Genomic DNA, 170,207 nt, shown 5'->3' with positions numbered 1-170,207 from the left:
GCAACGGTAGGCCTAGCTGGTCGGCATGCCTTTGCCTTTTCTGAAATTTTTCGTTTCCGTAGATGAAAAGAATGGGTGCCGCACTAGCAACAATCAGATTGCCCTAAACAGCCTCAGCTGCCAGGAGCCGGCCTCGCGCATGCAGTCGCGCATCAGGTGCACGGCGCATCGCTGCCAGGCCGCCCCCTGGAAGACCTCGCCTATGGCCCTGACCGGGCCCCCGTGGGCATCGGATGCGACGAGCTCGGTGCCGGTCGCGCCGCGGTCGCGCGGTGCCTGCAGGAAACCGATCCACGATTCGTAGGACTCCGTGCCCGCCACGGACACCCCCAGCACCCGCCTCCAGCCGGACTCGTCGCAGCCTATCGCCGTGGCCGCCGCGGTCGAAGCCACGCGGCCCCCGCGGCGGCACTCGACGTAGGTCGCGCCGAGCCAGATGCAGGGTATCGCGCGCGCATCGGGCGGCCCCTCCGCGAGGTCGGCTATCTCGGCGTCGAGGGTCGCGGCGATCGCGCCCACTCGGTCCCTGCCGAGGCTCTCGATGCCCATCTTCTCGGCTATCCTCTGCACCTTCCTGGTGCCGGTGCCGGTGGCGTACATCTCGGCCACCGCCGCGACGAGTGCGCGGTCGACGCGCCGGTGGCGCTCGAGGACGTCCTCGGGGAAGAAGCTGCCCGTCCTGAGCTCGGGGATTCTCAGGTTGAGCGTGCCCACGCACGTCTCGGGCGTGCGGTTGCGGTAGCCGTTCCTGCTGTTGGCCCCATCGCCGCAGAGATGGTCGGCCTCCTCGTCCATGATGGCGTTGGCCACCTGCTCGGCGAGCGGCCTGAGCAGCGACTGGATGTCGACCATTCCGTCGGTCGACCTCGGGATGGCGGCCTTCTCCGGCACTGCGCCCGCTTATGTCTCCATAGCGGTCCCTGTCCTTCCCCAGAACCTGTATTATGTAGAATTCCAGATTCTAGGACAGGGGCCGCTTGCGTTTGGCGGTCAGCCGTCGGCGCGCTTACACCAACATTTCCGACACGATTGTCGTCGCGCAGCGACTCCCCGTCGGCTGATACGGTGTTCGCAGACACGGCCCGTGCCCCCTTCGTCGGTGATTTGTTGTTTAGTCGCTGGAAATCATATGACGAAGCGCGGGCCGTGTTCCGCTATGAGGTTGTCAATTTGCGAAAGAAATTATGCGTCACCGATAAGCAACCGGATACCCATTCTGCTCGAGTGGTTGCAACGGGAGTACGAATTAAGCGACAGATGAAAGGGTATCGATGGCGTCGATACCCTTTCATCTTTGTATAATCAGTTATCCCGGCTATATATTAGTAATCAATTTTATATATATAGTAACCGGGATAACTTTTAATAAGATTGAATGAAACGCCATAACTATTGCTGTTAAAGCCCTCAAGGTTATCGTTCGAAAGAATATACCTTACTTCAAGAGTTTTAAGGTCCTTTATGGGCACGGTTGCAGATACGACATCATTAGAAGACAAAATGATTTCAGAGCTATTTGTATCGGTTATTGTAAATCTTAGATGAGCAAACCTGTTGTATGCGTCTGAATATTTACCGGTGGGATCGAGTACTTTCCACATATCAAAGTTCGGATAATAGTGTAATGAGCTAATAGTTGGTGCTCCTGCGAGTGTAGGAATGTTTTCAGCCCATCCTGTCTGCGAAATCCATTTACCTGGGTCTGTGTCCTGAATGGTTTTAATGTCTTTAATTAAAGTATTGTCTTCAACAACATTAATTCCTATTTGAAGTGGATTTGCAGCAATTCCGCCAAACATGCCAATCGCGAGACATGAAATTACAATCCATACAGTATTTTTCGTAATCAAGAAATAGATGTAACCAAATATAAAGACAGCAGAAACAATGATCTTGAACAGAGAGAAGTAGTCAGGTTCAACATATTTAGAAATCAGCATCATGATTAACGTGTATATGGCTGCAATGCAAAGACCCTTTTTATAGCCAAATTCAAGATAATTAACTGATTTGAATAGGATAAGAACGTCACCAAATGCAATTACAACCGCAAGCCTTTCGGGTGTCGTAAAGCTCATTAGGGTAATTTTTGCAACGATTGCTGGAAGTCCGAAAAGGAAATAAACCAAATAAAACAATTCAATAAAATACAGAGCTAATAGTTGCCTGTCTTTTACTTTTTTTATGAAAATCGCATAGGTCGCGACAAGATATCCAAGCGGAAATAAATCAAAAAAGGAAGAGTAAACATCTACTCTTTGATCAGAATATCCATTATTGAAAAATGGAGTAAAAAGCTGTGTTACAGAGCGGAACAAGAGAGATGGGTGGCCGCCGCCATAGCTTTTGCGTGCACCGGGATAAACGGTTCCCGTGATTAGCGATATCGCTGGGCTAGAAGTTTTATAAATATTTATAAAAATGAAAACAAGTAACAATAACCAAGGCATTGTTAGCAGTAGTTTCCTTGGGCTCAAATTATTTAGAACCTCAGTGTTATTTAAAATAAAACCTAATCCCATCGCTAAGAACAATAAGGAATACGGAACGATCCATGCTGGATACAGAGTCAAAATAAGTCCACCGAGACATTGGAAAAATGCGAAGGAAAAGATTGAAGAAATCCAGAGTGAATTAGTCTTAAGAAAGTGAACAGCTGTAACAAACAAAGCTTCGGAATAAACAATTATTTCAACAGATCCCCACCAACACACGGCTGAACCAAGAGATACTAAGATGCCCAGTGCTACTGATTTGCCCCTCTGTTCATCTAGAAAGATGAGGCCGACTTCAACGGTCATAAGAAAGAGGGCTATAATGCGCCCATTCCAATAAAAGGCGAGGCCTTTTTCCAGGCCAAATAATAGATATCCCCAATACAGAGGTCTGTACAGTAGCGAAGCGTCTAAAACAGGTACTCCAGTGACAAGCATATCAGTCGAAGTTCCGCGGAATACCGATCCTATATACGGCATATAACCGTTGGTGTCATTAAACTGTGCGAACGTTTCTGCAAGAGAGGTGGCAAATTCGTCAGTCCTAAACCAGCGAGGGGTGCCTGCTATGACGTTAGACAAATCGCCATAAGGCAAAGTTACGCCCCACATGGAAATAGAAGAGCCACTAACACCCAAAAAAGTAAGAACAGATAATGCCAGAAATGCAAATAGATATCGATGCGCAAACATAAAGTTAAAAAAGGAATGTTTGTGCCGAATAATTAGAAAGAAGCAAATGGTTAACAGTAACGTGCTGGACAACAAAATGATCGCATTGTCGAACAAGACAACCGATGTGTTATAGATTAAGGACTCTCCGTTCAAAAACTGCAGGTATAAGGCGCGGTACAAAACGCAAAAAACTATTATTAGGGCACTTAGCACAATTGATTGGATGGTCATTCCCAATTTAGGGGATTGCATGATGTTGTGCTGGCGTATCTCGATAATCTCATCGGTGCCTATATTCTCGCTCTCCAAGACAGCCCTTTCCTACATTGGGGTTTATAAAGTTCGCAAAGAATCCCTGACAAAGTGGACCATAGCGTTGCTTAGTTAAATTATATTCATCAGCTATATATCAACAATAGTCCATAATCACTCAGGGGAGTGGCATTTATGTATTTACGTTTTGAGATGAGCGCTTATTCGTCTTACCTATCTGAACTTTTAAAGAGTACAGATAGGTTTCAGCGCTCGATTGTCGTAGCGTAGCTAGATTGAAAAATCCATCTCTTCGGGATTGGTTGTGCTCCTTGGTTTTAAATTGCGTGTGCCCTTAAGCCCATTGGTATTATATATACATTATTGAACGATTATTTAGGAGCGATTGCTTTGCCGCGATTTTCTATCTGCGTCTCCTCTTTTAACGACGCTGACTTTTTGACGCCATGTATAACGAGTGTCATTTCCCAGTCCTTTTCGGACTTTGAATTGATAGTTGTTGATGACGGTAGCACTGATGAAACGTCTTCCATTCTCGATAAATATGTTGAGAAGGACTGCCGTATCAAAACTATCATCAAGAAGCAAAACGAGGGGGTTCATTTAGGGCGAAAGGATGCGATTAACCTATCTACTGGCGATTTTGTTATTTTCTTGGATGCTGACGATGAGTTAAAAGAGGATGCTCTTCGCTCACTGGACTCGTATATTTGCGAATTCCCAGAGTGCGACTATTTGCATTTTGGAATGGATGTAATTAACAAGGGTGATTTTGACGAGACTACTGTTTTAAACTTTAATAAGCAAGCCAATTTCGATCCTGTCTGTAACTCTTCTGACGATTTGCTTTCCAGCTCTTTTATTACTTTTGAATCGGATTGGCGTGTTATTCAGAGATGCTTTAGCTCCAGGTTGGCTAAGCGTGCCTTCGCCTCTATGACTTCTGAAAAAATGGGTAGAGGCCAAGACGCGTATGAATGTCTCGTTCTTTCTTCGATGGCGGAGAATCCAAAGTTTTGCAATTCGCTTAAGTGTTATAGGTACTATCTAGGGCGTGGAATTACAAATTCAAGTTCTCTTAGCACCGAATCGTGGTTAAAAGAGGCCACGGCATATCGTGATTGCTGGGAATTAGCGTGCGAATTTGCTATGAATAAAGCTCCTATTGTTGGCAGAGCGGCCGCTTCTCTTAAGCTTAAGTTGTTGGAATCCCTGTATAACGACTGGTTTGTTCGGGTTGGCTTCGAAGAGAAACTGATTGCTGCTCGTCGAGCAGCGTCGTTCTGTGGCGGTATTGAGACGGCTACTCAGTTATTCAGAATCATTCGAGATGAGGCATATCGCCTGTGGGATTCTGGCTCTTCTACAATTACCTTGGAGGAGCTTGCTGAATGGTATCGTGAGGCCATGGGTTTCGTGGCTGAATCTGGCTTTACGTCTCGGGATTTAATCGAATACGCATCTGCGGCAAAAAATCATCTATGTAACTTGACCGATAGGGCTAAATTGACCAGTCTTAAGAAAGAAGATGTGCGCATTTTTGTCTCTACTCATAAGAGGGTGGACACGTTTAGTGGAAGGGTTTTTCAGCCAGTTGAAGTTGGCTGCGCCTTGCGTTCATCGCATTTCGGCTGGGCGTTTCACGATGATGATGGCGTTAATATTTCTTCCCTAAATGCAATGTACTGCGAGCTTACGACTCAGTATTGGGCTTGGAAAAATACTGACAGCGATTATGTTGGCTTCTGCCACTATCGCAGATACTTTGACTTCTCTCCTTCGCGACATGAGGAGAACCAATTTGGTGAGGTCCTGGATCGGTATATCGATTCCTCGTCCCAAATGGAATATTGCCTTGATGATGATAGCGTCCGTGATTATGTTAAGCAATATGATGTGATTACGACCGAGCGTAAGGATATTCGTCCTTACTGCGGGTCTTCTGCAACCATTCGCAAGCAATACGATCTTGCCGACAAATTGTTTGTCGAGGATCTCGACAAAGTCGTTTCCATTCTCGTTAAACAGCATCCTGAGTATCTTCAGGATGCTCAGGCTTTCCTCAAAGGGCACACCGCGCGCTTCTGCAACATGTTCATCATGAAGCGGGCCATTTTTAACGCATATTGCGAGTGGTTATTCCCGATTCTCGAAGAGTTTGTTAATACGACAGACATGTCGAAATACAGCAAGGAAGGCCTGCGCACGCCAGGTCACCTTGCTGAAAGGCTCTTGAATATTTATTTGCTTCATCATGAGCGTGTTGGTGAGGGTTGGAAAACTGCCGAGCTGCAGTGTGTTCACTTTACTGAGCCAGATTATCATGGCGAACTCGGTCTTCCGCGTCTTTCTGGCGATCCCCGCCCTATAATCCCTGTTGTTTTTGCCTCGGACAATAATTATGTCCCCATGCTTACGACCACAATTTATTCAATGCTTGCAAATGCTTCTACGGACTATCGCTACGATATCGTCGTACTGCATCGTGATATCAATGGGGAAAACCAAGCCCGTATGAAGAGTTTCTTTAGGGCTTTCCCTCATGCCGACCTGAGGTTCTGCAGCGTCTCTGCCATTATTGATCAATATGAGCTGACAACGAATAACCCGCATATTAGTGTCGAGACTTATTACCGCTTCCTTATTCAGAAGCTATTGCCTTATTACAATAAGGTGCTCTATCTTGATTCTGACCTTATTGTTAAGGGTGACATTTCGGAGCTGTACGAAACCGAACTCGGTACTAACCTGCTTGGCGCAACAAGGGATATTGATTTCCTGGGCAACCTGAACATGAAAAACGGTGATCGACTAAAGTATGCCAAGGAAGTACTTGGAATGAATGATCCCTATGACTACTTCCAGGCGGGCGTTCTACTTCTTAATACGTATGAGATGCGAAATCTCTACACTATTGAAGAGTGGCTTGAATTCGCTTCTGATGATCGTTTTATTTATAACGATCAGGATGTTCTTAACGCGCATTGTGAAGGACGTGTGACCTGGCTAGATTATGACTGGAATGTCATGATTGATTGCGGCAACCGTATTGCAAATGTTTTCAGCTTTGCACCTCATGAGGTATTTGACGCATTTAATGATTCGCGTGGTCATGAGCGGATTGTTCATTATGCTGGGTTTGAAAAACCGTGGAAGTTTGCTTATTGTGATCGAAGCCAGTTGTATTGGAAATATGCTCGCGAGACACCGTTCTACGAGAAGCTTCTTGCATTGCTTATGGGATCTGGCGCCTCGGTCGACACGCCACTGTTGATGCATGAAAAGGCAATCTCTGAAACTAGTCCACTTCGTAAAATCGTCGATCCACTGTGTCCTGTTGGTTCTGCGCGCCGTGAAGTTCTGAAATCCATTGGCAGGGCTGTTCAGGGAAAGAAATAGTCGAGCCTGTTTCGAGGCATGGGGCGTTCGCTCCATGCCTTTCTTTAGACAAAGTATGGGTTAATACCCCTCTTTTACGGGCCCGTTCATTCTGCGAGCTACGGGAGGATATACTTCTCTCTCGACAGGATGTTGTTATTAAGGAGTCGTTTGTGACGAATAACATTGATAGCCGTGTTGAACCGATGAGTATTCAATCACACGCGGCGAATGATATTCAAAAGGATTTTTACATCCTAAAACAGCTAGTTACCAAGGACTTTAAGCTGAAATATCGCCGTAGCGTTCTCGGTGTCGCTTGGTCTGTTCTAAATCCCTTATTAATGATGATTGTAATGGCGGTCGTCTTTTCGACTATTTTTGCCCAAGGCCGCAATGGCTCCATTACGCCAGAGATGTATCCTCTTTACTTAATTGTCGGTAATGTTACTTTTGCCGTTATGTCCGATTCTACATCACAGGCGATGACGTCAATACTAGCGGCAGCGTCATTGTTAAAGAAGGTCAAAGTCCATCGCTGGGTATTTCCCGTTCAAAAGGCTTTGTTTGCCTTGGTAAATTTTGCTTTTTCGCTTGTTGCTGTTGCCTTAGTCATGTTGTGGTTCCGTGTAGTGCCCACATGGCATCTTGTTTGGCTTCCGGTGTGTCTGATTCTTTTAATGCTGTTTTGCATGGGTATTGGTCTGGCTCTTTCTGCCCTTGCAGTTTTCTTTAGAGATGTGATCCATCTTTGGAGCGTTGTGATTACCGCCTGGACGTACTTTACTCCTATTTTTTGGACTACAGATTTTATTGCCGGAATGCCACATATCCTCAGGGTTCTAATGTATGCGAACCCCATGTATAACTATTTGACTTTCATGCGTGATATCTTTCTGTTTCAGTGCAATCCTTCCACACAGGTATTGGTTTTTTGCGTCCTATGGGCAGTCCTTTCACTGGTTATAGGGTATGCAGTATTTCATAAGAGCGAGCATAAGTTCATTCTTTATATCTAGGGGAATAGTATGTCTGGAGTTATTCAAGCGGGTGCTATGCCCTCGGTTGACTATGAGAAGAAGCCTCTTTCGGTTGAAGTCAAAGATGTCTCCATGGTCTTTAATATGGCTTCTGAGTCGCTGGGTAGCTTTAAAGAGTATTTTATAAAGCTTGCGAAACACGAACTCTTTTTTGAGGAGTTTAGGGCACTTAAACACATCTCATTCGAAGTTCATCAGGGCGAGGTCGTTGGTCTGGTCGGAACGAACGGATCTGGCAAATCCACTATGCTTAAGATCATTGCTGGCGTTCTTGAGCCGAGCGAGGGCGAGGTCAGGGTTCATGGCAACATCGCTCCGCTTATCGAGCTCGGTGCCGGTTTTGACCCGGAGCTGACGGCTCGCGAGAATATCTACCTTAACGGCTCGCTTCTCGGATATACCAAGGAATTTATCGATGCAAACTTTGACGGGATCATCGATTTTGCTGAGCTTAATGATTTTGTCGATATGCCGCTAAAGAATTTTTCTTCGGGTATGGTGGCGCGTATTGCCTTTGCAATTGCTACGATTACCGAGCCTGATATTTTGATTGTTGATGAAACGCTATCGGTTGGTGATGTGTTCTTCCAGGAAAAGTGCGAAAGGCGAATTCAACATTTTATTGAATCCGGTGATGTTACTGTCCTGTTCGTTTCGCACTCAATGGATCAGGTTGAGCGTATTTGCCAGCGCGCTGTGTGGATCGAGAAAGGCGATCTTCGCATGGACGGTCCCGTTGATGCGGTTTGCAAAGCATACCGCGATCAATTCAATTAGGGTATAATCACTCCTTATCCGCTCCATTAGCTCAGTTGGATAGAGCAGGGGACTTCTAATCCCAAGGTCGACGGTTCGAATCCGCCATGGAGCACCTTGAATAATTAAAGGGGCCGCACTGAATGGCGCGACCCCTTATTTAGTCTCTGTTCCATAAATCTCTTGTGTACACTTTTTGCTGCACGCTATCAAGGATAGGGTCGTAGCGATTGGCAATAATGACATCGCTTAGACTTCTGAATAGCTCTATGTCATTAACAACGGTGCAGCCAAGTAGGTTTGTTTCACTACTGGTGGGCTCATAAATTATGACTTTGATGCTCTTTGCCTTGAGCAGTTCAATGACATCGAGAGTCGAGCTTTGCCTAAAGTTGTCAGACCCGCTTTTCATTGTAAGGCGGAATGCTCCAACGATCTTTGGTTGCATTGCTAGCACTTGATCGGCAATGAATTGTTTACGTGTATTGTTGGAATCGACGATAGCGCGAATTAGATTTTGAGGAACATCTTGAAAATTTGCAAGGAGTTGCTTGGAATCCTTTGGCAGGCAGTAGCCGCCATAGCCGAAGCTGGGGTTGTTGTAATGGGTTCCAATGCGCGGATCAAGGCAAACGCCCTTAATGATTTCGCACGCATTTAGGCCCTTGCTTTTGGCATAGGTGTCGAGCTCGTTGAAGTATGAAACCCTGAGCGCTAGATACGTGTTGGCGAATAGCTTGATAGCTTCTGCCTCGGTTGATCCAGTTATTAGAATTTCTGTCCCGGCGTCCTCGGAGCCCTCGTCCAAAAGGTTGACGAAGGTCTGGGCCGCTTCGCGGTCGGCCTCCTCGTTGATTCCGGCAACGATTCGGCTGGGATGTAAATTGTCTTCAAGTGCGTGGCCTTCGCGCAAAAACTCGGGGGAGAAGATGATCTGGAGCTCGGAATATTTGGCACTGATTTCCTTGGTGTAGCCAACAGGGATGGTGGACTTAATTACTACGGCGGCGTGCGGGTTGATTTTTTTGACCAGATCCAGGACGCTCTCGATGCTCGAGGTGTCGAAGTAGTGCGTGGCATCGTCATAGTTGGTTGGCGTAGCTATGACGATGTAATCAGCTATTTCATATGCTTTCTTTACATCGGTGGTAGCACGTAGCGAAGTCGGGCGATCTGCCAGATATGCCTCGATGAATGCATCCTTGATGGGGGAGATGCCGTTGTTGATGTCCGCTACCCTGTTTTCATTAATGTCGATAGCAATGACATCGTTATGTTTGGAAAGCAGGCATGCGAGTGAAAGGCCTACGTAGCCTAGACCTGCGACGGTAATATTCATGGGTGCCTCCCGGCAAAATTAACGCTCTTAGACTGGTAAAGGCTGCCATACATAAGGCATCGCGGCGTCGAGGTTGAAGCTACTTGTACCGGATGTCGATGGCGACCCCTTCGGTCTTAAAGAGGCTGATTCTCATTATATTTAATATAGCGGATATTCATTCGGCTGGTCGTGCCATTAATTATCCGCGCTCTCCTCATACACTCTCAGCTCCCACTGCTTACGTTCCACTTTCGCCACGGAATCCAAGATGAAGCCTGTGGCGAGTGACAATCCGCATAGGAACATAAATGCGGCTGCGAGAATCGCGGTAGGGAAGCGAGGCACCAAACCGGTGGCAAAGTATTCTGTGATGAGGGGGACTCCTAGGATAAGACCGATCGCCGCAAAGATGAGCGCAACAAGTGAGAAGAACTTAAGCGGGCGGTAGTCCTTAAAGAGGGTGCCAATCATGGCAATCACTCGGATGCCATCGCTTACGGTATTGAGCTTGGACTCCGAACCGGCTGGACGGTCACGATACTCGATGGGAACATCTTTAATGCGCCAACGATGGTCGACAGCGTGGATGGATAGCTCCGTCTCAATCTGAAACCCTTCAGAAAGAACGGGGAACGTCTTGACGAAAGGTTTGCTCATGGCGCGATAGCCGGTCATGACATCATCGAAGCTGTATCCGTAGATCCACTTAATCATGCTGCGTACCAGGTTGTTGCCGAAACCGTGGAAGGCGCGCTTGTTCTCTTCGGCGTATGTGCCGTTGGAGAGTCGATCGCCTACGGTCATATCTGCTTCGTCGGCGAGGATGGGGTCGCACAGTGCGCGCGCTGACTCAGCCGGATAGGTGTCGTCTCCATCGACCATGAGATAACAATCAGCCTCGATATCACGGAACATTTGACGGCAAACGTTGCCCTTGCCCTGACGGGGCTCGAACTTAACGGTCGCCCCATGCTCGTGTGCAATTTGGGCGGTGCCGTCGCTAGAGTTGTTGTCATATACATAGACAGTTGCTTCGGGCAGCTCGCGGTGATAATCGTCTACTACCTTTGCAATGGTTACCGCTTCGTTGTAGCAGGGGATGATAACGGCGATTTTCTTTGAGTTCACGTTGATCTCCAGAGTTTGGTTGTTGCCGTTAGAAGTATAGTCGTTGCATTTTTGTATTGGTTTTCAAGGGCTGAAAACCAGAGGGGACACATGTGTCTGCCGTGGTATTGTTTAAACATGGGCTGTAAGACATGGGGATGACTTGCAGCCCGTTTTCTCACATGGAAATAGCGCGTTTTGATCGCTCCATAAATAAGCTAGCCCGGCACAGCAATGATGAACTGTGCCGGGCTTCCTGCTTGTGTGTTTACGACCGCCTTGTTTACGCCTCCGTGGGCTCCACGCCAAGCTCGTTGCGCACGAGCTCGAAGGCGGCGGCGATGGCCTTGTCCATGTCGTAGTACTTGTAGCCGCCCAGGCGACCGGCGAAGATCACGTCGCCCTCCTGCGCCGCCAGCTCCTCGTACTGCTTGTAGAGGGCCTCGTTCTTGGCGTCGTTGATGGGGTAGTAGGGCTCGTCGCCGGGCTTCCAGTCGGCAGGGTACTCGCGCGTGATGACGGTCTTGTCCTGCGTGCCGAACTCGAAGTGCTTGTGCTCGATGATGCGGGTGTAGGGGATCTCGCGCTCGGTGTAGTTGACCACGGCCACGCCCTGGTGGTCCTGCTCGTCGAGCGTCTCGGTCTCAAAGCGCAGGCTGCGGTACTCGAGCGTGCCCAGCTTAAAGTCGTAGAACGCGTCGATGGGGCCGCAGTAGATCGTCTTGGCGGCGATATCGGGCTCGGCGGCGATCAGCTCTTTGTACTCCACGCCGCAGCGGACCTCGATTCCCTCGAGCATGTTGGCGACCATCTTGGTATAGCCGCCCATGGGGATGCCCTGGTAGCGGTCGTTGAAGTAGTTGTTGTCGTAGGTAAAGCGGCAGGGGAGGCGTTTGATGATGCTCGCGGGCAGGTCGCGGCAATCACGGCCCCACTGCTTCTCGGTGTAACCCTTCACGAGCGTCTCGAAGATGTCGCGGCCTACGAGCGATAGCGCCTGCTCCTCGAGGTTCTGCGGCTCGCCGATGTTCTCGGCGGCCACCTGCTCGGCGATCTTGGCCTTGGCATCGGCCGGCGTGACGACGCCCGGCCACATCTTGGCGAAGGTGTTCATGTTGAAGGGCATGTTGTATATGTTGCCGTGGAAGTTGGCGACCGGCGAGTTGACGTAATTGTTGAACTCGGCGAAGCGGTTGACGTAGTCCCAGACGTCCTTCATGGAGGTGTGGAAGATATGCGCGCCGTAGCGGTGGACCTGGATGCCCTCGACGTCCTCGGTGTAGATGTTGCCGGCGATGTGGTCGCGGCGGTCGATGACCAGGACCGACTTGCCGGCACGCTTGGCGGCATTGGCAAAGACCGCGCCCGAAAGGCCGGCACCGACGACGAGGTAATCGTACTGGGACATGGATATGCTCCTTTGTATGTCAATTGAACAGTTGCTCTAGTTTTGGGACAAACAAACCTGATTAATTTGTCCCATGGATTAGTGTAGCAGATGCTCTTTCAGCAGCTCCAACGCATGGGCGTAGCCTGGTTTCCAAATGACGTTAGGACTCGCTATTCTGCCCTTAGGCACTCGGGTAAGACGCTCCCGACTGCATTCATCGCCTGCGGCTTCAGGTATTGCTCATTGAGCTTCGCCTTTTTGTAGGCATAGCGAGTGTCTGCCGAGTATTTGACCAGCACATCGGTGAAGAACCGCTCCCAGCTTAGGTAGTCGCGGCTTTCGATATAGCTCGAAGGATCCTTGAGGATTATTGGAATGTCGTTGTTGGGGATGAGACCGGATTGCAGAAGCGTCCACTCAAATGATTCCGGGAGGAACAGGCGAACGTTCTTGTAAACGCGCTGTCCGAGCACCTTTTCGATGTAGGGACCAAACGCTGCGCCGTCTCCAATGGCAAGAACGTTTTGCTCGGGGCATTCGTGAATCGTTCGTTTTAGGTTTGCTACGCCGGTAGCGGTGTAGCAGGGGATTCCCAGTCGGTTGCAAAGGGCGCTGTAGAATTGATAACCAGACTTGCTATCCTCGACAATTACGGCATCGGGATTGTCGAAACCTACGTTAAGGTCCTGATACAGCATGTTTCCCGCGTGAGTATAAAGCGGTTTGGTCACCGAGTAAAAACGCTTGTCGCTCTTGCGGCCATTGATCGTTTTGCTTGTGGTGTTGACCAGTTTTAGGATCTCGTCGACGCTGTAGGGGAGCTCGTTGGCGTCGCGACGAGATATCAGAACAAAATAGTTGGACGAGCCGTTGACGGCTTTGGCGAAGTCCTTTGAGTAGATAAACTCGTTACCCTCATCTAGAAAGACGATTGAATCTTCGATGATCGACAGCTCGCGCTCCCAGCGTCTGCCAGAAAGCGTTTCGCAAGGTACGTCGCAGCTGAGTGCAACGCCGCTTTCCGGTCCTCGGTCGTTGTAGTCGCGAATCATCGAGATGAGCGTCGTTTTGCCCGTGCCGCTGTTGCCGCGTATGAAGGAAATATTTCGTTTAAACGTGAGCGTGTATTTGACCTTTGCACGCTCTACGACAACGGTGTGCGTTCCCCTCATTACTCATCAACATCCAAAAAGTCATTCGTGGCACCGACAAACTCCTGCATGTTCCTGACGATGCGGCCATCGTTTTCAATGCGGATTTCAAAGTTCTTCCAGGGGAATTTCATGATGTGGTAAAGGGTCACCAGCACATCCTGTTCTTTGCCGATCTTGAGTAGCCAGCGGGCACAGTTGTCTCCGCAGGTGGATGCGTTAAACACCATATTTGGGAGATTGCGCACCAGCAGCAGCGTCTTAACGCCGCCGGACAGTTCGAGTGGAGTGATTGAGCCCAGCTGCTTGCTTACGATGTTGTGGGGACCGATGAGCTCTGATCCGTCCACGCGTTTAATAATCTGTGCGGCCATGGGGTCTTCGAACCATGAGTCCAAGTATGAGTTCCTAAAATAGGTTTCGGTATCGTAGATGGAACCGGGGTAATCCCCCAGGTGAATGCTCAGCATGTGGGTCTCCAGACGTAGTGTGACTGCAACGATTATATGCCAGTAATAAAATGCCGGCAGCAGCGAGGTCGCTACTGCCGGCGCTGGCTTTATTAGCGCGTAGTCGTGTTGATGGATTTGCTCGCGACGCTACTCTTCGAGATGCTCCCTCAGCAGCTCCAGCGCGTGAGCATAGCCCTGCAGACCCTCGCCGGTGATGGTGGCGAAGCAAGCCAGGCGCGCATAGCTCACCTGGCGGAAGTCTTCGCGGGTCTCGACGGCGCTAATGTGGACCTCAACGGCGGGGATGGCGACGGCTTTGAGGGCGTCGAGAATCGCCACGCTCGTGTGCGTGTAAGCAGCCGGGTTGATGACGATGCCGTCGACCTTGCCGTAGGCCTCTTGGATCTTGTCGACGATGCTGCCCTCGTGGTTGGACTGGAAGACCTCGACCTCGTCAAAGCCCTGCGCGGCGCCTGCCTCCTGGCAGATCTGGACCAGGCGGTCGTAGTTGTCGCTGCCGTAGATGCCCGGCTCGCGAATGCCGAGCATGTTGAGGTTGGGGCCGTTAATGACGAGTGCTTTCATGGTTGCTTCCTTTGTGGTCTGGTTGGTGGCGGGGCTTGCTGTCTGCGACGTTTGCCCAGATAAAACCTGCCAAAATAAACCTGTCCCTTTTTGGCAGGTTTTAGAGGGTGTCGAGGAGGGCGCGTGCGGTGTTGGTGGCGCAGTCGCGTGAGTCGATGATGTAGTCGGCCCAGGCGCGGTAACGCGGCATGCGCTGCTCGGCCAGCTTGTCGATGCCGTCGCGCGCAGTGATGGGGCGGCCCTTGTGGGCCAGTTCGTCGAGCTTGCGGTTGAGCATCACAATCTGGCTGTTCTGATGCAGCAGCGGGTAGTTCTCGTCGCGCGTGACCACGCCGCCGCCGGTGGAGAGCACCAGGCCGCTGCGCTTGGAGATGTCGGCCAGCGCCGCCGTCTCCTGCTCGCGGAAGGCTGCCTCGCCGCGCTCGACGATAAAGTCGGCGCAGGACATGCCCAAACGCTCCTCGAGGGCGCGATCGAGGTCGATGTGCTCGCGGCCCGTGAGCTGGGCGATCTGCTCGCCTACGCGGGTCTTGCCCGAACCCGGCATGCCGATGAGCGCGATGTTCTGCTCGCGGCGAGACAAGCGCTCCGTTACGTCCAGGATGCGCTCGCGCGGTGTAATCTGACCGGTGTAGCGCTCAACAGCCTGTGCCGCTTGGGCCACGAGCATGAGCAGGCCGCCGATGCAGGGGATGCCGCGGCGCTCGGCCTCGAGCATGAGTCCCGTGCGGGCGGGATTGTAGACAATGTCGATGACGCCTTCGAGTGCGTCAAGTCCTTCGAGCGTGCAAGGCGCGTCGGGGCAGTGGGGAAACATGCCAGCAGGCGTGCAGTTGACGAGCAGCGTCGCGTCGGACTGCTGTGCGATGTTGTCGTAGTTGACTTCACTCGTGCGGCCGACAGGTACAACGACGGCGCCCAGGTCACCGAGCACCATGCTGGCCGTGGTGCCGGCACCACCGGTGGCGCCGAGCACGAGGGCCTTCTTTCCGGCAACCTCAACGCCCAGCTCCTCGACCAGGCATTGGAAGCCAAAGTAGTCGGTGTTGTCGCCGCGCAGGCGGCCGTCGGGTAGGCGCGTGATGGTGTTGACGTTACCCATGCGCTTGGCCAGGGGACTCAGCTCGTCCAGGTATTCCATGACGGCGCGCTTGTAAGGGATGGTCACGTTGGTACCTTCCCATTCGTCGCCCGTCATAAAGGCCTCAAGCTCCTCGGGCTCGCGTTCAAAACGCACGTACTCCAGGCCCGCGAGCTCTTTGTAGATGGTCGGGGTGTAGCTGTGGCCCAGCACGCGGCCCAGAACGCCGTAGGGGCGGGTTGCGGCGGTATCGGTCATCTAAAGCACCTCCGTGTAGCTGCCAAAGTAGGTAAAGCTCTCGCACACGTCATCGATGGAATCGAGCAGGTCGTCGAGGGCCTTGCTGCCAAAGGGGCAGTCCAGGTCAAAGTAGAACATAAACTCAAAGTCGTGCCCGGGGATGGGGCGGCTCTCAAGCTTGATGAGGTTGATGTTGAGCGCGTAGAAGCGCTCGAGCACGCGGTAGAGGGCACCCGGTTCGTTGGCCGTGGTGATCATGAGCGAAGTGCGGTTGGCGCCGGGATAGACGCGCGGCTCACGGCTGATGACGACAAAGCGCGTGTAGTTGTTGTCCGAGTCCTGGATGTTGGGCTCCAGCACCTCCAGACCGTAGAGCGCGGCACAGCTGCGCGAGGCGATGGCGGCGACATCGGTGCGCTCGGAGTTGGCGACCATCTCGGCCGACATGGCGGTGTTGGGGTACTTGGTGGCATGCAGGCCGTGGGCCTCGATAAAGCCGGCGCACTGGGCGATGGCCTGGCCATGGCTGTAGACCTCGCGCACGTCGGCGAGCTTGGTGCCGGGTTTGACGAGCAGGTTGTGATCGATCTTGAGGCGCAGCGAACGCACGATATGGAAGTCGAACTGTGCGAGAAGATCGTAGACGGCGTTGACCGAGCCGGCGGTTGAGTTTTCGATGGGCAGCACGCCAAACTCGCAGAAGCCGTCGCGTACGGCGCGCATAACGCCCTCAAAGGTCTCAAAGAACGCGATATCGGGTACGTCGAAGAGCTTGCATGCGGCGATTTGGCTGTAGGCGCCTTCCACGCCCTGGCAGGCAACGCTGGCCGTCTGGGGAAAGGGCGTATCGAAGGCTGCTGCCGTGGCATGGGCCTTTTGCGACACGGTGATGCCCTTGAGCTCGTTGATGTAGCGCTGCTGCTCGGCCTTGCTCATGCTCATGAGAAGGCGGAACAGGGTGATGGTTTGAGCTTCGTAGCGCTCGGGTGCTCGGCTGGCGAGGTTGTTGAGTTTGGAGCGCTCGCGGGCGGGGTCAAAGACGGCCTTGCCCATCTCGATTTTTGACTTGGCGACCTCGGTGGCAATATCCATGCGCTCGACAAAGCTGTTGAGCAAGGCGGTGTCGATGCCATCGATGGCCTGGCGAATATCGGCAAGGTCCATGGAGACCCCTTTCGTGAATCGTTGCCTGGGGTAGCTAATTTGGGACGGGGCTTTTTTAGCTACCCTTTGACTGGTGGCGAATCGATGGGTGCCGGGGCAAATACTCACTGGCATATGGGGGTAGCTAAAAAAGCCCCGTCCCAAATTAACTACCCTCGGGGTGGGTGGGCTAAAGCTGGGCGGCGTCCTCGAGGAGGGCGTCCCAGATGGCGAGCGCCGCGGCTGCTTCGGCTACGGGGACGGCGCGCGGGACGATGCAGGGGTCGTGGCGGCCGTGGACCGAGAGCTCCGCATTTTCCATGGCGTCCATGTCCACGGTCTGCTGCTCGCGACCGATGGAGGGCGTCGGCTTTACGGCCATCCGCCACATGACGGGTGCGCCGGTGGAGATGCCGCCCAGGATGCCGCCGGCGTTGTTGGACTCGACCGCAATCTCGCCGGTCTCGGCATCAACGCGATACGGATCGTTGTTCTCGCTGCCGCGCATGGCGGCCACGGCAAAGCCCATGCCAAACTCCACGCCCTTTACGGCGGGAATGCCAAAGGCGATGTGCGCGATACGGTTCTCGATGCCGTCGAACATGGGGTCGCCGATGCCCGCGGGAAGGCCGTAGATGCCGCACTCCACGATGCCACCGATGCTATCAAGCTCGTCGCGTGCGGCGAGAATCTCCTCGCGCATGCGACCGGCAGCAGCAGCGTCAATGCAGGGCAGGTCGTTCGTAAGGATCGCCTTGCGGTCGGCCTCGCGATAGACCATGTCGTCCATGGGCAGGTCGGAGATGCCGCCGATCTGCGCGACGTGCGCCATCACCTTGATGCCGCGGGCCTCGAGCGCCTGCAGCGCAATGCCGCCGGCGATGCACAAGGGGGCCGTTAAGCGGCCGGAGAAATGCCCGCCGCCGGCGACGTCGTGCATGTTGTGGTACTTCACGCGCGCCGGAAAATCTGCGTGCCCGGGACGTGGCTTACGGCGCAGCTCGGAGTAGTCCTTGGAGCGCGTGTTGGTGTTCTCAATGATCGCGGCTATAGGCGCGCCGGTGGTGTGCCCATCGACCACACCGGCAATGATGTGCGCGGCGTCGGCCTCGCGGCGCTTGGTCGCGGTCTCGTCGCGACCGGGGGCGCGACGATCCAAAAACGCCTGTAGCTGCTCCTGGTCAACGGCAATACCAGCCGGGATGCCGTCGAGCGAGCAGCCGATGGCGGGGGAGTGCGACTGGCCGAAGATGCTTAAGTGCAAAACGTTGCCAAAGGTCGAGGACATGCTATTCCTCCTCGAGCGTGACCTTGCCGCCCAGCAGGCGGTAGTGGTCAAAGAAATCGGGATAGGACTTATTGACGGCCTCGGCGCCGTGGATCACAACTTCGCCGGTAGCACGGCTCGCGGCGATAGCGGCCATCATGGCGATACGATGGTCGTTGTGCGAATCGACCTCGCCGCCGGTAAAAGCATCGACACCCTTGATGATGAGGTCGTCGCCGGCAATGCGCACCTGTGCGCCCAGCGCGGTGAGCTCGCGGGTGGTAGTGGCAAGACGGTCGGATTCCTTGATACGCAGGCGGGCACAATCGCGGATGAACGTGCGGCCTTGTGCCAGCGATGCCACGGCCGAGATAACGGGCACCAGGTCGGGAATGTCGTGGGCGCTCATCTCAAAGCCGGCGAGCTTGTCGGACTGCACGGTGGCGGCGTTGGTGGAGCGCACGATGCGGGCACCAAAGCGCGAAAGCGCGGCGAGCACGTTGCGGTCGCCCTGCGCGGAGCTCAGTGATACGCCTTCCACAGTGATGGGGTCGGAGCCGATGGCGCCGGCACACAGCCAAAAGGCGGCGTTGGACCAGTCGCCCTCGACAGCCACGCTGCCGGGCGTGCGGTACGAGCCGCTGCTCACGCGGAAGTTTGTGACCTCGGGCTTGCCATTCTTGGCGGGGATGCGCTCGACGTTGACCTCGACGCCAAACGCCTTCATGGCCTGGATGGTCAGGTTGATATAGGGGCGGCTCTCGATAAGGCCGGTCACCTGCACGCAGGAGGGCTGGGCCAGCAGCGGGGCCGCCAGCAGCAAGCCGGAAATGTACTGCGAGCTCACGTTGCCCGGCAGGATAAATGTGCCCGGGCGCATGCGGCCGCTCGTCTTGAGCGGAAAGCCGCCCAGGCCCTGCAGGTCGCAGCCGGCGGCAATGATTTCGTCGGAGAGCGGGGAGAGGGGACGTGCGCCCAGGCGGCCCTGGCCCACAAACGTGGCCTCTGCCCCCAGCGCGCAGGCCACGGGCAGCATAAAGCGGAGGGTGGAGCCGCTCTCGCCGCAGTCGAGCGTGCCGCCGGCAAGTGCCTTGAGCAGGCCGAACTCAACACTCTTCATAGTGGGATGGACTTGGAAGCCATCCTCGACGGTCTCGATGCGGGCGCCGAGCGCCGTGAGGCAGCGCACCGTGGCCTCGATATCGGCGCAGGTGGTGTTGCAGGTCACATGCGTCTCTCCGTTGGCAAGGGCGGCGCAGATGATCAGGCGGTGCGCCATCGACTTGGATGCGATAGCGGGGACGGTGCCCTTGAGTGGGGACGGAGTGATGCGGGCTAGCATGCGGAGACGTCTCCCTTCTGGCCGAGGCCCTCGGCAATTAAATCATGGAAGGTGGAAAGCGGCGTGCGGTCGATGCTGCAGCGGCCAATGTCGTGCGGAATTACCAGGTCGATGGTGTCACCGGCTCGTTTTTTGTCGTGCAGCGCCTCGGCAAAGACGGCGTCGGCGGAAAGCTCGCAGTGGGTCTTAAGGCCGTGGCGGGCGCAGAGCTCCTCAATACGTGCGGGCAGCGCGGCATCGCAAATGCCATGAAGCGCTGCGGCGCGCGTGATGATGCCCATGCCGATCGACACGCAGTTGCCATGTCCCAGCTCAAAGTGCTCGCAGGCCTCGACAGCGTGTCCGGCGCTGTGTCCAAAGTTGAGGAGCTTGCGCTGGTTGGTCTCGCGCTCATCTGCGACAACCACGGCGCGCTTGATGTCGATATTGCGGGCGATGATGAGCGCCACGCGGGCCACGTCCCGGTTGAGGAGCTCCAGCGTGAGCGGGGTTTTCTCAAGCTCGGCGAAGAGCTCCGGGTCGGCGATCACGGCGTGTTTGACGACCTCTCCGCAGCCGTCGGCGAACTGCTCGGGCGTGAGGGTGGCGAGACACCCCACGTCGGCAATAACAACACTCGGCTGCCAAAAGGCGCCGGCCAGGTTTTTGCCGGCAGCTAGGTCGATGGCCGTCTTGCCGCCCACCGACGAATCAACCATGGCGAGCAGGCTCGTGGGGATCTGCACAAATTTACAGCCGCGCATGTAGGTGGCGGCCACAAAGCCAGCCACGTCGCCTACAACGCCGCCGCCGAGTGCCACGATCACGTCGGAGCGGGAAAGCTCGTGCTCGGCCACAAACTCCAAGATGGCAATGTAGGTCTCGGCGCGCTTGTGGGCCTCGCCGGCCTCGAAGGTGCAGACACTCACCGTATAGCCCGCAGCCTCTAGGCTCTGCTTAACGGGCATCTGGTAGAGCGGACCCACGTTGGTGTCTGTCACAATGACGGCGCGCGATCCGCCGGCGGTGGCGCGAACGAGCGGGCCCGCCTGCTCCAGCAAAAATGTGCCGACGTGCACCTGGTAGGGGCGTGCGGTGTCGATATCGATGGTAATCGCCATAAGCTTTGGTCCTTTCGACCTGGCGTGATAGGTGGTCTAGTGGGCGGCCTCGTCGTCGAGCGCGCGCTTAATGCGGTCGCCCTCGGCAAGGAGATTCTCAAGATAACGCTGGTCGCGGTCCTTGAGCGCACGGCTGTAGGCGCCAAGCGACTCGATCAGATGATCGATCTCGAAGGCGAGCGCATCGGCGTCGTCGATCATGAGCTCGGACCACATCTGGGGGTTGAGGTGCGCCACGCGGGTAAGGTCGCGGTAGCTACCGGCCGAAAAACCGTGGTGAACCTGGGCAGTCGGGCTTTTGACGTAGGCGTTTGAGACGACGTGCGCGAGCTGGCTCGTAAAGGCGATCACGCGGTCGTGCTCGGCGGCGGTGGTCACGCTGAACTTGCCAAACCCTAAGGGGCGCACCATCTCGCGCACCTGGCCTAAAAGCTCCAGCTTGAGCGCATCGTCCACCGCGGGCGGCACGAGCACGAGTGGCGCGCCCTGGAACAGGTCGGCACGGGAGTGAGCGTAGCCCGAGTACTGGGTGCCCGCCATGGGGTGCGCGCCCACAAAGTAAAACCCGTACTCGCGGGCGAGTTCGAAGGCACGCTCGCACACGATGCCCTTCACGCCCACGGTGTCAATCACCACGGGCCCCATGATGGCCTCGGTATCGGTGGCGTCGGCGAGTGCTTGGGCGTGCGTCTCGAGCCACTCGATGCAGGCCTCGGGGTAACAGGCCAGCACGATGATGTCGCACTCGCCGAGCGTCTCGTCGTTGAGCTCGCCGGCGACGGTGCCCATGCTGGCGGCCGTCATGACGTCATCGTCGGGGTCCCAGGCCAGCACGCGGACGCCCGCCTGCGCATAGCCGCGGGCAAAGCTGCCGCCGATCAGACCCAGGCCCACAATGCCGGCGCATTTGGGGCCGCCCTGGTTAACGCGCGCGTTTCTCACCGTACCCATGGGCTACTCCATGGTCTCTTGGCAGACGACCTCGCGGATGGCGCGGATGCGGCGCATGGTGTCGTCGAACTGGTCGGGGGTGAGGGCCTGGGCGCCGTCGGACCACGCGCGGCTGGGCTCGTCGTGGACCTCGATCTCCAGACCGTTGGCGCCGCAGGCGGTCGCGGCGAGCGCCATGGGTTCAACGTAGCGGGTGTAGCCGGTCGCATGGCTGGGGTCGGCCACGACGGGCAGGTGCGACAGGTGGTGCAGCACCGGCACGGCGTTGAGGTCGAAGGTGTTACGGGTGCGGGTCTCGAAGGTGCGAATGCCGCGCTCGCACAGGATGACGTTGTCGTTGCCCTCGCTCATGATGTACTCGGCAGCCATGAGCAGCTCGTCGATCGTGCCGGACATGCCGCGCTTGAGCAGAATCGGGGTCTGGGTCTTGCCGACCTCCTTGAGCAGGGGGAAGTTCTGGGCGTTGCGGGCGCCGATCTGCATGACGTCAATCTTCTTATCCAAGAAGACCTGCACGTCGCGCGGGTCCATGATCTCGGTGACGATCGGCATGTCGAGCTCGGCCGAGGCCTCGCATAGCAGGTCCAGGCCGGCGGGGCCCATGCCCTGGTAGGCGTAAGGGGAGGTGCGGGGCTTGTAGGCACCGCCTCGCAGCATGGTGGCGCCGGCGGCCTTTACGCGACGGGCGATGCGAATGAGGTTTTCGCCCTCGACGGAGCAGGGTCCGGCGATGACCTGGAACTGGTCGCCGCCGATCTTGATGCCGTGGCCGCAGTCGATGACGGAGTCCTCGGGGTGGAACTTGCGGTTGGCACGCTTGAACGGCTCGGAGACGCGCTGCACACGCTCGACGACGTCCATGGACTCGAGCAGGAACGGGTCGATCTTGGTCGTATCGCCCACCAGGCCGATGATGGTCTCGTTCTCGCCGCGCGATACGTCGGTTTTGAGACCCTTCTTCTCAATCCAGCTGACGATGTGGCCGATGGCCTCATCGCTTGCGCTCTGCTTTAAAATTGCAATCATGGTGTGCCTCTCACCTCGATGGATAACCCTTGCAAAAACGGCCCGCAGTGCGAGCCGTATCATATGGTGCATGAGAGTTTATACTAATTATTTCACTTTTGCGTCCTAAAGTGAGCCGTTGCGCTTCGTCTCCCACGTAATTGCAAAGCTTTTTCTGTTATGTTGTTAGCTCATGGCGCACTTGGGTATAATGCCAACCGTTGGCCCTATTAGCTCAGGGGATTAGAGCGTCTGCCTCCGGAGCAGAAGGCCGTTGGTTCGAATCCAACATGGGGCACCATCGAACGTAAGACCGTCCGAACCTCGCATGGTCCGGGCGGTTTTTCTTATACCGACGCGACGTGATAGGACGTGGTATGGCAACGACGGATATCGAGCGCGGACTTTCGACCGCCGAGGTCGAGGAGCGCATTGCCGCCGGCAAGATCAACCGCAACATGGAGCTCAAGACCAAATCGGTTCGTGAGCTTATCATCGAAAATCTCTGCACGCTGTTCAATCTGATCAACGTGGTTTTAGCGATTTTGGTCATTATGACCGGATCGTTTAAGAACCTGACGTTCCTGTTCGTGGTGTTCCTCAATACCGCCATTGGCGTTATCCAGTCCATGCGCTCCAAGAAGATGGTCGATAAGCTCACACTGCTGACCTCTAAGAAGGCCATCGCGGTGCGCGATGGTGCCGAGGTGGAGCTCGACTTGGACCAGATCGTGCTCGACGACATCATTCGTCTGGGGCGCGGGGACCAGATACCTGCCGACGCCGTGGTGGTATCGGGCGAGGCGCTCGTTAACGAAAGTCTGCTGACGGGTGAGAGCGACCTTATTAAGAAGCAACCTGGTTCCGAGCTCATGAGCGGCAGCTTTATCGACTCGGGCCTGTTGCGTGCCCGTGTGGTCCATGTTGGTGCGGATAACTATGTGGCCAAGATCAACAACGAGGCCAAGTACGTCAAAAAGGTCAATTCCGAGATCATGAACGCGCTCAACGCCATCGTGCGTTTTGCAAGCGTCATCATGATTCCGCTTGGTCTGGCTCTGTTCGCCTCGAGTGTGAGTGGGTTGTGGGACGCCGCCGGTACCCCGGGCGATAGCGCGCTTTCGTGGTGCTTTTCCGAGCTGCTGGCCGGTCGCGTGCCTTCGTCGGCGCTGCTGTCCACGGTGGGCGCTCTTTTGGGCATGATTCCGCAGGGCCTGGTGCTGCTGACCTCATCGGTGCTTGCCATCGCGACGGTGCGCCTGGCGCGCCGCAAGGTACTCGCGCAGCAGCTCTACTGCATCGAGACGCTCGCGCGCGTCGACGTGCTGTGTCTGGACAAGACGGGCACCATCACGTCGGGTCGCATGGAGGTCGAGGGCACTTATCCGTTGCCCGTTGAGGGTGTGGGCTTGGCCCCGGACGACGCACCTGTCCCCGTCGATACTACCGTGCTCGATTTTGCGCTTGCCAATGTCGCGCGCGCGACCTCGGCTGATGCCAATGAGACCTGCCAGGCGCTGCTCAACTACTACGCCGACCGCCCGGTCGAGGTGTCCGAGCCGCTGTCGGTCATTCCGTTTTCGTCCTCCAAAAAGTGGAGCGGCGCCTCGTTTGCGCAGGGCTCCTATGTGATGGGCGCGGCGCAATTTGTGCTTTCGGAGCGTATCTTTGCGCAGGTCGAAAATCGTGTGGCCGAGCTTGCCGATACCTGCCGCGTGCTCGTGGTGGCCCGTGTGGACGGCTTTACGCCCGATGGCGATATGGTGGGCGAGGCCGAGCCCGTGGGCTTTGTGACCATTCGCGATGAGATTCGCACTTCGGCCGCCGAGACCATCGGCTACTTTAACGAGCAGGGTGTGACCCTTAACGTGATCAGTGGCGACGACCCGCGCACGGTGTCGTCGATCGCACGCGTGGTGGGCGTGCCGGGGGCGGACGCTTATGTGGACGCCACGACGCTCGATACGCCGTCCAAGATTGATGCGGCGGTGGACCGCTATCACGTCTTTGGCCGCGTGACCCCGCAGCAGAAGCGCGAGCTCGTGCAGGCGCTCAAGCGTCGTGGCCATACCGTTGCCATGACGGGCGACGGCGTCAACGATGTGCTGGCACTCAAAGAGGCGGACTGCTCCGTGGCCATGGCCGCCGGTTCCGACGCCGCACGCAACGTGGCCGAGATCGTGCTGGTCGATAACGACTTTGCCTCGATGCCCGCCGTGGTGGCCGAGGGCCGTCGCTCCATCAACAACCTGCAGCGTTCGGCCTCGCTGTTCCTGACCAAGACGCTGTTCTCGATGGGCCTGGCGGCGCTGTGCATCGCGCTGCCGCCGTATCCCTTTGAGCCTATCCAGATGACGCTCATTAACTTCTTCTGCATCGGCGCGCCGGGCTTTGTGCTGGGCCTTGAGCCCAACAATGCCCGCGTGAAGGGGTCGTTCTTGACCAACGTGCTCAAGCGTGCGCTGCCGGCGTCGGTTGCAGTCATTTTGGCCGCGGCGCTCGACATCTTTGTGGCGCGCGTGTTTGGCTTTAGCCAGCTCACGCTGTCGACGATGTGCCTTCTCACGTCGTGCGCGGCAAGCGTGAGCCTGATCTGGCGTATCTCGCAGCCGCTCACACCCTTGCGCGTGATGCTCTTTGTATTTGTCGTCGTCGGCATCTTGGTGGGCGTTATCGGATTCCCCGAGCTGCTGTCTATCGCCAACTTGTCGATGGGCGAGGCAATTATCCTTCTGGTGATTGTGGTCTTTACTTGCGGCGTGTTCTTTAAACTCGCCACGATGATGGATTCGCTTAAGCCGCGTCGCCGCCATGCCGCCACTGGCTTTGGCCGCGGCGTGCGCGTTCGCTTGGGCCGCGGTGGCGGCAAGGTGAGCTCGACGGGCTCGACGGCCGAGCGTTTTGCCAAGCGCGTCGCCGCCGACATGGCGCAGCGCCGCGAGGAGCGTACGACACGTGAGGCCGAAGCCCGCGCGCTCGAGGGCGTGGAAAAGACCCAGCCCAAGAAAAAGAAGGGCGCGGGCGTCAAGCGCTCGCGTGTGACCAAGTCCGCCCAGGGCATTAAGGTCTCGATGCCGAGCAAAAAGAAGAAGTAACCGCACCTCACAGGGTAGCTAATTTGGGACGGGGCTTTTTTAGCTACCCGGCTGATGGCGCGATCTATTTGGCCGATTGGCGGCCAGGGCAGCTAAAAAAGCCCCGTCCCAAATTAGCTACCCTGCGATGTTGAATTGGTGCCCTGTGCCTTTAGGGGCGTAGCGATGTTATGCTCTAACCTCGATGGTTCGAATGATTCCGAAAAGAGGATGCCGTGATTTGCCCGCATTGTCTCAAGACCATAGAGGACGGCTCCTCGTTCTGCCCCTATTGCAATACCTATGTTGGCCCGGGCGATGGCCCCGAGCACACCGAGTTTGTGTTCTGCGAAGGCTGCGGTGCCCGTCTGTCGCCGCATGACCGTACCTGTTCCAAGTGCGGGCGCCCTGCCCCGGGCATTCTCTCCGAGGATGCGGCCGCATCCGACCTGGCTGCTGGGCGCACGGCTGGTTTTCCCCGCCTGACGCAGGAGCAGATCGATACCGAGGTGCCCCATGCGCCGGCCTCTGCCGCCGCGGTACTTTCCGATGCCGCCGATCCCAATGAGACCTGCGTGCTGCCGGCTTTCGACAGGGATTTTGGCATTCCCAAGGTCGATATCCCGCTGCCGGTGTCCCTTCGTGACGACGCTCAGTCCAAAAATCAAAAACCCAAGCGCAAGGTGCATCCGGACGAGGATGCCTACCACAAGCACAAGCGCCGTATTCCCAAGCCGCTCATCGTCATCGCGTTGCTCGCTGCCGTGTGCGGCAGTGCCTATTGGTTTGTGACGTCGGACCCCATGGGCGTTATGCCGGGCTTTTACGACCAGTTTGGCCAGGCCGCCAAGACGACGTTCCCCTCGCGCCAGAAGGGCGAGGCTACCGAGGAAGAGACTAAGTCCGACGATACCGCCGAGGTGGTCCAGGAGGAGACCGTCCTTTCCGACGACCAGCTCTATACCAAGCTCGACGGTCTGTATCGGACGATCGTGTCGTATGGCGACGATGATCAGATCGGCGAGGTTGTCGACTCGTTTAACAGCGGGTACCTGCGCACGCCGCTCTCCACGCGTCAGGAGCTGTCGCAGAGCGCTTATGCCCTGCGCGACCAGATCAAAAAGACCCAAGACGAGCTCAACAACCTTAAGGTGCAAGATGATACCGTCTACGCGGAGGATATCGAGCACCTCAAGCAGCTTGCCGAGTGGATGTACGAGCGCGTCGACATGATCTGCCAGAGCTGGGATATCTCGCTGTCCATTCCCGATGGCGAGTCGCTGAGCGCCCGCCAGAGTGAAATCTTGGCGCCCATCGCACAGGGCGGCAACAGCGCCCTTAACCAGTACGATGCCAATGTGAGCGCCTGGAAGCCGCAGCCGCGTTCGTAATTTGTTGCCCTCCGACGGCATAACCTGCGTGCGCAATTGATGGAAGCCCGTGCTTATTGCTACAATTCGTACAAATATGCTTTAAACGCACGAGGAAGGAACCGCATGTTTGGTTTTAAGAAAGAGCTTTATACGCCCGAGTACCAGCTCGCTGGTGACGAGTGTGCGATCATCGAGACGTCGAAGGGTACGATCAAGGTCAAATTTGACGGCGAGGGCGCTCCCATCCATGTGGCGAACTTCTGCGAGCTTTCCACCATGGGCTTTTATGACGGCCTTAAGTTTCACCGCTATGTGCCCGGCTTTGTAATCCAGGGCGGCGACCCCAATACCCGCGATATGTCCGGCGCTGACGTCGCCGCTGGCCTTGAGGGCCCCGACGGTATGCCCGGCACCGGTGGCCCCGGCTACTGCATCAAGGGAGAGTTTGCCACCAACCCGCGCAACAGCCATGTGGACGGTGCGCTTGCCATGGCGCGTTCTATGGATCCCGATTCCGCGGGCTCCCAGTTCTACTTCTGCCTGGGAGCCCAGCACAATCTGGATTCCGGTTACACCGTCTTTGGCACCACGGTCGAGGGCCTCGACGTGATTTCGCAGCTGCGTGCCGGCGACGAGATCGTCCATGTCGAGATCGTTCACGAGTAAAAGGGGACTTCCTTGAATAGCCAGCTGATTCAACAGGGTCGAGCCGCTTATCGTGCGGGCGACTTTTCTGCAGCCGCTCAGATGCTCGGTGCGGCAAAGACCCCCAGCGAGATCATGGGCGAGGCCGACCATCTGCGTGGCAACGCTCTGATGCACCTGGGTATGTACGCCGAGGCTGCCGAGGCGTACGCGGCCGCCCTCAACGACGGCACCTATGGAAAGCGCGGCGCGCTGCTCACCAACCGCGGCAAGGCGCTCGCTGCCGTGGGTGACTATGTGACCGCAGCCCAGGCGTTCTCCGCCGCAACGCAGGATGCTTCCTACGCCACGCCGTTTAAGGCCTATCTGGGTCTTGGCAACGCGCTGTTCCAGTCGGGCGATTTCGCCAATGCAGGCACTGCCTTCCGCCAGGCCGCCATCGATGGCGCCAATCCAGCCCCCGCGGCCGCCCTTGGCGAACTCGGCCGCTGCTTCATCAAACTTGGCCGACCGGCGGACGCCGTGGAGACCTATCGCACCGCTATCGACTTTGCCGGTCCGCGCGATGACACGCGTGCGCTTAACGCGGGTATGGGCGAGGCGCTTTCCGCCGCGGGTCGTCCTTCCGAGGCGCTCGATGCCTTTAATGCCGCCACCGCCGACGGCATCTATCAGCTCACACCCGAGCAGGCCGATGAGCTTGCCCGCGTGCACGATTCACTTGCCGCGCTTTCGGCCCAGACCGCCATGGCCACGGCCCCGGCGCCCGCCATGGATACGACTGCTGTCGATTCGCTCGATCCCACGGGTGCCACTGGCCAGTTTATGCCCGATCCCTCCGACACGGGCTTCTTTACGCTGTCCGAGTCCGAGATGGTCCAGCAGGATCGTCGGGACCGCAAGCAGGCCAAGGTCCGTCGTCGCCATCGCCATACGGGCCTCAAGGTCTTCCTGGTTTTGCTTCTGCTGATTGTTCTTGCCGCGGGCGGTTTGGGCTTTGCCTACACGCGCGGCATGGGTATCCCCTCGCAGGAGTCCGTCATCAACGATCTGTTCCAGGCTGCCGGCGACGGTGATACCGCCAAGGCCGAGTCCTGCCTGGCCTCCAGCCTGTCCGAGGACGCCAAGGCGATGATTATCTCCTCGATCCCGCAGGGTGCCACCGTCTCCATCGAGGGCATGGATCAGTCCATGACCGAGACCACCGCGAAGGTGAAGGCTTCCCTGTCCAAGGGCGGCGAGCAGGAATATACCGTCAAATTCGTGCGCTCCGACAACCATATCGGCTGGGCGGTATCTTCGCTCGACATCGATTTCTCGGCCGCTGACAACCAGTAGTGACCTTATGAGATTTGGCGCTGCCCGGTGCTTCACCGCAAGTGAGGTGCCGGGCTTGCGCTAGTATGATGGGCTAGTAGTTTTCCAGCAATCATCCAACACATCAGGAGTTGCGTTGTTTTCTTTGATGGACATGTTCTTCGGTAGCTATGCGGGCGATCTAGCCATCGACCTCGGCACCGCCAATACGCTTGTCTCTGTGCGCGGCAAGGGCATCGTCATTCGCGAGCCTTCCGTCGTCGCCATCGACAAAAACGACGAGCGCATTCTTGCAGTCGGTATCGAGGCCAAGCGTATGCTTGGCCGTACGCCCGGCAACATTGTGGCCGTGCGTCCTCTTAAGGATGGCGTCATCGCCGACTTCGATGTCACCGAGGCCATGCTTCGCTACTTCATTGATAAGGCTTCCGAGAAGCGCTATCCGTGGACCCCTCGTCCGCGCGTTGTCGTATGCGTTCCCTCTGGTGTCACGTCGGTCGAGAAGCGCGCCGTGTTCGAGGCTACGATTCAGGCAGGTGCCCGCCAGGCCTATCTGATCGAGGAGCCCATGGCCGCGGCTATCGGCGCTGACTTGCCTGTCGAGGAGCCGACCGGCTCCATGGTCATTGACATCGGCGGCGGCACCACCGAGGTCGCCGTTATCGCCATGGGCGGTATCGTCGTGTCGCAGTCCATCCGCATTGCCGGCGACGAGTTCGATCAGGCTATCCTCACGCATGTTCGCGATGCCTACAATTTGGCCATCGGCGAGCGCACGGCCGAGGACATTAAGATTAAGGTCGGCTCTGCCGTGCCGCTCAAGGACGAGCTCGACGTCGAGGTCAATGGCCGCGACGTGATCACGGGCCTGCCCAAGACCGTGCGCATCGAGAGCGAGGAGATTCGTCGTGCGCTCAATAAGCCGCTCGACGAGATGGCCAAGGCCGTCAAGGACGCACTCGACGCCACGCCGCCCGATCTTGCCTCGGATCTTATGTACTACGGCATTCTGTTGACCGGCGGCGGTGCGCTGCTGCGCGGCCTCGACGTCCGCTTGCGCGACGAGACAGGCGTTTCGGTCAACGTGAGCCCCACGGCGCTCGACAACGTCGTAAACGGTTGCGCCCGCGTGCTCGAGGCCAACGCGTTTGACGGCGGTTTCGTCCAGACCAATGCTTAATTTCCAAAAGGTGGATTCCATTTGGCACGATCTTCGGGTTTCTCTTCAAATCTGAATACCAAACGACAATCAACGGGTATGCGCCCGTTGATTGTTTTCAGCCTGATTTCTGTGTTGCTGCTCACGTTTTACATTCGAGAGGGCGAGGCCGGGCCGATACATGCCGTGCGTTCGGGCGTCACGACAATCACCTCTCCGGTGCGTTTCGTTGGCTCGGCGGTGGCGGCGCCATTCAATGCCATCGGCAACGTGTTCTCCAACCTCACCGCCTCGCAGGAGTCGCTCGACGACCTTAAGAAGCAAAACGAGGTCCTCACTTCCAAGGTCGCGGAGCTTTCCGAGGCCCAAAAGACCGCTGAGCGCCTTGAGGGTCTTGTGGGCCTGCAGTCGACCTATAACCTCAAGTCCACTGCGGCTCGTATTGTCGGAGCCTCGGGTGACGCCTGGACGTCGACCGTCACCATCGATAAGGGTTCTGCCGACGGCCTTACCATCAACATGCCCGTGACGAGCTCGGCCGGCGTCATCGGCCAGATTATCGAGGTTTCGGCCAAGACATCGACCGTGCGCCTGATTGGCGACGAGAACTCTGGTGTGTCCGCCATGGTGCAGGACACGCGCGCACAAGGCATGCTACAGGGCCAGCCCGATGGCACGCTGCGTCTTGAGTACGTGAGCGTCGACTCCGATGTTAAGGTGGGCGATATCATCGTGACCTCGGGCATCGGTGGCGTGTTCCCCAAGGGACTGCCGCTTGGCACCGTGTCTTCGGTCGAGAAGTCGGCTAACGACGTGTACTACACCATTGTGGTACGTGCGCAGACCACGGCCGAGAACAATGAGGAAGTGCTCGTCATCACCTCGCTCACCGACGAGCAGTCGGCTTCGGACGAGGACGTGAGCTCGGCCAATAGTACCCCGCAGGGCACGTCGCGCGATGCCGCGACTCAGTCTAAGGACGAGAAATCGGATGATGATTCCGACACGTCCGAAGCTTCCGATTCTGGATCGAGCGAATAGGGAGGCATGTCCATGGATCTACACGAGCAGGGGACTGGCTCCCGCGCCTTTGCAATCGCCGCTATCGTCTGCGTGCTGCTGCAGGCGGGACTGGCTCCGCAAATCTCCATCGCGGGCGGCCGCGTCAACTTTATGATTATCTTGGTGTGTCTGAGCGTGTTTTCGGGCGACCCTACGCGTGCCGTCGTATGCGGCTTTTGCAGCGGTCTGTTTTACGACCTTTCCGCCGCCGTGCCGGTGGGCGTTATGTCGCTGCTGCTGACCGTGGGCAGTTTTGCTTTGGTGCACAGCGCGGCTGGTCAGACGGGCGGCTCGCCGAGCGCTCGCGGCATTACCGTGGGCGCCTTTGCGCTTGCCATCAACGTGGTCTACAGCATCATCTTGCTGTTTATGGGTCTGGAGACGAGCTTTGTGGTGGCCATCTTTGGGCACGCTCTGCCGTCATCGATCCTGACGGGCTTGATTGCCATTCCGTTTTTGATGTTCGGCGCCGCTCCGCAGTCTGGCTATGGGTTCTCCGCGCGCGGTGGGCGTCAGACGGGCATGCGCTTTAAGCCCAAGACCCGTAAGCTCAAATAGGGGAGGCCTCAAGATGTCTTCCCAGTTGACGGTTGTTGTCGCCGGTATCGCGCTGGTCGTGGCCATTGTGGTCGCGCTGGTCATCATGCGCCGCGGCGACTCCCGCTTTACCTACGACACACAGCACGGAACGGCCCCGCGCGCCACCGAGGGCGAGGGCAATACGGCCGCCACGGCCTTCAAGGGCCGTTTTTCCATCCTCACCACGGGCGTGGGTGCCATGTTTGCCGCGCTTGCCGTTAAGCTGTGGGGCATGCAGATGGTCTCGTCGGACTACTACGACAAGCAGGCCAAGAGCAATCAGACCCGTACCGTTACCACGCCTGCCGTGCGTGGCCGCATCTTGGACCGCAACGGCGTCGCACTGGTGCAAAACCGCCCCTCGCTCGCCGTCGTCGCCTATCGCGATCTTGCCGACGACAAGGTGCTGGTGCGTCATCTTGCCAACGTGCTCGGCATGCCGTATGTCGCGGTGCTGCGCAACATCCAGGACAATTCCGAGGGCGCGCAGAGCCTGCATACGATCGCGACTGACGTGCGCCGCTCTACCGTCGCCTACATTCAGGAGCACGCCGGCGAGTTTCCCGGCGTGAAGATCGCCGAGCGCACCGAGCGCCAGTACCCGTATGGCGAGACCGCCTGCCACATTTTGGGCTATACCGGCACCATTACCTCCGAGCAGCTCGAGGCGCAGAACAAGAAGTCGTCGGACGGCAACGAAAGCGCGGCTGGCCAGATCTCGTATCAATCGGGCGATATTGTGGGTCAGGCGGGCGTAGAGATTTACTACGAAAATCTGCTGCAGGGCATTCGCGGTGAGCAGACCGTGAAAGTTGACGCCTCGGGTAACGTTACCGGTCAAGCCGGCGCCGTTCCCGCCAAGGCCGGTTCTGACATTAAGCTTACGCTCGATCTTAAGATTCAACAGGCCTGCGAGACGGCTCTGGCGAACGCCATTGAGCTTGCCAAGACTACGGGCCATAGCAATGCCGGCAACGGTGCCGTGGTGTGCCTCGACCCCAACAACGGCGAGATCCTGGGCATGGCAAGCGAACCCAAGTTTGATCCTTCTGTCTTTATCGGCGGCGTTTCCAATGACGTGTGGACCGAGCTTAACGATGACGAGGGCTCGCATCCGCTGCTCAACCGCGCCATTAGCGGCCAGTACATGTCCGCCTCGACCATCAAACCCCTCTCGGCGTTGGCTGGCCTCGAATTTGGCACGTACACTTCGAGTCAAACGACCAACTGCACGGGATATTGGACCGGCTTGGGCAAATCTTGGGGAAAGTACTGCTGGCTGCACTCCGGCCACGGCACGATGACGCTGCAGTCCGGTATCGCCAACTCCTGCGACCCCGTGTTCTACGATATGGGCAAGGCCTTTTTCTACAACGATCAGCATCCCGAAGGCCTGCAAGAGGTCTTTCGCCGTTGGGGCCTGGGCAAGACCTGCGGCATCGACCTGCCGAGTGAGGGCGCGGGCCGCATTCCCGATGCCGAGTGGAAAGAGTCGTACTTTACCGACGCCTCGGCCGAGGACCGCAAGTGGAATGCCGGCGATATGACCAACATCGCCATCGGCCAGGGCGACATTCTGGTGACACCGCTGCAGATGGCCTGCGCCTACATGGGTATTGCCAACGGCGGCAAACAGTATGTGCCGCATGTGTTCTTGTCTGCTGTCTCGCGTGATGGCGACGGCGATGCCTACAAGTACAACGGCAAGGGCAAAAAGAAGCGCCTTGAGGCCCAAATTAACAACGATGCCGATCTTGCGCTGGTCCGCAACGGCATGCACGATGTGATTTACTCGGCGTCGACTTCGACCGCCGCGCACTTTAACTCCCTGACCCCTACGGTCTACGGCAAGTCCGGCACGGGCGAGAAGAGCGGCGAGGACGATTACGCGTGGTTTTGCGCCTACGCGCCGGCCGATGACCCCAAGTATGTGATCGCCACTGTCTTGGAACAGGGCGGTGGCGGCTCCGATACCGCGCTGCACGTTGTGCGCGATGTCCTCGGTGCGATTTATGACGAGCCCGACACGTCGACGGCCACGGGCGATTCCTCGGTTCGATAGGAGGTTGCGATGGACTTTTCGCCGGCGGACCTGTTCCGCTCAACCAAAACCGGCTCTCGCAGCAGCCTGGACCGCGTCAACAAGCAGATTTCCGCATCGCGCGGAACGTTTCGCCAAAAGGTGCACGTCGGCGTGCTGTTGGCGACTGTGGCGCTCGTCACCTATGGCGCCATTATTATCTGGTCCGCCTCGCAGTTTAAAGCCGATGCCTCGTTCTCGCGTCACCTGCTGGGTATCGGTATTGGCGCGGTGCTGGCGGTGCTCGTCTGGCGCACCGACCTGCGCGGCATTTCCAACTTTTCGACGGCCCTGCTCGTCATCGATCTCATCGTGATCTTCTCGCCTAAGATTCCGGGCCTGTCCTACACGGGCGGCTTGGGAATGACGGGTTGGATCAAGATTCCCGGTATCGGTTTAACATTCCAGCCCGTTGAGCTTGCCAAGCTCATCACCATCTTCTTTATGGCCACGCTGGGCTCGCAGTACAACGGGCGCATCGATACCGCTCGCGACTACATTAAGCTCTGCGGCATGCTGTCCGTTCCGTTTTTGGCCGTCGTCGCCATGGGCGATTTGGGCTCGGGTCTGGTCGTGCTGGTGTCGGGCGCCATCGTCATCTGCATGAGCGGTGCGCGCCGCGAATGGGTGCTGTCGACTTTGGCTCTGCTCGTGGGTTTGGTGGCGCTCGTCCTGGCGCTCGATTCGGTCTTCGATTCGCTGCTCGGCCACGATGTGCTCATTAAGCAGTACCAGATGAATCGTCTGACGGTCTTCATCGACCCCGACAACGCCGATTCGGACGATGCGTACAACCTGCAGCAGTCGTTGATCGCGGTCGGCTCGGGCGGTTTCTTTGGTAAGGGCCTGGGGCATGCGACACAGTCGGCCGGCGGCTTTCTGCCCGAGTTCCATACCGACTTCGTCTTCGCCTTTTTGTCAGAGACGTTCGGCTTCTGCGGTTCCTTTTTGTTGCTGTGCCTGTACGTGCTGCTCATCTTCTCGACGATTCGCGTCGCCTTTAAGTGCGAGTCTCTGTTTCTACGCTTGTCATGCGTGGGTATTGTCGGCATGTGGGCATTTCAGACGTTCGAGAACATCGGCATGTGCATTGGCATGATGCCGATTACCGGTATTCCGCTGCCGTTCATTAGCTTTGGTTCGTCGTCGATGATGATCCAGTTGTTGACGGTGGGTATCGTACAATCCATATGGCGGCATCGTTCGGGCGCCGCGTAACCGCTGGAGGGGTTTGCCATGAAGATTCCCGTGGAAAAGCTGACTCGCGCTTTTAAAATGGGCGCGACCACCAAGAGGGATTCCGATACGCCGGTGCGCGTTTCGGTCTACCTGGATTCGACCGCCTCGCGTTTTTTGGTCGAGACGGTGCGCGATGCCTTTGTGCCGCAGACGACCTCGGGTATTGTGCGCGTTGAGCGTCTGGGGGAGGAGCGTATCGTCCCCAAGACCGATACCGACGTGGTGCTGGTGCTTTCGTGCGGATCTGAGCGCCTTGAGAGTGCTGTACAGGAGCTCGTCATTGCCGGCGCGCCCGTGTGCGTGCTGGCCGAGTCCGCTGTCGAGGTGCCTTTTATCCAGGAGTCCACGCCCATGCTTGGCGTGGTAGCGGCCACCGATAAGACGTATCTGCTCGAGACACTCGCCCGCTGGATCCTGGACCGTACGGAAAAGGAGACGGCCTTTGCGGCGAACTTTGCCTTTATGCGCATCGCCGCCGCCAACCGCATCATCACCTCGTGCGCGCTTACCAATATGGCGACGGGCGCGCTGGTGTTTTTGCCGGGGGCCGATTATCCCGTTATGGCGCTGGCGCAGGTTGGCATGCTCTTTGAGCTTGCGGCTATCTTTGGGCGCGGCATTAAGCCCGAGCGCGGCTATGAGGTCGCGGGTGTGCTTGCCGGCGGTCTGGTGATTCGCGCCGTCACCCGTGCGCTGGTGAAGCAGACGCCGCATATCGGCTTTGCCGTCAAGGCGCTCTCCGCCGCCCTCGGCACCTATGGCATGGGTCGTGCGCTCGTGTCTCTCTACGAGCGCGATATCGACTACAGCCGTGCCAACGAGGTGGTTGCCGCCACGTTCTCGCGCGTCCGCGACCTGGTGACCACGGTTGCCGGCGCTACCCGTCCCATGAATCCTTTTGAGGATGCATCCGATCTCGCTGCTTAGGGGTTTCTTTTGCGCGTTCCATACCAAGACTGTTTTCATTTGATTGAGCCGCTGCTCGCGAAGGTCGAAAAGCCGAGTCGCTATATCGACCACGAGTGGGGTACGCTCTCCAAGGCCGATGCCGACTATCGTTGCTGCATGATTTACCCGGACGTGTACGAGGTCGGCCTGCCCAACCAGGGTATCGCCATCCTGTACAACATCCTTAACCAGGCCGAGGGCATCTCCTGTGAGCGCGGTTATGTGCCGTGGCCCGATATGGGCGATGCCATGCGCGAGGCCGGTATCCCGCTGCTGTCGCTCGAGGGCGCAGCGCCCGTGGCCTCGTTTGATATCGTCGGTATGCATGTGCCGCACGAGATGGCCGTGACAAACTTTCTCGAGGCGCTCGACCTCGCCGGCATTCCGCTGCTGGCTGCTGACCGCACCGAGGACGATCCCATCGTCGTCGCCGGCGGACCTTCGGTTTATAACCCCGAGCCGTATGCGGCCTTCTTCGATGCCATCCTGATTGGCGAGGGTGAGGAGTCGCTGCTCGAGATCTGCCAGTTGCATCGCCGCTTGCGTGACGAGGGCGTCCCGCGCGCCCAGATTGTCGAGCGGCTCGCGACCGTCTCCGGTACCTACGTGCCGTCGCTGTACGAGGTACGCTATGACGAACCCTGCTCACCGCATGGCTACACCGTGCCGCGTGAGGGTAAGGACGTCCCGCCGGTGGTCTACAAGCGCGTCGTCGAGGACTTTGGCGCTACCAATCCATTGTCGCAGTCGTGCGTGCCCTATGCGCAGCTCGTTCACGATCGCCTGTCTATCGAGATCCTGCGCGGCTGCGCTCGCGGTTGCCGTTTTTGCCAGGCCGGCATGACGTATCGCCCGGTGCGCGAGCGCTCGGCCGACCAGATCGTGTCCTCGGTGATCCAGGGCCTGGAAAAGACCGGCTATGACGAGGTGTCGCTTACCTCGCTTTCGACCACCGATCACTCCTGCATCCGCGATGTGCTCGGTCGCCTTAACCGCCGCCTGGAAGATACGGGCATTCGCGTGTCCATTCCCTCGCAGCGCCTGGATTCGTTTGGCGTGGATATGGCCGAGTCGGTCGCCGGCGAAAAGAAGGGCGGCCTGACGTTTGCCCCCGAGGCCGGTAGCCAGCGCATGCGCGACATCATCAACAAGAACGTGACCGAGGAGGACGTGGACCGCGCGGCCAAGGCGGCCTTCGAGGCCGGCTGGAACCGCATGAAGCTCTACTTTATGATGGGTCTTCCCGGCGAGCGCGATGAGGATATCGTGGCCATCGCCAACCTGGCCGACCACGTGCTGGAACTCGGCCGCTCCGTGGTGCCCAAGGCGCGCCGCGGCTCCATCTCGGTGTCCATCTCGGTGTCGGTGTTTATCCCCAAGGCCGCCACGCCTTTCCAGTGGTGCCCGCAGCTCGATTACGACGATGTCAAACGCCGCCAGAAGCTCCTCATTACGAGTGTTCGCAACCGTGCGGTCCGCGTGCACTACCACGATGCCGAGACCTCGCTTATCGAGGCGGCGCTGTCTCGTGCAGGCCGCGACATGACGCCTGTCATCATCGATGCCTGGCGTGCCGGTTCGCGTTTTGACGCCTGGGTGGAGCATTTCTCGCTCGATAACTGGAAGGAGGCCGCGGCCAAAAACGGCATCGACCTCAACGAGCTCGTGCACCTGCCCTACGAGCTGGACTGGCACCTGCCCTGGGAGCACGTGAGCCCCGGCTGCTCGCGTGGCTTCCTCGAGCGCGAATACCGTCGCTCGCTGGAGGGTGTCACGACGCCCGACTGCACCCGCACGTCGTGCACCGGCTGCGGAATCTGCCCCACGCTCCACGCCAAGAACGTATTGGTGGGTGATCGCGCATGAGTGAGCGCTTGACCGACAACCCCACGCTCTTTAGGCTTCGCGTTCGCTACGGCAAGCGCGATCGTCTCAAGTACCTGGGCCACCTGGAACTAATCCATACCATTGAACGCATCGTGCGTCGCGCGGGCCTGCCTTATGCTGTCACGCAGGGCTTCTCTCCGCACATGCGCGTGGGTTTTTCCTCGGCGCTGCCCGTGGGCACGTCGTCGACCTGCGAGTGGTATGACCTGTTTATGACCGAGTTCGTCGCACTCGACGAGGCCTTTGGGCGCCTGGCCGCGGCATCTCCGGCCGATTTGGCGCCCATCGAGGCCGCCTACATCGACGTGCGCACGCCGGCGCTGACGGCGCAGCTCACGCGCCTGTCGTATCGTATCGACCTGCATCTGGACCCTGAGTCACCCGTGAGCGCCGATGAGGTGCGCGCCGCAATCGACACGTTGCGCGCGGCCCACGGCATCGATTATGCGCGCGGCAAAAAGAGCAAGCGCCTGGACTTGGACCATACGCTCGTGGGCTACGAGCTTAAGGCGGGGGAGCGCCCGGACCATCTGGTGCTCATACTCGACACCCATGCCGACAACGAGGGCTCCATGCGTCCGGAAATTTTGCTTTTTGCTGCTGATGTTTTGTTGCAGGGCTTGACCCCGGGCGTCGATGCACCTATTGTTTCCACCGGTATGCAAGACCTCGTGACCATCTGCTCCTACGATGTCGAGCGTCAGAATCAAGCATGCGAAGACGACGAGGGCCGACTCGTCAGCCCCATACCTGTGCGAACTTGTGGATTTGCTCCACATACTCGTTGACGGGGGTATTATCGCCTGCTACTATATTCGGCTGTTGCACTAACTGATGCATGAAGGGCAAGTAAACATGTACGCAATCGTTAACACGGGCGGCAAGCAGTACAAGGTCGCCACCGACGATGTCATCACCGTCGAGAAGATCGAGGGCAATGAGGGCGACAAGGTCACCCTGCCGGTCATCTTCCTCAACGATGGTAAGAAGATCGTCACCGATCCCGACAAGCTGGCCAAGGCCAAGGTTACCGCTCAGATCGTTGAGCAGTTCAAGGGCGAGAAGCAGCTGGTCTTCAAGTTCCACAAGCGTAAGCGCTATCGTCGTCTGAAGGGTCACCGTCAGCAGCTCACCAAGCTGAAGATCGTGAAGGTTCAGGCTACCTCCCGCGCCAAGAAGGCTGTCAAGGCAGAGGCTGAGGCTGTTGCCGAGGCTCCCGTCGCCGAGTAGATTACACTCGTAACGAAAGAGTAGGTATACACAATGGCACACAAAAAAGGACTCGGTTCCTCCCGTAATGGCCGTGACTCCCGCGGTCAGCGCCTTGGCACGAAGCGCTTCGCCGGCCAGACGGTAACCACGGGCACGATTCTCGTCCGTCAGCATGGCACGCACATCCACCCGGGTGCGAACGTTGGCCGTGGCAAGGACGACACGCTGTTCGCGCTGGTCGACGGTACCGTTGAGTTCCACAAGGGTATCAAACACAGGGTCAGCGTACGCCCGCTCGCGAACGCGTAATTCACCCTTCATAGAGCACATATGTGGGAGGCACTTGAGTTTTAGGATTCAAGGGTCTCCCTCTTTTTTGTAGGAGGCGATTCTGTTGTCACAGTTCACCGATATCAGCCGCATTAACGTTTGCGGCGGCGACGGCGGAGCCGGATGCATGTCGTTTAGGCGCGAGGCATTTGTTCCCAAGGGCGGCCCCGATGGCGGCGACGGCGGCCGTGGCGGCAATGTCGTCATCCAGGCCGATGCTCAGCTGTCTTCGCTGATCGATTACCGCTTTAAGCATCACTTCCGTGCCGAGCGCGGCACGCACGGCCAGGGCGCCCGTCGCAATGGCAAGAGCGGCGAGGACCTGATTTTGAAAGTTCCCATGGGCACCGTAGTCCGCGAGCTCGATCCCGAGACGCAGACCCCGATGTTCGAGATTGCCGACCTGGTGCACGATGGCGAGCGTGTTGTCGTGGCGCCCGGTGGGGCCGGCGGTCTGGGCAACACCCACTTTGTGACGTCGGTGCGCCGCGCGCCCGCGTTTGCCCAGCTGGGTGAGCCTGCCGAGGAGCACTGGATCGAGCTCGAGATGAAGCTTATGGCCGATGCCGCGCTCGTGGGCTTTCCCTCGGTGGGCAAGTCCTCGCTCATCGCGCGCATGAGTGCCGCCCGTCCCAAGATTGCCGACTACCCGTTTACCACGCTTGTGCCCAACTTGGGCATGGTGCGTGCCGGTGAGTACTCCTATGTCGTCGCCGACGTACCGGGCCTCATCGAGGGTGCGAGTGAAGGCAAGGGCCTGGGTCACCAGTTCCTGCGCCATATTGAGCGCACTGCTTTGATCATGCACGTTGTCGATATGACGGGCGGTTTTGAGGATCGCGACCCGGTCGAGGACTATCGCATCATTAACCGTGAGCTCGAGCAGTATGGTGCCGAGCTCTCGGAGCGCCCACAGATCGTTGTCGCCAACAAGTGCGATGCGCCGGGCACGGCCGACAAGATTGCCGACCTTAAGCGCGCGGCGCTCGACGACGGCCATATGTTTTTTGCCGTTTCCGCCGTGACGGGTGCCGGCCTCAACACGCTGATGCTTGCCGTGGGCGAGCAGGTGGCTAAGCTCCGCGCGGAGCTTGCGGTTTCCGATGAGCCGGTCGATCTGCGCGACGAGGAGTGGGAGCGTCGCCGCCTGCAGCGCGAGAAGCGCTTCCGCATTGTTAAGGAAGAGCCGGGTGCTTTCCGCGTGGTTGGTCGCGCGATCGAGCGCATGGTTATCCAAACCGACTGGGAAAACGAGGAAGCCGTCATCTACCTGCAGCATAAGTTTGCGCGCATGGGCGTTGACGACGCGCTCGAGAAGGCCGGCTGCCGTGCGGGCGACGAGGTTCGCATTTGCCAGCGCGCCTTTGACTTTGAGGGCGCCGAGGATTTCTCGGAATACGAGGACGAGCTCGAGGATGCTGGCGTTGAGGTTATTGACGTAGCGGCCGAGGATGCGGACGTGGCTCATGTCACCGAGGGCTCCGAAGGCGCTACCGATGTCGACGTTATTGAGACCCCGGAGGGCGAGTAAGCCATGTCGCTGCGCGGTGGAATCGGATTGCCTGAGCTGCCCATCAAGGATGGGCACGAGTTTCGGCTTGGCATTATGGGCGGCACCTTTGACCCGATTCATTACGGGCACTTGGTGACTGCCGAGCAGGCTCGCGAGTCGCTCGACTTGGACGCTGTGCTTTTTATGCCGGCCGGCTCTCCTGCCTTTAAGCTCGACAAACCGGTGACGCCTGCTGAGGACCGTTATGCCATGACAGTCCTCGCGACTGCCGCGAACCCGGCCTTTTTGGCAAGCCGCTTCGAGATCGATCGTGCCGGTGTCACCTATACAGCCGAGACGCTGCGTGCCCTTCGCGAGTTTTACCCTCCACAGGTGAAGCTTTACTTTATTACGGGTGCCGATGCGATTATCGATATTGTGACCTGGCACAATGCTCATGAGATTGCCGAACTGGCAACCTTTATCGCTGCGACACGTCCCGGCTTTGACATCGATACGGCCCGGGCGAGGATTAAGGAATCGGGGCTGCCATTCGATGTGCGCTATATTCAGATTCCGGCGCTGGCAATTAGCTCGACCAACATTCGCAAGCGGGTTGCCCGCGGCATGAGCGTGCGCTATCTTACGAGCGAGTCCGTGCTCGGCTATATCCGTAAACGCGGCCTGTATGCCGATCTTGGGCAAGACGATTTTGATTGACGGGGGGAAACGTTGTCGGTAGAAGATCAGTTTGAGGGCGACGAGCGCGCGCTCTTGACGCGTATCCACGAGTTGCTCGATGTGCGCATGAAGGATAAGCGTAAGCGCTACGTGCATTCGCTCGGGGTTGCCGAGACGGCGCTGCACCTAGCCGAGGTATACGGTGTCGACCGTTTTGATGCCGCCGCCGCCGGCCTGATCCATGACTGGGACAAAGTGCTCTCCGACGACGAGCTGGTCACGCGCGCTCTGCATTACGGCATTAAGATTGCCGGCTCTCCGTCTGCCGCGACGCCGCTTTTGCATGGCCCGGTTGCCGCCTATGAGCTTCTGCAGCTTTTTCCCGAGCTGTCGCCGGCGGTCTTTCAGGCTGTCGACCGTCACACCGTGGGCGCTTGCGACATGACGCCACTCGATATGGTGGTCTTTGTGGCCGATGCCATCGAACCCAACCGCCACGGCGATTATGCCCATGCGCTGCGCAAGATGGTGGGGAAGTCCTCGCTCGACGAGTTGTTCTTCTCCTGTTTTGCGCAGGGTCTGGTCTATGTGATCCAGTCCGGGCGCTATCTTTATCCCACGGCTATTACGATTTACAACCATTACGCCCAGCTGCGCTAGCTCGGGTGCGTCTAGAAAGAGGTATTCCATGGCCGATGAGACCATGACCGACGAGCAGATTCTTGAAGGTGCGGAGCACAAGAGTTTCGTGGCCACGTCCGACCGCACTGCCGCGACGCTCTCCGCCAGCGGTGTCGCCGCCGAGGATGTCGCCCGCGCTGCCGCGCAGGCCGCCTACGACAAGAAAGGCGAGGACGTTCAGGTGCTCGATCTGACTGAGCTTTCCGATGTTTGCGACTACTTTGTCCTTGCTACCGGCACCAACAACCGCCAGGTTGATTCCATCGTCGACGAGATTGAGGAGAAAGTCGCCGAGGCTTGCGGCGAGCACCCGTTTTCCATTGAGGGCCGCGAGCAGAAGACCTGGATGCTCATGGACTACGGTTCGGTTGTCGTCCACGTCTTCACTCCCGAGGCGCGTGAGTTCTACCGCCTCGAAAAGCTCTGGGGCGACGCTCCCCAGCTCTCCCTGGACCTCCTCTAGTAGCTCATTTGGGACGGGGCTTTTTTAGCTACCCTCAAGTATTTCGCCGGGCAGTCGCGTTTTTCCGCGGCCGCCCGGCTTTCTTTTTGCCCAAAAGTAGCTAATTTGGGACGGGGCTTTTTTAGCTACTACCTACCGTTCGCCGAACATCGCGATTTATAGCTCCCAGTACGTTTTTTTCTACTCTGGCTCGGGTAACGTAATTGTCATCTGTAGAGGAGGGGATGCGTATGACTCGGACTGCGCGAGAAATCTCTGTATATGGTTTTTACCATGTCGTCCAAAAGGGATGTGCCGACCAACTCATATTTGAGGATGACGAAGATCGGCTCTATCTGATTCGGCTGATTGCTTCGAAATGCCAGAAGTTTAAAGTGGATGTCATCGCGTGGTGCCTTATGGATAACCATATTCATCTTCTGCTTGACGACGAGCATGTTCATCTGAGCGATTGCATGCATTCGATTACGACGGCGTATGCCATGTATTTCAACTCAAAGACAGGCAGGAAGGGGCCTGTTTTCCAGGATCGATTTAAGAGTGTGCCGATCCTCGATGATGATCAGCTGCTCAACTGCGTGAGATACATTCACGACAATCCCGCGAAGGCGAGGATTGGGACCGCTTCGCTGTATCGATGGAGCAGCTTTCGCGAGTATATGGGATATCCGGGTATCTGTAAAACGGATTGCGTTCTCGGGTTGCTCGGTGACTCTCAGAGATTTTTTGCCTTCAGCACCTCGGGTGAGCCCAATCGCTATTGCTTCCGTGACGGCGCTCATGTGAGCGACACAGATGCGCTGGAGTTTGCGCAGGCTCTTCTTAAGCCGTACGAGCCTCATCACCTTAAGGCTTTGCCAAAGGGGGCGCGCGATGCCTGCATTCGTACTTTGAAGAGCGAGGGCTTTTCGATTAAACAGATCGTCCGTCTTACGGGCATTGGACACTGCACCATACAAAAGGTCAAAGTCAAAAAATAGCTCATTTTGGACGAGGTCTGTGTTGCGACCGCGTCAGGTATGAGTTGGGTAGCTAATTTGGGACGGGGCTATTTTAGCTAACCCTACAAATCGGTTGAGTTTTATTCCGGCCCCGGGTGATTCGCTGCCAGCTGAAGGGTAGCTAAAAAAGCCCCGTCCCAAATTAGCTGCCCCGTACTACCCTGACAATCTAAAGTAGCTAAAAAAGCCCCGTCCCAAATTGACTACTTAGTGGGAGGAGAAGCGGGATTGGCGGCCGAAGGATAGGGCGGTGTCGCCGAACTTGTCTCGGACTGCGTCGATGGCGACGGAGAGGTCACGGCGGTCGCTGGATTGGGCTCCGCGGTCGTCGACTTCGCAAAACAGGTCGGTCTGTATGCCGCCTTGATGATTGAAGTCACTCATGCCTATGCCGGCAAGGCGTACATGCATTCCTTCCTGCCAGATGTTGTCGAGCAACTCGATCGCTACCGCCACAAAGATGTTCTCGTCGTCGGTGGGATGGGGGAGTCGTCGCTGTGCCGAGCGACCGCTGCCGTACGAGTACTTAAGTTTGAGCGTCACCGTGGCGCCGGTAAGTCCCTGGCGGCGCAGGCGACGTCCGACGGATTCGCCCAATAATGCAATCGCCGCTTCGATGTCCCCGCGCTCGGTCAAATCTTTCGCAAAGGTGCGCTCATTGCTTACCGACTTGACCTCACGCTCTTCATCGAGGCTCGTGACTTCGGAAACCTCGAGCCCCAACGCACGCTGGCGCATGCGCTCGCCGTTAACGCCAAAAATCGCAGACAGCGTGGATTCCGGTGCGCGCGACAGCTCGCCCAGCGTGTAAATCCGCATGCGGCGCAGCCGCTCCTCGGCCGAGCGCCCGATACCGCTCATGGCAGAAACAGGTAACGGCGCCAGAAAACGCTGCTCAGTTCCCGGGCGTACGACCGTAAGCCCAAACGGCTTGTCTCGCTCGCTTGCAATCTTGGCCACCGTTTTGTTGCAACCGACGCCGATGGAGCAGGTCACCCCCAGTGCCGCCACGCGATCGCTGATGCGTCGTACGACGAGCAGTGGGTCCTCGGGCGCAAAGCGGCCCGGCGTGATGTCGATAAAGGCCTCGTCAATGGACACGCGCTCAACGCGTGGTGTCTCGTCGGCAAGAATATTCATGACCTGTGCGCTGACCTCGTGGTAGCGATCGAAATGCCCGTGTGTCCAAATGGCCTGCGGACATAGGCGGCGTGCCTCGGCCGAGGGCATGGCGGAGTGCACGCCAAAGCGACGTGCCTCGTATGAGCAGGTGGAGACGACGCCGCGAGATTCGGCGTCTCCGCCCACGATAAGCGGCTTGCCGCGCCACTCGGGATGATCGAGCATCTCCACACTCGCAAAAAACGCATCGAGATCCATCAGACCCACCGCCGGACCCGTCCAGGGCGGCGGCGTGACGCCCGCAGTATCCTCATAACCGTATGTATGTTCGCATCTTTTCATGGCATGAGTATACCGCGCAGCTCATGTGGGGTGCGTGGATGTGCTTGCAAATCGCGAATTCTTGTCTAAGATATGGATTTGCCTTCGACTACACCGAAGAAGTTGGTCTCACGGACTTCACCTGCCCGCGTCGATGGCGTATTATGTTCAACTGTTTGTTTGTAGTTGCAGCCTAAAGCTGCTTGGTTGGAGGAGTTTCCTTTGGCAGTCAAGATTCGCCTTGCTCGTCACGGCGCTAAGAAGCGTCCGTACTACCGTGTCGTCGTCGCCGATTCCCGCGCCCCGCGTGACGGTCGTATCATCGAGGAGGTTGGCCGCTACAATCCGATGACCGCCCCCAAGACCATCAACCTCGATCTCGAGAAGATTGCTGACTGGCAGTCCAAGGGCGCTCAGCTCACCGACGCTGTCGCCGCCCTGGTCAAGGCCGCCAACGAGGGCGAGAAGACCGAGACCGTCGTCAAGAAGTCCAAGAAGCAGCTCGCCAAAGAGGCCGAGGCCGCTAAGGCTGCCGCTGAGGCCGCTGAGGCCGCTGAGGGCGCCGAGGAGTAAATCGTGCCTGAGGTTGACGCTGCACAGCTCGAGGGTGAGGCAATGCTCTCAGATCGCATCGCCGATCTCGTCGAATATCTCGTTGTTCAGATCGTCGACGACCCGGATTCCGTGAGCCTGGAAGTTATCGATGGCGACGATGCCTCAACTATTGAGGTTTCGGTTGCCGAGGATGACGTAGCTAAGGTCATTGGCCGTCGCGGCCGTACCATCAAGGCCATTCGCACGCTCGCCCGTGCACTGGCCGCTCGCCTCGACACTTCCGTCGAGGTAGAGGTTCTGGGCTAGGACCTTGAGGTCCCAGTACAAAAACATCGCCCGTGTGGTTAAGCCGCACGGAAGGAAGGGGGAGGTCCTCGCGCAGCCGCTGCGGGGGCTTCCTTCTGTATTGGAGCCGGGTATGCGTGTCGCTCTGACGCCACCGGCGCTCAAGCGTGACCGCTTTTGCACGGTTACATCCGTTACCGATACGGGCGATGGCGATCTGGTTTCGTTTGAGGGCATTGACGACTTGACGGCCGCCGAGGGCATCACGGGTTGTTTCGTTCTGGCGAACCGTGATGACTTTGAGCTCGATTCACTCGATGCCGCCTATACCGACCTTATGGGTCGCGAGGTGGTTGACGAGCGCTTTGGGTCGCTCGGAACGATCGTTGAGATTATGTCGACGCCCGCCAACGACGTTTGGGTTGTCGAGGGTGATCGGTATGGCGAGGTGCTGATTCCCGTGATCGAGCAAGTTGTGCTCGATCTTCCCGATCGGGGGGCAATATCCGTCCACGTTATGGACGGCTTGATCGATATGGACAAGTAGGGAGGACAACATGCTGATCGAGACCCTTTCGGTCTTTCCCGAGATGTTTGAACCCGTCATGTCCACATCGATTTTGGGCCGTGCCCGCAAGGCCGGCCTTTTTGATTTTAAGGCGTATAACCTGCGCGACTGGACGCACGATCGCCATCGTACCGTCGATGACGAGCCGTACGGCGGCGGTCAGGGCATGCTCATGAAGGTCGAGCCTATTGCCGAGGCAATCGAGGCCATCAGCCCTGAGGGCCCCAAGCCCACCGTGGTGTTCTTTACGCCCTGCGGTGAGCCTTTTACGCAGCATGTAGCCGAGCGCTTGCTCCAAAGCGAGCGCCTGCTGTTTGTGTGCAGCCGTTACGAGGGTGTCGATGAGCGCGCGTATGCCTATGCCGACGAGCGCCTGTCGATCGGCGACTATGTGCTCACGGGCGGCGAGCTGCCTGCTATGGTTGTTGCTGACGCCGTCGTGCGTCTGATTCCCGGCGCGCTTGGTGACGAGATGAGCAACGTTGACGAATCATTCTCGACCGCCGAGGACGGTGGGCTGCTCGAGTACGCGCAGTACACCCGTCCTGCCGAGTTTAACGGCGAGGGCGTGCCTTCCGTGCTTGTAAGTGGTGACCACGCCAAGGTTGACGCCTGGCGCCGCAAGAACGCCATCGAGCGCACCTGTCGCTGGCGTCCCGATTTAATTGAGACGGCGCGCCTTACGCCCCAGGAGCGTGCGTACGCGCAGGAGATTTTGGACGCTTCGTATTCGCAGAGCGAGGAGTGAGAATGGTTCCGTCGCAGCATTCCATGCTAAAGGGCGCGTTTGAGTGGGTCGTGGTCGTCGCGATCGCGCTCGTGGCCACCTTCTTGATTCGCACCTTTGTGGTCGAGCCCTTTGTGGTTCCCACCGGTTCCATGGAGTCCACGATTGAGATTGGCGACCAGATCCTAGCGCAAAAGGTGACGCTTGAGCTCGGCCAGCCTGTCAAACAGGGCGATATTGTGGTGTTCCACAACCCCGATGGCACCTCTGAGCACGATGTGCTCGTCAAGCGGGTCATCGCTACGGCCGGCCAGACGGTCAACCTGCAGGACGGCAAGGTGATCGTTGACGGCCAAGCGCTCGACGAGGACTATACGACGGGCATGAGCTGGCCACTGTCGGTCCAGGCGCCTGGTGCTCAGGTGAGCTATCCCTACACCGTCCCAGACGACTGCGTGTGGGTGATGGGCGACAACCGCGAGAACTCAGCCGACTCACGCTACTTTGGCCCGGTCGACCGTTCGGACCTGATCGCCGTGGCGCTCGTGCGTTACTGGCCGCTCAACCGTCTGGGCGCTATCGACTAAAAACCGCTATAGTACAGTACCTAACCGTGTAATCGTTTCGACGAGGGGATATTAGAGGCATGAACGCTTCATCGCTTTCCTTCCAAGACATCATCCTGCGCCTCCAGCAGTACTGGGGCGAGCAGGGCTGCGTCATTATGCAGCCCTATGACTCCGAGGTCGGTGCCGGTACCTTCCATACCGCGACCACGCTGCGCTCGCTCGGTCCTGCCGAGTGGCGCACCTGCTATGCGCAGCCCTGCCGCCGTCCCGCCGACGGCCGCTACGGCGAGAACCCCAACCGCATGCAGCACTACTATCAGTTCCAGGTGCTCATCAAGCCCTCGCCGGTCAACGCCCAGGAGCTTTACCTGGGGTCTCTTGCCGCCATTGGCCTGGACCCCAACGACCATGACGTCCGCTTTGTTGAGGACGACTGGGAGAGCCCGACGCTCGGCGCCTGGGGCCTTGGCTGGGAGGTTTGGCTCAACGGCATGGAGGTCACGCAGTTTACGTACTTCCAGCAGGTGGGCGGCATCGAGGTCGACCCCGTGCCCGTCGAGATCACCTACGGCCTGGAGCGCATCGCCATGTACGCCCAGGGTGCCAACTCCGTCTATGACCTGGTGTGGAGCTATTTGCCCGACGGCACGCCCATGACCTACGGTGACGTGTTCCTGGAGAACGAGCGCGAGTTTAGCGCCTACAATTTTGAGGTCGCTAACGTCGAGATGATGCGTCAGAAGTTTGACGACTACGAGGCCGAGTGCCACTCCTGTCTGGAGCGCAAGCTGCCGCTGCCCGCATACGACTGCGTCATGAAGTGCAGCCATGCCTTCAACCTGCTCGATGCCCGCGGCGCCCTGTCCGCAGTCGAGCGTGCCAACTACATCCTGCGCGTCCGCGCCGTCGCCAAGGCGTGCTGCGAGGCCTATATGGCCGAGGTCGCCGGAGTTAACGAGAATGCCGACCAGGAAGGCGAGGTGGCGTAAGCCATGGCAGACGCTAAGGATTTCCTGTTTGAGATCGGTACGGAGGAAATGCCCTCCGCACCGCTGAACAATGCCGTCAAGCAGCTTGGCGATATGATCGCCAAGGGCCTCGACGAGGCCGGCCTGGCCCATGGCGAGGTCCGCGTGATCTCGAGCCCGCGTCGTCTGGCTGCGCTCGTGACCAACGTCGCCACCGCGACCGATGAGGTCCACGAGGTCAAGCGCGGCCCTGCGGCAAACATTGCCTTCGATGCCTACGGCAACGCCACCAAGGCCGCCCAGGGCTTCGCCCGCAAGTGCGGTGTGGCTGCCGAGGACCTGATCCGTCGCGAGGACACCGACGGTCGCGAGTACGTATTCGCCGAGAAGAACATTCCCTCCGTGCCGGCTACCCCTATTCTGACGGCCCTGTGCGAGAAGACGATCGCAGGCCTGCAGTGGCCCAACTACCGCAGCCAGCGCTGGGGCCACGAGCACGCCACGTTTGTGCGTCCAGTCCGTTGGATCTGCTGCCTTCTGGGCGAGGACGTTGTGCCCGTGACGTTTGCCGATGTGACGAGCGGCAACACCACGCGCGGACATCGCGTGCTGGGCGCCGGTGACCATGTTGTCGCCAGTCCCGCCGTCTACGAGCAGGTGCTCGAGGACGCCGGCGTGCTCTCTGCCGAGCGTCGTCGTGAGGCCATCCTTGCCGGTATTGCCGAGGTCGAGGCCGCTCGCCCTGGCTGCCATGTCGATACGCCCAAGAAGGTCTTCGAGGAGGTCATTAACCTCTGCGAGTGGCCGACGGTGCTCGTCGGTACCTTCGACGAGGAGTTCCTCAAGGTCCCGCACGAGATCATCTGCGAGTCCATGCTCACCAACCAGCGCTACTTCCCGATCTATGACGGCGAGGGCAAGCTCACACGTGAGTTCGTGGTCGTCTCCAACAGCAAGCCCGAGAATGCCGAGCGTGTGATCGACGGCAACGAGCGCGTCGTGCGCGCCCGTCTGGACGATGCCAAGTTCTTCTACGAGGAGGACCTGAAGATCTCCCTCGACGAGTTCCGTGAGCGTCTGGCCAAGGTTGCCTTCCAGGAGAAGCTCGGCAGCGTGCTCGCCAAGTCCGAGCGCATTGAGCAGCTCGCGCTCGCTATTGCCCGCGAGGCCCATCTGGGCGCCCACCTCGCTGCCGATGCCGCTCGCGCCGCGCACCTGTGCAAGGCCGACCTGGTTTCCAACGCCGTCGTCGAGTTTACGAGCCAGCAGGGCGTGATGGGTGGCTATTACGCAACTGCGATGGGGGAGAACGACGAGGTCGCCCACGCCATTCGCGATCACTATCGTCCCCGCTTTGCCGGCGATGAGCTGCCCGAGGGCATCGCTGGCTGCATCGTGGCCTGTGCCGACAAGCTCGATACCATTGCCGGTATCTTTGCCATCGGTGAGCCCCCGACCGGCTCTTCCGACCCGTACGCGCTGCGTCGCGCCGCTATTGGCATTATCAACATCCTGCGCGATCGTCTGCCGATCGACCCCACGACGCTCATCGACTTTGCCCTTGAGCTCTATAGCGAGCAGGGCATCGAGTTCGACGCCGCCGAGGTCGCCCAGCAGGTCCGTGACTTCTTCCACGGCCGTCTGGTGAGCATGGCCCGCGACGAGAAGATTCCGGCGGATACCGTCGCCGCCGTCTCCGCGGTGCACATCATCGCTCCGTCCGTCTTCTTCGCCCGCTGCGCCGCGCTCGACGAGGCTCGTAAGAACGATGCCGAGACCTTCGACAACCTGGCTACTGCCTATGCCCGCGCCGCGCACATCTCCAAGCCCGAGCTGGGTATGGAGTACGATCGCAGCCTGATGGGTGAGGCCGAGCTCGCGCTTGCCGATGCCTCCGAGGCTGCTCAGACCGCTGTCGATGGCGCCCTTGCTGCCGAGGATTACCCGGCCGCATTTGCCGCCCTTGCCGCCCTGCGTGCCCCCATCGACCGCTTCTTCGACGAGGTTATGGTCATGGACAAGGACGAGCAGCTCCGCGATAATCGCCTTAAGCTGCTCAACCGCTTCGAGGCCGTTTTCTCTGGCATCGCCAACATCGGTGAGCTTGCCCGCAAAAAGTAAACTAGCCTGCGCATAAGCGCAAAAGGAGCCCCGCATGGATTGCCCGGTCACCGCTCGTCCCACCGTTATCGTTATCTCCGACTCGCTCGGTGATACCGCTTGTGAGGTGGTGCTTGCGGCGTCCGGGCAATTTGATGAAGGGGCTTTTCGTCTCTTGCGCTTGCCCAAAGTGAACTCGGTGGAGCAGGTCAAGTCGTTTGTGGGCCCGCGCGTCGATGCGGACCATCGTGATATCGCCGTGTTCCACACTATCGTCGATCCGGCGCTTCGCGCCCGCGTGCTCGATTACCTGGGTATGCTGCATATTCGCTCTGTCGACCTGATCGGTCCGACCCTTGCCGTATTGTCGTCGCTCGTCGGTGTGCCGCCCAAGGGCGTTGCGGGCGTTATTCACAAAACGGATGACCGCTATTTCCACCGCATTGAGGCTATGGAGTATTTCGTTGAGCACGATGACGGGCGCGGTTGCGACGATCTGTCGGGTGCCGATATCGTGCTGCTGGGCGTGTCGCGTACGTCCAAAACGCCGCTGTCGATGTATTTGGCCTATCAGGGTTACAAGGTCGCAAACGTTCCGCTGGCGCACGGCATGGAGCCGCCGAAGTCGATTTACGAGGTCGACCCGATGCGCCTGTTCGGCCTGATTTCGACCGTTGACGTAATTTCTGAGATTCGCGACAGCCGCTTGGGCGATGACTACGCCCGCGCCGTCGCCGGCTCCTATGCCGAGCCCGAGAGTGTGCGCAGCGAGCTTGAGGAAGCCCGTGCCCTCATGAAGCGCCTAGGCTGCTTTGTGGTGCGTACCGACGGTAAGGCGATTGAGGAGAGTGCATCCGAGATCATCGGTCATTTGGAGGAAATCCAAGAAGCTCGAGCCCGTCGTGCCGCTCGCCGAGCCCAACAAAAGTAGCTAATTTGGGACGGGGCTTTTTTAGCTACCCCGGCTGAGGCCGCGAGCTTTTTGGCCGATTGCCGACGGGGTGGCTAAAAAAGCCCCGTCCCAAATTAGCTACTTATGGTAAAGCGATTTAGCAAAGTTCTTTCAGTTGACCTGCAAGTCTCCTACACTGGTATCTTCATAAGGTAACCACCTTTATCTACCGTTTACCGTCAGTTTTACCACGTTTACCAAACCTCGCACCCTCTACGCAAGCACTTCCAATACCCACCGTATAGTACCCTCACGGCTCGCATCCGGCGGGTCGATTCGTTACCACGGTCGTGCGCGACAGCGCATGGAAGGGGAGTATCGTGAGCGATTGCAAGAGGGTTTACCGTTTTGGAACCGACGCCCAGGGCACCTGTGTCACTGAGGGCGACAAGTCCATGAACTTCGTGCTTGGCGGCAAGGGTGCAAATCTTGCCGAGATGAGCCGCATCGGCCTGCCGGTTCCCGGTGGCTTTACCATTACCTGCCAAACCTGTGTCGAGTACTCCGGTGCCGGCAACGTGTGGCCCGAAGGTGCACTCGATGAGATCGTTGCCGCCGAGGCCGATCTCGAGGCCCGCTGCGGCAAGATGCTTGGTGACGCATCCGACCCGCTGCTCGTGTCGGTTCGCTCGGGTGCTCCATTCTCCATGCCCGGCATGATGGACACGGTCCTCAACTTGGGCCTTAACGACGACTCCGTTCTGGGCCTCATTGCCCAGACGCAAAACCCGCGTTTTGCCTGGGATAGCTACCGCCGCTTTATCCAGATGTTCTCCAACGTCGTTATGGGTGTCGATGCCGACTTGTTTGAGAACGCCCTAACGCAGGCTCGCTTGGTCGCCGGCGTTCGCGTCGATTCCGAGCTTTCGGCCGAGGACCTGCAGGAGCTCGTCGAGACCTTCAAGGGCATCTTCTCCGAGAACGTCGAGGCTGCCCTGTATCCCGAGCTCGAGGTTGTCGACGGCAAGCCCGTCTTCCCGCACGATCCGGAGCTCCAGCTGCGCCTTGCCATCCAGGCCGTCTTTGGTAGCTGGATGAACGAGCGCGCCTGTATCTACCGCAAACAGCATGGCATTTCCGACGAGCTCGGCACTGCCGTCAACGTCCAGGCCATGGCTTTTGGCAACAAAGGCGAGACCTCTGCGACCGGCGTCGCCTTTACGCGCAATCCGGCCGATGGCACCAAAGAGTTCTACGGTGACTTTTTGGTTAACGCCCAGGGTGAGGACGTCGTCGCCGGCATCCGCAATACTGAGCCCATCGCCGACCTCAAGACCACCCCGGGCCTCGAGTCCGCTGGTGAGGAGCTCGAGCGCGTTTTCCTGACGCTCGAGGATCACTACCGCGATATGTGCGATATCGAATTCACCATCGAGCAGGGTAAACTTTGGATGCTTCAGACCCGCGTGGGCAAGCGCACCGCAACCGCCGCGCTGCGCATCGCCATCGAGATGGTCGAGGAGGGCCTCATCACCCGCGAGGAGGCCGTGAGTCGCATCGATCCCGCGCAGCTCGACCAGCTTTTGCATCCGCAGTTCGACTCCTCCAAGAAGTACGAGGCCCTGGCCTGCGGCCTTAACGCCAGCCCCGGCGCCGCCGTAGGCGAGGTCGTGTTCTCGAGCGACGATGCCGTCGCGCGCGCCAACGAGGGCCATAAGGTCATTCTGGTCCGCTGGGAGACCAACCCCGACGACTTGAAAGGCATGGTCGCTGCCGAGGGCATCCTTACCAGCCACGGCGGCAAGACGAGCCACGCAGCCGTTATCGCCCGCGGTATGGGTACGCCCTGCGTCTGCGGCGTTGAGCGCTTCCATATTGACGCCGCCGAGAAGGTCGTGCGCATCGAGGGCAGCGACCGCGTGCTTCACGAGGGCGACATCATCTCCATCGACGGCACCCAGGGCATTGTCGTCGACGGCGCCGTCGATCTGGTCTCCGCTGAGCTCACCGGCGACCTGGACACCATTCTGCCCTGGGCAGACGAGATTCGCCTGGACGAGACCGACGGTCACGCCAACCACGTGCGCGTCAACGCCGACAACCCCGAGGATGCCGCGCTCGCACTCGAGTTTGGCGCCGAGGCCATCGGCCTGTGCCGCACCGAGCACATGTTCCTGGGCGACCGCAAGAACATCATCCAGAGCTTTATCCTGTCCGACGACGAGGCCGTGAAGCAGCAGGCCCTGGCCGACCTGCTCAAGGTTCAGACCGAGGACTTTCTGGCGATGTTTAAGACCATGTCCGGTCGCGATGTGGTCGTTCGCCTGCTCGATCCGCCGCTGCATGAGTTCCTGGATAATCCTCGCGAGCTCGAGGTCGCCATCACCAAGAAGGAAGCCGCCGGCGCCAGCGAGGAAGAGCTTGCCACGCTGCGTGCCCGCCTGCGTCGAATCGACGGCATGGTTGAGTCCAACCCGATGCTCGGCTTGCGCGGTGTGCGCCTGTCCGTTGTCTTTGGCGATCTGCCGCTCATGCAGGTTCGTGCCGTCGCCACGGCTGCCGCCCGCCTTATCAAGGAGGGCGTCGACCCGCGCCCCGAGATCATGGTCCCGCTCGTTTCCATCACAGCCGAGCACGTCCAGACCCGCGAGGTCATCGAGCGCGTGATCGCCGAGGTATCCGCCGAGGAGGGCGTCGAGCTCAATATTCCCGTGGGCACGATGCTCGAGCTGCCGCGCGCCTGCATGGTCGCCGACGAGATCTCCCACCATGCCGACTTCTTCTGCTTTGGCACCAACGACCTCACCCAGACAACCTTCGGCTTCTCGCGCGACGACGCCGAGGCCAAGTTCATCCCGCTGTACATGCACAAGAAGATCCTGAAGGATAACCCCTTCGAGACCATCGACGCGGCGGTGCTCGAGCTGGTGCGTATGGCCGTCGAGAAGGGTCGCGCCGCCAACCCCGATATGCACTTTGGCGTGTGCGGCGAGCACGGCGGCGACCCCAAGTCCATCAAGGGCCTGTTCAACGTGGCCGATGTGGACTACGTTTCCTGCTCGCCCTATCGCGTACCCCTCGCACGACTGGCTGCCGCTCAGGCCAAGCTCGAGGCCAAGCGTTCCGCTTAACTGAGTCGCGTTCCATTTGCGCCTCTTACGCCCCCCTTCGCGCCGCCGCGCTCCCTGTGGACGCGGCGGCGTTTTATATTGATTCTATTGGTTCAATACATTGGCAACTGACGGGAGGACTGCGATGAAAAACCTCACCAGGTATTTGCAACGAGCGCGTCGGGGAGCACAGATGACCCTGTGCTGGGTGGTCGTTGCGGTCACGGCGCTTTGCGGGATGCCGACGGCCGGTTTTGCCCTTCAGGATGAATCGCGCGACGAGCTTTATGGCGACGTGGTCAACCCGCTCACCATTACGGTCAACGATCGCGACTGCACGTTTGTTGATATCGATGACGGCAAACTCGAGGGCCGTACCTCGATGTACGACAACGTCTCGTTCTACACGGCCGCCGTCAAAAAGGTGCTGCCCAACTGGGCATCGCTTGCCTATAACATCCTTGGCTATGGTGGAGGCGACGACTCCGGGGACTTTTTGTACTGGGACCACGCCGGCAAGGGCTTTGAGAAGGACTTCGGTAAGGGTCACTACATCTATCTGTATGATGCGCTTTCGGGCGGCAACGGTGAGCATTCCGACGGCGCCGACAAATCGAAACAGAGTGGTCTGACATCGGCAAAAAGCCTCAAAGCTGTCTACGATCGCTTGACCGACGATATCGCCGGCTGTATCGGTCACAAGCTGAAGGGCTCCGATTTCCGTGAAAACGTGCCGCTCGACGGACTGTCGAAAGACACGACTGAGCAGGACGTCATCTATGCCACCATTGCTTGTGTCGACAAGCTCGGCGGCACCTATCAGTATGATTTCAATGGCTTTGGCATCGCGTTCTATAACTTTAGAGTTCAGCAGCTCAACAGCATGAACAAGCTTAACTGCGCGCCCGAGGACGCGCCGGGCTATTCCTTTGTCGATTCTAAGACTGAGCAGGAGCTCGTTACCTCGGCACTTAACGTCGGCTATGAGGACGCCTCGCAGAGCATCACACTCGCCCGCGGTACCGAGGAGACGGTCGGCACGAGCACTTCTGAATCCGCATCGTATTCCAAAGGCGGCTCGTGGGGCGCATCGGTGAGCCTCAAGGAGTCGCTGGGCGTGCCCGGAACAGCGAGCGAGGAGATCGAGACCTCGTTTTCGGCCGAAGCCACGATGTCCCAGTTGTGGGAGGCGAGCAAGACCGAGGAACAGTCGATCACCACAACGGACAATCAGTCAGTCACCGTCGATATGACGATCCCTGCGCACACGCAGGTCAATAGCAAGCAGACGAGTTCTACCACGACGCTGTCCGAGGACTATGACCAGCCGGTGGGCGTGACGTTCGACGTGATTATCTTTAACATGAACGGCGAGTGCTACGACGACAACGCCGCCGTGCAGGAGTTCCATACCGCCGGTTATGACCAGCGCTCGTTCTACACCACCTTTGGCGATCAGTCGACCGACGCCGTGCAGAACCTGTTCCTGCGCTCAATCGCCCATCGTGGCGACGACGGCTACGATACCACCGCCGGAAACGTTACGAGCTGGTCGCATCGCACCAACAACCACATGGTGCGCGCCATCGATTGGAATTCTGTCCTGGCCGATCGCGAGGTGCCTTCGCGCAACGGCGGCGCCCCGCGCACGTGCAATGTGCTCAACGACATGGCCGCCACCTACCCCATGTCCATTACGGGTTCCAATCTGTCGTTCGAGTCGGTGACGGTCGATACGCAGTTGGGTACGCCGCAGCCCATTAAGCCCATTTCCAAGATTCTCGTATCGCTGCAGACCGATAAGACCCGAAGGCTTACGGTGGGAGACGAAGACCCCATCTCTTCCTATCGTGTGCGTGCAAGGGACGAGGACGATGTTGACTATTACGGCTTTGTGAAGTCGTCGGGCGACTGGCGCGTGGTCGATAAAAACGGCAAGAAATGCAAGTCCGACGTCATCGAGATCCAGACCGACCCTGTCACCCACGAGCAAGTCGTGGTGGGTAAAAAGGCCGGCACCGCCTACGTAAAGTACTTTATCCCCGAGGACACCTATGTGGACGTGAACGGGCATGTTTCGACCAATGACGAGATCGACGCCGCCGCCTACAAATATAAGGTAAGCGACGTGGCGCCCGAGTCGTTTAACGGCAGCATCAAGCTCGAGGGCTCGGCACAGACCGTCGTCGGAGTCGAGGAGAATCTCAACGGCATCGACGGCCTAACGGCTACGGTCTATGACACGACGGGCAAGGAAGTCGATAGGGTCTGCAGCTGGGAGGCCCAGGAGCTCGAGAGCAAGGGCATTTCGGTCGCGACGGACGGCACGATGACCATCTCGCAACCGGGCACCTTCCATGTTCGCGCCTTTATTGACGGCGTGTATTCCGATTGGGCCGAGGTCATCGCCGCACCCGCACCGGTCGACCCGATGACGACCGTGGTCGAGACACCGGTGAGCGTTACGTCCGTTTCTTCGGGGGATCCTTCGGCAACGACGGATAGCGCGGCTCCTGCCCAGGGAGAGCAGGCGGCTTCCGATGCGAACGCGGCCGATTCTGCTCCGGCGAGCGACGATGCCACTGCAGTGACTGACGACACCGCGCCCGCTGCCGCAAAAGATGCCTCGCCGATTCCTACGGGCCTCGTTACCGTTTTGACCGATATCTGCCGCTACGGTATCGATCACGGCCTCATCGGCACATCAAACAAGGAAGAGATGACCAAGCAGGACTTCGACATCTTAGGCATCCTGTACCTGATGGCAGACAGCCAGGACCTGGTGCCCCAAGACGCCGAGGACGCGATGAACGAATGGGCTCATGACAACTATAATGACGAAGAGCTTGCCACCTGGAAGCAGCATGCGCTTTCGGTGCTGCTCGAATACGGTTATATCGCGCCCGGAACGACCGTGACGACGCCGACGACTGATGCTGCGGACGGCGCATAAGTGCAGAAAGAGTGCGTGTTTTTGTCTTTTTGCGCACGGGCAAAATAGTTCTTGCAGCCAAGGTCGTGGCGTGTATACTCGAATACGTTTGTTCAACTACGTGCCGGCCAAGGTGGTACGGCACCTCTAGAAGAGTAAGGAATTGCACATGGATTACATCCGCGCAATCGAGCGTCAGCAGATCCGCGAGGACATCCCGCAGGTCCGCGTTGCCGACAACGTCAAGGTTCACTACCGCATTAAGGAAGGCGACCGCGAGCGCATCCAGGTTTTCCAGGGTGACGTCATCCGCATGGCCGGCGCCGGTGCCCGTGAGACCTTCACCGTCCGCAAGATTTCCTTCGGTGTCGGTGTTGAGCGTACCTTCCCGCTTCACAGCCCCAAGATCGCCAAGCTCGAGGTCGTCCGTCATGGTCGCGTCCGTCGCGCCAAGCTGTACTACCTCCGCGACAAGGTGGGCAAGGCTGCTCGCATCCCCGAGAAGCGCTAAGAAGATCGCAGCGTCTGTCCACTCGTTTGGACACAAGGGCCACCTTCGGGTGGCCCTTCTTTTTATCTGATTTCCATGCAAGGAGGGCCTGGTATGGCCAATATGACGAGCTCGGTTTCGGCATCGCAGGTTGCCGGCGAGCTGGCGAGTGCCACGTTCGAGGAGATTCCCGCCCTCGTGGAGCACTATCGCGAGGATCCGCGCCAGCAGGTGATCAAGGCTTGCGACCGCGCACTTAAGCGCCATGCCAAGGAACTTTCCGAGCGCGAGCGCGTCAACGGCATGTACGAGCTGATGCATGAGCTCGGCGGCGATGGCGTGGTCGTTGGTGTTGACGAGGTGGGGCGCGGCTCTGTCGCCGGCCCGTTGACGGTCTGCGCTGTCTGCCTTCCCATGGAGCCGCGCGTTTGGGGCATTAACGATTCCAAAAAGCTCACGCCTGCCCGTCGTGAGCTGCTCTCGGTGCAGATTGCCGAGGTGGCTACGGCCATTGGTTTTTGCCATATCGCTCCTGCGGACATCGATGAGATGGGCATGGCCCGCGCCATCCGCGCTGCCGTCGCGGGCGCCGTGGCCGATACGGGGCTCGAGCCCGATTGCGTGCTTATGGACGGCAACCCCTTGGGCGCCGTTCCCAATGAGCGCGATGTGGTCAAGGGTGATGCCAAAATCGCCTGCATCGCCGCTGCTTCCATTATGGCCAAGGTCACGCGTGACGAGATGATGGTCGAGTACGATGCCGAGTATCCCGAATATCATCTTGCTGAGTCAAAGGGCTATGCGAGCCCCGAGCACATTGAGGCTATTCGTAAACATGGCCTTTCTCCGTTGCATCGTGTGAGCTTCTGCGGAAATTTTTTGCAGACGGAGCGTCTTTTTTAAGGCAAATATGGAGACAGGGACTTCTGGAATTTTATAAACCAGCTGGTGGGGACCGCATGCAACGCAATTGTTGCATGCGGTCCCTTTTTTGTTTGTTTTTGGTTGGACTTTGGTTTTCTTTTGGTACTTACCCGCAAGAAAGGCGGCCTCATGATCGGGTCAATACCGTGCGCGGGAAAGGAGACCCCATGTGCGCCGCAAGTGCAAAGAGCAAGACGCAACAGCTCAAAGAGCTTTGGGAGAGCGGGGAGATTGATTGCGCGTCGATTACGCCTGGGTTCATTAAGGGCCTCAGTCCTCGAGAACTGGGCATGCTGGGCGAGCTTATTGCAATCGATTACTTTCGTGAGCGCGGTTATGCCCTCTTGGAACAGGGCTACCGGTGTCCCGAGGGCGAGGCCGATCTGGTACTGCTTGATGAACTTGATGATGTCGTGGTGATGGCTGAGATCAAGACAAGGCGCGTCGCCCTAGATTGCAACACGCGGGTCTTTCCCGAGGAGGCGGTGGACGCCCAAAAGCAGCGTCGCTACCGCCGTATCGCGAGTTGTTACCTTATGGATCACTATCCCCTTAAGGCGATTCGCTTCGACGCGGTGGGCGTTACTATCCGCGGCGGTCATATTGCGGAGATTGAGCATCAATACAACGCATTCGATTGGCAGGTATCGTGATGGCGTTTGACACCTTTGCCGTCCACGCTGCATGCATTCGTGGCGTCGAGGCGATTCCCGTCACAGTCGAGGTCTCGCTTGCCGGCGGTATTCCGGGTATCCAAATGCTTGGCATTCCAAGTATGGAGGTGATGGAGTCGCGTGGCCGCATACGCTGCGCAATGCGCTCGGCAGGATTTGAGATTCCACGGGCGGGCATTACCGTCAACTTGGCTCCGGGCGACATCCGTAAAACGGGCAGTGGTTTTGACCTGCCGATTGCCATCGCGGTACTGGCGGCCGATGGGCAGATTCCCCGCGACCATCTAGACCATTGCCTTATTGCCGGTGAGCTCGGGCTGGATGGTAGCGTGCTGCCCGTAAAAGGCGAGGTTGCGTTTCAGTTGTTGGCGCGTGATATGGGCCTGTCCTTTATCGCAGGAAGGTCGGATCAACATGTACCGCTTGCCGGTGTGGACTGTGGCTTTATCGACCATCTGTCTCAGCTCGCCCGCGGTATGGGCGAGGCGGCTCGGCATTATCTGGATTCCGAGGGTGTCGAGGCGTCGTTTGAGCCAGAACTTGATTATGCCGATGTGCTGGGGCAGGAGGTTGCCAAGCGCGGCATTGCGCTTGCGGCGGCGGGGGAGCTCGGCCTGCTTATGATTGGCTCGCCGGGTTCGGGCAAGACCATGCTCGCACGCCGCATGACGGGTATCTTGCCCGAGCTTTCTCTCGAGGATCAGCAAGAGGCGCTGTGCATCCATTCGGTCTTGGGCGAGAACATCGATGGTTTGCTGGCGGGACACCGGCCGTTCCGTAGCCCCCACCACAGCATTTCGACTGCGGGCCTTATTGGCGGCGGACGGCCGGTGCACCCGGGCGAGATTAGCCTAGCGCACGGCGGCGTGCTCTTTTTAGACGAGCTTGCCGAGTTTCCCAACAGCGTGCTGCAGACACTCCGTCAGCCCATAGAGCGCGGCTACGTCAAGATCGTACGCGTCGATGGGGCTTTCACGTTTCCCTCGAGGTTCCAGCTGCTTGCCGCGAGCAATCCCTGTCCCTGCGGCTTTTTGGGCGACCGCGAGGTACCGTGCCGCTGCTCGGCTTCGATGGTTGAGCGCTATCGGTCTAAGCTACGTGGTCCCTTGGCCGATCGTATTGACCTTATGATTGACGTGACCCGACCCGACCCGCAGGTAATTATCGAGGGTGCCGAGGGTATGTCGTCAGCTGAACTACGTGACTATGTTGTGCGGGGTCGGGCATTTCGCGCCTGGCGCGAGTCCCGTATGGACGATGCAGATGCCGAGGCCGAGGACGATGAGTCACGTTCCATCGACGGCGTCGTTTCGACCTTTGCGCTCGATGGGGCGGCGGAAAAGTGCGTGCTCGGCCTGTCGAGGCGCACGCATCTTACCGGGCGCGGCATCGTGCGCTTGGTGCGTATCGCGCGCACGATTGCCGATGTTGCCGAAAGTGAGCGGGTAACCCAAGACCACGTGCTCGAGGCGGCGATGTACCAGGGGAGGAGGGACCAGTAATGCCCGAGGAGACTTTTGAGCTGCATCCCGGTGATGCGTTGTATCCAGCTACCGTTTTGGAGCTCTCTGATGTACCCCAGACGCTTTATGTGCGTGGCGACCCCGCCGCACTGTCGACGCCCTCGCTCTCCATCATCGGCGCTCGCAAGGCCTCGCCGTACGGCCTTGCCGTGGCAGAGCTGGCCGCGAAAGTTGCGGTCGAGGCGGGCGTGACGGTGGTCTCGGGCGGTGCGGTCGGCTGCGACCAGGCCTCGGGTTGGGCCGCGGTCAACGCTGGTGGCAGGCACGTCGTGGTGTTGGGTACGGGCGCCGACGTGGTTTACCCGCGCTCGAGTGCAGGGCTCATCGCGCGCACGATCGATACGGGCGGCGCGGTCGTGTCCATCTCGCCTTGGGGTATGGGGCCGCGCAAGTTTGCCTTTCCGCGGCGTAACCGGGTGATTGCCGCGCTTTCGCAGGCGCTCTTCGTGTCGGAGGCCGGCATGCCCTCGGGCACGTTCTCGACAGCGGAGGCCGCCATGGACCTGGGGCGCGAACTGCTCGCGGTACCGGGCTCCATTTTGTCACCAGAGTCGCGTGGGACCAACTACCTCATCGCCAACGGTGCCTGCTGCATTGTTGACGAGGAGTCTATTGAGATGGCCATCTCGCGAATTTACGGCACCCTGCGCTATTCGCGTCCCGATGCGCCCGGTATCGCCGATCTGGACCCCACGCAGCAGGCCGTGATGCACGCGCTCATTGCCTCGCCGCTCAAGGTCGATGACATTGCCGCGCTTGTCTCCCTCGATGCCGTCGGCGTGCTCAAACTCCTGGGCTCACTCGAGCTCGAGGGACTCATCGAGCGCATGATGGATGGAAGGTATGCGCCCTCAAAGTTTGCGCTTCACGCTCAGACGCCCTTCGGTCACAATGGAAAGCGTGTCAATTAGAAAGGTGTTTGCAGATGCTGTTTGATCAAGTGACGGTTATCGGTGGCGGTCTGGCGGGATCGGAATGCGCGATTCAGCTGGCAGATCGCGGGTTTGCCGTAAGGCTGTGCGAGATGCGGCCGCTGGTGACCTCTCCTGCCCACCATACCGATCACTTGGCGGAGCTCGTCTGCTCCAATTCGTTTAAGTCGACCCGACCCGATTCCGCCGCCGGCCTGTTGAAGGCCGAACTCGAGCGTATGGGTTCGGTGCTGCTCGACTGCGCTCATCGCGCTGCCGTTCCCGCTGGTGGCGCCTTGGCGGTCGACCGTGTTAAATTCTCCGAGCTCGTCGAGGCCGAGGTTGCCGCCCGTCCCAATATCGAGGTCGTTCACGGCGAGGTCACCCAGATTCCCGAGGGCCATGTGGTTATCGCCGCGGGTCCCTTGTGCTCGCCGGCGTTGAGCGGGGAGGTCATGAAGCTTGTCGGTGGTGATTCCCTGGCGTTCTTTGACGCCGCGGCCCCGATTGTCGATGCCTCGACGCTCGATATGGATGTGCTGTTCTCGCAGTCGCGCTACGAGGAACAGGGGAGTGGCGACTATCTCAATGCCCCGCTCAACAAGGAGGAGTACGAGGCCTTTATCGAGGCGCTTACCACGGCCGATCGCGTGGTGCTCAAGGACTTTGAGGGCGGGGACCTCTTTCAGGCCTGTCAGCCAGCCGAGGAGGTTGCGCGCACGGGCAAGGATGCCATCCGCTTTGGCGCTATGAAGCCCGTCGGGCTCACCGACCCGCGCACCGGTCGCCGTCCCTGGGCGGCGATTCAACTGCGCGCCGAGAACAAGGAGAAGACCGCCTATAACCTGGTTGGTTTCCAGACCAACCTGACCTTCGGCGAGCAGAAGCGCGTTTTTCATATGGTTCCCGGTCTGGAGAATGCCGAGTTTTTCCGCTATGGCGTCATGCATCGCAATACCTTTGTCGATGCTCCCCATGTGCTCGATGGGACCTTCGCCGTGCCCGGCACGGGCGTGCGCCTTGCCGGACAGATTACCGGTACGGAGGGTTACATGGAAGCGGTCGCGACGGGTCTCCTCGCTGCGCTCAATACCTATGCCGAGGCTATCGAGGTTGCTCCTGTCGAGCTGCCGCGCGTGGGCGCTCTCGGCGCGCTCGTGGGCTATGCGACCGATCCTGCTACGGTCGGATATCAGCCCATGCATGTTAATTTTGGCCTGGTGCCTCCCCTCGAGGACGGTAAACGCCGCAGCAAACGTGAGCGCTATCAGGCCTATGCGGATCGCGCCCTTAAGGCCCTGGATTCCTATCTGGAATCTCGCTCCGACCTGTTTGGGGGCGATCGGTCATAGCCTTTGACCTATACGGTGCCGTCGACTCGTTCATATCCTATATTGCACGCGTCGAGGGGCTTTCTTCTAACACTGTTATCGCCTACGGCTCTCGTCTGGAGCGTTTTGCCGCTTGGTGCGAGCGTGGGGATATCGATGCACGTACGGCGGACGTACGTACCGTTCGTATGTATCTGGCAGAGCTGTCGCGCGAGCAGGTGGCGCCCAGGACGATTGCGGCGCACCTGTCTGCCATTCGTTCGTTCTATCGATGGATGGCTGCCGAGGGTCTTATCGATGGAGACGCTGTCTCTGCGATTGCCTCGCCCAAGCTTCCACGCGATTTGCCCGGGGTGCTGACCACCCAGCAGGTTAAGGCACTGCTTGCAGCGCCAGACGTTTCAACGCCTGCGGGACTGCGCGATGCGGCGATGCTCGAATTGCTCTATGCATCTGGGGCTCGCATCTCTGAGCTTGCGGCACTCAATGTTGAGTCCATTGCTTGGTCCGAGCGAACGCTGCGGCTTTGGGGTAAGGGGAGCAAGGAGCGTATCGTGCCCCTGTATCGGCGTGCTCTCGATGCGACCCGCCGCTATATTGAGGAAGGAAGACCGGAGCTTCTTGCTCAGGCAAAGCGTGGCGACGGTACGAACGGTGTGCATCCGCTGTTTATCTCGGCACGCGGCAACCGTATGAGCGCCGCCATGCTTAGGCGACGGTTTCATATGTTGGCGACGCTTGCGGGTATCCCTTCCGATATCGCCCCGCATGCGATGCGCCATACTTTTGCGACCGATTTGCTCGAGGGCGGAGCGGACTTGCGCTCTGTCCAGGAGTTGCTGGGGCATGCAAGCTTGTCCACCACGCAGATTTATACGCATCTCACGCCCGATCGGCTCAAACGCGCCGTTACCCAAGCCCTTCCGCGCGGCGAGTAAGGCAGGAGAGGGGTTCTATCCAATCGATCGCGCGTCCGTGTGTGTGGTTTTGATTTCGGGTTGGCAGAAAGATGTAATCCTGCTATCATTCATCGGGTTGCTTCACGGCAACAGGTTTTTATCACGCACGCGCGGCTACTTCATACCGTGGTGCCCGGGCTTTGGTAGCACATGTCCGGGTTGGTTTTGGAGGATGACCCCGCGCGGAGGCAAACCACAGGAGGTTTAACATGGCTACCAAGATTAATATCCGCACCCTGCTCGAGGCCGGCTGCCACTTCGGTCACCAGACCCGTCGCTGGAACCCCAAGATGAAGCCGTTCATCTTCGGTGAGCGCAACGGCATCTACATCCTCGACCTCAAGCAGACCATTCTTGACGCCGACCAGGCTTACACCTTCGTCAAGAACGTTGCCAAGGGTGGCAACGTGCTGTTCGTCGGCACCAAGAAGCAGGCTCAGGAGGCCGTCAAGAACGCCGCTGAGCGCGCCAACATGCCTTACATCAACCAGCGTTGGCTCGGCGGCATGCTGACCAACTTCGTCACCATCCGCTCCCGCATCAACCGCATGGAGGAGCTCGAGGCCATGGTCGAGGACGGCCGCATGGCTGTTCTTCCCAAGAAGGAGCAGGCTGTTCTGGGTAAGGAGCTCGCTAAGCTCCAGACCAACCTCGGTGGCGCCCGCGACATGAAGGGTCTGCCCCAGGCGCTCTTCGTCATCGACACCAAGCGCGAGGAGAACGCCATCAAGGAGGCCCAGCGCCTGAACATCCCCGTCGTCGCTCTGATCGATACCAACTCCGATCCCGACGAGGTCGAGTACGGCATCCCCTGCAACGATGACGCCATCTCCGCTGTCACCCTTATGTGCGAGCTCATGGCCGACGCTTGCCTCGCTGGCTCCGGCAAGGAGCAGGTCTCCGAGGCCGAGATGGCCGCTGAGCCCAAGGCCGAGTAAATCAGTCCTAATTAAGTCTTTTTCATCTCTTTGAAAGGAACCACAATGGCCCAGATTACCGCCGCTATGGTCAAGCAGCTCCGCGAGATGACCGACTCCCCGATGATGGAGTGCAAGAAGGCTCTCGTCGAGGCTGACGGTGACATGGACGCCGCTGTTGACGTTCTGCGTAAGAACGGCCTCGCTAAGGCTGCCAAGAAGGCTGGCCGCGAGACCAACGAGGGCGCTGTCGCCGCGTTCGTCTCCGAGGATGGCAAGACCGGCGCTCTGCTCGAGCTCTCCTGCGAGACCGACTTCGTCGGCTCCAACGCCAAGTTCACCGGCTTTGCTTCCAAGGTCGCCGAGGTTGTCGCCACCACCGAGCCGGCCGATGTCGACGCTCTGCTCGAGAAGCCGATGGGCGAGGAGACCGTTTCCTCCGAGCTCACCGAGATGATTCACATCATGGGCGAGAACATGAAGATCTCTCGCTTCGCCGCCCGCAAGGCCGAGAACGGCGCTCTCGCTTCTTACATCCACATGGGTGGTAAAATCGGCGTTCTCGTCGAGTTTGCTTTCGAGAAGGCTGAGACCGCTCAGGCTGAGTCCTTCAAGACCTTTGCCCACGACGTTGCCCTTCAGGTTGCCGCTGTCGCTCCGATCTGCGCTACCCGCGATCAGGTTCCGGCCGAGACCGTCGAGCATGAGAAGCAGATTTACATGGCTCAGGCTGCCGAGTCCGGCAAGCCCGAGGCCATCCAGGAGAAGATGGCTGTTGGCCGTCTGGAGAAGTTCTACAAGCAGTCCGTGCTCACCGAGCAGGAGTTCATCAAGGACAGCTCCCTCACCATCAAGAAGTACGCTGAGCAGGTCTCCAAGGAGCTCGGCGATACCATTACCGTCGTTGCCTTCGACCGTCTGGTCCGTGGCGAGTAAATAAGCTCTTGTAGCTGGTAATGAGCAGGCTGTGGGTTTTACTCACAGCCTGCTTTTTCATGCCTCTAAGCAGAGCCTTTGATATCATATTGAGAGTCTAATTAAAGGAGGATCGCTTTGTCCGACATCCGATATAAACGCGTGCTTCTGAAGCTTTCCGGCGAAGCACTGATGGGCGATGGCCACTATGGCATCGACCCCAAGGTTACCGACCATCTTGCCAAGCAGGTCAAGGAGCTGCTCGCCGTTGGCCATGAGGTCGGCATCGTTGTCGGCGGCGGCAATATTTTCCGCGGCATGGCTGGAGCTGCCGGCGGTATGGAGCGTGCTCAGGCCGATTACATGGGCATGCTTGCAACCGTTATGAACGCGCTCGCCCTGCAGGATGCCTTCGAGCATAACGATGTTCCTTGCCGCGTTATGAGTGCCATCCAGATGAACGAGATTTGTGAGCCCTATATTCGTCGTCGCGCCATCAATCACCTCTCCAAGGGCAATGTCGTTATCTTCGCAGCCGGCTCGGGCAATCCGTACTTTACGACTGACACCGCCGCGGCCCTTCGCGCCTGCGAGATCGGTGCGGAGATTCTGATTAAGGCCACCAAGGTCGACGGTATCTACGACAAGGATCCCGTCAAGTGCGCCGATGCCGTCCGCTTTGACAAGATCACCTATCACGAGGTGCTCGTCCGCGGCCTGCAGGTTATGGATTCCACGGCTACGGCCCTGTGCCAGGATAACCGTATGCCCATTTTGGTCCTCAACATCGATGGCGAGGACAACGTCAAGCGCGCGCTTTCGGGTGAGCCCGTCGGCACGCTCGTCTATCAGGAGGATTAAGCATGGCAGAGAACATCACCGCCCACATGGACAAGTCGCTCGAGTCCCTCAAGCATAACTTCTCCAAAGTCCGTACCGGCCGAGCCAACGCTAACATTCTGTCCGACATCACCGTCGATTATTACGGTGTTCCCACGCCGGTCACGCAGGTTGCCGCCGTAAAGACCCCCGAGGCCCACATGCTGCTCATCGAGCCGTGGGATAAGGCGCTTATCAACGCCATCGTCAAGGCCATCGGCGCTTCCGATCTGGGTATTACCCCCAACTCCGATGGCACCGTTGTTCGTCTTCCGTTCCCGGCTCCCACCGAGGAGCGCCGTCGCGAGCTCGTCAAGGAGTGCCGCGAGTACGCCGAGCAGGCCAAGGTGTCTATCCGTAACATCCGTCGCGACTTTAACAACAAGCTCGAGCGCGATGAGGAGCTCACCGAGGACGACGTCCGCCGTGAGCAGGCCAAGGTGCAGAAGCATACCGACGAGTATGTCGCCAAGGTCGAGGAGCTTCTGAAGGAAAAAGAAGCCGAGGTCATGGAGATCTAAGGTGCAATACGACGAGAACAAACTGGTCGAGTACTTTGCCGACGCCCCTGCGGGCGTCGGTTTTTCCGACCTTGACCTCAATAACATTCCGCGCCATATCTCGTGCATCATGGACGGCAACGGTCGCTGGGCTACGGCGCGAGGTCTTGCCCGTACCGAGGGCCACAAGGCGGGTATCGTCTCCCTTCGTGAGATCATTACCGCCTGCGTGCGTCTGGGCGTCGACGTGCTTTCCGCCTATGCGTTTTCAACCGAAAACTGGAACCGCCCGCAGCATGAGGTTAACGTCTTGATGCATCTGTTTGCCAAGACGTTTATCGATGAGCTGCCGCTTCTGAAGCGCGAAAACGTGCGTGTTGTCTTTTTGGGCGATATTTCCGCGCTGCCCAAGAAGACCCGCGACGTTTTTGAATGCGGTCTTGCCGAGTGCGCCGATCACACCGGTATGACGCTGGCGCTTGCCGTCAACTACGGCGCCCGTGCCGAGATTACGCGTGCTGCCCGTCAGCTTGCGCTCGATGCCGCCGCCGGCAAGATCGATCCTGCTGCTATCGACGATGATATGGTTGCTTCGCACCTGTACACCGCCGGTCTTCCCGATCCCGAGCTGGTCATTCGCACCTCTGGTGAGCTTCGCCTTTCGAACTATCTGCTGTGGCAGGTGGCTTATTCCGAGTTCTATGTCACCGATACCTATTGGCCCGACTTTGATCGTTGGGGCCTTGTTGACGCCATTTTGGCCTATCAGGGCCGTGACCGTAGGTTTGGTGGACTGAGCAAGACCGAGGAGGCTTAATCGTGTCCGATCGTCCCAAGGCATCTGCTCCCAAGACGCCTGCGCGCAAAGCTGCCACTGCGGGAGCGCCTGCAGCGAAGAGCGGCACCGGTTCCTGGCTTGCGGGCTTTATTACCCGTGCCGCCGCCGGTATCGTCTACGCCGTCGTCTTTATCCTGTGCCTGGTTTTGGGTATCGTGCCCACCGCCATTTTTGTCTCTGTCATGAGCGGGCTTTGCTGCTTTGAGTTTTTCCGTATGACGAGGCTCGATGGCAAGGTCGCCAACGAGCACCTGGGCATTATTGCCGCCGTGCTCTTTCCGTTATCGGCGCTTGGCGATTCGCTTTTGCTGAACGCCCTGCTTTTTGCACTGATGCTCGCGGTGGGCATTTGGTATGTTTGGTCGCCGCGTACCCGCATCTCTGATGTGGCCGTGACGCTCATGGGTCCCATCTACACAGGCTTTATGCTGTCGGCTATTGTGCTGCTGCGCGATGCCGTGCCCGGTTTTGCCGGCGCCCTGCTTTCAGTGGGTGTTTGCGCGTCCCTTTGGGTCTCCGATTCGTTTGCCTACATCGTGGGCAGCCGTATCGGCAAACACAAGATGGTCCCCAAGATCTCTCCCAATAAGAGCTGGGAGGGCTTTGTTGGTGGTATCTTGGGCTCGGTTCTCATCTGGCTCATTTTGTGGGTGACGCATTTCTATAAGCTGAGCTTGCCCTATGCGCTGCTTTGCGGCGTGGTTGTGTCCATCCTGGGCGTTATCGGCGACCTTATCGAGTCGCGCATCAAGCGCGGTGTGGGCGTCAAGGATTCCGGTAACCTTATCCCGGGCCACGGCGGCATGCTCGATCGAAGCGATTCGCTTATCTTCGGCTGCATCACCGCGCAGCTGATGCTGATGATCGGAGGCGTGCTGTAATGTCCTTCCAGACGACCTATGGCTCCGATGGACGTCTCCGTGTTGCCATCCTGGGCTGTACGGGCTCTATCGGTACCCAGGCGCTCGATGTTTGCCGTCAGCATGCCGATCGTCTGCAGGTGACGGCGCTTTCCGTTAATTCCAGCACCTCCGAGCTCGTTGCCGCTGCCCGCGAGTTCTCGGTTCCGGCGGTTGCCGTGGCCGATGTCGCTCATGGCGATGACGCCGTGCTGCAGGAGTTGCCCGAGGGTACGGAGCTCGGCGTTGGTGCGCAAGCGGTTTGCGAGCTCGCGCGTCGCGACGATGTTGACTGCGTGCTTGTCGCTATTGTGGGCGCCTCCGGTCTCGAGGCGAGCCATGCGGCCTTGACCTCGAATAAGCGCCTTGCCCTTGCCAATAAGGAGTCGCTCGTTGTTGGCGGTGACCTGCTGATGCCGTTGGCACAGCCCGGTCAGCTTATCCCGGTCGATTCCGAGCATTCTGCAATTTACCAGTGCTATCTGGGTGAGAATCCGCGCGAGGCCCATTGTATTTGGCTTACCTGTTCGGGCGGTCCGTTCTTTGGCCGTTCGCGCGAGGAACTCGACCGTGTGACGCGCGCCGATGCCCTGGCGCACCCTACGTGGGCTATGGGTGCCAAGATCACGATTGACTCCGCTACCCTCATGAACAAGGGCCTGGAGCGTATCGAGGCGATGCACCTCTTTGGTTGCGACCTCGACTTTATCAACGTGGTCGTTCAGCGCCAGTCAAAGATTCATTCGATGGTCGAGTTTGCCGACGGCTCCGTGATGGCGCATCTCGGGGCATCTGACATGCGCATTCCCATCCAGTTTGCCTTCTCGTATCCCGAGCGCTGGGATACTCCGGCTCCGCGCATCGATTTCCGCGAGTTGGGTCAGCTTACCTTTGATACGGCCGACATGGATACGTTCCGCTGCCTGGCGCTGGCCGAGCGTGCGGGCAAGACGGGCGGCACCATGCCGTGCGTGCTCAATGCTGCCAACGAGGTCGCCGTCGATGCCTTCCTGCATGATGGCTGCAGTTTTACCGATATCGATCGCATTGTGGAATCCTGTATGGATGCGCATGATGCGCAGACGGTCGATTCGTTTGAACAGCTTCGCGGTATCGATGCGTGGGCGCGTGAAAAGGCCGCGCAAGTGCTCGCCGCAACCCGTTTTTAACCCATAAGGATTGCTTTTTCGTTTTATGGAAACTGTTCTGAGCGTTCTCTCATCGGTCTTTTGGGGCCTGCTGATGCTTTCCGTCCTCGTGTTTTTGCACGAGGGCGGCCACTTTTTGGCGGCGCGTGCCTGCGGCGTCCGGGTGACTGAGTTCTTTTTGGGCCTGCCGTGTCGCTTTGATATTCACCATACGTCTCGTCGGATCGGCACCAAGTTTGGCGTGACCCCGCTGTTGCTGGGTGGGTATGCTGCCATCTGTGGCATGGATCCGACCGATGTCTCGTATGCCGATCGCGTGCTTGCCGCCATCTATCGCCACGGCCGTGTGACGGTGGCCGATCTTGCCGTCGAGCTTGAGCTGTCCGAGGAGGATGTGCTCGAGGCCTGTGCTTTGCTGCTGGGTTGGGGATCCATAGCTCCCTGGTATGAAGAAGGGGAAAAGCCTTCGCCTGGTTACTATCCCACCAAGTACCAGACCCTGCCGCGTGATGCGGCGGGTTATACCACCTTTGACGGCCGTCGGTTCGATCGCGAGCACGCGACTGCCGAGGGCGATGTATGGGAACTGCCGTGCGGCGAGGCCGAATTCCTTGCACGCGAGCGCTCGCACACCTATTTGGGTCAGGGCTTTGTCAAGCGTGCCTTTATGCTGCTTGCGGGCATTATCGTCAATATCCTGACGGGCTTTTTGCTCCTTATGAGCATCTATTCCATCGCGGGTGTTACGGTGCCGGTGGACACCAATGTGATCGGCCAGGTTGATGAAGGCTCGATTGCCTCCGCGGCGGGAATCGAGGATGGCGACGCGATTCTTTCGGTCGACGGAGTATCGTGCTCTACCTGGATGGACGTTTACGATGCCATTGGCAAGGCTGCCGGTAAAGACGATATCGCCATTGAGTACGAGCGTGACGGCAAGAAGCATTCGACCACGGTTGCGCTCAAAGAGGACGAACGCCTAGGTGTGTATGTCTCTACGCAGGTGGTCCGTTTAGACCCTATCACGTCGGCTCGCCTGTCGTTCTCCTATGTCGTGCAGACAGCGCAGGGCGTGATGCGCCTGCTCCAGCCTCAGCATACGATGGAGATTCTCGATCAGTCCTCTTCGATCGTGGGTATTAGCGTTATGTCCTCACAAGCTGCTGCTGCCGGCCCTGCCACGTTCCTTTCGTTTGCCGCCCTCATTTCGTTCTCGCTTGGCTTTATGAACCTGCTGCCCATCCCGCCACTCGATGGCGGCAAGTTGGTCATCGAGATCATTCAAAAGATTGCGGGCCGCGAGCTTCCGCTCAAGGTCCAGACGATTGTGAGCTATGTGGGCATCGCGCTCTTTGCGCTGCTGTTTGTCTATATGCTTCGTTCCGACATCCTTCGATTTATTCTGTAGGGGAGTGTTTGGATTGTCTTTATCCCATCCTTTGCCTCACGAGTTGACGCGCCCCGTGCATGTGGGCGGCGTGCAGATCGGTGGAGGCGCGCCGGTGGTGGTCCAATCTATGACCTGCACCGATACCGCTGATGCCCAGGCAACGCTTGCGCAAGTGTTCGCGTTGGCGCAGGCTGGCTGCGATATCGTGCGCGTGAGCGTGCCCACCGAGGCCGCACTTGAGGGTTTCCGCACCATCTGTGCCGAGTCTCCGGTGCCGATCGTTGCCGACATCCACTTTAACCATAAGCTCGCCATTGGTGCCGTTGAGGCCGGTGCTGCCAAGCTGCGCATCAATCCCGGCAATATCGGCGATTGGGCCAAGGTTGACGCGGTAATCGATGCTGCGGGTGCCGCGGGCTGTGCGATTCGTATCGGCGTCAATGCTGGTTCGCTTGAGCAGGATATCGCTGAGCGCGACGACCTCACGCAGCCCGAAAAGCTCGTGATGTCGAGCGAACGTTTCGTCAAGCATTTTGAAGACCGCGGCTTTACGAACATTGTGCTTTCGGCCAAGGCCCATAGCGTGCAAACGACGCTCGACACCTATCGTGCCCTGTCGCGTGAGATTCCCCACGTTCCGCTCCACCTGGGCGTTACCGAGGCGGGCACCAAGCTGCAGGGCACCATCAAGAGCTCGGTGGGCCTTGGAATCCTGCTGTCCGAGGGAATCGGTGACACCATGCGCGTTTCGCTCACGGCCGATCCGGTTGAGGAGCCGCCGGTCGCCTGGGGAATTTTGCAGTCGCTGGGCCTGCGTCGCCGCGGCCCCGAGATTGTCTCGTGCCCCACGTGCGCCCGCTGTCAGGTTAACCTGATCGCAATCGCCGAGGAAGTAACCGAGCGGCTTAAGAACTATGCCGCGCCGCTTTCGATTGCCGTCATGGGATGTGCCGTCAATGGCCCCGGTGAGGCTTCTGATGCCGACCTGGGCGTTGCTTGCGGACGTGGTCAGGGCCTGCTCTTTTCGCATGGCCAGATCATTGGTAAAGTAGCGGAGGACCAAATTGTCGACGCGCTTATGGCCGAGGTCGACAAGCTTATTGAGGAGAAATAAATGACCCGAGCAATGTATATGTCTAAGCTGTATGCTCCGACGCTCAAAGAGGATCCGGCCGACGCTGAGCTTGCGAGCCATCGCCTGCTGCTCCGTGCCGGTATGATCCGCAAGGAGGCTGCCGGTCTCTATTCCTATCTGCCGCTCGCGTGGCGCTCGATTCGCAAGATTGAGAACATCGTGCGCGACGAGATGGACGCCGCCGGCGCCCAGGAGCTCATGATGCCCATCATGGTCGATGCCGAGCTGTGGCGTGAGTCCGGCCGTATCGATGCCTATGGCAAGGAGCTCGTGCGCTTTGATGACCGCCACGGCCGCGAGTTCGTGCTGGGCCCCACGCACGAGGAGACCGTGACTGCCCTGGTGCGCAACGAGCTGCGTTCATACAAGCAACTGCCGGTGAATCTCTATCACATCCAGGACAAGTTCCGCGACGAGTTCCGTCCCCGCTTTGGCCTGATGCGCGGTCGCGAGTTCATCATGAAAGACGCCTACAGCTTTTCTGCCACGCAGGAGAGCCTGCAGGAGGAGTACGACAAGATGAAGCAGGCCTACGCCAATATCTGCGAGCGCTGCTACATTAAGGCCCTGCCCGTCGTCGCCGATTCCGGCGAGATCGGTGGCGATACCTCCGTCGAGTTCATGGCGCTGGCAGAGGCCGGCGAGGCTTCGCTGGTCTACTGCGACGATTGTGGCTTTGCTGCCGATGACGAGGCGGCAAGCACCAAGGTCGTTGTGACCGAGGGCCCCGGCGACGGCACACTCACCAAGGTCGAGACTCCGGGTATGGGCACCATCGAGGCCGTCGCCAAGTTCTTCGGCTTCCCCGAGAACGGTACGCGCAAGTCGCTGGCTCTCATCGACGCCGAGGGCAAGCCGGTTGTGGCCATCGTTCCGGGCGATCATGAGCTCAACGACTGCAAGGCCGAGCATGTCTTTGGCAAGGGCTATCGCATGATGACCGACGAGGAGCTCCAGACCTACGGTCTGCATAAGGGCTTTATCGGACCGGTTAACCTGCCCGAGGGCATTCGTCTGGTCTGCGACGAGAGCCTGCGCGAGTCCAAGCAGTGGGCCTGCGGTGCCAACGAAGTCGACTATCACTTTACCGGTGCCTGCCCCGAGCGCGATTTTACCGTCGACGAGTGGGCCGACCTGGTTACCGTCGTTGCCGGCGACCCTTGCCCGCACTGCGGCAAGCCGCTCTCTGCTGCTCGCGGCATCGAGGTTTCCCAGGTCTTCCAGCTGGGCACCAAGTACTCCGAGGCCATGGGTGCCACCTTTATGGACGAGGACGGCAAGGAGAAGCCGCTTATCATGGGTTGCTACGGCGTGGGCGTCTCCCGCTCGCTCGCTGCCGTCGTGGAGCAGCACAACGACGAGCACGGTATCGTTTGGCCGGTCTCCGTTGCCCCGTATGAGGTTGCGGTGATTCCGCTCGACCCCAAGAAGGAGGAGTGCGCTTCTGTTTGCGATCAAATCGTCGAGGGTCTGTGCGCCGAGGGTATCGAGGTTGTCGTTGACGACCGTGACGAGCGTCCCGGCTTTAAGTTTGCTGACAACGACCTTATGGGCTTCCCTTATCAGGTGGTGCTCGGCAAGCGCGGCCTTAAGAACGGTACCGTCGAGCTCAAGGATCGTGCCACGGGCGAGCGCGAGGATGTGGCGATCGGTGAGGTTGTCGCCAAGGTGGCTGAGCTTGTGAAAGCAGCACGCCGTTAATCGAGCCCGCTGCGTTTAGTGCACTTGTTAAGCGGCCCTGCGTCTCTCGAGGTAGAGATGCAGGGCCGCTTTTGCGTCTAAGGGACATTCGTTGCTAAAAGGAAAGCCCCGCAGCCCATGCGAGCTGCGGGGTTTTCCTTTGTGCCTCCGATGCGAAATAAATCGCTCAGATATTACTGATAATCGACGACGTCGATCCAGTTCTTCAGGAACTCATCGTTCACGTTGCGCTTACGAGCGAGCTCGGAAGCGGCGACGATGCTCGTCCACTGACGCACGACCTGCATGGGCATGTCGGCGCGATCGCAGTAGAGCTCCAGGTAGGCCTCGGCCTGGTCCTTGCTGTTGAGGGCAAAGAGCAGGTAGGTGGTGGCAACGTCGGCAGCAGGGGAGCCCTGGGTGGCGTGTGCCCAGTCGCAGACGTACAGCTGGCCGTCGTCGCCAACGATGACGTTGGAGGGGTTGAAGTCGCCGTGGCAGACCTTGAACTCCTTGGTCATGCCGTCCAGACGCTCCTGAAGGTTGTAGCGCGTGGTGGCATTGAGCTGATCGAGGCTGTCGATCATGCGGGCGAACTTGTCGCGCTGACGGTTGAGCAGCGGGGAGGTGTAGCCGTGGATCTCGATCTGGAGGTCGACGAACATCTCGAGGTACTCACCAAAGCGCTGGGGCTCGGCAGTCATCTTCTCGGCAAGGGTGGTGCCCGGAACCTTCTCGGTCACGAGCGCCCAGCCGTTGGCGTTCTCGAGCTGAGAAACCTCGAGAGCCTTGGGGCTGCGGATGCCGCACTCATTGATGCGGGCAAGATTCAAAGCCTCGTTGAACACGTCGGAGACGGGCTTGGTCTCGTTAAAGACCTTGACGATCTTGTCGCCCAGGTCGTAAACGACTTTGTTGCCGCGACGGACGAGCTCGGTCTTGGATTCGGGGAGCAGCATGATTGCATCCTTTCAACGATGCGATAGAAGCAGTGGCGGGGGCGTGCGTGCGCCCGTTCACCCCCGCCGAAATAACCGTGCTAAAAACTAGCAGACGGCGTAGTCCTGGGGCTCGCGGCCATAGTAGGCGTCCAGGTAGAGCTCCTTGATCTCGCTCATGAGCGGGTAGCGCGGGTTAGCGCCGGTGCACTGGTCGTTGAATGCCTGCTCGGTCATCTCGTCGAGGGTGTCGAGGAAGTACTGCTCGTCAACACCGTAGTCGGCGATGGTCTTCTTGACACCGATGAAGTCCTTGAGCTCCTCGAGCTTCGTGATGAAGTTCTCGAAGACCTCCTTGTCGTCCTTGCCCTCGATACCGCAGTACTTGGCCATCTCGGCGTAGTTGTGCAGCGCGTTGGGGTAAGGATACTGGGAGAACGTGCCCATCTTGACGGGGGCCTCGGCGGCGTTGTAGCGCATGACGCGAGTCAGGATGATGGCGTTGGCGATGCCGTGGGGCAGGTGATGGAAGGCACCGAGCTTGTGGGCCATGGAGTGGTTGAGGCCCAGGAAGGCGTTGGCGAAGGCCATACCGGCCATGCAGGAGGCGTTGTGCATCTCCTCGCGGGCATGCGGGTCCTTCGCGCCGTTTTCGAAGCTGGAGGGCAGGTTCTCGAAGACGAGCTTGGCAGCGCGCTCGGAGAGGCCCTTGGTGTAGTCGGAGGCCATGATGGAGACATAGGACTCGATGGCGTGGGTCATGACGTCGATGCCGGAGGCGGCGGTCAGGCCGCGCGGGGCGGTCATGCAGTTGTCGGCGTCGACGATAGCCATGTTGGGGAGCAGTGCGTAGTCGGCGAGCGGCCACTTGATGCCGGTCTCCTTGTCGGTGATGATGGCGAACGGCGTGCACTCGGAACCGGTGCCCGAAGAGGTCGGGACGGCGACGAAGTAGGCCTTCTTGCCCATCTCGGGGAAGGTGAAGATACGCTTGCGGATGTCCATGAAGTCCATGGCCATGTCCTCAAACTTGCACTCGGGGTGCTCGTACATCATCCACATGATCTTGCCGGCGTCCATAGCGGAGCCACCGCCGACGGCGATGATGACGTCCGGCTCAAAGAGAGCCATCTGCTTGGCGCCGCGACGTGCGCACTGCAGCGACGGATCGGGCTCGACGTCGTAGAAGCAGTCGTGGGCGATGCCCATCTCGTCGAGCTTGGCCTCGATGGCGCGGGTGTTGCCATTCTTGAAGAGGAACTGGTCGGTGACGATAAAGGCGCGCTTCTTGCCCATGACGCTGCCCAGTTCGTCGAGAGCGACGGGTGTGGAACCCTTCTTGAAGTAGACCTTCTCGGGAGCGCGGAACCACAGCATGTTCTCACGGCGCTCGGCCACAGTCTTAACGTTGATCAAGTGCTTCACCCCAACGTTCTCGGAGACGGAGTTGCCGCCCCAGGAGCCGCAGCCCAGGGTCAGAGACGGCTTCATGCCAAAGTTGTACAGGTCACCGATGCCGCCGTGCGAGGACGGGGTGTTGATGACGATACGGCAGGCCTTCATGACATGCTCGAACAGGCTGATCTTATCGGCCTGGGCGGGATGCACGTACAGAGAGGCGGTGTGGCCCGGGCCACCGGCGAGTACCAGGTGCTCGGCCTTGTCGACGGCCTCCTGGAAGTCCTTGGCGTGATACATGGCCAGGACAGGGGAGAGCTTCTCGTGGGAGAACTCCTCCTTGGCGGGGTCGGTGGAGGTGACCTCGGCGATCAGGATCTTGGTCTTGGCGGGAACCTCGATACCGGCGAGTTCGGCGATCTTGGCGGCAGCCATGCCGGGGATGCGGTGATCGAGAGCGCCGTTCTTGAACATGGCGCCGCGCAGGGCCTCCATCTCGGCACCCTGCTTGACGAAGTAGCAGCCGCGCTTCTGGAATTCGGCCTTAACCTGGTCATAGATGGTGTCGATGACGGTCACGGACTGCTCGGAAGCGCAGATCATGCCGTTGTCAAAGGTCTTGGAGTGGATGATGGAGTTGACGGCGAGCAGCACGTCGGCGGTGTCGTCGATGACGACCGGGGTGTTACCGGCGCCAACGCCCAGGGCGGGCTTGCCCGAGGAGTAGGCGGCCTTGACCATGCCCGGGCCACCGGTGGCGAGGATGATGTCGACATCGCGCATGACCATGTTGGTCAGCTCGATGGAGGGGACATCGACCCAGCCGATGATGCCCTCGGGGGCGCCGGCCTTGACGGCGGCGTCAAGCACGAGCTTGGCGGCGGCGATGGTGCACTTGGCGGCAGCCGGGTGCGGGGAGATGATGATGGCGTTGCGGGTCTTCAGGCTGATCAGCGTCTTGAAGATCGCGGTGGAGGTGGGGTTGGTCGTCGGGATGACGGCGCCCACGATGCCGATGGGCTCAGCGATCTTGGTGATGCCGTAGGCCTCGTCGCGCTCAATGACACCACAGGTCTTGGTGTTCTTGTAAGCGTTGTAGATGTACTCTGCGGCGTAGTGGTTCTTGATGACCTTGTCCTCAAGAACGCCGCGACCGGTCTCCTCGATGGCCATCTTCGCCAGCGGGATACGAGCCTTGTTGGCGGCCATGGCGGCCTCGTAGAAGATCTTGTCGACCTGCTCCTGCGTGTACGTAGCAAAAAGCGCCTGGGCCTCTCGCATCTGAGCGAGCTTAGCCTCAAGCGCCTCTACGTTGTCCACAATTGCGGGAGTAGTGTTTTCCGGTGACTTTTTCACCATTTGTGTCTCCTTGCGATCGGAGATTTACCCTACGTGTTGCATGATAGCAAGAAATTATTCGGCGAACGGTAAGATTCCCGTAAAAGGCACACTAAAACGCTTCAACTAGCTGAAGCGTTTTAATTAAAAATATCAGCCTGGCATCGGCCTGCTCATTGGGGACAGACTTATATGAGCGCTTTCACTCATTTGGGACAGACATCGTTTTGCCATTTCGCTGTTCTGGACCTGTTATGGCGGTGCAGCTGCTCGATTATATCCATCTCAATCCCGTGAAAGGTGCGCTCGACTCACTCGAGGCGTACCGATGGTCAAGCTTCAAGGCATATCAGCTGGGCTACGATCCCTTTGACATTTGTGATGCGGCCCCTATGCTCGATATTGTCGGAGGCTCCCGTTGCTATTGCGAGCATCTCAAGGAAGCTGCCGGGCGCATCTGGTCGGTGGAGGTTCTTCCACGCCGTCGGATCCCCGATGAGGAGGCCCTTTCCGTTGCGCGCGAAGTCCTGCCGAGCATAGATCCTACGCTGCTTAAGGCCCTGCCACGCCCCGAACGCGATGCCTGCCTGCTGAGGCTCCGGCAGGCACATCTCACGGTCAAGCAAATTGCCCGTATCACCGGTATCGGCGCTACAAGTGTGACCAAGGCCACCGCGGGCTGGAAGGAAGCTGCGTGAGGCAGGGGCCGGAGCTAGTCGGGGCGCCGCAGACATGCATCATGTCTGTCCCCAATGAGTGAAAACACCCATGTAAGTCTGTCCCCAATGAGCGAAAACACCCATGTAAGTCTGTCCCCAATGAGTGCAAAAAGGCGCCCTCCACAAGAGAGGACGCCTTTGGTAAGTTCTATGTGAACGCGAGGTCTTTGACCCGGAGAGTCCGAGGTACTTGTTGGTAAGACCTTATTTAGGAGCGCGCAACCTTGCCAGACTTAAGGCAGGTGGAGCAAACGTTCATCTTGCGACGGTGACCATCGACGACGACGTAGACGCGCTGGATGTTGGGGCGGAACTTACGGTTGGTGACGCGGTGAGAGTGGCTGATGGAGCGACCGGCAACGGGGTGCTTACCGCAAACTTCGCAAACTTTGGACATAACTGACCCTCCTTGGGCGACAAACGAACATGTCGCGTTAACAAACAAGCCTGAACTATAGCACAGAAGCAGCTCCCTGTGCGTAATCTACACAGAGATATTTCTCTTATGGCGATAGTGCCCACGCTACGGCCCTGGACGTAGATCCGATTTGCGTGTAGCAGAGGGGATTATGCCAGCTCGCATCGACGTTTTCAAGCTTGTCCCGCAAATATATATAGGTTTATGGAGCGTTGAGTCCGTTTGCGGATTGCTCCGTATTAATGCTCGCAATTAAGCTCGGGGTTGGCTACACTATCCCTTGACCATTAAAGGGGTACGAGATACCCACATGGATTTATATTGCTGCCATAGAGCAGTCCTTCCTGTGGGTGTCTGGTCCGCTTTGAGCGGTCGGGCATCTATTTTTTTGACTGTATCAGCAGTCAAGACATGTGAGGAAGGAGATCGATGGGCACGACTTCCCCCAAGGCGGTCATCATGGACGAGACCGCCGTCAACCGAGCGATGACCCGCATCGCGCACGAGATTCTCGAGCGCAACGAGGGCTGTGAAGACCTCGCTCTGGTCGGCATCGTCACGCGCGGCGACCTTCTGGCAAAGAAGCTCGCCGAGGCGATCAAGGAGATCGAGGGTGTTGACGTTCCGCTCGGCAGCCTGGACATCAGCTTCTATCGCGATGACTATGCGACTAACTTCGCTCCCGCGATCCACGCTACCAACATTCCCTTCAGCGTCGACGGCAAGCGCGTCGTTTTGGTGGACGACATCCTGTACACGGGCCGCACCATCCGCGCCGCTCTGGACGCCGTTATGGACCTGGGCCGTCCGAGCCGCATCGAGCTGGCAGTTCTCGTTGACCGCGGTCACCGCGAGCTCCCTATCTCGCCGGACTTTGTCGGCAAGAACGTTCCCTCGTCGCACGAGGAGAACGTGCACCTATATATGAAGGAAGTCGACGGCCGTACCGCTGTCGAGATCAACGACGTCGCGCCGGGTTCCCACGTGGGCTCCGCGCCGCTGGGAGGTGAGTAGTACCGTGGCGTTCAATCATAAGCACCTGATCGACATTACCGAGTACTCCGAAGAGGACATCAAGCTCATCCTCGAGACCGCCAAGGCGTTCTCCGAGGTCAACGAGCGTGCCATCAAGAAGGTCCCCACGCTCAAGGGCAAGACCATCGTCAATATGTTCAACGAGCCCTCGACGCGTACCCGCAGCTCCTTCGAGCTCGCCGAGAAGCGTCTTTCGGCCGACAGCCTCAACTTTGGCGGCTCCTCGACCTCCACGGTCAAGGGCGAGAGCCTCGTCGATACCGTCGAGACGCTCAACGCCTACAAGATCGACTGCATCGTCGTGCGCGACAAACATGCCGGTGCTCCCTACATCGTCACGCAGAATTCGCCCGCGAGTGTTATCTGCGCCGGTGACGGTAAGCACAACCACCCCACGCAGGCTCTGCTCGACCTGTACACCATCTGGGAGCACAAGGGTGACTTCCACGGTCTGAAAGTCGCCGTCGTCGGCGACATCGCCCACTCCCGCGTCTGCGGCTCGCTGATCCCCGCGTTGAAGATCATGGGCTGCGAGACCTACGCCGTCGCCCCCGGCACGCTGCTGCCGCCGGCGCCCGAGGTTCTGGGCTGCGACCACGTGACGAGCGACCTCGATTCCGTCCTGCCCGAGCTGGACGTCGTCTACATGCTGCGCGTACAGCAGGAGCGCCTCGAGGGTGCCCCGTTCCCGACCATTCGCGAGTACCACAAGCTCTTCGGCCTGACCAAGGACCGTGAGAAGCTCATGAAGCCCGACGCGATCATTTGCCACCCGGGCCCCATCAACCGCGGCGTCGAGTTCGACTCCTATATGGCCGACCACCCGCAACGCTCCGTCATCCTGGAGCAGGTCTACGCCGGTATCTGCGTGCGTATGGCTATCCTGTATCTGCTGCTTGGAGGTGCCGATAATGGCCTTGCTTCTTAAGAATGCCCACGTCGTCGATCCGTCCGTCGAGCTTGACGGGGTCGTTGACGTCCTGATCGACGGCGACAAGATCGCCGAGGTCGGCGAGAACCTCGCCGCCGAGGGAGCCGAGGTCCGCGACCTTTCCGGTAAGTACCTTGTCCCTGGCCTGGTGGACATGCACGTCCACCTGCGCGAGCCCGGCTACGAGGTCAAAGAGGACATCGAGAGCGGCACCCGCGCAGCTGCCAAGGGCGGCTTCACTGGCGTGTGCGCCATGCCCAACACCGACCCCGTTACCGATAACGGTACCGTTGTTGAGTTCATCAAGTCCCGCGCTGCCGAGGTCGGCCACTGCCGCGTCTATCCTTCTGGCGCCATGACCCGCGGTCTTAAGGGCGAGGCTATGTCCGAGATGGGCGATATGGTCGCCCACGGCGCCGTCGCCTTCACCGACGACGGTCGCGGCGTGCAGGGTGCAGGCATGCTCCGTCGCTGCATGGATTACGGCAAGATGTTCGGCAAGGTCTTCATGAGCCATTGCCAGGACGAGGACCTGGTCGGCCACGGCCAGATCAACGAGGGCAAGGTTTCGACTCGTCTGGCCCTCGAGGGCTGGCCGGCTGCCGGCGAGGAGCTCCAGATCGCCCGCGACATCGAGATCGCAAAACTGACCGGTGCCAAGCTGCATATCCAGCACATCTCCACCGCCCATGGCCTGGAGCTCGTGCGTGCCGGCAAGGCCGCTGGCGTTCAGGTTACCTGCGAGGCCACCCCGCATCACATGTTCCTGACCGAGAACGACCTGGACGAGACCTACAACACCTCGCTCAAGGTTAACCCGCCGCTGCGTACCGACGAGGATGCCGAGGCCATCCGCCAGGGTGTCATCGACGGCACCGTCGACGTCATCGTCACCGATCACGCTCCCCACACGCCGTGGGAGAAAGCCCGTGAGTTCGAGCTCGCGCCCTTTGGCATGATCGGCCTCGAGACCTCGCTGTCGCTCGTGCTCACCGAGCTGGTCAACACGGGCAAGATGGGGATGGGCCGCATGGTCGAGCTCATGGCTATTAAGCCGCGTGAGATCCTGGGCCTCGACCAGGTTCAGGTCAAGGCGGGCTCTGTTGCCGACCTGACCGTCTTCGACGCGTCTGTCACCTGGACGGTCGGCGAGGACGGTTACGAGTCGCGCGCCGAGAACTCCGGTTTTGCCGGCCGCACGCTCACCGGTCGTGCCACCGATGTGTTTGTCGGCGGTAAACAGACGCTTGCCGACGGCTGCATCTGCTAGCATAGCCTTATCGCTTTTGCGCGCGGTGCCCTTGCGGTGCCGCGCTTTCTGTTCGTTTGGTCCATGCAACTGCATGGGGGATTGGAGCGTCTATGCCCACACCTTCCACTGCACGCATGCACGACTTCGAGGTCGTCTCGAACCAGGAGATCGCCGACGGCATCTTCTCGCTCGTTATTTCGGCCCCCAAGCTTGCAAGTGCGCTCAAGCCCGGTCAGTTTGTGAACATCGCCGTGCCCGGCGATGCCTCTTCGCTGCTTCGCGTGCCCTTGAGCTTCTATCGCTCTGACGCCGAGGCCGGTACCGTCGAGCTGTGGTACGCCGTCGTGGGCGACGACACCCGTCGTCTGTCGCAGATGGGCCCCGGCTCCAAGTCCAACCTGTTGGGCCCTGGCGGCCGCGGCTGGCTGGTACCCGAGGGCACCAGGAAGGCGCTGCTCGTGGCGGGCGGCATCGGTGTTCCGCCCGTGCTGTGCCTCGCTGGCATGCTTGCCGAGCAGGGCGTGGCCGTTGACGTGTGCCTGGGTTTTGGCACCGCGTCCAAGGTCGTGGGCGTCGATGAGTTCCGCGCGCTGGGAGCCACGGTCAACGTGTGCACCGACGACGGCTCGTTGGGTACGCACGGCTTATGCACCGATCCTGCCGCTGAGCTGCTCGGCAAGGGCGGTTACGACTACGTCGCCAGCTGTGGTCCCGCCCCTATGATGAAGAAAGTCGCCGCCGCTGCCGCCGAGGCCGGCGCGTACTGCGAGGTGTCGCTCGAGCGCATGATGAGCTGCGGCTTTGGCGCCTGCAACACCTGCAATGTCGAGACGGTCGACGGTATGAAGGGTGCCTGCATGTGCGGCCCCGTGTTCGATGCTTCCAAGGTGGTGGTCTTCTAGTGGGTACCGTGAACATGTCCGTCGATTTCGGCGGCGTCAAGATGCAGAACCCCATCAACACCGCAGCCGGTACCTTTGGCTACGGTTGGCAGTTCCAGAACTTCTTTGATGTCTCCCAGCTGGGTGCCATCACCACCAAGGGTTGCGCTGCCGAGCCCTGGCCCGGCAATCCTGCACCCCGCATGGCCGAGATCCCCGGCGGCATGATCAATTCCGTGGGCCTGCAGAACCCCGGTGTGGCCGCTTTCGCCCGCGAGTCCGGTCCGTGGCTCGAGCAGCTCTCCAAGGACGGTTGCCAGGTCATCTGCCAGGTTGCCGGTCACTCCGTTGATGAGTTCGTGCGCGCGCTCGAGATGTATGTCGAGCTGTGCCCCTGGGCTGCCGGCTATGAGATCAACGTGAGCTGCCCCAACATTGCCGCCGGCGGTGCCGCCATGGGCTCCACGCCCGAGGGCGCCTCTTCCGTTATGGCTGCCTGCCGCAAGGTGACCGATAAGCCGCTGTTCGTTAAGATGGCTCCGGTCAACGTTGCCGAGATCGCCCGCGCCCTCGAGGCTGCCGGCGCCGACGGCCTTTCGGTCATCAACTCCATCCAGGGCATGGCCATTGACGTGCATACCCGCAAGTCCCGTGTGGCCAAGCCCAAGGGCGGCCTTTCGGGCCCGCTGTGCCACCACATCGCCGTGCGCATGGTCTGGGAGGTCGCCCAGGCCGTCGATATCCCCATCAACGGTGTCGGCGGTGTCATGACCGGCGAGGATGCGGCCGAGTTTATCCTGGCCGGCGCCACCTGCGTGTCGGTCGGCATGGCCAACTTCGTCGACCCGTGTGCTTCGCTTAAGATCGCGCACGAGCTCGAGGCCTGGGCGGAGTCCCAGGGCGTAAAGGACATCAACGAGCTGGTAGGTGCGTTCGAATGCTAGAGACCGATGCCCGTGACCGTGTTATCGTTGCCCTCGACTGCGACCGTGAGCGCGCACTCGAGCTCGCCCATGAGCTTTCGGGCCATGCCGCCTGGCTCAAGGTGGGCATGACGCTCTATTACGCCGAGGGTCCCGAGATCGTCAAGACGTTCAAGGATTTGGGCTTTAAGGTCTTCCTCGACCTCAAGTTCCATGACATTCCGCATCAGGTGCGCGGTGCCGCTCGCTCGGCCTCGCTTGCCGGTGCCGACCTGCTCTCGGTCCACGGCTTGGGTTCGGGCGCCATGCTCGCTGCCTGCCGCGAGGGTGCCGAGGAGGCGCGCGAGGACCGCGCCAAGCTCGTCGCCATCACCGTACTTACGAGCATGAATCAGGACGCGCTGGCGGAGATCGGCGTCGAGTCGCCCGTGGCCGAGGAGGCCGCTCGCCTGGCAAAGCTCGCTCAGGCCAACGGCATCGACGGTATCGTGTGCTCGCCGATGGAGGCTCACGACATGCGTGAGCTACTCGGCCCCGACGCGCTGATCGTGACTCCGGGTGTGCGTCCGGTGGGTGCCGCCCTGGGCGATCAATCCCGTGTGGCGACACCTTCCCAGGCTATCGAGCGCGGTGCGAGCCACATCGTGGTGGGCCGTCCTATTACCGGCTCCGACGATCCGGTTGCGGCCTTTGACGCCATCGTCGCCGAGCTGGTCGAAAACGTCGCGTAAAAGATTCCCTCAAGTCACCACTTTTGGGTCTTATTAGCACAAATTAGCCCTTGTGCCTGCGAAAACTTTCCCATCCTTTGTGTGGAATCACAGGTCAGGGGCTCAACTTTGACCTCCGTATATTGCACTTTTCGCAGGTATCGTCTAACCTATGGAGCCGTCGATTGGGCATTTAGTGCGTTTGACGTGCTAAAATGCTAATTATTGCATCAGATATAACCCAACTATTTGGAGGTTCGAATGGCACTCCCTCAGCTTACCGACGAGCAGCGTAAGCAGGCTCTTGAGAAGGCTGCCGCCGCACGTCACGCCCGCGCTGAGCTTCGCGAGCAGATCAAGAAGGGCGAGAAGTCTCTCGAGTCCGTGCTCAACTCCGATGACCCCATCGCTTCCCGCATGAAGGTTTCCACCCTCATCGAGTCTCTGCCCGGTTATGGCAAGGCCAAGGCCGCCAAGATCATGGAGGAGCTCGGCATCTCCGCTACCCGTCGCGTCCAGGGCCTCGGCGTCCGTCAGCGCGAGCAGCTCCTCGAGCAGCTGACCAAATAAGTGAGCGCTCAGGATTCAAAGCTCTTTGTGATTTCTGGACCGTCAGGTGCAGGCAAGGGGACGCTCGTCACTCGTGTGCGCGAGCGCCGCTCGAACCTGGGCCTGACGGTTTCGGCTACCACGCGAGCGCCACGTAAAGGTGAGGTCGACGGCGTCAACTACTTTTTCCTGACGCGCGAGGAGTTCGACCGCCGCGTGGCAAACGGTGAGTTTGTTGAGTGGGCCGAGGTCCACGGTAACTGCTACGGCACGTTGGTGAGCGAGGTCGCATCCAAGCTCGCCTCTGGCTCGTCTCTGATTTTGGAGATTGATGTCCAGGGTGCCCTGCAGGTCAAGGAGCGTTTCCCCGAGGCCGTGTTGATCTTTATCAAGCCGCCTTCGCTTGAGGTGTTACGCGATCGCCTGGTCGGTCGCGGTACCGAGACGCCCGAGACGATCGAGCTGCGTATGGCAAACGCCGCCGATGAACTTGCCCTTGCCGACCGCTACGACGACGTCGTGGTGAATGACGATCTCGACCGCGCGACCGATGAGCTCGTTCGCGTTCTCGATATGCATGAAAGGATCTGAGGTCCGTGTCCGTTGTAAAGCCTTGTATTGACGATCTTCTGGAGAAGACCGATCACAACCGATTCCTGCTCGCCTCGCTTGCCTCCAAGCGCGCCTGCGACATTAACAGCATGCTGCGCGGCCAGCACAACCGCGTGCTTGCCGTTCAGGATGTCGATGACATTACCATTGCCCTCTCCGGCGCCGATACCATCTCGATGGCTATGGACGAGATTGTCGACGGCGATATCTCCTACGACGAGGCTCGTTACAAGAAGGCGCTCGGCCACAAGGTTGCTGAAGCCTAAATGGCAGCTCGCGTCTGCCTGGTCCACTATCACGAGGTTGGACTGAAGGGCAAGAACCGCGCACATTTTGAGCATATCCTCATGGATAACATCAAGGCGGCCTTGGCCGCCTTTTCCGTGAATGCCGTATCTCGAATTTCCGGTTATATCCTCGTGACCTTTAACGAGCATCAGGCCGACGAGGCGGCGCGTGTCATTCGCACCGTCCCCGGCGTTGCCCGCGTGTCCCTGGCATATCACACCAACCGCGACCCGCAGGAGTACTGCGCCGCCGCCGTGAAGGCGCTGCGTGAGTTTGGTCCTTTCGATTCGTTTAAGGTGCATGCCAAACGCTCTAACACCGACTACGAGCTCACCTCGATTGATATCAATCGTCAGGTTGGCGAGGTGCTGTGCGAGGCCTTCCCCGATAAAAAGGTCCAGATGCACGACCCCGACGCGATGGTGCACGTACTGGTGGTCCAGGGTAGCGTTTACGTGTATGCGCGCTCCGAGCGCGGCGTGGGCGGTCTGCCGGTGGGTTCCGCCGGCAAGGTTGTGACGCTTCTGTCGTCGGGCATCGATTCTCCGGTGGCGACCTGGATGCTCGCGCGTCGCGGCGCGGTGTGCGTGCCGGTGCATTTCTCCGGTCGTCCGCAGACACCCGATACGAGCGAGTATTTGGTTCAGGACATTATCCGTGCGCTTGCGCCGGGCGTCCAGATCGGCCGCCTGTACGTGGTGCCGTTTGGCGATTGCCAGCGTGAGATTTCCGTGGCCTGCCCCAGCAACCTGCGTGTGATCATGTATCGCCGCATTATGTATTCGGTTGCCGAGCGCATTGCGCGTATCGAGGGCGCCAAGGCTATCGTGACCGGTGAATCGCTCGGTCAGGTTGCCTCCCAGACGCTCGAGAACATTATGGCCGTCAACGAGGCCGTCAAGATCCCCGTGTTCCGCCCGCTGATCGGTTCGGACAAGCAGGAGATCATCGCGCGTGCCGAGGAAATCGGTACCTTCGATATCTCGACCGAGGCTGCTCCCGATTGCTGCACGCTCTTTATGCCGCGCCGCCCCGAGACGCACGCAAAACTCGATGCCGTGCATGAGGCGTGGGAGCTGTTCGATCACGAGGAGATGATTGAGCGCTTGCTCAAACAGACCGAGTACATCGACTTCGAGAGCAACACGTACAAGGCCCCTAAGACCTTAAAACGTAAACATCCTCAGCTTGCTCCACGTGAGATTTACCAAGATCACGAATAATGTTGTGTATAGACCGGCGGTGCATTTGCATCGTCGGTCTTAATCTACCTGGGCATGAGGCGATAAACGGTTCATTTGTCGACGTGTATCTGAATAAATGGACACTATCCTGCAAGGTTTTGGTCAGCTTTTGGTTTGACTTCGATAACCGGTGTGGGCGTGCGGAGGCTACGGCGCTCGTTTCCTGACACGATGGTGTTGGGAGGTGTTTGCTATGGCGCAACGCGAGCAACACGAACGGGTTAAACGGATGGACCGCTGGGCAGAAAAGCTGCTCGGCCATAAGGCGATGGTCGTGGCGATTCTGATTGTCATTGCCGCCGCGAGCGGCTTGGCGATGGCAAGTTTTGGTAGCCGCTCCAGCGGCGTGTCGTTTGAGCGTAGTGATGAGGCGGGCGCCTCGGATGTGCGCGGGGCCGGGGATGGGTTACCTGATGATGCCGATGAGTCGTCTGCCAAGAGTTCTTCTGCTGCTGAGGTGTACGTCGATGTCGATGGCGCCGTTGCGAGGCCTGGCGTGTACCGGCTCAAAGACGGAGCGCGGGTGTCCCAAGCGATCGATGCCGCCGGAGGGCTTACGGCTGAGGCGGATGTGACAGGGCTTAATCGTGCGTCCAAGATCACAGATGGTCAAAAGATCTATGTTCCGATGGTGGGGGAGCAACAAGCGGCTGCGGCGGTCGGCGGGGTCGAAAGCGGTGCTGCCATGACTGCTGGTGCGGGGTCTTCGTCGGGGCTTGTGAATATCAATACGGCAAGTGCGGCGGAACTGCAGACGCTTTCGGGCATCGGGCCTTCTACGGCCCAGTCGATTATCGATGAGCGGACTCAAAACGGGGCCTTTGCCTCGGTCGATGACCTCATGCGCGTATCGGGGATCGGTGAGAAAAAGCTCGCCAAAATCAAAGATTGCATCTGCGTATGAGTGTGTCCGAGTGCGAGCATTTGATGCCGCCGCGGCCCCTGATGCCGTGGACGATGGCCCTTTGTTCTGGTTTGTGTGCGAGCTGCGGCCTGGTACTTAACGTGGCAGCCGATTTGCTGCTGGGAGAGCGGGCAGCGCCCGTCACATTGCTTATGGCCATTCCCGTTGCGTCTGCCGCGTGCATCGTATTGGCTCGGTTTTGTATGCGTCTTGTGCGGTGGAGGCGATGGCTGTATGCCGCGGCCCTCGGCCTCCTGGCGGGAGCGGTCGTGTCCGCGAGTTGGGCGATAGGGGCGCTGCGTGCTTCGACGGCACTGGATAATCGAGCTGCGAGCAGTCTCGAGTTTGTTGTACAGGGTGACCCATCCATCAATGACGGGACGTACTCCTATACCTGTGATTCATATGCGGGTGGAAAGCGCTTGGGCGAGATACGGCTGTCGTGTGACCGTGAGCTCGGCGCCGGTTCGCATGTGCATGCTGTCGGTCGAATTTCGCGGTTTGAGAATGATGCGTATGGGCGCTCACGCGTGCTTCGAGGCGAGCTTCGAAAAGTTAAGGTCATCCGGTTGGTATCGGTTGACGAGGGCTTTCCGGGGCCGTTGCCCTGGCTGCGAAACGAGCTCCTTGCCGCTATCGCGCCCGAGATCGATCCGGCGCGCTCGCTCATTGCCGGCGTTGTCTGCGGACGCTCCTCCGAGCTGCGTGCTCAGCCGGCGGGCGATTTGTTTTCGGTAACGGGCACCGCACATCTTATCGCCGTCTCGGGCAGCCATCTTGCCATCGTGGGGTTTGTGATTGAGAGCGCCCTGCAAAAGACTCGCCTCTCTCGTGGGCTGCAGAGAGGGCTGTTGGTGCTGGCCCTCGCTGCCTATGCCGTCTTTACGGGCGCTTCGCCCTCGGCCGTGCGCGCGTGCTGTATGGTGGCGGTGACGCTTGTCGTCAACGGCGCCGGACGTCGTCGGCATGGCCTTTCGGCTCTATTTTTGACCATGACAATCTTTATGTTGCTGCGGCCGACAGTATTGTTCGAGATGGGTTTTCAGCTATCGTGCGTTAGTGTTTTTGCCATCCTTTGTTTTTGCCCCTACGCTACCTACGCCTTGGGCGAGCTGGGCGTGCCATCGGGGGTTTCCAGTATTTTGTCCGTCACGCTGTGCTCGCACATCGCGACACTTCCCGTAACCATTCCCGCATTTGGGATGTTTTCGCTCATTGCCCCGCTTGCAAATGCCGTGATCGGTCCGGTGATAAGCGTGCTGCTCGCATCTTCGGTTGTGCTGGTGCCTTGCTCGCTTGTGCCGCTCTTGCGTCACGGGGCGCTTGTGGTGCCCATGGCTATCGCTCGCTGTGCCCTGTTCTTTGAGCAACTCTTTGCTGCCGTTCCGGGCGCATCCGTAAGCGTGCCGCCCGATACGCCCTTGGTATACGTGGTGCCTTTTTCGCTGGTGGTCCTCTTGGTCTTGTGGCCACGCCCCAGCGCGCGGCCCATGGCAGTGGGGCTGCTGTGTTTGATGCTTGCGGCGGGCGTTCCGTATGTCTATTGGGATCGATGTGCGCCGCCTTCGGTGACAGTCCTTGATGTTGGCCAGGCCGATGCGATTCTGGTTCGTCAGGGTGGCGCCGTGGCGCTCGTCGACTGTGGGCTCGACGCGCGCGTGGTGTCGGCGTTGGTTCGCAATAACGTCCACCATATCGACGCCGTCTTCGTGACACATTGGGATGAAGACCATTGGGGCGGTCTTCCCGACGTACTCGATCGGTTTTCGGTGGGAACCATTGCGGTTGCGGCGGATGCGCTGGGCAGCGCGCCTGCTGAGGTTCTGAATCGCCCAGGCGTCACGTATCGGCAGGTGGCTCGCGGAGACACAGTCGATATCGGCGCATTTCGGGCTCGTGTGATGTGGCCGTTTGATACGGTTGACGGTGAGGGCAATGAGGACTCGCTTGTCTTGCTGCTCTCCTATGCTCAGGAAGGCAAAAGCCTGCGTATGCTCCTCACCGGTGATGCCGAGCTCGATCAGGAGCGCGAGTTTGTACAGGAGGTGGGTGATATCGATGTGCTCAAGCTGGGCCATCACGGCTCAAAAGATTCTGTCGATACAGACCTGCTGGAAACCCTTAAGCCCGAGCTCTCTATTGCGAGCGCGGGCGAGGGCAACCGCTACGGCCATCCATCCGATGCCTGCATCGATGCCGTTAGCGATGCGGGCGGCGCGTTCGCATGCACTATCGAGAGAGGCGACATTACCGTCTCGCCGACTGCGGCCGGTTTTGCCATGCGATGACAGCGACCGTGATGCTGCCGTTGGCGCGGGACCAACCCGTGGGATAGAATGGCACGGTACGAACAGGAGAGCCTGCGGGAGGGGAGCGCGATGTCTGAAACCGGTTTGCTGCCGGCATATCTGATCGTCGGTACCGACGGAGTCAAGCGCGACCACGCCGTCTCGCGTATGAAAGCACGTCTGGAAAAGTCGGGTATGGTCGAGTTCAACCTCGACGAGCGCGACATGACCAAGGACCCCGATATCGAGTCCATTATCGGATCGCTCAACACTTTTCCCATGGGCAGCGAGTTTCGCTTGGTAATCCTTGACGGCTGCTCAAAGCTCGCCAAGGCGGTCTCGGAGCCGCTTGTCGAGTATTTAGCGAGTCCAAGCCCCACAACGGTCTGTCTCATCATCGCCGACTCGCTTGCCAAGAACACGCGCCTGTATAAGGCGATCGCCAAGATCGACAAGAAGGCCGTGATCGATTGCTCCGGCACCAAGCGCTGGGAGCTACCGCGCCGCGTGCAGCAGATGGCGACGCAGCACGGCAAGTCGATCTCGACGGCGGCCGCCGAGGAACTCGTCTCGCGTTCGGGTGAAAACACTCGCATGCTCGATAACGACTTGGCCAAGCTTGCCCAGATGGTCGATGCGCCGCAAATTGAGCTTGCCGATGTGGAACGCTGGATCGTGCGCACGGCCGAAGTTCAGCCCTGGGATTTTCTCAACGCGGTCTCGGCTCGTGATATGCGCCGCTCGCTTGAGCTCTTTGGGCTGCTACCTGCCAAGAGCTATGTGTGGACCTACACGCTGCTGTGCGGACGCATTCGCGAGCTTATCGTCGCCAAGGCGCTCGATGCGCGTGGGCAGGGTCGCGAGCTTGCCGCGACGCTCAAGCTTCAACCCTGGCAGGTTAAGAATCACCTGACCTGGGCACGCCGCTTTTCGATGGCGGAGCTCGTCGCGGCGCTCGAGGGCGCGGTCGATGTTGAGCTCGCTCTTAAGGGTTCGGCCGATTCTCAGAACGCGCTTTTGCTCTGGATTACGAACATCTTGAGAAAATCGTGATGATACCTGTCTATTTGACAAATTCGTTCTATCCCTTTGAGGGGGAGCGTGCTATAGTAGGCGCTTGCATGACCTCACCGTGTCTCAGAGGTGTCATACATTTTTTGCAAGGAACTCGAAAGGAACTCCAGAAGTGGCAAACATCAAGTCTCAGAAGAAGCGTATCCGCACCAATGAGGCAGCTCGCATGCGTAACAAGGCTGTCAAGTCCGAGCTCAAGACGCTGACCAAGCACGTCCAGTCCGCCGTCGCCGAGGGCGACGCCGAGAAGGCCCAGGCTGCCCTCAAGACCGTCACCAAGCGTCTCGACATGGCTGCCGCCAAGCATGTTATCCACAAGAACCAGGCTTCCAACCGCAAGTCCGGTCTTGCCAAGCTCGTGAACAGCATCAACGCCTAAGTTGTAAATTTCACACCACACAGATTGCGCGCATAAATGGAGCCTGTTTTATGGAACAGGCTCCATTTTTTGTACCGCTCGGGTAAGATAGTCCGCATGAATACTTCAATTGACATTTCCCACATCCGCAACTTCTCGATCGTTGCGCACATCGACCATGGCAAGTCCACGATCAGTGATCGCATCCTCGAGCTCACCCATACCGTCGACGAGCGCGACATGGAATCGCAGCTGCTCGACACCATGGATATCGAGCGCGAGCGCGGCATCACGATCAAGTCCAATGCCGTTCGCGTTTCCTATGACGCCGACGATGGCGAGACGTATCAGTTCAACCTGATCGATACGCCGGGCCACGTGGACTTCACCTACGAGGTCTCGCGTTCGCTTGCCGCTTGCGAGGGTGCGGTGCTCGTCGTCGACGCCACGCAGGGCGTCGAGGCGCAGACCGTCTCCAACGCGACGCTCGCCATGAACGCCAACCTGGATATCGTGCCCGCTATCAACAAGATCGACTTGCCGTCGGCACACCCCGACGAGGTTAAGACCGAGATCGAGGATGACCTTGCGATTCCTGCCGACGATGCCGTGTGCGTATCGGGCAAGACCGGCGAGGGCATCCATGATCTGCTTGAGTCCATCGTCTTTTTGATCTCACCGCCCAAGGGCGATGCGACGGCGCCGCTCAAGGCGCTCATCCTGGATTCGTATTTTGACGAGTACCGCGGCGTCGTCGCCACGGTCCGCGTCTTTGACGGCTCCATCAAGAAGGGCGATACCCTGCGCATGATGCAGGCCGAGGGCGACTTTTTGGTCGATGGCGTGGGCGTCAAGCGTCCCGCCGAGACTCCGGTCGACGCGCTGACGGTCGGTGAAGTGGGCTACGTGGTCACGGGCCTGAAGGACCCTGAGGCCGTTCGCGTGGGCGATACCCTCACGTGGGCGTCGAATCCCTGCCCTGAGCCGCTTCCCGGTTACCGTGAGGCCAAGCCCATGGTCTATACGGGCTTGTTCCCGATCGACAACAAGGATTACGAGAACCTGCGTGACGCTCTCGATAAGCTGCATGTCAACGACCCGTCGTTGGTGTGGGAGCCCGAGACCTCGGTGGCGCTCGGCTTTGGCTTCCGCGTTGGCTTCTTGGGCCTGCTGCATATGGAGGTCGTCAAGGAGCGTCTGGAGCGCGAGTTCAACCTGGACCTCATCGCCACGAGCCCTTCGGTGGACTACCACGTCTACAAGACCGACGGCGAGATGATTGATGTCCGCAGCCCGCAGGATCTGCCCGAGGCTACGCGCATCGAGCGCATTGAGGAGCCCTACCTCAAGGCCAAGATTATCTGCCCGCCCGAGTATACGGGAGCCGTCATGCAGCTCGCTATCGAGCACCGCGGCATTACGACCGACATGATCCACCTCACGAGCAAATCGGTCGAGATGCGCTTCGACATGCCGCTCGCCGAACTCATCCTGGACTTCTTTGACCAGCTCAAGAGCCGCACCAAGGGCTATGCGTCGCTCGATTATGAGTTCAACGAGTATCGTCCCTCCGAGCTCGTCAAGCTCGATATCCTGCTTTCGGGCGACGAGGTGGACGCGCTTTCGTTTATCGTGCACAAGGACAAGGCCTATGGCCTGGCCCGCGGGTTGTGCGACAAGCTTAAGGAAATTATTCCGCGCCAGCTGTTCGAGGTGCCCATTCAGGGTGCAATCGGCAACAAGATCATTGCCCGCTCGACCGTCAAGGCGCGCCGCAAGGACGTTTTGGCCAAGTGCTATGGCGGCGATATCTCGCGTAAGCGCAAGCTGCTCGAGAAGCAGAAAGAGGGCAAGAAGCGCATGAAGGCTATCGGTTCGGTCGAGGTCCCGCAAGAGGCCTTTATGGCGATCCTCAAGGTGGACGAGTAGTTCCATGGCGCTTTCCGAATACAGTACGCGGCTGCTGGGCGCCTATGCCGAGCAGCCGTTCCTTATGGCTCCCATGGCCGGCGTGACCGATCCCGCCTATCGCATCATGTGCCGCCGCCGCGGCGCCAATCTTGCCTATAGCGAGATGGTGAGCGTGGCGGGCCTTGCCTATGCCAGCAATAAGACGTGGCGCCTGGTGCTGCCGGCCGACGAGGAGCGGCAGATCTGCGTGCAGCTCTTTGGCTCCAAGCCCGATCAATTTGCGAGCGCTGTCGCTGCCGTCGAGGAGCGTGTGGGCGATCGCCTGTCGTTGATCGATATCAACATGGCCTGCCCGGCTCGCAAGGTCGTCACCAAAGGCGAGGGCTCGGCGCTCATGCGCACGCCCGAGCTGGCCGAGAAGATCGTCGAGGCGGCGGTGGGCGCGGCGCACGTGCCCGTGACCGTTAAGATCCGCAAAGGCTTTTACGCCGAAGATCGCAATGCCGCGACGTTTGCCCAGATGCTCGAGGGGGCGGGCGCCGCCGCTGTGGCGGTGCATGGTCGCTGTGCCACGCAGCTCTATACGGGTCAGGCCGATTGGTCGGTCGTCGATGAGGTGGCCGATGCCGTCGAGATTCCCGTTATCGGTTCGGGCGACGTGTTCTCGGCCGAGGATGCCGTGGAGCATCTGCGCAACTCGGGTGCCAGCGCGGTGTTTATCGCACGCGGTATCTACGGTAATCCCTGGGTCTTTGGTGATGCTCGCGCCCTTGCGCTCAATGGCGTACCGGTGCCGGTGCGCAGCTCTGTCGAGCGCCTGGACGCCCTGCGCGAGCATCTCACACTGACGCATGAGCTTCTGCCGCTCATGTCGCGTGCCCGTACGTACGCGAGCTGGTATCTAAAGGGCATGCCCCATGCCGCCGCCTGGCGCGCCCAGGTGGTGCGTTGCTCCACATATGAGGAGTTCATGGCATTGGTCGACGATATCGAGCACGATGTGGTGGCCTGCGAGGCCGCACTTGCCGCTGGCGAGTCGGTGCCCGCTCATCCGCTGGAGGCCTAACGGTGGCCGTTAGCGCGCTGTACGTGCATGTGCCGTTTTGCGCTCAAAGGTGTCGGTACTGCGACTTTGACTCACGCAGTTTTGCTCCGTGCGACCTGAGCGCTGCGCTCGATGCCTATTTTGAGCAGCTGTATGCGCGCCTTGATGCCTTTGGAGACACCGGGGCGCTTGCACAGGTCCGCACCGTCTATGTTGGCGGCGGCACTCCGTCGCTGGCGGGAGAGCGTCTGGTGGAGCTTGCCCGGCGTATTTGCATGTGGTGCAAGCCCGTTGAGTTTACCTGCGAGGCTAATCCTGAGTCGCTGACCGCCGAGCTTGCCGCTGCGCTTGCCAAGGTTGGTGTCACACGCGTCTCTCTTGGTGTGCAAACGCTCGATAATGCCGAACTTACTGCCATCGGCCGCATTCACGATGCCGATCGGGCGCTCGTTGCCATCACGACGGTTAAGGACGCTGGGCTCGATGTGTCGTGCGACCTTATGTGCGGCCTTCCCGGGCAGACCGCAGCGAGTTGGAAGCGCACGCTCGATGGCGTGTTGGCAGCGCTGCCGCATCATGTGTCGGTGTACCCGCTCACGCTCGAGGAAGGCACGCCGCTCTACCGCATGGCGTTCTGCGACGAGTCGCTCGAGCCCGACGAGGATTTTCAGGCTGCGTGCATGGAAGCGGCGCGTGAGCGTCTGGGTGCGGCCGGCTATCACCCGTATGAGGTGGCAAGCTATGCACTCGACGGACATGAGTGCTCGCATAACATCGCCTATTGGACCGGACGGGGCTATCTGGGCCTGGGTCGCTCTGCCGCGGGCATGTTCGACGCCGAGGATTTCGATCGCTTGGCCGGGCTTTATCCCGACGTGCCCGCTCGCGGCGATGCGTATCGCGTGCGTCTGGTACAACGCGACGATGCCTCGACGACGTTTGATGCCGAGTATCTGTCGCAGCGCGAGGCGGCGGCGGAGGATTTGATGCTTGCCTGCCGCATGACGCGTGGCATTGGGCCCGACCTGTTGGTTCGCTCGTCAAGCGTGATTCCTGCAGACGAGCTGGCGGCGTCCTGCGACCGTGCGCTCGAGTTGGGCCTTGCCACCTGGGTACCCGATGATGTCGAGGGGCATGCGGGGCGCATCACCTCAAAAGATGTTGTAGCAGGTCGCGCCCGCGCCCGTTTAGCGCCCACCCACTTGGGCTGGCTCGATGGAAATATGCTGTTCGAGCTGTTTTGGGGTCTAGCTTAGGCCGCTCGGGTAGAATTACCGCAATATATACGCTGCTGTGAGCAGGAGGTTGCCGCGCATGGCGACGATGAACGAAAAAGATTACTACGAGATCTTGGGTGTCTCCAAGGACGCCACCTCGCGTGATATACAGAAGGCCTTTCAGCAAAAGGCCCGCAAGCTCCATCCGGACGTCAACAAAGAGCCGGATGCCGAGGAAAAGTTTAAAGAGGTTTCCGAGGCCTATGCCGTGCTTTCGGACGAGCAGAAGCGTGCGCGCTATGATGCCATGCGCTCGGGCAATCCCTTCGCCGGCGCTCCTTCTGCTTCGCCCTATGGCGGCGGCTACGCCGGCAGCGCAGGCTATGGCAATCCCTTTGAGGGCGGCTTTCCCTTTGGTGGCGCCTGGGGCCAGCAGCGTCGCAGCCAGGCTGCCTATAATCCCGAGAACGGCGCCAACGTGGTCGTCGATATTAGGCTCGACGCCAAGGAGGCCAAGGGCGGTGCCCGCAAGACCGTCCGCTATACGCGCTTCGATACCTGTGGTCATTGCGGAGGCTCGGGCTCTGTCTCGTCCGAGCATGCACATACCTGTCCGAGCTGCGGCGGTCGCGGCCACATCGACGTCGACCTGTCCTTCCTGTTTGGTGCCGGCACGTTCCAGTCGGTCTGCCCCGAGTGCGGCGGTTCCGGTAAGGTCGTCGCCGACCCCTGCCCCGATTGCGGTGGCAGCGGGCGGACCCGTGTGACCTCCGAGCAGACGATTGAGTTTCCCGCCGGCACGCATGATGGCGACGAGATCCATATTGACGGCATGGGTCACGCCGGCACCAACGGTGCCTCGGGCGGCGATTTGGTCGGGCGCGCCCATGTCGAGGCCGAACGCCTGGAGGGCAAGGCTCGTACCGGTTTTTACCTGATGGGCATCGTGGCGCCTTTTTTGGTGCTGTCGGCCATCTCGGGCGTGTTCTCGGCCTTTGCCATGATGTGCTTTGTTCCGTTTGCCATGGGCTTGTTCATGGTGCTCTCGGACGGCGTGCTTCACCGCAGCCTGCTGTGGTGGAAGCGCGGCGCGATGCAGTTTGCCAACGGTTTTGCCAACGGATTTATGTTTGCTCTCGTGTCGGTTTGGTTTGCGAGCTGCTCGCAACGTGCCATGCTTTCGCCCTACGCAATGCAATAACATCAAACCCTTTGTTTGCGGTCGGCCCAGCTTGGGTATAGGACGCACTGTGACAATAATGAAAGTCGGAAGGATTCGGTCGTGTCGGAAAATAGGGATTACTACGAGGTACTTGGCGTCGACAAGGATGCCGACGCGCGGACGATTAAGCGCGCGTTTCTAAAGAAGGCCCGTATCGTACACCCGGACGTTTCGGACGACCCCGATGCCGAGGCCAAGTTCAAAGAGCTCAACGAGGCATATTCCGTTCTTTCCGACGAGCAGAAGCGTGCAAACTACGATCGCTACGGTTCGCCCGACGGCCCCGGCGGCTCCGGCTATGTCGACATTAACGATATCTTTGGCGGCATGGGCATGGACGACCTCTTTTCGTCGTTCTTTGGCGGCGGTGCCGGCGGTGGCGCCCGAAATCGCCGCGAGCGTCGTCGCGGCCGCGATATGGCCATCTCCCTTTCGGTGACCCTTGAGGAGGCGGCGCTCGGTTGCAAAAAGACGATCAGCTATGACCGCCTTGCCCCCTGTGATGATTGCAATGGCACCGGTAGGGCCGAGGGTGCGGCCGAAAAGCAGTGCAGCCGTTGCCACGGCACGGGCTATGTCACGACGGTCCAGCGCTCGTTCCTGGGTCAGGTTCAGTCCTCTTCGCCCTGCCCCGACTGCCATGGCGAAGGCACGGTCATCGACCATCCCTGCGAGACCTGCGACGGTCAGGGCCGCACGCCTTCGCACGAAAAGATCGACATCGATATCCCCGCCGGCGTCTCGACCGGTCGCCAGCTGCGCGTGAGCGGCTTTGGCGAGGCAGGCCTTCGTGGTGAGCCCTCGGGCGACCTGATCGTCAACGTGCGCGTCGCCGATCACGAGCGTTTTAAACGCAACGGCGACGACCTGTACCTCGTGAGCGATATCTCGATTGCGCAGGCTGCGCTCGGCTGCGAGATTAAGGTTGAGGGCATTTTGCCCGACGAGGTCGTCAAGGTGTGCGTCCCCGCCGGTACGCAGTACGGCGACACCGTGAGTGTCAACAACTACGGTATGCCCCGTATCGGCGGTGGCGGCTCGCGTGGACGCTTGATTGTTCAGCTGCGCGTGCTCGTCCCCACGAACCTTTCCGCCAAGCAGCGCGAGCTGCTCGAGGCTTTCGCCGCCGAGTCGGGCGACGATGTCGCTTCCGGCAAGAAATCGGTGACCGATCGCATTAAGAGCGCTCTCGACGACATCCTCGATTAAGGAGCCCGCGTGCTCGCACCTCATATCTCTGTTGTCAACCTCGGCTGCCGTGTCAACCGGGTTGAGTCCGACCGTATCACTGCCGATCTTATGCGCCTGGGTTTTGCAATGGTGGATCCTCAGGATGCGGAGCTGATCGTCATTAACACCTGTGCCGTTACGGGCGAGGCCGAGGCCAAGACCCGTAAGGCCGTCCGCCATGCGCTGGCTCATCCAAAAGAGCCCTATGTGGTCGTGACCGGGTGCGTTGTCAATTTGCACCCCGAGGAGCTTCTGGAGCTTTCGGACCGCGTGATCGCGGAGCCGTCTAAGATCGATGTCGCCGAACGCGTCTGCGAGGTGCTGGGCGTTGAGTCCGATAGTGTGGCCGCCTGTAGCGACGGCGATGTGGTCGACGCGCTCGGTCGCTCGCGTCTGGGTGTGAAGATCCAGGACGGCTGCAACCATCGTTGCACCTATTGCATTGTGTGGAAGGCCCGCGGCCCCGAGCGCTCCATGCCGGTCGAGTCTGTGCTCGAACAAGTTCGTGAGGCTCAGGAGGCCGGCGTGCCCGAGGTGGTGCTGACGGGCGTGAACCTGGGCGCCTACGATGGCAAGAGTGCGACCGACGAACACGTCGAGATTGATGAGCTGCTCCAGGCCATCATGGAGCGTACGTCTATTCCTCATGTGCGCATTTCCTCGGTCGAGCCCATGGATATCTCCGAGCCCCTGCTTAAGGTCATGGCGCGCTATCCGCAGCGCATCGCCCCGTTTTTGCACCTGCCCGTGCAGTCTGGCTGCACGGCGACCCTGCATCGCATGGGCCGTCCCTATAGCGCCGAGGCATTTGAGGAGACGGTGCGTATGATCCGCGCCAACTTGCCCCAGGCGTCCCTTTCGTGCGACGTCATCGTCGGTTTTCCCGGCGAGACGGACGAGGAATTTGAGGAGTCGCTGGCGTTGTGCCGTCGCGTGGGCTTTTCGCGCATGCATGTCTTCCGCTATAGCAAGCGTCCCGGTACCCTTGCTGCCGACATGCCCGACCAGGTGCCGCCCGAGGTTATGGCTGAGCGCAGCCGTCGTATGCGAGCCGCGGCGCAGGAACTCGCCATTGCCGACGCCCGCCGTCGCGTGGGCACCGTCGAGCGTGCCGTGCTCGAGTATGGCGACAACCTGACGCTCGGTTCGTTCCATCATGCCCGTCTTGACGATACCTGCGGACTCACAGCCCCGTGCCTGCTCGATGTTGCTATCATCGGAGTCGATGATTCCGGCTTGGTCCATGCACGCAGGGAGGTTCATGGAAGCCTCGAAGATTAGACTTACCGTTCCCGATGGAATTGATCCCTCGCGCGTTATGGGTGCCGGCGACGGTGTCCTTCGTGCGCTCGAGAGCTTGGTTCGCGCCCACGTGGTCGCCCGTGGCGACCGTATCGCCGTGTGCGGTGACCCGGACGAGGTCGAGCTCGTGGCGCGCTTTTTCGAGCATGCTTTTCGCGAGGCTGCCGCCGGACGGACGCTGTCTGTCGACGATGTCTCTCGCTGCCTGGCCGTCTTGCGCGACGGTGAGTACGGGGCTACGTCGCTTCGCGATGATGTGCTGCTTTCGTATCGCGGTCGTGCCATTCGCCCCAAGACGCTCGGTCAAAAGCGCTATGTGGATGCCATCCGCTCGCATACCATCACGTTTGGCTTGGGTCCTGCCGGTACCGGTAAGACCTATCTGGCCATGGCGCTTGCCGTTGCCGCGCTCAAGCGTCACGAGGTGGGCCGTCTGATCTTGACGCGTCCGGTTGTCGAGGCGGGGGAGAACTTGGGCTTTTTGCCCGGTACCCTCGAGGAAAAGATCGATCCCTACATGCGTCCGCTCTACGACGCCCTTTTTGACATGATGGATCGCGAGCGCACCGATGAGCTTATGGAGCGTGGCGTGATCGAGATCGCCCCGCTTGCCTACATGCGCGGTCGTACGCTGAGCGATGCCTTCGTGGTGCTCGACGAGGCTCAAAATACCACGCCCGAGCAGATGAAGATGTTCCTGACGCGCTTGGGCTTTAACTCCAAGTTTGTGATTACCGGTGACCTGAGCCAGCGTGACTTGGTAGGTCGTCGCGGCGGTCTTGCCGACGTTGAGCAGATTTTGGGTCGTGTCGACGATGTCGCGTTTTCGCACCTCGAGCGTGCCGACGTGGTGCGTCACGCCTTGGTGGGGCGAATCGTCGAGGCATATGATGCTTATGATGACGTGCGCGAGAAACGCGTGCGCGACCGAAAGGAGTCCCGTTGAGTGTATTGATCAGCAACGATGCCGAGCTCGATACGCTGCTTGACGCGCAGGAGGTAGAGCACATCTGCGAGGTCGTGCTTGCTGCCGAGGGCGTTGAGCGAAAAGTCGAGATTTCCCTTTCGTATGTCGATGAGGATGAGATGCGCGAGCTCAACCACGAGTGGCGCGGTATCGACCGTACCACCGATGTCCTCTCGTTCGAATGCGACTCGGCCTTTGACGAGGATATCCCAGCCGATGAGACGCTCGAGCTCGGCGATATCATCTTGGCCCCGCAGGTCATTGCCCGTCAGGCTCCCGGCTTTGGCAATAGCCCTGCCGATGAGTGCCGCCTGATGCTCGTGCATGGCATGTTGCATTTACTGGGCTACGATCATATCGTGGACGACGAGGCCGAGGTCATGGAGGCCCGCGAGGACGCCATCCTGCGCGATCTGGCGCTCGAGCGCGGCGAGGACCCCAAGCTGGTTCACGTCGGCCCCATCACCAACCATGCCCACGACTAGGAGCCGTCTATGATTCCCGGATCGAACAAGGACCATCCGTCCTTTTTAAAGTCGTTCTCCTACGCCATGGAGGGCTTCGTTACCGCCGTCAAGACCGAGCGTAACATTAAGGTCATGCTCGTGGCGGGTGTGTGCACTGTCATTGCCGGCTGCATCGTGGGGCTCGACATTGCCGAGTGGGCTACGATTATCATTTGCTGCGGCCTGGTGATTCACGGCGAGCTGTGCAACACCGCCATGGAGGCGATTGTCGATTTGGCGACCCAGGAGTTCCATCCGCTGGCAAAGCGTGCAAAGGATATCGCCGCCGCCTCCGTATACGTTCTTTCCATCACCGCCGCGATTGTGGGCTTGTTGGTATTTGCCCACGCGCTCGGCTTTATTTAGAAAGGGATCTTCATGTCCGACAATATGCAGCCTATCGATGAAACGCTGGACGACGAGCCCCTGGATGCTGTGGATGCCGAAGCGACTGAGGCTTGCGAGGTCGAGGAGTTCGACCCGTTTGAGGGCATGAGTGACGAGGAGCTCGACGCCCTGTGCGACGAGGACGACAGCCTCGCGGGCTTTGGCGACGTTGAGCCCGGTTTCCGCAGCGGCTTCGTGGCCCTGGTCGGTCGCCCCAACGCCGGTAAGTCCACGCTGCTCAACGCCTGCTATGGCAAAAAGGTCGCCATCACCTCGCCGGTGGCCCAGACGACCCGCCGTCGCATGCGCGCCGTCGTCAATCGCCCCGGTTACCAGCTGGTTTTTGTCGATACCCCGGGTATTCACAAACCCAAGGACGGCCTGGGGTCCGAGCTCAACAAGAGCGCGCTGTTCGAGCTGAACGATGTCGATGTCGTCGCGTTTTTGATTGATGCCACCAAACCGATCGGCAGGGGAGACGCCTGGGTTGCCGAGCGCGTCAGATGCGCCCGTTCCAAGAAGGTTCTGGTGCTCACCAAGGCCGATGAAGCCGATCCCGCACAGGTCATGGAGCAGCTTAAGGCCGCCCACGAGCTCATGGAATATGACGATGAGATCGTGACGTCGTCGGTCAAGAACTTTAACGTCGATGCCTTCATCGAGACCGTTGCGCACTTTTTGCCCGAGGGCCCGCGTTGGTTCCCCGAGGACATGGGTACCGACGCTTCCGACGAGACGCTCGTTGCCGAGTTTGTGCGCGAGAAGGTCTTGCGCCGCACCCGTGATGAGATTCCGCACTCCGTTGGCGTAATCTGCGATGCGCTCGAGCAGACCAAGAAGGTTCTGCGCGTGCATGCCACCATTTACGTCGAGCGCGAGGGCCAAAAGGGCATCATCATCGGTAAGGGCGGCGAGATGATCAAGCATATCGGCATCGACGCCCGTCGCGATCTTGAGCGCATCTTTGGCACGCAGGTCTTTTTGGAGCTGGATGTGAAGGTAAAGGCCGGCTGGCGTGACGACGAGGCCCAGATTCGCCGTTTTGGCTACAACGCCGAGGACTAAGGGCGCGCGGCGCTCATGGCAGGCTCACGGACATATCGCACAAAGGTACTCGTCCTCGATAAGACCAAGCTCAAGGAGACCGATCTGATCTTGACGATGCTCGATGAGCGGGGTCGGCAGGTCCGTGCCGTGGCAAAGGGCGCGCGCAAACCCGGCGGGCGCCTGGCGGCGCGCTGCGAGCTGTTCTGTACCGTCGATATGCTGCTCGCGCACGGACGGTCGCTCGACGTGGTTTCCCAGGCCGAGCTTATGGAGGCGCCGCTCGGCGCCGCGCCCGATTACGAGACGACCTGCGCCGCAAGCGCGATCGCCGAGGTCGCGCGCGTGTGCTCGTTCGAGGACGCCGAGGACCCGTTTACCTTTGCCATTACGCAGCGAGCACTTGCCCTGGTGGGCAGCAGGCTCGACACGGCACATATGGACCTGCTTGTGGCGGCATATGTCTTTAAGCTGTTGTCGCACGTTGGCTATCGACCCGATTTTTCGGCCTGCGTACTGTGCGGAGACCCCATGCTGTCGTATTTTTCGCCCCAGGCGGGCGGGCTCATGTGCGGGTCGTGCGCGTCGAGCGTTCCGGGTGCCGAGCTGGTGTCGACCGGCGAGGTCGCATGGCTGCGCGCCCTCATGTCCATGACCTTCGATGCGCTCTTGGCCGAGAGGGTCGATCCCCATACTGCCGCCTTTTTGCTGGGGCTTTCGCATGTTTGGGCTGCGACGCACACCGATCAGCGTCTTCGCGCGATGGAATTCATGTTGGGTCGGTGATGATGGGCATACGCGGTCCGCTTGTGGTAACATACCGACCTGTTGGTACCTCGACCTTGGATGCTCGCTCCACCGGCGGCTTCCCAGTCCGAGGCGAATAGAGTCGCCCGCGGGCGACGCGAAACGAAAGGTGAAACAATGACTGTTTCCAAAGAGCGCAAGGCGGAGCTGACTGCCCAGTTCGGTAACACCCCGGTCGACACCGGCAACCCCAAGGTTCAGGTCGCCATCCTGACCGAGCGCATCAAGGAGCTGACCGAGCACATGAAGTCCCACCAGAAGGACTTCCACACCCGTCGTGGTCTGCTCATGCTCGTCGGTCGCCGTCGTCGTCTTCTCTCCTACATCAAGAAGAACGACGTCGTCGAGTATCGTGAGCTCATCAAGGCTCTGGGCATCCGCGACAACATCCAGTAAGGATTTGTACATGCTAAGAGCGTCCTGCGCAGCGGGGCGCTCTTTTTGTGTAAGGGCGTGAACAATCACGCTCTGAAGCGTGGCGGGGGCAGGGGGCCCGCGTCACATGAGAAGCCCGCAGGCAAGGGGTCTGCGGGGTAAAGGAGAACAATGACACTCGTATCCAAGACCTTTGAGCTGTACGGCAAGACCTACACCTTTGAGTCGGGCGAGCTTGCCAAGCAGGCCACCGGCGCCTGTCTGGTCAAGCAGGGCGACACCACGATGCTCGACACCGTGGTCGTCTCCAAGGAGCGCAAGAACTACGACTTCTTTCCGCTGACCGTCGACTTCAACGAGAAGATGTACGCTGCCGGCCGTATCCCGGGTGGCTACCTCAAGCGCGAGGGCCGTCCCAGCGAGAAGGCCACGCTCACGGCCCGCATGATCGACCGTCCTATTCGCCCGAGCTTCCCGGACGGCTTCCGCAACGAGGTGCACATCGTCGCCACCTCGCTCGTCGCCGACCAGGTCAACCCCTTCGACGTCATCAACGTCATGGGTGCCTCCCTGGCCATGACGCTCGGCGGCGTGCCCTTCGAGGGCCCGCTTGCGTGCGTGCGCATCGGCCGCAACGTGGAGACCGGCGAGTTTATCGTCAACCCCACCTATGAGGAGCGCGAGAACTCCGATCTGGACCTGGAGCTGGGCGGCTCTGCCGACTTTATCTCGATGGTCGAGGCCGGCGCCGATGAGATCTCCGAGGACGATATGCTCGCCGCCATGAAGTTTGGCCAGGAGGCCCTCGCTGCCTTCTGCCAGGCTCAGGACGAGTTCGTTGCCGAGTGGGAGCAGGTCAACGGCGCTATCGTCAAGAAGGAGTACCCGCTCGACCAGCCCGTCGAGGAGGTCCAGGAGCGCATCTTCGCCCACTACGACGAGATGGCAGCCGCCCTTCGCGACGCCGACAAGCTCTCCCGTATCGGCAAGGTCGAGGCTCTGAAGGAGTCCATCCGTGCCGAGTTCACCGAGGAGGAGCAGGCCGCTTGGGAGCGCGAGATCCCCGTGGCACTCAAGAAGCTCGAGAAGAAGGCCATGCGCACCATGGTCGTCGAGACCGGTGAGCGCGTCGACGGCCGTGCCGCCGATGAGATTCGCCCCATTATGGTGAAGGACAACTACCTGCCGCTCGTTCATGGCTCCGGCCTGTTCCAGCGCGGCCAGACCCAGGTGCTCTCCGTCCTGTCGCTCGGCATGCTCAACGAGGCCCAGCGTCTGGATACCATCGAGCCCACCGAGGGCAAGCGCTACATGCACCACTACAACTTCCCGCCGTTCTGCACCGGCGAGACCGGCCGCATGGGTAGCCCCAAGCGCCGCGAGATCGGCCACGGCAACCTGGCCGAGCGCGCCCTGCTTCCGGTGCTCCCCGACGAGAACGAGTTCCCCTACGCCATCCGCGTGGTCTCCGAGGTCATGGAGTCCAATGGCTCCTCTTCGATGGCTTCGACCTGCGGCTCCACGCTCGCCCTTATGGACGGCGGCGTTCCCATTAAGCGCCCGGTCTCCGGTATCGCCATGGGCCTGATCCAGGAGGAGGGCAAGACCGTGGTCCTGTCCGACATCCAGGGTCTCGAGGACTTCCTGGGCGATATGGACTTTAAGGTCACCGGCACCACCGAGGGCATTACCGCTCTGCAGATGGACAACAAGGCCACCGGCCTTACCTTTGACATCCTGGCCCGCGCCCTGCAGCAGGCCAAGGAGGGCCGCGCCTTCATTCTGCAGAAGATGCTCGATGTGATCCCCGAGCCGCGTCACACCACGCGCAGCACCGCTCCGCGCATCGTCTCCATCCAGGTTCCGACCGACAAGATCCGCGACGTCATCGGTTCCGGCGGCAAGGTCATCCGCGGCATCCAAGACGAGACCGGTGCTTTGGTCGACATCCAGGAGGACGGCACTGTCTTTGTCGGTGGCACCGGCGAGTCCGTCGACCAGGCTGTCGAGCGCATCAAGCTCATCATCAAGGTTCCCGAGCCGGGCGAGGAGTACACCGGTCGCGTGGTCTCCATCCAGCCCTTCGGCGCCTTTGTCAACCTGCTGCCCGGTAAGGACGGCCTGCTGCACATTTCCCGCGTCGCCAAGGGCCGCGTGGAGAAGGTCGAGGACGTCCTCAACGTGGGCGACGAGGTTAAGGTTGTCGTCATCGAGGTCGACGATCGCGGCAAGATCTCGCTCGATCGTCTGGATAAGCCCGAGGCCCCGGCTCGTGCCGAGGGTGCCCCCGAGGGCGACGGTGAGCACTTCCAGCGCCGTGAGCGTCCGCGTCGCGAGCGCTCCGAGCGCAGCGACCGTCCGCGCCGTCCCGGCGACAACGGAGGCCGCAAGCCCCGCCGTCACCACGACGCCGAGTAACAGCTACACATAAGCGGCTCAACAAGGGCGACTCCGGACAGGGGTCGCCCTTTTGCTATTCCCGGCGGGGTCCGCGGGTATAGTTTCCTGCTCTACAGTCCTGCTCGCACGGAGAGCACATTAAGTGCTCTCCGGCTCGTGCGGAACTCGCGATAAACTTTACCCGCGGCCCCCGCCGGGAATAGCAAAAGGGCTGGTGGGTGCGGGTTTCGATTTTGTCAGATAGTCTATTCAGTTATCTGAATTCAGATCTTTAGATAATCGCATGTGCGGCATTACCCCAGATAAAACCGACCAAAATAAACCTGTCCCTTTTTGGCAGGTCTGGGGCCATCGGGGGCCGGGGCGGGTTAAGTTTGTCGCGAGTTCCGCACGCAAAGGAAAGCACTTAATGTGCTTTCCGTCTTGCGCAGGACTGTAGAGCAGCAAACTTAACCCGCCCCGGCCCCCGATGGCCCCAGACCGGCGGGATAGACCGGTTTGGATGGGGCTTTGATGCATGGGTGGTCTGTTGGTGGGCAAATGGGTATCATGATGCGGTTACTGCATCGACTCCGTGATGCATGTTTGTACGTTCCCGGCGGTCGGTTTGCCAGAAGCGCCCCGTCGGTTGTTCCAGACCCGTTTCGAAGAAAGGAAACCGCACGAACCTATGGCAGCTAAAAAATCATCTCCTTTGAAGATCATTCCGCTCGGAGGCCTTGACGGCATCGGCAAGAATATGACGGTCTTCGAGTGCGGCGACGACATGGTGCTCGTCGACGCCGGCCTTATGTTCCCCGACGATTCCCAGCCCGGTATTGATCTGGTGCTTCCCGACTACACCTATGTTCTGGAGAACGAGGAGAAGCTCCGCGGCATCATCGTCACCCACGGCCACGAGGACCATACCGGTTCGCTTCCGTACCTGCTGCAGGACCTCAACAACAAGGTGCCCATCTTCTCGAGCAAGCTGACGCTTGGTTTCATCGAGGGCAAGCTTTCCGAGTTCCGCATCCGTGCGCCCAAGTTCCGCGAGGTCAAGGGCGGTAGCCATGTCAATCTTGGTGGCATTTCGCTCGACTTCTTCTCTATGACGCACTCAATTCCGGGCGCTTTGGGCGTATTCATTCGCACCAACCAGGGCACCGTTATGCACACGGGCGACTTTAAGCTCGACCAGACGCCCATCGATGGCGTCACGCCCGATTATGCCGCCATCAGTCGCTTTGCCAAGCAGGGCATCGACCTGTTGCTTTCCGACTCCACCAACGCCACGGTTCCGGGCTTTACCAAGTCCGAGGCCGAAGTCGGCCCCAACTTGCTGCACGCCATCAAGAATGCCCCGGGCCGCGTGTTCGTCGCGTCGTTCTCGAGCCATATCCATCGCCTGCAGCAGATCTGCGACGCCGCCCGCAAGTGCGGCCGCAAGGTCGTCGTGACCGGACGTTCCATGCTCACCAACACCCGCGTGGCGCGCGAGCTGGGCTACCTCAACATCGACGATGCCGATATCATCGATGCCTTCGATATCGATAACCTGCCTGACGACAAGATTGTCGTCATGTGCACCGGCTCTCAGGGCGAGCCGCTGTCGGCGCTGTCCCGTATGGCCAACGGCGAGCACAAGACGCTCTCCATCCACGAGGGCGATACCGTCATCCTCTCGGCAACGCCGGTCCCCGGCAACGAGAAGGCCGTCCAGCAGGTCGTCAACAGCCTGGCAAAGCTTGGCTGCGACGTGTGGGATAAGAATCGCGCCCTCGTCCATGTCTCGGGTCACGGCAGCCAGGAGGAGCTCAAGCTTCTGATGGCCATGGCCAAGCCCACCTACTTTATGCCGGTTCACGGCGAGGCCGTGCACCTGCGAGCCCATGCCCAGCTTGCCCGTAAGATGGGTATTAAGGATGATCACATCTTTATTCTCGATAACGGCGACACGCTCGAGATGCGCGGTGGTATTGTCAAGCGCGGTACGCCCGTCGAATCCGGCGTCGTCTACGTCGACGGCCTGCGCATCGGTGATACCGACCCCATCGTCCTGCGCGATCGTCAGAAGCTCGCCAATGACGGTATGGTCACAGCCGTCGCCATCGTCTCGCTCAAGCATAAGAAGATCGAGGCCATCGAGTTCTCGGGCCGTGGCGTTTCATTTGCTATTGACGATCAGTTCTCCGAGGATGCCTCCGCATCCATCATGAAGACAATCGAGAAGGGCAAGTTTAGCTTTACGAGCAGCGGCTCCGATGCCATTCGCAAGGCCGTGCGCGATTCGCTCTCCAACTTCATTTGGAGCCGTACGCGCACCCGTCCGATGATCATCCCGGTCGTCATGGAGGTTTAGTTTGGCGCGCGGATCTGCACAAAACGCCAAAGGCAATAAAGCCAACAACCAACCGGCATCTACTAAGGGTGCCGGTTCCCATCTTCGTGCCAATAAGGGCCACGAGGCCGAGTTCGACGATGTTGAGCCCCTGGTCGAGCCTTCGGCCAACCGCGATATCGCCGGCGTGGTTATTGCCGTTTTGGCGATTGCGTCTTTCATTGCCGTGATTTCTCCGGCAACGGCACCCGTGACGGCAGTGGTTGCCGGTTTCTACCATCTTGGCTTTGGCCTGGGCGCCTACGTGCTGCCGATCGTCATTTTGCTGTTTGCCGCCACGCTCTTTTTGGGTGAGGACTCGCCGCTCAACATTCGCTCGGTCGCGGGTGGCGCCGTTGTCTTTATCGCTGTCGTCTCCATTCTTTCGTTGATGGTGCCGGGCACGAGCGATTCGTGCGACCTCATGTTTGTGCCGCAAAACCTGTCCGCCTCGGGTGGCTACATCGGTGCGTTTATTGCGAGTGCGCTGCAGAATGCCCTGGGTAAACCTATCGCGATGGTGGTTCTGTTGGGTTTGGCCGTCGTTGGCTTTGTCATCATCGGCTTTTCGGTGGGTGGCGTTTTGCGTTCTGCGCGCGATCGCGCTGCCAATTTCGCCGAGCGTCGTCGTGCCGATGTCAATGCGAGCCCGTGGGGCGACGAAGAGGCCCTGTCGGTTCCCGGCGTCGCCCGTACGCACCTGAGCATTCTTCGTCAGAAGGGCTCCGATATGGCCGTGACCACGGTCATGGGCAATGATGCGGACCCGGTTTTGGACGATGATGACGAGGACGATGATCCGTTTGTCGACGTGTCCGAGGCCGTGGAGGCCGAGCGCGCCAAGACTACGCTGCTGCCGCGTCGCCATGCCAAGCATGGCAAGTCCGCGCCCAAGCTCAACACGAGTGAGCCCGACCCGTCTTGGTCCGATAGCGAAATCGAACTCACCGCGGGCGATGACGAGGATGACGAGTGTCCGCTCGAGACCGCCAAGACAACTTTGCTGCCGCGTCGCCAAGACAGGCGAGGAAAGGTCACCGGACAGCTTTCGATGGAAGACGACCCGGACAAGGTCGACGAGTCCGAGCCGCCGTTTGCCGTGAACCCCGTGTCTGCTGCCCCGCAGATCCCCGATTTCCTGAAGCACCCCAAGGTTGCCGATGCCTCCGCCCCTACGGCTTCCGCTGCTCCTGTTGCAGCCGGCGATGGGGGAGCTGACGCCACTGCTGCCGATGTCGAGGGCGAGCAAGAGGATGGCCTCAAACTCCCGCCGCTCGAAATCCTGCACGCCAATCCGCAGTCGGCGTCCGCCGCGTCTTCTGACAAGGAGTTGGAGCAGACGGCCGAGTCGCTGCAGTCCACTTTGCTGGAGTTTGGCCGTAGCGCTCGCGTCGTCGGCTGGATTGCCGGTCCCACGGTGACGACCTTTAAGCTGCAGCCCGGCGAGGGCGAGCGCGTGAGCAAGATTTCGAGCCTCGAGGACGATATCGCGCTTTCGCTTGCCGCCCAGTCGGTGCGTATTTTTGCGCCGATTCCCGGCACCTCGCTTGTGGGTATCGAGATTCCCAATCGCAAGCGCCAGAACGTTAACCTGGGCGACGTGCTTCCCTATGTGAAGGGCGGTCCGCTCGAGCTGGCCATCGGTCGCGATGCCGAGGGTACGCCGGTTGTCGCCGACCTCGCCAAGATGCCCCACCTGCTTATTGCCGGTACCACCGGTTCCGGTAAGTCGGTCATGATCAACTCCATCATCACGACCCTGCTCATGCGCGCGCTTCCCGAGGACGTTCGCTTGATCATGGTCGATCCCAAGCGCGTTGAGCTTGCCGGCTATAACGGCCTGCCCCATCTCTATGTGCCCGTGGTGACCGAACCCAAGCAGGCTGCGAGTGCCTTGCAATGGGCTGTGTCCGAGATGGAGCGTCGCCTGAAGGTCTTCGAGCGCCTCAACGTTCGCAAGATCTCGACGTATAACGAAAAGCAGGCCGCCGGCGAGTTCGAACACTACGATAACCCGCCGCAAAAGATGCCCTATCTGGTCATTATCATCGACGAGCTTTCGGACCTGATGATGGTTGCCGGCAAGGATGTCGAGGCCTCGATCGTTCGTATCGCCCAGCTGGGCCGTGCCGCCGGTATTCACCTTATCGTGGCTACGCAGCGCCCCAGCTCCAACGTGGTGACGGGCCTCATTAAGGCCAACATCACCAATCGTATCGCCTTTAACGTGGCCACGGGTATCGATTCCCGCGTCATTATCGACCAGATGGGCGCAGAAAAGCTCACCGGTTTGGGCGACATGCTGTTCTCCAAGGTCGACTGGGGCAAGCCCCGCCGTATCCAGGGCTGTTTTGTCTCGGATGACGAGATCAACGAGATCGTCGAGTTCGTTAAGTCGCAAAGCGAGCCCGACTACCACGAGGAGATTCTGTCTGCCGTGGCGCCTGCTTCCATGTCCATGGCTGGTGGCGGCGGTATTGTCCGCACGGGCGTTGCCGAGCCGCAGGATGACGACCCGCTTATCTGGGAGGCCGCCCATATTGTGGTGGAATCGCAGCTTGGCTCCACATCTGGCCTGCAACGCCGCCTCAAGGTTGGCTATGCGCGCGCCGGGCGTATTATGGACATGCTGGAAGAAAAGGGCGTCGTCGGCCCGCCCGACGGTTCCAAGCCGCGCGAGGTCCTGCTGGATGACGAAGGGCTTGCCGCGCTGGAGTCTGTCGACGCCGAGATGGTACGTGAAGATCGTGAGTTTGGAGGATTCTGATGGCTGCACGCTTTGGTGACATGCTGCTCGAGCAGCGTCGCCGGATGGGCCTTTCCATCCAGCAGGTCGCCAACACCATCAAAATCAGGCCGCAGATCATCGAGTTTTTCGAGACTGGTAACTTTGCATCGATGCCCCCGCGTGGCTATGCGCAGGGCATGATTTCGAGCTACGCTCGCTTTTTGGGGCTTAACCCGCGCGAGGTCGTCAACGCTTATTTTGACGACCTCATGGCATATGAACGCGATACCTCGCAGCAGGGCGGTCGTTTTCAGGATGCTGCCGGCTACGTTAACTCGCGTTCTTCGGTCGATAACGGTCGTTTTTTGATGGTTCAGGGTGGTCGTACGACACGGTACGGCCAGCGACCTCCGCAGGCGGGCTATATCACCGAGACGGGCTCCAGCGAGGAAATTCGTTCTCAGCGAGATCGTTTTCGCAGTACGCCCCTGCCAGATGACCGTGCGCTTCCCGCCGCTCGCGGGTTGAGTCGCGATCCTCGCGCCGGTTACGGCGACGGTGGATACTCCGGTCGTAGCTATCGCGGAGTACCCGCCGGGCGTTCCCGCGATGGCTATTCCGACGCCGATACCACGCAGGTGACGCCGCGCCTCCGTTCGCAATCCCAGCCCTATGGGCAGCGCTCTTCGGCGCCTCGCTCTGGCCAGCGCGGCTATCAGGGCCGTGGCGAGCTTGCGCCGCGTCCGGGCCGGCGGGGTTCGCAGCGCCAGAGTAGCTATCGTGGTCGTCCCGATAGCGGTCGCGGCCGCATACCGCAGGGTAATGGTCGTGGTAGCTCCAATCGCGGACGCGGCGTTGGGCGCGCCTCTCAATACAACACGATCGATCCGCGCATTATTTACGTCGGCATCGGTGCCGTGGTGCTACTGTTGATTTTGCTCATCGTGGTACTCCTGCGCGGTTGCGGCTCTGCTGCACCCGAGTCGACGCCCGAGACACCCGTGGCTACCAAGACGACGACTAAGAAATCTTCCAAGAAGACCGAATCCACTGACGAGGACGAAGACGCCGACGAGGCGACGGATGCGGCCGGTTCCGATGCTGCCAAGGCGACGGTGGAAAAGGAAGAGGACGAGGTCACCAAGGTCAAGGTCTCTGTTGCCAAGGGCAAGACCGCCTGGATCGAGGTCAAGGTCGACGGTAAATCGGTCTATGGCGCTCAAGCGACCGGTCCTTTTGAGCAGGAGTACACGCCCGAGTCCTCTATTGAGATCACCACGTCCAAGCCCTCCGATGTCACGGTCACCAAGAATGGTGAAAAGGTTCGCTATGACACCAAGACATCGGGTGTGGCGCGCGTGACCATTACCGTTCCCAAGAAGGAGTCCGCTGACTCCGCGAACGGCGATAATGCCGGCGGTACCGATAATGTCGACGGCACCGATGCCCAGTCTACCGTCGGCACCGACACGGCATCCGACGACCAGACAGTGAACGATACAGATGACTATTCGTACGACAGCTACTAAGGCTCCCCGTACCGAAAGGAAGAACCATGGCTAAAGATTCCAGCTTCGACGTTGTGTCCGAGGTTAACATGCAGGAGGTCGATAACGCCTTCCAGCAGACCGCCCGCGAGATTTCCCAGCGCTATGACCTTAAAGACTCCGGCGCCACCATCGAGCTTTCGAAGGGCGACAAGCTCTTTACGATTAACGCTCCGGCCGATTTTGTCTCCAAGCAGATCATCGATGTTTTGAGCTCCAAGCTCATCAAGCGCGGTATCGACCTCAAGGCTGTCTCTTGGGACACCCCGCAGGCGGCTTCGGGCGGTACCGTGCGCGTGCTCGGTCATATCGTCGAGGGCATCGACCAGGCGACCGCAAAGAAGATCAATAAAGACATCAAGGATCAAAAGCTTAAGGTCAAGGTGACCATCGAGGCCGATAAGCTGCGCGTTTCCTCGGCTTCTAAGGACGCTTTACAGACGGTGATTCAGTTCCTGCGCGACCAGGACTACGGCCAGCCGCTGCAGTTTACCAACTACCGCTAATTTACTCGAAAGGACCGCTCTCCAACATGGATACTCCGTTGGGTTCCGTACTCTATATCACGCTTGGCTGCGCCAAGAACGAGGTCGATACCGACCGCATGCGTTCGCTGCTGACCGCTGCGGGCTACGAGGAGGCATTCGATCCTCAGGATGCCGATATCGCCATTGTCAATACGTGCTCGTTTCTTACCTCGGCGACGTCTGAGAGCATCGAGACCACGCTCGAGCTCGCTAACGAGGTGCAGGACGGCGTTCGCTCCTGCCCCATTGTCATGTGCGGTTGCGTGCCGTCTCGTTACGGCGACGACCTGCCCGACGAGCTGCCCGAGGTCGCGGCATTTGTGAAGGCCGATGAGGAAGACGGTATCGTCTCTGTCATCGATGGCGTTCTTGGCGTGGAGCGTAAAATCGCTGCCTATATCCCGCAGGTCAAGCGTACCGTCGAGGGCGCTGTCGCCTACGTCAAGATCTCCGATGGCTGCAATCGTTTTTGCAGCTTCTGCATGATTCCCTACATTCGCGGTCGCTATCATTCGCGCAATGCCGAAAGCATTATCTCCGAGGTGCGCGACCTGGTTGCCGGCGGTGTGCGCGAGATCGTGCTGATCGGCCAGGACACGGGCATTTGGGGCACCGACTTTGCCGATGAGGACGCCGCTGAGGCTTCACCGCGCAATCTGGCTCAGCTGCTGCGTGCCGTCGCCGAGGCTGTGCGCCCGCACAACGTTTGGGTTCGCGTGCTCTATCTGCAGCCCGAGGGTATGACTGACGAGCTTATCGAGACGATACGCGATACGCCCGAGGTGTTGCCCTATATCGATATCCCCGTGCAGCACTGCGACGCGCGCATCCTCAAGGCCATGCGTCGCTCCGGTTCGCGTCAGGAGCTCGAGGAACTGTTCCGCGATCTTCGTGATCGTATCCCCGGCATCGTGATTCGCTCCACGGCCATGGTCGGCTTTCCGACCGAGACCGACGACGAGTTCCGTGATCTTATCGACTTTATGGACACCGTCGGCTTTGACTATACGAGCGTCTTTGCCTACTCGCGGGAGGAGGGCAGCCTGGCCGCCAATATGGAGGGCCAGGTCGATGAGGAGGTCAAGCTCGAGCGCGCCCAGGAGGCCATGGATCTGGCCGAGTCGCTGGGTTTTGCCGCCACGGCAGCCCATGTGGGCGAGCGCGCCCAGGTAATCGTCGACGGTATCGAGGAGACCGAGGACGGCGCCGAGCTGATCGGTCATGCCTGGTTCCAGGCGCCCGATTCCGATGGCGCGGTGCATCTGGACGCCAGCGAGGCGTCCGTGGGCGATATTTTGACCGTCGAGTTTACCGATAGCTTCTGCTATGAGCTTATCGGCCATGTTGTGGAGTAGGAGAGCGTCGTGGCAAACGAGAGCAATAAGGAACTGACGAGCGTTTGGACGCCCGCCAATATCGTGACGTGCGTTCGCATCGTCTTTATTCCGGTGTTCATGATCGTCTCGGCCCTGTCTCACGGGGGCGTTGCCGGTACGGACTGGAGCACCTTCGACGGCCCGCTCGCCGCCGCTGCCTTCATTCTGTATGTGATCCTGTCGTGCACCGATAAGGTCGACGGCTATCTGGCGCGCTCACGCAACGAGATCACCGATTTCGGCAAGTTCTTGGACCCCATCGCCGACAAGTTGCTGGTGTTCTCGGCCTTGCTGCTGTTCTTGGATTTTGGCGCGGTGACCGTGTGGTCCGTGTTCATTATCCTGTTCCGCGAGCTGTTGGTGAGCGCACTTCGCATGGTCGCGAGTGCTGCCGGTGTGGTCGTTGCCGCCGATAAGCTCGGCAAGTACAAGACGGCGACCACGATGGTCTCCATCTGTGGCTATCTGTGCGTCTTTGCGATGGCCGGTCTTCAGCTGGGGCCGGCGTCGCTGCTGCTCGGTGTCTATTCGGTGTCGCGCTTCCTGTACGTCATCGCTGTCATTTTGACCATTATCTCGGGTGCCCAGTACTTCTGGAACTGCCGTAAGATCGTCTTTTCGGTCTAGGTCCTGGTGGGTATGACGGAGTCTTATTTGCAGATCGCCGCAAACAACGAGGAGCTGGCGCGCGATATTGTCGAACGCGCGAGTGCCCGTGGCGTGACGGTGTCGACGGCGGAGTCGCTGACGGCGGGCATGATCGCCTCGACGATTGCCGATATCCCGGGTGCCTCGGCGGTGCTTCGTGGCGGTGCGGTGACCTACTGCGATGAGATCAAACATCGCGTGCTCGGCGTCGAGCAGGAAACGCTCGATCGGTTTAGCGCCGTGTCGCATCAGACGGCGCGTGAGATGGCCGCGGGCTCGCTGGACCTCTATCAGAGCGATGTCGCCGTGAGCGCAACGGGCTACGCTGGGCCCGGCGGCGGTACCGAGCAAGACCCCGCCGGCACGTTCTATATCGGCTGGGCGTATCGTGCGGCCGATGGGGGAGCGACGGTCGTTGAGTCTGCGCGCTGTCACTACGAGGGTGATCGGTCGTGCGTCCGTGCCTATGCGGTCGCTGAGGCTTTGGAACGCATTGTCCGCGTGCTCAATTCCATGGAATAGACGTGTTTTAAGGGGCCTTAGGGCCCCTTAATTGTGGAGATAGGGACCTTTGGCAAGGAATGCGCTTGCGCTGGCACATGTCTTTAATTTGTACGAGCACTCGTATTTGCGATTGGCATGGTCAAGCGTTTGGTCGGTGATTGGTCGGCGTTTGGTCGGGTTTTGGAATGGACGGGTGCATATGATGAACCTGAACGGTTGACCACGAACAGCCGTTCGTTTATCATCGATTCAGGTTGTTAAGAGGAGGGCTATTCATGGCCAAGAATTCAGGTCCCGTACGTACCGTTCATACGCGCACGACGGGTAAAGAGCGCGACGAGATGATCGCCACTACCAAGGCCGAGATCGAGAAGAAGTTCGGCCAGGGTTCTATTATGAGGTATGGCGACGGCGGTCCCGAGCTCGAGGTCGAGGCTATTCCGACGGGCTCTCTGGCGCTCGATGCCGCCTTGGGTATCGGCGGCGTGCCGCGCGGTCGTATCGTTGAGATTTATGGCCCCGAGTCCTCCGGTAAGACAACGCTTTCGCTTGAGATTCTTGCAGAGGCGCAGGCCATGGGCGGTGTCGTTGCTTTTATCGACGCTGAGCATGCGCTTGATCCCACCTACGCCGCGCGCATCGGCGTCGATATCGACGAGGTGCTGATTTCCCAGCCCGATACGGGCGAACAGGCGCTCGAGATCGTTGACATGCTTGTGCGTTCCGGTGCCATCGACGCCATCGTCGTCGACTCTGTTGCCGCTTTGACTCCACGTGCCGAAATCGAGGGCGAGATCGGTGACACGACGGTGGGTCTGCAGGCTCGCTTGATGAGTCAGGCGCTCCGCAAGCTCGCCGGCTCGCTTGCCAAGTCCAACACAACCTGCATCTTCATTAACCAATTGCGCGAGAAGATCGGCGTCATGTTCGGCAACCCCGAGACCACCACAGGCGGCCGCGCACTCAAGTTCTTCTCTTCCGTGCGTATCGATATTCGTAAAATCGATACCATCAAGCTCAAGGACGAGGTTATCGGCAATCGCGTACGTGCCAAGGTCGTTAAGAACAAGGTGGCTGCTCCGTTCCGCTCGGCCGAATTTGACATCATGTATGGCACCGGCATTTCTAAAGAGGGCTCGATTCTGGATATGGCTGTCGAGTGCGGCATATGCAAAAAGATGGGGTCTTGGTTTGCCTATGGTGAGGACAAACTCGGCAACGGTCGCGAGGCCGCTAAGACGTTCCTGCGCGAGCATCCCGATTGCGCCGACGAGATCGAGCACAAGGTTCGCCTTGCCTGCGGTCTTGAGTATGACGATGATGCCCCCTCCGAGGTTGAGTTGACCGATCAGCCCGCCCCCGAGGAGTTTGACGAGCTGTATGCCATCGATGGCTCCGCGATGCTCGACGATGACGACGAGTAACGGATGCCGACATGTCGTATACGGTGACCGAGGCTAGGGTCGTTTTTCCGGATAAGAAGACGGCCTCCTCGTTCTCGAGCGGTTATGCGTCTAAAAAGCCCTGTGCACATATCGATTGCGATCTGGAGGGCGGTTTTGAACGGTCCATTTGGATTCCCGTGCGTGTGGCACGTGTGTACGTTCAGAACCGTCTCGATCTTCCCTGCGACTGGGATGACTTTCGCGAGGCGGTGCAGCTTATCGAATGCAAATGTGCGCTCACCATGGTGACCGAGATGCTTTCGCGTCGCGATCATGCTACGGGCGAGGTGCGCGATAAGTTGGCGCGCTATGGCTTTCGTCAGCCCGCGATCGACTTTGCCGTCAATCGTGCCATCGAGTATCGTTTTTTGGATGAGAACCGCTTTTGCTCGTACTTTATCGAGGAGCGTAAGCGTCGTGGTTGGGGACAGCGCAAAATCGAGACTGAACTCAAGCGTCGCCATGTTGCACTTGATGAGATTCCAGGGTATCCCGAGGCTTATTTTGCCGAGGATGACGACTTGGCTCGCGCATCGGCTTTGCTCGCTAAGCGTCGCGTTCCCGAGGCACGTGCATTTGAAAAGCTCGTCAGATTTTTGATGGGCAAGGGCTTTTCCTATCACATTGCCGCGGATGCCGTTAAGGCGCGCCTCGATGCCTTAAGCGAGAAATGCGACGTTTAAGCATGCGCACGTTACGCCCCTGCCGTTCACCGCTCGATAGGCGCCGTGCTGGGTGCTTTGATTTGACAGTTGTTGCGGTTCAACGTAGGATAATTACTGTCATTTGCATTGTGATATGTGCTCATCTGCGATGAGTTTGTTTATATGTTTATCTGTATCCGACCCGCATAAGCTGCGCCCATATTACTCAAATGTCGCGAGCCGTTCGTATGGACGGTTCGCTTTGTTATGTAACGAATCCATAAAAAGGAGTGAGCATGCCGCTTATCATTGCAGCGCTCGTTGGCATTGTTTTGGGTGCCATCGTCGCCATTGCCTACATGCGCACCGCCAAGCAGGGTAGTCTTCACGAGGCCGAAGAAAAGATTCAGTCGGCACACGCGCAGGCAGAGTCCCTGATCGGTGATGCTAAGCGTCAGGCCGAGACCCTCAAAAAAGAGGCTCTGCTCGAGGCTAAGGAAGAGATCATCAAGAACAAACAGGCCGCCGAGGCCGAGGACAAGCAGCGTAAGAGCGAGATTCGCGCGCTCGAAAATCGCGTGATGCAGCGCGAGGAATCGCTCGACCGACGCAACGATGCACTCGATAAGCGCGAGCATCAGCTGTCCAGCCAGGCCGGTCAGGTCGAGAAGCGCTCTCGCGAACTTGAGGAGCTTTGCGCCAAGCAGACCTCCGAGCTCGAGCGTATTGCCGACCTTACGCGCGAGGATGCTCACAAGGAGCTGCTCGATAAGGTCCGCGGCGAGGTTACCCATGAGGCGGCCACCATCATCCGTGAGTCCGAGCAACAGGTCCGCGCCGAGTGCCACAAGACCGCTCAGGAGATTCTCTCCCTGGCGATCCAGCGCTGTGCTGCCGACCATACCGCCGAGGTCACCGTCACGTCCGTTCATATTCCCTCCGATGACCTTAAGGGCCGCATCATCGGTCGCGAGGGTCGTAACATCCGTACTTTCGAGCAGGTTTCCGGCGTCAACCTTGTGATCGACGATACCCCCGAGACTGTCGTGCTTTCGAGCTTTGATCCGGTCCGTCGTGAGACCGCCCGCGTGGCGCTCGAGAACCTCATTGCCGACGGTCGTATTCACCCCGCCCGCATCGAGGAGATGTACCACAAGGCCGCTGACTTGGTTCAGCAGCGTGTGCTCGAAGCCGGCGAGCAGGCCGCCTTCGATACCGGAATCCACGACCTGCATCCCGAGATCGTCAAAACCCTGGGCGCTCTGCGCTACCGCACCTCGTTTGGTCAGAACGTGCTACAGCACTCGCTTGAGGTCTCCGACCTGTGCGGCATCATGGCCTCCGAGCTTGGTCTGGATGTTGTGACCGCCAAGCGCGCGGGTCTTCTGCATGACCTGGGCAAGGCCATCGATCACGACGTTGAGGGTCCGCATGCTGTGATTGGCGCCGAGCTTGCCCGCCGTTATGGCGAGAAGCCCGTTATCGTCCACGCAATCGAGGCCCATCATGCCGATGTCGACCCCAACACGGTGCTCGACGTTCTGGTCCAGGCTGCCGATGCTGTTTCCGCTTCTCGTCCCGGCGCCCGTCGCGAGTCGGCCGAGAGCTACATCAAGCGCCTTGAGAAGCTCGAGGAGATCGCCAACTCTCATGACGGCGTCGAGCGTACCTATGCTATGCAGGCCGGTCGCGAGGTCCATGTCATGGTTCAGCCGGACAAGATTTCCGATGCCCAGTCCACGGTGCTTGCGCACGATATCGCCCATCAGATCGAGGAAGAGATGGAGTATCCCGGTCAGGTGCGTGTTGTCGTGATTCGCGAGAGCCGTGCCGTCGATATCGCTAAATAACATGAACGACGCGAACGAGCTCATCTCATTTATCGCGTCGATGTCGGGGGAGGGCAACCTTCGCGTCGAGGAAAACCTTGGCGAGGGGTATGTCCGCCTCCGCGTTTCGGAGGCCGAGCGCCGTCAGGCCAAGCATGACATTCAGCATGTAGAGGACATTGTCATCGAGATGCTGCGTAATGCTCGCGATGCCGGAGCCGATAAGGTCTATCTAGCCACGACCAAGGAGGAGGGTGTTCGTACCCTCCTCTTCCTGGATAACGGTTCGGGTGTGCCGCAGGATATGCAGGAGCGTATTTTCGATGCCCGTGTCACCTCCAAGCTCGAGAGCATGAAGATGGACCGTTGGGGTGTTCACGGTCGTGGTATGGCGCTGTTCTCTATCAAGCAGAACACCGATGAGGCACGCGTTGTTACATCGGGCGTCGATTTGGGCTCAGCGTTTAAGGTGTGCGTTGACACCGATCGCTTGGCTGAGCGCGCCGACCAGTCGAGCTGGCCTCAGGCGGTTAAAGACGAAGACGGCCGCTATGTATGCGCTCGCGGTCCTCACAACATCATTCGCGCAGCCTGCGAGTTTGCCCTTGAGGAGCTGCGCGACTGCGACGTGTATCTGGGCTCTCCGTCCGAGATCGCGGCGACCCTGTACGCCCAGGCTTCCAGTCGTCTCGATACGTCACGCCTGCTCTTTATCGATGACGAGTGCGAGCTTCCGGTTATCGATCGTTTAGGTCTTGCCTCGGATGCCGAGGACTTTATCCGGATTTGCTCCGGGCTGGGTCTCGAGATGTCCGAGCGTACTGCCCACCGTATTCTTTCGGGACAGATTAAGCCCGTTCGCGGCGTGTGCGCGCGTCTGCTGCGCGAGCGCGATTCCACCTCGCATTTGCCGGCTCCAGTCGATCTTGCCAAGGACCGTCGAGGCCTTCGCATTGCCAAGGATGACATGGCGCAGTTTTCGCGTGCTGTCGAGCGCGACTTCAATGACCTCGCCGCCCGGTATTACCTCAATCTGTGCGGCGACCCTAAGATTCGCGTTTCACGTGATCGCATCACCGTGACGTTCGATCTTGCCAAAGAGGAGTAGCATCTTTACCGAGTCCGCTCGGTACGATACAGTTATTGCAGTTAAAACGTACTTTTAAACGCAGGAGTTTCTTCATGGATTGCCTGAAGGTATCAAGCAAATCATCGCCCGCGTCCGTTGCCGGCGCCATTGCCGGTATGGTCAAAGATGGCGTTCCCGTCAACATTCAGTGCGTCGGTGCCGGCGCCGTCAACCAGGCCATAAAGGCCGTTGCCATTGCGCGAGGTTTTCTGATTCCGACTGGCTTTGATGTCTCTTGTGCGCCGGTGTTCTCTGACATCCTCATTAACGGGGAGTCTCGCACGGCAATCCGTCTCTCTATCTACGTTCACCAGATTAATCGGGCTGCTATGGACAATGTCGTCATGGACGACGTTAAGCCTGTTGCGTAAGCGAGTTTTCGCACGTTTGTAGCACCTTTGTGCCCCGTCGATATCATCGTTAGGATGTAAGCTCATGGACCAGCGTTTCGTACGCGATATTCTTGCCGGTAAAACCTATTTTATTCGCACATTCGGCTGCCAGATGAATCAGCATGACTCCGAGCGCGTGAGCGGTTTGCTCGATTCCTATGGCTGTCTTATGGCGCTCGATCCGGAGCATGCCGATATTGTCGTATTCATGACATGCTGTGTGCGCGAGGCTGCCGATACGCGCCTGTACGGTCAGTGCAATTCCTGCAAGAGTCTTCCTCCTTCTCCTTCGGGTAAGCGTGTGGTCGCCGTGGGTGGCTGCATCGCTCAGCGCGATGGCGAGGGCTTGCTCACCAACGTCGATAACGTCAACGTTATTTTTGGTACGCATTCGATTGCGCACGTGGCGGAGCTTATCGCCGAGGCGTTTATGGATGGCAAGCGCCATATCCGCACGAATGAGCATGAAGATACGGACGCCATGAGTATGCCGTGGCATCGCGAGACGCAGTATCATGCATGGGTGCCCATCATGACGGGCTGCAACAACTTCTGCACGTACTGCATCGTGCCGTACGTCCGTGGTCGCGAGAAGAGCCGCCCCTTCGAGGAGATTGTCGACGAGGTGACGGGTCTGGTGCGTCAGGGTGTGCGCGAGATTACGCTGCTGGGACAAAACGTTAACTCCTACGGTCGCGATCTCTTTGGCAAGCCGCGCTTTGCCGACCTGCTGCGCGCCGTGGGTGATACGGGCGTCGAGCGTATCTTCTTTACTTCTTCGCACCCCAAGGATTTGCTTCCCGAGACCATCGATGCTATGGCCGAGACACCTGCCGTTATGCCGCAGCTTCACCTAGCCGTTCAGTCGGGTTCCACGCGTATCCTTAAAGAGATGAATCGTCGGTACACGCGCGAGGATTATCTGGGCCTGGTCGATCGCATTCGTAACCGTATGCCCGAAATTGCGCTTTCGACCGACATCATCGTGGGCTTCCCGGGCGAGACCGAGCAAGACTTTGAGCAGACGCTCTCGCTTGCCGAGACGGTTCGCTATGCCCAGGCCTACACGTTTATTTACTCCAAGCGCGCCGGTACCCCGGCAGCTGAGATTTATGATCCCACCCCGCATGAGGTTATCCTTGAGCGCTTTAACCGTCTGGTCAAGGTTATCGAGACGACGGCATATGAGTATAACCAGGGCGAGCTTCACACCGTGGTACCTGCGCTTATTGAGGGCACGAGCAAGAAAAACGACGCTGTCCTTCTTGGTAAAAGTCCTAAGAACCAGACAGTGCATGCGCCGATTCCCGCTGGTTATAGTATCGATCAGCTTATCGGCAAAATCGTCGACGTCGATGTGGATGTCGCCAAGACGTGGTATCTGTCTGGCTCCGTTGTGGGTGAGCCTCGCTAATGGTTTCCCCCGGCACAAACCTTTCTGCCGTAGCGATCGTCGGTCCGACGGCGGTCGGCAAGAGTGATGTTGCCGACCGCCTGGCCTCTCGTCTGTCGTCTGAAGTGTTATCGTGTGACGCGATGCAAATCTATCGCGGTATGGATATCGGTACGGCCAAGATGATGCCCGAGGAGTGCTCGGTGCCCCTGCGTCTTGTCGATATCGTGGACCCGGGCGTCGCGTATTCTGCTGCGCTCTATCAGTCTGATGCCCGGGCGCATATCGAGCGTTTGCTTGGTGAGCAACGGCTTCCGGTCTTTTGCGGCGGCACGGGCTTGTATCTTAAGGCTGCACTCGATGAAATGGATTTTCCTTCGGGAGAGCTCGAGGACGAACGCCGCGCGGGTTATCAGGAGCTTGCCGAGCGTATTGGCGAGAAAGCTATGCATGCCCTGCTTGCCGAGCGTGATCCGGAATCGGCTGCCGTGATTCATCCCCATAACGTGCGCCGCGTGATCCGTGCGCTCGAGATGCACGATGACGGTGTGTCGTATGCCCAGCAGAAGTCTAAATTCAGCGTTCCACGTGAGCGTTATCATGCCTTGTGGTTTGGTCTGACGCGTAGCCGTGAAGTGCTGTATGAGCGCATTAACCTGCGTGTCGACCTTATGTTTGAGCAGGGGCTGGTCGATGAGGTCCGTGGCCTTATGGACCAGGGCCTGGGTGATGCACTCACGTCGATGCAGGCAATCGGTTACAAAGAGATTATTGATGCCTTGCGAGGCGCTATTACCATGGATGAGGCTCGCGAGCTTATCAAGATGCGCTCACGTCGCTATGCCAAGCGCCAACTTTCCTGGTTTAAGCGGGACGACCGCATCGTGTGGTTCGATATGGATGAGTTTACGATCGATGAGGTCGTCGATGATATCTACCGTCGTATCGAGGCTGCCTAATGGCACGTTTTCCCTTGGTTCCCACGGCGCCTGAACCTGAGCGTGCCGTCTTGGTTGGTGTTGAGTGGCGCGATAACGCCTGGCCGCTCGACCGTTCGCTCGACGAGCTCGAGCGCTTGGCTCACACTGCTGGAGCCCAATGCGTGGCACGCTTGTCTCAGCGTCTGGTTAAACCTTATCCCAAATCGTTTATCGGCTCCGGTAAGGTCGAGGAGCTATGCGGTTTGGTGCATCGTATGGATGCGGATGTTGTAATCTTCGACGACGACTTGACTCCTTCACAGCAGTCCTATCTTGAGAAAGCCGTGGGCGAACCGGTCAAGATTATTGACCGCACGGCGTTGATTTTGGATATCTTTGGCCTGCATGCTCAGACGCGTGAGGGTCGCTTACAGGTGCAGCTGGCTCAGTTACAGTATCTGCTGCCCCGTCTGCGAGGTATGTGGAGCCACCTTGCTAAGGAACAGACGCGTGGCGGCATTGGATCGCGTTTTGGCCAGGGCGAAAGCCAGCTCGAGGTCGACCGTCGCCTGATTCGCGATAAGATCGCAGCTCTTCGACGCGAATTGAAACAGGTTGAACAACGTCGTGATGTGCAATCGAAAAGCCGTATTGAATCTCCGGCGTTTCGCGTAGCGTTGGCTGGCTACACCAATGCCGGTAAGTCGACGTTGCTTAATCGATTGACGGGATCCACGGTACTTTCGCAGGATAAGCTGTTTGCCACGCTCGATCCTACGACGCGTTCGTATCGTTTACCCGGTGGCCGTGGCATGACGATCACTGATACCGTTGGCTTTATTCAAAAACTGCCCCATGGCCTGGTCGACGCGTTTAAATCTACGCTTTCCGAGGTGCTCGGCGCCGATTTGGTTCTTAAAGTTGTGGATGCTTCCGATGAGGATTACGAGCGTCAGCTTGAGGCGGTTGATCGTGTCCTTGACGAGATTGGTGCCGGTGAGCGCCTGACGCTTACCGTGTTCAATAAAATCGATCTGCTCGATAGCGTCGACCGCTTGAGCTTTCGCCGGCGCTATCCCGAGGCGGTATTGTTCTCGGCTCAGACGGGTGAGGGCCTTGATGACTTAGTCGATCGCATCGCTCGTGAAGCGGCCGCTACGGACGTGTTGCTCTCGGCCGATATCCCGTATCGAGAGGGCGCGTTAATCACGCTTGTGCACGAACAGGGAACCCTTCTGCACGAGGAATACCTCGAGGACGGCGTTCGTATTGTGGCAAAGCTTCCAGCCCGTATCGCACCGCGTCTCGAGCGTTATCGAACAGAGTAAATCAGCTCCAGTACACCCAAGATAACCGGTTGATGCAGCAGGTAGAACGGCAGCGCATGGCGCCCGAGACTTGCGAGCGCCGGGATGGGATTCGCATAGGCCCATCCCGGCGCCTCATAGTTTGCTTCCTGAGTCGTGTGGGCGGCAAAGAAGCCTGCAAGGTACATAAATACGAATGGTATGACTGGATAGTAATCACCAGAGACAAAGTTTGGACTTGGGAAACCCAGCCAAGCTAAATAGGGGATAGGATAAACCGTTTTAGGAATGCTCCAGGTAAGGGTAAAAAGTGTGAGGCAAATTGCTATACCCCATACCGACGGCACTTTAACGATCACCGGACGCGCGAGCGCGACAATGGCGGTGCAGGCCGCCATGCAGAACATGATGCCGAAGTTCACCGAGTCATCGACTGAGACGAGCGTCGTCGCGACCCATACGACAAAAGCGGCAGCGGCATATTTGACGGCACGCTTGATGTTGTTGCGCGAGAGGGTGCACATCCAGCCGGCAATAAACAAAAATACCCAACTGATGCTGGCACGCCAGATGTCTTGGAAGATGGTCTGAGTAAACCAGGGCATATCCCAACCATAAAGATAGGCAAGATCGTAGCAAGCATGAAATCCTGCCATCGACAGCATGGTAAATCCGCGAATGGTATCAAAGACCGTGATGCGGTTTTGCATTACGAGAACCGGCGCATCAATCCAACGACCTTGCCCAGGATCGTCGGATTTGTCGCATAGATGGGCTCCATGGTGTCGTTTTCGGGCTGCAAGCGAACTCGTCCCTGCTCCTTGTAGAACGTTTTGACCGTTGCGGAGCCATCGATCATGGCCACAACGATCTCGCCATTCATGGCACTCTTCTGTTCGCGAACGATGATATAGTCGCCGTTAAGGATACCGACGTTAATCATCGAATTGCCGTGGACCTCGAGGATAAAAGACCCCTGGTCCGTTGCGATCTCGGTCGGGATGGTAAAGGTGTCCTCGATATTTTGCTCGGCAAGGATGGGGATCCCTGCGGCGACACGGCCCACGAGGGGTAGCGATACGGTTCCGCGGGGTGCCGTGGGCTCATCGGACTTTGAGATGGAGACGGAGGCTCCGTCCTCGTCAAAGAGCTCTAGGGCACGAGGCTTGGTGGCGTCACGTTTGAGCAGGCCGCGTGCTTCCAGTGCGGAGAGATGTGCATGTACGGTGCTAGGGGAGGAAAGACCCACAGCCGAAGCCATCTCACGCACGCTGGGCGGATAGCCCTTTTCCTGCTGATACTCCTTGATGAAGTCGTAAATCTGCTGCTGTCGCTTGGTAATTTTGCGAGCCATCAGGGATTCCTCTCTACCTAACCCAAACAAATGTTCTATGTTTGCTTGACAGGAACAACTGTTCGAAGATAATAATAACCGAACACTCGTTCCCGCGCTAGACTTTTTTGTCCTCGCGGCTTGATAAAACAGTTCTCGTCAAAAACGCGAGAGGAGAACATGATGAATGCAACGGATATGGTCCAGGGAAACCTCGCCCTTAAGCTCGAGACGCCTGCGGCGCCGGCTTTCACGGTTGTCAAAGGCGGCCGATCTGGTTTTCAAACACTGCCTGGCAAGCCCGTCCGAAGCCAGTGCGTCGCCACGACTTCGGCCCCCGTTGCTCTGAAGGCCTCGACGATTGTCGCCCTGGCCGTTGCGCTCACGCTCTTCTTTGTACTTGCTACCTCGATCTTCAGCGCTCGTCACGCCGCATATGCCGAGTCCGCATCTAACGTTACCTATGAGACCGTCCGTGTTCAGTCTGGCGATTCCCTGTGGTCGCTTGCTCAGGAGCATTCCGTCGACGGTCTTTCTACGCAGGAGACTTCTGACATGATTCGCAGTGTCAATCATCTGGAGCATGGGTCACTCGATGCGAATGACGTTCTTAAAGTTCCTGCGCGTTCGTAAGATTTAAACTCCGGCACATGGTACCCTTGTTATCGTTTTGGAGGTGGTACCATGCGCTGTCCCAGATGCGGCAATGCACATACCCGTGTTGTCGATTCCCGTATGCAGGAATCTAATAACACCATTAAACGCCGTCGTGAATGTTGTTCGTGCAACTATCGCTTCACAACATTCGAGCGATGCGAAGACCCCATCGAGGTCATCAAATCTGACGGGTCAAAGCAGCGGTTCGATCGCAATAAGCTGCTGGTCGGCTTAATGCGCGCTACGATTAAGCGCGACATCGACACGAAAAAGCTCAATGAGCTCATCGATGACATCGAGGTGGAGCTGCGTTCCCGTACGCTGACGGCTGTTACGTCCCACGACCTGGGCGACATGGTGCTTAAGCGCCTGGCCAAGATCGACAAGGTGGCTTACATTCGCTTTGCCTCGGTCTATCGCGATTTCAAAGACATCGATGAGTTTTTGCAAGAACTCGACAAGCTAAGGTGATTTTATGTCCAACATTACAGTCAACATTAAGCGTCTCGACCCTACGATCGAGCTTCCCAAATACGCCCATCCCTCAGATGCCGGTTTGGACCTCCGTGCCAATGAGGACTGTACCCTTAAGCCCTTCGAGCGACGCTTGGTCTCTACTGGCCTTGCGATCGCGCTGCCCGATGGATACGCTGGCTTCGTTCAGCCTCGCAGTGGCCTGGCTATTAAGCAGGGGCTGTCTATAGTCAACACGCCCGGTCTTATAGACGCCCACTATCGAGGTGAGCTTAAAGTCATCCTTATCAACCTGGATCCATCCAATGAAATCCAGATCAACAAGGGTGACCGAATCGCTCAACTCGTCATCCAAGAAGTTCCTACGGTCAATCTCGTGGAGGTAGACGAACTAGACGAAACCGACCGAGGAGCCGGCGGTTTCGGTTCTAGCGGCGTATTGTAATGTCCGCTCACCCGTGGGTGGCCCCTATATATCATTCCATGCTCAAACATTCTCGCGGGGGCGCTCGTATCCCTCCCGCCCGCCTCTCACACATATCATTCCATGCTCAAACATTCTCGCTTCGCTGCGAAACTGCGCGCGGGACGATATGTATGGGGCTCAGGCGAAAGGGCTACATGCTTGAGATATAACAATCTTTCTAGTAAGCCAATGCGACAAAGGAACAGTCCCTTTGTCGCATTGGCTTACTACATTTGAATTTTCCGGTTTCGCCTTTGCAGATTCTAATGGTGGGGAATCTGGTATAGCTGCTAATACGTAAACGCAGCTTGCCTGCGGGAGGCCCCTATATATCGTCCCGCGCGCAGTTTCGCAGCGAAGCGAGAATGTTTGAGCACGGGATGATATATAGGGGCCTCCCGCAGGCAAGCGGACAGTCCAATGCTAGCGGATATGCGCGGGTTTTCCGCCCCAGTAGAAGCGGCAGAAGGCTCGTTTGCGCTTTTGGGGCTTGCCTGCAAGCTCCATGGTTGCGATGGCGATGTCCTCGGCCGCGTGTGGACGGCGTAACACTTCGCCATTGATGAGCAGTGCCTTGAGCGACTCGGGATGATCGTGGAGATGGCGCAGCGTCACAATGAGCTCGCGTGCGGTGGTGACATGCATGCTGGCGCCCAAGTCGGTGAGCATGGTGGTGTTGGCCTTTTCCTGGCCATAGGACTTGCCCAGCAGAATCATCGGCAGGTGTGCACACAGGCATTCGGTAACAGTGAGTCCGCCCGATTTGAGAATTGCCAGATCGCAGCCGTGCATGAGCGCTGCCATGTCATCGACATAGTCAAGAACCGTGACGTTTTCGAGTTTCATGGCTTCGAAGAGCGTTTTCAGGCGCGTGGCGTATTCCGTGTCCTTGCCCGGCAAAAAGACAAAGTGCATGTCCTCGAAGCTACGGAGGAAGGGGAGGGTTTGGTCCATCGCCGCGCGAAAGCGAACGTACGGTTGAGGCAAACTGGCGCCGGCCATTACCAGCACAATGGTCTTGTCGGTAGGGAGTTTGAACTTCTCGAGTTCTTCCTCACGACTGTAATCCGTGTCAAATCCAGCGCGAATAGGGATGCCCGTAATGCGTATCTTTGCCTCGGGAACCTTGCGTGGGCGGAGCGTCTCGGCCATAAACTCGTTTGCCACGCAGAATAAGTCAGTGTCCTTATGGGGCCACCAGCCCTCGACCTCGTAATCGGTCGGCACGCAAATGACGGGATAGTCGATGCCCGTAATGACGCGCGCACCAACCGCAACGTTGGCTGCCGTGATATGTGTGGCGACCACGGCAATAGGCCTACGAGTGCGAACGTATTCGTTAAATGCGGGGAACATAATGCGCGACCATGCCGTGCCGCCGCCCCAAAGCAGGTGTCCGGTAAGGGTATATCGCCAGGTCAAGTCATAAATTGGGCGCGTGGCGCCGGTAAACGATGCGGCCGTTTTGTTGCCGTCGAATTTTATGCGTCCAAAATCGAGGATATCCAAGACCTCAATCTCGACATCCTGCGGTATGCCCTTGGTGCCGCGTATAAGCTCGAATGCTTGTGCGATAGCGTTTGCTGCCGCTTTGTGTCCCGAACCAACCGATGCGTGGACAATGGTCACTAAGGGCTTTTGTCCGGGTGACGGCATCAATTGTTCCGATTGGGGGGCGCTTTGCGTGGGCAGGGGAGCGTCATTGCCCATCTGCGTTTGATCCATCGATAACTCCCCTTCATCGTTGTTTCGCAAAGAATCATTGTAGTGCATGACTGTCATGTTCTCCTAAATTTGGGTATGAGCGCAAAGAACGCCAATGTTTCGATGAGAGGACACTCCATGACTACCAATCAACCGATCGATGTTGCGATTATCGGCGGCGGCCCAGCGGGCTATGCTGCAGCCATTTATGCTGCGCGATCCAATCTAACGACGACCGTGATTGAGCAAGGCATGTCGGGAGGACAGATCGCCACAACCAATGAGGTCGAAAACTATCCGGGCATTCCGCTCTTGAGCGGTGCCGAACTCGGCGAGCGTTTTCAGCAACATGCAGAGGGCCTGGGAGCACAGGTTGCATGGAGCATGGTTACGGGTATCGATTACGATGCGGATGCGGCGCTGTTTACGGTGCATCACGATACGGGCGATACGCTGGCCTCGAGTGTTATCGCTTGCATGGGCGCCACGCCGCGCTCTGCTGGCTTTATCGGCGAGGATACGTATCGCGGTCGCGGCGTTTCGTATTGTGCGACGTGCGATGGCATGTTCTTTCGTGGCAAACAGGTCTTTGTCATTGGCGGCGGTAATGCTGCCTGCGAGGAAGCCCTGTTCTTATCAGAAATTGCCAGCAGCGTGACCATCGTCTTGCGCCGCGATCAGTTCCGTGCTCCCGATGGCGTGGTTCAAAAGGTACTCGCTAAAGATAATATTTCGGTTAGGTACCAAACTAGTATTGTGGAGCTATCGGGCGAGGCCATGCCTACAACTATCACGTTTAAGGACAACGCCACCGGTGATACCTATTCCGAGTCCTTCGATCCAGGTTCGTTTGGCATCTTTGTCTTTGCCGGAACGCAGCCCCATACCGAGCTTGTACAGCATCTGGTGGATCTGGCGCCTGACGGCGGTATCGTTACCGACGACTCGATGGCCACGCGCACGCCGGGCTTGTTTGCTGCCGGCGATATCCGTTCCAAGCGTTTACGCCAGGTTGTGACCGCCGTTTCGGACGGAGCCATAGCGGCAACCAGCGCATACGCCTTCTTACGAGGATAAGTACGATAATATTTCTTATGTAAGGTTGCTATCTTTTTGCAAAGTGGTTGGACGGTGCGCCAATGTGCTGTCCAACCACTTTTACTTAGCGGCTATGTGGTATGCAAAACTAGATAATCTAGAATACAATATAGAAAACGAACGGAGGCCTCTTATGAACCACGTCAAACATGTTATCCCGATGTCCGATACATCGGTCAGCATTAAGCCGGAGGATATTCAGCCGACGGTGCTGCCGGATGCATTTATTCAGTCCGATATGGCGGGTAAACTCAATGCGTTGAGCCTGCCACGCTATGACCAGCTGCCCAACGTAACGCTCTATCGCGATCAGGTTATTGAATATGTTGCACTGTGGATGGAGCCGCTTTCGATTTGCGTAGAGCAGCCCGTTATTACGCCTTCGATGATCAATAACTACGTAAAGGTCGGCCTCGTTCCTGCTCCGGTTAAAAAGCAGTATGGCCGTGAGCAGATTGCGCGTCTCATCGCCATTTGTATCTTTAAGCAGGTGCTGCCCATCGCTGCGGTTCAGGCGCTCTTTAATATTCAGCGCTTGAGCTACGACGCTCCGACGGCCTTCGATTATGTAGTCGATCAACTTGAGGCATCGATTCGTGCGGCTTTTTCCCTTGAGCAGACTCCCGTGCCCGATACCGCACATCAGGTTACGCGCGAGTCATTGCTCGTACGCAGTGCGGTTTCGTCCTTTGTATCGAAGGCGTACCTGATGAGCTACCTCAAGTTCAATGGGTTTAATAGCTAGGCGACGTATAACGCGGGCGGGACAAAGAGCCATCAGTCACTTTGTCCCGCCCGCGTTTTTGCTTGGTTGAGCTTTATTGGCCCGAAGCCACGCCCATGCCGTAGCCGATGATGAGACCATGCATCTCGGCGTAATAGGAATCTAGGCCGTTGCAGGGCATGATGATAGTCTTGGAGCCCGGCCAGTGCTCCACAATGCGGTCGGCAAGCGCCTGGGCTCCAGCTTCGTTCTCAACGTGATCGATGATGACCTCGCCGCCCGTGAAACCCTCGGCCTCCATGGTGTCGACAATCTTGGTGAGCATCTTCTTTTCGCCACGCGTATGCCCAACGAGTTCAATTTCGCCCGCTTCGCTCGCCGTGCCCAAAATGCGGATGTTGAGCTTGTTGGCAATAACACCGGCCGCCTTAGGGATACGTCCGGCCTTCGCAAGGTTTTCGTAATTGCATAAACTAAAGAGGATCTTGCTGTTCTGCTCCAAGCTATCGAAGTAGGCGCAGGCTTCCTCAAAGGAGGCATCCGGTTTACTTGCAAGATAGCGATCAAACAGTAAGAAGATCAGGTCCATCTTGCCGCCTGCTGCGCGCGAATTAACCAGGTGAATCTTACGATTGGGCTCTTCGGCAAGCACCATGTCACGCGCAGTGGCCGCGGCATTGTAGCTTCCCGAGACGCCCTCGGAGATGGGCATGCAGATCGTCTTGTCGGCGAGCTTAAAGAGCTCAGCCCACTCCCCTACGCTTGGGCAGGAGCTCGATGATGCGCTGGATTCCGATTGAATGGCAACATTAAGCTCGTGAACATCGAGCGAGAGATCGTCGACAAATTCACGCTCCCCCACTCGGATCTTAAGGGGTGCAAATGCAAAGGTGGTATGAGGTGCGGTTGGTTGCCAATCGCGAAGATTGCAGCTCGAATCTGAGATGAGTGCCCAGCTCATTGAGGGTCCTTTCTAGTTGTTCCTCAACAATTATAGCTATCTTTTGGACAGATGCTGCGCATATCTAGTATTCAAAACTAGATTGTAGTTTACACACAAAATGGGCGGTCGAGATAAAACAATGGACCTCGCTCCCAAAGGATACGAGGTCCATTTTCGTTAGCTGAGTTAAAACACTTAATAGCGAACGAAAATATAATTGTTGTTCATGCCAGCGGCAACGGAGCTGATGATAACGCCCGTGCTGTAGTCGGAAGCATGGATCATCTGGCCGTTACCAATGTAGATGCCGGTGTGGTAAGAGTTAACAACGACGTCGCCCGGCTGAGGATCAGAAACACGGGGCCAACCCATGAAGGTGCCGGTAGTGCCCAGGCGGCAGTAGCGGCCGGTGAGGCAGTAGCTTACAAAGCCGGAGCAGTCAAAGCTGTTCGGGCCAATGCCGCCCCATGAATAAGCGCAACCAAGCTTGCTATAAGCGCGAGAGACAACGCTGCCGCCGTCAACGGACTGGCTCGGCGCGGAAGGGGCCGGTGCCGGGGCGGGCGTCGAGGGCTGCGGCGTGGGAGCAGGAGCGGGCGCGGGCGCAGGCGTGTTGCCGCCGCCGTTGTTGGTCGTACCGCCACCATTGTTGGTGTTCTCGGTCGTACCGGCGGTGTCGTTGCTCACCGTGGCCTTTTCGGCGGTGCTGGCATTTATGCCAGCCTGCAGCGCGGCGTTCGCCTCGGCCTCGGCGGCAAGCTCGGCCTGCAGCTGTGAATCAAGGGAGTTCACGACACTCTGGGCCTCAGCCTGCTGGGCGTTGAGTTCGTCGACCTTCTTCTGCGTCGCGGCGACGTTCTTCTCCTGCTCGGCCTGCTTATCGGTGAGCTGCTGCTTAAGGTTCTTGACCTCCTGAATGGTCTGGGCCTGCTTGTCGGAAACCTTGCCGTAGTAGAACAAACGGTTGAGCATATCGCCCAGATCGTCGACGCCCGTCAGAACCTGAAGGAGACTCAGACCGCCGGTCTTGTACTCACCGGCAACGTAGCTCGAAAGCTTTGCCTGGCCCTCGGCAATCTCTTGCTGCTTTTGCGTGATCTCGCCTGCAGTCTGATCAAGCTCCTGCGTCTGAGCGGAGAGTTCTTCATGAATTTGCTGGGTTTGCGTACCGATCTGCTCGAGTTTGGTACGAGCGGCGGCAAGATCGGACGCGGTATCGGCATAGGCAGGAGCCGCGAGGCCCAAGCCCAAAACACAAGCGAGGGTTGCCGTAGCAGCGCAGCGTGCCATGTTTTTGTGCGTGTTTGCTGTGCGCATGGAGCTTCCTTTCCGGTATCTAAGGGTAGCGGCTAGTCCACCGTTACCAGGCTAAAGAGCTCAACGTCCTCGTTAGAAGGCGTGAGCTTCTTGCGCGGATTAAGAAACGCAAGCTCAAGGATACAACCATAACCTACGAGCTTTGCGCCCATATCTCGCACCAGTTTACCTGTTGCCTCGACGGTTCCGCCCGTCGCGACCAAGTCGTCCAGAATCAACACGGTATCTTTAGAGCTGATGGCATCAACGTGAATCTCAATCGAATCGGTTCCATATTCGAGCTCGTATTCCTGGCTAACGGTCTTACGTGGCAGTTTTCCCGGTTTACGTGCAGGAACAAAGCCGGCACCCAGGGCGACGGCCACGGGCACACCGACCATAAAGCCGCGAGCCTCGGGTCCTACAACCTTAGTGATGCCCATGCCGGAGAAATGCTCCGCTAGCGCGTCGACCATGGCTTTAAGCGCTTCGGGATTGCTAAAGAGCGGCGTGATGTCCTTAAAGACGACTCCGGGCTCGGGATAGTCGGGGATGTCGACGATGTGAGATTCGAAGTCGTACATGGTGTGACCTTTCATGGGAGGCTGGTTTGTAGAAGCGTTTATTTGTCCGCGCTGGCGGTGCCGGTGTGCGAGGGGGCGACAACCTTAAGCGGCTGCACGAGGGATTCCTCGCGCACGGGGACCGCGGAGGCAGATGCCTCTTCGCTTTTGGCCTTGGTTGATTCGGAGCGTGCGATTTCCTCATCGAGGGCATCGATATCGGCGTCCTCGACTACGGCGTTGAGTGACTCAAATACGCGGTTCTTGAGCAGCGCAGTATGCACGCCCTCGGTGAGGTCATGTAACTTCTTAAACGCGCGTTCGAGCTTGGCATCGCGTTCGTCATCGGAGGTGTCCATGCCAAGCATACTCACGAGCACTTGCTCGAACATCGAAGACTCGCGGTTGGCGGATGATACGTACTGACGAAGGTTTCGCGGCTCGATATGAAAGCGTGACAGCTCAGAACAGTAGCGGATAATCGGAAAATCGCGCCCGTCGACGAGCTCGCGGTTCTGCGGACTCTTGATAATGCGAATAAGGTCGTTTTCGGCCAAGGAGCGAATAAACGAGATCTCGACGCCCAACATATCCGGAATGGTCTCGATGGGATGCAGTTTCTGCTTGGTTTCCTTTGGTTCCGTCTTGAGCGGAACGTCGGACAGCAGGCCCACCTCGTAGGCAAGCGTGGAGAGATCTGTAGCGTTTTCCAGACGTTGCTTGATCACGTTGAGCGGCATGTAGCGAGTCTTCTGCAGATGCAGAATGACCTCTAGACGGTCAACGTCCTCCTTGGAGTATTGGCGATACCCCTTTGGCGTACGATGAGGGGTGATGAGCCCCTCATCTTCTAGAAATCTAATTTTTGAGTTCGAAAGATCGGGGTATGCGCCTCGAAGTAAATTGACGACTTGGCCGATACTCAGATAGTTGCGTTCGGCCATGCCCTACTCACCGGTTTCGATGCGCTCCGGCGTGCTCTCGTGGTAGATGAGCGTGAACGTACCGATCTGGACGGAAGATCCGTCGTGCAGCGGGGCGGCATTGACGATAGCGCCGTCAACCCACGTGCCGTTGAGCGAGCCTAAGTCCTCGATGCGAGCGGCCAGACCCTCGCGAATAATGCGTGCGTGGCTACGCGATACGGTCATGTCATTGAGGAAAATGCCGTTTGCCGGATCGCGGCCAATGGTGGTCACATCATCCTCGAGTTCAAAGGCAGCACCGGTCTGCGGCCCCTTGACAATAGACAGAACGGGGGCAGTGATGCGAACGTTCGCCATAAGATCGGGAACGGTAACGTCGCTCGAAGGCACACGGAAGACGCAGGTAGCGTCGGCAGTCTTATCGTTTTGAGGCATATTGTTAACCATGTTGTCCATGACAACCCCTAACTTAACGCGGACATGCCGCAAAGAATGAACTGTACGTAATAATACCCCAATGGCTTAGTCTTCGATTTCGGGGTTAAGAAAGTCGACGTCTTCGTCCTCTGGATGCGCAACAGCCTGTTTAATGGCCGCTCCGCCCTTAATGGAATAGATGACAGCGGTGAGCATGGAAAAGATGACGCCGCCATACACAAAAAAGATGCCGAGCGGTACCGAGCTGCCGTTGAGGCCCGGGAAGGCCGTGAACGTGGCGGGCAGCAGATGCCAGCCGTCCACAACGGGAAAGCCCAGCAGCATGAGCGAGAAGCCGGTCATGAGCAGCGCCGTGGCAATCTTGCCGGGAAACACTACGTCGATGGGGCGGCGGTGGTAGTGGCGCACGATGAGCGTGCCGATGCCCAGGTAGATATCGCGCCCAATGATGAGCACGCAGACCCAGATGGGAAGCTCGCCGCGAACCACGAGGCCTAAAACGCCAGTAAATAGCAGCGCACGGTCGCAGATGGGATCCATAACCTTGCCAAGCCACGAGACCGTTTTAGTCATGCGGGCAATCTGACCGTCCATCCAGTCGGTGGAAGCCGCGATGGCATAGATGACAATGGCGACGACACGGTTGTTGTCCGTCACAAACAGGTACAGGAAGACCAGCGTGAGGACCAGGCGCGTGAAGGTAATGAAATTGGAGATCGTGAAAATCTTATTCGACGGGTAATCGGAGGTGCCGATAAGCTCCTTTTTGATCTTCTTTTTGATGCCCACAGGACTCCCCCGCTGGTAAACGACAAAACTCTCGATACTATACCCGTTCTGGCGATGTCTATCCAGCGTAAGCATAGAGAGTCCAGACATGTGGAGGACGGTATCGGCCGGGATGTTTATCGCTTTTGTGTACATCAGCCCCCAAAGATGCCAAAAAATAACGGCGCTGGTGAGGTGCTCTTCGCGTCAAGTCACTTTGCTTTCGAGCGCAAGGGACGCTCGAGCCAGGATGGAGAGGGCGAAAGCTACACCCTCACCGACCTCGACGGGGTCAATCGCATCGACTGCAAAAGCGGCTTCGGGTTCTACGCAGAGCCGAGGGCCGAGTCACAGTGGGCAGCAGCAAAGCGTGGTCCTGGACCTTCGCCAACGTTTCGCTGCGCAAGCTCTTTGAAGCATCGCTTGCGACGGGAAACCCGATAAGGTGGAGCTAGAGATGGCGGCGTTCACCTTTTGGTTCCACCCGCCAGCACCTCCCCTCTTGATACTGCAAGGGTTTCATTGTGGTGATAGACCGACACCGTTCATCGTTGTTTCGGGCTCGTTCGCAAAGTCGTGAACGCACTCCCCTCTTGTTCAGCGCATAATGGCGCACCGTATGCGGCTGAGCGGCCGCACGCTAAAGGAGAGGTGCCCGCATGGGCATCGAGAGAGAGGATGCAGTATGAACCTGAGGGAAAAGTACGGTGAGTGGGGCCTGATCCTGGGCGCGACCGAGGGCGTCGGCAAGGCGTTCTGCGAGAAGATCGCCGCCGGCGGCATGAATGTCGTCATGGTCGGCCGTCGCGAGGAGAAGCTGAACGTGCTCGCCGGCGAGATCCGTGAGACCTACGGCGTGGAGACCAAGGTCGTGCGCGCCGACTTTAGCCAGCCCGACGCTGCCGAGACCGTCTTCGCCGCGACCGAGGGCCTGGACATGGGCTTCATGAGCTACGTGGCCTGCCTGCACAGCTTCGGCAAGATCCAGGACACTCCCTGGGAGAAGCACGAGGCCATGATCAACGTCAACGTCGTGACCTTCCTCAAGTGCTTCCACCACTACATGCGGATCTTTGCCGCCCAGGACCGCGGCGCCGTGATCAACGTCTCGTCGATGACCGGCATCAGCTCCAGCCCCTGGAACGGCCAGTACGGCGCGGGCAAGGCCTTCATCCTCAAGATGACCGAGGCCGTGGCCTGCGAGTGCGAGGGCACCGGTGTCGACGTCGAGGTCATCACCCTCGGCACCACCCTAACCCCCAGCCTGCTGTCCAACCTCCCCGGCGGCCCGCAGGGCGAGGCCGTCATGAAGATCGCCCTCACCCCCGAGGAGTGCGTCGACGAGGCCTTTGAGAAGCTGGGTAAGGAGCTCTCCGTCATCGCCGGCCAGCGCAACAAGGACTCCGTCCACGACTGGAAGGCCAACCACACCGAGGACGAGTACATCCGCTACATGGGCTCGTTCTACCGCGACTAGTGGCTGCCGCGGCGCGTGCGCGAGGGCACGTGCGGGTTCGCAGGTAGAGATGCGAGTGCGAGGGTTTCTTTGCGGGGGCGTGCGGATGCGGCGCCTGCGAGGGAACCCTCTTTTCGTGGGTGGGCGCGACGGTATCTCTGCGCTCATCGTCGAGGGCGACCTGCCCGGCTCCCTCGCGATCTCCCCGCACGGGACCCCGCGCCCCGGCATCCTCTGGACCGTGTCCCGCTTGTGCCCAGTGGCTCGGCCGATCCGGCCCTCAGGGTATCGGATTCCCGCATTCATCCGTACTTGTTCGGATGAATGCGGGAGGTGTTCGGATGAGGTTGATATTCAAGGTGTAGACCTTTTTCTTGGTACTCCTCAAATGCGGCAGGGTTTTCGAGTTTATAGATGCTAATATAACCCTGCTCTCGAAAGAGGGCTCAGTCCCGGCTGGTAAACCTGACGTTTGGCGTGGTGTGCGTGACACGCATAGCGGGCATGGCCGCGATAGAATTTTCCATGCGGAGGGGTTCGACCCCACAGCGCCCCGAGGGTTTCGGGGGGCGAACTGGCAGGCAGGGAACCGGGGTGCAGGCTGTCCAGAAGGAGGGGTGTAATGCCTCTTCTTCTTTTTTGCCACATCAATCTTCTGGCTTGATAGGTTTTTCGTGCGTGTGATTGGGTTGCGGAAGGGATTGGCATGAGAGTTGCGGAAATTGCGGAAAGGGTCGGTTGCGATCCTGAGTCTGCGTATGCGAAATTCGCCGACACACGTGAAGGCACACGCTTTCACAACATGCAGTGGCCCATTTTCGTCACCGACGAAAACTATCGCTCGTTTTGCAAGGCGCTGGCAGATTATGCCAACTCAGAGGAAGGCCCCCAAAGCAACGGCCGCCATGAATTGTTCCTGAGCGTGCACGAGCTGTTCGAAAAGGGCAACGAGATCGGCGGCGCCCCAAAAAAGCGCCACTACAACTTGGACAAATCGTTCATAGGCACGGACGAGGCAAATCTCATGCTGCTCAAAGCGGCGCATAAGGGAATGACCCAGCAAGCGATCGCCGCGTACCTGGGCTGCTCGCGCACGGCGGTGCAAAAACGCCTGAGCGCCCTGGCAGGCGGCGTGCGTTTTGGCGACTCCTACATCAAGGCCGAGCCGACAAGCCGCGGCGGCCTGAAGTCGACGGCTCACCCGATCTTCCTGCCGCTGCGATTGCATGAGGTGTACCTGATGCTGTCGGCATTAGGCGAGTTTCGAGCGGAACGGTCAGGCGGGGACCCAGAGCGCGTCTTGGCCGATGATCTCGCTGGCAGAATCTATTCCCAGCTGAGCGACTACGCCAAGGGCGGAATCGACAAAGCGTTGGATGAGCGAGGGGTTCGCCTCGCTGGGCTAAGGCCCGACTTCGACTCAAGCAAGGGCGTGGACGATTCGGATCGTATCGTTATGTATGAGAAGATGGGTCTCAATCTTAAAGTCGGGCTTGTAAATGGAGATGTGCTCGTCGGCTGCTTCGCGCACCACGCCGATCTTCAGAAATGCGTAAACGCCGCCGAAATAAGCAAAGACGGCAGCTATATCGTGTTTAAACTTTTGGATGGCAGATACTGGGCGGTCGACGATTCTCAAGTATTTAGCGTGGTGGCCGCATCCGGGAATTAAGTTGCGGCCAAGCCCCTCGCCCGCCCTCCCAGGCGGTGCTGCTGCGGCCGATTTCATGTTTGCTTACAGGCGAAACAGCCGCCCTTGCGTTTTTCTAAACGCAACCTCTTCGTGCGCTCGTAAAAAATCGAATCGATAAAAACTGGCAACAACCCTTCTGAACGGGTATCCTTTCGCAGGATGCGCCTCGAACAGCGCTTTCTGCCTGCGCGATTTCGTGCATGGCCGTCCTTTTCGTTCTATTTCTTAAAATGACAATCTCAGGTTTTCACGCCTTTTCGGCTTCAGACTGTATGCTGCAATCAGCTCGAGCGACCGAAGCCCATCACAACACCGAAAGGCGTGAACCATGAAGTACAACGAGAAGCGCAACAACGCCTCAGCCCGTCACCCCGAGACTGCACCCTCGATCATCAACTTCGCGTACGGTAGCAACCTTGATATCCATCAAGTTGAAACCCGCTGCCCCGGCGCGGTGCTGCTGGGCCAAGCGACCCTGAACGGCTATGAACTGGCGTTCGACACCGCCGGATACCTCACCATCACCAAGCGCGAGGGGTCGCATGTGCAAGGCGCGCTGTGGGCGCTCGATAGCTCTCACGTGGCGTCTCTCGACCGCTACGAAGGCATTGCATCTGGTTGTTACCGCAAGGAAACGGTGACCGTTGGGCGCGAAGGCGATGTGGTTCCCGCAACCCTTGAGGCGATGGTCTACATCTCTGAGCGCACCCCGCTGCGCAGGTACACCGAAAAGTACGATTACATCGACCGCGTGGTCGAAGCCGGCCGCGTGATGCAGCTTGATGAGGCAACCTTGGCGCAGATGTCCGACATGCGCGCCGACAGCCTGGACCGCTTGCGCGCGCAAGAAGAGTCGGCGGCGTATGGCGCAGCCAAGATCGACCTCCCCGCTGCACGCGAATACGCCGACTTCGTGTGCGGTGAAGGTCACCAGATCGCCGATTGCACATGCCGTTACACCGGTTACTACGCACGCCGTTTCCCCCGTGGCCTTCAGCAGCATGGACGCATCCTGCGCTCTAAGCGCTACCAGGTGATGGAAGCGAGTGAGGCCACCTTCTGCGGGTCTCACCGCATCTACTTGTCAATCAAGACCCCAGGCGAGTTCGGTTACAAGATCGACGTCCCCGAAGGGTTCCGCGCGGTGCGCAGCAGCGACCCCGCGCTGCGGGCAGACCTTAGCTACTCCCTTACGCTGGATGAGTTCGAAAGGCAGCGCAAAGCCCTGCTGCGCACCCTGCTCGACTGGTGCAACAGCCTGCCTGAGTTTGACGTGCACAACTTTAATCGCCCCTCTGGCCCGGCGTTCGACGCGCGCGAACACGTCGTAGGCACCCGCGTGCATGCGGAAACTCCGTACTTTGCATATGGCTTTGACATCAGCCATGACCGCATTGCTAAAAAACTTGAGAGCGGCCACCACGTTTATGCAGTCAAGGCGAAGCTCTATGGCTACACGCTGGCGTGCGACGCGAAGGGCCGTCCCACCATCACGCGCAAGGATGAGTCGTTTGTGGAAGGCGTGCTGTGGCATGGTCTCACGCGGGGTGAGGTCCAGGCGCTGGACAAAGCGAACGGCGTGCAGTACGGCACCTATGCAAAAGCCGGCGTTACGGTGAAGATTGAGGGCGAACCCACTGCGAGGGAAGAGAACGCATTCGTGTACATCTCTCAGCGAACCCCGCTTTCTGCAGTTACGAAAGACATCGAGGCGTTTGGCGCAATGCGCGACGAAGCCATCGCTCTGGAAATGGAGCGCGCCACCGTGGCGTGCATCGACGCCATTCTGCGTGCAAGCGGATGCCCCTGCGTGCAGCCCGAAGCCCCTGCGGCAGAAATCGCAGCCCTGGGCATCACAGAGCTCACGTCCGAGCAAACCATGAAGTGCATGCTGTTCGTGTGCCCGAAGTGCTTTAAGCCCTTGAGCGAATGCGAATGCGGCAAGCGCCCTGATCACCTGGTAGCGATCGACCACGAGCTGCAGCCCCATGTGCGCATACTGAACGATAAGGGTTATAAAACGCAGTTCTGCTGTGCCGGGCATGCAGACAGCGGTTGCCACGGTTACCTGAGCTTCGGACGCCGCTTCCGCGCACTAGAAGAGATATGCGGCGGTCAGCTGCCCAACGAGTCTCTTACGGAGGCGCCGCAACGCATTCGCAGCACGCGCCATGTAGCGCTGAACCTGCCCGGCGCCCCCGAAAGCTATGACGTGTACCTGGACAACAGGGGTTACGTCATTCGCTTTGAGCCGCGCCGCGGTGTGAGGCGTGAACAGTTCGTGCAAGACAAGCCCGCTATGTTGAGCGCATTGCTGCAGTGGTGCGAGTCTCTCCCGCAGCGCGAATAGCCTGCAAGCCGTCTGAACTGGTAAGAATCGCCAAGCGCGTGGGTCGATGTTCGAATCCTGACCCGCGACTTCCGAGCCCCCTTCTAGTCCCAAGCCCCGATCCTCAAGCCCTCAGCCCTGCCCCTCAATGCGCCCTTGAGCGTGCGCATGCGGCGTCTATGAAGTTCCTCCAGCGCTTCGGGGCGTTCTCGACGATGAAGTCGATGACGGTGGCGAGCTCGCCCTAGTCGAGCCCGCGCCGACGCACTCTCTTGAGGTCGCACGAGAATGACGGCGCGAACGCCGCCCTGAGCCGCACGCTCACGCCGTCGCCTAGGACTTCGCCGGCATGGCGGCCCAGATGGCGGACTCTGGGGCGATTACGCCGCAGGTGCCCGCAGCGATGGCCGGTGGCACCGTAGCGGTGTCGGCTTAATACCCGCGGCGTTAGCTTTTTGGAGCGCAGTGCCTTGTTTCGGCAGGCACGGAAGCCTTCCTCTCGCTGCCGAAAGAAATCGAAAAAGTATCGCGGCCCTTGGGCGGTGTCGGTGTTCCGTGCGAACGTGCGGGGAATTAGTGAAGCAGGGCGGGACAGTTGGCTTGGATGTCGTAGCCGCAGTAGCTAGGCACAGGTAGGTGATTTTCGCGTATGTAGAAAAATTTAGGCTAGATAGACTACAAATGTGGAATCAAAACGAATCAGTGAATTCAACAAATATGGAAAGAAAGTGAAGGGGGGATCCATTAAAACCGAGATTCTACAAAAGTGCAGGTAGAAGGGCGTGTCTTTATTGGCTAAAAAACAGCCGGTGATTCCCTGATGATTCCTGATAAAAAAAGGTCAGGCACTAGGTGCCTGACCTGCAAACTTCTGGTCGGGACGACTGGATTCGAACCAGCGACCCCTTGACCCCCAGTCAAGTGCGCTACCAAGCTGCGCCACGTCCCGAAGCTTTTGTTTGTTGCTCTGCTCTCGCTTGCAACAGGGAGTATAGTAACCCGAAACTTTGTCCTTGTGCAAGAACTTTTTTACAAATTTTGAAGCAAGTCTAAAATTGTATCTGCGAGCTGGGGTTTTGTTAGTACGGGAAGTTCTTGCGTGCCCGCTGTACTCACTATCCAGGCCTTGTTGGTATCGGTCCCAAAGCCCGAATCGGCGCGCGAGACATCGTTGGCGATAATGGCATCGCAACCCTTGCGCACGAGTTTGCGCTGCGCGTACTCCACGACGTTATCGGTCTCGGCCGCAAAGCCGATCACACGGCGATCGCCCTTTTGGCGTGAGAGTTCGGCCAGGATGTCAACGGTCTCGACGAGCTCAATTCGATCCAGGCGCTCGTTGGCCTTTTTGAGTTTATGGTCCGCCGGGGCCGCAGGCGTGTAGTCGGCGACGGCGGCGGCACAAATGGCCGCGTCGGCCGTCTGGAAGGCGCTCAGCGCAGCCTGGAGCATTTCCGCGGCGGTTTGTACGCGCACGCACGCTACACCGCGGGGAACGTCGAGCGATGTCGGTCCCAGCACGAGCGTGACGGCGGCACCGCGGCGCGCGGCCTCCCCCGCCAGGGCGATACCCATCTTGCCCGATGAACGGTTGCCAATGAAGCGCACGGGGTCGATCGGCTCGTGCGTGGGGCCGGCGGTGATCACGATGCGCTTGCCCACAAGGTCCTGAGGGGCGGGGTCGAGCAGCTTGCAGACGGCCTCGACGATGTCCTCTGGCTCGCTCATGCGTCCCGTGTCCACATCGCCGCAGGCAAGGTAGCCGCTACCCGGACCCACAACGTGAACGCCGCGCTCGCGCAGCGTGGTCATGTTGGCCTGCGTGGCCGGCGCCTTCCACATGCCATTGTTCATGGCCGGCGCGACCACGATAGGACGCGGCGTGGCAAGCAGCGTAGTGGAGATGAGGTCATCGGCGATGCCGTTGACCATCTTGGCGATGATATTGGCCGTCGCGGGCGCCACGACCACCAAGTCGGGCTCCTGCGCCAGCGAGATATGGTGGATGGGGTCGGAGGGGTCGTCGAACAGACCCACGGCGACCGGCTCGCCCGTGAGCGCGCGAAAGGTGAGCGGGCCCACAAACTCCGTGGCATGCTCGCTCATAACGACCTTGACGCGGGCGCCGCGCTTTTGCAGCAGGCGCACGATATTGCACGACTTATAGGCGGCGATCCCGCCGGTAATGCCCAACAGGATCGTTTTTCCCTCAAGTTGCATTGAATTGTCGGGTGCCGTCGTCATTGTTAGGCTTCCTTGTTGGGGAGCACGAGCAGGCGGTGGCAGTACGGGCAGTGCGTAATCTCACTACCGTCGTGGTTGAGGTCGCTCATGGACGACGCCTGCAGCGCGGTGTGGCAGACCGTGGGGATGTTGCCCTTGATGGTCTCGACGGCCAGGCCACGGAACTGCTTGAGCAGACGCTCGTAGTCGGTGAGCACGTCGGTCGGCAGCGTGGCGGCGAGCGCGGTGCGCTCCTTGGTGGCGGCATCAATCTGAGTCTGCAGGTCGGCGGCCTTGGCACGGGCGGCCTTGGTGTCGGCCTTCACGCCCTCCTCGAATTTGGCGATGATGGCCTGCGCGCGAGCCTCACGGTCGAGCGCCTCCTTGTGGGCGACAACGACATCCTTGCGGGTGTGCTCAATCTTGTCCAGACGCTTGGCCAGGGTGGCGAGCTCGTTTTCCAGATCCTGGACCTCGCGGTAGTCAGAGCCGTCGAAGTGGCGTTTCTTGGCGGCCTCGATGGCGTTGTTGGTCTGGATCTCGGTGGTGTTGAGATCGTCCAGCTCAATGTCGAGGTCCTTGCGCTGAGCATAGAGCTTGGTCATTTCGGACTTAAGCTTTACATAGGTTTTGCGCTTTGAGGCGAGCTCCTTGAGCTCCGGCATATTGGCAAGTTCGCTCTTGTTGCGGGCGAGCTCCAAATCGATCTGTTGCAGCTTGAGTAGCGTAGCGCCGGCGCTCATAAGTTCTCTCCTTTTGTCACAGTCCACCATTGGCAAGGGTTCAGTATTTTAATCGCATGACGGGGGTCGACCCCGGCGTCAACCGCAGAGTTCATCAAGATATCCACGAACGGCTCCTCGGAGCGGTCGTGGCCGAGCAAGATCACGCTCAGCCCGCGCAAGGCAAGATCTTGCGCCACGTGATAGCCTGCCTCGCCCGTCACGATGACATCCGCACCGGCGGCGATGGCAAGCTCGCCAAAGTCGCCGAGGGAGCCGCCCAGAATGGCGACGGTGCGGCACGGGCGCTCGGCATCGCCCCATACGCGTGGGTCGCTGCCAAAGGCCGTGGCAGCACGGGCGGCAAGATCGCGCAGCGTGCACGGGTCGTTGAGCGTTGCAAGTGCGCCCAGGCCGGTCGACTCGGGGTCGTCCACGTGCTCCAGCGAGCTATCGGGTACGGCGTTCAGCAGCTTGCATAGACAGGTACGTGCCTCGTGCGAGCGGTCCAGGTTGGTGTGGAGCGAGATAATGCTCACCCCGCAGCGGGCCGCCTCGTAGAGCGCCGCGCTGCACTGGGGGCGCGTTGCGCTGGGCGGGCAAAAAGACTCGGGCGCGTTGATATAGACGGGATGATGCGTGAGCAACACGTTGGCTCCGGCTTTCAAGGCGCGCTGCACGTTGTCCCTGGTAGCGTCAAGCGCGCAGGCAACGCCGCGGATCTCGTCGTCAGGGTCGCCAACGGATAGGCCTACGTGGTCCCAGGGCTCGGCGTCCGTCTTGGGATAGCGTGCCAGAAGGGCGCGCTCGAGCTCGGCGACGATCATGCGGCACCTACAATCGAGAGCAGCGTCTGGGCAAAGTCGTCCAGATCGCTTGGATTCACGCGGTCATCGAAGGAGATGCGCAGCGCGCCCAGCGCCTGCTCGCGACCAATGCCCATGGCGCTGAGCACGTGGCTCGGGTCCATGCTGCCGCTCGAGCAAGCCGATCCGGCCGAAACCTCAAAGCCGGCGGCGTCGAGCTTGATGATGAGCTCCTCGGAGTCCATGCCGTCAATATAGATCGATACCATGCCGGGCAGACGGTCGGCCTGCGTGTAGTCGCCCATGGTGGCGTGAATGCGTGGATGGGCCGTAAGCGTGGCGTAGAGCTTGTCGGAAAGGGCTTGCAGCTTCTCGCGCTCCTGAGCCACATGGGGCGCCAGAGACGAGGCGGCAGCGGCAAAGGCCAGCTGCGTGCGCAGGTCCTGCGTGCCGGCACGACGTCCGGCTTCCTGTCCTCCGCCAAAGATGCGAGGGCGCAGCGGCGTGCGGGTCTTAACGTAGAGCGCGCCGGATGCCACAGGACCGCCAATCTTGTGTGCTGCAACGGTCATGGCATCGACGCCCAGCTCGGTCACATCGAGCGGAATATGCAGATAGCCCTGGATGGCATCGGTGTGGAACAGGGCGCCCGCGGTATGCGCAGCCGCGGCAAGCTCGCGGATGGGCTGTACCACACCGGTCTCGTTGTTGGCGGCCATGATGCTCACGAGCGCGACGTCGTCGCCCAACAAGTCGCTCAGCGCGGCAGGCTCGATGTAGCCCGCACGGCAGGGCTGCACCAGGTCGACGGTAAAGCCCGCGGCTCGCAGCAGCGGTAGGTTGTCCAGAATCGAATCGTGCTCGATCGCAGACACGATCACACGGCTGCGCTTACGATCGCGCTGACGAGCACCCTCGGCAAGTCCGAGGAGCGCCAGCTGGTTGGCCTCGGTACCGCCGTTGGTTAGGATGATCTCGGACGGGCGAACGCGCGCGCCAAAGCTGCGGGCGATCTCGCGGCGTGCAACCTCCAGACGTGCGGCAGCCTTGCGGCCGAGCGAGTGCAGCGAGTTGGGGTTGACGCCTGCAAGCTCGCTTTCGTCGTACTCGCGCTGCGCAAGGAGCGCCTCGGCGCGCATGGGCGTCGAGGCGGCATAGTCAAGATTCACGGGTATGCGGTTTTGACCTGCGGTCATAAGGGTTTATGCCTCCTGTGCGGCCTCGTTGCCCAGCTTCTGCAGCAGTGCAACCTCGGCGGCGGGATCTTCGGACTTAAATACGGCGGAGCCGGCTACCAGGACATCGGCACCGGCCTTGACGACCTCGGCGATGTTTTTGGAAGAGATGCCGCCGTCGACCTCGATCATGGGCGACACACCGTGGCGTTCGCACATGGCCTTGAGCTCGTGGAGCTTATGCAGCGTGCCCGGGATAAAGCTCTGGCCGCCAAAGCCGGGGTTCACGCTCATGAGCAGCACCATGTCGACGACCTCGATGATGCTCTCGAGCACGCAGACGGGCGTGGCGGGGTTGAGCACCACGCCGGCCTTGACGCCGCGCTGCTGCAGATGCGTGAGCGTGCGGTGCAGGTGCGTGGAGGCCTCGTAGTGCACGGTGATCATATCGGCGCCGGCGTCGGCATACCAATCGACGGTCTCGTCGGGGTTCGACACCATCAGGTGCGCGTCGACCGGCACCTTGGTGGAGCGCTTGACGGCCTTGAGGATTTCGACGCCAAAGGTGAGGTTGCCGGTAAAGTGACCGTCCATGACGTCGAAGTGCACATAGTCGGCACCGGCGATCTTGTCGAGCTCGCCCTTGAGGTTGGCCATGTCAGCCGAAAGGACGGACGGAGCGATTTTGATGGAACCCATGGTAGTAGCCTTTCTGCGCTAGTCGGTGAGTCCGTAGAACTCTTGAGAGGGGACGCGGTCGGTAAGGATCTCGAGCGCCCTATCCAAAGTAACACCGTTGTAGAGCGTTTGCTCCACGGCAAAGGTGAGCGGAATGTCTACGCCCAGCGAACGGGCGAGCTCGCTCACGCTGCGGGCGGCGACGGCGCCCTCGACCACCATATGCGTGCGCGCCTGGTACTCGTCGAGCGATACGCCGTGGGCAAACTCGTAGCCGAAGGTGCGGTTGCGCGAATGCTCGGAGGTGCAGGTGGCAATAAGGTCACCCATGCCGGCAAGACCCATGCACGTCATGGCCTGGCCGCCGCGGGCATGCACCAGTCGGCTGATCTCTGCCAGGCCGCGCGTCATGATAAGGGCGAGCGTGTTGTCGCCCGCGCCGGTACCGGCGGAAATACCGCACACGATGGCGATGACGTTTTTCATGGCGCCGCAAACCTCGACGCCGGTCATGTCCTGCGACAGATAGATGCGGAAGGCCGTGGATAGGAGCAGGTCCTTAAAGGTCTCCCCTACCTGCGAGTCTTTGCTGGCGATGACGGCGGCGGAAAGTCCGCCGCGGCATATCTCCTCGGCATGGTTGGGGCCCGAGAGCGCCGCCACACGTGCCTCGTTGCCGATCTCGCTGGCGATGACCTCGCTCATGAGCATGCCGGACTCGGGCTCAATGCCCTTGGTAAGGCAGAGCACCGAGGTGTCGGCGGCGATAAAGGGTGCCGCCTGGTGGCAGACGCCACGCAGGTGCGTCGAAGGCACGGCAAAGATGATCGCATCGGCACCGTCGAGCGCCTGGGCCAGGTCCGTCGTGGCGACAACGTTTTCCGGCAGCACGTAGTCCACCAGATAGCGCGGGTTGCGGTGCTCGCCGTTAATACCGGCGGCCGTCTGCTCGCTGTGGGCCCACATGGTCACGCGCTCGGCTCGCGCGGCGGCAAGGCCGGCGACGGCGGTTCCCCAGGAGCCGGAGCCAATCAGCGCAACATTCATGACGCTCTCCTACTTATCGTCGGGCTCGGTGACGCGCTTGGTAAACGAGAGCTTGGATTCCTTACCCGTCATGAGCTTTTTGATGTTCGCGCGATGAGCCCACACCACGGTGATGCCGATCATCGCCATGCAAAACTTGAGGCCCAGGCTGCTGTACGGAAAGACCGCGCAGGCGGCGATGGGAAGACCGATGGCCGCGGCAAGCGAGCCCACCGACACATACTTGGTGATGGCGACGGCCACGACAAACATGCCCAGAAGCGAAAGTCCGATGGGCCAGTACCAGGCCAGTATGACGCCCAGCCCCACGGCGATGCCCTTGCCGCCACGGAAGTTGAGGTAGGGCGAGAAGATGTGTCCCCACACGGCAGCCAGGCAAATGACACCGAGCATCCAGTCGCCGGCGGCACCGGGAGCCATGATGCTCACCGGGAAGCCATAGCCCACGCTCGCGATGAGCGGACGCGCGATAAGGACGCAGATGGCGCCCTTCAAGCAGTCGAGCAGCAGCGTGAGCGCGGCGACCTTGGGGCCGGCTACGCGCAGGGCGTTGGTGGTGCCGATGTTGCCGGAGCCCGCCTTGCGAATATCCGTGTGGTTGAACACACGGCCCAGGATCAGGCCAAACGGAATCGCTCCGATAAAGAACGAGACCACGGCGCAGATGGCGGTCAGCAGAATCGGATTATGCATCCTTTTGCTCCTTCTTCCTAAAGAAGAGTCGAATGGGCGTGCCGGAAAAGTCGAAGGTCGAGCGCATACGGTTCTCCACATAGCGCTGGTAGGTGTCGTTGACAAGGTCGCTATGGTTGACGAAGAACGTAAACGTCGGCGGGTTGACGCCCGTCTGGGTCACGTAGTGCATGCGCAGGCGGCGCTTGCCGTCCACCACGGTGTGGCCAAACTCGCGTAGGTCGGTAAGGAAGGTGTTGAGGCGCGAGGTGGTGATCTTTTGCGATCGCGTCTTCTCGGCGGCGTCGACCATCGCCCAGATCTTCTCGACGCTGCGGCCGGTCAGGGCCGAGATGCGCAGGTACTGGGCCCAGGGAGCCATGACGCCCAGACGGCGGTCGACGGTCTCCATGCAGGCCTCGCGCTTGCGGTCGTCGTCGAGCAGATCCCACTTGTTGAGCAGAACGACGATGGCGCAGCCGCGTTCGATGGCCAAGCCCATGACCTTCTGGTCCTGCTCGGTAACGCCCACGGAGGCGTCGACGACGAGCAGTGCCACGTCAGCACGGTCGATGGCGCGCAGGCCGCGGACCATGGAGTAGTACTCGATGTTCTCGTACACGGTGCTCTTCTTGCGAATACCCGCGGTGTCGACCATGCGGTAGTGCTTGCCGTTGCGCTCCACTACGGTGTCGATGGCGTCGCGCGTCGTGCCGGCAATGTTTGACACGATAGAGCGGTCGGCGCCCAGGATGCGGTTGAACAGCGAGGACTTACCGGCGTTGGGGCGGCCGATGATGGCGACGTTTAGCGCGTCGGGGAACTCGTCGGCGACCTCGTCCTCCTCCTCGGGCAACAGGGCAACGATGTCGTCGAGCAGGTCGCCCGTGCCGTGGCCGTGCAGGGCCGAGAGCGGCGTTGGCTCGCCGATGCCGAGCGAATAAAACTCCCAGATGCTGTCGTTTTCGCGATCGGGGTTGTCGAGCTTGTTCACCAGCAAAAAGACCGGCTTGTCGCAGCGCTTGAGCATGCGGGCGACCGACTCGTCCTCCTCGGTGACGCCGGTGCGGCCGTCGACCACAAACAGGATGACAGCGGCTTCCTCGGCGGCGGCGAGGGCCTGGTCGCGGATGGACGTGGCAAAGACGTCATCGCTCTTGAGCGGCTCGATGCCACCCGTGTCGACGATGGTGAACTCGCGGCCGTTCCAATCGGCCGTGTGGTAGGAGCGGTCGCGCGTTACGCCGCGGGACTCATGGACGATGGCGTCCGAGGTCTGGGCCAGGCGGTTAACGAGCGTGGACTTGCCCACGTTGGGGCGTCCGACGACGGCGACGATAGGTTTCATCTGCACTCCTTTAATGGGTAGGGTCAGTGGAAATGTTAGAGCCTGCGGGTACAATGCCAAGGATATGCTCCAGGGTATCGAGCAGCTCATGCGGCATGGTCGATACCACATGAACCTCGGCGCCGCGAGCTTCAAGGCTTGCGAGTAAATCGTCACGATGATACTCGTCAAGCGTCATGCCGTCAGCGTTGAACATGAGCTTAGGCACAAAGAGCATAACCCCCGAGAGGTCCTGCGGCAGCTGCTCCAGAATGTCGCAGGCGACGATGAGGCCGGTCACGTCCACATTGCCGCCAAAGTAACGGTTTTCGATAGCGGTGACGGTGCCGGCAAGGCCCCGTGGCGACTCCACAAAGCGCGCCACGGTGTCGCGCGCGCTGGCGCCGGAGAGGCACAGGAGGCGCTGGTTGCGCCCGGCGATGCCAGCGCGGACGCGGGCCAGACGCTCGGCGTCGGCGGCAAGCACGTCGTCGGTCTCGTCCAGATACGAGCGGATCATACCGATGCCGTCGTAATACTGCGGGTAGCCGTCGTAAAAATCGGCCTGGGGTGGCTCGATGCCGGCGTCCAGATAGAACTCGTCGCTCATCTGGAAGGTGTGGCGGCCAAAGCGCTTGTAGGCACGATCCTGGAAGGGACGGATCATGGCAATGGTTTCGCGCGCGAGCTCAGGTTTGTCGCTGTATGACCAGGTAAAGCGCCTCTGGTGCTTGGTAAAACCGAGCGGCACAATGCCCAGGCTCGTGATCTGCTCGTGTTCCTCGCAAAAGCGTAGGGTCTTTTGCAGCTCCTCGCCGTCGTTCATGCCGGGGCACAAAACGATCTGCGCGTGAATCTCGATGCCGGCGGCCATGATGGTCTCGAGCACGTCCATGCCGCGCTGGGCGTTGCGACCCATCATGCGTCGGCGGACGTCGGGGCTTACGGCATGGACCGACACGTTCATGGGGCTCATGTTGCGTTGGATAACGTTTTGCACGTCCTCGTCGGAAAGGTTCGTGAGCGTGACAAAGTTGCCCTGTAAAAAGCTCAAGCGGTAGTCGTCATCGCGAATATAGAGCGTGGAGCGGCCGCCCTTGGGCAGCATGGTCATAAAGCAGAATACGCAGGCGTTCACACAGGTACGCATGCCGTCGAAGATGGGGCCGTCGAACTCAAGGCCCCAGTCCTCGCCGGGAAAGCGGTCAAGCTTCACGGGGGTGACGGTGCCGTCGCGCGGGTCGAGAACCTCTAGGTCGACGGTGTCCTCGTCGGCCTCCCAGAGCCACACGATCATATCGGTCAGCTGCTCGCCGTTGACCGTGAGCACGCGCATGCCCGGCTCGATACCCACATCCCATGCGGGCGATTCGGGACGCACATTCTTTACGAGCGCGCCCTCACCCGGCTCGGGGTCGCGGCTGCGCCCGTAATCGGCCACCTCGGCGGCGTATGCGGGTACGGTCTGGTCCATGATTAGCGACAAAGCTCCTTGATGCGCGCAACGGCGCGTTCGATGTGTTCTTGCGGAGTTGAGGCTCCGGCGGTGATGCCGATGCGGCGCGCGTTGGCAAACCATGCGGCCTCAAGCTCGGATGCTTCCTCGATGTGATGGGTGTGCTCGCAGACATCGGCACAAATCTGTGCCAGGCGGCGCGTATTGCCCGAATTTTTGCCGCCCACGACGACCATGCAGTCGCAGCGGTTGGCAAGGGCTGCGGCCGCCTGCTGGCGCTCGCTCGTGGCAGCGCAGATGGTGTTGATCACACGCAGCTCCTGCACGCGCGGGGTGATGGAGGCCACTACCTCGGCCAAGTTCTGCGCGGTTTGGGTGGTCTGCACAACCAGGCCCACCTTGCCCTTGAGCGGCAGCGCGTCCGCATCGGCGGCGCAACTCACGACCTGCGCGTCATCGCCGGCGTGGCCCAGGATGCCCTCAACCTCGGGGTGGCCCGGCTCGCCCACGACGATCACACGGTAGCCCTCGCGCACCAGGCGCTCGGCCGCCACATGGACCTTCTTGACGTAGGGGCAGGTGGCATCGACCACGGTAAGGCCGCGTTCGCGAGCAGCCTCGATTACCTGCGGCACCACGCCGTGCGCGCGAATGACCACGGTGCCCGATGCGGCGTCGTCCAAGGTGTCTGCCAGATCAACGCCTGCCTCGGCGAGCTCGCGCACCACGATGGGGTTATGGATGAGCGGACCCAGCGTGTGGACCTGAGCGCTCTCCCCTGCCTGCGGCGCGGCGGCCAGGGCCATATCGAGTGCGCGCTGCACGCCGTAGCAGGTGCCGGCATGCGCTGCGATTTCGATGGTGGGGGCGTCTGCCTTGCCGGACGCAGTCGCGGCGGTATTCATGACGATCTCGCCCATGGCTAGAACCTGCCGGGGTGCTCGGCACACAGGTCGTCGCGCATGGCGTAGACACGGCTCATGGCCTCGGACTCAAACCATGCCAGGCGTTCCTTGCGCTTGAGCTCGGCCGGTGCATCGGATAGCGAGATGGCCTTGCCTGCACGGATCCAGCACTTTTTGGGGCGCATAAGCTTTTTGCCCGCAGGCGTGATATCGGACCAGCCGCAGATGGCGAGCGGGTTGACGGGTGCCTTGCCCATCTGGGCAATGAGCGCAAAGCCGCCGTGGACCTCGGGCTTGATCTCGCGCGAGCGGATGCGCGTGCCCTCGGGGAAGATCAGGACGTCCTCGCCGCGCTGCAGTGCATGCTGGGCGGCGCGCAGGCACTTCATGTCGGCGGTGCCGCGCTCGACGGGAATGCCGCCCACGCGGCTAAAGGCCCAGCGCACGATCCTGCTCTTGGCAAACTCGGACTTAAAAATGGGGCGAATGCGGCGGCCGCCAAAGAATAGCGCCGTCTCTACAGCCAGGAGCTCGGCCATCGAGGTGTGGTTGCAGATGACCACGCTGCCGCGGCCTTCCTGACGCTCAAACAGCAGGTCGCTGTCCTCTACCTTCCAGCGCCACATGAGCTTGGAGAAGACCCACAGGATGCCCATGACCACGAAGACGGTGCCGCGGATGAGCACGGGGAACTCGGCATAAGGCGCGTTGTAGTAATCCTCGGGCGTCTGCTTAAACAGGCGCATGAGCTACCTCCTTTGGTTGATGAGGTCCTCGATTATCGAGACGACCTCGTCGATGGTATGTGCGGTGGAGTCGACATGCACGGCGTCCTCGGCGGGCACGAGCGGCGCGACCTCGCGGCTGCTGTCGAGCTTGTCGCGCTGCTTGAGGGCGTCGAGGGTCTCGTCGACCTCGGCCTCGAGCTGCTCTTCGGTGAGCGGCTGGGCATCGTTTTGGTGGCGCTGCAGCACGCGGCGACGGGCGCGCTCGCGCGGATCGGCGGTCAGAAAGACCTTGACCTGCGCGTTGGGGAACACGACGGTGCCGATGTCGCGGCCCTCGGCCACGATATCGCGGTCCTCGGCGGCGCGGCGCTGATGGATGAGCATGGCGGCGCGTACGCCCGGGTAGGCCGAGACCTTGGAGACGTTGGCGTCCACCTGCGGGGTGCGAATGGCAGCCGAGGCGTCCGCACCGTCGATGGTCAGGCGCGTGTCCTCGCCGGTGCCGTTGGTAAAGCGAATCTCGATCTGCTCGGCGAGGGCATCGATGGCAGCCTCGTCGTCCAGATCGATGCCGCGGTCGAGCGCGGCGAAGGTGACGGCGCGATACATGGCGCCCGTGTCGAGCTTGTTAAAGCCCAGCTGGCGGGCAATCTCCTTGGCGATGGTGGACTTGCCGGATCCGGCGGGGCCGTCGATGGCGACGATCATGCAATGCTTCCTTTCGGTGGTTGACGTGCTGGTATGGGACGCGGGCGCTGTGGCTTGGCGGACTGGCTAGCCCGTGTAGCGCTCGCGGTAGGTGTTGCGCTTGGGCGCGGAGCCGTGGCTGCCGTGGTGACGCGTGCGGCTCGCGGTGTTGGTCGCCGGCGCAGCGCCGCGCTTGGCGCCTGCCTGCTTGGGCGGGATGCCGCCGGCCTTGAGGATCTGTACCTCGCGGTCGGTGAGCTCGCGCCACGAGCCCTTGGCCACGTCCTTGAGCTCCAGGCCGGCAAAGTTGCAGCGGTGCAGGCGGATCACCGGGTGGTGGATCTTGCTCAACATGCGCTTGACCTGGTTCTTACGCCCCTCGCGGATGATGACCTCCACGGCGGTGGTGCCAGGCTTCACACCCTGCGGAGCCACGGCCTCGGCCTCGCGCGCGGTAATGACGCGGCAGATCGCCGGCTGGCACAGGCCGTCGTCGAGCTCGATGCCGCGGCGCAGCGGTTCCAAGTCGCGATCGGTCAGATGGCCGTCCACGAGCGCCTGGTAGGTCTTGTAGACGTGCTTGCTGGGGTGCAGCAGGTCCTGCGACAGGTCGCCGTCGGTGGTAAAGAGCAAAAGGCCCGTGGTGTCGCGGTCCAGGCGACCCACCGGGAACAGGCCCGGAAAGCGGTCGCGCGGGACAAGGTCGGCCACGCAGGGGCGCTCCTGCGGATCGCTCATGGTGGTGAGGTAGCCGGTCGGCTTGTAGAGCATCAGGTACACGGCGCCCTGGTTGAGCTTGACGGGCATGCCGTCAACCTCGATATGGTCGCGGTCCACATCGACCTTGGTGCCCAGTTCGGTCGCGACCTGGCCGTTGACAGTCACGCGGCCGGCGGTCATCAGGTCCTCCGAGCCGCGGCGGCTCGCCACGCCCGCGCGCGCCAAAAAGCGCTGCAGGCGCATGGTGTGCGGGTAGACGGGCTGGGGGTCGATCGCGGGCGCGCCCGTGGCGCCAGCGGTACGCGTCTCCCCTGCCTCGCTAGTCCTCGTCATGCGTATCCTCCGCAGCGTCGTCGGTGGCAAGTGTTTCCTCGCCACCGACTGCCTCGAAATCCTCAACATCGGTATCCAGCAGCTCGCGCTCTTCGTCTAGGTCCTCGACCTGCTCCTCGAGCGTAGACTGAATGCTGCGGCCGCTCAGGCGCTCGCGGATAAACTGGCGCGACTGCTCGTCGGGGGCAAACTGCTCCAGATCGGGCAGGTCGCGGGTGGAGCGCAGACCAAACTTCTCCAAAAAGGCGTTGGTCGTGCCGTAAATGATGGCCTGACCGCGCTGGGGGTCGCGACCGAGCTCGCGCACCAGACCCTTGTCAACGAGCGACGCGATGACGCCGTCGGAGTTGACGCCGCGGATGCCCTTGACCACCTCGCGCGTAACGGGCTGGTGGTAGGCGATGACGGCCAGGGTCTCGAGTGCCGCCTGCGACAGTTTTTGCGTATCCCAGCTCAGCACATAAGCTTCGACCACATCGTGGTAGGCGGGATGCGTAAACAGGCGCCAGCCGCCGGCGACCTCGCGCAGCTGAAAGCCGCGGTTGGCCTCCTCGTACTCAACTTTGAGCTCGGCCAAAAGCGACGCGCACTCGCCCGGGGCGATATCCAGCGCATCTGCCAGCGCGGGCGCACTGACGGGATCGCTCGAAACCAGCAGGAGCGCCTCCAAGGCGCCTTTGAGGCTGTTTGCCTCTAGCGTAGAAAAGGTTGACATGGTTGCCGCTCCTATTCGGTGAGCTCGGGGCCCTCGCCGGGCACGTATGCCTCGGCGCCCTCGACGCGGTTGATGCGGATGGTTCCAAAGATCTCGTCCTGGCTCAGGGTGAGCGAGCCTCGCTTGGCGAGTTCGAGCATGGCCAGGAAGGTGACGACGAGCTGCTCGGTGGTGGCGTCGCCATCCAGCAGCTCGCGGAAGGTGCAAGTTTGGTGCGCCATGGTAAAGCGGTCGACCGAGGCCACCGTCAGGTCGAGCGGCACGCGATGCGGCGCCACGTGCTCGGCCTCCAGCAGGAAGGTCTGGCGCTTGCCGTCCAGGTCGGCGCAGATGACGGCGAGGCCGCGCAGCGTGATACCGGCCAGGTAGTCGGGCATAAGGCCCAAGAACTCGGGGTCGGGGCCGGCCACGCGCGGATGCATGCGGCTTTCGGCCTGCATGCGCGCGCCAAGGGCCGCCGCCGCGCCCTTAAACTGCTTGTAGGCGATCAGGCGCTGGATCAGGACCTCGCGCAGGGCGTCGCCGTCGAGTGCGCTGAGTTCCTCGAGGTCTTCGTCAATCTCGTCATCGTCGTCGGCTTTGTGCGGGGCCTCCTGGGGCACCAGCGAGGCGGCCTTGATGTCCAAAAGGGTTGCCGCCACCAGCAGAAAGTCGCTCGCCACGTCCAGGTCCAGCGCCTCAATACGCTCGACCTCGGCCAGGTACTGCTCGGCCACCTCGCTGATAGAGATGGCGCCGATATCAACTTTTTGGCGGGTTACCAACTGCAGCAGCAGGTCGAACGGTCCGCTGTAGACCTGCGTCGACACGCGATACGACATCTTCGACCTCCTTTGACGGCGCCTTCGCGGCGCGGTTTGGGTGCATGTTGCGACCGTTTTGCACGGTCGACCTGTAAGTTTACCCTAGATGCCGGCGATTGCGAAGTTGAGCAGCTGCTCCGCCAGCGGATACACGGTAACGTCGAAATACCGGCCGATCACATCGATGCCGGTCCACATAGGCAGCAGGTACAGCACGATGATAAGGATCGGCATGGCGTACTGCTGCAGTTGGTAGTAGTTGGCGAGTGCCTTGCCTTTGAGAAACGGCACGATGATCGACGAGCCGTCGAGCGGCGGGATCGGGATGAGGTTAAAAAACGCGAGCGACAGGTTGACCACGATAAAGGTGGCGCCAAAGTTCATGATTTGGGACGCTACGGCAAAGGACATGCTGGTGTAGAGGTTGCCGTATGCTGCGTGCATGATGGCGGCCGCAAGGCACGCCAGTGCGATGTTCGATGCGGGACCGGCCGCGCTCACCAAGACCTCGTCGCGCTTGGGGTGCTTGAGGTTGTTGAGGTAGACGGGCACGGGCTTGGCGAAGGCGAACACCGGGCCACCGGCCGCGAGCATGAGCAGCGGCAGGATGATGGTGCCAAACGGGTCGATATGGTTGAGCGGGTTGAGCGAGACGCGGCCGCGCGAACGGGCCGTCTTGTCGCCGAGCGCCCAGGCCGCGGCGGCGTGCGCGCTCTCGTGGATGACGATGCCCACGATGACGGCGACGGCGCTGGCAAGCAGGTTCATGAGGTAGCTACTGGACATGGCACTCCCCTAGCGGACGCGGCGCGAGGCGCGCGTGAGCAGGTAGTCGGCCACAAACAGGATGAGGGCCACGATGGCGTAATCCAGGCGGAACACACCGCCAAAGGGCGATGTGATGACGCCGTAGCCGGCGATGGCGCTCGGCAGCGCGCGCGAAAGCTCAACGACAAAGCCCACGATCTGCAGCTTGGCGGTGAGGCCGCTAAAGCACAGCAGCACAGTCATCGCGCTCATAAAGATGCCGCAGATGCGGCACGCGATGGCGATGATGCTCATCGCCACGGCAGCGGCCTTACGAGAGTTCACGCGCGGTCTCCTCTTCGATCTGGGTGGAAAGCTCGAGCCATTCGTCCTCGAGCTTGGGCAGCTCTTGCTTAAGCCCGTTATATTCCCCCAGGGCGGCGTTGAACTTATCCTGATCGGCATAAAGCTCTTCGCTTGCCATCAATTCCATAAGCTCGTCATAGCGGGCGCGCTTTTTGTCGAGCTCGGCCTCGATCTTCTTGAGCTGGTTGCGCACGCCCTTGAGCTTTTTGTTGAGCGCGGCGCGGGCCTGGGCCTCGGCACGCTTTTGCTCCTTGGTCTTTTTGCCCTCGGCCGGCTTGGGGGCCGCAGCGGGGGTATTGGCCTGGGCGGCGCTGGCTTTGGTGAGCTTGGCCGCGGAAGGTGTGCTCTCCGTGGACGCCTCGGCGGCGGCGCGGGCCGCGAGATCCTCGCGCTTGTAGAGGTAGTAGTCGTAGTCGCCGTCATAGACCGTGACCTTGCCATCGCGGATATCGATCACGCGGTTGGCCACGGCTCGCACCAGGTGCTCGTCGTGACTGATCAGCACGATGGTGCCGGGGAAGTTTTGCAGGGCGTTCTCGAGCATGTCCACCGAGTCGATGTCCAGGTGGTTAGTGGGCTCGTCCAGGCACAGAAGCGCCTCGGGGGCCACGAGCATCTTAGCCAGGGCCAGACGCGCCTTTTCGCCGCCGGAAAGAACGCGGACCTGCTTTTCGATAGAATCGTTGTCACTAAACAGGAAGGCGCCCAGTAGGCTGCGCTGCTGCGGCACGGTCCACTTGGGCGTGACGGTGTCGATTTCTTGCAGGACGGTGTTGGACTCGGTCATGCCTTCGAGCGCGTGCTGGGCGTAATAGGCAACGCCCACGTTGGTACCCAGGTCGCGCGTGCCGGTAGTGGGCGGCTCCAGGCCGGCGATGATCTTCATGAGGGTGGACTTGCCGGCGCCGTTAGGGCCGACGAGCGCCACGTGCTCGCCGCGGTAGAGTTTGAGGTCGATATCGCTATAGATGTGCTTGTTGCCGTAGGACTTGGACACGCCCTCCAGACCCACGACCATGTCGCCGGAGCGCGGCGGGTCGGGGAACTTAAAGTCGATGTGCTTGTGGCCCTCGGGCAGGATGACGAGCTCCTTTTTGATCTGCTCGATCTTGCGGATGCGCTCCTGCGCCTGGGCGGCTTTGGTGGGCTTGTAGCGGAACTTGTCGACGAAAACCTGCATGTGGGCGATGTCGCGCTCCTGGGCGGCACGCTTGGCGCGCATCTGCTCCAGGTTGTCCTCGCGCTGCTTGAGGTAGCTGCTGTAGTTGCCGGTGTAGGTGGTCACGCGGCGGTTCTCGAGCGCGGCGACGTGGTCGACGCAGGCGTCCATAAAGGCGCGGTCGTGGCTGACGATGAGCACGGCGCCGTCGTAGTTGGCGATAAAGCCGCGCAACCACTGGACGCTTTCGAGGTCCAGGTGGTTGGTGGGCTCGTCCAGAAGCAGCAGGTCGGGATGGCGCAGGAAGAGCTTGGCCAGCGCGATGCGCATCTGCCAGCCGCCCGAGAACTCGGAACACGGGCGCTCAAAGTCGGTGACCTTAAAGCCCAGACCGGACAGGATCTTACGGGCATTGCTCTCGAGCTCGTAGCCGCCCAAGTGCTCAAAGCGGTCCTGGACCTGGCCGTACTCGTTAAGGAGCGCGTCGACGTCCTTGCCCTGCTCAGAGAGCTCGGTGATCTGGGCCTGCAGCTCGTTGGCGCGCTCGCCCATGCGTCGGATTTCCTTGGCGGCGGCCATGACCTCGGCGAGGATGGTCGTATCCTTGTGCTCCAGGTTGGTTTCCTGCTCGAGGTAGCCCACCTGACAGTCCTTGGAGTACTGGACCTGGCCGGCGTCGGGGCTGTCGATACCCATGATGATTTTGAGCATGGTGGTTTTGCCGGCGCCGTTGGGTCCCACGAGCGCAAAGCGTTCGCCGGGGTTGATCTGGAAGGACGCGCCGCTAAAGAGGACGCGCGCGCCGAAGCTTTTTTCGATCTTGTCGACCAGGAGGATCATGGTGCCGCCTTTGACCTTGTGTGCCTATATGAAAAAAGGCCCCAACTTGCGTTGGAGCCTCATTCAATGTTCGGGTGGAGACGAGGGGGATCGAACCCCTGACCTCTTGACTGCCAGTCAAGCGCTCTCCCAGCTGAGCTACGCCCCCGTGCGAAGAAGTACTATACGGGAACTCCCCCGCCGATGCAAGGACAATTTCGGAAAAATCTTTCGGCGGCGGGGCCGGGGATGCGGGACGGGCTCGTGAGCGAGGGGCCCGCGACGCCCGATCCGGCCCGCGGGGGCGTTGCCGCCGCCCCCTCTCCGGCGCCCTTGGGACATCTCGAGTCCCGCCGACCGCCGTTTTTTCGCTTCCGCGGCGCGGGCCGCCACCCGCCCAACGGCCATCCTGCCGCAACCAGGCCCATTATCGGGTCCAATCGCGCCCCCGCCCACCCGGCGATCTCAAAACCATGCCGGTTTACGGGGCCAGGCCGGGAACCCTCGGGCATGCCGTAATCGGTAAAATCAAAACCGCAGGTAGACGACTTGCGAATTTCGTGAGATGCAGGGTATGGACGGCCGGTCCGGGTCCAGCCCCGTAATCCGGAATGGTTTTGAAATGGCACCAGTTCGCCGATGGTTAACTCTATTTGCAGTCTTGGGATAATGGCTTGAACAATTCCCATCCAGTGATATGTCTTGTGATGCATCTTGATTGTCAGGGAATACCGGGTGTTAAAAACATGGCTTGATCGTGCGTTGTGCGACATGCTTGTGCATGGTAGTATTTCAAATCGTGATTTAACCCGATGGGAAATGAATTTCCATTGTTGAAATTATTATCACAGTACATAAGGGCTCTTGGCGCAACGGTTAGCGCAGGGGACTCATAATCCCTGGGTTCTGGGTTCGAATCCCGGAGGGCCCACCAGAGTATTTCGAGGCCGGGCAACACGCCTGGCCTCTTTACATTGCGTTGACGCCTTATTTTGGCCTGCAATGGCGTAGGGCGTTAATTTCATTCATATTTGCAATTTAGGATGGATTTACTTCAACAGCCACTAAGTAAAGACAAACTGTAAGACGATTGATATGAAAAAAGGCCCCAACTTGCGTTGGAGCCTCATTCAATGCTCGGGTGGAGACGAGGGGAATCGAACCCCTGACCTCTTGACTGCCAGTCAAGCGCTCTCCCAGCTGAGCTACGCCCCCGTGCGAAGAAGTACTATACGGGAACTCCCCCGCCGATGCAAGGACAATCTCGGAAAAATCTTTCGGCGGCGGGGCCGGGGATGCGGTACGGGCTCGGGAGCGAGTGGCCCGCGGGCCGGATCGGGCCCGCGGGGCGCGCCCCGCGGGCGGCGGCGTGGCCGCCCCCCCCTCTCCGGCGCCCTTGGGATATCTCGAGTCCCGCCGGCCGCCGTTTTTTCGCTTCCGCGGCGCGGGCCGCCATCCGCCCAACGGCCATCCTGCCGGCACCAGGCCCATTATCGGGACCAATCGCGCCCCCGCCCACCCGGCGATCTCAAAACCATGCCGGTTTACGGGGCCAGGCCGGGAACCCTCGGGCATGCCGTAATCGGTAAAATCAAAACCGCAGGTAGACGACTTGCGAATTTCGTGAGATGCAGGGTATGGACGGCCGGTCCGGGTCCAGCCCCGTAATCCGGCATGGTTTTGAAATGGCACTAATTTACTGGCAGGCAAACAAGGTTGTTCTAGTATCTCGTTGCCGGCTAATTCGCGATTTCCAACCAGTTGCACAAAACATTTGCTCGCAGTCGCGTCTCGGCGCGCTTCATCGCCTCGGATTTGGCTTTATATCGAATCCCCAAACGACTGCAGACGCTTTTGACTATGGTGTCTAGCTGCTTTTTGTCGTTAAGCATATCGTGGGTTACCAGGAACACGTCGAAACCCATGCTCTGGAGCGCAGTCATACGTTCCGCATCGTGGTCAAGTACCGCGCCTGATCCATGGATGACTTCACCTTGAATCTCGATAATTACTGCCTTCATTAGCATTGGGTTTACAATCACGATGTCGCCGTAGCAGACCTTTTGACCTGCGATGCTTTGGGCTGCCTCGGATAGAGGGGTTAAATCGTTGAGGTACACGTATCTGAAACCTGAACCACCAAGACGTCGAGAACGACTTAGGAGCAGGACTCCCGCGACCTCGAGTGGAGATGCAGCAATGCCGATAACCTGTTGAGCGGCATCATAAAACTGCTTTCCCCACATTTGACTTTTGACCTTATCGGCGAATCGATGCAGGTCGCTCAGTTCGATAAGCGGCTTTCTCATCCAAAGAGAAGTACCTTTGAGTTTCGTAACCTCTCTTCCATCCTCACGCTTGTTCGTTTGGCCTTCATTATCTGGGACCTTAACGGTTGCGTGGGCATAAACTCGTTTCCAAGGAACCTCGTCTTCGCCTTCTCCAAGTTCGAACAGATCCTGCGTGCTGGAATTGCGATTCTCCTCTACCGCCATTTTTAGCTGCATTTCGGCAGCGGGGGTTGGCTCGAAAACAGAAAACCAGCCGCAAAGTTCGTACATAGCCAGTACGAGATCTATTTGGGAAACAAAGCGTGTCATAGTAAATAACGTGTTAAGCGGATTGGTGACACTAAAGCCTAAATGAGTGTCGATTGTTGCGCTGGCTTCCGATGCCCCTTCCCAGCGAATAGTGGAGCGCAATCCCGAGTGGTGATTACAACAACCTGGCGAAGCTACAGCGATAATCGGGGTCTTGAGGACGTCGGTTACGAAAGGGGCTTGGGATAGAGCTCGCCAGCCGTCTTCGGAGTTGGGCAGGCGCGGGTAGAGATCGCGCACCTGCGGCGGGCAGCGCCAGTAGCGGAATGCGGTGTTTGCGCAGACGATTTCGTCCATTTGCGCCTCCCCTGGTTTCGGCCGCGGGCCGTGCGGATCACGGGCATGGCCGATTATCTACTGGGCCATCATGAGGGTAAGTACCGGAAGCAAACCAATAGCTTGACGAGTTCTGCCGAAAATCCCTCGTGTGATAGAAATCCGCTGGAAGGAGCCCTGGGCGTGTGGTCTCTGTCTCCACATTTGCGCGCGGATCACATGGGGAATTCAATGAATGTACGCATGCGTTTTATACAAAACATGCAATAGCATCAGCAAAAAGGGCGCGACAAAAATGATGCCTTAGACGAGTAAGATTTATTTTTGGTGTCAGTTTTGGTGTCATCCTTGGTGTCAAAAAGAAAAAGGCCAGAGGCTTAACACCTCTGACCTGTGCTTTTGATGGTGGGCGATACAAGATTCGAACTTGTGACCCCATCCGTGTGAAGGATATGCTCTACCCCTGAGCCAATCGCCCGTCGCCTTTCGGCAAAAGAGATACTATCATAGCCGAACGTGGTTTACCAAGAACTTTTTTGCCCTCGATTTTAAATTCGTGGGCGCCAGTCATGCCAAAGCAACCAAAGCAACCGACAAACCCGCAGCTAAACCACCCTTTATCGCTTGATCCACAAGGTCTCGGGGCGGCAGATAAGTCGCGCGTTGTTGTAAGCCATGTCGAGTCTGAGGCAGGTGCGCGCGGCGTAAAAGCCGTCCTCGCGCTGGATGGTCAGCGCCATCTCGGGCTTGTCGCCGGTCAGGCACAGCGGCAGGAGCAGCTGGATCTGGCCGCCGTAAAACTGAGGTACCGCGAGCGTATAGCTAGCTGCGGCGCGGTCTGGTCCGCGTCGCGCTCGGTCAGGAACACCGCGCGGCTAAAAGAAAACGACAGGTAGTTTTGAGGCTGCGGTTGCTGGGCCCCAGTCCTCGGGGTCGGCAAGGTCGGCCAAGCGGTCGTAGCAGGGCTCGGGGCAAAACGCGAAGTCGTAGGCATTGCTGCACAGGGTGCTAGGGCATGCTTTCAGGATAATTCCTGCAACAATGCTCATGTACGGTAAAGAAGCAAGCAACCGAAAACAATAGATAGACCGCCAGCACTACACTATTCCGAACCAAAGACCAAAAGATAAGCATTTTGAGAAAATCTAAACTTTTGGATTTTCCTACAATGCCGACTACGGCGGAATCCCTCCCACTCCTTATATATTTCTTTCTGTATACATTGAATTTGTATTTAGTAAAATGCAGACAACACCACGGATCGGCTTTTGGTTGGACAATTCCAACCAAACACCACAGCAGACAGCAGAAAACATTCTGAACGCTAGGAAGCCGGTATGATTGTTACATATAAGGGGAAGAAAAATTTCTTTTAGGTACTTGCTTTCCTAAAACTGATGTGATAAAAACTGATGTGATACAATGATTTAATCCAGAAAAGGAGTAAAAAATATGCGGCAAGGTATTCTTAAATAAAACTATAATCAAATAGTGGGAACAAAGGATTATGATAGCTCCTTTTGTAGGGGCTTAGTTTTTTATACCCAATTTAAGAATACTTTTGCCTTATCAATTTTGACATATCCCCAAAAACAGCACTCACAAACAGGTGTATGCTGTATATGTGTATGTCCGCAAATTATCATCCCCAGCGGTAAAAGTATTTTACTGCTGGGGATTTTTATGCCCTTTGGGGCTGTAAAGGGAGGACAATCACATGAAAATAATCAATATTGGAATTCTTGCCCATGTAGACGCTGGAAAGACGACCTTGACGGAGAGCCTGCTATATGCCAGTGGAGCCATTTCAGAACCGGGGAGCGTCGAAAAAGGGACAACGAGGACGGACACCATGCTTTTGGAGCGGCAGCGTGGGATTACCATTCAAGCGGCAGTCACTTCCTTCCAGTGGCACAGATGTAAAGTCAACATTGTGGATACGCCCGGCCACATGGATTTTTTGGCGGAGGTGTACCGCTCTTTGGCTGTTTTAGATGGGGCCATCTTGGTGATCTCCGCTAAAGATGGTGTGCAGGCCCAGACCCGTATTCTGTTCCATGCCCTGCGGAAAATGGACATTCCCACCGTTATCTTTATCAATAAGATCGACCAGGCTGGCGTTGATTTGCAGGGCGTGTATCAGTCTGTTCGGGATAAGCTCTCCGCCGATATTATCATCAAGCAGACGGTGTCGCTGTCCCCGGAAATAGTCCTGGAGGAAAATACCGACATAGAAGCATGGGATGCGGTCATCGAAAATAACGATGAATTATTGGAAAAGTATATCGCAGGAGAACCAATCAGCCGGGAAGAACTTGCGCAGGAGGAACAGCGGCGGGTTCAAGACGCCTCCCTGTTCCCGGTCTATCATGGCAGCGCCAAAAAGGGCCTTGGCATTCAACCGTTGATGGATGCGGTGACAGGGCTGTTCCAACCGATTGGGGAACAGGGGAGCGACGCCCTATGCGGCAGCGTTTTCAAGGTGGAGTATACAGATTGTGGCCAGCGGCTCATCTATTTGCGGCTATACAGCGGAACGCTGCGCCTGCGGGATACGGTGGCTCTGGCCGGGAGAGAAAAGCTGAAAATCACAGAGATGCGTATTCCATCCAAAGGGGAGATTGTTCGGACAGACACCGCCCACAAGGGCGAAATTGTCATCCTTCCCAGCGACAGCTTGAGATTAAACGATATATTGGGGGACAAAACCCAACTTCCTCGTGAAATGTGGAGTGATGTTCCCCTCCCCATGCTGCGGACGTCGATTGCGCCGAAAACGGCAGCGCAAAGAGAACGGCTGCTGGACGCTCTTACGCAACTTGCGGATACTGACCCGCTTTTGCGCTGCGAGGTGGATTCCATCACCCATGAGATCATTCTTTCTTTTTTGGGCCGGGTGCAGTTGGAGGTTGTTTCCGCTTTGCTGTCGGAAAAATACAAGCTTGAAACAGTGGTAAAGGAACCCACCGTCATTTATATGGAGCGGCCGCTCAAAGCAGCCAGCCACACCATCCATATCGAGGTGCCGCCCAACCCGTTTTGGGCATCCATCGGACTGTCTGTTACACCACTCCCGCTTGGCTCCGGTGTACAATACGAGAGCCGGGTTTCGCTGGGATACTTGAACCAGAGTTTTCAAAACGCTGTCAGGGATGGTATCCGTTACGGGCTGGAGCAGGGCTTGTTCGGCTGGAACGTAACGGACTGTAAGATTTGCTTTGAATACGGGCTTTATTACAGTCCGGTCAGCACGCCGGCGGACTTCCGCTCATTGGCCCCGATTGTATTGGAACAGGCATTGAAGGAATCGGGGACGCAGCTGCTGGAACCTTATCTCTCCTTCATCCTCTATGCGCCCCAGGAATACCTTTCCAGGGCTTATCATGATGCACCGAAATACTGTGCCACCATCGAAACGGCCCAGGTAAAAAAGGATGAAGTTGTCATTACTGGCGAGATTCCCGCCCGCTGTATACAGGCATACCGTACTGATCTGGCCTTTTACACCAACGGGCAGAGCGTATGCCTTACAGAACTGAAAGGATATCAGGCCGCTGTCGGTCAGCCGGTCATCCAGCCCCGCCGTCCAAACAGCCGCCTGGACAAGGTGCGCCATATGTTTCAGAAGGTAATGTAAAGATACATAATCGTCAAGACGGCAACAATCAGAAGTTATGGAGGGTAACATCGGCCTGGACTATATCTAGCCACGGATATGTTGCTAGGGATCGGTTTGGGCTTGACGGTTCGATTTTCTCTTCGCTTCCGGAAATCGAGCGCCTTAGCAGCGAATCGCGGCACATAGGAGCGCTATGCCGAGAAAGATTAGCGTTAGGGATGCGGCGATCCAGCAGTTATCACCGGCCTTGGGGAGCGAGACGGTCGTCGCGGTGGTGGCCTTGGGCCTAGAGGCCTTGGCGGCCGTGGTGTCGGTCACTGTGGGCGTGGTCACCGCCTTAGTCGCGGCTGCGGGCTTTTGTGTGGGGTTTGCCGAGGGATCCGCAGCTGGCTTGCCGTTAGCGGGGTCGGTGCCAGGGGCGGACGGGCCATCGCCCGGCGCATCGGGCCCACCGGTCTCCCCCGCCGGCGCCGTGGTATCCACGGGCTCGATCGTCACATGCGCTGCCACGTACCCGTCGGCATCCACGACACCGCCTGCGCCAAAGGCCCCGCCCGCAGGCGCCACAAAGCGCGCGGATGCAAGCGACCCGCCCAGGCAGGCGACGCCGCCTTCGGCGCCCGAAGCATCCAGCCAGGACGCATCGACGGCAAGCTGCCCAGCCGCGCCGCCGACAGGAGCCCCGCCCAGCAGACACACGCCATAGGCGAGCACGCCCGCCCCGGAGCCCGCGCCCGCGGCGACAACGCGCCCATCGCCGCGAACGGCAAGACTGTCCGCGAACACGCCGGCCACCTGCGCATCCGCGATGCCGCCGCCGTCGGCCCGCGCGTCGACCTTGCAGCCGTCCACCGCGAGCGTCCCCGACACGTAGATCCCGCACTGCGAGCCCGTGGCCGTCAGCGACCCGGTGCCGAGGAGCGTCAGATTGCCCCACACCTCCATGCCGCAACGCGAGATGTCCACGTCGAGCGCGCTCGTCTCGACAACAGTGTTCTGCCCGGTCAGCGTCACCACCAGGTCGTCGTCCGCGCCGATGGCCTCGCCCGTGTAGCCGTTAAGATCCAGATGGTCGGCATCGGCCCAGGCCCACCCGGGGCCCGAAACGCCCGGCTCGTAGTACGTGGCGCCCGCAATGAACAGGCTCTCCGCGCCCGCGGCATAAGAAGGCCCGCCCAGCAAAACGCATAGGCAGGCCATGACAGTAAACAGGATGTAGCGACGGCTGGTGTGGAACGCGGCAGCAAACATAACCGCTCCGATCTTCGCAAGAGCCAACGGAAGCTGTACCAGAAAACGACCTGGTAGCAGCAGTTATTAGTGTAGCGAGATCAGATATCGGGCGAAGAAGGAAACCTGTGATCGGCTCCCAAAATTAGGCGTAAATCGTTTTGCCAGTCGGTGAAAGGCATTCGTGCCGAAAATGTTGGTGTAGGGGCGACCCCCTAGCGTCTATTTAACAAAGAGCGGTCACCAGTCCATTACCTCTATCCTCGCTTATTGTGCGCTATCCAATCGTCAGCGTAATAAAGACCTCCTCATTTCCCAACTCAAAGAGACCCTGAGATAGTTCTTGAGAAGTCTTCGTTCCAAAGCACCCCCGAGTCAAATAGGGAACCGAACAACCGCGCACCCGTTGCAAATCTTCAGCAAGCTCCGTTCTCCTAGTTAAATGAGCGATATCAGTTAGATCGCCAAGCTTAAGAATTAGAGGCACATATGAGCGTTCATTCCTATTAACGGCGATACGCCATTCAGCTTGGTTTGCATAACGAACATTCTTTACAAACACTCCTGCATTAAAATGTGGAATCCCATTTGGAAAAACCATATAAGCACTTCAACCTTGTCGTCACCAATGCAAGCATGGAGCTTTTCAAAATGTCTGGGATGGCCCACGCGGAGTTGGGTGACGCATTGGCTGAGCCACGACGTCGGAAGTCTGTCGGACTGGATCAAGAGGCCCGACGCAGTCGATTGCAGCACGGGCGATGTCCCGTTCTTGATGCTCAAGGCTAAATGCAGGGAAAATGGAGTTCGTTGCTTAACGTGCTATATACAACGCATCGCTCACCAGCTGCAAAAGGAATCAGTCTTATACCAAAAGAGGTCATATCGGCGTTAGCCGATATGACCTCTTTCTTGACAATGCGACTCATAGATAAGGCTAAAATCGCGGTTGAGAATCCTCTCCCCTAATCCCTCTTAAACAGATCCCTCGTATACACCTTGTCCGCCACGTCCGCGAGCTCGTCGCTCCAGCGGTTGGCCACGATCACGTCGCAGCCGGCCTTGAAGGCCTCCAGGTCGTGCGTGACCTCGGAGCCGAAGAACTCCGGCGCGTCCAACGTGGGCTCGTAGACTACCACGGGCACGCCCTTTGCCTTCTGTTTAGGGCAATCTGATTGTTGCTAGTGCGGCACCCATTCTTTTCATCTACGGAAACGAAAAATTTCAGAAAAGGCAAAGGCATGCCGACCAGCTAGGCCTACCGTTGC

150 protein-coding genes, 7 tRNA genes and 1 pseudogene are annotated in these 170,207 nt (G+C 59.1%); 104 read left to right on the top strand and 54 right to left on the bottom strand.

From position 1 onward, the window contains the following. Positions 1 to 93 precede the first annotated feature (93 nt). Together ACTQXI_RS02730 and ACTQXI_RS02725 are read right to left on the bottom strand one after the other, a co-directional pair. Positions 94 to 852 (bottom strand): IS256 family transposase, encoded by a 759-nt coding sequence (locus ACTQXI_RS02730; RefSeq protein WP_441548281.1) that lies wholly within the window; start codon positions 850 to 852, stop codon positions 94 to 96. Positions 853 to 1,322: 470 nt separating this feature from the next. Next, the gene (locus tag ACTQXI_RS02725) at positions 1,323 to 3,479 is read right to left on the bottom strand and encodes a DUF7657 domain-containing protein (RefSeq protein ID WP_441548280.1); all 2,157 of its coding nucleotides are present in this window, start codon (positions 3,477 to 3,479) and stop codon (positions 1,323 to 1,325) included. Between the two features lie 327 nt (positions 3,480 to 3,806). On the opposite strand from ACTQXI_RS02725, the gene ACTQXI_RS02720 reads away from it, so the two are divergent. The 4 genes from ACTQXI_RS02720 (at position 3,807) to ACTQXI_RS02705 (ending at position 8,732) form a co-directional block, all read left to right on the top strand. Then, positions 3,807 to 6,842, top strand: a complete 3,036-nt coding sequence (locus ACTQXI_RS02720; RefSeq protein ID WP_441548279.1) for a DUF4422 domain-containing protein — start codon at positions 3,807 to 3,809, stop codon at positions 6,840 to 6,842. A 185-nt stretch (positions 6,843 to 7,027) separates the two neighbouring features. After that, entirely contained in the window at positions 7,028 to 7,840 is an 813-nt protein-coding gene (locus ACTQXI_RS02715) for an ABC transporter permease (RefSeq protein ID WP_441548285.1), read from the top strand. Between the two features lie 9 nt (positions 7,841 to 7,849). Further along, positions 7,850 to 8,638, top strand: coding sequence for an ABC transporter ATP-binding protein (locus tag ACTQXI_RS02710; RefSeq protein ID WP_441548278.1), 789 nt, complete (start codon positions 7,850 to 7,852; stop codon positions 8,636 to 8,638). A gap of 20 nt (positions 8,639 to 8,658) precedes the next feature. Continuing rightward, positions 8,659 to 8,732, top strand: a tRNA-Arg gene (locus ACTQXI_RS02705). Between the two features lie 45 nt (positions 8,733 to 8,777). Here ACTQXI_RS02705 and ACTQXI_RS02700 read toward each other — a convergent pair. From ACTQXI_RS02700 to aroF, 13 genes are all read right to left on the bottom strand, one after another. Next, positions 8,778 to 9,956: a nucleotide sugar dehydrogenase gene (locus ACTQXI_RS02700; protein WP_441548277.1), complete on the bottom strand. Its 1,179-nt coding sequence runs from the start codon at positions 9,954 to 9,956 to the stop codon at positions 8,778 to 8,780. A 177-nt stretch (positions 9,957 to 10,133) separates the two neighbouring features. After that, complete coding sequence (locus ACTQXI_RS02695; RefSeq protein ID WP_441548276.1) at positions 10,134 to 11,066, bottom strand: glycosyltransferase family 2 protein; 933 nt, start codon at positions 11,064 to 11,066, stop codon at positions 10,134 to 10,136. A gap of 262 nt (positions 11,067 to 11,328) precedes the next feature. Then, positions 11,329 to 12,453 (bottom strand): UDP-galactopyranose mutase, encoded by a 1,125-nt coding sequence (glf, locus tag ACTQXI_RS02690; RefSeq protein WP_441548275.1) that lies wholly within the window; start codon positions 12,451 to 12,453, stop codon positions 11,329 to 11,331. 152 nt (positions 12,454 to 12,605) lie between these two features. Next, positions 12,606 to 13,607, bottom strand: coding sequence for a hypothetical protein (locus ACTQXI_RS02685; RefSeq protein WP_441548274.1), 1,002 nt, complete (start codon positions 13,605 to 13,607; stop codon positions 12,606 to 12,608). After that, complete coding sequence (locus ACTQXI_RS02680) at positions 13,607 to 14,056, bottom strand: DUF4869 domain-containing protein (RefSeq protein ID WP_427748113.1); 450 nt, start codon at positions 14,054 to 14,056, stop codon at positions 13,607 to 13,609. The genes ACTQXI_RS02685 and ACTQXI_RS02680 overlap by 1 nt, the downstream gene beginning before the upstream one ends. 129 nt (positions 14,057 to 14,185) lie before the next feature. Next, positions 14,186 to 14,623 carry a type II 3-dehydroquinate dehydratase gene (gene aroQ, locus ACTQXI_RS02675; RefSeq protein WP_441548273.1) on the bottom strand — a complete coding sequence of 146 codons (438 nt, stop codon included), beginning with the start codon at positions 14,621 to 14,623 and terminating at the stop codon, positions 14,186 to 14,188. 100 nt (positions 14,624 to 14,723) lie between these two features. Further along, positions 14,724 to 15,962: a shikimate kinase gene (locus ACTQXI_RS02670; protein WP_441548272.1), complete on the bottom strand. Its 1,239-nt coding sequence runs from the start codon at positions 15,960 to 15,962 to the stop codon at positions 14,724 to 14,726. Beyond that, positions 15,963 to 17,108 (bottom strand): prephenate dehydratase, encoded by a 1,146-nt coding sequence (gene pheA / locus ACTQXI_RS02665; RefSeq protein ID WP_441548271.1) that lies wholly within the window; start codon positions 17,106 to 17,108, stop codon positions 15,963 to 15,965. A gap of 169 nt (positions 17,109 to 17,277) precedes the next feature. After that, positions 17,278 to 18,375: a chorismate synthase gene (gene aroC, locus ACTQXI_RS02660; protein ID WP_441548270.1), complete on the bottom strand. Its 1,098-nt coding sequence runs from the start codon at positions 18,373 to 18,375 to the stop codon at positions 17,278 to 17,280. 1 nt (position 18,376) lies between these two features. Further along, entirely contained in the window at positions 18,377 to 19,696 is a 1,320-nt protein-coding gene (gene aroA, locus ACTQXI_RS02655; RefSeq protein ID WP_441067804.1) for a 3-phosphoshikimate 1-carboxyvinyltransferase, read from the bottom strand. Next, the gene (gene aroB / locus ACTQXI_RS02650) at positions 19,690 to 20,796 is read right to left on the bottom strand and encodes a 3-dehydroquinate synthase (protein WP_441548269.1); all 1,107 of its coding nucleotides are present in this window, start codon (positions 20,794 to 20,796) and stop codon (positions 19,690 to 19,692) included. Before aroB ends, aroA begins: the two co-directional genes overlap by 7 nt. 36 nt (positions 20,797 to 20,832) lie before the next feature. After that, a complete protein-coding gene (locus ACTQXI_RS02645) occupies positions 20,833 to 21,747 on the bottom strand; it encodes a prephenate dehydrogenase (protein WP_441548268.1) in 915 nt (304 codons plus the stop codon). Between the two features lie 3 nt (positions 21,748 to 21,750). Then, positions 21,751 to 22,773 carry a 3-deoxy-7-phosphoheptulonate synthase gene (aroF, locus tag ACTQXI_RS02640; RefSeq protein WP_427794404.1) on the bottom strand — a complete coding sequence of 341 codons (1,023 nt, stop codon included), beginning with the start codon at positions 22,771 to 22,773 and terminating at the stop codon, positions 21,751 to 21,753. Positions 22,774 to 22,976: 203 nt separating this feature from the next. Here aroF and ACTQXI_RS02635 point away from each other — a divergent pair. The 20 genes from ACTQXI_RS02635 (at position 22,977) to ACTQXI_RS02540 (ending at position 43,954) form a co-directional block, all read left to right on the top strand. Next, a tRNA-Arg gene (locus ACTQXI_RS02635) sits at positions 22,977 to 23,053 on the top strand. 76 nt (positions 23,054 to 23,129) lie between these two features. Further along, complete coding sequence (locus ACTQXI_RS02630; RefSeq protein WP_441548267.1) at positions 23,130 to 25,847, top strand: HAD-IC family P-type ATPase; 2,718 nt, start codon at positions 23,130 to 23,132, stop codon at positions 25,845 to 25,847. A 215-nt stretch (positions 25,848 to 26,062) separates the two neighbouring features. Beyond that, positions 26,063 to 27,217, top strand: coding sequence for a zinc ribbon domain-containing protein (locus ACTQXI_RS02625; RefSeq protein WP_154516175.1), 1,155 nt, complete (start codon positions 26,063 to 26,065; stop codon positions 27,215 to 27,217). 105 nt (positions 27,218 to 27,322) lie between these two features. Continuing rightward, a complete protein-coding gene (locus ACTQXI_RS02620) occupies positions 27,323 to 27,865 on the top strand; it encodes a peptidylprolyl isomerase (RefSeq protein WP_154516178.1) in 543 nt (180 codons plus the stop codon). 12 nt (positions 27,866 to 27,877) lie between these two features. Further along, complete coding sequence (locus tag ACTQXI_RS02615) at positions 27,878 to 29,182, top strand: tetratricopeptide repeat protein (protein WP_441548266.1); 1,305 nt, start codon at positions 27,878 to 27,880, stop codon at positions 29,180 to 29,182. 127 nt (positions 29,183 to 29,309) lie between these two features. After that, positions 29,310 to 30,341, top strand: a complete 1,032-nt coding sequence (locus ACTQXI_RS02610) for a rod shape-determining protein (RefSeq protein ID WP_006236061.1) — start codon at positions 29,310 to 29,312, stop codon at positions 30,339 to 30,341. 78 nt (positions 30,342 to 30,419) lie between these two features. Then, positions 30,420 to 31,361, top strand: a complete 942-nt coding sequence (mreC, locus tag ACTQXI_RS02605; protein ID WP_441548265.1) for a rod shape-determining protein MreC — start codon at positions 30,420 to 30,422, stop codon at positions 31,359 to 31,361. A gap of 12 nt (positions 31,362 to 31,373) precedes the next feature. Continuing rightward, positions 31,374 to 31,940, top strand: a complete 567-nt coding sequence (locus ACTQXI_RS02600) for a hypothetical protein (RefSeq protein ID WP_441548264.1) — start codon at positions 31,374 to 31,376, stop codon at positions 31,938 to 31,940. A 13-nt stretch (positions 31,941 to 31,953) separates the two neighbouring features. Further along, positions 31,954 to 34,023, top strand: a complete 2,070-nt coding sequence (gene mrdA / locus ACTQXI_RS02595) for a penicillin-binding protein 2 (protein ID WP_154516187.1) — start codon at positions 31,954 to 31,956, stop codon at positions 34,021 to 34,023. 9 nt (positions 34,024 to 34,032) lie between these two features. Next, positions 34,033 to 35,259: an FtsW/RodA/SpoVE family cell cycle protein gene (locus ACTQXI_RS02590; protein WP_154516190.1), complete on the top strand. Its 1,227-nt coding sequence runs from the start codon at positions 34,033 to 34,035 to the stop codon at positions 35,257 to 35,259. An 18-nt stretch (positions 35,260 to 35,277) separates the two neighbouring features. Next, complete coding sequence (locus ACTQXI_RS02585) at positions 35,278 to 36,207, top strand: YcjF family protein (protein ID WP_441548263.1); 930 nt, start codon at positions 35,278 to 35,280, stop codon at positions 36,205 to 36,207. A 9-nt stretch (positions 36,208 to 36,216) separates the two neighbouring features. Further along, positions 36,217 to 38,094 carry a TIGR03960 family B12-binding radical SAM protein gene (locus tag ACTQXI_RS02580; RefSeq protein ID WP_427748094.1) on the top strand — a complete coding sequence of 626 codons (1,878 nt, stop codon included), beginning with the start codon at positions 36,217 to 36,219 and terminating at the stop codon, positions 38,092 to 38,094. Then, positions 38,091 to 38,903: a TIGR03936 family radical SAM-associated protein gene (locus ACTQXI_RS02575; RefSeq protein ID WP_441548262.1), complete on the top strand. Its 813-nt coding sequence runs from the start codon at positions 38,091 to 38,093 to the stop codon at positions 38,901 to 38,903. The genes ACTQXI_RS02580 and ACTQXI_RS02575 overlap by 4 nt, the downstream gene beginning before the upstream one ends. A gap of 67 nt (positions 38,904 to 38,970) precedes the next feature. Continuing rightward, entirely contained in the window at positions 38,971 to 39,345 is a 375-nt protein-coding gene (gene rplU, locus ACTQXI_RS02570) for a 50S ribosomal protein L21 (protein WP_035138585.1), read from the top strand. A gap of 33 nt (positions 39,346 to 39,378) precedes the next feature. Further along, complete coding sequence (gene rpmA, locus ACTQXI_RS02565; protein WP_154516202.1) at positions 39,379 to 39,636, top strand: 50S ribosomal protein L27; 258 nt, start codon at positions 39,379 to 39,381, stop codon at positions 39,634 to 39,636. Positions 39,637 to 39,721: 85 nt separating this feature from the next. Next, positions 39,722 to 41,188: a GTPase ObgE gene (obgE, locus tag ACTQXI_RS02560; RefSeq protein ID WP_441048366.1), complete on the top strand. Its 1,467-nt coding sequence runs from the start codon at positions 39,722 to 39,724 to the stop codon at positions 41,186 to 41,188. A gap of 3 nt (positions 41,189 to 41,191) precedes the next feature. After that, positions 41,192 to 41,869 (top strand): nicotinate-nucleotide adenylyltransferase, encoded by a 678-nt coding sequence (nadD, locus tag ACTQXI_RS02555; RefSeq protein ID WP_441048367.1) that lies wholly within the window; start codon positions 41,192 to 41,194, stop codon positions 41,867 to 41,869. Positions 41,870 to 41,956: 87 nt separating this feature from the next. Continuing rightward, complete coding sequence (yqeK, locus tag ACTQXI_RS02550; RefSeq protein ID WP_441048465.1) at positions 41,957 to 42,490, top strand: bis(5'-nucleosyl)-tetraphosphatase (symmetrical) YqeK; 534 nt, start codon at positions 41,957 to 41,959, stop codon at positions 42,488 to 42,490. A 28-nt stretch (positions 42,491 to 42,518) separates the two neighbouring features. Further along, a complete protein-coding gene (rsfS, locus tag ACTQXI_RS02545) occupies positions 42,519 to 42,974 on the top strand; it encodes a ribosome silencing factor (RefSeq protein ID WP_427726898.1) in 456 nt (151 codons plus the stop codon). 230 nt (positions 42,975 to 43,204) lie between these two features. After that, positions 43,205 to 43,954, top strand: coding sequence for a transposase (locus tag ACTQXI_RS02540; RefSeq protein ID WP_195838550.1), 750 nt, complete (start codon positions 43,205 to 43,207; stop codon positions 43,952 to 43,954). 228 nt (positions 43,955 to 44,182) lie between these two features. Here the strand turns inward: ACTQXI_RS02540 and dinB are convergent, their stop codons facing one another. After that, positions 44,183 to 45,439, bottom strand: a complete 1,257-nt coding sequence (gene dinB / locus ACTQXI_RS02535) for a DNA polymerase IV (RefSeq protein ID WP_427717584.1) — start codon at positions 45,437 to 45,439, stop codon at positions 44,183 to 44,185. Between the two features lie 201 nt (positions 45,440 to 45,640). Here dinB and rpsP point away from each other — a divergent pair, with 201 nt between their 5' ends. From rpsP to ACTQXI_RS02400, 27 genes are all read left to right on the top strand, one after another. Beyond that, positions 45,641 to 45,991, top strand: a complete 351-nt coding sequence (rpsP, locus tag ACTQXI_RS02530) for a 30S ribosomal protein S16 (protein WP_427717582.1) — start codon at positions 45,641 to 45,643, stop codon at positions 45,989 to 45,991. A 42-nt stretch (positions 45,992 to 46,033) separates the two neighbouring features. Further along, positions 46,034 to 46,279, top strand: a complete 246-nt coding sequence (locus tag ACTQXI_RS02525) for a KH domain-containing protein (RefSeq protein WP_154516529.1) — start codon at positions 46,034 to 46,036, stop codon at positions 46,277 to 46,279. Positions 46,280 to 46,313: 34 nt separating this feature from the next. Further along, on the top strand, positions 46,314 to 46,805 hold the full coding sequence (rimM, locus tag ACTQXI_RS02520; RefSeq protein WP_427717603.1) for a ribosome maturation factor RimM: 492 nt from the start codon (positions 46,314 to 46,316) through the stop codon (positions 46,803 to 46,805). A 10-nt stretch (positions 46,806 to 46,815) separates the two neighbouring features. After that, positions 46,816 to 47,574: a tRNA (guanosine(37)-N1)-methyltransferase TrmD gene (gene trmD / locus ACTQXI_RS02515; protein WP_441548261.1), complete on the top strand. Its 759-nt coding sequence runs from the start codon at positions 46,816 to 46,818 to the stop codon at positions 47,572 to 47,574. A 2-nt stretch (positions 47,575 to 47,576) separates the two neighbouring features. Then, positions 47,577 to 48,140 carry a signal peptidase I gene (gene lepB / locus ACTQXI_RS02510; RefSeq protein WP_441048369.1) on the top strand — a complete coding sequence of 188 codons (564 nt, stop codon included), beginning with the start codon at positions 47,577 to 47,579 and terminating at the stop codon, positions 48,138 to 48,140. A 59-nt stretch (positions 48,141 to 48,199) separates the two neighbouring features. Further along, a complete protein-coding gene (locus ACTQXI_RS02505) occupies positions 48,200 to 49,111 on the top strand; it encodes a glycine--tRNA ligase subunit alpha (RefSeq protein ID WP_441048370.1) in 912 nt (303 codons plus the stop codon). A 3-nt stretch (positions 49,112 to 49,114) separates the two neighbouring features. Next, positions 49,115 to 51,211: a glycine--tRNA ligase subunit beta gene (gene glyS / locus ACTQXI_RS02500; RefSeq protein WP_441048371.1), complete on the top strand. Its 2,097-nt coding sequence runs from the start codon at positions 49,115 to 49,117 to the stop codon at positions 51,209 to 51,211. Positions 51,212 to 51,245: 34 nt separating this feature from the next. Next, complete coding sequence (locus tag ACTQXI_RS02495) at positions 51,246 to 52,121, top strand: pyruvate, water dikinase regulatory protein (RefSeq protein ID WP_441048372.1); 876 nt, start codon at positions 51,246 to 51,248, stop codon at positions 52,119 to 52,121. 341 nt (positions 52,122 to 52,462) lie between these two features. Next, complete coding sequence (gene ppdK, locus ACTQXI_RS02490) at positions 52,463 to 55,213, top strand: pyruvate, phosphate dikinase (protein WP_441548260.1); 2,751 nt, start codon at positions 52,463 to 52,465, stop codon at positions 55,211 to 55,213. Positions 55,214 to 55,385: 172 nt separating this feature from the next. After that, complete coding sequence (locus tag ACTQXI_RS02485; RefSeq protein WP_441548259.1) at positions 55,386 to 58,145, top strand: hypothetical protein; 2,760 nt, start codon at positions 55,386 to 55,388, stop codon at positions 58,143 to 58,145. 148 nt (positions 58,146 to 58,293) lie between these two features. After that, the gene (rplS, locus tag ACTQXI_RS02480) at positions 58,294 to 58,635 is read left to right on the top strand and encodes a 50S ribosomal protein L19 (RefSeq protein ID WP_117583231.1); all 342 of its coding nucleotides are present in this window, start codon (positions 58,294 to 58,296) and stop codon (positions 58,633 to 58,635) included. Positions 58,636 to 58,728: 93 nt separating this feature from the next. Continuing rightward, positions 58,729 to 59,517, top strand: coding sequence for a ribonuclease HII (locus tag ACTQXI_RS02475; RefSeq protein WP_441548258.1), 789 nt, complete (start codon positions 58,729 to 58,731; stop codon positions 59,515 to 59,517). A 188-nt stretch (positions 59,518 to 59,705) separates the two neighbouring features. Continuing rightward, on the top strand, positions 59,706 to 60,191 hold the full coding sequence (locus ACTQXI_RS02470) for a YraN family protein (RefSeq protein ID WP_154516246.1): 486 nt from the start codon (positions 59,706 to 59,708) through the stop codon (positions 60,189 to 60,191). Beyond that, positions 60,191 to 61,714 (top strand): YifB family Mg chelatase-like AAA ATPase, encoded by a 1,524-nt coding sequence (locus tag ACTQXI_RS02465; RefSeq protein WP_154516248.1) that lies wholly within the window; start codon positions 60,191 to 60,193, stop codon positions 61,712 to 61,714. Before ACTQXI_RS02470 ends, ACTQXI_RS02465 begins: the two co-directional genes overlap by 1 nt. After that, positions 61,714 to 62,646 (top strand): DNA-processing protein DprA, encoded by a 933-nt coding sequence (locus tag ACTQXI_RS02460; RefSeq protein ID WP_441041584.1) that lies wholly within the window; start codon positions 61,714 to 61,716, stop codon positions 62,644 to 62,646. The genes ACTQXI_RS02465 and ACTQXI_RS02460 overlap by 1 nt, the downstream gene beginning before the upstream one ends. Before the next feature lie 14 nt (positions 62,647 to 62,660). Further along, complete coding sequence (gene trmFO, locus ACTQXI_RS02455; protein WP_441548257.1) at positions 62,661 to 63,998, top strand: methylenetetrahydrofolate--tRNA-(uracil(54)-C(5))-methyltransferase (FADH(2)-oxidizing) TrmFO; 1,338 nt, start codon at positions 62,661 to 62,663, stop codon at positions 63,996 to 63,998. Further along, a complete protein-coding gene (locus tag ACTQXI_RS02450; protein ID WP_441548284.1) occupies positions 63,962 to 64,915 on the top strand; it encodes a tyrosine recombinase in 954 nt (317 codons plus the stop codon). Before trmFO ends, ACTQXI_RS02450 begins: the two co-directional genes overlap by 37 nt. Before the next feature lie 230 nt (positions 64,916 to 65,145). After that, a complete protein-coding gene (gene rpsB, locus ACTQXI_RS02445; RefSeq protein WP_055285135.1) occupies positions 65,146 to 65,874 on the top strand; it encodes a 30S ribosomal protein S2 in 729 nt (242 codons plus the stop codon). A 45-nt stretch (positions 65,875 to 65,919) separates the two neighbouring features. Next, on the top strand, positions 65,920 to 66,789 hold the full coding sequence (gene tsf, locus ACTQXI_RS02440; protein ID WP_022094736.1) for a translation elongation factor Ts: 870 nt from the start codon (positions 65,920 to 65,922) through the stop codon (positions 66,787 to 66,789). A 117-nt stretch (positions 66,790 to 66,906) separates the two neighbouring features. Continuing rightward, complete coding sequence (gene pyrH / locus ACTQXI_RS02435; protein ID WP_427717558.1) at positions 66,907 to 67,629, top strand: UMP kinase; 723 nt, start codon at positions 66,907 to 66,909, stop codon at positions 67,627 to 67,629. A 2-nt stretch (positions 67,630 to 67,631) separates the two neighbouring features. Then, positions 67,632 to 68,168: a ribosome recycling factor gene (frr, locus tag ACTQXI_RS02430; protein ID WP_006236112.1), complete on the top strand. Its 537-nt coding sequence runs from the start codon at positions 67,632 to 67,634 to the stop codon at positions 68,166 to 68,168. 1 nt (position 68,169) lies between these two features. After that, a complete protein-coding gene (locus tag ACTQXI_RS02425; RefSeq protein ID WP_441041581.1) occupies positions 68,170 to 68,964 on the top strand; it encodes an isoprenyl transferase in 795 nt (264 codons plus the stop codon). A gap of 2 nt (positions 68,965 to 68,966) precedes the next feature. After that, positions 68,967 to 69,866, top strand: a complete 900-nt coding sequence (locus ACTQXI_RS02420; RefSeq protein ID WP_441067766.1) for a phosphatidate cytidylyltransferase — start codon at positions 68,967 to 68,969, stop codon at positions 69,864 to 69,866. Then, positions 69,866 to 71,053: a 1-deoxy-D-xylulose-5-phosphate reductoisomerase gene (gene dxr / locus ACTQXI_RS02415; protein WP_441548256.1), complete on the top strand. Its 1,188-nt coding sequence runs from the start codon at positions 69,866 to 69,868 to the stop codon at positions 71,051 to 71,053. The genes ACTQXI_RS02420 and dxr overlap by 1 nt, the downstream gene beginning before the upstream one ends. A 25-nt stretch (positions 71,054 to 71,078) precedes the next feature. Next, positions 71,079 to 72,440, top strand: coding sequence for a M50 family metallopeptidase (locus ACTQXI_RS02410; protein ID WP_427726866.1), 1,362 nt, complete (start codon positions 71,079 to 71,081; stop codon positions 72,438 to 72,440). Positions 72,441 to 72,471: 31 nt separating this feature from the next. Next, complete coding sequence (gene ispG, locus ACTQXI_RS02405) at positions 72,472 to 73,536, top strand: flavodoxin-dependent (E)-4-hydroxy-3-methylbut-2-enyl-diphosphate synthase (RefSeq protein ID WP_441548255.1); 1,065 nt, start codon at positions 72,472 to 72,474, stop codon at positions 73,534 to 73,536. A 12-nt stretch (positions 73,537 to 73,548) separates the two neighbouring features. Continuing rightward, positions 73,549 to 75,258: a proline--tRNA ligase gene (locus ACTQXI_RS02400; protein ID WP_441548283.1), complete on the top strand. Its 1,710-nt coding sequence runs from the start codon at positions 73,549 to 73,551 to the stop codon at positions 75,256 to 75,258. A 173-nt stretch (positions 75,259 to 75,431) separates the two neighbouring features. On the opposite strand, the gene ACTQXI_RS02395 is transcribed toward ACTQXI_RS02400, so the two are convergent. After that, a complete protein-coding gene (locus ACTQXI_RS02395; protein WP_154516259.1) occupies positions 75,432 to 76,196 on the bottom strand; it encodes an aminoglycoside phosphotransferase family protein in 765 nt (254 codons plus the stop codon). Between the two features lie 87 nt (positions 76,197 to 76,283). Further along, complete coding sequence (gene adhE / locus ACTQXI_RS02390; protein ID WP_427795671.1) at positions 76,284 to 78,932, bottom strand: bifunctional acetaldehyde-CoA/alcohol dehydrogenase; 2,649 nt, start codon at positions 78,930 to 78,932, stop codon at positions 76,284 to 76,286. Positions 78,933 to 79,165: 233 nt separating this feature from the next. Here adhE and ACTQXI_RS02385 point away from each other — a divergent pair, with 233 nt between their 5' ends. After that, entirely contained in the window at positions 79,166 to 79,609 is a 444-nt protein-coding gene (locus tag ACTQXI_RS02385) for a hypothetical protein (protein ID WP_441548254.1), read from the top strand. 229 nt (positions 79,610 to 79,838) lie between these two features. Here ACTQXI_RS02385 and rpmB read toward each other — a convergent pair whose 3' ends face one another. Next, positions 79,839 to 80,027: a 50S ribosomal protein L28 gene (gene rpmB / locus ACTQXI_RS02380; RefSeq protein ID WP_022094725.1), complete on the bottom strand. Its 189-nt coding sequence runs from the start codon at positions 80,025 to 80,027 to the stop codon at positions 79,839 to 79,841. A gap of 450 nt (positions 80,028 to 80,477) precedes the next feature. Here rpmB and pyrR point away from each other — a divergent pair, with 450 nt between their 5' ends. The 42 genes from pyrR (at position 80,478) to hflX (ending at position 126,279) form a co-directional block, all read left to right on the top strand. Continuing rightward, positions 80,478 to 81,062, top strand: coding sequence for a bifunctional pyr operon transcriptional regulator/uracil phosphoribosyltransferase PyrR (gene pyrR, locus ACTQXI_RS02375; RefSeq protein WP_138374176.1), 585 nt, complete (start codon positions 80,478 to 80,480; stop codon positions 81,060 to 81,062). 4 nt (positions 81,063 to 81,066) lie between these two features. Continuing rightward, positions 81,067 to 82,011 (top strand): aspartate carbamoyltransferase catalytic subunit, encoded by a 945-nt coding sequence (locus ACTQXI_RS02370; RefSeq protein WP_035138537.1) that lies wholly within the window; start codon positions 81,067 to 81,069, stop codon positions 82,009 to 82,011. After that, positions 81,995 to 83,284 (top strand): dihydroorotase, encoded by a 1,290-nt coding sequence (locus ACTQXI_RS02365; RefSeq protein WP_427717534.1) that lies wholly within the window; start codon positions 81,995 to 81,997, stop codon positions 83,282 to 83,284. The genes ACTQXI_RS02370 and ACTQXI_RS02365 overlap by 17 nt, the downstream gene beginning before the upstream one ends. 116 nt (positions 83,285 to 83,400) lie before the next feature. Next, positions 83,401 to 84,168, top strand: coding sequence for a dihydroorotate dehydrogenase electron transfer subunit (locus ACTQXI_RS02360; protein WP_441548282.1), 768 nt, complete (start codon positions 83,401 to 83,403; stop codon positions 84,166 to 84,168). A 14-nt stretch (positions 84,169 to 84,182) separates the two neighbouring features. Further along, complete coding sequence (locus ACTQXI_RS02355) at positions 84,183 to 85,091, top strand: dihydroorotate dehydrogenase (protein WP_427717595.1); 909 nt, start codon at positions 84,183 to 84,185, stop codon at positions 85,089 to 85,091. Further along, on the top strand, positions 85,085 to 85,801 hold the full coding sequence (gene pyrF, locus ACTQXI_RS02350) for an orotidine-5'-phosphate decarboxylase (RefSeq protein ID WP_427747926.1): 717 nt from the start codon (positions 85,085 to 85,087) through the stop codon (positions 85,799 to 85,801). The genes ACTQXI_RS02355 and pyrF overlap by 7 nt, the downstream gene beginning before the upstream one ends. Before the next feature lie 240 nt (positions 85,802 to 86,041). Beyond that, positions 86,042 to 86,350, top strand: a complete 309-nt coding sequence (gene mihF / locus ACTQXI_RS02345) for an integration host factor, actinobacterial type (protein ID WP_006236130.1) — start codon at positions 86,042 to 86,044, stop codon at positions 86,348 to 86,350. Continuing rightward, positions 86,351 to 86,920, top strand: coding sequence for a guanylate kinase (gene gmk, locus ACTQXI_RS02340; protein ID WP_370450596.1), 570 nt, complete (start codon positions 86,351 to 86,353; stop codon positions 86,918 to 86,920). It begins immediately after the preceding gene. 5 nt (positions 86,921 to 86,925) lie between these two features. After that, entirely contained in the window at positions 86,926 to 87,207 is a 282-nt protein-coding gene (locus ACTQXI_RS02335; RefSeq protein WP_441067754.1) for a DNA-directed RNA polymerase subunit omega, read from the top strand. Next, positions 87,208 to 88,452 carry a tRNA uracil 4-sulfurtransferase ThiI gene (gene thiI / locus ACTQXI_RS02330; protein WP_441548253.1) on the top strand — a complete coding sequence of 415 codons (1,245 nt, stop codon included), beginning with the start codon at positions 87,208 to 87,210 and terminating at the stop codon, positions 88,450 to 88,452. A 214-nt stretch (positions 88,453 to 88,666) separates the two neighbouring features. Beyond that, positions 88,667 to 89,377 carry a helix-hairpin-helix domain-containing protein gene (locus ACTQXI_RS02325; protein WP_441015498.1) on the top strand — a complete coding sequence of 237 codons (711 nt, stop codon included), beginning with the start codon at positions 88,667 to 88,669 and terminating at the stop codon, positions 89,375 to 89,377. Between the two features lie 269 nt (positions 89,378 to 89,646). Continuing rightward, entirely contained in the window at positions 89,647 to 91,665 is a 2,019-nt protein-coding gene (locus ACTQXI_RS02320; protein WP_441548252.1) for a DNA internalization-related competence protein ComEC/Rec2, read from the top strand. A gap of 90 nt (positions 91,666 to 91,755) precedes the next feature. Continuing rightward, positions 91,756 to 92,718, top strand: a complete 963-nt coding sequence (gene holA, locus ACTQXI_RS02315; protein ID WP_427747932.1) for a DNA polymerase III subunit delta — start codon at positions 91,756 to 91,758, stop codon at positions 92,716 to 92,718. A gap of 133 nt (positions 92,719 to 92,851) precedes the next feature. Further along, positions 92,852 to 93,118, top strand: a complete 267-nt coding sequence (gene rpsT / locus ACTQXI_RS02310) for a 30S ribosomal protein S20 (protein WP_022094714.1) — start codon at positions 92,852 to 92,854, stop codon at positions 93,116 to 93,118. A 96-nt stretch (positions 93,119 to 93,214) separates the two neighbouring features. Then, positions 93,215 to 95,026: a translation elongation factor 4 gene (lepA, locus tag ACTQXI_RS02305; protein ID WP_154516289.1), complete on the top strand. Its 1,812-nt coding sequence runs from the start codon at positions 93,215 to 93,217 to the stop codon at positions 95,024 to 95,026. Between the two features lie 4 nt (positions 95,027 to 95,030). Then, the gene (dusB, locus tag ACTQXI_RS02300; protein ID WP_441548251.1) at positions 95,031 to 96,074 is read left to right on the top strand and encodes a tRNA dihydrouridine synthase DusB; all 1,044 of its coding nucleotides are present in this window, start codon (positions 95,031 to 95,033) and stop codon (positions 96,072 to 96,074) included. Positions 96,075 to 96,076: 2 nt separating this feature from the next. Beyond that, complete coding sequence (locus ACTQXI_RS02295; protein ID WP_441548250.1) at positions 96,077 to 97,309, top strand: coproporphyrinogen-III oxidase family protein; 1,233 nt, start codon at positions 96,077 to 96,079, stop codon at positions 97,307 to 97,309. A gap of 58 nt (positions 97,310 to 97,367) precedes the next feature. Continuing rightward, on the top strand, positions 97,368 to 98,471 hold the full coding sequence (locus ACTQXI_RS02290; protein ID WP_441548248.1) for a DnaJ domain-containing protein: 1,104 nt from the start codon (positions 97,368 to 97,370) through the stop codon (positions 98,469 to 98,471). 81 nt (positions 98,472 to 98,552) lie between these two features. Then, the gene (dnaJ, locus tag ACTQXI_RS02285; protein WP_427726832.1) at positions 98,553 to 99,701 is read left to right on the top strand and encodes a molecular chaperone DnaJ; all 1,149 of its coding nucleotides are present in this window, start codon (positions 98,553 to 98,555) and stop codon (positions 99,699 to 99,701) included. A 9-nt stretch (positions 99,702 to 99,710) separates the two neighbouring features. Further along, positions 99,711 to 101,003, top strand: coding sequence for a MiaB/RimO family radical SAM methylthiotransferase (locus ACTQXI_RS02280; protein WP_441548247.1), 1,293 nt, complete (start codon positions 99,711 to 99,713; stop codon positions 101,001 to 101,003). Next, complete coding sequence (locus ACTQXI_RS02275) at positions 100,984 to 101,970, top strand: PhoH family protein (protein ID WP_441548246.1); 987 nt, start codon at positions 100,984 to 100,986, stop codon at positions 101,968 to 101,970. The genes ACTQXI_RS02280 and ACTQXI_RS02275 overlap by 20 nt, the downstream gene beginning before the upstream one ends. After that, on the top strand, positions 101,967 to 102,476 hold the full coding sequence (gene ybeY / locus ACTQXI_RS02270; protein ID WP_427726828.1) for an rRNA maturation RNase YbeY: 510 nt from the start codon (positions 101,967 to 101,969) through the stop codon (positions 102,474 to 102,476). Before ACTQXI_RS02275 ends, ybeY begins: the two co-directional genes overlap by 4 nt. Positions 102,477 to 102,485: 9 nt before the next feature. Then, positions 102,486 to 102,863, top strand: a complete 378-nt coding sequence (locus ACTQXI_RS02265) for a diacylglycerol kinase family protein (RefSeq protein ID WP_427726826.1) — start codon at positions 102,486 to 102,488, stop codon at positions 102,861 to 102,863. Positions 102,864 to 102,875: 12 nt separating this feature from the next. Next, positions 102,876 to 103,949 carry a GTPase Era gene (gene era, locus ACTQXI_RS02260; protein WP_195838553.1) on the top strand — a complete coding sequence of 358 codons (1,074 nt, stop codon included), beginning with the start codon at positions 102,876 to 102,878 and terminating at the stop codon, positions 103,947 to 103,949. Between the two features lie 15 nt (positions 103,950 to 103,964). After that, positions 103,965 to 104,714 (top strand): DNA repair protein RecO, encoded by a 750-nt coding sequence (gene recO / locus ACTQXI_RS02255; protein WP_441548245.1) that lies wholly within the window; start codon positions 103,965 to 103,967, stop codon positions 104,712 to 104,714. A gap of 138 nt (positions 104,715 to 104,852) precedes the next feature. Next, positions 104,853 to 105,131 (top strand): 30S ribosomal protein S15, encoded by a 279-nt coding sequence (gene rpsO, locus ACTQXI_RS02250; protein WP_154516313.1) that lies wholly within the window; start codon positions 104,853 to 104,855, stop codon positions 105,129 to 105,131. Positions 105,132 to 105,281: 150 nt separating this feature from the next. Further along, the gene (locus ACTQXI_RS02245) at positions 105,282 to 107,528 is read left to right on the top strand and encodes a polyribonucleotide nucleotidyltransferase (protein ID WP_441548244.1); all 2,247 of its coding nucleotides are present in this window, start codon (positions 105,282 to 105,284) and stop codon (positions 107,526 to 107,528) included. A 652-nt stretch (positions 107,529 to 108,180) separates the two neighbouring features. After that, a complete protein-coding gene (locus ACTQXI_RS02240) occupies positions 108,181 to 109,851 on the top strand; it encodes a ribonuclease J (protein ID WP_117654800.1) in 1,671 nt (556 codons plus the stop codon). Position 109,852: 1 nt separating this feature from the next. After that, positions 109,853 to 112,636: a DNA translocase FtsK 4TM domain-containing protein gene (locus ACTQXI_RS02235; RefSeq protein WP_441548243.1), complete on the top strand. Its 2,784-nt coding sequence runs from the start codon at positions 109,853 to 109,855 to the stop codon at positions 112,634 to 112,636. Continuing rightward, a complete protein-coding gene (locus tag ACTQXI_RS02230) occupies positions 112,636 to 114,126 on the top strand; it encodes a RodZ domain-containing protein (protein ID WP_441548242.1) in 1,491 nt (496 codons plus the stop codon). Before ACTQXI_RS02235 ends, ACTQXI_RS02230 begins: the two co-directional genes overlap by 1 nt. A gap of 26 nt (positions 114,127 to 114,152) precedes the next feature. Beyond that, positions 114,153 to 114,650 carry a YajQ family cyclic di-GMP-binding protein gene (locus ACTQXI_RS02225; RefSeq protein WP_154516322.1) on the top strand — a complete coding sequence of 166 codons (498 nt, stop codon included), beginning with the start codon at positions 114,153 to 114,155 and terminating at the stop codon, positions 114,648 to 114,650. A gap of 26 nt (positions 114,651 to 114,676) precedes the next feature. Beyond that, a complete protein-coding gene (gene rimO / locus ACTQXI_RS02220) occupies positions 114,677 to 116,026 on the top strand; it encodes a 30S ribosomal protein S12 methylthiotransferase RimO (protein ID WP_441055662.1) in 1,350 nt (449 codons plus the stop codon). A gap of 99 nt (positions 116,027 to 116,125) precedes the next feature. Beyond that, on the top strand, positions 116,126 to 116,674 hold the full coding sequence (gene pgsA / locus ACTQXI_RS02215) for a CDP-diacylglycerol--glycerol-3-phosphate 3-phosphatidyltransferase (RefSeq protein ID WP_427793554.1): 549 nt from the start codon (positions 116,126 to 116,128) through the stop codon (positions 116,672 to 116,674). Between the two features lie 12 nt (positions 116,675 to 116,686). Beyond that, positions 116,687 to 117,217 (top strand): CinA family protein, encoded by a 531-nt coding sequence (locus ACTQXI_RS02210; protein WP_441548241.1) that lies wholly within the window; start codon positions 116,687 to 116,689, stop codon positions 117,215 to 117,217. A gap of 257 nt (positions 117,218 to 117,474) precedes the next feature. Further along, positions 117,475 to 118,623, top strand: coding sequence for a recombinase RecA (gene recA, locus ACTQXI_RS02205; RefSeq protein WP_154516331.1), 1,149 nt, complete (start codon positions 117,475 to 117,477; stop codon positions 118,621 to 118,623). A gap of 11 nt (positions 118,624 to 118,634) precedes the next feature. After that, a complete protein-coding gene (locus ACTQXI_RS02200; RefSeq protein ID WP_154516334.1) occupies positions 118,635 to 119,327 on the top strand; it encodes a regulatory protein RecX in 693 nt (230 codons plus the stop codon). Positions 119,328 to 119,584: 257 nt separating this feature from the next. Beyond that, on the top strand, positions 119,585 to 121,138 hold the full coding sequence (gene rny, locus ACTQXI_RS02195; RefSeq protein ID WP_427726813.1) for a ribonuclease Y: 1,554 nt from the start codon (positions 119,585 to 119,587) through the stop codon (positions 121,136 to 121,138). A gap of 1 nt (position 121,139) precedes the next feature. Further along, complete coding sequence (locus ACTQXI_RS02190; RefSeq protein ID WP_427717475.1) at positions 121,140 to 122,225, top strand: ATP-binding protein; 1,086 nt, start codon at positions 121,140 to 121,142, stop codon at positions 122,223 to 122,225. Between the two features lie 74 nt (positions 122,226 to 122,299). Further along, a complete protein-coding gene (locus tag ACTQXI_RS02185; RefSeq protein WP_118079896.1) occupies positions 122,300 to 122,617 on the top strand; it encodes a stage V sporulation protein S in 318 nt (105 codons plus the stop codon). A gap of 64 nt (positions 122,618 to 122,681) precedes the next feature. Beyond that, the gene (miaB, locus tag ACTQXI_RS02180; RefSeq protein ID WP_441067716.1) at positions 122,682 to 124,052 is read left to right on the top strand and encodes a tRNA (N6-isopentenyl adenosine(37)-C2)-methylthiotransferase MiaB; all 1,371 of its coding nucleotides are present in this window, start codon (positions 122,682 to 122,684) and stop codon (positions 124,050 to 124,052) included. Then, positions 124,052 to 124,990, top strand: a complete 939-nt coding sequence (gene miaA, locus ACTQXI_RS02175; RefSeq protein WP_441548240.1) for a tRNA (adenosine(37)-N6)-dimethylallyltransferase MiaA — start codon at positions 124,052 to 124,054, stop codon at positions 124,988 to 124,990. The genes miaB and miaA overlap by 1 nt, the downstream gene beginning before the upstream one ends. Beyond that, positions 124,990 to 126,279, top strand: a complete 1,290-nt coding sequence (gene hflX / locus ACTQXI_RS02170; protein WP_427748031.1) for a GTPase HflX — start codon at positions 124,990 to 124,992, stop codon at positions 126,277 to 126,279. The genes miaA and hflX overlap by 1 nt, the downstream gene beginning before the upstream one ends. On the opposite strand, the gene ACTQXI_RS02165 is transcribed toward hflX, so the two are convergent. Further along, positions 126,264 to 126,968 carry a heparan-alpha-glucosaminide N-acetyltransferase gene (locus ACTQXI_RS02165; protein WP_441548239.1) on the bottom strand — a complete coding sequence of 235 codons (705 nt, stop codon included), beginning with the start codon at positions 126,966 to 126,968 and terminating at the stop codon, positions 126,264 to 126,266. The two genes, hflX and ACTQXI_RS02165, sit on opposite strands and share 16 nt — an antisense overlap. Continuing rightward, the gene (gene lexA / locus ACTQXI_RS02160) at positions 126,968 to 127,612 is read right to left on the bottom strand and encodes a transcriptional repressor LexA (protein ID WP_427717464.1); all 645 of its coding nucleotides are present in this window, start codon (positions 127,610 to 127,612) and stop codon (positions 126,968 to 126,970) included. Before lexA ends, ACTQXI_RS02165 begins: the two co-directional genes overlap by 1 nt. 162 nt (positions 127,613 to 127,774) lie before the next feature. Between lexA and ACTQXI_RS02155 the strand changes: the two genes are divergently transcribed. Genes ACTQXI_RS02155 through dut form a run of 3 tightly spaced genes read left to right on the top strand, consistent with a single transcriptional unit; the run spans position 127,775 to position 129,167 of the window. Continuing rightward, positions 127,775 to 128,224, top strand: coding sequence for a LysM peptidoglycan-binding domain-containing protein (locus tag ACTQXI_RS02155; protein WP_441548238.1), 450 nt, complete (start codon positions 127,775 to 127,777; stop codon positions 128,222 to 128,224). 51 nt (positions 128,225 to 128,275) lie between these two features. Beyond that, entirely contained in the window at positions 128,276 to 128,719 is a 444-nt protein-coding gene (nrdR, locus tag ACTQXI_RS02150; protein WP_154516361.1) for a transcriptional regulator NrdR, read from the top strand. Between the two features lie 4 nt (positions 128,720 to 128,723). Continuing rightward, a complete protein-coding gene (dut, locus tag ACTQXI_RS02145) occupies positions 128,724 to 129,167 on the top strand; it encodes a dUTP diphosphatase (RefSeq protein ID WP_441537847.1) in 444 nt (147 codons plus the stop codon). A gap of 444 nt (positions 129,168 to 129,611) precedes the next feature. On the opposite strand, the gene ACTQXI_RS02140 is transcribed toward dut, so the two are convergent. After that, positions 129,612 to 130,913 carry an MGDG synthase family glycosyltransferase gene (locus ACTQXI_RS02140; RefSeq protein ID WP_441548237.1) on the bottom strand — a complete coding sequence of 434 codons (1,302 nt, stop codon included), beginning with the start codon at positions 130,911 to 130,913 and terminating at the stop codon, positions 129,612 to 129,614. A gap of 117 nt (positions 130,914 to 131,030) precedes the next feature. Here ACTQXI_RS02140 and ACTQXI_RS02135 point away from each other — a divergent pair, with 117 nt between their 5' ends. Both ACTQXI_RS02135 and ACTQXI_RS02130 read left to right on the top strand, forming a co-directional pair. Continuing rightward, positions 131,031 to 131,969 carry an NAD(P)/FAD-dependent oxidoreductase gene (locus ACTQXI_RS02135; RefSeq protein WP_441548236.1) on the top strand — a complete coding sequence of 313 codons (939 nt, stop codon included), beginning with the start codon at positions 131,031 to 131,033 and terminating at the stop codon, positions 131,967 to 131,969. 154 nt (positions 131,970 to 132,123) lie between these two features. Then, positions 132,124 to 132,735 (top strand): DUF1836 domain-containing protein, encoded by a 612-nt coding sequence (locus ACTQXI_RS02130; RefSeq protein ID WP_441063552.1) that lies wholly within the window; start codon positions 132,124 to 132,126, stop codon positions 132,733 to 132,735. 73 nt (positions 132,736 to 132,808) lie between these two features. On the opposite strand, the gene ACTQXI_RS02125 is transcribed toward ACTQXI_RS02130, so the two are convergent. The 6 genes from ACTQXI_RS02125 to ACTQXI_RS02100 all read right to left on the bottom strand — a co-directional run bounded on the left by ACTQXI_RS02125 (position 132,809) and on the right by ACTQXI_RS02100 (position 137,669). Continuing rightward, positions 132,809 to 133,675: a DegV family protein gene (locus tag ACTQXI_RS02125; RefSeq protein WP_441069232.1), complete on the bottom strand. Its 867-nt coding sequence runs from the start codon at positions 133,673 to 133,675 to the stop codon at positions 132,809 to 132,811. Positions 133,676 to 133,852: 177 nt separating this feature from the next. Continuing rightward, positions 133,853 to 134,947 (bottom strand): coiled-coil domain-containing protein, encoded by a 1,095-nt coding sequence (locus ACTQXI_RS02120; protein ID WP_441548235.1) that lies wholly within the window; start codon positions 134,945 to 134,947, stop codon positions 133,853 to 133,855. A gap of 59 nt (positions 134,948 to 135,006) precedes the next feature. After that, positions 135,007 to 135,537, bottom strand: coding sequence for an adenine phosphoribosyltransferase (locus tag ACTQXI_RS02115; protein ID WP_195838556.1), 531 nt, complete (start codon positions 135,535 to 135,537; stop codon positions 135,007 to 135,009). A 38-nt stretch (positions 135,538 to 135,575) separates the two neighbouring features. Continuing rightward, positions 135,576 to 136,460 (bottom strand): transcriptional regulator FtsR, encoded by an 885-nt coding sequence (ftsR, locus tag ACTQXI_RS02110; RefSeq protein WP_154516382.1) that lies wholly within the window; start codon positions 136,458 to 136,460, stop codon positions 135,576 to 135,578. Positions 136,461 to 136,463: 3 nt separating this feature from the next. Beyond that, positions 136,464 to 136,898 carry an FHA domain-containing protein gene (locus ACTQXI_RS02105; protein WP_195838557.1) on the bottom strand — a complete coding sequence of 145 codons (435 nt, stop codon included), beginning with the start codon at positions 136,896 to 136,898 and terminating at the stop codon, positions 136,464 to 136,466. A 66-nt stretch (positions 136,899 to 136,964) separates the two neighbouring features. Beyond that, positions 136,965 to 137,669 carry a CDP-alcohol phosphatidyltransferase family protein gene (locus tag ACTQXI_RS02100; RefSeq protein ID WP_441536134.1) on the bottom strand — a complete coding sequence of 235 codons (705 nt, stop codon included), beginning with the start codon at positions 137,667 to 137,669 and terminating at the stop codon, positions 136,965 to 136,967. A 664-nt stretch (positions 137,670 to 138,333) separates the two neighbouring features. On the opposite strand from ACTQXI_RS02100, the gene ACTQXI_RS02095 reads away from it, so the two are divergent. The 3 genes from ACTQXI_RS02095 to ACTQXI_RS02085 all read left to right on the top strand — a co-directional run bounded on the left by ACTQXI_RS02095 (position 138,334) and on the right by ACTQXI_RS02085 (position 143,147). Continuing rightward, a complete protein-coding gene (locus ACTQXI_RS02095) occupies positions 138,334 to 139,125 on the top strand; it encodes a 7beta-hydroxysteroid dehydrogenase (protein WP_154516391.1) in 792 nt (263 codons plus the stop codon). Between the two features lie 685 nt (positions 139,126 to 139,810). Continuing rightward, the gene (locus ACTQXI_RS02090) at positions 139,811 to 140,776 is read left to right on the top strand and encodes a hypothetical protein (RefSeq protein ID WP_441548234.1); all 966 of its coding nucleotides are present in this window, start codon (positions 139,811 to 139,813) and stop codon (positions 140,774 to 140,776) included. A 349-nt stretch (positions 140,777 to 141,125) separates the two neighbouring features. After that, the gene (locus tag ACTQXI_RS02085) at positions 141,126 to 143,147 is read left to right on the top strand and encodes a gamma-glutamylcyclotransferase family protein (protein ID WP_441548233.1); all 2,022 of its coding nucleotides are present in this window, start codon (positions 141,126 to 141,128) and stop codon (positions 143,145 to 143,147) included. 851 nt (positions 143,148 to 143,998) lie between these two features. Here the strand turns inward: ACTQXI_RS02085 and ACTQXI_RS02080 are convergent. The 20 genes from ACTQXI_RS02080 to ACTQXI_RS01985 all read right to left on the bottom strand — a co-directional run bounded on the left by ACTQXI_RS02080 (position 143,999) and on the right by ACTQXI_RS01985 (position 161,383). Further along, positions 143,999 to 144,075 (bottom strand) — tRNA-Pro (locus tag ACTQXI_RS02080). Positions 144,076 to 144,155: 80 nt separating this feature from the next. Next, positions 144,156 to 145,370: a bifunctional phosphopantothenoylcysteine decarboxylase/phosphopantothenate--cysteine ligase CoaBC gene (coaBC, locus tag ACTQXI_RS02075; protein ID WP_441548232.1), complete on the bottom strand. Its 1,215-nt coding sequence runs from the start codon at positions 145,368 to 145,370 to the stop codon at positions 144,156 to 144,158. A gap of 2 nt (positions 145,371 to 145,372) precedes the next feature. Then, positions 145,373 to 146,092, bottom strand: a complete 720-nt coding sequence (locus tag ACTQXI_RS02070; protein ID WP_441548231.1) for a zinc ribbon domain-containing protein — start codon at positions 146,090 to 146,092, stop codon at positions 145,373 to 145,375. Continuing rightward, positions 146,089 to 146,898 (bottom strand): Nif3-like dinuclear metal center hexameric protein, encoded by an 810-nt coding sequence (locus ACTQXI_RS02065; protein WP_441548230.1) that lies wholly within the window; start codon positions 146,896 to 146,898, stop codon positions 146,089 to 146,091. The genes ACTQXI_RS02070 and ACTQXI_RS02065 overlap by 4 nt, the downstream gene beginning before the upstream one ends. Continuing rightward, complete coding sequence (locus ACTQXI_RS02060; protein WP_441548229.1) at positions 146,895 to 148,073, bottom strand: cysteine desulfurase family protein; 1,179 nt, start codon at positions 148,071 to 148,073, stop codon at positions 146,895 to 146,897. Before ACTQXI_RS02060 ends, ACTQXI_RS02065 begins: the two co-directional genes overlap by 4 nt. 6 nt (positions 148,074 to 148,079) lie before the next feature. After that, the gene (gene rpe, locus ACTQXI_RS02055) at positions 148,080 to 148,751 is read right to left on the bottom strand and encodes a ribulose-phosphate 3-epimerase (RefSeq protein ID WP_441030938.1); all 672 of its coding nucleotides are present in this window, start codon (positions 148,749 to 148,751) and stop codon (positions 148,080 to 148,082) included. 18 nt (positions 148,752 to 148,769) lie between these two features. Beyond that, a complete protein-coding gene (locus ACTQXI_RS02050) occupies positions 148,770 to 149,777 on the bottom strand; it encodes an NAD(P)H-dependent glycerol-3-phosphate dehydrogenase (protein ID WP_441548228.1) in 1,008 nt (335 codons plus the stop codon). A 9-nt stretch (positions 149,778 to 149,786) separates the two neighbouring features. Then, complete coding sequence (plsY, locus tag ACTQXI_RS02045; protein ID WP_441548227.1) at positions 149,787 to 150,470, bottom strand: glycerol-3-phosphate 1-O-acyltransferase PlsY; 684 nt, start codon at positions 150,468 to 150,470, stop codon at positions 149,787 to 149,789. Next, positions 150,463 to 151,797 (bottom strand): ribosome biogenesis GTPase Der, encoded by a 1,335-nt coding sequence (gene der, locus ACTQXI_RS02040; protein ID WP_427748050.1) that lies wholly within the window; start codon positions 151,795 to 151,797, stop codon positions 150,463 to 150,465. Before der ends, plsY begins: the two co-directional genes overlap by 8 nt. Before the next feature lie 10 nt (positions 151,798 to 151,807). After that, positions 151,808 to 153,250, bottom strand: a complete 1,443-nt coding sequence (locus ACTQXI_RS02035; RefSeq protein ID WP_441548226.1) for a DUF512 domain-containing protein — start codon at positions 153,248 to 153,250, stop codon at positions 151,808 to 151,810. A 2-nt stretch (positions 153,251 to 153,252) separates the two neighbouring features. Beyond that, entirely contained in the window at positions 153,253 to 154,152 is a 900-nt protein-coding gene (locus ACTQXI_RS02030; RefSeq protein WP_441548225.1) for a 4-hydroxy-3-methylbut-2-enyl diphosphate reductase, read from the bottom strand. Between the two features lie 2 nt (positions 154,153 to 154,154). Continuing rightward, positions 154,155 to 154,883 carry a lysophospholipid acyltransferase family protein gene (locus ACTQXI_RS02025; protein WP_441063574.1) on the bottom strand — a complete coding sequence of 243 codons (729 nt, stop codon included), beginning with the start codon at positions 154,881 to 154,883 and terminating at the stop codon, positions 154,155 to 154,157. A gap of 3 nt (positions 154,884 to 154,886) precedes the next feature. Next, on the bottom strand, positions 154,887 to 155,573 hold the full coding sequence (gene cmk, locus ACTQXI_RS02020; protein ID WP_441548224.1) for a (d)CMP kinase: 687 nt from the start codon (positions 155,571 to 155,573) through the stop codon (positions 154,887 to 154,889). Between the two features lie 66 nt (positions 155,574 to 155,639). Further along, entirely contained in the window at positions 155,640 to 156,605 is a 966-nt protein-coding gene (locus ACTQXI_RS02015; RefSeq protein ID WP_441048423.1) for a pseudouridine synthase, read from the bottom strand. After that, positions 156,592 to 157,320: an SMC-Scp complex subunit ScpB gene (gene scpB, locus ACTQXI_RS02010; RefSeq protein ID WP_441048424.1), complete on the bottom strand. Its 729-nt coding sequence runs from the start codon at positions 157,318 to 157,320 to the stop codon at positions 156,592 to 156,594. The genes ACTQXI_RS02015 and scpB overlap by 14 nt, the downstream gene beginning before the upstream one ends. Before the next feature lie 11 nt (positions 157,321 to 157,331). Beyond that, positions 157,332 to 158,141: a segregation and condensation protein A gene (locus ACTQXI_RS02005; RefSeq protein ID WP_441537368.1), complete on the bottom strand. Its 810-nt coding sequence runs from the start codon at positions 158,139 to 158,141 to the stop codon at positions 157,332 to 157,334. Between the two features lie 84 nt (positions 158,142 to 158,225). Continuing rightward, positions 158,226 to 158,909, bottom strand: a complete 684-nt coding sequence (locus ACTQXI_RS02000; RefSeq protein WP_441548223.1) for a site-2 protease family protein — start codon at positions 158,907 to 158,909, stop codon at positions 158,226 to 158,228. A 9-nt stretch (positions 158,910 to 158,918) separates the two neighbouring features. Further along, positions 158,919 to 159,215 (bottom strand): hypothetical protein, encoded by a 297-nt coding sequence (locus ACTQXI_RS01995; protein ID WP_441548222.1) that lies wholly within the window; start codon positions 159,213 to 159,215, stop codon positions 158,919 to 158,921. Beyond that, a complete protein-coding gene (locus ACTQXI_RS01990) occupies positions 159,202 to 161,235 on the bottom strand; it encodes an ABC-F family ATP-binding cassette domain-containing protein (RefSeq protein WP_441548221.1) in 2,034 nt (677 codons plus the stop codon). The genes ACTQXI_RS01995 and ACTQXI_RS01990 overlap by 14 nt, the downstream gene beginning before the upstream one ends. A gap of 75 nt (positions 161,236 to 161,310) precedes the next feature. Further along, positions 161,311 to 161,383 (bottom strand) — tRNA-Ala (locus tag ACTQXI_RS01985). 689 nt (positions 161,384 to 162,072) lie between these two features. On the opposite strand from ACTQXI_RS01985, the gene ACTQXI_RS01980 reads away from it, so the two are divergent. Beyond that, a tRNA-Ile gene (locus tag ACTQXI_RS01980) sits at positions 162,073 to 162,148 on the top strand. A gap of 208 nt (positions 162,149 to 162,356) precedes the next feature. Here ACTQXI_RS01980 and ACTQXI_RS01975 read toward each other — a convergent pair. The 4 genes and pseudogenes from ACTQXI_RS01975 to ACTQXI_RS01960 all read right to left on the bottom strand — a co-directional run. Beyond that, positions 162,357 to 162,429 (bottom strand) — tRNA-Ala (locus ACTQXI_RS01975). 524 nt (positions 162,430 to 162,953) lie between these two features. Further along, the gene (locus tag ACTQXI_RS01970; RefSeq protein ID WP_441548220.1) at positions 162,954 to 164,111 is read right to left on the bottom strand and encodes a hypothetical protein; all 1,158 of its coding nucleotides are present in this window, start codon (positions 164,109 to 164,111) and stop codon (positions 162,954 to 162,956) included. Between the two features lie 382 nt (positions 164,112 to 164,493). Next, positions 164,494 to 164,568, bottom strand: a tRNA-Val gene (locus ACTQXI_RS01965). A gap of 139 nt (positions 164,569 to 164,707) precedes the next feature. Further along, positions 164,708 to 164,920, bottom strand: a pseudogene (locus ACTQXI_RS01960) (DUF3825 domain-containing protein); the annotation flags it as partial. Positions 164,921 to 165,807: 887 nt separating this feature from the next. On the opposite strand from ACTQXI_RS01960, the gene tet(W) reads away from it, so the two are divergent. After that, positions 165,808 to 167,727 carry a tetracycline resistance ribosomal protection protein Tet(W) gene (gene tet(W) / locus ACTQXI_RS01955; protein WP_441548219.1) on the top strand — a complete coding sequence of 640 codons (1,920 nt, stop codon included), beginning with the start codon at positions 165,808 to 165,810 and terminating at the stop codon, positions 167,725 to 167,727. 144 nt (positions 167,728 to 167,871) lie between these two features. On the opposite strand, the gene ACTQXI_RS01950 is transcribed toward tet(W), so the two are convergent. Together ACTQXI_RS01950 and ACTQXI_RS01945 are read right to left on the bottom strand one after the other, a co-directional pair. After that, entirely contained in the window at positions 167,872 to 168,960 is a 1,089-nt protein-coding gene (locus ACTQXI_RS01950; RefSeq protein WP_441548218.1) for a hypothetical protein, read from the bottom strand. Between the two features lie 944 nt (positions 168,961 to 169,904). Then, entirely contained in the window at positions 169,905 to 170,078 is a 174-nt protein-coding gene (locus tag ACTQXI_RS01945; protein ID WP_441548217.1) for a hypothetical protein, read from the bottom strand. Positions 170,079 to 170,207 lie beyond the last annotated feature (129 nt).

It is taken from the genome of Collinsella sp. LCP19S3_C9, assembly GCF_052121575.1.
Lineage (GTDB): Bacteria > Actinomycetota > Coriobacteriia > Coriobacteriales > Coriobacteriaceae > Collinsella.
Note: the sequence above shows the minus strand (reverse complement) of the source record. Positions and strands in the feature narration are given on the sequence as shown.

Excerpts from the sequence above, each read along its gene's own strand:
- pgsA (WP_427793554.1), top strand. The coding sequence starts at position 116,126 with ATGATCGTCTCGGCCCTGTCTCACGGGGGCGTTGCCGGTACGGACTGG.
- ACTQXI_RS02410 (WP_427726866.1), top strand. The coding sequence starts at position 71,079 with ATGGAAACTGTTCTGAGCGTTCTCTCATCGGTCTTTTGGGGCCTGCTG.
- ACTQXI_RS02065 (WP_441548230.1), bottom strand. The coding sequence starts at position 146,898 with ATGATCGTCGCCGAGCTCGAGCGCGCCCTTCTGGCACGCTATCCCAAG.
- ACTQXI_RS02155 (WP_441548238.1), top strand. The coding sequence starts at position 127,775 with ATGAATGCAACGGATATGGTCCAGGGAAACCTCGCCCTTAAGCTCGAG.
- plsY (WP_441548227.1), bottom strand. The coding sequence starts at position 150,470 with ATGCATAATCCGATTCTGCTGACCGCCATCTGCGCCGTGGTCTCGTTC.
- ACTQXI_RS02400 (WP_441548283.1), top strand. The coding sequence starts at position 73,549 with ATGTATATGTCTAAGCTGTATGCTCCGACGCTCAAAGAGGATCCGGCC.
- ACTQXI_RS02015 (WP_441048423.1), bottom strand. The coding sequence starts at position 156,605 with ATGACGAGGACTAGCGAGGCAGGGGAGACGCGTACCGCTGGCGCCACG.
- ACTQXI_RS02600 (WP_441548264.1), top strand. The coding sequence starts at position 31,374 with ATGGATCTACACGAGCAGGGGACTGGCTCCCGCGCCTTTGCAATCGCC.
- mreC (WP_441548265.1), top strand. The coding sequence starts at position 30,420 with ATGCGCCCGTTGATTGTTTTCAGCCTGATTTCTGTGTTGCTGCTCACG.
- ACTQXI_RS02140 (WP_441548237.1), bottom strand. The coding sequence starts at position 130,913 with ATGGATCAAACGCAGATGGGCAATGACGCTCCCCTGCCCACGCAAAGC.
- glyS (WP_441048371.1), top strand. The coding sequence starts at position 49,115 with ATGGCAGACGCTAAGGATTTCCTGTTTGAGATCGGTACGGAGGAAATG.
- rpmB (WP_022094725.1), bottom strand. The coding sequence starts at position 80,027 with ATGTCCAAAGTTTGCGAAGTTTGCGGTAAGCACCCCGTTGCCGGTCGC.
- ACTQXI_RS02475 (WP_441548258.1), top strand. The coding sequence starts at position 58,729 with ATGGCCAATATGACGAGCTCGGTTTCGGCATCGCAGGTTGCCGGCGAG.
- nrdR (WP_154516361.1), top strand. The coding sequence starts at position 128,276 with ATGCGCTGTCCCAGATGCGGCAATGCACATACCCGTGTTGTCGATTCC.
- ACTQXI_RS02365 (WP_427717534.1), top strand. The coding sequence starts at position 81,995 with ATGGCCTTGCTTCTTAAGAATGCCCACGTCGTCGATCCGTCCGTCGAG.
- aroB (WP_441548269.1), bottom strand. The coding sequence starts at position 20,796 with ATGGCGATTACCATCGATATCGACACCGCACGCCCCTACCAGGTGCAC.
- ACTQXI_RS02540 (WP_195838550.1), top strand. The coding sequence starts at position 43,205 with ATGACTCGGACTGCGCGAGAAATCTCTGTATATGGTTTTTACCATGTC.
- ACTQXI_RS02485 (WP_441548259.1), top strand. The coding sequence starts at position 55,386 with ATGACCCTGTGCTGGGTGGTCGTTGCGGTCACGGCGCTTTGCGGGATG.
- ACTQXI_RS02200 (WP_154516334.1), top strand. The coding sequence starts at position 118,635 with ATGTCGTATACGGTGACCGAGGCTAGGGTCGTTTTTCCGGATAAGAAG.
- lepB (WP_441048369.1), top strand. The coding sequence starts at position 47,577 with ATGGTTCCGTCGCAGCATTCCATGCTAAAGGGCGCGTTTGAGTGGGTC.
- ACTQXI_RS02590 (WP_154516190.1), top strand. The coding sequence starts at position 34,033 with ATGGACTTTTCGCCGGCGGACCTGTTCCGCTCAACCAAAACCGGCTCT.
- ACTQXI_RS02505 (WP_441048370.1), top strand. The coding sequence starts at position 48,200 with ATGAACGCTTCATCGCTTTCCTTCCAAGACATCATCCTGCGCCTCCAG.
- ACTQXI_RS02585 (WP_441548263.1), top strand. The coding sequence starts at position 35,278 with ATGAAGATTCCCGTGGAAAAGCTGACTCGCGCTTTTAAAATGGGCGCG.
- mihF (WP_006236130.1), top strand. The coding sequence starts at position 86,042 with ATGGCACTCCCTCAGCTTACCGACGAGCAGCGTAAGCAGGCTCTTGAG.
- ACTQXI_RS02355 (WP_427717595.1), top strand. The coding sequence starts at position 84,183 with ATGTCCGTCGATTTCGGCGGCGTCAAGATGCAGAACCCCATCAACACC.
- ACTQXI_RS02470 (WP_154516246.1), top strand. The coding sequence starts at position 59,706 with ATGTGCGCCGCAAGTGCAAAGAGCAAGACGCAACAGCTCAAAGAGCTT.
- rplS (WP_117583231.1), top strand. The coding sequence starts at position 58,294 with ATGGATTACATCCGCGCAATCGAGCGTCAGCAGATCCGCGAGGACATC.
- miaA (WP_441548240.1), top strand. The coding sequence starts at position 124,052 with ATGGTTTCCCCCGGCACAAACCTTTCTGCCGTAGCGATCGTCGGTCCG.
- ACTQXI_RS02680 (WP_427748113.1), bottom strand. The coding sequence starts at position 14,056 with ATGCTGAGCATTCACCTGGGGGATTACCCCGGTTCCATCTACGATACC.
- ACTQXI_RS02130 (WP_441063552.1), top strand. The coding sequence starts at position 132,124 with ATGAACCACGTCAAACATGTTATCCCGATGTCCGATACATCGGTCAGC.
- rplU (WP_035138585.1), top strand. The coding sequence starts at position 38,971 with ATGTACGCAATCGTTAACACGGGCGGCAAGCAGTACAAGGTCGCCACC.
- rpmA (WP_154516202.1), top strand. The coding sequence starts at position 39,379 with ATGGCACACAAAAAAGGACTCGGTTCCTCCCGTAATGGCCGTGACTCC.
- rpsO (WP_154516313.1), top strand. The coding sequence starts at position 104,853 with ATGACTGTTTCCAAAGAGCGCAAGGCGGAGCTGACTGCCCAGTTCGGT.
- ACTQXI_RS02360 (WP_441548282.1), top strand. The coding sequence starts at position 83,401 with ATGCACGACTTCGAGGTCGTCTCGAACCAGGAGATCGCCGACGGCATC.
- yqeK (WP_441048465.1), top strand. The coding sequence starts at position 41,957 with ATGAAGGATAAGCGTAAGCGCTACGTGCATTCGCTCGGGGTTGCCGAG.
- ACTQXI_RS02005 (WP_441537368.1), bottom strand. The coding sequence starts at position 158,141 with ATGTCGTATCGCGTGTCGACGCAGGTCTACAGCGGACCGTTCGACCTG.
- nadD (WP_441048367.1), top strand. The coding sequence starts at position 41,192 with ATGTCGCTGCGCGGTGGAATCGGATTGCCTGAGCTGCCCATCAAGGAT.
- ACTQXI_RS02135 (WP_441548236.1), top strand. The coding sequence starts at position 131,031 with ATGACTACCAATCAACCGATCGATGTTGCGATTATCGGCGGCGGCCCA.
- pyrR (WP_138374176.1), top strand. The coding sequence starts at position 80,478 with ATGGGCACGACTTCCCCCAAGGCGGTCATCATGGACGAGACCGCCGTC.
- ACTQXI_RS02275 (WP_441548246.1), top strand. The coding sequence starts at position 100,984 with ATGGAAGCCTCGAAGATTAGACTTACCGTTCCCGATGGAATTGATCCC.
- ACTQXI_RS02645 (WP_441548268.1), bottom strand. The coding sequence starts at position 21,747 with ATGGGTACGGTGAGAAACGCGCGCGTTAACCAGGGCGGCCCCAAATGC.
- ACTQXI_RS02730 (WP_441548281.1), bottom strand. The coding sequence starts at position 852 with ATGGTCGACATCCAGTCGCTGCTCAGGCCGCTCGCCGAGCAGGTGGCC.
- ACTQXI_RS02185 (WP_118079896.1), top strand. The coding sequence starts at position 122,300 with ATGGATTGCCTGAAGGTATCAAGCAAATCATCGCCCGCGTCCGTTGCC.
- ACTQXI_RS02095 (WP_154516391.1), top strand. The coding sequence starts at position 138,334 with ATGAACCTGAGGGAAAAGTACGGTGAGTGGGGCCTGATCCTGGGCGCG.
- ACTQXI_RS02225 (WP_154516322.1), top strand. The coding sequence starts at position 114,153 with ATGGCTAAAGATTCCAGCTTCGACGTTGTGTCCGAGGTTAACATGCAG.
- dut (WP_441537847.1), top strand. The coding sequence starts at position 128,724 with ATGTCCAACATTACAGTCAACATTAAGCGTCTCGACCCTACGATCGAG.
- ACTQXI_RS02265 (WP_427726826.1), top strand. The coding sequence starts at position 102,486 with ATGATTCCCGGATCGAACAAGGACCATCCGTCCTTTTTAAAGTCGTTC.
- holA (WP_427747932.1), top strand. The coding sequence starts at position 91,756 with ATGTCTGAAACCGGTTTGCTGCCGGCATATCTGATCGTCGGTACCGAC.
- rny (WP_427726813.1), top strand. The coding sequence starts at position 119,585 with ATGCCGCTTATCATTGCAGCGCTCGTTGGCATTGTTTTGGGTGCCATC.
- aroQ (WP_441548273.1), bottom strand. The coding sequence starts at position 14,623 with ATGAAAGCACTCGTCATTAACGGCCCCAACCTCAACATGCTCGGCATT.
- cmk (WP_441548224.1), bottom strand. The coding sequence starts at position 155,573 with ATGATCGTCGCCATCGACGGCCCCGCCGGATCCGGCAAGTCCACCATC.
- aroF (WP_427794404.1), bottom strand. The coding sequence starts at position 22,773 with ATGATTGCAATTTTAAAGCAGAGCGCAAGCGATGAGGCCATCGGCCAC.
- ACTQXI_RS02395 (WP_154516259.1), bottom strand. The coding sequence starts at position 76,196 with ATGCTGCTCCCCGAATCCAAGACCGAGCTCGTCCGTCGCGGCAACAAA.
- recO (WP_441548245.1), top strand. The coding sequence starts at position 103,965 with ATGGCAGGCTCACGGACATATCGCACAAAGGTACTCGTCCTCGATAAG.
- ACTQXI_RS02120 (WP_441548235.1), bottom strand. The coding sequence starts at position 134,947 with ATGGCACGCTGCGCTGCTACGGCAACCCTCGCTTGTGTTTTGGGCTTG.
- ACTQXI_RS02125 (WP_441069232.1), bottom strand. The coding sequence starts at position 133,675 with ATGAGCTGGGCACTCATCTCAGATTCGAGCTGCAATCTTCGCGATTGG.
- trmD (WP_441548261.1), top strand. The coding sequence starts at position 46,816 with ATGCTGATCGAGACCCTTTCGGTCTTTCCCGAGATGTTTGAACCCGTC.
- hflX (WP_427748031.1), top strand. The coding sequence starts at position 124,990 with ATGGCACGTTTTCCCTTGGTTCCCACGGCGCCTGAACCTGAGCGTGCC.
- ACTQXI_RS02495 (WP_441048372.1), top strand. The coding sequence starts at position 51,246 with ATGGATTGCCCGGTCACCGCTCGTCCCACCGTTATCGTTATCTCCGAC.
- ACTQXI_RS02165 (WP_441548239.1), bottom strand. The coding sequence starts at position 126,968 with ATGCAAAACCGCATCACGGTCTTTGATACCATTCGCGGATTTACCATG.
- lepA (WP_154516289.1), top strand. The coding sequence starts at position 93,215 with ATGAATACTTCAATTGACATTTCCCACATCCGCAACTTCTCGATCGTT.
- thiI (WP_441548253.1), top strand. The coding sequence starts at position 87,208 with ATGGCAGCTCGCGTCTGCCTGGTCCACTATCACGAGGTTGGACTGAAG.
- era (WP_195838553.1), top strand. The coding sequence starts at position 102,876 with ATGTCCGACAATATGCAGCCTATCGATGAAACGCTGGACGACGAGCCC.
- rpsB (WP_055285135.1), top strand. The coding sequence starts at position 65,146 with ATGGCTACCAAGATTAATATCCGCACCCTGCTCGAGGCCGGCTGCCAC.
- ACTQXI_RS02105 (WP_195838557.1), bottom strand. The coding sequence starts at position 136,898 with ATGGACAACATGGTTAACAATATGCCTCAAAACGATAAGACTGCCGAC.
- ACTQXI_RS02050 (WP_441548228.1), bottom strand. The coding sequence starts at position 149,777 with ATGAATGTTGCGCTGATTGGCTCCGGCTCCTGGGGAACCGCCGTCGCC.
- miaB (WP_441067716.1), top strand. The coding sequence starts at position 122,682 with ATGGACCAGCGTTTCGTACGCGATATTCTTGCCGGTAAAACCTATTTT.
- ACTQXI_RS02465 (WP_154516248.1), top strand. The coding sequence starts at position 60,191 with ATGGCGTTTGACACCTTTGCCGTCCACGCTGCATGCATTCGTGGCGTC.
- rimO (WP_441055662.1), top strand. The coding sequence starts at position 114,677 with ATGGATACTCCGTTGGGTTCCGTACTCTATATCACGCTTGGCTGCGCC.
- ACTQXI_RS02030 (WP_441548225.1), bottom strand. The coding sequence starts at position 154,152 with ATGGGCGAGATCGTCATGAATACCGCCGCGACTGCGTCCGGCAAGGCA.
- scpB (WP_441048424.1), bottom strand. The coding sequence starts at position 157,320 with ATGTCAACCTTTTCTACGCTAGAGGCAAACAGCCTCAAAGGCGCCTTG.
- ACTQXI_RS01990 (WP_441548221.1), bottom strand. The coding sequence starts at position 161,235 with ATGATCCTCCTGGTCGACAAGATCGAAAAAAGCTTCGGCGCGCGCGTC.
- ACTQXI_RS02685 (WP_441548274.1), bottom strand. The coding sequence starts at position 13,607 with ATGAGGGGAACGCACACCGTTGTCGTAGAGCGTGCAAAGGTCAAATAC.
- ACTQXI_RS02240 (WP_117654800.1), top strand. The coding sequence starts at position 108,181 with ATGGCAGCTAAAAAATCATCTCCTTTGAAGATCATTCCGCTCGGAGGC.
- ACTQXI_RS02115 (WP_195838556.1), bottom strand. The coding sequence starts at position 135,537 with ATGTACGACTTCGAATCTCACATCGTCGACATCCCCGACTATCCCGAG.
- ACTQXI_RS02230 (WP_441548242.1), top strand. The coding sequence starts at position 112,636 with ATGGCTGCACGCTTTGGTGACATGCTGCTCGAGCAGCGTCGCCGGATG.
- ACTQXI_RS02630 (WP_441548267.1), top strand. The coding sequence starts at position 23,130 with ATGGCAACGACGGATATCGAGCGCGGACTTTCGACCGCCGAGGTCGAG.
- der (WP_427748050.1), bottom strand. The coding sequence starts at position 151,797 with ATGAAACCTATCGTCGCCGTCGTCGGACGCCCCAACGTGGGCAAGTCC.
- coaBC (WP_441548232.1), bottom strand. The coding sequence starts at position 145,370 with ATGACGACGGCACCCGACAATTCAATGCAACTTGAGGGAAAAACGATC.
- trmFO (WP_441548257.1), top strand. The coding sequence starts at position 62,661 with ATGCTGTTTGATCAAGTGACGGTTATCGGTGGCGGTCTGGCGGGATCG.
- ACTQXI_RS02070 (WP_441548231.1), bottom strand. The coding sequence starts at position 146,092 with ATGAGCGCCGGCGCTACGCTACTCAAGCTGCAACAGATCGATTTGGAG.
- pyrF (WP_427747926.1), top strand. The coding sequence starts at position 85,085 with ATGCTAGAGACCGATGCCCGTGACCGTGTTATCGTTGCCCTCGACTGC.
- lexA (WP_427717464.1), bottom strand. The coding sequence starts at position 127,612 with ATGGCTCGCAAAATTACCAAGCGACAGCAGCAGATTTACGACTTCATC.
- frr (WP_006236112.1), top strand. The coding sequence starts at position 67,632 with ATGGCAGAGAACATCACCGCCCACATGGACAAGTCGCTCGAGTCCCTC.
- ACTQXI_RS01970 (WP_441548220.1), bottom strand. The coding sequence starts at position 164,111 with ATGGACGAAATCGTCTGCGCAAACACCGCATTCCGCTACTGGCGCTGC.
- mrdA (WP_154516187.1), top strand. The coding sequence starts at position 31,954 with ATGTCTTCCCAGTTGACGGTTGTTGTCGCCGGTATCGCGCTGGTCGTG.
- ACTQXI_RS02670 (WP_441548272.1), bottom strand. The coding sequence starts at position 15,962 with ATGACCGATACCGCCGCAACCCGCCCCTACGGCGTTCTGGGCCGCGTG.
- tsf (WP_022094736.1), top strand. The coding sequence starts at position 65,920 with ATGGCCCAGATTACCGCCGCTATGGTCAAGCAGCTCCGCGAGATGACC.
- ACTQXI_RS02460 (WP_441041584.1), top strand. The coding sequence starts at position 61,714 with ATGCCCGAGGAGACTTTTGAGCTGCATCCCGGTGATGCGTTGTATCCA.
- ACTQXI_RS02290 (WP_441548248.1), top strand. The coding sequence starts at position 97,368 with ATGGCGACGATGAACGAAAAAGATTACTACGAGATCTTGGGTGTCTCC.
- dxr (WP_441548256.1), top strand. The coding sequence starts at position 69,866 with ATGTCCTTCCAGACGACCTATGGCTCCGATGGACGTCTCCGTGTTGCC.
- ACTQXI_RS02620 (WP_154516178.1), top strand. The coding sequence starts at position 27,323 with ATGTTTGGTTTTAAGAAAGAGCTTTATACGCCCGAGTACCAGCTCGCT.
- ACTQXI_RS02210 (WP_441548241.1), top strand. The coding sequence starts at position 116,687 with ATGACGGAGTCTTATTTGCAGATCGCCGCAAACAACGAGGAGCTGGCG.
- ACTQXI_RS02245 (WP_441548244.1), top strand. The coding sequence starts at position 105,282 with ATGACACTCGTATCCAAGACCTTTGAGCTGTACGGCAAGACCTACACC.
- ACTQXI_RS02090 (WP_441548234.1), top strand. The coding sequence starts at position 139,811 with ATGAGAGTTGCGGAAATTGCGGAAAGGGTCGGTTGCGATCCTGAGTCT.
- ACTQXI_RS02000 (WP_441548223.1), bottom strand. The coding sequence starts at position 158,909 with ATGTCCAGTAGCTACCTCATGAACCTGCTTGCCAGCGCCGTCGCCGTC.
- glf (WP_441548275.1), bottom strand. The coding sequence starts at position 12,453 with ATGTCCCAGTACGATTACCTCGTCGTCGGTGCCGGCCTTTCGGGCGCG.
- ACTQXI_RS02035 (WP_441548226.1), bottom strand. The coding sequence starts at position 153,250 with ATGGACCAGACCGTACCCGCATACGCCGCCGAGGTGGCCGATTACGGG.
- ACTQXI_RS02700 (WP_441548277.1), bottom strand. The coding sequence starts at position 9,956 with ATGAATATTACCGTCGCAGGTCTAGGCTACGTAGGCCTTTCACTCGCA.
- pheA (WP_441548271.1), bottom strand. The coding sequence starts at position 17,108 with ATGGACCTTGCCGATATTCGCCAGGCCATCGATGGCATCGACACCGCC.
- ftsR (WP_154516382.1), bottom strand. The coding sequence starts at position 136,460 with ATGGCCGAACGCAACTATCTGAGTATCGGCCAAGTCGTCAATTTACTT.
- ACTQXI_RS02715 (WP_441548285.1), top strand. The coding sequence starts at position 7,028 with ATGAGTATTCAATCACACGCGGCGAATGATATTCAAAAGGATTTTTAC.
- ACTQXI_RS02710 (WP_441548278.1), top strand. The coding sequence starts at position 7,850 with ATGTCTGGAGTTATTCAAGCGGGTGCTATGCCCTCGGTTGACTATGAG.
- ACTQXI_RS01950 (WP_441548218.1), bottom strand. The coding sequence starts at position 168,960 with ATGTTTGCTGCCGCGTTCCACACCAGCCGTCGCTACATCCTGTTTACT.
- dusB (WP_441548251.1), top strand. The coding sequence starts at position 95,031 with ATGGCGCTTTCCGAATACAGTACGCGGCTGCTGGGCGCCTATGCCGAG.
- recA (WP_154516331.1), top strand. The coding sequence starts at position 117,475 with ATGGCCAAGAATTCAGGTCCCGTACGTACCGTTCATACGCGCACGACG.
- ACTQXI_RS02385 (WP_441548254.1), top strand. The coding sequence starts at position 79,166 with ATGGCGGTGCAGCTGCTCGATTATATCCATCTCAATCCCGTGAAAGGT.
- aroA (WP_441067804.1), bottom strand. The coding sequence starts at position 19,696 with ATGCTAGCCCGCATCACTCCGTCCCCACTCAAGGGCACCGTCCCCGCT.
- ACTQXI_RS02325 (WP_441015498.1), top strand. The coding sequence starts at position 88,667 with ATGGCGCAACGCGAGCAACACGAACGGGTTAAACGGATGGACCGCTGG.
- ACTQXI_RS02060 (WP_441548229.1), bottom strand. The coding sequence starts at position 148,073 with ATGACCGCAGGTCAAAACCGCATACCCGTGAATCTTGACTATGCCGCC.
- ACTQXI_RS02025 (WP_441063574.1), bottom strand. The coding sequence starts at position 154,883 with ATGCGCCTGTTTAAGCAGACGCCCGAGGATTACTACAACGCGCCTTAT.
- ACTQXI_RS02610 (WP_006236061.1), top strand. The coding sequence starts at position 29,310 with ATGGACATGTTCTTCGGTAGCTATGCGGGCGATCTAGCCATCGACCTC.
- adhE (WP_427795671.1), bottom strand. The coding sequence starts at position 78,932 with ATGGTGAAAAAGTCACCGGAAAACACTACTCCCGCAATTGTGGACAAC.
- ACTQXI_RS02085 (WP_441548233.1), top strand. The coding sequence starts at position 141,126 with ATGAAGTACAACGAGAAGCGCAACAACGCCTCAGCCCGTCACCCCGAG.
- ACTQXI_RS02525 (WP_154516529.1), top strand. The coding sequence starts at position 46,034 with ATGCTCTCAGATCGCATCGCCGATCTCGTCGAATATCTCGTTGTTCAG.
- rsfS (WP_427726898.1), top strand. The coding sequence starts at position 42,519 with ATGGCCGATGAGACCATGACCGACGAGCAGATTCTTGAAGGTGCGGAG.
- aroC (WP_441548270.1), bottom strand. The coding sequence starts at position 18,375 with ATGTCCTCGACCTTTGGCAACGTTTTGCACTTAAGCATCTTCGGCCAG.
- ACTQXI_RS02575 (WP_441548262.1), top strand. The coding sequence starts at position 38,091 with ATGAGTGAGCGCTTGACCGACAACCCCACGCTCTTTAGGCTTCGCGTT.
- dinB (WP_427717584.1), bottom strand. The coding sequence starts at position 45,439 with ATGAAAAGATGCGAACATACATACGGTTATGAGGATACTGCGGGCGTC.
- ACTQXI_RS02190 (WP_427717475.1), top strand. The coding sequence starts at position 121,140 with ATGAACGACGCGAACGAGCTCATCTCATTTATCGCGTCGATGTCGGGG.
- rpe (WP_441030938.1), bottom strand. The coding sequence starts at position 148,751 with ATGGGTTCCATCAAAATCGCTCCGTCCGTCCTTTCGGCTGACATGGCC.